The organism is Streptomyces sp. NBC_01465 (genome assembly GCF_036227325.1).
Classification (GTDB): Bacteria; Actinomycetota; Actinomycetes; order Streptomycetales; family Streptomycetaceae; genus Streptomyces.
Genome location: NZ_CP109467.1, coordinates 1078280 through 1308965, shown reverse-complemented (window position 1 = coordinate 1308965; position 230686 = coordinate 1078280). Strand labels below are relative to the sequence as shown.

The window sequence follows — 230686 nt, the reverse complement described above, 5'->3', positions numbered from 1 at the left end:
GCGGATCCGGGGCAGGGTGAGGAAGTTGTGGCGCGGCGGCGGGCACGAGGTCGCCCACTCCAGTGAGCGCCCGTATCCCCACGGGTCGTCGACGTCGACCTTCTTCCCGTACTTCGCCGTCTTCCAGATGTTGTAGAGGAACGGCAGCGTGGAGAGGCCGAGGAGGAACGCGCCGATCGACGAGATGGTGTTGAGCAGCGTGAAGCCGTCGGCCGCCAGATAGTCCGCGTACCGCCGCGGCATGCCCTCCGCGCCCAGCCAGTGCTGGACCAGGAAGGTGGTGTGGAAGCCGACGAAGAGCGTCCAGAAATGGATCTTGCCGAGCTTCTCGTCGAGCATCTTGCCGGTCAGCTTGGGCCACCAGAAGTAGAAGCCGCCGAAGGTGGCGAAGACGACCGTGCCGAAGACGACGTAGTGGAAGTGGGCGACCACGAAGTACGAGTCGGTGACATGGAAGTCGAGCGGCGGCGAGGCCAGGAGCACACCGGTGAGCCCGCCGAAGAGGAAGGAGACCAGGAAGCCGACCGACCAGAGCATCGGCGTCTCGAAGGAGAGCGAGCCCTTGAGCATCGTGCCGGTCCAGTTGAAGAACTTCACCCCGGTCGGGATCGCGATCAGGAAGGACATGAAGGAGAAGAAGGGCAGCAGCACCGCGCCGGTGGCGAACATGTGGTGCGCCCACACCACCAGGGAGAGACCGGTGATCGACATCGTCGCGGCGACCAGCGTGGTGTAACCGAAGATCGGCTTGCGCGAGAAGACCGGGATGATCTCGCTGATGATCCCGAAGAACGGCAGCGCGATGATGTAGACCTCGGGATGGCCGAAGAACCAGAAGAGGTGCTGCCACAGCAGCGCACCGCCGAACTCCGGCTCGAAGACCACCGACCCGAACCGCCGGTCCGCCTCCAGGACCAGGAGCGCCGCGGCCAGTACGGGGAACGCGATCAGCACCAGGATCGAGGTGAAGAGCACGTTCCAGGTGAAGATCGGCATCCGGAACATCGTCATGCCGGGAGCGCGCATCCCGATGATGGTGGTCAGGAAGTTGACCGCACCCAGGATCGTGCCGAAACCGGCCAGCGCCAGGCCCATGATCCACAGGTCCGCGCCGATGCCGGGGGAGTGGTTGAGCGAGTTGAGGGGCGCGTAGGCGAACCAGCCGAAGTCGGCCGGGCCCTCCGGGGTGAGCTCCGAGCCGAGCACGATCAGCCCGCCGAAGAGGAACAGCCAGTACGAGAACATGTTGAGCCGCGGGAAGGCGACGTCGGGCGAGCCGATCTGCAGCGGCATGATCGCGTTGGCGAATCCCGCGAAGGTCGGGGTCGCGAAGAGCAGCAGCATGATCGTGCCGTGCATCGTGAACATCTGGTTGTACTCGGTGTTCGACATGATCTGCAGACCGGGACGGGCCAGTTCGGCCCGCATCAGCATCGCCATCAGCCCGGCGATCAGAAAGAAGACGAAAGAAGTGATCAGGTAGAGGTGCCCGATCTTCTTGTGGTCCGTGGTCGTCAGCCAGTCCACCAGGATCCGGCCCGGCCGGCGCACGCGCGCGGGGTCGTCGGGCGTCGCCTCCGTGGTCGTCGCACCCATCACGTGCCCCCTCGATGGCCGGGTGTCGGGCAGGAGACATGATGCGCGCACCGGTGCCCGCTCCAACAGGGGGCGTACACAACGAGATCGGTGTACAGGGGCCGCGGAGCCTTCGGCCCCGGTTCGGTCAGGGGTGCGAATGATGTAAGGAATCGGTGAATCCCCTATGCTCCGCCAACTCCTGTGCGGCCGCCGGGACGTGTGAATTCAAACGCAGCTCGGAGGGCGTTGGCCGGGAATTCACCGTGGATATGGATGAAGTCCTCGGGGGTGCTGGAATTCCTTCACCAGTGACGCGGTAAGTGCCCGAACGGGTGACGGAGTTCGATACAAACATCGGTCGTGATCTTGTGACACAAGTGTGACCGACGGGGCACGGAACGCGGCCTTCCTTCTGGCCGGCCCGCCGCCTACGGTGGCTGTCATGGCACCCGTACCGACCCCTCCCGCACACCCCGACGACACCCCCGACGCCTATGTGGGCCTCGACGCCGCACGCGCCGAGCAGCAGGCCCGCGAGCGCGGCTGGTCCTCCGTGAGGTCGCTGCCGCCGGGCGCGATCATCACCATGGAGTACCGGCAGGGGCGCCTCAACTTCGAGGTCAAGGACGGCCGGGTCACCCGCTGCTGGCACGGCTGACGGCATGACGAAGGCCCCGGCCGCAGGGGCCGGGGCCTTCGCCGTACCGTTCGTGAAGCGCTCTAGTTGACCGGACGCGCCTGCGGATTGCGCGGCGTGCGGTCCGCGTGCGGCGGTCGCCGGCTGCCGCCCGCCGGAGCGACCGGCGTACGTTCGGAGCGGGCCCCGTGCGGCCGCTGCACCGTGGTCCTGAGCGCCGCCGCCGACCGTCCCGCGACAGCCCCCACGGGCTCGCGCAGCTGGTCCGCGTCGTGTGCCGGACGGTGCGTCGGGTACAGCGCGGGGCTGGTGGGAACGGGGGAGGGCAATACGGGAGCGAGCCTGCGCCGGGTGCGCCAGCGTTCCCGTACGGCGAAGATCAGCGCCTCGGCCCGGCCGATCAGCGGCTCGAACCAGGGCAGGGCCAGCAGGATCAGCAGGCCCGCGGCCCAGCCGAGCAGGACGTCGCTCAGCCAGTGCGTCCCGAGATAGACCGTGGTCGCGCCCACGCCGAGCGCGATGACCGACGACACCACCGACAGATAGCGCCTGGTCAGGGGTGTGGAGGCGAGGTAGGCCAGGATTCCCCAGGTCACGACCGCATTCGCGGTGTGCCCGGAGGGAAATATGTCCCCGCCCTGGTAGAGCTCGGCGGAGCCGATGGTGGTGGCGTAGTGCGGGCCGAGGCGGCCGAGGCCGATCTTGACCGCGCCGACCGTGACGTTCAGCAGCAGCAGTGCGGCGCCGAGCGTGATCAGCGGGCGGAGGGTGTGCTGGCGCCAGGAGCGCCAGCCGAGCCAGGCGGCGACCATCACGGCGGTCGGGCCGCGCTGGCCGAGTACGACGAAGTAGTCCAGGAAGGCGTGCAGTTCCGGCCACTGCTGGAACGGCCGGAACATGAAGACCTTCCAGTCCAGATCCACCAGCCAGGACGTCGTCAGTACGGCGACGATGATGGCCGTGTAGAACGCCAGAGTCGCGCCGAAGAGGACCACGCGGGTACGCGTCATCCGCGGGGTCTCTATCTTCGGCGGCTCCGGTTCCCGGTCCAGACGGGCGAAGAGCCGCTCCAGTCGGGTGATGGATCGGTCGGTACGCACCCAATCGACGTTACAGCGGGTGAGATGCGGACTAGGCCGATCCGGTGTCTTTGTGATGACGATGTGATGTGGAGTTGGTCTCACACGAGAGTTTGTTCCCGCTTATTCGGACGTCATGTAGGACTTTCGGCACTGGTGGTGTTGATCGTTTTTATCGGGGCCTTACGGCGACCGAATTCATTCACCGAAATGCGGTGCTGAATTCTTGTACGGGTCACGGTGGGCCCGATCCGTTCAGCCAGAACGCCCCGTACACGGCGGACGCCAGGGCCACGGAGCCGAGCACCAGAACCGCCCGCGACCTGCGCAGACGGGCCACCGCCAGGGCGACCGGGAAGAGCAGCGGGAAGGCCGGCAGCAGCAGGCGCGGCTTGGAGCCGAAGTAGCCGGAGGCGCAGAGGGCCAGCGCGACGACGATGCCGCAGTAGACGAGAAGCGGCAGCGGCTGGCGCTGCCGTACGCCCTTCACGTACAGCCAGATCACCAGAGCGACCCCGACGATCAGACCGATCCCGGCCAGGAAGGCCGGACTGCCGCCCAGTTTGTCCCCGATGAACCGGGCGAAGGCCAGACCGCCGTCGAAACCGTTGCCCCAGCCGGCCTGGACGTCGAGGTAGCCGACGATGCCGCCCCCGGTCCTGTGCCCCACCCACAGCACGTACGCCGCCGCGCCCAGCGGTGCCAGCACCGCGCCCGCCAGCATCCGGGCGCGCGGGCCCTCGTCCTTCCGCAGCGCCACCACCACGGCGACCCAGACCGCCGCGACGACAGCCGCACCCACCGGGCGGGTCAGCCCCGCCAGCGACGCCAGGAGGCCGGCCATGATCCAGCGGTCGCGGAGGACCGCGTACAGCGCCCAGGCGGCGAGCGCCGTGAACAGCGATTCGCTGTACGCCATCGATGTGACGATGCCCACCGGCAGCACAGACCAGAGCACGGCCGCCGCGGTGCCCGCCGTGCGTCCGTAGAGCCGGTCGGCGACGGCGAAGATCCCCCAGGCCGCGAAGAGCGAGGCGATCCAGCTCACCGCGAGCCCGGCGTCCGCGTAACCGAGCGGGGTGACGGCCGAGACCAGCCGCTCCAGCCAGGGCAGCAGCGGGAAGAACGCCAGGTTCGAGTGGACGTCTCCATTGGGCAGACGGACCTCGAAGCCGTAGCCGAGGTCGGCGACGCGGGTGTACCAGAGCGAGTCCCAGCGGGCCGAGAGCAGTGTGTGCCAGCTCTTGCCGTTCGCCGCCGACCAGATCGCCAGCACGGCGATCCCGGTCAGCCGCACCGCCACGAACGCGAGCAGCGCGGGACCGGCGCGGTGCAGCGCGGACCGGGGTGGGGCGAGGGGTTGTACAAGATCAGTCACGGCCACGATTATCGGGGTGCGCGGCGCAGGAGAGCGGACAGGGTGTGGCGTACGACACGACACCACCTGACGCTTACATGAACTCGCGTACGCTGGCGGCTCACTCGCCCATCGACGCCGGGCCTGGGGCAATGCCCCACAGACCTGCCGAACGCGAGGGATTTCCACCGGGAGGTAGTTGCATGTCCAGGACGTCCACGGCCGGTGCGCGACTGCGCGCCGCCTCGAGCGGTGCGAACCGCTGGGTCGTCCTGATCGTCCTCTGCATCAGCCTTCTGCTCGTCGCGCTGGACGCCACCGTGCTGCACGTCGCCGTGCCGTCCGTCACACAGGACCTGCACCCCGGCGCGATGCAGCTGCTCTGGATCGTCGACGCCTACCCGCTGGTCTGCGCGTCCCTGCTGATCCTCTTCGGCACGCTCGGGGACCGCGTCGGCCGCCGCCGGATCCTGCTGCTCGGTTACGCGCTCTTCGGCGTGGCCTCCGCCGTCGCGGCCCTCGCGACCACCCCGCAGATACTGATCGGCGCCCGTGCGCTGCTCGGTGTCGGCGGCGCGATGATCATGCCCGCGACGCTCTCGCTGCTGCGGGCGGTCTTCCCCGACCGGCGCGAGCGGGCCGTCGCCATAGGCATCTGGACGGCGGTCGCCGCGGTCGGCGCGGCCACCGGGCCCGTGCTCGGCGGCTTCCTCGTCGAGCACTTCTGGTGGGGCTCGGTCTTCCTGATCAACATCCCGCTGATGGCGGTGATACTGCCGCTCGGCCGCTGGCTGCTGCCCGAGTCCAAGGGCAGCGCCGAGGGACCGTGGGACGTGCTCGGCGCGCTGATGGCCGCGGCCGGTGTGCTCGGTGTCGTGCTCGGCGTGAAACGGCTGGGCGCGGGTGAGGCGGTGTTCGGGGCCGGGACGCTGGGGCCGCTGTGCATCGGGTCCGCGCTGCTGGTTCTTTTCGTACGGCGGCAGAAGCGGCGCGAACACCCCCTCGTCGACATGCGGCTCTTCGCCCGGCCCACCTTCACCACCGCTGTCGGCTGCATCGTCCTCGCCATGCTGGCGCTGGTCGGTCTGGAGCTGATCGCGGTCCAGTACCTGCAGCTCGTGCTGGGACTGAGTCCGCTCGCCACCGGCCTGCGGCTGCTGCCGCTGACCTTCGCCGCCATGGCGGCGGGCGCCACCGGTTCGTACACCCTGCGCCGGATCGGGCCGCGCCGGATGGTCAGTTACGGCTTCGTGCTGACCGCCGCCGCCGTGCTGTGCCTGGTCGCGATGGGCCAGCACGACCGGCCGTGGCTGCTGACGTCCGCCTTCGTGCTGCTGGGCGCCGGGCTGCAGACCACGCTCTTCGGTGCGTACGAATCGATGCTGAGCGAGGCCCCGGCCGACAGCGCCGGCGGGGCGGCCGCCATTGGCGAGACCTCGTACCAGCTGGGTGCGGGGATGGGGATCGCGCTGCTCGGCAGCGTCATGAACGCGGCGTACGCGCCGGCGCTCGCCTCGGTGCAGGGGGTTCCCTCGGGGGCCAGTGCGCATGCGGAGAACTCGCTGGGCGAGGCGTACGAGGTGGCTGCCCGGCTGGGCGGGCCCGCGGGCGAGGCGCTGCGGAGTGCGGCGCGGCATGCGTTTGTGCACGGGCTGCATGTGACGCTGGTCGTCAGTGCGGGGCTGTTGCTGCTGGGGGCTTTGGCTGCGCTGCGGTTGCCTCGGGTCATGGACTGCGGGTCGCCTGCGGCGTGCGTTCCCGCTCCGCGTGAGCGGGAGCGGGGCGCCCGGGTCGATGCGGAGTCGACGGCCTGACCCGGTGTCTGGACGTGCGGGAGGCTGGGTCGTAGTGTCTGCGCGAGCCGTTAATTAGCAGCGCTAGTTTTACGTGAACCGTCGGAGGTCCTGCCATGTCCGCATCCTCGAAGCTGCCGCCCTTCGACCCCGCCGACCCCATCGGCATCGACGACCTGCTCAGCGCCGAGGACCTCGCGATCCGTTCCACCGTGCGCTCCTGGGCCGCGGACCGCGTCATTCCGTACGTCGCCGACTGGTACGAGAAGGGTGAGCTCCCCGGCATCCGTGAGCTGGCCCGCGAGCTCGGCTCCATCGGGGCGCTCGGGATGTCGCTCCAGGGATACGGGTGCGCCGGGGCCAGCGCCGTCCAGTACGGGCTCGCCTGCCTGGAGCTGGAGGCCGCCGACTCGGGGATCCGGTCGCTCGTCTCCGTACAGGGCTCCCTCGCCATGTACGCGATCCACCGCTTCGGCTCCGAGGAGCAGAAGCAGCAGTGGCTGCCCGGTATGGCGGCCGGCGAGATCATCGGCTGCTTCGGGCTGACCGAGCCCGACCGCGGCTCCGACCCGGGCGACATGCGGACGCGCGCCAAGCGCGACGGCACCGACTGGGTGCTCAACGGGCGCAAGATGTGGATCACCAACGGGTCGGTCGCGGGTGTGGCCGTGGTGTGGGCCCAGACCGACGACGGGATCCGGGGCTTCGTCGTACCGACCGACGTGCCCGGCTTCTCCGCCCCCGAGATCAAGCACAAGTGGTCGCTGCGCGCCTCCGTCACCAGCGAGCTCGTGCTCGACGAGGTGCGGCTGCCCGCCGATGCCGTACTGCCGGAGGTTGTCGGACTGAAGGGTCCGCTCAGCTGCCTCAGTCATGCCCGCTACGGGATCGTGTGGGGCGCGATGGGTGCCGCCCGCTCCAGCTTCGAGACGGCGGTGGAGTACTCCAAGACGCGCGAGCAGTTCGGGAAGCCGATCGGCGGGTTCCAGCTGACCCAGGCCAAGCTCGCCGACATGGCCGTCGAGCTGCACAAGGGGATCCTGCTCGCCCATCACCTGGGCATGCGCCTCGACGCGGGGAAGCTCCGCCCCGAGCAGGTCAGCTTCGGCAAGCTCAACAATGTGCGCGAGGCCATCGAGATCTGCCGCACCTCGCGGACGATCCTGGGCGCCAACGGGATCTCGCTCGAGTACCCGATCATGCGCCACGCCACCAACCTCGAGTCGGTGCTCACCTACGAGGGCACCGTCGAGATGCACCAGCTGGTGCTGGGCAAGGCGCTCACCGGTCTGGATGCCTTCCGGTAAGCGACCCTGCCCGGCTCAGCTCTGGTTGAAGAAGCCGCTGTTGGCGCGGCCCGCGGGCTCCCCGCTGACGATCTGCGTGTTGGCGGGGGTCAGCAGGAAGACCCGGGTCGCCACGCGCTCGATGGAACCGCGGAGACCGAAGGTCAGACCCGCGGCGAAGTCCACCACGCGCTTGGCGTCGGCGGGCTCCATGGACGTGAGGTTCATGATCACCGGGACGCCGTCCCGGAACATCTCGCCGATGCCGCGCGCATCCCGGAAACCGTCCGGGGTGATCGTGGCGATCCTGCGGCCCTTCTCCTCGGCCGCCTCGGCGACGACCCGTACGCGAGGGTCGGTCACCCACGCCTCGCCACCGGAGGTCTCGGTCCCCTCCGGGTACTCGTCGTCGTAGTAGCGGTCGTCACTGTCCTCGACAAGCCCCAGCCAGGCACTCGCCTTGCGCACCGAACCCATGGACGCCTCCTTTCACCGCGGTCTGTCTGCGTTCCGCATCCCTATGGTCGTCCATGATGCGGATACTGCGCCAAGTGGATAGTCGCCGCGCAGGTGATTCGTGACGGTACTGGTGCAGAACTTGTGGTGGTTCGTCAGGGATCTTCCTGAGTACGGCTGCTGACAGGATGAAAATAAGACGTCTCCGGCCATGCGGGTGACAGGGGGGACGTACGGGTGAACGGTTCGCTCGATACGATGCGTGCCGCACTGTTGAACGAGGCTCGGGGGAGCGCTGTGTTCGGAATCGTCAGGCCCTGCGCGCACCGCCTCGGCGAAGGGCTGAAGACCGAGTGGATGGCCCATCTCTGCGGACTCTGTCTGGCACTTCGGGGCGACCACGGGCAATTCGCCCGCATCGTCACCAACTATGACGGCCTGATCGTCTCGGTTCTGACGGAGGCTCAGGCCGAGCGGTCGACGGGATGGCGCAGGACCGCCGGGCCCTGTCCGCTGCGTGGTATGCGTACCGCTCCCGTCGCCCAGGGCGAGGGTGCGCGGCTCGCTGCGGCCGTCTCGCTGGTGCTGGCCTCGGCGAAGGTACGCGACCACGTCGCCGACCGGGACGGTCTGTTGGCCCGCCGGCCCGTGGCCGCCGCGGCCCGTCGCGTCGCCGCGGGCTGGGACCGCGCGGGCGCCCGTACCGGCGCGGCGCTCGGATTCGACACCGCGGTCCTCGTCGACGCCGTCGACCGGCAGACCGGGATCGAGGCCCTCGCGGGCCCCGGCACCTCGCTGCTCGTCGTCACCGAGCCGACCGAGACGGCCACTGCGGCCGCCTTCGCGCACACCGCCGTCCTCGCCGGCCGACCCGGCAACGCGGCGCCCCTCGCCGAGGCCGGGCGGCTCTTCGGGCGGCTCGCGCATCTGCTGGATGCCGTGGAGGACCGGGAAACTGACGCGGCGTCGGGTGCCTGGAACCCCCTCTCCGCCACCGGCACCGATCTGGTGGAGGCGCGGCGGCTCTGCGACGACGCGCTGCACGGGATCCGTCTGGCCCTGCGCGACGCGGAGTTCACCGACGACAAGCTGGCGCACGTCCTGCTCGCGCACGAGCTGCAGCGCTCCGTGGACCGGGCGTTCGGTGCGAGCTGCTCGCACCAGTCCCCGACGCCGAGCCCTTTCGGGCCGCCGCCGCCCGGGTTCGACCCGCATACGGGGGAGCCGGAGAAGCCCCCGAAGAAGCCCCGTGGGTTCCTCGCCGGGTGCGCGGTCGCCGTCGGGCTGTTCTGCACCTGCCAGGTGTGCTGTGCGAACGAGTACGAAGGGCCCTGGTCGCGCAAGAAGCGCGAGGGGTGCTGCGACGGCTGCGACGCCTGTGACTGCGGCGGGTGTGACGGCTGCGGTTGCGACGGGTGCGACTGCTGCTGCCCCTGCGACGGTTGCTGACTGGAGGCCTCGGTCATCGGTCGTATGCAATCCGGAGCAAGGGTCCGGTCCTTACCGCGCGGACCTGGGGCGACCCGGACATCATGTTTCGGTGCCGTAAAACAAGCCGATGATCGGGTGACCCCTGGATCGTGAGCCTCGTTGGCCTGGACGCAGAACCATTTCTGCCCATCCGGCACTTGGCTCCCTCCTAAGGGTTATCAGTGGAAGCAGACACATCGGCGGCGGTCCTCCGCCGTCTACCAGGCATGCGCCGCGCGACGCTCTCCGGTCCCCGGACCATTCGCGCCCGGCTCGTCCGGATCCTCGTTCTCTCCCTCGTCCTGCTGCTGACGCTGCTCGGCATCTCGGCGGGGCAGCAGATCGGCGGATACCGGAACGCGGCCGCCACCGTGCAGAACGCACGGCTCGAAGTGACCCTGCAGGGACTCATCCATGAGCTGCAGAAGGAGCGCGGACTCACCACCGGTTACGTCGGCGGTGTCGACCAGTTCCGGGCGAAGTTCCCCGCCCAGCGCAAGGCCACCGACTCCGCGCGGACCGTCCTCGAGCAGGCTCTCACCGGACGGGACGATCCAGCCGCTCGTTCCGTACGCGACGAGATGAGCCGCCTCGACGGGCTCGCCGGGATCCGCAGGTCCGCCGACAACGGCACCGGGAAGGTCACCGAGACCTTCGACTACTTCACCACCACCATCACCGTCCTCAACCGTCTCGGCCTCGGCCTCGACGACGTACGCGACGGACGGCTCCGCAAGGACTACCAGGCGCTCCAAGTGCTCGGTAACTCAAAGGAGTTCATGGGGGAGGAGCGCGCGATCGTCCTCGGCTCCGTGCGGGCCGGGAAGTTCCGCGGCGACGACTACAGCCGCTTCATGGAGATCCGCTCCGGGCGCCTCGCCGCCCTGGAGTCCTTCCCTCAGTCGGCCACCGCCGCCCAGCAGCACCGGCTCGCCGGGGCGCTCTCGACACCCGACGCCGTACGGGCGCTGGGCTTCGAGGCCGCAGCCGTGCGCGGCACCGGCAAACTGTCGGCGCGCAACATCGGCGCCATGGAGTGGTGGGACGCGATGACGTCCACCATCAACGGGCTGCGTACGGTGCAGATCTCGATCGGCGCCGACATCAAGGACCGCGCCGACACCCTGGAGAGCGACTCCCTCCAGCAGCTGCTGATCTTCGCCCTGGTCGCGCTCGGCGCCGTCGCCGCACTCGGCGGGCTCGCGCTCGGCACCGTACGGTCCGTCTCCGGGCCCCTCGACAGCCTGGCCCGCCAGGCGCGCGAGGTGGCGGGCAGCCGGCTGCCGCAGGCCGTCGCGCAGGTGCAGTCGGCGGGCGGCGAACAGCCGAAGCCGCCCGCGCCGCTCGCCCTTCCCGTACAGACGGGAGAAGAGGTCAAGCTCGTCGCCGACGCCTTCGACCAGGTGCAGCGCGCCGCCTTCGACCTCGCCACCGAGCAGGCCGTACTCCGCCGCAACGCCACCGACTCGCTCGTCAGCCTGGGCCGGCGCAACCAGAACCTGGTGCGCCGTCAGATCAGCTTCATCAACAAGCTGGAGCACGAGGACGCCGACCCGGCGACCCTGGCCAACCTCTTCGAGCTGGACCACCTCGCGACCCGTATGCGACGCAACGCCGAGAGCCTCCTGGTCCTCGCCGGAGAGTCGTCGCCGCGCACCTGGGCCACCCCGCTCACCGTCACCGACGTCCTGCGGGCCGCGCTCTCCGAGGTCGAGGAGTACCGGCGCGTGACGCTGCGCCGGGTCGAGCCCGCGCACATCAGCGGCTCCGTCGTCTCCGAGATCGCGCACCTCCTCGCCGAGCTGGTCGAGAACGCGCTGAGCTTCTCGCCGCCCGACTCGGACGTCGAGGTCGAGGGGCGCCGTACCAGCGCCGGATACCTCATCGCGATCGTCGACCACGGCTTCGGGATGGACGCACAGCAGCTCGCCGAGGCGAACGTACGGCTCTCGGGCACGGCCAGCTTCATGGCCGAACCCACCCGGTTCCTGGGCCACTTCGTGGTCGGCGCGCTCGCCAGGAAGTGCGGCATCGAGGTGCGGCTCGGGGAAGCGCCCGCGGCCGGAGTCGTCGCCCGCGTACTGATCCCGGCCACTCTCCTGACGGAGGAAGCCGTGGCGGCGGTGCCCGGCCCGCGTACCGAGGACTCCGTCGCCCCGGCGGCTGCCGTAGCGCGGCCCGTCGTATCCGAGAAGGCGGTGAAGCAGGTGAAGCCGGCCAAGGAGGATCGGCCCGCGGCCTCCAACGGCGCGGCCCGCACCCGTAACGGACTCGTCAAGCGGCCCAAGCGCAGCGGCATTCCGTCGGCCGTCAGCGAGAGCGACGAGCCGCGCTGGCAGCAGGCGGCCGAGCCGACGCCCGACCGCAGCCCGGAGGAGATCTCCGGGATGCTCTCGACGCTCCGCAGCTCGCACATGCGCGGCGGCATCAGCGTCGAGAAGGAGAAAGAGAAGGCCGAGAAGGCCGACCGGGCCGAGAAGGACAGTGCCAAGTGACCGTCGACCTGCACAACGACTCGCAGACCTTCAACTGGCTCCTCGCCAACTTCGTACGGAACACCGACGGGGTGCGCGACGCGGTCGCCGTCTCCTCCGACGGGCTGCTGATCGCGGTCTCCGAAGGTCTCGGCCGCACCGACGCCGACCATCTCTCGGCCATCGTCTCCGGACTCTCCAGCCTGGCGCGCAGTGCGTCGCGGCGCTACGAGTTCGACGGCGTGAAGCTCATCATGATCGAGATGGGGCGGGGCTTCCTGCTCGTCTCGGCGATCCGGGACGGCAGCTGTCTGGGCGTACTGGCCGACAGCAGCGGCGAACTCGGCCTGGTCGGCTATGAGATGGCCGTCCTCTCCGAGCGCGCCGGAGACCTGCTCAACCCGACGCTCATCGCCGATCTGCGGACGGCGCTGCCACGATGAGCGAGGGTTCCGCCGAGGATGCGCTGTTCGTACGGCCGTTCATCATGACCGGCGGACGGTCGGAGCCCGTGCAGGCGGGGCTCCGGCTCGAGACGCTCGTGGTGGCGGCCGACGATGCCCAAGTGCGGGGCCATGGGCTGGAGTTCGAACGACAGCGGATCGTCGCGCTGTGCGCAGAACCGAAGACGGTCGCCGAGGTCGCCGACGGCATCGGAGTGCCGCTCGGTGTCGCCAAGGTACTCATCGCCGACCTGATGGTCGGCGGACTGCTGGACAGCCGGCAGCCGACGGAGCTTCCGCTCCATGTGCTCGAGAGGATCAGGGACCATGTCCGGGCGCTCTGACAAGTCCGTGCCCTTCGCCGTCAAAATCGTGGTCAGCGGCGGTCTGGGAGTCGGCAAGACGACATTCATCGGAGCGGTCTCGGAGATCGAGCCGCTGGACACCGAGGCGGCGATCACCCAGGTCTCGGTGGGGGTCGACTCCCTCGCGGGGGTGGAGGGCAAGACGACGACCACCGTCGCCCTCGACTTCGGGCGGATCTCGCTCGACTCGTCGATCGTGCTCTACCTCTTCGGAACCCCGGGGCAGGACCGGTTCTCCTTCCTCTGGGACGACCTGGTGGAGGGCGCGCTCGGCACGGTGATCCTCGCGGACACCCGGCGCATCGAGGACTCGTTCCCCGCGCTGGACTTCTTCGAGGAGCGCGACGAGCCGTTCGTGCTGGCCATCAACCGCTTCGACGGGGCCCAGCACTTCGACCTCGAAGAGGTGCGGGAGGCGCTCGGTCTCGGAGACCGGGTGCCGGTCGTCGCCTGCGACGCCCGCGACCGCAACTCCGTACGCGATGTGCTCGCCGCGCTGATGGACCAGGTCATCGGCAAGCACCTCGCGGCACGGTCAGGCGGGGGAGGACGGGCCAGGGCGCTGGCCCGTTGACCCCGCCCCGGGGGGAGGGGGCCGGTCCGTCCGTGGGTGCAGACCGGCCCCCTCGTACGTCCGTCACTTGACCTCGGGCGGCGAGATCTCCGACGTCTTGATCGCGGACTCGCTGGTCCGCCACTTCTTCAGGATGCGGTCGTACGTGCCGTCCTTGATGAGCTGGTTGACCGCGGCCTGGAAGGCCGGGGCCAGCTTGCTGCCCTTCTTGAAGGCGAAGCCCACGTCCAGCCGGTGGAACTCATTGAGGAACTTCAGCCCCTGCTGCTGCTCCACCGCGAACCGCAGCCCGTTGATGGTCGACATGACGACATCGCTGCGGCCCTGCTGGAGCGAGATCCACAGGGCGCCCGAGTCGGAGTACGTCTGGACCTTGTACTCCTTCTTGCCGGCGGCCGCGCACACCTTCTTGTTCTTCTCCAGCGTCGCCTCGAAGGTCGTTCCCGCTCCGGTCGCCACATTGAGACCGCACAGCTGGACCAGGTCGGTGATCTTGGCGAGCTTGCTGTCCTTGCGGGTGGCGAAGCCCTGGCCGTCATTGATGTACGTCACGAAGTCGATGACCTTGCGGCGCTCGTCGGTGACCCCGAAGTTGCCCGTACCCAGGTCGTACTTGCCGCTGCCGAGTGCGGGGAGGATCACCTCGAAGGCCGCCGCCTCGCGGTGGAGCTTCAGCCCGAGGACCTTGGCGGCCGCGTCCGCGAAGTCGATGTCCTGGCCGACGATCGTCTTTCCGTCGGGGAGATAGAGGGCGCCGGGCGGGGTGCCGCCGACGGATGTGGCGATCCGGAGCGTCCCCTGCTTGGTCACGTCGGCGGGGAGCAGGGCGGCCGCGGCTTCGTTCTTCGCTACGGACGAGACCACGTCGGTGGTGGGGATCTTCGCGGCGTTCGCCGCCGGCTTGGCGTCGGTTCCCGTGGTCGCGGGATCGCCCGAACCGCAGGCCGTGAGGGTGAGGGCGGCCGCAGTGATCAGGGCGAAGGCTGCGCCGATACGAATGGTGCTCATGGCTGCGGGGTCTCCAGGAGTGGGTGCGCCAAAGGGCCCTGGACCGGGGTCGGTTGCGCGGACAGCGCGGAACCACGGCGCGGGGGCGCGGGGCGTGAAGGCAGGAAAGGGCAGAGCGAGGGGAGGCTGAGCTCAGGCGTGTGAAGGCACGGGTAACCGGCGCGAAGGCGCGAAGGGGCAACGCAGGGAGTCAGCTCAACAGGAAGAGGACCACACTCGACCGAAGTCGATGTGGGAGCGCGTGACCAGCCACTGCTGCGAATGCATGGGCTCAGTGGAACAGGCATCCGTATCCGCGTCAACCGCACTGAGACGTGATGCTCACCATCCGGACACCCTTGACAGCAGGGCGAAGTGGAGCCGTACTCTCGATACGCGGATCGTGCTGAGGGGCTCGGTCTGCATCGCGTTTGTGTGAAGGCATCACCCGTGTTCGATCTCAGCATCCACGGAGCCTTCCTATGTCCGCGTCGCCGGATACCCTCGCCAAACCTTCCCCCGCACCGCCCCCCGCCGAGCTCGACCCCGGCCGACTGCGCATCGTCCCCGTACGCCGAACAGGCCAGTGGGCGGCGGCAGTTGTCGTCCTGGTGCTGCTCGCCCTGGCGCTCAACTCCGTCGTACACAACGACGCCTTCCAGTGGGGCGTCGTCGGCGACTACTTCGCCACCACCGCCGTCCTGCGCGGCCTCTGGCTGACCCTCTGGCTCACCGCGCTCGTCATGGCGCTGGGCTTCGCGCTCGGCACCCTGCTCGCGATCATGCGGCTCTCCGACAACCCCGTGCTGCGCAGCGTCAGTTGGGGCTACGTCTGGCTCTTCAGGTCCACGCCGATCCTCGTCCAGCTGCTCTTCTGGTTCAACATCGGGGCGCTCTACCCGCAGATCCTCGGCGTGAAGACCGTCAACCTGCTCTCCCCGGTCGCCGTCGCCGTCATCGGACTCACCCTCCACGAAGCCGCGTACGCCGCCGAAGTGGTGCGCGGCGGCATCCTCTCCGTCGAACGCGGACAGATCGAGGCCGCCCAGTCACTGGGGCTCGGACGGTGGCGCCGGCTGCGCAGGATCGTCCTTCCGCAGGCCATGCGCTCCATCGTGCCGCCCGCCGGAAACATGCTGATCGGCACCCTCAAGGGCACCTCGATCGTCTCCATCATCGCCGTCAACGACCTGCTCTACTCCGTGCAGCTCGTGTACCACCGCACCTACCAGGTCGTCCCGCTGCTGCTCGTCGCCACCCTCTGGTACGTCGTGGTGACCTCGGTCCTCTCCGTCGGCCAGTACTACCTGGAGCGGCACTACGGGCGAGGTGCCCGGTGAAGCCCTCCGTGGTCGTCGTCGGAGCCGGTCCGCGGGGGACCGGATTCCTGGAGCGGCTCGCCGCCAACGCACCCGAGCTGTACGGCGACCGGGAGCTCGACGTCCACTTCGTCGACCCCTTTCCGCCCGGCGGCGGCCGGATCTGGCGCGAGGAGCAGTCGCCGCTGCTCTGGATGAACTCCATGGCCGAGGACGTCACCATGTTCACCGACTCCTCGGCGCAGCCCCTCGAAGGCCCCGTTCGCACCGGGCCCACCCTCGCCGAATGGGCCGGGCTCGACGGGCAGCACTTCCCCGGGCGCCGGGCCCAGGGCGCGTATCTGCGCTGGGTGTACGAACAGGCCGTCGAAGCCCTCCCGTCCACCGTCTCCGTGCACGAGCACCGGACCCGGGTGCTGCGGATCAGCGGACCGCGCGAGGGGCGCCAACAGGTCTGGCTCGAAGGGCGCACGGAACCGCTCCTGGCCGATCTGGTGGTGCTGACCATCGGCCACCTCGATGCCGAACTCGACGTAGAACAGACCGAGTTGGCGGACTTCGCCGACCGGCACGGGCTGGTCCACCTGCCGCCCGACTTCACCGCCGACTCCGACCTCTCCGCGCTCCCGGCCGGCGAGCCGGTCCTCGTGCGCGGCTTCGGGCTCGCCTTCATCGACCTGATGGTGCTGCTCACCGAAGGCCGCGGCGGGAGCTACGGCGCGGACGGCGAGTACCGGCCCTCCGGGCAGGAGCCCGTCCTGTACGTCGGATCGCGGCGCGGCGTCCCGTACCACTCCAAGATCGGCTACACCTGGCGCGGCGAACGCCCGCCGCTGCCCCGCTTCTTCGGCCCCGAGCAGGTCGACGAGCTCCTCGCGAGGCCCGCCCCGCTCGACTTCCGGCGCGACGTCTGGCCGCTGATCGAGAAGGAGCTGGGCTGGGCCCACTACCACCAGCTCTTCAGCGCCCACCCGGCCCGCACCTCCGTCAACTGGCCGGACTTCGAGGAGAAGTACACCGCCGCCGACCCCGGCAGCCCCGAACTCGACGCCCTCGTCGCCGCCTCCGTACCCGACCCCGCCGACCGCCTCGACCTGGACGCCTTCGACCACCCCCTGCAGGGGGTGCGCTACCCCTCGTACGACGCACTCCAGGACGGGCTGCGCGGCTACATCACCGCCGACCTCGACCGCCGCCACGACCCCGCGCACAGCCAGGACCTCGCCGTCTTCCTCGCCGTCCTCTCCGTATACGGCCAGATCATCCGGCTCGGCGACATCGGCACCTGGTGGCACGGCTTCTTCAGCTACCTCGCCTCGGGCCCGCCGGGCCCCCGGCTGCGCCAGCTCCTCGCCCTCTCCCGGGCCGGAGTCGTCCGTTTCCTCGGCGCGGACACGACCGTCGAGGCCGACGAGACGGGCGGAGTCTTCCGCGCGTCCAGCGCCAGCGTCCCGGGGGAGCACATCGAGGCCCGCGCCCTCGTCGAGGCACGGCTGCCCGACCCGACCCTGGAGCGCACCCGCAGCCCTCTCCTCCTCGCCCTCCACCAGGATGGGGCCGAAGCCACCCCGGCCGGGCTCCTCGTCGTCGATCCCGCCGACGGACGCATCGTCGAACACGGAGCCGGCCCCCACCCGCGCCGCTTCGCGCTGGGCCCGCACACCACCGCCCGCGCCGCCGGGGCCTTCGCCCGCCCCCACACCAACGCCCCCGCCTTCCGGCAGAACGACGCCACCGCGCGCACCGCGCTCACGTTCCTGCGCGACCTCTCACTCGTACGCACCTGATCCCCGAGGACCACCATGACGCTCACCAGCGCCACCGATCCACCCATCGACAAAGCGACCCAGCCACCACCGCCGGCACTCGACTACAGCACCCTCAAGGTCGTCCCCCTGCGCCACCCCTGGCGCTGGGCGGCCGTCGTCGTCACCGCCGTGCTGCTCGCCCAGTTCGCCCACGGACTGGTCACCAATCCCGGCTGGGAGTGGGAGGTCTTCGCCCGCTTCTTCACCGCCGAGACCATCCTCAAGGCGGTCTGGGTCACCCTCCAACTGACCTTCTACGGAACGGCGCTCGGCTTCGCGCTCGGCATCGTGCTGGCCTTCATGAGGCTCTCCGCCAGCCCCTTCCTGAAGACCGTCGCCTTCGGCTACATCTGGGCCTTCCGCTCCATCCCGCTCATCGTGCAGCTGCTCTTCTGGTTCAACCTGGCCTACCTCTACAAGGAGCTGCAGTTCGGGATCCCCTTCGGCCCCGGCTTCTTCTCCTTCGACACGATGGGCCTGGTCGGAGCGATGAGCGCGGCCGTCCTCGGGCTCGCGCTGCACCAGGCGGCGTACGCGGCCGAGATCGTACGAGGCGGTGTACTCGCCGTGGACGGCGGCCAGTTGGAGGCAGCCGCCGCCCTCGGCATCCCCCGGCTGCGCCAGCTGCGGCGGATCGTGCTGCCGCAGGCGATGCGCTCGATCCTCCCCAACGCGGCCAACGAGATCATCTCGCTCTTCAAGGGCACCTCGATCGTCTCCGTCATGGCGATCGGCGAACTCTTCTACCAGGTCCAGGTCGTCTACGGCCGCAACGGCCGGGTCGTCCCGCTGCTGATGGTCGCCACGGTCTGGTACATCCTCCTGACCTCCGCGCTCTCCGTCCTCCAGTACTACGTCGAACGCCACTACGCCAAGGGGGCCGCGCGATGAGCGCCATGGTCGAAGTCCGGTCCGTACAGAAGAGCTTCGGCTCGCTCGAAGTCCTGCGCGGCATCGACCTGGAGGTCGCCGCGGGCGAGGTCACGGTGATCCTCGGCCCGTCCGGCTCCGGCAAGTCCACGCTGCTGCGCACCATCAACCACCTGGAGAAGGTCGACCAGGGCTGGATCAGCGTGGACGGCACCCTCGTCGGTTACCGGCGCTCGGGCGACAAGCTCTACGAACTGCGCGAGCGCGAAGTCCTCAAGCAGCGCACGCAGATCGGCTTCGTCTTCCAGAACTTCAACCTCTTCCCGCACCTCACCGTGCTGGAGAACGTCGTCGAGGCGCCGGTCGCCGCCCTCGGCCGGCCGAAGAAGGAGGCCGTCGCGGCGGCGGAAAAACTCCTGGACCGGGTCGGTCTCGCCGACAAGGCCGCCTCGTACCCCAAGCAGCTCTCCGGCGGCCAGCAGCAGCGCGTCGCCATCGCCCGCGCGCTCGCCCTGGAGCCCAAGCTGCTGCTCTTCGACGAGCCGACGTCCGCGCTCGACCCCGAGCTGGTGGGTGAAGTCCTCGACGTCATCAAGGACTTGGCGCTCCAGGGCACCACGATGATCGTCGTCACGCATGAGATCGGCTTCGCCCGCGAGGTCGCGGACACCGTCGTCTTCATGGACGAGGGCCGGATCGTCGAGCAGGGCGCGCCCGCCGACGTACTCGACGCCCCGCAGCACGAGCGCACCCGCGCCTTCCTCTCCAAGGTCCTCTGACCTGCCATGCCCACTCACCACAGGAGCCCGTACGTGAAGACCGTCGCCCGCCCCCTCGCCGCCACCGCAGTCGCCGCACTCCTCCTCACCGGCTGCTCCAGCGCGGACGCCACGACCGACGCCGTGAAGCCCGCGGGCGCGAAGGGGACCGGCATCAACATCGGCCCCGACCAGCACCGCATCCACGGCAAGAAGGTCGAGGCGATCGCCGCCCAGGTGCCGGAGGCGCTCCGCAAACGCGGCACGATCCGCTTCGGCGCCAGCGCGGACGCGTCCCCGCCACTCGGCTTCTTCGCGACCGACGACAAGACCCGCATCGGCTCCGAGATCGACCTGGCGACGCTGATCGCGGACACGCTCGGCCTGAAGCCCGAGTTCGACGAGGTCTCCTGGGAGAACCTCTTCGTCGGCCTGGACAGCTCGAAGTTCGACGGTGTCCTCTCCAACGTCACGGTCACCGAGGAGCGTAAGGAGAAGTACGACTTCGCCACCTACCGCCTGGACAACATCGCCTTCGAGGCGAAGAAGGGCAGCGGCTGGAAGGTGAAGGGCCCGGCCGACGTGGCGGGCAAGACGATCGCGGTCGCCTCGGGCACCAACCAGGAGAAGATCCTGGTCGACTGGAGCGAGCAGAACGAGAAGGCGGGCCGCAAGCCCGTCGACATCAAGTACTTCCAGAAGGACACGGACTACTACCTGGCGCTCCAGTCGGGCCGGATCGACGGCTACTTGGGCCCGAACCCGTCGGTGGCGTACCACGTGGCCTCGGCGGGCCAGAGCGAGGTGGTCGGGACGCTGTCTGGGGCGGGCGGCCAGATCCAGGGCAAGATCGCCGCCACGACGAAGAAGGACAGCGGCCTGGTGGACGCGTACGCGGCCGCGATCGACCACATCATCGAGGACGGCTCGTACGCGAAGGTGCTGAAGCGCTGGGGCCTGTCGGGCGAGGCGGTGAAGAAGTCGGAGATCAACCCGCCGGGCCTCCCGAAGGTGTAGCCGACGCCAGCCAACTCCCCTCCATTGAAAGGCCGTTGGGCCCCATGTCAGCCACCCGATCGCTCCATCTCTCCGCCGAGATCGGCGGACCGCCCCACTTCGACGCCGCGCACTACGTCTCCCTCGCCCGGCTCGCCGAGCGCGGCACCCTCGACTTCGTCACGCTCTCCGACACCTTCGCCCGGCCCGGGCCCGACGCGCTCGCGGTCCTCTCCCGGGTCGCTCCCGCCACCGAGCGCATCGGGCTCGTACCGACCGTGACCACCACGCACACCGAGCCCTTCCACGTCTCGGCCGCCGTCGCCACTCTCGACTGGGTGAGCCGCGGGCGCGCCGGGTGGGCTGTCGATGTGTCGACCGGCGAGGCCGAGGCGCGGCTCTTCGGGCGGCGCAGCGCCGCACCCGGGGACGACCTCTGGCACGAAGCCCGTGAAGTCGCCGACGTCGTCGGCAAGTTGTGGGACAGCTGGGAGGACGACGCCGAGATACGCGACTCCTCGACAGGGCGCTTCATCGACCGCGACAAGCTGCACTATGTCGACTTCAAAGGGCGCACCTTCTCCGTACGAGGACCCTCGATCGTCCCCAGGCCCCCGCAGGGCCACCCCGTCACGGTGATCGACGCGACCGCCGACGCCGCCCGCGCGGCAGCGGTCCGGCACGCCGACATCGCGCTCGTACGGACGGACACCCCGACCGCCGCGCGCGCCGCCCGCGAGGAGATACGCGACCGGGCACGCGCCCACGGACGCGACCCCGACCGGCTGAGCGTCCTCGCCGCGCTCCCCATCGAACTCCACACCACCGCCGACGCGGTGGATCTCGCCGGGCTGGTCGGGGACTGGTACGAGCAGGGCGCCGTCGACGGGGTGCACCTCCTCCCCGCCGACGTGGAGCGCGACCTGGGGTTCGTCGTCGACGGCACCGTCCCGCTGCTCCAGCACCGCGGACTGCTGCGGCGCTTCTACCCGGGCGCGACCCTCCGCGAGCACTTGGGGCTGACTCGGCCCGTCAACCAGTACGCACGCGCGGGTGAGAGCTCATGACGAAGCAGATTCATCTGGCCGCCCACTTCCCCGGCGTCAACAGCACCACCGTCTGGACCGACCCCCGCTCCCGGAGCCAGATCGACTTCTCCTCCTTCGAGCAGCTCGCCCGCACCGCCGAGCGCGGCAAGTTCGACTTCTTCTTCCTCGCCGAGGGGCTGCGGCTGCGCGAGCACAAGGGGCTCATCCACGACCTCGACGTGGTCGGCAGGCCCGAGTCGCTCACCGTGCTCAACGCCCTGGCCGCCGTCACCGACCGCCTCGGCCTGGCGGCCACCGTCAACGCCACCTTCAACGAGCCCTACGAACTCGCCCGCCGCCTCGCCACCCTCGACCACCTCAGTGCCGGCCGCGCCGCCTGGAACGTCGTCACCTCCTCCGACGCCTTCACCGGCGAGAACTTCCGGCGCGGCGGCTATCTCGACCGGGCCGACCGGTACAAGAGGGCGGCCGAATTCGTGGAAACAGCACGGGAGTTGTGGGACTCCTGGACACCCGAAGGGACATCCCGCCCCTTCTCCCACCACGGTCCGCACTTCGACATCGAGGGCGAGTTCACCGTCCCGCGCTCCCCGCAGGGCCACCCCGTCGTCATCCAGGCCGGGGACTCCGACGAGGGCCGCGAGTTCGCCGCAGCCTCCGCCGACGTCATCTTCACGCGGCACGGCACGCTGGAGGCCGGCCGTACCTTCTACGCCGACGTCAAGGCACGGCTCGCGGCATACGGGCGCGACCCCGACGACCTCAAGATCATGCCCGGCGTGACCTTCGTCCTGGGAGAGACCGCGGCCGACGCCCAGGAGCGGGCCGCCGAGATCCGCAAACAGCAGGTCTCCCCGCAGAACGCCCTGCTCGCCCTGGAGCAGATCTGGGGCCGCGACCTCTCCGCGTACGACCCGGACGGACCGCTCCCCGACATCGACCCCGACCCGGACTCCGGACTCGTCCAGGGCCGCGTCAGGATCGCCGATCCCTTTGCCGTCGCCGCGAAGTGGCGGGCGCTGTCCGAGGAGAAGGGGCTGTCCATCCGGCAGACGGTCATCGAGACGAGCACCCGGCAGTCCTTCGTGGGCACCCCGCAGTCGGTCGCGGACGAGCTGGACACCTTCGTGCAGACCGAGGCGGCCGACGGCTTCATCCTCGTGCCCCACCTCACCCCCGGCGGCCTCGACGACTTCGTCGACCAGGTCGTGCCGCTCCTCCAGGAGCGCGGCGCGTTCCGCACGGAATACGCCGGAACCACCCTGCGCTCCCACCTCGGGCTGCCCGAGCCCGTATGGAAAGGTTGATCAACATGAGCACCACCACAGACACAGACGCAGATGCTTCGCAGGACTGGAAGAACTGGCACGAACAGCGCGCCCAGACGGTCTCCGCGCCCTACGGGCCGCTGGCCCTCACGGGCACCCACTGGCTCGACGACGCCGTGGAAGGGCGAATTCCGGACGTCCCCGGGCAGTGGTCCGAGGACGGCGACGAGATCGTCCTGACCGCATCCGCGGCCGACGGACTCAGCCTCGACGGCGCCCCGTTCACCGGAGAGACCCGCCTCACCGCCGACACAGGACCGACCGCCTCCTCGCGCCTCGCACAGGGCGAGCGCCGCCTTGTCGTGCTGCGCCGCGAGGGCCTGTGGGCGGTCCGCGTCTGGGACCCGCAGTCCGAGACGCGCGGCGCCTTCGCGGGCATCGAGGCCACACCGTACGACGAGAAGTGGGTGCTGCCGGGCCTCTTCCGGCCGTACGGGGAGAGCCGCACCGTCCAGGTCCCCAACGCCGACGGCCGCGACCGTGGCCTGGGCCTCGGCGGTGAACTGGCCTTCACCCTGGACGGCGACGAGCACACCCTCCAGGTCTCCGTCGAGGAGGACGGCTCGCTCTGGGCCGTCTTCGCGGACACCACCAGCGGAAGGTCCAGCTTCCGCTTCCGGTTCCTGCGCCCCTCCGCGCCGGCCGCCGACGGCACGGTCCAGGTCGACTTCAACCGGTCGCTGCTCCCGCCCTGCGCCTTCGCCGCGCACTTCATCTGCCCCTTCCCTCCCCCCGGCAACACGCTCCCGGTCGACGTCGCCGCGGGCGAGCGTTCGGTGCGTACGCGCTGAGCTGCGGCTGCGTACGGACTGATCGAAGGCCCGGCCGAAAGGCGCCCTTGCGCCCCGCGGCCGGGCCGCGCTGTACTCCCGAACAGCGCTTGTCAGGAGCACGGCGCATGCGGAATGCGTCCTGCCCTTTGGCTGCGCCTCACGGGTCCCCCCACCTTGTGGACCCTCGATTCCTTTCGGGAGGAACTGAAGTGAGGATCAAGCGCACCACCCCCCGCAGCGGTCTTGCGAGACGCGCCCGGCTGATCGCCGTAACGTCCGGTCTGGCAGCGGCAGTTGCCCTCACCGTGCCGAACGCGAACGCGAGCGCGGACCAGAACCGCACCTTCAGCACCAACCAGCTCTCGGCGGTCAGCGAAGCCGTCAAGGGCGCGGATGTGGCAGGCACCGCCTGGTACACCGACCCGGCGACCAAGAAGGTCGTCGTCACCGCCGACTCCACGGTCTCCCAGGCGGAGATAGCCCAGATCAAGCAGGAGGCCGGCAGCAACTCGGGCGCGATCCGCGTCGAGCGCACCCCGGGCACCTTCAAGAAGCTGATCTCCGGCGGAGACGCCATCTACGGCGGCGCGTACCGCTGTTCGCTGGGCTTCAACGTCGTCAGCGGCTCCACCTACTACTTCCTCACCGCCGGCCACTGCGGTGAGGTCGCCTCCACCTGGTACTCGAACTCAGGACACACCACGACGCTGGGCACGAACGTCGGCTACAGCTTCCCGACGAACGACTTCGCCCTGGTCAGGTACACCAACACCAGCGTCGCCCACGCGGGCGCCGTCGGCAGCCAGGACATCACCCGCGCGGCCAACCCCACCGTCGGCCAGACCGTCACCCGGCGCGGCTCCACCACCGGCATCCACAGCGGCCGGGTCACCGCCCTGAACGCCACCGTCAACTACGGCGGCGGTGACGTCGTCTACGGGATGATCCAGACCACGGTCTGCGCCGAGGGCGGCGACAGCGGCGGCGCGCTGTACTCCGGCACCACGGCACTCGGTCTCACCTCCGGCGGCAGCGGCAACTGCTCCTCCGGCGGCACCACGTTCTTCCAGCCCGTCGTGGAAGCCCTCAACTACTACGGCGTGAGCGTCTACTGATACCGCGGTAAGCAGCGATGAGGAGCCCCCGCCCGGAACGCCGGGCGGGGGCTCTTGCGTCCTCTGAGAAGATGGACGGGGAGCTGTGCCCGGACGGAGGCAGGAGGCGTATGAAGCGCATCGGAGTGACCGGTCACCGCAGCATTCCTTCCGCATCTCTCACTCATGTACGTGACGGCATGCGCGCCGTTCTCTGCGCCAACGGCGGCTCTCTGCAGGCGCTCTCCAGCCTGGCGACCGGCGCCGACCAGATGTTCGCCGACATCGCCCTGGAGTGCGGCGCAGAGCTCATCGCGGTCATTCCCAGCGACGACTACGAACTGGGCTTCGACAGCAGGGACGAACTCGACGGCTACCACCGGCTCAAGAGCCGGGCCTCGCAGGAGATCTGGCTGAACCACCCGCACGCGACCGACGAGGCGTACTACGCGGCGGGCGCCTACATCGCCGACAACTGCGACCGCCTCCTCGCGGTCTGGGACGGCCTCCCCGCGCGCGGTCTCGGCGGCACGGGCGACATCGTCAACTACGCGCTCGACGTAGGAAAACCCGTCACCGTGATCTGGCCGGCCGGCGTACGGCGTACGTAACCGCGCCGTTCAACCCCCGTGCCGCGCAAGCCAGTCGGTGTGCTGCGGGGAGACGATCCGCTCGGTCTCGTACACGGCGGACGACCACTGGGCCTCGGTGATCCGGCTCTCCAGCGAGGTGTGCATCGCCTTCAGCTCCTCCTCCACCAGCTCATGGGCGGAGATGAGGGGCTGATGGCGGCGGAACTCGGTCCAGGCGACACACGCGGCGGCCGCGGCCGAGAACACCCCGGCGATACTGGCGTTCTCCGCGACCGAGAAGGCCCGCAGCGTCCCGAAGACCAGCGCGGTCAGCGTCAGCAGGGTGAAGGTGGCCGACCAGAGCAGCGTCCCGTGCCGGGAGGCCTCCTGTTTGCGGCGGTACCAGTTGCGCTGCTCGATGAGGCGGTCCCGTACGTAGGTCTCGCGGCGGACGGCGAAGGGCCGGCTCCGTAACTCCCGCATGGCGGGCGTGATCAGACCGTCCTTGGGCGTCCTGGGCTCCCAGCCGACTTTCCGCAGCTCCCGCAGCCCCTCCTCCAGACGGGAGGTGAACACCACGTCCACGTCAGGGGATTCGGCGTCGAAGGGCGCTCCGTGCACGGCGTAGCGCCAGCACATGGACTTGATGAAGTCGGCGGCGGAGCGGTTGAGTTGCCAGTGCGACTTTGCCCTGCGCCGCGAGGCGAGGAAGGTGAGAAGGAGCACACCGGCGTACGCCAACGCGCTGAGTGCGCCGATGACTTGGAGCGAGCCCCCCAGCTTGCCGTGCCACGGCAGCGCGGCCACCGCCGCACCCGCCACCAGCAGCAGAAGCTGCGCTCGGGTGGCCGTGACAGCCTCCCGTTGCCGGGTGATGGCGAGAGCGTCCGCGCGGTGGAACAGTTCCGGCAGGTCGGCACTGCGGAAGACCATGCTCTGCACCGGGCCGGGAAACGCCACCACGTGTACCCCCGTCTGCGATTTTAGTCTTCACTCTTTCGATGGAACGTGTCACTCCGAATTTCCCCAGCAAGCCCCGAGCAACGCTCGTGTTACACACGACCGCGTTCAGTTGCCATCAGTGTGCATGAGAGTAAAGTCGACCCGCCGACACTGCAACGGTGCAAGTATCGGCACCCCTGACCATGTCCAGAAAACACCCATCAAGGACGGCCGTGAAGACCTCCGTAAATTCCGCTTCCTTCGCCATCGCGAAGAAGAGCCGTGTGCCGCTGGCCGAGATCGACGTACGCGGCGCCGAGGCCGCCCAGCAGCTCGGCCGCATTCTGCCCGCGTCAACCGGCCGCTCCATGCGTGCCTCGACCTTCAACTCGGCGCTCTAGACTGGCGGAATGACTGGACCCCTGGTCCCATTCCGCGAGATCGTTCTGAAAGTTCACAGCAGATGCGATCTTGCCTGCGATCATTGCTATATCTACGAATCCGCAGATCAGAGCTGGCGTACCCGCCCGAAAACGATCTCTGACGAAGCGATTCACCAGACTGCTCTGCGACTGGCGGAGCATGCCAGGACCCATGCACTGCCCTCCGTGTCAGTGATCCTGCACGGAGGGGAGCCTCTTCTTGCCGGCCCCGCGCGTCTGCGCCGCGTCTGCGAAGAGCTCACGGAGGCGCTGGGTCCCGTGGCCGAGCTGGACTTGCGCATCCACACCAACGGCCTCCAGCTGAGCCCGCGTTATCTCGACCTGTTCGACGAGTTCAACGTCCGGGTCGGCATCTCCCTCGACGGCGACCAGGCCTCCAACGACCGCCACCGCCGCTTCGCCGACGGCCGCACCAGTCATCCGCTGGTGCTCAGGGCCGTCGACCTGCTGCGCGAGGAGCGGTACGCGCACCTCAACCTCGGCCTGCTCTGCACCATCGACGTGGAGAACGATCCGCTCGCGGTGTACGACGCCCTCCTCGAACTTGATCCACCGCGCATCGACTTCCTGCTGCCCCATGCCACCTGGGACGAGCCCCCGCACCGCCCGGACGGCTCGCCCTCCGCGTACGCCGACTGGATCCTCGCCGTATACGACCGCTGGGACGGCCAGGGCCGCCCGGTTCCCGTACGCCTCTTCGAGTCGGTGATCTCCACCCTGAACGGCGGCCCGAGCCTGACCGAATCGCTCGGCCTCGCCCCCACCGACCTGGTGGTCGTGGAGACCGACGGGACCCTGGAGCAGGTCGACTCGCTGAAGACCGCCTACGAGGGCGCCGCCGCCACGGGATTCGACGTGTTCCGCAACGCCTTCGACGAGGTCGCGGCCCACCCGGGCGTCCGGGCACGGCAGCTGGGTCTCGAAGGCGTCAGCGAGACCTGCCGTGCGTGCCCCGTCGTACGTTCGTGCGGCGGAGGGCTCTACACCCACCGCTACCGCGCCGGTTCCTTCGACCACGAGTCGGTCTACTGCACCGATCTCGAAGCGCTGGTGCGCGGCATCGAGGCGCGTACGCCGGCCGCCCTCCCGGACCGGGACGAGACCGCCGCCGCCCAGCTGGATCTGACCCGCACTCTGCTCGCCCGGCTGAACGCCGATCTCGCGGGACGCGGCGGCGCGGCCTGGGACGAGGCGTGGGCGCTCGCCGGTCTCGTCGAGGAGCGGGCGGAGGAGGGCCTCGACGGGGTGCTCGCCCACCCGTACGCCCGCAGCTGGCTGCTCGGCGCGCTCGACGCGCTGCGCGAGGGCCGTGCCCCCGAGCTGGACGCGCTGGGAGGCCTGGTCGCCGCAGCGGCCGTACGGGGCGCTCTCGAGCTCACGGTCCCCGTCGCCCATACCGACGGACTGCTCCATCTGCCGACCCTCGGCACCCTGCGTGTGGCCCCCGAGGGGACGAGCGGGCGGGTCGAACTGCTCGTCGCCGACAAGGGATTCACCGTCGCCGGCCGGACGGGGGAGTGGCAGCCCCTGCGCAGGATCGGCTGCGACGGGGCGCCCGATCTCGCCCTGGACGACCTCGATCCGTACCGCGACTGCTTCGGTACGGAACCGGGCGCACGCCTCGGGCAGGCCGGGGCACAGGAGTGGAGCCGCCGGTTCACCGAGGTCTGGGCCTCGCTGCGCCGGGAGCTTCCCGCGGTGGCCGAGGACGCCGAGCAGTGGCTGACCACGGTCACACCGCTGGCCTCGGGGGAGCCCGGGGCCGGGCGGCACGCGCTGGGCGCCCTGGGTGTCGCGATCGACGGGCTCAGCGTGGAGGGGTTGGCGCGCGGGGTGCGGAGGGCGAAGTTCCGGGCGCTGGTCGAGGTGGCCGATCTCTATGCGCAGGACGGGGCCTGGCTGTACGCGGCGGGCTGGGCGGAGGGGCCGCTCACCGTCTCGGAGCTGCTGGCCGGAACGTACGAAAGGGCCGTGCTCGGTACGTACAGCGGCGATATCCGGCAGGCCCTGGAGGCGCTCGAAAGGGCTCCGGAACTGACCGTCAGCGGCAAGAGCCTGGTCGCAGAGGTCTGGAAGGAATGGGGCGCCGCTTCGAGGTTGACCGAAAAGCGGCGCTGATTGACCGAACGTTGTGGGGATGGAGCAGGGGCTGCTCCGGAATGATGTCTTCATTGGGAGGACGGGGGGCGTGTGGCAGGAACAGCGCAACCGCGAACAGCGGATCATCGGCCGTACTTCTTTCTCAGTTATGCGCACACTCCGAAGCACGGAGCCGGTGGTCCCGACCCCGATATGTGGGTCGAGAGACTATTTCGTGATCTCTGCGGCCATGTGATGGCCATGACCGATCTCCCGGCCGGAGCCCCTGCGGGCTTCATGGACCGGGAGATACGCTCCGGCGAGGGCTGGTCGGAGCGGCTCGGGGACGTACTGGCGAACTGCCGGGTATTCGTCCCGCTCTTCTCGCCGCGCTATTTCGCCAGCGAAATGTGCGGCAAGGAGTGGTACGCGTTCGCCCAGCGGGCCATCCAGCACCAGGCCCGCTCCAACCGGCCCACCGAGGCGATCGTGCCCGCGCTCTGGGTCCCGGTGCCGCCACACCAACTCCCGGGCCCCGCCGAGCGGTTGCAGTTCAACCACGGCGACTTCGGCGAGCGGTACGTCACCGACGGGCTCTACGGGCTCATCAAGCTCAAGATATTCAACGAGCAGTACGAGCACGCCGTGTACGAACTGGCCAAGCGGATCGTCAGTGTCGCCGACGACGCGGCCGTCCGCCCGGGGCGCCCGGTCGACTACCGGATAGCCCCCAGCGCCTTCGGCCCGCCGAGCGCGGGACCCCGTCCCATGCAACTGACCGTCGCGGCGCCCACCCGGCACGAACTGCCCGAGGGCAGGGTCGCCGACTACTACGGGGACAGCCCGCTGGACTGGAACCCGTACCACCCGATAGCCGTCCGGCCGCTGGTGAGCATGGCCGAGGACCTGGTGCGCGCACTCAACTACCAGGCGAGCACCGTCTCCTTCGACGAACAGGTGCTCCATCTCGACGGGAAACAGCCCCCGTCCCACCCCGAGGTCCTGATCGTGGACCGCTGGGCCCTGCACGACGAGGACCGCCGCAACCGGCTGGCCGCCTTCGACGCCGAACACCGGCCCTGGGTCAGCGTGATCGTCCCCTGGAACCGCGACGACCACCAGTCCAGAGCCGCCGAGAACGACCTCGCGGCCAAGCTCGAGGACACCATGCCCGCCAAACTCCGCGAGGGGCGCGCCACTTCGCGGGCCGCGGCCAAGGGAGTACCGAGCATGGAGGCCTTCGGGGCGGTCCTGCCCCAGGTCATCGAGGCGGCCGCCCAGCAGTATCTGAAACACGCCGCGGTCTATCCGCCCGCACCGCCCCCGGGGGGCGGCGGCCACTCGGAGCGGCCCCGGCTCGAAGGGCCGATGGCGGGCGGCTATGGCACCACGCACTACAGCCCCGGAATGCGCGATTTTGCTCCCGACACGGAGGACACGGATGACAGCCAGTCGTGACGCAGCCGCTCCGGAGGGCCGCATCATCACCTTCTACTCGTACAAGGGCGGTACGGGACGGACGATGGCCCTGGCCAACACGGCCTGGATCCTCGCCGCCAACGGCAAGCGCGTGCTCGCCGTCGACTGGGACCTGGAAGCGCCCGGCCTGCACCGCTTCTTCCACCCGTTTCTCGACCCCTCGACCCTCGGCGCCACCACCGGTGTCATCGACCTGATCACCGAGTACGCCTGGGCCGCGACCAGCCCCGTCCCGCGCGCCGACGACTGGCACCGCGACTACGCGCGCATCCAGCAGCACGCGGTCTCCCTCACCCCCGAGGCGCTCGGCTGGGAGTTCCCCGACGGCGGCACGCTCGACTTCGTCTCCGCGGGACGGCAGAACCGCGAGTACTCCGCGACCGTCTCCACCTTCGACTGGGACAACTTCTACGACCGGCTCGGCGGCGGCCACTTCTTCGACGCGCTGCGCGACGACATGAAGGCCAACTACGACTACGTCCTCATCGACAGCCGCACCGGCCTCAGCGACATCGCCGACATCTGCACCGTCCACCTCCCGGACGTCCTCGTCGACTGCTTCACCCTCAGCGACCAGTCCATCGACGGCGCGGCCTCCGTCGCCCGCCAGATCGACGAGCGCTACAGCTCCATCCGCTCCATCCAGATCCTCCCCGTCCCCATGCGCATCGACGAGGGCGAGAAGGAGAAGGCGGACGCCGGACGGGCCCTGGCGCGGCTGAAGTTCGACCGGCTGCCGCGCGGGCTCTCCGCCGAGGAGTCGACCGCGTACTGGGGTGCGGTCGAGATCCCGTACCGCCCGTACTACGCGTACGAGGAGACCCTCGCCACCTTCGGCGACGAGGCCGGGCTCACCAACTCCCTGCTCTCCGCCTTCGAACGCCTCGTCGCCGAGGTCACCGGCCGCGAGATCACCTCCATGCCGGCGATACCGGAGGAGGCCCGGCTGCGCATCAGGGACGCCTTCACCCGGCGCAGGCCCGCGCTCCCCGCGGATCTGCTGCTCACGTACGTCGCCGAGAACCGGATGTGGGCCGACTGGATCGAGTCGGTGCTCAGCCGCGCCGGCTTCCGCGTCGTGGCGCGCGACGTCTCCGTCGAACAGGAGTCGCCCGAAGGCGAGTTGGCGGTCCATGACGCCGCGGCCCGGACCGTCGTCGTGCTCTCCAGCGCCTACCTCAAGTCCGCCCGGGCCATGGAGGTCTGGGAGCGGACGGCCGCCGAGGACCCCACCGGCGCCCGGCGCCAGCTGCTGCCGCTGCGCGTCGGTGACGTACGGCTGACCACGCCGTACATCGACCGCAACCCGGTCGACCTCTTCCGGCTCGACGAAGTGCACGCCACCAACGCCCTGTTACGTGCGCTGGAGCGGCCCGCACAGCTCGCCGACCCGGTCGCGCCCGGCCCGCGCTTCCCCGGCACCGTGCCGAAGATCTGGAACGCGCCCGCCCGCAACTCCGGCTTCACGGGCCGCTCCATGGTCCTGGAGAAGATGCGCGACCAGCTGGGCGGCGGCATGGCCGTGGTCCTGCCCCAGCCGCAGACCCTCTACGGACTCGGCGGTGTCGGCAAGACGCAGGTGGCCCTGGAGTACGTACACCGCTTCATGGCCGACTACGACCTCGTCTGGTGGATCTCCTCCGAGCAGACCGACGACGTGGTGGCCGGCCTCGCCGAACTCGCCACCCGCATCGGCGCCCAGGGCGGCGAGGATATGTCCGCCGCCTCCCAGGAGGCCGTCGACCTGCTGCGGCGCGGAGTGCCCACCTCGCGCTGGCTGCTCGTCTTCGACAACGCCGACGACCCCGAGATGCTCAAGCGGTTCTTCCCGCCGGGCGGACCCGGGCACATCCTCGTCACCTCCAGGAACCAGAGCTGGTCGCAGTACGGGGACGCGCTGCCCGTCGACGTGTTCCTGCGCGAGGAGTCCATCGAGCACCTGCGGCGCAGGGCGCCAGGCCTCTCCGTCGAGGACGCCGACCAAGTCGCCGTCGCCGTAGGGGACTTGCCGCTCGCCGTCGAACAGGCGGCGGCCTGGATCGCCGAGACCGCGACGCCCGTCGGCGCCTATCTGGAACAGCTCAGCGAGCAGGCGACCGGCGTCCTGGCGCTCAACCAGCCCGCCGGCTACCCCGAACCGGTCGCCGCCACCTGGAACGTCTCCATCCGCCGCCTCAAGGAGCGCTCGCCCGCCGCCGTACGGCTGCTGCAGCTCTGCGCCTTCTTCGCGCCCGAGCCGATCCACGCCAATCTCCTCTACAGCAAGGAGATGATCGAGGCGCTCAAGCCGTACGACGCCACCCTCCAGGAGAAGCTGGTCCTCGGCCGGGTCATCCGGGAGATCGGCCGCTTCGCCCTCGCCAAGGTGGACCCCGTCGGCGGCTCCATCCAGGTCCACCGCCTCGTCCAGGCCGTCATCCGCGCCCAGTTGAGCGAGGAGGAGCAGCGGGACGCCCGGCACGCCGTGCACCGCATCCTCTCCGGAGCCAGGCCCGACGCGGACGAGCCGATCGACAACCCCGAGACCTGGCCGAGGTTCGCCACCATCTGGCCGCACCTCGGCCCCTCGGAGGCCAGGCTCTGCAGGGAGCCCGAGACCCGCCGCCTGATGATCGACCGCGTGCGCTACCTCTGGAAGCGCGGCGACTTCATCGCGGCCTCGACCCTGGCCGGGGAGCTGCGCGACACCTGGCGCGAGACCCTGGGCGACAACGACCTCCAGTACCTCTATCTGCGCTTCCACCTCTCCAACATCCTGCGCTCGCGCGGGCGTTACGTGGAGGCGAAGGAGCTCGACGAGGAGACGCTGCGCCGGCAGCAGGAGGTCCTCGGGGAGTCCCACCCGCACACGTACATGACGACGAGCTCCCTCGCGATGGACCTCGGAGCGCTCGGCTTCTACGGCCGGGCGATGGAGCTGGCGACCGACGCACACGAAGGGTTCCGCCAGATCTTCGACGAGTCCCACCCGAGGACGCTCGCCGCGGCCAACAACCTGGCGCTCAACCTGCGCATGGCCGGGCAGTACGCCCGCGCCCGCGAGATCGACCAGGACGTCTACGACCGGCGCACCGAGGTCCTCGGCCCGGAGCACCCGTACACCCTGTCCTCCGCCCAGAACCTGGCGCGCGACCTGCGCGAGGTCGGACGGTACGAGGACTCCGTCGCGCTGCTCAGCCGTACGTACGACATCTTCAAGGACCAGCTGGGACGTGCCTTCCCCGGAACGCTCGCCGCAGCCAAGTCCCTGGCCGTGTCGCTGCGCAGGGCGGGCCGTCTTGAGGACGCGCGGCGGCTGACCATCGCCACCCGCGGCCGCTACCGGGCCAAGTACACGGCGGCCAACCCCGACTGGATCGCCTGCGACCTCAACCTCGCGGCGGACCTCTTCGCCGCGGGGGACCCGGTGGGGGCGCGGGACACCGCCCAGGAGGTCGTCGACCAGTACATGAAGGTGCCGGGCGAACACCACCCGTACACCCTCGCCGCGATCAACAACCTCGGGATCTACCAGGGAGGCTGCGGGGCGCTCGACACCGCGGAGACGCTGCTGCGGGGCACCATCGTCGGCATGGAGGACGTGCTGGGGGAGACCCATCCGCACACGGTCTTCGCCACCGTCAACCTCGCCAACGTCACGGCGGACCTGGGCGACCTGGAAGGAGCCCTGGAGATCGAGCGCCGGGCCGTCGCCACCCTGCGCACCGTGCTCGGCGTGCACCACCCGGAGGCGCTGGCCTGTGCCTCCAACCTGTCGCTGACGCTGGACGCGCTCGGCCGCAAGGAGGAGGCGCAGCAGATCCGCTACGAGGTCGTCGACGAGCTGCAGCGCCTTCTCGGCGACGACCACGCGTACGTACGGAACGCGCGCGACGAGCGGCGGATCAACCGCGACCTGGAGCCGCTCGCCGTCTGACCCGTCCGCCCCGTCCGACCGGCCCGCGGATCACTCCGCGAGCCAGTTGAGGATCCTGGGCAGCGCGTGCAGCGCGTCGAAGTGCGCGGCGGCCGGTTCGACGACGGCCGTCGCGCCCGGGATCCGCCGGGCCAGCCACCGCGAGTGGCCCGGCGGCGAGAAGACGTCCTGCGCGCCGTGCCAGAGCATCACCGGGCCCGGGATGTCCGCCGGGTCGAAGCCCCAGGGGCTGGAGAACGCCAGCGCGTCGTCGATCCAGCCGTACGCCGAAATCCGCAGCGCCTCCTGGTAGTTGCGCAGCAGCATGGCCCGCACGCCGGCGTCGGAGACCACCCGGCGGTCCGGTTCGGTGAGCTCCCGGCGCAGCTGGTCCAGGAGCAGGACCGGGTCCCTGCGGATCTCGTCCGAGCGCGGGATCAGCCGGGCCACGAGCTCCGCCGGGTCCTCGAAGGCGATCGTGTACTCGACGACGTTGTGGACGGTCATCCCCTCGAACCAGTCGAGGCCCTCCGCGTCCCGCGGCGCCAGCGCCACCAGCGCCGCCACCTTGGTCACCCGGTCCGGCAGCAGCGCCGCACAGGCGAGGGCCCCCGGAGCGCCGCCGGAACGGCCCACGACCGCGAACTTGTCCAGACCCAGCGCGTCCGCGATCGTGACCACGTCCTGGGCGGTGTCGGCGACGGTGCGCCCCTCATGACGATCGCTCAGACCGTACCCGGGACGGTCGTACGCGATGAGCTGCAGTCCCCGCTGGTAGAGGACCATCCCGCGCGGCGCGGGCCCGAGCCTGCTGCCCGGGGTCCCGTGCAGCAGAAACACCGGCCTGCCGTTCGGATCACCCAGCCTCTCCACCATCAGATTGCGTCCGGCGGGCGTCCGCACGCGGCACCGCAATCCCGAACTGTCCCTGTTCTGCGCCTGCATGGTCTGCACTGGCACTCCCCCTTAGGTCAGATGATTGCTCATCACGGCTCTCAGGCCCATAGGGCCACGACCGGGACTCCCCATCGCGCGGCAAGCGGGGTTACGGTCAATGGGCACGTCCAATTCGGACCCTGGGGGGCCGTGATGGTCGAGGAACTGATGTCGGCGGGAGCGGCTGTCGTGGCCGCGGGTGCTGTCTATGTGATGGCAGGGGCCCGTGTCGTCAAACAGTACGAGCGTGGTGTGGTCTTCCGGTTGGGACGGCTCAAAGATTCCGTGCGGGGACCCGGCTTCACGATGGTCGTGCCGTTCGTGGACCGGCTGCGCAAGGTCAACATGCAGATCGTGACCATGCCCGTGCCCGCGCAGGACGGCATCACCCGCGACAATGTCACGGTCCGGGTGGACGCCGTCATCTATTTCAAGGTGGTGGACGCGTCCGACGCGCTGGTGCAGGTCGAGGACTACCGCTTCGCCGTGTCCCAGATGGCGCAGACCTCGCTGCGCTCCATCATCGGCAAGAGCGATCTCGACGATCTCCTGTCGAACCGCGAAAAGCTCAACCAGGGGCTCGAGTTGATGATCGACAGCCCGGCGATCGGATGGGGCGTGCAGATCGACCGGGTGGAGATCAAGGACGTGTCGCTGCCCGAGACCATGAAACGGTCGATGGCACGGCAGGCCGAGGCGGACCGGGAGCGGCGGGCCCGGGTCATCAACGCGGACGGTGAGCTGCAGGCCTCGAAGAAGCTGGCGGAGGCCGCCGAGGTGATGTCGGACCAGCCGGCCGCGCTCCAGCTGCGGCTGCTGCAGACGGTGGTGGCGGTGGCGGCGGAGAAGAACTCCACGCTGGTGCTGCCCTTCCCGGTGGAGCTGCTGCGCTTCCTGGAGCGCGCGGCGCCGGCTCCGGCGGCTGCGGCGGCTCCGGCGCCCATCGCCGAGCAGCCCGCGAAAGCTCAACTGCCGCCGGAATCCGATCCGGAACAGTCGAATACCGGACAGGACTAGTCCTCACCCAGCGCCCGTACGCGGACGCTGTCAGTGTTCGCAGAGGTAATCGGCACGGCGTACCCCCAGTTCGTGAACGGACCGGGGGCGCTTTGTTGTTGTCGTGTGCGCGTCCGGAAGTCGGTCTTGTGTGTTCCCTGTGCGTGTCGGAATAGTGGGCCGCCCATCCTCCGTGTCCGAACACCCCACTTGTCCGGATACGGCCCCCACAGGAAGGCGAAGAGTTGAAGCACCGACGCATACCCAAGCGCCGCGCTGCCCTCGCGGCAGCGGGCGTGACCGCACTGATAGCGGCGGGAGTGACGTTCCAGACTGCGAACGCCAGCGAGTCCCCGGCCGCCCCGACTCTGAAGACCCTGTCCGCGACGGCGGCCGGAAACCTGGCCTCGACGCTGCAGAGCAAGCTCGGCGGCGACGCGGCAGGTTCGTACTACGACGCCAAGTCCCGCGCCCTGGTGGTCAATGTCCTCGACGAGACGGCGGCCGACGGCGTCCGTGCGGCGGGCGGCCGGGCGAGAATCGTCCAGAACTCCCTCGCGGAGCTGAAGACCGCCCGGCAGACCCTCACCGACAAGGCGTCCATCGGCGGTACGTCGTGGGCGCTGGACCCGGTGAGCAACAAGATGGTCGTCACCGCCGACCGCACGGTCTCCGGGGCGGAGTGGAGCAAGCTCAGCTCCGTCGTGAAGGGGCTCGGCTCCACGGCCGTACTGAAGAAGAGCGCGGGGGAGTTCAAGCCCCTGATCGCCGGCGGCGACGCCATCTGGGGCTCGAACGGCCGTTGCTCGCTCGGCTTCAACGTGGTCAAGGACGGTGAGCCGTACTTCATCACCGCGGGCCACTGCACCGAGGCCATCTCCAGCTGGTCGGACTCCCAGGGCGGCTCCGAGATCGGCACCAACGCCGCCTCCGACTTCCCCGGCCACGACTACGGCCTGGTGAAGTACACCTCGGACACTCCCCACCCGAGCGAGGTGGACCTCTACAACGGCTCCACCCAGCAGATCACCAAGGCGGGCGAGGCCACCGTCGGGATGGCGGTGCAGCGCAGCGGCTCCACCACGCAGGTGCACGGCGGTACGGTGACCGGCCTGAACGCCACCGTGAACTACGGCAACGGCGACATCGTCAACGGACTCATCCAGACCGACGTCTGCGCCGAGCCCGGCGACAGCGGCGGCTCCCTCTTCGCGGGCGACACCGCGATCGGGCTGACCTCGGGCGGCAGCGGCGACTGCAGCGCGGGCGGGGAGACCTTCTTCCAGCCGGTGCCCGCGGCGCTGGCGGCCTTCGGAGCGACGATCGGCTGACCGTTCCGTACGTACGAGGGCCCGGCCCGTCCCCTGCGGACGAGCCGGGCCCTTCGCCGTGGTCAGGGGGACCTTCGGCCCCTCGACCGAGGGCTTTCTCGGGCCCCTGAGGCATCCGTAAAGGAGTCCCATGGAGGTGTCAGCGAAAAGCCCGCAGAAGGAGCAGCTGCCATGGAGGCCAACACGATGGTGGACGGACTGGTCGAAGGGGCGCTGGACGCGCTCGGCCGTTTCGAGTCGTTCACCCAGGAGCAGGTCGACCACATCGTCAAGAAGGCCTCGCTGGCGGCGCTCAGTCAGCACGGGGAGCTCGCCCGGCTCGCCGTCGAGGAGACCGGCCGCGGCCTCTTCGAGGACAAAGCGGTCAAGAACCTCTTCGCCTGCGAGCACGTCACCCACTCGATGGCCGGACTGAAGACCGTCGGCGTCATCAACCGCGACGAACTCAACGGGATCACGGAGATCGCCGAGCCGGTCGGCGTCATCTGCGCCATGACCCCGGTGACCAACCCGACGTCGACCACGGTCTTCAAGGCGCTGATCGCGCTGAAGACCCGTAACCCCATCGTCTTCGCCTTCCACCCCTCCGCGCAGAAGTGCTCCTCCGAAGCGGCCCGCATCGTCCGGGACGCCGCCGTCGCCGCCGGCGCCCCCGAGCACTGCGTGCAGTGGATCGAGGAGCCCTCGATGGAGGCCACCGGCCTGCTGATGAACCACGAGGGCGTCTCCACCATCCTCGCCACCGGCGGAAACGCCATGGTCAAGGCGGCCTACTCGTGCGGGAAGCCGGCGCTCGGCGTCGGTGCGGGCAACGTCCCCGCGTACGTCACCAAGAGCGGCAAACTGCAGCGCGCCGTCCACGACATCGTGCTCTCCAAGTCCTTCGACAACGGCATGATCTGCGCCTCCGAGCAGGCCGTCATCTTCGACACCGAGGTGTACGAGCAGGGCATCGCGGAGCTGCAGCGCCTCGGCGCGTACGTCGTCACCGCCGCCGAGAAGACCAAGCTGGAGGAGTACGTCTTCGGCACCACGGCCTTCGCCGCGGACTGCGCGGGCGGCAAGCTGAACGCCGCCGTCGTCGGCAAGTCCCCCCAGTGGATCGCCGAACAGGCCGGCTTCGAGGTCCCCGACGGCACCGCGATCCTCGTCGCCGAATGCGCCGAGGTCGGCGACAACGAGCCGCTGACCCGCGAGAAGCTCTCCCCGATCCTCGCCGCCCTCAAGGCCGGCTCCACCGAGCAGGGCCTCCAACTCTCCGCGCAGATGGTCGAGTTCAACGGACTCGGGCACAGCGCCGCCATCCACACCGAGGACGAGGGCCTGGCGGAGGAGTTCGGCAGGCGCGTCAAGGCGATCCGCGTCATCGTCAACGCCCCCTCCACCTTCGGCGGCATCGGCGACGTCTACAACTCCTTCCTCCCCTCGCTGACCCTCGGCTGCGGCTCGTACGGCCACAACTCGGTCTCCAACAACGTCACCGCGGTCAACCTCGTCAACATCAAGCGGATCGGACGGCGCAACACCAACATGCAGTGGTTCAAGGTCCCGCCGAAGATCTACTTCGAGCGCAACTCCATCCGCTACCTCGGCGAGATGGACGGGCTGAAGCGCGTCACGGTGGTCACCGACAAGACCATGGGGAAGCTCGGCTTCGTACAGAAGGTCACCGACATCCTGGGCGGCCGCGAGTCCAAGGTCGTCCTCCAGGTCATCGACAACGTCGAGCCCAACCCCGAGCTGGCCACCGTGCAGGCCGGTGCCGCGATGATGCGGGACTTCGAGCCCGACACGATCATCGCGCTCGGCGGCGGCTCGGCCATGGACGCGGCCAAGATCATGTGGCTGATGTACGAGCACCCCGAGATCGAGTTCGCGGACACGAAGGAGAAGTTCTTCGACATCCGCAAGCGCGCCTACACCTTCCCCTCCCTGGGCGAGAAGGCGCAGCTGGTCGCGATCCCGACCACCTCGGGCACCGGCTCGGAAGTCACCCCCTTCGCGGTCATCTCCGACCCGGCGGCCGCCCAGAAGTACCCCCTCGCGGACTACGCGCTGACCCCGAACGTGGCGATCGTCGACCCCGTCCTCCCGATGGGCCTCCCGGCCACGGTCACCGCCGACTCCGGCTTCGACGCCCTGACCCACGCCACCGAGGCGTACGTCTCCGTCTACGCGAACGACTACACCGACGGCCTCTGCCTCCAGGCCATCAAGCTCATCTTCGAGAACCTGGAGCGCTGCGTCGTCGACGGGGCCAACGACCCCGAGGCCCGCGAGAAGATGCACAACGCCTCCACCGTCGCCGGCATGGCCTTCGCCAACGCCTTCCTCGGCCTGGTCCACGCCATGGCGCACACGCTCGGAAACACCTTCCACGTCGCCCACGGCCGCACCAACGCGCTGCTCCTGCCGCACGTCGTACGCCACAACGGCCAGGTCAGCGGCAAGGCCACCCCGTGGCCGAAGGCCGAGGTCTACCGGGCCCCGGAGCGCTTCCAGGAGATCGCCAAGACGCTCGGCCTCAAGGCATCGACCCCCGAGGAGGGCGTGGAGTCCTACGCCCGCGCCATCGAGGAACTGCGCGTGAAGTGCGGCATCCCGGCCTCCTTCCAGGAGGAGGGCGTCGACGAGGCGGCCTTCATCGAGGCCCTCCCGCAGCAGGCGATGAACGCCTACGCCGACCAGTGCGCGCCCGCCAACCCGCGGATGCCGATGATCGACGACATGAAGCAGCTCATGACCCGGGCCTACTACGGCAAGTAGCCCCGACCAGCAGGAAGGGCCGCCCGGAGCTCCGGGCGGCCCTTTCCCGTACGTACGGAACGCTCTAGGACTCCGGCATCTCCGGCGCCACGAACCGGCCCATCGGCAGCACCGCGCGCCCCCAGGTCGACGCCATGATCTGCCCGGCCAGCAGATACAGCGCACCCGCCGCCGCACAGAGACCCGCCCAGCCCGCGACCCGGTTCCAGATCACCTCACCGGTGAAGCCGTTGCAGGTCATCGCCACGAAGACCACGAGCACGAAGGTGAACGTGGTCAGCAGCGCCAGATGAATCCGCAGACTGCCCAGCCACAGCACGAACACCACGAACACCCAGGGCAGGGTGAACAGCCCCATCGTGTCGCCGCGCAGCGCCGGGTCCACCGTCGGCAGCACCCACTGGATCATCAGCCCCTTCGCCATCCAGAAGAGCCCGAAACCGCCGAAGACCGTGGCGTGCCAGGTGTCACCGCGCTGCGCCTGGAAGAGGCCCGCGAGCAGCTGCGCGAGACCGCCGATGAAGAAGCCCACCATCGGCAGCTCGGAGCCCGCCAGCTTCTCGGGGAAGATGCCCGCGTCGATACCGGTCGCGATGGTGGTGACCACGATGAAGCCGGTCAGTCCGAGCGGCCCCAGCTGGGCCTGCGCGGTGGGCTCCATCCGCTTGACGGAGACCGCCTGCGCGGCCGGGCCCGAGCGGTGCGGGAAGTTCATGCGGCGACGTCCTCGGCGACCGTGTCCTTGTTGCCCTTACGCAAGGACGACATGACCAGGGTGATGACGGTGCCCACCACCGCCCATGCGGAGAGCACCAGAAGCGGTCCGGTGACCGCGTTGCCCTTGAAGTACGCGATGGAGCGCGCCACCCAGGTGCCCGCACCCGGTGGCAGCGCGGGCCCGATCGCCTGCCAGAACGGCGGCAGCATCGGCAGCGGGAAGGCGCCGCCCGCGCTCGGGTTGCCCGCGACCACGATGATCAGGACGGCGAGCCCGATGCCCACGATGCCGGTCAGCGCCTGCAGGGCCAGGGTGATCGCACCGACCGCGAAGACCACCAGCGCCCCGAGCCCCCACAGACCCATGATCGAACCCGGCAGCGCACCCAGGATCGGGCCGATGATGACGGCGCCGCCCAGACCGCTGACGATCGAGTAGAGCGCCATCGAGCCGAGCCTGATCGCCGCACGGTCGCGGTTGGCGGCCCGGGATCCCGCGCTGATCGCGAGGATCGAGGCGCAGAGATAGCCGCCGACGCACCAGCCGACGACCAGGTAGAACGCGGAGAGACCGTCGAAGTCCTGGGAGGACGCCGGAGCGACGTCCACGGTCTTGACCGTACGGTGCTGGGTCGCGTCGACCTCGGTGGCGATCTTGGTGAGCGTCGTCGCGAGCACCGTGCCCCCGCCGGATGCGACGAGCAGCGTGTCGGTCGTCGAGGCGGGGTCGACGACGAGCGCGCCGTCGATGTCGCGGTTCATGATCTGGCTGCGTGCGGTCGCCACGTCGGAGACCGCACGCGGGTCGAGGGGCTTGCCCGGCAGCTGCTTGAGTTCGGCGACCAGCTTCGGTGCGGCCTGCGCGGGCGCGACCACGCCGAAGGCGACGTCCCTCGGCTTGGGATTGTGCAGCGCGCCCACGTAGGACGTGATGAACAACAGCTGCAGTACGAGCACACCCAGCACGAGCAGCGCGGCTCGCGGGGTGACGGCGCTCTTCACCTCGTCGACGAAAGTCATGCCCCCACGCTCAAGGGCGGCGGGTGATCGTGCAGGCCGGGTGGGCCGAACGGCTGAGCCTCCATCAGTTCTTTACTGACGCGTAGCTTCCCCCGCCGCGTTACTGGCGCGTAATTTGGCGTGTGCACATCACTCTTGTGGTCCGGGCCGCAGGGCGAACAGCCATCGCAACTCCCTTGAGCCGCAAGGAGATCACCCGATGCTGCCCTGGAAACGTGCCCTGAGACCGCTCTCCGCACTGCTGCTGGCCGTGGCCGCCGCCGCACTGCCCGCCGCACCCGCCACCGCGGCCTCCGCGCCCTCCGCCGGCTGGAACAACTACTCCTGCCGCCCGTCCGCCACCCATCCGCGCCCCGTCGTCCTCGTCCACGGCACTTTCGGGAACAGCGTCGACAACTGGATCGCCCTCGCCCCGTACCTGGTCAACCGCGGGTACTGCGTCTTCTCCCTCGACTACGGGCAGCTCCCCGGCGTACCGCTCTTCAACGGTCTCGGCCCCATCGACCAGTCGGCCGGACAGCTGGCCGGCTTCGTCGACACCGTCCTGTCCGCGACCGGCGCCCCCAAGGCCGACCTGGTCGGGCACTCGCAGGGCGGCATGATGCCCCGCTACTACCTGAAATTCCTTGGCGGCGCCGCCAAGGTGAACTCCCTGACGGGCCTCGCGCCCGACAACCACGGCACCACCCTGGACGGCCTCGCCAACCTGCTGCCCTACTTCCCCGGGGCGGCCGACATCCTGCACAAGGGAGCCCCGGGGCTCTCCGACCAGGTGGCGGGCTCCCCGTTCATCACCAAGCTCAACGCGGGCGGCGACACCGTGCCCGGGGTGCGCTACACGGTCATCGCCACCCGCTACGACGAGGTGGTCACCCCGTACCGCAGCCAGTTCCTGTCGGGCCCCGACGTCACCAACGTCCTGCTCCAGGACAAGTGCGGGGTCGACGTCTCCGAGCACGTGACGATCGGGACGGTCGACCGGATCGCCTTCCACGAGGTGGCGAACTCCCTCGACCCGGCCCACGCCACCCCGACCACCTGCGCCTCGGTGATCGGCTAGGGCCTAGCGGCTGTGGCGGCCGCCCGAGGGGACGGCCTTGCGGCGGAGGTTGGCGAAGAGCATCGCCGCGCCGATCGCGAGGGCGGCCGCACCACCGATCGTGATGTACGAGGTCGCCGAGCTGCCCCCGGTCTCGGCGAGGTTCTCGGTGCCGGCCGCACCCGAGTCCGGGGCCGCCGCGGCCGCGCTCGGGGAGGAGGCGCCGTCCGCTTCCGGCTGGTTGGCCTCCTCCGTGGGCGTCGCCGAGGTGTGGTTGTGATGGACGGTGGACTTGTCCGCGCCCGCCGCGATCTCCTGGTCGGAGGGGGCGGAGGCGGACGGCTCGGCGGTGGCGGTGCTGCCGCCCGCGGAACCGGTAGAGGCACCGCTGTCCTGGCCGAAGACCACGTCGGAGCAGGTGTAGAAGGCCTCGGGGGAGTCCGAGCGCTGCCAGATCGAGTAGATGAGGTGGCGGCCCGACTTCTGCGGGATCGTGCCGTCGAAAACGTAGTCGCCGTTCTCCATCTTCGGGTCGGTCACCTTGACGAAGGGCGCCGCCTCCAGGTCCGACCACTTCAGGGGCTTCGACGGGTCGTAACTGTCCTTCGTGATGTAGAGCTCGAAGGACCCCTTGTGCGGGGCGGTGCCCTTGTAGCGGAAGGTGTGGCTGCCCGAGGAGAGCTTGCTGGCGGGCCAGTCGGCGCGGGCCAGGTCCAGGCCCTTGTACTTGTCGTTGCCCGCGCTGCACAGCTTGCCATCGGGGATCAGCTGCTTCGAATTCCCCGCCGCATTGGCGATGTTGACCGCGTTCCAGTCGTAGAACGCCTGCACACCGCTGGCGGCGACCGCCGCCTTGCACGCCGCCGACCGGGGGCTCTCGGGACCCTCCGCGTAGCAGCCGGCGACCCGGCTGACCGGGTCCGTCATCGAGCCGTGGGCGGCGGCCGGCGAAGCGGCCAGAGCGGTCAGCGCGAGCGGCGCGACACCGAAGGCTGCGAGGGTGGCGGCTGTGCGACGAACGGTCATCGTGGTGATCTCCTTGCGAGGGTGTGGGGGGATACGGGGCAGGGTTCGATCCGGCGGCGCGGCCCCCCGAGCCGTACGGCGCCGACAGGCTGAACCCCGCCCCGGCGATCAGCACGCTAGCCGTCCGGAAAGGCGAATTCGCCTGCTGGGACAGGGTGATGGAGATCCTTACGGTCCGCTTAAGGGAGCACTCAGCGATGGTTAATGTGGGCCCATGAACGACGACATCCGCCCCGCACGGGACAGCGACATCGCAGCGGTGAAGGCCGTGACCGACGCGGCCTACCGCCACTACATCGAGCGCATCGGCGTCGTGCCCGCGCCCATGGAGGCCGACCACGCCGCGAACGTCGCGGCGGGCCGGGTCTTCGTCACGGGCGATCCGGTGAAGGGCGTCCTGGTCCTCGTCCCCGAGGCGGACCACCTGTATCTGGACTCGATCTCCGTCAGCCCGGAGGCGAAGGGCACCGGGGTCGGACGGCGGCTTCTGGAGTTCACCGAGGAGCGTGCGCGGGAGCTCGGACTGCCGGAGGTCCGGCTCCTCACGAACGCGATGATGTGGGAGAACCAGAAGCTGTACGAGTACTTCGGCTACGCGTTCGTGGAGCGGACGGTGACCGGCGTGTACGACCGCTTCCACTACCGCAAGGTGCTCTGAGACCGGCGTGGGTCAGCGCCCCGCGTCGGCGCCCGTTCGACCGAAACACCGCTCCAGTTCGGCGAGGTCGTAGAACTTGCTGCCCTTGGACACCGGAACGCAGCCCTGCTTGAAGGCCGTCTCCTTCTCGTTGTAGAGCATCCGTACCAGGTAGGTGCCGCCCTTGCGGAAGACGTCCCACTGGATGTTCGCGCCCAGGGGTGCCACGGAGGCGCCGCGCCAAGGATTGGAGGCGTAGGTGTAGGGCCTGCTCGCTGTGACCGCCTGTGTGCTGCCCGGCAGTTGCATCAGCGCGGCCAGCGGGATGATCTCTTCGGCGTGGGTGAAACGCAGTTCCGCGCCGAGGCTGCTCGTGCCGTCCCGGTTCGCCTCCGCCTTCTTGAAGAAGTCGTCGAGCAGCACCTGCGCCATGTTGTACGTGATGTCGCTGTCCGCGAAGCCGGGACCCTTCTCGTAGAAGTCCTCGGTGTCGCTCAGATAGCCGAACCAGGCCGCATCGCGGGCGCCGATGTACCGGTCCATGTGCCAGCCGCGCCCGCCGGGACTCTCGTCGCTCATGGCCGGGGCGATGCCGTACATGTTGTAGACCGCCGTGGCCGCGTCGACGTCGCTGCCGAGGGACGCGAACTCCCCGTCGGCGACGCGCTGCACGAAACCCGGCTTGAAGATCTTCGCGAGGAAGTTGCGGGCGGCCCGGTGCGTGGCGGGCTGGTCGGTGATGCTCTTGAGGGTGTCCGCGAGCCGCTGGTCGTTGTCGATGTAGTCCCGGTACGCGGCGCCGCCGTCGGCCTTGTGGAAGTAGAGCAGGTCCTTGTCGACGCGGGCCGCCCCGATCAGGGGCTTGAGCGCCGGAGCGGCATCGGTGAGGCCGGTGGTGAAGGCGGTGCCGCTGTCCACGGCGCGGGTCTGTCCGGAGCTGACGACGTCGATCGGCCTGCCGTCCTTCGCGATCCCCGCGAAGAGATCCGGCAGCCGCTTCTCCATCCGTACGGCGGTGTCGTGGAGTTCCCGCTGGCCGCGCCCGCTCAGATTCCCGTACCCGACCTTGGACATGGCAGCGAGGAGCGCACGCACGTCGGGCCCGAACTTCTTCCCGGTGGCGGTGAGTTGGCCCTCGCTCGCGGCCTTGTCCCACAGTGCGAGGACAAGATCCCCGTCCTCGCTGTCCGTTGCCGTCCGGGACCCGTGCCGCGAGACGTTCTCCGTGAACACCGGCACGAATCCCCTGGGCGCCGAGCGGTACGACCGGAGGTCCTGCTGCGGCGCGTAGGGCGCCTTCGTGCCGTAGCTGTCGGCCGGCCGGTCGGTGGCGTGGGCGGGGAGCGTGGTGCAGAGGAGGGAGCAGAGCCCCAGGGCGAGGGCGGGCATCGCACGATTCATGGGCGCATCGTGGCCGCCGCAGATGAACGTGCGGTGGCCATGACATGGCCCGCTCGGCGTGCGCGCGCGCCCCCGCTATGCGGCGATGTGCAGCGACTCCGTCAACTTGCCTCGCTGGGCGAGCAGTTCGAGCTCGTCCAGGGCCTGGACCGCCCGGGCCGCGGCCTGCGGGTCGCGCTCGGTGAGACCGCTCTCGGCGAACTCGTCCTCGTCGAGGCGGATGATCTGCGAGTGGTCGGCCGACACCCAGAGGTCGAGGTCCAGGTCCTCGACGGTCAGACGGTCGCCGTCGAGGACGGCGGGGCGGGTCACGTCGCAGTACCAGCCCTTGACCGAACCGTCGGCGGCCCGGACCTCCTTCACCGAGTACCAGCGGTCGCGCCAGTAGTGCTCGGTGAAGACGTCGCCCGACTCGAACCGTACGAAACCGAAGTCGCGGGGTTCGGTGCCGACCCACGGGGCGCGGACCGCGAGGTGCGTACCGTCGTCACCGAGCAGCTCGGCCGGGTAGCCGATCTTGACGCGGCCCGCCTTGGTGAGGGTGACTTCAACCGAGTTCGCGGACATGACGTACCTCCGTTGCGCAGATCTTGTATCCGAACCAGGTGTTGACCGCCAGCATCGGCGCATTGTCGGCGTCGTTGCCGGTGTACGCGTCCGTGTAGCCGGCCGCGCGGGCGCGGTGCAGCGAGTCGTTCTTGACCAGCTTCGCCAGGCCCCGGCCGCGGTGGGCGCGGCGGGTGCCGGTCATGCCCGACCAGTAGCGGGTCAGGCCGTCGGTGTTCGCGGCGCTGAACGCCGCCACCTCGCCGTCGACCACGGCCACCGACGTCAGGGCGCGGTCCAGGGCCGGGTGGTTCCAGGTGTGGGTGAGCCAGTCCTCGTAGTCCGAGAAGGTCGTGGGGACGTCGCTCGGCTCGTCGGACGTCGTCTCCGCGTCGGCCTCGAAGAGCGGGCGCGGGTCGTCCGCGAAGGCCGCGGCGGTACGCAACTCCACGCCGGAGGGCGGGGATTGGAGCTCGGGGAGCGGGGTGTTCGCCAGGTCCAGATGGAGGAAATGGGCCGGCCTGCTCGCCCGGTAGCCCCGGTGTTCGGCGAAGGTGCGGTTCGCCGGCTCGTCCAGGACCCAGGTGTAGACGGCAGTGGCACCGGCCTCGGCGAGATGGGCCTCGCCGGTCTGGGTGAGCAGCGTGCCCACGCCCCGGCCCAGGTGGTCGGGGTGGACATAGGGGTTGAGGAACCCCTGGCCCGGCTCGTCCGCGTCGTAGGCGATCCCGACCTGGGCCGTGCCGATCACCTCGCCGTCCTCCTCGGCGACCAGCATCCGGTAGCGCTTGTCGGGGTGGGCGTTGGCCAGGTCGAAGGCGACCTGCTCGGGGGTGGTCACCATGAACGGGAGCGCGGCCCGGCGGACCCGGACCCACCCCTCGCCGTCGGCGGGCCGGAAGTCACGGACGATCACAGTCATGGGCGCGACGTTACGCAGGGGGTGGCCCGGTCGCCTCTCATTTTCCCGTGGAGGACAATCGGGGCGTGACCCTGAGGATCGTGGTGGATACGAACGCGGCCGACGCCCCCTTCGAGCAGGTGCGGGCCCAGATCTCCGAACAGGCCCGCTCGGGCAGGCTCCCGGTGGGCTACCGGCTGCCCACCGTGCGGGGGCTGGCCGAGGAGTTGGGGCTGGCCGCCAATACGGTGGCGAAGGCGTACCGGGCGCTGGAGTCCGACGGGGTGATCGAGACCCGGGGACGGAACGGGACGTTCGTGGCGGCGGCGGGCGATGCGGCTGAGCGGCGCGCGGCGGAGGCGGCTCAGGCCTACGCGGACCAGGCGGTCCGCCTCGGCCTGAGCCGGAGCGCGGCGCTGGCGGCGGCGGAGAACGCGGTCCGGGCGGCGTACGCGAAGTAGAGGACCCGCGTTTTACAGGTACATCCCCTCGTTCATGCCCTGGTGCTGGGACGGGACCGAGCGCGGTGGCGTCCCGCGGCGCAGTGCGTACAGCTCCGCCAGCGTCGCCCCCTCGCGGCCGATCCCCTCCTCCGTGCCCAGCCATGCCACCGACTCCTTGCGGGTCAGCGAGCCGACCTCGATGCGCGCCAGGCAGCGGCCCGGGCGGACCACCGCCGGGTGGAGGCGTTCCAGGTCCTCGTTCGTCGTGACGCCCACCAGGACGTTGCGGCCCTGGCCGAGGAGGCCGTCCGTGAGGTTCAGGAGGCGGGACAGTGCCTGGCCCGCCGTGTGCTTCGCCTCGCCGCGGATCAGTTCGTCGCAGTCCTCCAGGAGCAGCAGACGCCAGCGGCCCTTCGCCGTGCCGTCGTCCTCGCCGATCGCGATGTCCATCAAGTAGCCGACGTCGTTGAAGAGGCGCTCCGGGTCCAGTACGCAGTCGACCTGGCACCAGTCCCGCCAGGAGCGGGCCAGCGTCCGCAGCGCGGAGGTCTTGCCCGTGCCCGGCGGTCCGTGCAGCAGGAGCAGGCGGCCCGAGATGTCGTCGGGCGTCACCTTCATCAGGCTGTCCATCGCATCGGCCACCGGCGCCGTGTAGTTGGCGCGCACCTCGTCCCACGTGCCCGCCGCGATCTGGCGGGTCGTACGGTGCGGGCCGCGGCGCGGCGAGACGTACCAGAAGCCCATCGAGACGTTCTCCGGCTGCGGTTCCGGTTCGTCCTGGGCGCCCTCGGTGACCTGCTTCAGTACGGTCGAGGCCAGGTCCTCGGTGACCGCGGTGACCGTCACGTCCGCGCCCCGGTTCCAGCGCGAGACCAGCAGCGTCCAGCCGTCGCCCTCGGCGAGCGTCGCGCTGCGGTCGTCGTCGCGGGCGGCCCGCAGGACCGTCGCTCCCGGCGGCAGCAGGGTGAGGCCCTTCTTGACCCGGTCGATGGACGAACTGTGCGAGTACGGCTGCTCACCCGTCGCGAAGCGGCCGAGGAACAGCGCGTCGACGACATCGGACGGCGAATCGCTGTCGTCGACGTTGAGCCGGATCGGCAGGGCGGCCTCAGGGTCTGCGGACATGGCGCCCATGATCCGGCACGGGGACCTCTCGTGCACCCGCTTTGTGTGTCATGGGTTACGAGGTGAAGTGACTGACGCGCTGAATCAGCGCGCCCGCCAGAACCAGCAGCAACGGCAGGGTGATCCAGTGCAGGGTGCGGATCCTGCGCAGGGTCCGCGGTCCTGGGATCGCGTACACGCGCAGCAGTTCGCGCGCCATCAGCAGGGCGGCGAGGGCGAGCGCCGCCTCCGCGCCGAGCAGTGGCCAGCCGTTCCACGAGAAGTGCGGCCACACCGGACCGGCCCGGTCGGAGGCGACCGCCGCCGCCGGTGTCGCGGGCGGCTGCTTCAGTGCGTACAGCGTGACGTCGTCGTTGGTCAGCGCCCGCCGGAGCTCCGGGCGTGCGTCCAGGGTCCGTTGCAGCCGTGGCTGCCAGGTCGAGGAGTAACCGTCGGTGACCCGGAAGTACTCCACCTGGCTGCGGTTGACGACGAGATACGCATGCGGGCCTGCACTCCGCAGCGCCTTGACCAGGCCGTCGACCAGTACCGGGTCGTGCGGCGCCGGCGTCGGTACGTAGGCGATCTTGCCCAGGTCCTTCGCGCCGCCGGGCAGCGTCGGTGTGGAGTCCCCGGGGGTGTCCGAGAGCAGGAGGAGCCGGGCCGGCGGGGTGTCGTGGGCGTAGACGTACTCCATCGCGGCGACCTCGCCCGGCCGGACGCGCTCGTACGATTCGCCGCCCCAGCGCGCCACCAGGAAGCCGCCGACCAGCAGCAGTCCGGCCACCAGTGCGGCGAGGGGTGCCAGGCTCGCCCGGTCGCGGTCCCGTTCGTCGGCGGTGATCCCGGCGCGCGGGAACAGCGCGAGCGCGGCGAGGATCGCGGCGCCGGGCAGTGCGAACGTCCAGACGCGCAGGTCGAGTTGGCCGCCGTACGACTGGACGAAGAGCCCCAGCAGCGGCACGAAGGTCACCACCAGCAGCGACTGCTCCGCGTACCCGGCGAAACGCCGTCGCCACCAGCCCCAGGCGGCGAGCGCCAGGATCCCGCCGGACAGCAACAGGCGGGTGTACAGGACCAGTTGGTGACCCGAGTCGCCCGAAGAGCCCCAGAGGGACCCGGGGAGAGGGGACGTCGGGCCCGAGAAGAGCTTCGACGGGTCGCCCGACCAGTACGGCGCGGTGAGCAGGCCGGTCCACGCGGCGGCCAGGACGCCGACGAGGAGTGGCAGCCCGCGCAGCTCGCAGCGGCGTACCAGGACCAGCCCGGTGAGCACCGCGCACAGCAGGACCGGCGCCAGCGGGTGGACGGTGACCAGTGCGACGAGGACGACCACCAGGACGCCGAGCAGGACGGCTCGCTCCCCGCGGGCGGCCACCAGCGGTTCGTTCTCGCCCGAGCCGCGCCGCACCGCCCAGGCGCGGGGCGTGCGGAACCAGACGAGCAGCACGGCCAGGAAGGTGAGGTACAGCAGGAAGGAGAGGCTCAGCGGCGAGAAGTAGTCCTGGCCGGCCCAGCCGCTCAGGGCGAAGAACCAGACGCTCGTCCACTTCGCCTTCCAGCCCGCGCGCACGGTGCGCAGGAGCAGGAACAGCGGTACCAGGCAGAGGAGTTGGAAGACGGTCGGCCACCAGCGCAGCACCACCGACAGGTCGGAGACGCCGCAGGCGTCGGCGAGGAAGGCGGCGGCCGCGGAGAACCCGGGCCAGCTGCTGAGTGCGTCCGCCTGGGGCGGGGCGGTGCCGGTCCTGGTGATGTGGTCGATCAGCCCGAGGTGCTGCCAGGCGCCGGCGAGGCGCGGCTGGGACTCCAGTACGGCGGGGAGCGCGTGCAGCGACACGACCGTGGCGAGCAGCGAGGCGGTGAGGAGCGCGGTGCGTGGCCGGTCGAGCCAGAGGAGCGAGGCGAAGGAGAGGACGAGCAGGGCGGCACCGATGAGGGTCGCCGCCGGGAGTACGGAGATCAGGCCGAGGCCGGACATCAGGTCGAGGTCGGACGCGCCGACGGTCGTCGCGGGCACCCAGTAGAGGGCGAGCGCGGCGAGCAGGAGGAGCCCTACGCCGAGTTCGGGGATCCGTTCGCCGGGGGCGGGAGGCCGTGCGACGGGTCTCTCGGCGATCGTCTCCGGCTCGCTGCCGCCGCCGGTCCTGTCGGGCCGGGTCCGCCGGTTCTGCCGGGACGGCGTGGAGGCCGCCCCGTCGGGCGAGGAGGCCCTGGCCCGCCCGGTGGACCGGTCCCGTACGGCCCAGGCGGGGAGTTGGTCGCCGTCGTCCGGGCGGCCGCGGCCGCGGCGGGTCCTGGGAGCGGGTGGTGCGCCCCCTTCGGCCCCGGCTCCACCTGCGGTTCGGGCCGGCGCCTCGGCGGGCACGGTCTCCTCCGCCTTCTCCTGCTGCTGCGGCTCCTCCATCTGTTCGTCTCCCTCCGGCACCTCGCCCGCAGGCGTGTGCCTCAGTACCCCGTACAGCCTGAATGCCGCGATCGAGGCGATGACCGTCAGGCTCGCCACCTCGGCGACCCCGACCCCCGTCAGCCCCATCGGCCCGAGCAGCGCAAGCGTCGAAGCGAGCACCAGGGCGCAGAGCCCGCCCTGCAGATACGCGAGCGGAGCGGTCCGGCTCTGGGCCCGCAGCACCGCGAAGTACAGCTCGATGACCACCCGCAGCAGCGCCCCGACCACCAGCCAGCGCAGCAGCGGCGTCGCACGGCTGGAGTAGCCCTCGCCGAAGACGTGCAGGATGTGCGGGGCCAGGACGAAGAGGAACAGGACGATCGGCACCACGATCTTGACCATCCGCAGCAGCGCCGCGCGCGCGTTGCGCCCCAGCCGGGCCGGATCGTGCGCGCCCTCGACGGTCAGCGAGGCGCCCATGTTGATCGCGAGGATCTCGACCGTGCCGCCGATGGTGGCGGCGATGTAGAAGTACGCGTTGTCGGCGGAGCTGATCTGGGAGGCGACGATCACCGGGATCAGATAGACGACCGCGAGCGCGAAGAGCGACCCCGTGCAGTCGCCGGCCAGAAAGCGCCCCAACTCCCGGTAGGACGGCGGGTTCGCGGTCTCCACCGTCAGTTCCACATGGCGTGGCACCAGCCTGCGGAAGACCATCCAGCCGAGCGGCAGCACGGACGCCGCGATGGCCGCCACCCAGGAGACGAAGACGCCCGACGTCGGGAGCGCCACGGCGACCGCGACGAGCAGGAGCAGCTTGACCGCGGAGAAGACCGTGTTGCCGACCGGCACCCAGAAGGCGCTGCGCAGCCCGGTCAGCACGCCGTCCTGGAGCGTGAGCAGCGACCAGGCGATCACCGCGACGACGAAGCCGAGCTTGTTCACGGGATCGTGCAGGAAGCGGTACGAGGGCCCCCAGATGTCCAGCGTCAGCAGGAAGATCACCGCGGCGATCCCCACGACCGCCGAACTCCCCGCGTACGTACGGAAGATGAGCTGCCCCGTGGTCCTGCCCGCCACCGGGATGAAGCGGGCGAGCGCCCCCGTCAGCGTCACGGCTGTGATGCCCGCCAGGAACTTCATCGCAGCGATCGCGGCGGAGCCCTGGCCGACCGCCGAGGCAGAGTAGTAGTGGGCGGCGGCCAGCCAGAAGCCGAGTCCCAGGACCGCGCTGACCCCCGTATTGATCATCAGGGCATAGGCGTTGCGGAAGAGCGGGATCCCGCCGCGTTCCTTCTTCACCACCGTCCCCGGTGGCTGCGGCGGGTCCTCTACCTGGGTGGTTCGCGCGTCAGACACGACTCCTGGTGACCTTCCGGCCGGCCGATGTGACTCTGCGGACCAGGGCGTACCCCTTGGTCAGGGCACGGTCCCCGGCGAAGTTGCGGGCGATGCCGCGGCCTTCGACCAGCCGCTCGAACTCCTCGGCACCGGTGCTGCGCCGTACGGTGACCCGCTCCAGGGCGTACGGTCCCTGCCTGCGCACCGCGAGCGCGTTGCCGACGGCGAGGGCCTGGGCGAAGCCCGCCTCGCGGACGGTGCGGCGCACGCTGCGGCTGGAGTAGCCGTAGGGGTACGCGAAGGAGACGGGCTCGGCGCCGAGTTCGTCGGCGATGATCTGGCGGCACCGCAGCGTCTCGAACCACACCTGTTCACCGCTGAGTTGGTCCATCTGGGGATGGCTGTGGGTGTGCCCGCCGATCTCCGTCCCCGCGGCGGCGAGCTCGCGCACCTGGTCCCAGTCGAGCATGGTGTCCAGGGCCCCGCCGACGTCGTGACGACCGCGCAGCCACCCCGTCGAGACGAACAGGGTGGAGGCGAAGCCGTGTTGGGCGAGGACGGGGAGGGCGTGCCGGTGCACGCCTTCGTAACCGTCGTCGAAGGTGATGAGGACCGGGCGGGGCGGGAGCGCTCCCGACGACCGCCAGGCACCGGCGAGCTGTGCCGTGGTGAGCGGGGTGAAGCCGCGTTCGGCGAGCAGCTCCATCTGCTCGCCGAACGCCTCGGGGGAGACCGAGAGCCCGTACGCCGCCTTCGCCGGGCGGTGCCCGACCGCGTGGTACATCAGGATCGGTACGGGCCCGTTCATGCGGCCGCCTCCTCTGTCTCCTCCCGCTCTGTCTTCTCCTGCTCCGCCTCCCCGGCTGGTACGCCGATGGGCGCGACCGTGAAGGTGGCGCCGCCCCGGCGGGCACGCAGCGACCCGAGGACGTAGCCGCCGGCCGCCACCGCGACCCCCGTCACGATGGCGCCCGCCCGGCCCGCGCCCCCCGCGCGGCCGAGCGTGAAGTCGCGCAGCCCGCGCACGACACCGGCGGGCAGCACCCGGGTGGTGTAGCGGCGTTCGGACTCAAGTCCCTTGTCCGCGCCCACACTTCGGGCGACCAGTGCCTTGGAGAGGCCTTCCGCGTAGGCCCGGGTCCTGAAGTACCCGAACCGCTCCCGGACGAGCGGCACCTTGTGGTGGATGACCGCACGGTCGTCGATCAGCAGCACCGCGTCCGGGATCGCCTTCGCGAGACGGATGCAGAGCTCGGTCTCCTCGCAGCCCAGCGGCCGCTTGTCGCCGTCCCTGCCGATGCCGGTGGCGAATCCGCCCGCGGCGTCGAAGGCCTCCCTGCGGAAGGAGGCGTTCCCGCCGAGCACGTTGCGCACCCGTACCTTGCCCGGGGGCAGTCCTCGGTACGTACACCCGACGACCCAGTCGAACTCCTCCGGGAACCATGCCGGCCTGCGCCCTGATGCCCAGGCCGGCATGGTCCTCCCCCCGACGGCCATCACCCGCGGATCGTCGTACCCGGCGGCGAAGTGCAGCAGCCAGTCGCGCTCGGCCACCGCGTCGTCGTCGAGGAAGGCGATGATCGCGCCGCGGGCGGCGGCGATGCCTGTGTTGCGGCCCGCGGAGAGGCCGCGGGGGCCCGCGTTGGCGAGCACCCGCACCCCGCCCTCGCGCGCGTGCTCCTTGTACTCCTGGCCGAGTCTGACGAGCAGCGCCGGATTGTGATCGACGACCAGCAGCGTCTCGAGCGCAGGCAGCGACTGCCGTGCCACCGAGTCGACGGCCGCCAGGATGTCCTCCCAGCGGTCCTCGGTGTACACGCAGATCACCACGGATAAGTCCGTCGTGCTCAAGGCGTCTCTCCCCGCCCGGAGTTGAGACCGATCGCCTGCGGCCGGCTCTTCGGGCGCCGGGTCGCCTTCTCGCTCAGGATGACCTTGAGCACCCGGATGCCGTCGCGCACGGCGCTGAGGTTGGAGACACCGTGGATCCGGTTGTACTCGTAGCTCGGCACCTCCTGGACGCGCAGCCCGGCCTTGACGACCCGGATGTTGAAGAGCGTCTCGATCTCGAAGCCGGTGCAGTCCAGGACGACGTCGTCCAGGACGTGCTTCCAGAAGGCGTTGTAGCCGTAGCAGAGGTCGGTGTAGCGGGCGCCGAACTTGCGGTTGACGATGGTGCAGAGCGCCCAGTTGCCGAACTTGCGGATCGGCGTCATGTCGTCCGTGCCGCCGCCGTTGGCGAAGCGCGAGCCCTTGGCGAAGTCCGCGCCGCCGACGAGCGCCGAGACGTAGCTGACGATCTCCTGGCCGTCGGCGGAGCCGTCCGCGTCGACCATCACGATGATCTCGCCGGTGCAGGCGGCGAAGCCGCTGGTCAGTGCGTCTCCCTTGCCCTTGCCGACCTGCTTGACGACCACGACGTCGGACCGCAGTTCGCGGGCGACCTTGACGGTGTCGTCGGTGGAGTTGCCGTCCACCAGGACCACTTCGTGGATCCAGTCGGGCAGGGACTTGAAGACGTACGGGAGATTCTTCGCCTCATTCATGGCGGGAATCACGACGCTCACCAAAGGTGCAATGGCGAGGTGCGAGGAGACCGGCTTGTACTGTGCGGGTATTCGAACGACAGCGGTCTCGACCGAATTCCCGTTCCCCGACGACTCGGTTAACTGATCTTGTCCCGGAACTGCCGGGCGCAGAAATGAACTCATGGATCTATTCCCTCTCCACCGGTGGACCGCCCGCCCCCGGGCAGTCCGGACGAATGTCCGGTTCGAAAGGGGGGTTCACACCCGGGCATGACGGAACAGCGCTCCGTGCATGCTGGGTGAGCTGGCATTACTGCTTGCGCGGCCCGTGTCTCGGCAGAACTTCGGTCACCGAGTACGGCACCCCCCTACCGCGCTCCCTCACCGGTTGCCATCGCGACGCTTGAGCCCTCCCCTAGAGCCGCTTATTCATGATGGTCCGATGCGGGTGGATGTACGACGGTATTGACGTTTGGCACTGTATGGCAAGACCTGGAACGCGGCCTCACGCTTTTGTGATATTGACCGGACTTTCGCGATCAATTTCGGAATTTACTGTTCCTGTTCTGCGCCGTACCAGAGCCGGCAGGAAGAGGAGCGAACTGATCACGGCCACTGCCGCGACTCCGCCCCGGACCGACCACATGTGCGTGGCCAGCATGGTTTCCGCGATGAGCAGATCGAGAGCGACTGCTCCTGCGGAAGACGCCACCACGCGCCCGAATGGTTCCAGTCCGCGCAGATTCGTCGAGAGTGCGCCTGCGGGAGCCATCAGGAGGAAGAAAAGTGCAAAGGGTGCGCGCAGCGGCGAGGCCAGATCGGCGAGCGCCAGAACGGCGCCGACCGCGGAGACGGCGAGCGCCGCACCCGCGAGCGCGGGAAGCGAGTCGGACCATGCGCTTGATCTACTGCCATGTGTCTGCATAGGCGACGATTCCCCCCGAAGCGTCGGATGCCGGGCTTCAATGTGGCGCAGCCTGTCGGCCCCCGTCAAGCACGCAGCCGATACGCACGGTCACTCAGGGGTGTGGGCCACCTCCTGGGTCCCAGCGACCCCGTACGTTCAACTCCGTTTCATTACAAGGGTGTTAAGGGGTGGACGGTTGAGCGAAGGGTGAAAGCTTGACATGAACACTTCCGCTTCCACCTACTGGCTGGTACGAAAGACGAGGCGGAAATCCTGCTAAGGGAGGTTCCATGAAACTGTCCCGATTCGCGGCATACGTCTCGTCGTTCGTCCTTGCCGCCGTCTTCGCCCTCACCGGGGCGGGCGTGGCACATGCCGCTCAACAGGCCGACTCCACCGACTACGTGGCGCTCGGGGACTCGTACTCCTCGGGTGTCGGCGCAGGCAGCTACGACAGCGCCAGTGGTTCCTGCAAGCGCTCCACCGTGGCCTACCCGGCCCTGTGGGCCGCCGCCCATTCACCCGCCTCGTTCGCGTTCGCCGCTTGCTCGGGCGCCCGTACGGGTGATGTTCTCTCCGGCCAGCTCGGCTCGCTCAACTCCTCCACCGACCTCGTCTCGATCACCATCGGCGGCAATGACGCCGGCTTCTCCGACGTCATGACCACCTGCGTCACCTCCTCGGACGCCACCTGCGTCAACCGCGTCAACCAGGCGCGCAGTTACGTCGACACGACCCTCCCGGGCCGGCTCGACCAGGTGTACTCGGCGATCAGCGCCAGAGCCCCCGCGGCGCACGTCGCCGTCCTCGGATACCCGCGCTTCTACAAGATCGGCGGCAGCTGCATCGCCGGTCTGAGCGACACCAAGCGTGCCGCGATCAACGGCGCGGCCGACTACCTCAACGCGGCGACCGCAAAGAGGGCGGCCGACCACGGCTTCTCCTTCGGTGATGTCACCGGGACCTTCACCGGCCACGAGATCTGCTCGTCGAACTCCTGGCTGCACAGCCTCAACTGGCTCGACATCGGCATCTCCTACCACCCGACCGCCGCAGGGCAGTCGGGCGGCTACCTGCCCGTCCTCAACTCGACGGACTAGCGCTCCCGTCCGAGGAGGAGGTCCCGCCCGTCGGGGTCTCCTCCTTGCACGTCACCGAGAAATGCACCGGGTCGGACGTCACCTGGACCGGAGAGCGGACCTCCACCCGGATCTGGTCGCTGACCGTCCCGTTCGCCTCGTACTTCAGCTCGGTGTGGTTGACCTGCCGGGACTTCTCCGAGGCCGCGAACTGCAGGTGCTGCCACCCCGGGTCCGATCCCCCTCCGTTCGCGAGGACCCAGCGGTACTCGACGGTGACCGGCGAACGGCCGACCGTGAAGACCGCCGTGAACGCCGGAGCCTGCTCCTCGGACGGCGGGCACGTACCCGAATAACTCCCGCGCACGGTCTGGAGATACACCTGCACCGACTGCGCGGGCCGGCTGCTCTTCGTGCTGCCGCCCCCGCCTGCCGGCGTACTTGGACTGCTGCTCTCCGAGGTCGGTGTCTCCGAGGGCGTGGCGGTGCCGGTGTTCGGCGCGGACGTCGCGGGCCCGCCGGAAGAGGAGGAGCCGGTCTGGCCTTTGTTGCTGTCGCCGTTGTCGTGCAGCAGCGCCCAGGCGATCCCGCCACCCGCCAGCGCCAGTACGGCGATCCCGGCCGCCAGCACCAGACCCGCCCGCCGCGGCCGGGTCTGCGTCATCGGCGTGGTCGGACCGGTGGCGGAAGCGGAAGTCACGGGGTACGGCGGCGGGACCGGGGTCGGCGAGGGACGGTACGGCGGGGGAGTGCTCGCCGTCATCGTCGGGCCGAACGGCCCGACGGCGGCCACCGTGGGCGCCGTCGCCGTACCTCCCGCGGCCACCTCCCGCAGCATCCGGTCCGCCTCCGCGGCACTGATCCGGTCAGCCGGGTTCTTGCGCAGCAACCCTTCGATCACCGGTGCCAGCGCGCCCGCCCTGCGCGGCGGCGGCAACTCCTCGTCGACCACCGCGCGGAGCGTGGAGAGCGGGGTGTCCTGGCGGAACGGCGTACTGCCCTCCACTGTCGCGTACAGCATCACGCCCAGCGCCCAGAGGTCCGACGCGGGCCCCGCCGCCTGCCCCAGCGCCCGCTCAGGGGCGAGGTAGTCGGGGGAGCCGATCAGCTCGCCCGTCATGGTGAGCGCGGAGGTGCCCTCGACCATGGCGATGCCGAAGTCGGTCAGCACCACCCGCCCGTCGTTGCCGATCAGCACATTGCCCGGCTTCACGTCACGGTGCAGGACCCCCGCGTCGTGCGCGCTCCGCAGGGCGGCGAGCACCTCGGCCCCGATGTGCGCGGCGCGCTGCGGCGGCAGCGGACCGTCCGCCTCCAGTACGTCGGAGAGCGAGAGCCCGCGCACCAGCTCCATCACGATCCACGGGCGGCCGTCGTGCGCGGCCACGTCGTACACCGTCACCACATTGCGGTGGGTGATGCGGGCCGCGGCCCAGGCCTCGCGCTCCAGCCGGTCGTAGAGCCTGCGCACGTCACCGGTGGGCAGCCCGCCGGGTGCGCGCACCTCCTTGACGGCGACCTCGCGGCCGAGCACCTCGTCGCGGGCGCGCCAGACGACGCCCATCCCGCCTTGGCCCAGTTGGCCCAGCAGCCGGTAACGGCCGGCCACCACCCGTTGGTCGTCCGGTACTTCGGTCACGGGCGAGCCCCCATCCCGGTGGAAATCACTCAAAGCTAGCTCAACTCGGGGTTGCCGACGCCTCTTTGGGTAGAAGCTCCGTGTCAACCGCATACCGGTGCGGTGAATCCTGCGCCCGGGATACACGAGTGTCACGAGGGGGCGATAGGGTTACCCTGCCCGGGCCGGGTGCCCTCGAACGGGTGGGGAGTGACATGGAACAGATAACAGTGCGCAGCAGGCCGCGAGTGCCTGCGATCACGTGCGGAAGCAGCGCGACCAGCTCGCGTCTCGACCGCCATCTCTCGGTGCTTGGCGGCCCTGCCGTCCCGCAGCGCGAGTCGGCAGAGGCGACGTCGCTGATGCGTGAGCTCACCTCGCGTGACGTCGCGCACTCCCGCACTGCCAAGGGAGCGCGGGTCAAGCTCTTCGCGCCGCTGCGGCGGCTGCGCCGCTCGCTGTTCGGCAGCCGCGGCTGACCCTTCGCACCATCCGTCGGTAGCAGACGCTCAGGCGATCACACCGTCCCGGCGCAACGCTGCTCTCCGCCCTTCTGTCATTCCCAGGGCGCTCAGCAGCGTGTCGGTGTGCTCGCCCAGAGTCGGTACCGCCCCCATCGAGGGGTCCTCTCCGCCCGGCAGATTGACCGGCGGCAGCAGGGCCCGCAGCGGCCCCACGGCCGTCTCCACCTCCCGCCACCGGTCCCGTGCGGCCAGTTGGGGATGCGCGGCCACGTCCGCGACGGTGTTGAGACGGGCGCATGCGATGCCCGCCCCCTCCAGCCGCTTCACCGCCTCCCCGGCGTTCAGCGGGGCCAGCGCGGCCGCCACGACCGCGTCGGTCCGCTCCCGGTGCGCCGTCCGTGCGGCGTTCGTGGCGAAGTCGGGGTCGGCCGCCAACTCAGGTTGCTCCAGGATCTGTTCGGCAAGCCGCCGCCACTCCCGGTCGTTCTGTACGGAGAGCAGCACCTGCCCGCCGTCCGCCGTGCCGTAGGCGTTGTACGGCGCGATCACGGCGTGCGCCACACCCGTGCGCGCCGGTGCCTCACCCCCATGCATCCCATGGTGCAGCGGATGTCCCATCCACTCCGCGAGGCACTCCAGCATCGAGATCTCCACCGGCCCGCCGAGCCCGGTCGTCGCCCGCCGAAGCAGGGCCGCGAGCACCCCCGAGAAGGCGTACATCGCCGCCGAGATGTCGGCCGCGGGGATCCCCGCCTTCACCGGCTGCCCGGGGGTGCCGGTCACCGAGACCAGGCCCGCCTCGCACTGCACGAGCATGTCGTACGCGCGCTTGTCGGCGTACGGTCCGCCCGCCCCGTACCCGGAGATGTCCACGGCGACCAGCCGCGGATGCAGCGCACAGAGCGTCGCCGCGTCGAGTCCGAGCCGGGCGGCCGCGCCCTGGGCGAGGTTCTGCACGAACACATCGGCCCCGGCGACGAGTTGACGTGCGATCTCCAGGCCGCGCGGGTCCTTCAGATCGAGGGCGACGGACTCCTTGCCGCGGTTGCACCAGACGAAATGCGAGGCGAGACCGCCGGCGGCCGTGTCGTAACCGCGGGCGAAGTCACCGCCGTCGGGGCGCTCGATCTTGATGACGCGTGCGCCGAGATCTCCAAGTTGGCGCGTGGCGAAGGGGGCCGAGACGGCCTGCTCCACGGCGACGACCGTGATGCCTGCGAGGGGAAGCGGCTGAATGCTCATGATCACCACATCTATCGTGTACGTAACATCTTTGTCATCCCAAGATGTTGACGGGGAAAACAACGAGGGCCAGGGTGCTGATCGTTCGGCTCAGACACCGGTCTCACCCTCGGAGGCGTACGTGTGCGATCTGCACGATCAGCATGAGCACGGAACCACGGCAGCGGCAGGCGGCCCGACCCTCAGCCGCCGGAAGATCATGCAACTCCTGGGCGCGGCAGGGGTGGCCACCGCCGTGATGACCGCGGAGGCGGACCCCGCGATGGCGGCCGCCGCCGACGACGCGACGTCCGACGCGAGCGGCTATCAGGCACCGACAGGTCTGGCCGAGGACAGTCCGGCCAAACAGTCCGCGCTCGGCTGGATCGACTCCAACTCCTCGCGCATCCTCGGCCTCAACGACGAGATCTGGGAGAACGCCGAACTCAGCCTGCGCGAGTGGAACTCCTCCCTCGCCGAGGCCGCCTTCCTGGAGAAGGCGGGCTTCCACGTGGAGTTCGGCACCGCCGGATTCCCGACCGCCTTCACCGCGACGTACACCTACGGCAGCGGCGGCCCGGTCCTCGGCTTCAGCGGCGAGTACGACGCCCTGCCCGGCCTCTCCCAGCGCAAGGGCGTCGGCCACCACGACCCCCTCGAATACATTCACGACCCCTTCGCGCCTGGCTACGGACCCGGCCACGGCTGCGGCCACAGCGCCCTCGGTACGGCGGCCGCCGCAGCCGCCTCCGCCGTCGCCCAGGCGGCCCGCCGCCACCGGCTCCCGGTCACGGTGAAGTTCTTCGGCTCCACCGCGGAGGAGGCGCTGATCGGCAAGACGTACGCGGTGAGCAAGGGCGTCTACAAGGGCCTGGACGCCTTCCTGGACTGGCACCCCTCCACCGCCAACGCCACGGGCTGGGGCTCCACCACGGCGATGACCGCGGTGACGTTCACCTTCCTGGGGGTCGCGGGCCACGGCGGCACCCCGCTCGGCAACAAGAGCGCACTGGACGCGGCCGTGATGACGGCGACCATGTCGGAGTTCCTGCGCGAGGAGAACCTCGCCCCCTCGGGACGCCTCCACTGGGTGATCAACAACGGTGGCGACATCCCCAACGTCACCCCGGAGATCGCCGAGATCTCGTACTACGTACGCGAAGGCAGCCCGGCCCGCGTCCAGGTCCTGCTCGACAAGGTGATCGCCGTGGCCGGGGCGGCGGCCACGGCCAGCCAGACCACCGTCCGTCACCGGATCACGTCGGCCTGCTGGAACCAGCTGCCGTCGCGCTCGTTCTCCGAGCTGCTGTACGAGAACATGCGGCAGATCGGGCCGCCCGACTTCACCGACGAGGCCCACGCCCTCGCCAAGGCCCTCCAGGAGTCGCTCGGCCTGCCGCAGCAGGGCATGCACAACAAGGTCGGCGAGCTCGCTCCGCCCAACCCGGCGTTCCTGGGCGGCGGTTCGACCGATGTCGCCGACATCTCCTGGAACGTGCCGACCGTTTCGATGGGCGCAGCCCTTGCCCCCATCGGCACCAAGATGCACACCTGGTCCACCGCCGCCTGCGCGGCGGCCGCCCCCGGCCGGGCCGCCGTGCTCGCCGCGGCGAAGTACCTGGCCGCGACCGCGGTCGATCTGATCACCCAGCCGGAGCGACTGGCCGAGCTGAAGGCGGAGTTCGCCGAACGCACGAAGGGAGTGCAGTGGCGGACGGCGCTGCCCGAGGGCTATGAGCCGCCGATGTACGAGCCGCCCGCCTGGTTCCTGAAGAAGACCGGGCAGAAGTGGCCGCCCAAGAACATCACCTGGCCGCCGCAGCGGATCGTCTCGCAGGAGAAGCTCTCCTCGCTCGGTCCGGATCTCGCGCCGCAGACATAGCCGCCCGCTCACAGCAGGGCGAACTGCCCCTCGGGGCCTTCCTCGTGGTGATCGAGGACCGATGCGGGGCGGCGGGCTGCCGGTGGCACCGGCAGCACTCCCGCCGCCCTCAGGTCGGCTCGCGACAGCTGCGGACCCGTCAACTCGGGCCGGGAAGCGTTCAGTTCGGAGAGCAGGGTCAGCACGGTGATCAGCTCCAGGAGCTCCGACGTCCACTCCTGCGGCCAGTCGGGCAGATCGTCCGCGGTCGTACGACGGTGGAACCAGAGGTCCAGCATCCGGATGTCGCCCACGTGGAAGTCCCACGCCCCGGCCGGCACCGGCGAGATGCGGCCCGCGCCGACGAGCAGCGCCTCTTCCTCGGGGTCGTGGCCGACCTCGGTGGGCCGGGCGGGCAGCGGCGCCCGCACATAGGGGCGCCGGCCGCCCGGCAGCCTGGGGCGTTCGCCGCCGCGTGCGCCGCGCAGCTGGATCCGGAGCAACTCCCGCCCCCACGCGACGCCCTCGGCCCACGCCCCGGGCTCGGCGGGCAGTCCCACCGCCGCCGTGCCCGCTGCCAGGCACCAGGCCAGTACGTCCTCGGGGGTCACGTCGTGCCCGTACCGCTCGCTCAGATACGGCAGCAGACCCGGCGCCAGATTGGGCTCGGCCCCGCCCGGCCTGCGGTACAGCGGCCGGATGCGGCCCGGGGACCCGGCGGGCAGCAGTGAGGCGACGGTGAAGTCGTCGACCAGGAAGAGCTGATGGCCGTCGGCGACCCGCCACAGCTCGGGGCGGGCCGCGTCGATCAGCCGGTGGTCGGGTATCAGCCACTGCTCGTCGTACGGTCCGTACGCCACCCGGACCGGCTCCGGGCAGGGACCCGACTCGCGTGCCAGGCGCCCCGTACCCGTGGACCGGCCCGGCAGCGCGGCCACCGAACTCCCCGTCGTACGGGACCTGGTGGGCCCGAAGAGCCGCTCGCGCTCCGCACCCTGCGCGGCCACCAGCGCACCCCAACGCGCCCTGAGCGTCCGTGCGTCGGGAGCGACCACCCAGCCGCGCCCCAGGCGCAGGGGCGCCACCGACCAGGGCATCAGATCGTCGAGCAGAGGCACGTCAGCAGTCACCGAATCATGCTACTGACCCGTCTCAGGGCGCTTCCACCGTCACGGAGAAGGAGAAACGGTCGCCGCGGTACCGGATCCGGGCCACGTCCACCACCCGTCCGTCCTCGTCGTACGTCACTCCCGTGTAGTGCAGGATCGGCGAGAGCAGCGGCACGCACAGCAGTTCCGCCGTCATCGGGTCCGCGAGCCGCGCCTCCACGGTGTCGGTGACCCGGCTGATCCGTACCCCCAGCGCGTCGCGCAGCACCTTCGTCATCGGCCAGCGCTCCAGATCGGCGAGGTCGAGCGCGGCGGCGATCTCCGGACGCAGGGCGTTCTCCACCCAGTTGGTGGGCTCACCGCTCTCGCCGTCGCTGCGCAGCCGCTTGTACGTGACGACCTCGTCGAGGCCGGGGAAGTGGTCGGCGATCTCGCCCGGGACCGGGCCGAGACCGTGGCCCAGGATCGTCGTCTGCTCGCCCGACTGCTGGGCGACGATCGCGTCGATCGAGCCGAGCAGCCTGCGCGGGGCGCTGCGGCGCGCACCCGGTTCGATGAAGGTGCCGCGCCGCCGGTGCCTGCTGATCAGGCGCTCCTCCTCCAGCTCCTTCAGCGCCTGGCGCATCGTGAGCACGCTCACCCCGTAGTGCGCGGCGAGCTGCTCCTCGGTGGGCAGACGCAGCGGGTCGTCGGGGCGGCGGCCCAGTATCGAGGCGCGCAGCGACTGCGAGACCTGGTACCAGAGCGGCAGCTTGCGGTTCAGGACCAGCGAGTCGGGCGCGAACGAGGACACGGGGCAGCGCCTCCAGTCATGGGCGGAAGTGGCGCTGGAGACCCTGCCACACGTCGTCGTACGCCGGCTGCAGGTGGTCGGCGTTCGCGGCCTGCGCGGTCGCCGTCACCGGCCAGCGCGTCTCGAACATGAAGGCCAGACCGTCGTCGATCTTCTGCGGCTTCAGCTCGGCGGCGCTCGCGCGCTCGAAGGTCTCCCGGTCGGGTCCGTGCGCGGACATCATGTTGTGAAGGGAGCCGCCGCCGGGGACGAAGCCTTCGGCCTTGGCGTCGTAGGCGCCGTCGATCAGGCCCATGTACTCGCTCATCACATTGCGGTGGAAGTACGGCGGCCTGAACGTGTCCTCGCCGACCAGCCAGCGCGGCGCGAAGACCACGAAGTCGACGCCCGCCAGGCCCGGGGTGTCGGAGGGGGAGGTGAGGACCGTGAAGATCGACGGGTCGGGGTGGTCGTAGCTGATGCTGCCGATGACGTTGAAGCGGTGCAGGTCGTAGACGTACGGGACGTGATTGCCGTGCCAGGCGACGACGTCGAGGGGGGAGTGGTCGTAGGTCGCGGTCCAGAGATTGCCGCAGTACTTGTTGACCACCTGGACCGGGCCCTCGACGTCCTCGTACGCGGCCGTCGGGGCGAGGAAGTCCCGTGCGTTGGCCAGGCCGTTGGCGCCGATCGGGCCGAGGTCGGGGAGCTGGAAGGGGCTCCCGTAGTTCTCGCAGACGTACCCCCGGGCGCTCTCGTCGAGCAGCTCCACACGGAAGCGGACTCCGCGCGGGATCAGCGCGATCTGGCCCGGGCCTGCGTGCAGCAGGCCGAACTCGGTGCGAAGCAGCAGACCGCCGTGCTCGGGGACGATCAGCAGCTCTCCGTCCGCGTCGCTGAACACGCGGTCCGTCATGGAGAGGTTGGCGTGGTAGAGGTGAACTGCCATGCCGGTGCGCTGAGTTGTGTCGCCGTTGCCGCCGACCGTCCACAGTCCGGCCAGGAAGTCGGTGCCCGGCGCGGGCTCGGGGAGCGGGTTCCAGCGGAGCCGGTTGGGGTCGGGGACCGACTCGGTGAACGGGGCGGAGCGCAGGGCGCCGTTGTCCGTCCGCCGATACGGGGGGTGCGCGGCCGAGGGGCGGATCCGGTACAGCCAGGAGCGGCGGTTGCGTGCGCGGGGCTCGGTGAAGGCGCTCCCGCTGAGCTGCTCCGCGTACAGGCCGAGCGGCGCGCGCTGCGGGGAGTTGCGGCCGTGGGGCAGAGCGCCGGGAACCGCCTCCGAGCTGTGTTCGTTGCCGAAGCCCGAGGAGTACGTGAGTGACTCCGCGGTCTTCCGCGCCTGCTCGCTGCCGTTCATGGTCCGCTCCCACTCGCCGCACATCCGCATTCCTATGCTCAACAGTAGGATTGTGGGTGCGGTGCGTCAATGGGAGCGCGGCTCAGGTGATCGCGGCCGAGGCTCCCCGCAGGAGCAGCCCGCAGCCGAGGGCGAAGACCACGAAGGCGGTGCTCAGCGGGGCGGCGCGATGGGCCAGGGCGAGGAGTCGGCCTCCGTGCTGACGCCGTGTCGCGATACGGCGGGCCGCGTGTTCGGTGATGCGTACGGCTGCGAAACCGGCGGCGGTGAGGGTGAGGGCGAGCCCGGCTCCGTAGGCGATGACCAGGAGGAAACCGAACCAGGCCTGGCCGAGAGCGGCCGCACCGACCAGCACGAGGACGGCGGAGGGGCTGGGGACCATGCCGCCGGCGAAGCCGAGGAGGATCGTGCCGCGCAGGGAGAGGGCGGTGGGGTGGGTGTGCGGGTGTGCGTGGTCATGGTCATGAGGGTGTGGATGCGCGTGCGCGTGTGCCTGGTGCCGGCGGCGCCACGCCCTGCGCAGCAGCAGCGCCCCCGCCCCCGCGACCAGGGCGCCGCTCGCCACGCCCAGCCACGACACCACGGACGGCGTGGCCGCCGAACCCGCCGCCACCAGCGCACCCAGGGCGAACACCCCGAGCGTGTGCGTGACGGTCACCGAGGCGCCCAGGGCCACCATGTCGCGCCGCGAATGCCGGCCCCTGGCCGCGGCCGCCGCGGCCATCAGTGTCTTGCCGTGGCCCGGCGCGAGCGCGTGCACCGCGCCCAGCAGGAGCGCGGTCGCCAGCGCGAGCAGGGCGAAACCGAAGGTCAGATGGTGCCGCGCGACCAGACCCGTCAGTGCCTGGGTCCAGCGGTCCGCACCCCGGGGGAGTACGGATGCGGCGCCGCCGGCGGGCTTGTCCGCGGCGAGTGGGGGACCGCCGGGGGCGGCGGTCAGCGTGGCCGAGGTGTCCGACGGCGGGGAGGAGAGCAGCCGCTGGGGGTAGTTCGTCAACCGCTGCGAGGTGGACTGTTCGGGGACGTCGGAGGCCTTGAGGGTCGTACGGTCGCCGCGCGCGGTGATCTCCCGCCAGCCGGGGCCCTGCGCGTCGGGGGTATGGAAGGTGAGGGTGCTGCGGCCCGCGGGCAGCGCGGCCGTCAGCCGGCATTCCACGCGCAGGGTGTTCAACCCGGCCTGCCCCGGTCGTACTTGGGCGCGGTGCGAGGCCGTGGTGAGCCGGGCCCGCTGCCCGTTCGCGGTCAGCCGGGTCCGGTCGGCCGCGGAGGTGCAGCGGGCCGCGGACCAGGTGTCGAGCTCGGCCGGGGAGAGTTTCCTGTCGCCGTCGCGATCCACGGAGGGCTCCGCCTGCGCGGCCGGGATCTCGGCCAGATCCTCCACATGGTCCACCCTCAACTCGTGGGCGGCCACGACCAGTCCGTCGTACTGATTGACCGTGAAATTGCCCAGCGGGTGCGCCTGGGCGGTGCCCGCCAGGGCGGCGGAGGCGATGAGGGCGACCGCGCCCGCCACGACGATGCGCCGCCCGTTCACAACGCCTCCAGTGCGGCCCGCGCCTGCCGCGAACCCGTCGGTGAGAAGCGGGAGTTGAGTGCCAGTGCCGTGGACAGCGAGCGGCGGGCGGCGCGTGGCTCGCCCGCGGCCCGCTCGATCATGCCCCGGTGGAAGAGGAACGCGGCGTTGCGGTAGCCGGGGGCGGCGGCCTTCACCGCGTACGGGAGTGCCTCGCGGGCCCTGCCGCTCCGGTACAGCGCCCAGGCCAGCACGTCCGCCGTGTGCACCGTGTGCCGGCGCGCCCACTCGGCGCGGGCGGCCCGCAACCCCTCGGCGGCGCTGCCGTGTTCGGCCTCGGCCAGCGCGGTGTCCAGGTCGGTGTTGACGCCGCCCGCACGGGCCAGCGCCGTCCAGGTGGAGATCAGCGCGTACTGCCTGCGGGCGTCGGCGGGGCGGCCCCCGGCCTCGTACAGCTCACCGAGCGCGACCAGTTCGGCGGGGAGCGGGTAGCGGGCGACGACGGCCTCCATCCCGGGTACGGAGCCGCCGGTGCGGGCCCGCCACTCCAGGGCCGGGAGATGGCGGGGGTCGGCGCGCAGCGCGGTGGTGAAGTGGTCGAGGGCTGCCCCGTACTCGCCCTGGGACCAGGCGAGTTGACCGAGCGCCGTCGCCACGTAGGCACGGTCTCCGGGCGCGGTGGCGGTACCGAGCGCCTGGGTGAGGATCCGGCGCGCGCCCGCCACGTCACCGCGCAGCTCGTGGACGTACGCGAGCCGGGTGAAGACCGGGACGCCGGGCCGCCTGCGGTCGGCCTCCTCGGCGGCGGTCGACGCGGCCCCGTAGCGGCCGAGTTCGACGAGCGCGTCGATGCGGACGGCGAGAGCGCCCTGGCTGTAGGGGTTGAGGGCGAGGGCGGCCCGCGCGTCGCGCAGCGCCCCCGTGAAGTCGTGCCGCGCGGCGGCGAGGGCCGCACGTCCCGCGAGCGCCGCGTCATTGCCCCGCGGCTGTACGGAAAGAGAGCGGGCGAGGGCCTGTTGGGCCTGCGGGTAGCGCCCCGGGTCACCGGTGGTCCGCGCCTGCTCCACATAGGCGGCGCCGAGCCGGGCCCAGGCCGGGGCGTCCCTGGGCTGTGCCCTGAGGTGGGCCTGGAGCGCCGCGACTCCCGTGCCGGGCGCGAAGTCCCCGGTCGCGGACGGGGCGGCCGGACCGCCTCCGGCGACGATCCCGGCCGCGCTGATCGCGACGGCGACGGCCGCGGCGGCTCCGCCCACGGCCACCGCGCGGCGTGACACGAAGCGACGGCTCCCGGAGTCGGTCTCGTACAGGGACATCCTGCTGTTCCTTTCGCACGGTGCGGATCGGATCGGTGCGCGGTGGGGCGGGAAGGGGAGGTGACCCGCCCCACCGGGGGCGCGGCCGCCGGGGATGCTGCGCAGCCGCACCGGACACGGGGCCTCAGCCGAGGAGGCTCCGGCGGCGCATGCGCCACCAGGCCAGGCCGAGGCCTATCAGCAGCACTCCGCCGCCCGCGCCGGCCGCCGAGGCGATCAGCAGGGTGTCGTTGGTGCCGCCCGCGCCGCCGGAGGACCCGGTGAGCGCGGTCGAGCCCGACATCCGGCTGTCGGTGCTGTTGCCGGAAGAGGAGCCCGAGCCTTTCTTCGCGAGCGGACCCTGCGAGCCGGAGGCAGGCAGTGCGAGGTACGGGAAGCTGCTCCCGAACTGCTGGTCGTTGGCGTTCACCGCATCGCCCAAGTCGTTCTTGTTGCCGACGAGTTCACCCTCGACGGCCTGCAGCGAGATGTCGATGACGTCGTCGGTGAGCCGGCGCCCGTTGGGAAAGCCCGCATTGTCGCCGTCGAGGACCCCGAGCCGCTTGGGCGAGGCCGTCGGCCTGATGGCGGTGTTCAGCCGCAGTTCCTCGGCGGGCCGGACCCCCGGAGGCTGGTTGAGGCCCTTGACCCCGGTCAGATAGACCGAGACGAGGTCGTTGCGCGGCTCCTTGGGCGCCTTGATCTTGTAGATGGCCTCGATGAGCTTCGGGAGCTCGGGCTTGGTCACGTACGGAAGGAACTGCCCGTCGTTCCAGGGCGCGGACGCGTTGAACCTGTCCTTGTCCTTCATCGGTACGACGACCTCGTTGACCAGCGGGTTGCCGAGCCGCGAGACCTGGGTCCAGCCGCCCTGCGCGTTCTTGCGCTGGGTGGTCGACCAGACGCCGATCGTCGGCTGGGACGCCGACTGCCGGATCTTCGCCGTGGGGATCTGCAGGGCGACGCTCTGGACGCTGTACCCCTTCAGGGTGTCCTTGCCGACCTCGGAGAGATCGCCCCCGTACAGCAGGTCGAAGACCCGCAGATCGAGGAAGAAGGGGTCGTCGGCCTGGCCCGCGAAGGCCGTGGAGCCGTCGGAGAGCCGCTTCACCGCCTGGTCGCGCAGCGACTTGTAGTCGGGCATCGACGCCTTGCCGACGTTGGACGGGGCGACGGGCAGGTCCCTGGCGATCTTCGTGTCGGAGACGAGCCGCTGGTTGTCGAGGCGGAGCAGGTCGATGTCGTAGGTCTGGGTGAAGTTGAGGTCCGGGTCGTCGACGGTCTTCACCGCGCCCGTGTTGTAGAGGAAGGTGTTGCCGTTCTTGGTGTGGTCCTTGAAGGTCCACCGGTAGACGAACTCCCCTTGTCCGTCACCGTTGTTGTCGATGTGGATGTCGTACTGGGCGTCCGGGGCGAACTTGTAGAAGTTCGGCCCGCCCGCCGGTTCCTCGAAGGGCAGCCAGTTGGCGACGAGTGTCGTCGTGTCAGGCCGGTCGGGGCTGACGAAGGCGTACACGTCGGTGTTGTCGTACTGGGGCTGCCCCGAGATCAGCGGAGCCTCCCGGTGGCTGGAAGCCTGCGCGGCCCCCGGTTCGAGCGCCTTTACGCCGGCGGCGGCGAGCCCCCCGGCGGCCAGCGCACCACAGGTGAGCGCGGCGAGGGACCTGCGTCCCCGCGCGGTCCTGGTGATTGCGGTCATCGCGTCCGTCCGTTCCGTTCGACAAGTTCGGTCTTGTCTGACGGATGGCATTCGCGTCCGGCGGGGGCCGTGGATTGGGCACGATGCGTAACAGTCGGGCAACAGGCCTTTACGGTACGGGAGTTGGGGTCAAAGCCAGGCGAGCGAAGCGGCCCTCTCCAGTGTGTTCAGGGTGGCGGACCGGTCGCCCGTGACGCTCTGGGGGATGTCCCCGGGTGCGTACCGTCCGCCCATCAGCAGGCAGAAGTCGACGGTGTCCACGGCGAGTTCGCCGACGACGGGACCGGTGTCCGACCCGAGCCGCTGCCGGTGGATGTCGTCGGGTCCCGGGCCTCGGAGGGTCAGCAGGACCGGTGGTGCGCCCGGGTTCGTCGCCCGCTGCAGGATGCGCAGGGCGAGCCCGACGAGACGCCGCAGATGCTCACCGGCGGGCGGTGGCACGGAGTGGCCGATCGCCCGGCCGATGTCGTCGGTGTGGACCCATGTCTCGAACGCCCGGATGAGGAAATGCTCCGCGACCGGCAGCCGCAGTCCCATCAACTCGACCTCTGTGCAGGCTAGTTCGGTGCTATACGCGGACGGCGAGGCCAGCAGCGTGCGCGTCTGCTCGCGCCAGGTCCGCCAGGTCGCCGCCGGGGTGCGCGCGTGTTCACGGGCGATGACGGCGGCCGTACGCGCGGCCCAGGTCTCGTGCCAGGGGGCGTCCGACGGTGGCGGGGCCTCACCGGGATCCGGTGCGAGCCGCAGTGCGAGCGGCTCGTCGGCGGCCACCAGATGCGCGACGGTGGCGTGCACATCCCAGTCGTGCACCACCGGCGCCGCCCACAGCCCATCGGCCCCATCGGCCCCATCGGCCCCGGAGTCCCCCACCTCCCGCAGCAGCGCGTCGAGCCCGGCCACCGCGGCGGCGTACGGCGCGGCGTGCGCCGCCACCCGGGGTGCGGCCTCGCGCCGTCCCAGCGCCGCCGCCAGCACGGCGCCGCGCGCCCCCGCCGGTGTGCGGATGTCGTCCGGCCCGTCGAGGACGGCGACCGCCGTACGCAGCCGGGCGGCCTCCGCCGTACAGGGTGCGCAGCCCGCCAAGTGGTCCCGGACCAGCCGCTCGTCGCCCGGTTCGCCCGCACGCAACGCCCACGCGCCGAGCAGGTCGCGTACCGCTTCGTGGCCCTCGGACATCACACACCCTCTTCGATCGCCGGGTCGGGCGGCTCGGCCAGCATGGTGGCCAGTCGGTGCAGGGCGGCCCGCAGCCTGCTCTTGGCGGTGCCTTCGGGGATGCCGAGTTCCGCCGCTGCTTGACGGTACGTCCGGCCCGCGAAATACGACAAGTGGACCACCTGCCGCTGGGGCAGCGGGAGTTCGGCGAGCGCGGAGTGCAGCATGAGGGCGCGCTCCGCGTCCGGATTCTCCTGCACCTCCTCGGTGTGGACGACCGCCAGCGCGCGGGCGGCCTTGCGGTGGCGTTCCTCGCTCCGCACCCAGTCCACCGCCCGCCGGTGCGCCAGCATGGACAGCCAGGTCCGCAGCGAGCCGCGGTCCGGGTCGAAGGCGTACGGGCGCGTCCAGAGCTGCGTGAATACCTCCTGCGCGATGTCCTCGGCGGCCGAGGGGGAGCGGGTGACGCGCAGGGCGACGCGGGTGACGAGCGGGCCGTAGGCGTCGTACGCGTCGGACAGCGCGGACCCGTCCCCGTACACCAGGCGTTGCCTGAGTTGCTCGTCGGTCGGCGGCTTGCTGTGCGGAGGCTCCACCGGCACCACCCCTCGTGCAGCCTTCCTAGCGCCCGGACGCACCCCCGCGCCAGCCGTCGTCAGGACATGACGTCCGCGCCGCGGGCTCGGGGCATGATGGGGACCGTGCCTGAAGATCACGAGAACACCCTCCGCAGGGCCCCCGTGCAGCAGCGCAGTGCCGAGCGCCTCGACCGGATACTGGAGGCCTGCGCCGTACTGCTCGACGAGACGGGGTACGAGCACCTCTCGACCCGCGCCGTCGCGGCCCGCGCCGGGGTGCCCATCGGCTCCGTCTACCGCTTCTTCGGCAACAAGCGGGCCATGGCCGACGCCCTGGCCCGCCGCAATCTGGACATGTACGCGGAGCGGATCGCCGCCCGGCTGGCCACGCTTCCCGCGGCCGACTGGCACGCGATGATCGACGCCGTACTGGACGAGTACCTGGACATGAAGCGGACCGTCCCCGGCTTCGCGCTGGTCGAGTTCGGCCCGCCGGCCACCCCGTACGAAGGGAACTCCCTGGTCGCGGACCGGCTCACGGGGCTGCTCGGCGCGCATCTGGGCCGCACTCCCGACGAAGCGCTGCACCGGACGTTCCTGGTCGCGGTCGAGGCCGCCGACGCCGTACTCCAACTCGCTTTCCGTACCGACCCCGAGGGCGATCCGGCCTTGGTGACGGAGGTGCGCATCCTCCTGCGCGCGTATCTCGCAAAGACTCTCGACTAGCTCTCGCCGCCATGCGTACCGGTCGGTATGCTCACCCAAGCCCGCGCGAACCGCTGCCGTCCCGGGAGAGTTCATGTCTCGTACCGCCCTGCGCATCTGCCCGCTGTGCGAAGCCACCTGCGGACTCACCCTCACCATCGAGGGCACCCGCGTCACCGGAGCCCGCGGCGACCGCGACGACATCTTCAGCCAGGGATTCATCTGCCCCAAGGGCGCCTCCTTCGGCGAACTCGACTCCGACCCCGACCGGCTGCGCACTCCGCTGGTCCGCAGGGACGGCGAGCTCCAGGAGGCAAGCTGGGACGAGGCGTTCGGCCTGATCGCCGCCCGGATCAGGCCGCTGATCGAGAGTTACGGACCGAACGCGGTCGGTGTCGTCCTCGGCAACCCGAACGTCCACACCATGGCCGGCGCCCTCTACCCGCCGGTCCTCCTCGCGGCGCTCGGCACCCGCAGCCTCTTCACCGCAAGCACCCTCGACCAGATGCCCAAGCACGTCTCCAGCGGCCTCCTCTTCGGCGACGCCCTCGCCATCCCCGTCCCCGACCTGGACCGTACCGACCACCTCCTCCTGCTCGGCGCCAACCCCCTCGACTCCAACGGCAGTCTCTGCACAGCAGGGGACTTCCCCGGCCGGCTGAAGGCGCTGCGCAAGCGCGGCGGCACCCTCACGGTCGTCGACCCGCGCTCCACCCGTACGGCAAAGATCGCCGACCGGCACCTGGCGATCCGCCCCGGCACCGACGCCCTGCTGCTCGCCGCGATCGCCCACACCCTCTTCGAGGAGAAGCTCACCGACCTGGGCGCCCTCGAAGGACACGTCGAGGGCGTCGAGGAACTCCGGGACGCCGTACGGGAGTTCACCCCCGAAGCCGTCGCCGCCGCCTGCGACCTCACCGCCGCCGACATCCGCTCCCTCGCCCGCGACCTGGCCGCCGCACCCACCGCCGCCGTCTACGGCCGCGTCGGCAGCTCCACCGTCCAGTACGGCACCCTCACCAACTGGCTCGTCGACGTCCTGAACGTCCTCACCGGCAACCTCGACCGCCCCGGCGGCGCCCTCTTCCCGCTCTCCGCCACCGACCGCAAGCCCCGCCCCGCCGCCCCCGGCCACGGCTTCGCGCTCGGCCGCTGGAAGAGCAGGGTCAGCGGCCACCCCGAGGCCAAGGGCGAACTCCCCACCGCCGCCCTCGCCGAGGAGATCGAGATGCCCGGCGAGGGGCAGATCCGCGCGCTGATCTGCATCGCCGCCAACCCGGTCCTCTCCGCCCCCGACGGCGACCGCCTCGACCAGGCCCTGGCCGGACTCGACCTCATGATCAGCGTCGACCCGTACCTGAATGAGACCTCGCGCCACGCGGATGTCGTCCTGCCCCCGCCGCCGCCCTCCCAGAGCGCCCACTTCGACTTCGCGTTCAACACCTTCGCCGTACGCAACCAGGTCCGCTACTCCCGCCCCGCCGTCCCCCTCGAACCCGGCCGCATGGACGAGAGCGAGATCCTGGCCCGGCTGATCCTCGCGGTGAGCGGGATGCACGGCGCCGACCCGGACTCCGTCGACACGATGGTCATCGAGCAGACGCTCTCCAAGGCCGGAGCGCCCAAGGAGCTGGCCGCGGAGCTCACCGGCCGCACCGGGCCCGAGCGCCGCCTCGACCTGATGCTGCGCCTCGGCCCGTACGACCTCACCCTCGACGAGGTCCTCACCCACCCGCACGGCATCGACCTCGGCCCGCTGCAGCCGCGCATCCCGCAGATCCTCAAGACCCGCAGCGGCCGCATCGAGCTCTTCCCCGCACCGATCGCCGCCGATCTGCCGCGCCTGCACGGCGCATTGGCCGGCCGCCCCGACTCGCTGGTCCTCGTCGGCCGCCGCCATCTGCGCTCCAACAACAGCTGGATGCACAACGTCTCCACCCTCAACGGCGGCTCCAACACCTGCACCCTCCAGGTCCACCCCGAGGACGCGGCCCGGCTGGGCCTCACCGACGGATCTCCCGCCCGTATCGAGGGAGAAGGGGGAGCCCTGGAGGTCCCGGTGGAGGTGACCGACGCCGTACGCACCGGAGTGGTGAGCCTCCCGCACGGCTGGGGCCACGACCGCCCGGGGACCAGGGGAGCGGTCGCCTCCGCACGCCCCGGCGTCAACGTCAACCAGCTGCTCGACGGCTCGCTGCTCGACCCGCTGTCGGGGACCTCCGTGCTCAACGGTTTCCCCGTCGAAGTCGCCCCGCTGCCGTGACACCCCTGTGACCTGGTGTTTTGCTCGTATTGCTCACGCGTCAACATCTTGTTAACGCTTCTGGACGCCCCCTAACGTCATCCGGACCGCCACCCCCCGGTGGAGTTCAAGGGTGAACGTTAGGTAATCCACATGCTGACAATCCTCGGCTTCGCCATGATCGCGACCTTCCTGGTCCTGATCATGCTGAAGAAGATGTCGCCGATCGCGGCGCTCGTTCTGATCCCCGCCCTCTTCTGCGTCTTCGTAGGAAAGGGAGCACATCTCGGCGACTACGTCATCGAGGGAGTCGGCAGCCTCGCGCCCACCGCGGCGATGCTGATGTTCGCGATCGTCTACTTCGGTGTGATGATCGACGTCGGCCTCTTCGACCCGATCGTCCGGGCGATCCTGCGCTTCTGCAAGGCGGACCCGCTGCGCATCGTCGTCGGCACCGCACTCCTCGCGGCGATCGTCTCCCTCGACGGCGACGGCTCCACCACCTTCATGATCACCGTCTCGGCGATGTACCCGCTCTACAAGCGCCTGAAGATGAGCCTGGTCGTGATGACCGGTGTGGCCGCCATGGCCAACGGCGTGATGAACACCCTTCCCTGGGGCGGCCCGACAGCCCGCGCGGCGACCGCGCTCAAGGTCGACGCCTCCGACATCTTCGTGCCGATGATCCCGGCGCTCGCCGTCGGTCTGCTGGGCGTCGTCGTCCTCGCGTACGTCCTCGGCCGCCGCGAGCGCAAGCGCCTCGGCGTGCTCACCCTCGACGAGGCGCTGGTGGCGGAGCCCGAGACGGTGCTGGTCGGCGCGGGCGGCGGCTCTCTTACGAAGCCGGGCACGGGCGGCGCCGGCACGACCACCGAGGACAGTGACGACGACGAGGGCTTCCAGGGCCTCGACCCGAACCGCGCGACCCTGCGCCCCAAGCTCTACTGGTTCAACGCCGCGCTCACCGTCGCCCTGCTCACCGCGATGATCATGGAGTGGCTGCCGATCCCCGTGCTCTTCCTGCTCGGCGCGGCCCTCGCGCTGACCGTCAACTTCCCCCACATGCCCGACCAGAAGGCCCGCCTCGGCGCCCACGCCGAGAACGTCCTCAACGTCGCGGGCATGGTCTTCGCCGCAGCCGTCTTCACCGGCGTCCTCACCGGCACCGGCATGGTCAAGCACATGGCGGACTGGCTGGTCGGCGCGATCCCCGACTCCATGGGCTCCCAGATGGGCCTGGTCACCGGGATCCTCTCCATCCCGCTCACCTACTTCATGTCCAACGACGGCTTCTACTTCGGCGTCGTCCCCGTCCTCGCCGAAGCCGGCGCCGCACACGGCGTCTCCTCGCTGGAGATCGCCCGCGCCTCCCTCGTCGGCCAGGCGCTCCACATGTCGAGCCCGCTGGTCCCCGCCGTCTACGTCCTGGTCGGCATGGCCAAGGTCGAGTTCGGCGACCACACCCGCTTCACCGTGAAGTGGGCCGTCCTGATCTCGCTCCTCGTCCTCGTCTCCGGAATCCTCTTCGGCATCATCTGATGGTCTCCCGCACCTGGTTGCTCCGCCTCGTCATCGCCTTCAGCTTCGCGCAGGGGGCGGTGTCGATGGCGCGTCCCGCCGTCTCCTACCGGGCGCTCGCGCTCGGGGCGGACGAGCGGGCGATCGGTGTGATCACGGGGGTGTACGCGCTGCTCCCGCTCTTCGCCGCCGTCCCCCTCGGGCGCCGTACGGACCACGGGCGGTGCGCGCCGCTCCTGCCCGTCGGCGTCGCGCTGATCGCGGCGGGCTGCGCCCTCAGCGGTACGTCGGGCTCACTGGCCGCGATGGCCGCCTGGAGCGGGGTGATGGGCCTCGGCCACCTCTGCTTCGTGATCGGCGCCCAGTCGATCGTGGCCCGCCAGTCCGCACCGGACGAACAGGACCGCAACTTCGGCCACTTCACCATCGGCGCCTCGCTCGGCCAGCTGATCGGACCCGTCGCCTGCGGCCTCGTCGTCTCCGAACACGACGGAGCCTTGGGGCGTACGAGCGCCACCGCCCTCCTCGTCTCCGCCGCCGTCGCCGCCGTCTCCCTCACCTCGCTCTGGCGGATCGAGCACCGGCGCGCGCCCGCCACCCGTACCGCCCAGGCGCCCAAGGTCCCGGTCACGAGCATTCTCCGTACGCGCGGAGTCCCCGCCGGGATCTTCATCAGCCTCGCCGTGCTCTCCGCGACCGACATCCTCACCGCCTACCTCCCGGTCGTCGGCGAACACCGCGGGATCGCACCCGTCACCGTCGGAGTGCTGCTGAGCGTCCGGGCCGGAGCCACCGTCGCATGCCGACTGGTGATGACGCCGCTGCTCGCCGTCCTGGGGCGCACGGTCCTCGTCACCGGCACCTGTCTGCTCGCGGGTCTGCTCTGCGCGGGCATCGCACTTCCCGTCCCCGTATGGGCACTTGGCGTGATGCTGGCCCTGCTCGGCTTCTGCCTGGGCGTCGGCCAGCCGCTCTCCATGACGACGGTCGTCCAGGCCGCCCCCGACGAGGCCCGCTCCACCGCCCTGGCCCTGCGGCTGACCGGCAACCGGCTGGGCCAGGTGGCGGCCCCCGCCTCGGCCGGGCTCGTCGCGGGAGTCGCCGGGACGGCGGCGCCGTTCGTGATGCTCGGGGGACTGCTGCTGACAGCGGCGGGACTGGGGATGCGCGGCGGACGGCAGCGCGCACAGGACTGCCCGGAGCCGCCCCCGTCACGGGGGATGAACACCAACGGGACGGCTCCGAGCAGTGCGGCGAACGTAACAAAGAGCCGTTACTGAGGCATTACTGACGCAACGTCAGACGCTGCGTGGTGTCGATGCGCTTCCGACTGGTCGGTTCAGGCCATTCCCGACCGGCCGGTAACACGCTAACTTGCCGCCCAGCCGCCACTTCAGGCCGCAGTCGTTCGCTCCATTCCCACGGGTGGAATTTCATGTCGCGCGCCATCTCCTTGCAGAACGTCACCAAACGGTACGGACGCGGTACCCCCGCCGTCGACCGTCTCTCGCTCTCCGTCGAACCGGGCGAGTTCCTGGTCCTCCTCGGCCCATCGGGCTGCGGCAAATCGACGGTGCTGCGCATGATCGCCGGCCTCGAGGAGATCACCGAGGGCGAGTTGAGGCTGGACGGCGAGTACGCCAACCACCTTCCGCCCGGCGGCCGCGGGATGGCGATGGTCTTCCAGAACTTCGCGCTCTACCCGAGCATGACCAGCCGCGACAACATCGGTTTCCCGCTCCGCTTCGAGGCCCCCGGCGAGGACCACACGCGCCGCGTCGAGGCCACCGCCCGGCTGCTCGGCATCGCCGACCTGCTCGACCGCTACCCCGGCCAGCTCTCCGGCGGCGAGCGCCAGCGCGTCGCGATGGGGCGGGCGATCTCGCGGCGCCCCTCCGTCTTCCTGATGGACGAGCCGCTCTCCAACCTCGACGCCAAGCTCCGCAACCACCTCCGGGCCGAAATAGCCCAGCTCACCCGGGAGTTGGGGGTGACCACGGTGTACGTCACCCACGACCAGTCCGAGGCGATGTCCCTCGGCGACCGGGTGGCAGTGATGCGCGGCGGGATCCTCCAGCAGGTCAGCCGCCCCCGCGAGTCCTACAGCCTGCCCGAGAACGTCTTCGTCGCCGCCTTCATCGGCACCCCGCGCATCAACCTCCTGCAGGCCGTCGTGCACGCCCCGCTGGAGGGCCGCATGTCGATCGACCTCGGCCGCCAGCGCCTGGCCCTGCCCGAACCCCTCAGCTCCGACCACCAGTTGCTCCGCATCCAGCAGGGCCGCCGTCTCATCGTGGGGCTGCGCTCGGAGGCGGTACGGATCGCGGCGCCGAGCCAGGCCCGCCCCGGCGAGGTGGCGATCAGCGGCATCGTCGAGCACGTGGAGTTCCAGGGGCACGAGGCGCTGGTGCACCTCAACACCGGCTCGCAGCCCGCCCTCGTACCCGACCTGGAGTCACCGCGCCCCCAGCCCGCCCCGCGCCGCCGCCAGCTGCAGGGCGCCGGAGTGCTGTCGCGGCTGCGGGAGCGCACGCACATCTCGGGACCCGTGGTGGTGCTCGACGAACCGGAGGCCCCGGGAGCGACGCCCGACCGGCCCGCGCTCTCCTCCGGCGATCTGGTCGTACGCACCGGACCCGATGTGCGGCTGCGCAACGGCGGGCAGGTGCCGCTCCTCGTCGACCTCGCGCACCTCTTCGTCTTCGACCACTACGGGCGCAGGATCTGCCCCGCGCCGAAGGAACTGCCCGGCTTCGAGATATGAGCAACTGCGCTGAGCAGTCACATCAGTTCGCGGACCTCGGCCACGCGCCGCAGGCCCGCCGGATAGGGGAGGTCGCGCGCCGGTTCCTCGGCGAGGGCGAGGGCTTCGGCCGCCTCGGCGGGCCTCCCCAGCCGGGCCAGGGCCAGTGCGTGCACCACCCGTACCTCGATCTCCGTGATCCGCTCCCCGGCCTGCGCGGCCCGCTCGGCCTCGGGGGCGGCGAGCGACGCGGACTGCTCGTGACGGCCCGCGGACACATGCGCCCAGGCGGCCAGCAGTGGCGAATCGGCCGGGTCCACACCGCCGAGCAGCCGCAGCGCATCCTCGGGCTGCCGTGCGCGCAGGGCCAGTTCGACGCGGGCGGTGCGCGCCTCGTGGTGCGCCTGGCGGTCGTTGCGTTCGGTGGCGGCCTTCTCGGCGCGCTCCAGGAGCGCGGCGGCCTCGGACTCGCCGCCGGTACGCATCCTGACCCGGGCCAGGGCCGCGAGCGCGTAGGCCAGACACCACTCGCCGTTCGACTCCGCGCCGCGTACCGCCTCCTCGGCGTGCGTCAGCGCCTCGTCGAACTCCTCCATGAGCAGGTGGAGTTCGGCGAGATTGGCCCGTTCGAAGGCGGTGGCCGTGGGGTCGCCGGAGCGCTCGGCGAGATCCAGGGCGCGCCGTCCCGTGGAGATGGCCTCACGGAGCCTGCCGCCCCGGCGCGCGTTCTCCCGCAGGATCGACAGTACGCTGGTGAGGAGCGTCGGGTCGCCGTACGCCTCGGCCGGGGCCAGCGCCCGGTCGGCCGCGGCCCGCGCCTCGTTGAACCGCCCGGCCAGCCCCAGATTGCTGGCCTGCATCGCGAACGCCCGTGCTACGAGGCCCTGTCCGGACAGGCCGGTCATGCCCCGGGCGGCGTCGAGGGCCTGCACGGCCGCCGCGTGTCCCTCCTCGTACTGGCCCTGTACGAAGAAGACCACCGACCGTGCCGTGTGGTGCGTGGCGGCGGGCTCGGCGGCGGTGTCGGGACCCGGCGGGTAGGCGCGCAGGATCTCCGCGCCGAACAGCGGTGTCCTGGCCTTGACCAGGGTCTCCGCGAGATGCCCCGCGGCCAGCACCTCGTCGTCGCGCTCGCCGCGCCGCCCGAACTCGGCGAGGGCCTCGCGCAGCGCCGCGGCGGCCTCGGCGAAGTGGCCCATGCGGCGCAGCACATGGCTGTGCGCGAGCCGGGCGCGGGCGGCGTCGACGTCGAGCCGGGCGACCAGGTCGCGGTAGTAGCGGTCGGCGGTGTCGTTGGCGTACAGGGCAGCGGCGCGTTCGGCTGCCCGGCGCAGATACTCGGCGGCGCGCGGGTCGTCGGCGCGGGCGAAGTGCGAGGCGAGCGCGTCCACGGCGTCGGGCCGGTGGCGCAGCACGGCCTCGGCGAAGGCGGAGTGGAGCTGTCGGCGGCGTACGGTGCTGAGCTGTTCGTAACAGGTCAGCCGTACCAGCGGATGCCGGAAGGCGAGTCCGGCCACGGGGCGGCCGTCCACGACGACCTGCCGTTCGACCACCAGGGCCGCGGCGATCGCCTCTTCGAGCGCGTCGGCGGCCTCCGTGCCCGCCATGCGCAGACCGCGCTCGGCCACGTCGAGCACCTCGGAGAGCGAGGCCTCGCCGCCGGAGGCCGACAGGGCCTCGACCATGCGCCGCGCCACCGGGGCGACCCGGCCGAGCCGCTCGGCCACCAGCTGGCGCACGGTGTCGGGGGCGGTCGACTCGCCGAGGGAGCGGGCGAGTTCGACGGCGAACAGCGGGTTGCCGAGGGAGAGTTCCCAGACCCGGTCGGTGGCGGTGCCGACGTCCGCGGCCACGGTGAGGCAGGCGTCCCGGTCGAGCCGGGTCAGCTCGATGCGCCGTGCGAGTCCCTGGCGTACGAGAGCGGCCAGGCCCGCCCTGCGCGGATCGGTCTCCGCCAGCTCCTCCTCGCGGCAGGTGACGGCGAAGCGCCAGGGGGCGCCCGCGTCGGCCGCGCGCCGGGCCAGATGGCTGAGCAGCTGGAAGGAGCCGGCGTCGGCGGCGTGCAGATCGTCGAGAACGACCAGGACCGGGTGCTGGTCGGCCAGTTCGCCGAGGAGGCCGGCGGTGGCGCGGAAGAGCCGGTCGCGCTCCTCCTCGGGGCTGCGGTCGGCCAGGCTGCGGACCCGGCCCAGCGAGGGGAGCAGTGAGGCGAGTTCGGGGTACTCGGCGCCCGCCCCGGCCCGCTCGGCGGTCGGCCGGTCGGCCAGCCAGCCGTCCAGGGCCTCGGCGAAGGCGCCGTACGGCGTGTGCCCCTCGGCGTCGTGACCGGCGCCCCACAGCACCGCGGTCCCCTCGGCCGCCGCGATCCTGGCCGCCTCGCCGACGAGCCGGGTCTTGCCGAGGCCGGCCTCACCGGTGAGCAGTTGGACGGGCGGGGCGTCGGGGGACAGGAGGGCGCGCAGGACGTCGTCGCGGCCGCGCAGCGGGGTCGGCGCGGGGTTGCGTATCGCGGCCGGGAGGACGGGCGCGGAGGGACGCAGGACGGGCGCCGCCGACAGTGCGGACTGGTGCAGCCGCTCGGTCTCGGATCCGGGCCGTACGCCGAGCTCGGCGTCCAGCGCCTCGCGGCACAGGTGGTACTGGCGCACGGCCTTGCGCCGCAGGCCCTGACGTACGTACGCCTCGATGAGCACCTGGTGTGCCTGCTCCTCGGCGGGGCTGGTCAGCAGGACCTGCTCGGCCGCGGCTGCGGCCTCCTCGGGCGACCCCTCCGACAGATGTGCCTCGGCCAGTCCGAGGGTCACGCGCTCGCGCAGGGAGCCGAGCCGCTCGCGCCGGGCCTCGGCCCAGGGTGCGTACCGGTCCTCGGGAAGCAGCTCGCCCGTGAACGCGGCGAGCGCCTCCGCCAGGGGGCCCGACCCGCCGTCGCCGAGGGCGCGTTCGGCGAGGGTCTCCGCATGGTCGGCGTCGATCCACACCGTCTGCGGCTCCAGCCGCAGCAGCGCGCCCTCGCCCAGGAGGTACGAGGAGGCGGCGCGGGGAGCCAGCTCCGGTTCGATGGCCCGGCGGGCGGCGTGCAGGGCCACCCGCAGCGAGCCGGTGGCGGCCTGCGGGTCCGCGTCCGGCCAGCAGATGTCCATGGCCTGCTCGCGGTGGAGGCTGTGGCCGGGGGAGACGGCGAGCAGTTTGAGCAGGGCGCGGGCGCTGGGCCGCGGCCAGCGTTCGGCGAGCGGGGGACCGGCATCGCGATCCACGCGAAATCCGCCGAAAAGGTACACGCGGAGCAGTGGAGGGGCGGAGTTGGTGGTTCCGTTCGTTATTTCCGCGCCCATAGGGGCGTCACTTTAACCTTTTTCCACCAGACCCTAGGAAGTGCCCGTTACTGACGAGTTACCGGCGTGATGAGGTCGGTCCCGAGGGCCCTGGCGTCGCAAAACTAACAGCGCTAGTTTGGGCGTGGACGACACCCGCAGGCTTCTGGAGGAGTGCGATGAAGGCCCATGACGGCATGTACATCGGCGGTGCGTGGCGGCCCGCCGCCACCGCGGACACGATCGCGGTCGTGAACCCGGCCGACGAACAGGTCATCGGCCACGTCCCGGCCGGCTCGGCCGAGGACATCGACGCGGCGGTACACGCCGCCCGCAAGGCCTTCCCCGGCTGGGCCGCCACCGCGCCCGCCGAGCGGGCCGCACTGATCGGCGCCCTGCGCGACCAGCTGGCCGCCCGCAAGGACGAGATCGCCGAGACGGTCACCGCCGAACTGGGCGCCCCGCTGCAGTTCTCGCAGATGGTGCACGCCGGCGTCCCGGTCCTCGTCGCGGGCTCGTACGCCGAACTGGCCGCCACGTACGCCTTCGAGGAGAAGGTCGGCAACTCCACGGTCTACGCGGAGCCGCTCGGAGTCGTCGGTGCGATCACCCCCTGGAACTACCCGCTGCACCAGGTCGTCGCCAAGGTCGCCCCGGCGCTCGCGGCGGGCTGCACCGTCGTCCTCAAGCCTGCCGAGGACACCCCGCTCACCGCCCAGCTCTTCGCCGAGGCGGTCGACGCGGCAGGCATCCCGGCCGGCGTCTTCAACCTGGTCACCGGCGTTGGGGCGGTCGCGGGCCAGGCCCTGGCCGCGCACGAGGGCGTGGACCTGGTGTCCTTCACCGGCTCCACCGCGGTGGGCCGCCAGATCGGCGCCACGGCAGGTGCGGCGATCAAGCAGGTCGCCCTGGAGCTGGGCGGCAAGTCCGCCAACGTGATCCTCCCCTCCGCGGACCTGGCCAAGGCGGTCAACGTCGGCGTCGCCAACGTCATGGGCAACTCGGGCCAGACCTGCAGCGCCTGGACGCGGATGCTGGTCCACCGCGACCAGTACGACGAGGCCGTGGAGCTGGCGCAGGCCGCTGTGGCCAAGTACGTCCCCGGAGAGCGCGTCGGCCCGCTGGTCAACGCCAAGCAGCAGGCACGCGTGCGCGGCTACATCGAGAAGGGCATCGAGGAGGGCGCGCGCCTGGTGGCGGGCGGCCCCGAGTCCCCCCTGCCGTCGGGCTACTACGTCCGTCCGACGGTCTTCGCGGATGTGACGCCCGAGATGACGATCGCCCAGGAGGAGATCTTCGGCCCGGTCCTCTCGATCCTCAAGTACGAGGACGAGGAGGACGCCCTGCGCATCGCGAACGGCACGGTCTACGGCCTCGCGGGTGCGGTCTGGGCGGCGGAGCCCGCAGAGGCCGTCGCCTTCGCCCGCCGGATGGACACCGGTCAGGTCGACATCAACGGCGGCCGCTTCAACCCCCTTGCCCCCTTCGGCGGTTACAAGCAGTCGGGTGTGGGCCGCGAGCTGGGCTCGCACGGCCTCACCGAGTACCTCCAGACCAAGTCCCTCCAGTTCTGAGCCAGGAGACACCCTTCATGGTCCGCGCCGCCGTCCTGCCCGCCGCCGACTCCCCGCTGGAGATCGCCGACATCGAACTCCCCGCTCCCGGCCCCGGCCAGGTACGGATCCGCCTCGCAGCCGCCGGAGTCTGCCACTCCGACCTCTCCCTCACCAACGGCACCATGAAGGTGCCGGTCCCCGCGGTCCTGGGCCACGAGGGAGCGGGCACGGTGATCTCGGTGGGCGAAGGCGTGACACACGTAACCCCCGGCGACGGTGTGATCCTCAACTGGGCCCCGTCCTGCGGCAGTTGCCACCCCTGCACGCTCGGCGAAGTCTGGCTCTGCACCGACGCGCTGAAGGGCGCGGCCAACATCCACGCCCGCACGGCGGACGGCACGGAGCTCCACCCCGGCCTGAACGTGGCGGCGTTCGCCGAGGAGACGGTGGTCGCCGCGAACTGCGTCATCCCCGTACCCGAGGGCATCCCGCTCACGGAGGCGGCGCTGCTCGGCTGCGCGGTCCTCACGGGATACGGGGCGATCCACCACTCCGCGAAGGTCCGCGAGGGCGAGACGGTGGCGGTCTACGGCGTCGGGGGAGTGGGCCTGGCCACGCTCCAGTCGGCCCGTATCGCCGGAGCGTCGACGATCATCGCGGTGGACGTCTCCCCGGAGAAGGAGGAGCTCGCAAGGGCGGCGGGAGCCACGGAGTTCGTCCTGGCCTCGGAGACGACCGCCAAGGACATCCGCAAGCTCACGGGCGGCCAGGGCGTGGACGTGGCGGTGGAGTGCGTGGGCCGGGCGGTCACGATCCGCACGGCGTGGGAGTCGACGCGCAGGGGCGGCCGTACGACGGTGGTGGGCATCGGCGGCAAGGACCAGCAGGTCACGTTCAACGCGCTGGAACTCTTCCACTGGGGCCGGACGCTGGTGGGTTGCGTGTACGGCAACTCGAACCCGGAGGCGGACCTGCCGGTCATCGCGGAACACGTTCGGGCGGGCCGCTTCGACCTGAGTGCGCTGGTGACGGAGCACATCGGGCTGGACGGAATCCCGGCGGCGTTCGAGAACATGATCGCGGGCAAGGGAGGCCGGGCGCTGGTGGTCTTTTAAATTCAAGCCCCTCCGGCGATTGAGGAGCGGGGGTCCGGGGGCGGAGCCCCCGAAAGAGCGGGGCCAGGGGGGTCTGGGGCTCCGCCCCAGTTTCGGGAAGGGGCGGGGTCGGGGACTGGCTCCGCGCAGCGGCGACCCCGGCCCCGCCCCACGCCGCCTCACCGAAGCGACTCGGCCGAGATCCCCAACACCGCCCCCAGCACCCGCTCCCCGCCCCCAGTAACCCGAACGGCCCGCCCCCGCCCCACCCGCTCGCACCACCCCACCTCCATCGCATGCCGACAAAGAGCCGCCCCCGCAACCCCCGCCAGATGCGGCTTCCGCTCGGTCCAGTCCAGGCACACCCGTACGAGCGGCCGCCGCCCCCGCACCTCAAGCGGAATCCCCAACTCCCCGAACCACTCCACCCCTTGACCGCTCAGCGCAACGCCCGCGCCCACCTCCAGCAGCCCGCGCCCCACCATGGCCTCGGTGATGGCGATCCCCAGCCGCCCCGCGAGATGGTCGTAACAGGTCCGCCCCCGAGCGAGCGCAGCCTCCGCGTTGACGGCCCGCAGCCCGCGCGGAGCCGTGTCACCGCCTCCCGCGTAAGCGGCCAGCTCCTCCACCAGATGCGCAACCCCCTCGTCGGCGATCCGCACATACCGATGCCGCCCCTGCCGCGCCTCACTCAGCAGCCCACCGGCAACGAGCTTCCCCAGATGCTCGCTCGCCGTAGACGCGGCCACCCCGCCCGCCCGCGCCAGCTCACCAGCGGTCCAAGCACGTCCGTCGAGCAGTGCAAGACAGAACCCCGCCCGGGTCTCATCGGCAAGAAGCGCAGCAAACGAAGCAAGCTCTCGAGCACCCATACGACCAGTCTCCGTCAACGACCCTTCGGCGCCGACCGAACCAACTCGAACTGCAAAGCCAACCCGTCCACCAACGCCCGAAGCCCCGTCTCGAAGGCCCCTTCGTCGACCTGTTCCTGCCGGTCGGCGAGCAGATGCGCCTGCCCCAGATGCGGATAGTCGCCGGAGTCGTAAACATCCCGGTCGTCGACGAACCCCCGCGCGAAGGACCCCAGCGCGGACCCGGTGATGAAGTACCGCATCAGCGCACCGATGTACGTCGCCTGGGCGGGCGGCCACCCGGCCCGCACCATCGCCCCGAACACCGCGTCGGCCACCCGCAGCCCCGCGGGCCGCCGCCCGGGCCCCCGCGCGAGCACCGGCACCACATGCGGATGGTCGGCGAGCACAGCGCGATACGACACAGCCCAGTCGTGCAGAGCCTCCCGCCAGTCCCGCCCGTCCCCCTCCTCGAACATCGACAGGTCGATCCGCGCGGACAGCGCGTCGGCGACCGCGTCGAGGATCTCGTCCTTGTTGCGGAAGTGGTTGTAGAGCGAGGGTCCGCTGACCCCCAGCTCGGCGGCGAGCCGACGCGTGGAGACGGCGTCGAGCCCCTCCGCGTCGACCAGAGCGCCTGCTGTCTCGACGATGCGCTCCCGGCTGAGCAGGGGCTTGCGTGGGCGGGCCATGGCGCACATAGTAGGCCCTGCAGCCATTAAACTAGCGGTGCTAATTAAAAGAGGTGTCCGAGGATGAACCTGGAGCTCAGCGAGGAGCAGTCCGCAGTCCGGCAGCTCGCGAAAGACTTCGTCGACCGCGAGATCACTCCCCACGTGATCGAGTGGGACCGCGCCGAGAACGTGGACCGTGCCATCGTCAAGAAGCTCGGCGCCCTCGGCTTCCTGGGCCTGACGATCCCCGAGGAGTACGGCGGCTCCGGCGGCGACCACCTCTCCTACTGCCTCGTCACCGAAGAACTCGGCCGCGGCGACTCCTCGGTCCGCGGCATCGTCTCCGTCTCCCTCGGCCTCGTCGCCAAGACGATCGCCCACTGGGGCACCGAGGCCCAGAAGAACGACTACCTCCCCGGCCTCACCTCCGGCGAACTGATCGGCTGCTTCGGCCTCACGGAGCCCGGCACCGGCTCCGACGCGGGCAACCTCACCACCCGCGCGGTCCGCGACGGCGACGACTACGTCATCAACGGCTCCAAGATGTTCATCACCAACGGCACCTGGGCCGACGTCGTCCTCCTCTTCGCCCGCTCCACCGACGCCCCCGGCCACAAGGGCGTCTCCGCCTTCCTGGTCCCCACCAGCGCCCCCGGCCTCACCCGCACCACCATCCACGGCAAGCTGGGCCTGCGCGGCCAGGCCACCGCCGAGCTGAACTTCGAGGACGTACGGGTCCCCGCCTCCGCGATGATGGCCCCCGAGGGCAAGGGCTTCTCGGTCGCGATGTCGGCCCTGGCCAAGGGCCGGATGTCGGTCGCCGCAGGCTGTGTGGGCATAGCCCAGGCGGCCCTGGACTGCGCGCTCACGTACGCCACGGAGCGCGAGCAGTTCGGAAAGACGATCGCCCACCACCAGCTGGTCCAGGAGATGCTCACGGACATCGCGGTGGACGTGGACGCGGCCCGCCTCCTCACCTGGCGCGTCGCCGACCTGATCGACCGCGGCAAGCCCTTCGTCACCGAGGCCTCGACGGCGAAGCTCTTCGCCTCGGAGGCGGCGGTACGGGCGGCCAACAACGCCCTGCAGGTCTTCGGCGGCTACGGCTTCATCGACGAGTACCCGGCGGGCAAGCTGCTCCGCGACGCCCGCGTGATGACGCTCTACGAGGGCACGAGCCAGATCCAGAAACTGGTCATCGGCCGCGCACTGACGGGAGTTTCGGCCTTCTGACTGAGTACGCAACTGAGTACGCGGGCGGATGTGGCCCCGGCCACATCCGCCCGATGCTGCTCCCATGAGTGAGACACCGGTCAAGCAGCAGAACACGACGGCGTACTACGGACAGGCCGTCGCCTCCTTCGCCCTCGCCCTGGGCGCCACGGCCGTCGGCATCTTCCAGCTGGACGCCAGCTCCTGGGTGCGCGCCTTCCTGGCCATCGCGGTCCTCTACCTCACCACCTCCGCATTCACCCTCGCCAAGGTGGTCAGGGACCGCCAGGAAGCCGGCCAGATCGTCAGCCGCGTCGACCAGGCCCGCCTGGAGAAGCTCCTCGCCGAGCACGACCCCTTCCAGAAGCTGTAAAGCTCCCCTAAGCGCTTGCTCAGTCGCGGGGTATGGTGTTCCTCCTGGACAGACGCCGGAAGGGGCGAGCGCATGGGCACGGCGGAGGAGACAGTCGGCGGCGAGGAGAAGCCGTGGGCGGAGGTCGGCCCCGAGGCCGCCCGGAGGCTGCTCGTCGCCGCCGTCGAGGCCTTCGCCGAGCGCGGGTACCACGCGACCACCACCCGTGACATCGCGGGCCGCGCGGGCATGAGCCCCGCCGCGCTCTACATCCACTACAAGACCAAGGAAGAGCTGCTCCACCGGATCAGCCGGATCGGCCACGAGAAGGCCCTGGAGATCCTGGAGACGGCCGCGGACGCCGAAGGCACCGCCGCCGACCGGCTCGCCTCGGCCGTACGGAGCTTCGTACGCTGGCACGCCGGCCACCACATGACGGCCCGCGTCGTCCAGTACGAGCTCGACGCACTGGGCCCCGAGCACCGCACCGAGATCATCGAACTGCGCCGCCGCAGCGACGCTGCCGTGCGCCGCATCATCAACGACGGTGTGGAAGCAGGGGAGTTCGACGTCCCCTACGTCCCCGGCACCACCCTCGCCGTGCTCTCGCTCTGCATCGACGTCGCCCGCTGGTTCAACACCGAGGGCCGCAGAACGCCCGACGAGGTCGGCGCGTTCTATGCCGACCTCGTCCTGCGGATGGTCTCGGCCCGCAGGCCGGACGCCGCTCAGAAGTAGTAGCGCGACACCGACTCGGCGACGCAGACCGGCTTGTCGCCGCCCTCGCGCTCGATCGTGACCGCCGCCGTCACCTGCACGCCGCCGCCCGCCTCCGTGACGTCGGTCAGCACGGCCGTCGCGCGCAGCCGCGAGCCGACCGGCACGGTGGAGGGGAAACGGACCTTGTTGGTGCCGTAGTTGATGCCCATCTTCATGCCCTCGACCCGCAGGACCTGCGGAACGAGCGCGGGCAGCAGCGACAGCGTCAGATAGCCGTGCGCGATCGTCGTCCCGAACGGGCCCGCGGCGGCCTTCTCCGCGTCCACGTGGATCCACTGGTGGTCACCGGTGGCCTCCGCGAACAGGTCGATCCGCTTCTGCTCGATCTCCAGCCAGTCGCTGTGCCCCAGCTGCTCGCCGACCCCGGCCCGCAGCTCCTCCGCCGACGTGAAGATCCTCGGCTCTGCCATGTCCCAGTCCCTGCCTTCCCGCATCCATCACAATGTCTAAGCGCTTGCTCAGCATCGTTGGATGCAGCCGTTTCTGTCAACGACGGGCAGTAGGGTTCGAGGGGTGCCGCAGATTCCAGAGAAGATCCACGAGCTCACGGTCGGCCAGCTGTCCGCACGCAGCGGCGCCGCCGTCTCCGCCCTCCACTTCTACGAGGCCAAGGGCCTGATCAGCAGCCGCAGGACCTCGGGCAACCAGCGCCGCTACAGCCGCGACGCCCTGCGCCGCGTCGCCTTCGTCCGCGCCGCACAGCGCGTCGGCATCCCGCTGGCCACGATCAGGGACGCCCTCGCTCAACTCCCCGAGGAGCGCACCCCCAACAAGGAGGACTGGGCACGCCTCTCCGAGGCCTGGCGCTCCGAACTCGACGAGCGGATCAACCGCCTCGGCCGGCTCCGCGACCATCTCACCGACTGCATCGGCTGCGGCTGTCTCTCCCTGGAGACCTGTGTCCTGTCCAACCCGGACGACGTCACCGGCGAGCGCCTCACCGGCTCGCGTCTCTCCCCGGAACGCCTCAAGTCGTAGCGGCTGCCGCGCCGTCCCCCACGGCGCGGGCTCTTCTCCAGGCGCTCATGCCACTGACGCCAGTTCCTTGCGCTGTACATCCCTGCGGCGCTTCGAGCGGACGAGCGCCTCGGTCGTCAGGACGGGCTGCGGCACCAGAATTCCGCAGCCGGTGCAGACGGGTCCCGACCACGGCTCGTGGGCCAGGTCCTGGACCCAGACCACCGAAGTCCCGTCACAGACGGGGCAGCGCGCGCCCGGATCCGCCCGAAGGGCGGAAATCAGCCGTCGCAGAACCTCGGCCAGAGGGGCCGAAGGGTGCACGGCGGGGTCGGCGCACCACGCCACCCCGCACCCTCCCCAGGTGCGCCGGTGCCAGTCGTCGAAGGTTCCGGGCCTCCGGAGTCCGTCGTGCTTCTCGCGCCTGCGGCGCTCCGCGAACTCCGCCTCGTAGGCGAGCCAGACGGCCCGCGCCTCTTCCAGTTCGTCGAGCGCGGCCACCAGCCGCGCCGGATCGGGATCCCGGTCCTCGGGTTCGATGTGATGCCTGGAACACAGATGGTCCCAGGTCGCCCGGTGCCCGTACGGGGCAAACCTCTCCAGGCATTTGCGCAGCGAATACCTCCGCAGCGCAAGGTCGTTGCGCGGATCGCGCACCTGTCTCGCGAGACTCCGGAACCCGGCCATCGCACGTCCACCTCCGTCGCTGGTACTTCGGCGTTGAGGGATAGACGTACGGCTGCCCGTTTTGGCTCCATCCAATTCCCGATGGCTGCCATCACCGATGGGCTCTTCGGGTGGGAGTGTGGCGATTACGAAAAGGTGACGCATGTTCACCTTACTGACGGGTCACCTCGCCAGTAACCTCCGGCGCATCGGCCCTCACAAGGAGCACGCATGCGACCACGCACCGCAAAGCTCAGAACTGCCGTCGCGGCAACGGTGTTTGCCCTCGGTACGGCACTCCTCGCCCCCCTGCCGCAGGCGACCGCGGCGGATCCGGCGCCCGCCGGCGACTACTGCGCGGGGCAGTGCAACGACATCCTGCCGCCCGGTGAGAACGGCAACGCCACCCTCGCCGCGATCCTCGCCCACCGCGCGCTCGGCACCCGCCCCGCCCACAGCGCCGACCAGATGGGCCCCTACGACGCCCTCGCGGCCGGGGCCGGCTCCCTCACCGACGCGAAGTTGAGCGACTTCTTCAACGACGCCTCCTTCGGCGTCCCCTCCGACCAGGTCGAGTCCGTCACCAAGCCCCGCGACGACGTCTCCATCACCCGCGACAAGAAGACCGGCGTCCCGCACATCAAGGGCACCACCCGCTACGGAACCGAGTTCGGCGCCGGCTACGCGGCCGGCCAGGACCGCCTCTGGCTCATGGACCTCTTCCGCCACATCGGCCGCGGCGAGCTCACCTCCTTCGCGGGCGGCGCGCTGGCCAACCAGGGCCTGGAGCAGGAGTTCTGGCCGCAGGCCCCGTACACGGAAGCGGACCTCCAGGACCAGGTCGACTACATCGCCACCACCCAGGGCGAGCGCGGCAAGCAGGCCATGGCCGACGCGCAGGCGTACGTCGACGGCATCAACGCCTACCGCCAGAAGTCCAAGGACGGCCGCTACTTCCCCGGCGAGTACGTCCTCACCGGCAAGATCGACGCGATCACCAACGCCGGTGAGATCCAGCCCTTCAAGGTCACCGACATGATCGCGCTCGCGTCGGTCGTCGGCGGTCTCTTCGGCGGCGGCGGAGGCGGCGAGGTCCAGTCCGCGATCTCGCTGCTCGCCGCCCAGCAGAAGTACGGCGTCGAGGAGGGCACCAAGGTCTGGGAGTCCTTCCGGATGCGCAACGACCCGGAGGCCACGCTCACCGTCCACGACGGCACCAGCTTCCCGTACGCGGGCAAGCCGGCGAACCCGCGCGGCGCGGCGATGCCCGACCCCGGTTCGGTGAAGTCCGAACCCCTCGTCTACGACCGCACGGGCGGCGCCAAGACGGCCGCCGAGACCCCGGTCAAGGCCCCGAAAGCGCTCAAGCCGCTCCAGGGCATCTACGACAACGGGGTGCTCCCCGCCGACCTGTTCAGCCAGAAGAAGGGCATGTCGAATGCCCTCGTCGTCTCAGGTCAGCACACCGCGAGCGGAAACCCGATCGCCGTCTTCGGCCCGCAGACCGGGTACTTCCTGCCCCAGCTCCTGATGCTCCAGGAGCTCCAGGGCCCGGGCATCAGCGCCCGGGGCGTCTCCTTCGCGGGCGTCGGCATGTACATCCAGCTGGGCCGCGGCCAGGACTACGCCTGGTCCGCCACCTCGGCGGGCCAGGACATCACCGACACCTACGCCCTCGAGCTCTGCCAGGACGACACCCACTACCTCTACCGGGGCGTCTGCACCCCCATGGAGAAGATGGAGCGCACCAACTCCTGGAAGCCCACGCTCGCCGACTCGACGGCCGCGGGCTCCTACCGGATGCAGGTCTGGCGCACGAAGTACGGCATCGTCACCCACCGCGCCACGGTCGGCGGCAAGCCCGTCGCGTACACCTCGCTGCGCTCCACCTACCGCCACGAGGCCGACTCCATCGTCGGCTTCCAGATGCTCAACGACCCCTCGTACGTGACGGACGCCAAGACCTTCCAGCAGGCCGCCGACCACATCGGCTACGCCTTCAACTGGTTCTACGCGGACTCCCGCGAGGCGGCGTACTTCAACAGCGGGATGAACCCGGTGCGCGCCGACGGCGTCGACGCGTCCTTCCCGGTCAAGGCCGAGCAGGCGTATGAGTGGAAGGGCTTCGACCCCGTACGCAACACCATGGAGCTCACCCCGGCCGCCCAGCACCCGCAGTCCGTCGGCCAGGACTACTACGTCTCGTGGAACAACAAGCAGGCCAAGGAGTTCACTTCGGCCGGTTTCGGCAACGGCCCCGTCCACCGCGTCGACCTCCTGGGCGACCGCGTCGCGGCCCTCGTGCAGCAGGGCGGCGTCACCCGCGCTTCGCTCACCCGGGCGATGGCGCAGGCCGCCGTCACCGATCTGCGCGGCGAGGACGTCCTGCCCGAGTTGCTGAAGGTCCTGCGCTCCAAGCCGGTCACCGACCCGGCCGCAGCCCAGGCGATCCAGCTGCTTGAGTCCTGGTCGGCCGACGGAACCCAGCGCAAGGAGAACGCCCAGAGTTCGCACGTCTACACGCACCCGGACGCGGTCCGCATCATGGACGCATGGTGGCCGCTGCTCGTGGAGTCGGAGTTCAAGCCGCAGCTCGGCGACGACCTGTACACGAAGCTCACGGCCAACCTCTCCGTCGACCAGGCACCCTCCGCGAGCCAGGGCCCCACGGGCGGTCATGCCGGATCGGCCTTCCAGTACGGCTGGTGGAGCTATGTCGACAAGGACATCCGTACGGTGCTCGGGAAGCCGGTCAAGGGCTGGCTCCCCACCTCCCTCTGCGGAGGCGGCGACCTGAGCGCCTGCCGCGACGCGCTGCTCACCACGCTCACCCGGGCCGCGGCCAAGACCCCGGCCCAGGTGTACCCCGGGGACGACAGCTGTTCCGCCGGTGACCAGTGGTGCTCGGACGCGATCATCCACCGTCCGCTGGGCGGCCTGAAGTTCTGGCCGATGCAGTGGCAGAACCGTCCGACGTACCAGCAGGTCGTCGAATTCCCCTCCCACCGCTAGGAGTTGAGACGGCGGCGGGCCGGATCACACAGCACCGATCCGGCCCGCCGCCAGCACCACCTTCGCCAGCTCCTCGTGGCAGATGTCGGTGTGCGCGCCGCCGGGCGGGCCCCCGTTGCGTACGACCGAGGCCGCGTCGATGTTCACGCACCCCGCGGTCGGGAAGCGTCCGCCGAGACCCAGCGCGTTCTGCAGGGTGAGCCGGACGGTCCCGTCCACGGACTGGATCCCGTCGTGGCCGATCGCACCCCAGCGCGGGTCGTCGTCGACGGCGCCCAACGAGTCGCCGGCCAGCCGCGAGGCGATCGGATAGATCACTCCGAGCGCGGTGTCGAAGTGCGAGTAGCAGCTGACCACAGGGCCGGCCACCCGCGACTGCAGCCCCGCGAGGACCCCGTTCGCGGCGAACGCGTAGTGCGAGAAGGCCCCTTCGAGCAGTGTCAGCGACCGTACGTTCCCCACCCCGGCGGGCAGCCCGCGCAGCCCGAACGAGACCAGCCGCGCCCCCTGGCTGTGCCCGACCAGATGTACCCGCATCCCCGGCCTGGCCCGGGCGAGACGCCCGAGCAGCGGTCCGAGTCCCAGCTGACCGACGGTCCCGGCGCGCCGCTTCATCGCGTAGTACGTGGCCTGCCGCAGCAGCTCCTTCGCCCCGCCCCACAGCCGCTTGAGCCCGCCGCCGAAGAGTTCCTCGGGGGCGGCCCCGGTCTCGGCCAGCGCGTCGGCGAAGAGCGTGCAGACGGTCAGGGTGTCCTCGTACAGCATGGCCGGATCGCTCTGGGGGCCGTCGTCCGTGTCCGTGTCGGTGGCGAAGCGCGCGTCCGGGCTCTGCACCGGTACGTCCACCAACTGCCGTACCAGCAGCCCGAATTCGTCGAACGCGCCCCGGTCCTCGGGCTGCTCGTCGAGGAGCTGCGCCAGCCGCTCGACCGTGTCGGCACGGTCGGGGAAGAACTGCATCAGCGACCGCTGCGACTCCGGGTCGAGCCCCGGCCCCGCGGCCACCGCCGACTGGTGCTTGAAGTCCGGGATCGGCTCGTCCGCGAAGACCATGGAGGGCCAGATGATGCCCGCGTAGCCGATCCGGACCCCCGGGGCACCCGCGAGCAGCCCGGGGACCGGGGCGAAGAACCGGCGGTAGAGCGCGGTGGCGCCCTGCCGGCTGCTGTTCCAGCCGTGCGCGAACATCACCAGGTCCGTGACGTCCAGCGTGGCCAGCAGATCGCGCTCCCGGGGATCGACGTCGCCGTCCTTGTCGAACGTGATCTCCCGGTACGGCTCCACATCCGTGTCTGTCATAGTCCGCAGCATCCTGCGGAATACGGCTCAGTGATAGGCCAGATACCGCTTCCGTACGGCCCGGAACGCGGCCAGTTCGCCCTGCCAGGCGGCGACGACCTCGTCGGTGGAGGCCCCCGCGTCGATCAGGGTGCGGACCTGCGTGGAACCCGTCAGTTTGTCGATCCAGTTGTCGGACCGCCAGGCGAATCCGTCCCAGACCTGCTGGGCGGTCACCAGCAGCCCGATCGCGGTGCGCACCGGGTCGAACGACTCCCGGTCCTGGACGTGGAGCTGGACCCCGCCGACCGTCTTGCCCTGGAACTTGGAGAAGGTCGGAGCGAAGTACGCCTCCCGGAAGCGCACCCCGTCCAGGCCGAGCGCGTTCGCTGCCGCGGCCCACTTCCCGTCGATGCCTTCCGCGCCCAGGAGCTCGAACGGCCTTGTCGTACCGCGCCCTTCGGAGAGGTTCGTCCCCTCGAAGAGGCAGGTGCCCGAGTAGACCAGCGCCGTGTCGGGCGTCGGCATGTTCGGGCTCGGCGGCACCCACGGCAGCCCAGTCGCGTCGAAGAAGTCGCGCCGCCGCCACCCCGACATGGCCACGGTCTCCAGCTCCACCGGCTGCGCCAGATACTCGCCGTTGAAGAGGCGTGCCAGCTCGGTGACCGTCATGCCGTGCGCCTGCGAGATGGGCTTGCGCCCGACGAACGTCGCGAACTCCGGGTGCATGACGGGCCCCAGCGCCGCCCGCCCGGTCACCGGGTTGGGCCGGTCCAGGACGACGAAGCGCTTGCCGGCGAGCGCGGCCGCCTCCATGCAGTCGTACAGCGTCCAGATGTACGTGTAGAAGCGCGCGCCCGCGTCCTGGATGTCGAACACGACGGTGTCCACGCCGGACGCGGTGAAGATGTCCGCGAGGGGCTGCCCGCTCTTGGTGTACGTGTCGTAGACCGGCAGCCCCGTCGCCGGGTCGTCGTAGCGCCCCTCGGACCCGCCCGCCTGCGCGGTGCCCCGGAACCCGTGCTCGGGCCCGAAGACCGCGGTCAGGTTCACCCGGGGGTCGGGGTGCATGACGTCGACGATGTGGCGCACGTCCTGGGTGGTGCCGGTCGGGTTGGTGACGATGCCGACCTTCTGCCCGGCCAGCAGCCGGTACCCGTCGGCGGCCAGCCGGTCGAAACCGGTCCGCACCCGCCCGTGCGCGGCGGCCGTACCCGCACCGGATGTCACGACACCCGCGGCGCCGACCGCGCCGCTCGCGGCCAGCAATCCCCTTCTGGACAGGCTCACTTGACTACCTCCGTGATCGCTCCGACTGTCATGGCCACGCAGGCTAGCCCCCTGACCCCTTCCAATGACACATACCGACTGGTTAGTCTGCTGGTGCACTCAAGGGAGAGGCAGGTCCAGATGAGTACGGTCCAGGGCGCGGGCGTCGTGGTCACAGGAGCGGGCGGCGGGATCGGGGCCGCGCTGGCCCGCCGGTTCGCCGCCGAGGGAGCCAGAGTCGTGGTCAACGATCTGGACCCGGACAAGACCAAGGCGTCGGCCGAGGCGATCGGAGCGATCGCGCTCCCCGGAGACGCCTCCGGGATCGTCGCCGAGGCGCGCGAGGCGCTCGGCGGGACCATCGACATCTACTGCGCCAACGCCGGCCTCGGCTCGGGCGGCGACGCCTTCGCCGACGAGGACGTCTGGGCCTCCGCCTGGGACGTGAACGTGATGGCCCACGTACGGGCGGCCCGAGAGCTCCTTCCCGACTGGCTGGAGCGCGGCGAGGGCCGTTTCGTCTCCACCGTCTCGGCCGCGGGGCTGCTGACCATGATCGGCGCGGCGCCGTACAGCGTCACCAAGCACGGAGCCCTCGCCTTCGCCGAGTGGCTCGCGCTCACCTACCGCCACCGGGGTCTGAAGGTCCACGCGATCTGTCCGCAGGGTGTCCGCACCGACATGCTCACGGCGTCCGGCTCGGCGGGCGACCTCGTCCTGACACCGACCGCCATCGAGCCCGAGGACGTCGCCGACGCGCTCTTCACGGCGATCGCCGAGGACCGCTTCCTGGTCCTGCCGCACCCCGAGGTCGCGGGCTACTACCAGGCGCGGGCGGCCGACCCCGACCGCTGGATCGGCAATATGAACCACCTGCAGCAGAAGTGGGAAGGGGCGGGCAAGTGACCAGCACAGCACCGGCGTCGATCTACGCGGCCAAGCCCTGGCTCGGCCGCCTCAGCGAGGCCCAGCGCGCCCCGCTCGACCCCCGCCCCACCGTCCTGCACGCCTTCCGCGACAGCGTGGCCGGCTCCCCGGACCACCCCGCGATCGCCTACTTCGACGGCCGCCTCACCTACCGCGAGACCGACGCCCTCTCCGACTCGGTCGCGGGCCACCTCGCCGCCGAGGGGATCCGGCAGGGCGACCGCGTCGCGATCATGCTGCAGAACAGCCCGCACTTCGTGCTCGCGCTGCTCGGCGCCTGGAAGGCCGGGGCGGTCGTGGTGCCGCTCAACCCGATGTACAAGTCGGGCGAGGTCGGCCATGTCCTGCGCGACGCCGAGGTCTCGGCCCTGATCTGCTCGGACCGCGCCTGGGATTCCTACCTGCGCGAGACGGCAGCCGACTCCCCGGTCCGTACGGCCCTCACCGCCTGCGAACGCGACCTCCAGACGCGCAACGACGAGCGCGTCCTCGGCTTCGACCGCCTGGAGCAGGCAGCCGACGCGGCGGACCTCCTGGCGGTGGCCCGCCAGGGCCACCCGGCACCCGACGACCGCGAACTGGCGGCCACCGACGTGGCGTTGATCAGCTACACGTCCGGCACGAGCGGCACCCCCAAGGGTGCCATGAACGCCCACGGCAACATCATGATCAACGCCGAACGCCAGCGCACCGGCCACCCCATACCCGAGGGTGCGGCCTACTTCGCCCTGGCCCCGCTCTTCCACATCACCGGCATGGTCTGCGAGCTGGCCACCGCCCTCGCCAACGCGGGCACCCTGGTGCTGGCCTACCGCTTCCACCCGGGCGTCGTACTGGACGCGTTCCTCGAACACCGCCCCGCCTACACCGTGGGCCCCTCGACCGCCTTCATGGCGCTCGCCGCGACCCCGGGCGCGACCCCCGACCACTTCTCCTCCTTCCAGGTGATCTCCTCGGGCGGGGCGCCGGTCCCGCCGGCCCTGGTGGAGAAGTTCCGGGCGGGCTTCGGCCCGTACATCCGCAACGGGTACGGACTCACCGAGTGCACCGCGCCCTGCGCGGCGGTCCCGCCGGAGCACGAGGCCCCGGTCGACCCGGTCTCCGGCACGCTCTCCGTGGGCGTTCCCGGACCCGACACGGTCGTCCGTATCGTCGACGAGAACGGCGACGACGTCCCCTTCGGCGAACAGGGCGAGATCGCGGTACGCGGCCCCCAGGTGGTCTCCGGCTACTGGCGTCTGCCCGAGGCGACGGAAGCGGCCTTCCCCGACGGGGAGTTGAGGACCGGCGACATCGGCTTCATGGACCCCGACGGCTGGCTGTACGTGGTCGACCGGAAGAAGGACATGATCAACGCGTCGGGCTTCAAGGTCTGGCCGCGCGAGGTAGAGGACGTCATCTACACGCACCCCGCGGTGCGCGAGGCGGCGGTCGTGGGGATCCCGGACGCGTACCGGGGAGAGTCGGTGAAGGCGTACGTCAGCCTGCGCCCGGGTGCCGAACTGGAGCCCGGGGACCTCTCCGCGTACTGCAAGGAACGCCTCGCCGCGTACAAGTACCCGCGCGAGGTGGAGATCCTGCCGGAGCTGCCGAAGACGGCGAGTGGGAAGATCCTCAGGCGGGAACTGCGTTCCCCCCACTGAACAGAGAACAGAGAGAAGGGTGGCGGCCTGATGGCAGCCAGGACGACCGACGGGAACGGTACCCCCGTCCCCCAGAGGCTGCTGGCTGCCGCCACCCGCCTCTTCGCCGAGCAGGGCTACGACCGCACCTCGGTCCAGGAGATCGTGGAGGCGGCCGGGGTCACCAAGGGCGCGCTCTACCACTACTTCGGCTCCAAGGAAGACCTCCTCCACGAGGTCTACGCCCGGGTGCTGCGCCTCCAGCAGGAACGCCTGGACGCCTTCGCGGACGCGGACGCGCCGGTGGAGAAGAGGCTGCGGGACGCGGCGGCGGACGTGGTCGTGACGACCATCGAGAACCTCGACGACGCGTCGATCTTCTTCCGCTCGATGCACCATCTGAGCCCGGAGAAGAACAAGCAGGTACGGGGGGAGCGCCGCCGCTACCACGAGCGCTTCCGCGCGCTGATCGAGGAGGGCCAGAAGGAGGGCGTCTTCTCGACGGCGACACCGGCGGACCTGGTGGTCGACTACCACTTCGGCTCGATCCACCACTTGTCGACGTGGTACCGCCCGGGTGGCCCGCTCACGCACGTGGAGGTGGCGGACCACCTGGCGGACCTCCTGCTGAGGGCGCTGCGGCCGTAACAGCCCCGGAGGGGCTTGATCTTGCCTGTACTTGCGATGCAAGTGCAGCAAAATCAAGCCCCTCCGGCGATTGAGGAGCGGGGGTCCGGGGGCGGAGCCCCCGTGTGGGGCCGCGCCAACCCGCCCCGGCTACACGTACCGCTTCAGTTCCCGCCGCGCCAGCGACCGCTGGTGCACCTCATCGGGCCCGTCCGCAAGCTTCAGCGTCCGCGCCCCCGCCCAGAGCTCCGCCAGCGGGAAGTCCTGGCTGACCCCGCCCGCCCCGTGCAACTGCACCGCGTTGTCGATGATGTCGACGACCGCCCGAGGCGTAGCGATCTTGATGGCCTGGATCTCGGTGTGCGCCCCCCGGTTCCCCACCGTGTCCATCAGCCACGCCGTCTTCAGCACCAGCAGCCGCAGCTGCTCCACCGTGACCCGCGCGTCCGCGATCCAGTTCTGTACGACGCCCTGCGAAGCCAGCGGCTTGCCGAACGCCTCGCGGGACACCGCTCGCCGGCACATCAGCTCGATGGCCCGCTCGGCCATCCCGATCAGCCGCATGCAGTGGTGGATCCGGCCCGGACCCAGCCGCGCCTGCGCGATGGCGAACCCGCCGCCCTCCTCGCCCACCAGGTTCGCCGCCGGCACCCGCGCCCCGTCGAAGACGACCTCCGCGTGACCGCCGTGGTAGTGGTCCTCGTACCCGTAGACGGTCATCGCCCGCCGGACCTCGACCCCCGGTGTGTCGCGCGGGACCAGGATCATCGACTGCTGCCGCCGCACGTCGGAGCCGTCCGGGTCCGTCTTGCCCATCACGATGAAGATCTTGCAGTCGGGGTTCATCGCCCCGGAGATGTACCACTTCCGGCCCGTCACGACGTACTCGTCGCCGTCCCGCTCGATCCGCGTCTCGATGTTCGTCGCGTCCGACGAGGCGACCTCCGGCTCGGTCATCGCGAACGCGGAGCGGATCTCCCCGGCGAGCAGCGGCTCCAGCCACTGCTTCTTCTGCTGCTCGCTCGCGAACTGGAAGAGAAGCTCCATGTTCCCGGTGTCGGGGGCGGCGCAGTTCAGCGCGGTCGGGCCCAACTGCGGGGAGCGGCCGGTGATTTCGGCCAGCGGGGCGTACTGGAGGTTGGTCAGCCCGGCACCGTACTCGGCATCCGGAAGGAAAAGATTCCAGAGCCCCTGCCGGCGCGCCTCCTCCTTGAGCTCCTCGACCACCGCCGGGGTGTCCCACGGTGAGTCGAGCAGCGCGCGCTGCTCGTGCGCGACGGCTTCCGCCGGGTAGACGTGCTCGTCCATGAAGGCCAGCAGCCTGGTGCGGAGCTCTTCGGTCCTGGCGTCGTATGCGAAGTCCATGGCGGGTGTTCAGCCTTCCTGGAGGGTGGTGAGTCCGTGCTCGATGAAGACGGGCACGAGCCCGCCGATCTGGTCGAAGCCGGCGCCGACGGTCTGGCCGAGGGTGTAGCGGTAGTGGATGCCCTCGAGGATCACGGCGAGCTTGAACCAGGCGAAGGCCGTGTACCAGGCGATCGCGGAGGTGTCCCGGCCGGAGCGCTCCGCGTACCGCGCGACGAGCTCGGCGGGGGAGGGGTGGCCGGCGGCGCCGCTCGTCGTCGAGACGGGAGCGTCGGGGATGCCGAGGTCGGAGCTGTACATCACCAGCAGGCCGAGGTCGGTGAGCGGGTCGCCCAGCGTCGACATCTCCCAGTCGAGGACGGCCTTGATGCGGTCGTCGTCACCGAGGAGCACGTTGTCCAGGCGGTAGTCGCCGTGGACGACGGTCGGCGCGGGGGAGTCGGGCAGTGCACGGCCGAGTGCGGCGTGCAGCTCGTCGATGCCGGCGAGTTCACGGTTGCGCGAGGCGTCCAACTGCTTGCCCCAGCGCCGCAGTTGACGGTCGAGGAAGCCCTCGGGCCGGCCGAAGTCGGCGAGCCCGACCGCCTCGGGGTCCACGGCGTGCAGATCGACGAGCGTGTCGACCAGTCCGAGGACCGCCGCGCGGGTGCGCTCGGCACCGAGCGGGGCGAGCTGGGGCGCCGTGCGGTACGGCGTTCCCTCGACGAACTCCATGACGTAGAACGGCGATCCGATCACCGTCTCGTCCTCGCAGAGCAGCACCGGCTCGGGGACCGGCACGGCGGTCGGGTGGAGCGCGCTGATCACCCGGTACTCGCGCTTCATGTCATGAGCGGTCGCCAGTACGTGCCCGAGCGGCGGCCTGCGCACGACCCACCGGCCGGTGCCGTCCGTGACGACATAGGTCAGGTTCGAGCGGCCGCCCTCGATCAGCCGGGCGCTGAGCGGTCCGCTCACCAGACCGGGGCGCGCGCGGTCGAGATGGCCGCGGAGTGCCTCCGGGTCGATGCCTGGGGGGTGGACTGCGCTCATGGGAGGCACCTCCGGATGGTGATGACGAGTGGCGTACGCACACATCATGCCGACCAGTCGGTATGCAGTCCACCCCCGGGGTGCCAGGACCTATGCGTGACAGGCCACGGGAACCCCGCCGTTCATCGCCGCCATGTCCCCGAAAACGGCCACCGGATCCAGCGGGGACCCCTCGGGCAGGCCGTCCAGCTCCGCGTAGGCGCGGTGCAGATTGGCCACCAGGCGCTCGCTCTCGCGCAGCGCACGAAACTCGCCGAGGTCCGCCTCGCGCGCGGCCTCCAGGGGGGTGAGGCCCTTGGCGTGGGTGGCCCCGGCCAGTTCGGCGACGTACAGCAGATAGCGCTCGGTGTCGTCGTACGCGGAGGGATCGGTGACCGGGCCGTGCCCCGGCACCACGGTCTGCGCGTCCAGCGACCGCAGCAGCTCCAGCGCCCGCAGCGACCCGCTGAGCGAACCCATCGGCAGGAAGGGCGTGCCGCCCCGGAAGACCAGGTCGCCGGTGAAGACGATGCCCTGCCCGGGGAGGTGGACCACGGTGTCGCCGACCGTGTGCGCCACACCGGGGTGGATCAGCCGCACCTCGGTCTCCCCGAGATGGACGGTGAGGCGCTCGCTGTAGGTGAGCGTGGGCGCCGTGATGCTGATGTCGCCGAAGTCCGTCTGCGGCCACACCAGATGGAGCTGGCGCCCGGCGGCCAGCACTTCGCTGCGGCAGGAGTCGTGGCCGACGACCGTCGCGTGCGGGGCGAAGAGGCTGTTGCCGTAGGTGTGGTCCCCGTGGTGGTGCGTATTGACGACCGTCCGCGGGAGCGGCGCCCCGACCGCGGTCACCGCCTCGCGCAGGGCCTCGGCCCGCCGCAGCGTGGCGGTGGTGTCGACGAGGAGCGTCGACACCCCGTCGCTGACGATCCCGGCATTGTTGAGACACCAGCCGCCGTCCGGCTGGACATAGGCGTGGACATGCGGTGCGAGTGCGACGGTGTACGGAGCCGTGGCGGTCATCGGGGTCCCCCGGGGGAAGTGGATCAAGTGGTGAGCACACCTTGCCAGTTGCTCAGTCCTCGTCCCAACCCTGCGCGGCGGCGAAGGCGTCCCCGTGCTCCGCCGACCAGCGGCCGAGCGCCTCGATCGGCTCCAGCAGGGTCCGCCCGAGCGCGGTCAGCGTGTACTCGACACGGGGCGGCGACTCGGCGAACACCCGCCGCTCCACGAGGGCGTACCCCTCCAGCCTGCGGAGCGTCTCGGTCAGTACCTTGCTGCTGATCCCGCCGATCTCGGCCCGCAGCTCGCGCGGCCGGCGCCCGCCCCCGGACAGGGCGTACAGGACCACCGCGTTCCAGGTGTTGGCCATCAGGTCGAAGCCGAGCCGTGCCCGGCAGTCCGCGAGTACCCGGTCCACAACACCCCTCCCCGGCAGGCGGATTGGGCACCGATCGGTAACCGGGGCCCCGCCTAGCTTACGTACATGCGCATCGGAATCCTTGGCACAGGAAACATGGCGGACGCCCTCGCGACCCACTGGGTGAGGGCCGGACACGACGTACTGATCGGCGGCCGCTCGCCGGACCGCACGGCGGCGACCGCGGCGAGAACGGGCGCACGCCCCGGCACACTCGCCGAGGCGGCCGCCTTCGGCGACGCCACCCTCCTGGCGGTCCCCCACGAAGCAGTCCCGGACATCCTGCTCACCGCCGGCGAACTGCGCGGACGGACCCTGATCGACTGCACCAACGCGATCGGCCCCGCCCTCACCCTGACCGCCCCGGCCGCGGCCCGCGCCCTCGCCGACGCGACGGGCGCGCACGTGGTCAAGGCCTTCAACCACTGCTCCGACGACATCTGGCGCCGGCCGCCGCCCGGCCTCGCGGTCCCGCTCTGCGGCGACGACGAAGGGGCGCTGGCGACGGTCCGCACGCTCGTACGCGACCTCGGCTGCGAACCCCTGGACATCGGCGGCCTGGAGCGCGCCGAGCTCCTCGAGGCCACGACCGCGCTCCTGATAGGCCTGTGGAAGAGCGGCAAGGACCCCCGCACCATGCTGCCGCCCGCCCCGGTTGCATAAGGACGACGCAGGTCAGAGGCTCGTCTGTATGAAGGCGATCAGCTACAGCAACTACGGCGGGCCCGACGTCCTGGAGTACGGCGAGCGTCCCGACCCCAAGGTCGGTCCCGACCAGGTCCTGGTGAAGGTGCGCGCCGCCTCCGTCAACCCGGTCGACTGGAAGTGCCGCGAGGGCTACCTCGACGGGATCCTCGACGCGGTCTTCCCCGTGATCCCGGGCTGGGACGTCTCCGGCGTGGTCGTCCAGCCCGGGGCCTCGGTCACCGAGTTCGCCGTCGGCGACGAGGTCATGGGGTACGTCCGCGAGGACTTCCTCTCCCGGGGCACCTTCGCCGAGTACGTCGCCGCACCCGTCCGCACCCTGGCCCGCAAACCGCTGCGCCTCAGCTTCGAGGAGGCGGCGGGGCTGCCGCTGGCCGGGCTCACCGCGTACCAGGTGCTGCGCGCCCTGGAGATCGGCCCCGGGGACACGGTCCTGGTGAACGCGGCGGCGGGCGGAGTGGGCTCCCTCGCCGTACAGCTGGCGAAGAACGTCGGCGCCCGGGTCATCGGCACGGCCGGCGAGCACAACCACGACCATGTGCGCTCGCTGGGCGCGGAGCCGGTCACGTACGGGGAAGGACTCGCGGACCGGATCCGCGCCCTGGCACCCGACGGCGTCGACGCGGCCTTCGACACGATCGGCGGCGAGACCCTGAAGGTCTCCGCCGACGTCCTGGGCCCCGGCGGCCGGCTGGCGTCCGTCGCGGACGGCGAGGTGACGAGCCTCGGCGGCCGCTATGTGTTCGTACGGCCCGACGCGACGGATCTGCACACGCTCGGCGTGCTCGCCGACGAGGGCGTGGTCACGGTGCACGTGGACCGCACGTTCCCGCTGGAGCAGGCGGCCGAGGCGCACCGGCTGAACGCGGAGGGCCGCACCCGCGGCAAGATCGTCGTCACCGTCGACTGGGAGACGCCCTGATCAGACCGGGGAGACCAGGAACGCGACGACCAGGCCGGCCAGCGCGAGAAACGCGCCGCCCAGCGCCATCGCGACCGCGGGCACCTCGTCGGCCGGGGCACTTCCGGTCTGCCGGCAGCACTTCAGGTCCCAGACGGCCTGGATCATCAGTGATGCGCCGACGACGCCGAACAGCAAGAGGATGAAATCTGACATAATCCTACTTTGCGGGCGTCCGTGCTCAATGGAGCGCTGCCACGCCGATCACGGCCAGCGCGACCGTGCACGCGGCGGCGGTGAGCGCGGCGCGCGGCGACATCACCGCAGGCCGGGGCGACTCCCCGACGTCGACCATCCGCCGGTGCGCGACCCGCAGGAACGCCACCCACAGCAGCAGACCCAGCGCGGCCGCCACGACACCGGCGTCCGAGCCCCCGTGCAGGGCCTGCCGGCCCGCGAGGACCGCCGCCACGGTGAAGCTCAGCGTCGTACGCCGCCAGGCGAGCCGGGTCCGCTCCGGCTGGAGGCCGGGGTCCCGCTCGCTCATGTGCCGGCCAGGCCGAGCACGACGACCACGACCATCGCCACGGCGACGAACGCGACCGTCAGGCTGAGCAGGGTCGGGAAGGTGGTCACGGGCAGATCCTCGCCGCGCCGCATGGCGCGCTCGCACCGCACCCAGTGATTGACCGCGCGCACCGCACACAGCGCACCCGCGCCGAGCAGCGCCAGGGACAGCCCCACGCGGACGGCCCAGCGCAGGTCGGGCAGGAACTGGTCCACGGCGAAACCCCCGCCGACCAGGGCCAGGGCGGTCCGGATCCAGGCGAGGAAGGTGCGCTCGTTGGCGAGCGAGAACCGGTAGTCCGGGGTGTCGCCCTCGTCCCTGATCCGCTGCGGCGCGAACCAGAGACGCAGGCTCTGTACGAAGTCGATCACGCCTCCGACAGTAGCCGCCCCCACGCGGCCCGCCCGTCCGGCACCCACTCCCACTCCTTGAGGCGCTGCTCCAGCTCCTCCTCGGTGAGGAACGCGTGCCAGGCGACCTCCTCGACCTGCGGCCGCACCGGCAGTTCGCAGCGGACCTCGTACACCCAGGACCACCAGCCCTGGCCGTCGTCGCCCTCGTACAGGAACTTGAAGAGCGGCTGGGGCTGCGGGAGGCCCTGCACGCCCAGCTCCTCCTCCGCCTCGCGCAGCGCGGCCGCGTCGTAGGACTCGCCCGCGCCGACGACGCCGCCCACGAACATGTCGTACAGGGAGGGGAAGACCAGCTTCACCGGGGTGCGCCGGTGGACGAAGATCCGGCCCTCGGCGTCGCGCGCCAGGATGAACACGCACCGGTGGAGCAGCTTGTTCGCGTAGACCTCGCCGCGTGCCAGCTGTCCGGTCACCCGGTCGGATGCGTCGACGACGTCGAGAAGTTCCTCAGCGGGGTTCACAGGGTTCATGCCGCGATCTTCTCGCGCTGCTTCTCCACCGCGCCCGCGGGCATCGCCGGATGCAGACCCAGGGCCACGATCCCGGCCACGATCGCCGCCAGACCCGCCGCCTCCCAGGCCAGCGCGCCCGTGTCGGTGCGCAGCCGGTCGCCGAGGAAGCCGACGCCGCAGACGATGCCCGCCAGGGGCTGCGCCGCCGTCAGGGCGGGCAGGGACATCCGCAGGGGCGCCGTCTCGAACGCGCTCTGGACCAGCACCAGGCCGGTCACCCCGAGCACCACCACTCCGTACGGCTGCCACGTCGTCACCAGGTCGAAGAGCCCGCCCTGCGAGAGCCGCTGCCCGCTGATCCGGGTCAGCGCGTCCTGCAGTCCGTACAGCAGACCCGCGGCGAGGGCGAGCAGCGCGGGCCCTGCGCTGAGCCGCGATCTCTTCGCGTACACGGTCAGCAGCAGCGCGACGCCCGCCACCACCCCGATGATCAGCCAGTGCCGCATCGGGCCGGCCACCGCGACGCTGCCGCGCGGCTGCCCCGCCACGATGAACGCCGTCACCCCGCCCGCGAGCAGCGCGAGCCCGCCCCAGCCCTGGCGGCCCAGCGGCTGCCCGGTCTGCCAGCGGCTCAGCGTCATCGCGAAGAGCAGATTGGTGGCCAGCAGCGGCTCCACCAGCGACACCTCGCCCCAGCCGAGCGCCAGCGCACCGAGCACCATGCCGCAGACCATCAGACCGATCCCGGCGAGCCAGCGCGGCACACGGACGAGATCGAGGAGCAGTCGCCACGACAGGAAGTCGCCGAGCGGTGCGCGCGCCGCGGCGTTCTGCTGCAGTACGAAGCCGAAGCCGAGGCAACAGGCCGCGCTCACGGCGAGTGCGAGGACCAGGACCGACACGTGTCTTCCACCTCAAGACCGGTCAGGGGGCGGGTACTTGGCGACGATAGCGCCCCTCGGCACCGCTGCGCCTCCCGAGTGCCCGGAACGTGACGGTTGACTCGGTCCCGGTCCGTGCAGAAGATCTGACCGGACAGTAACTTCTCCTGGCAGGGATGGGCCCATGGCGTACGACGCTGATGTCATCGTGATCGGGGCCGGGCTCGCGGGCCTGGTGGCGACCGCCGAGCTGGTCGATGCGGGGAAGAAGGTCATCCTTCTCGACCAGGAGCCCGAACAGTCGATCGGCGGACAGGCGCACTGGTCGTTCGGAGGCCTGTTCTTCGTCGACTCGCCCGAGCAGCGCCGCTTCCGCATCAAGGACAGCCGTGCGCTGGCCATGCAGGACTGGCTCGGCACGGCCGGCTTCGACCGCGACGAGGACCACTGGCCGCGGAAGTGGGCCGAGGCGTACGTGAACTTCGCCTCGGGCGAGAAGCGGGCCTGGCTGCACGCCCAGGGCATGCGGTTCTTCCCGGTGGTCGGCTGGGCGGAGCGCGGCGGGTACGACGCCACGGGCCACGGCAACTCCGTACCGCGCTTCCACATCACCTGGGGCACGGGCCCCGGGGTCGTCGCGCCCTTCGAGCGGCGGGTGCGCGAGGGTGTGGCGCGCGGTCTGGTGGAGTTCCGGTTCCGGCACCGGGTGACGGGTCTCTCCCGTACGGACGGGGCGGTCGACACGGTCACCGGCGAGATCCTGGAGGCGAGCGACGCCGAGCGCGGCACGGCGAGCACGCGCGAGGTCACCGGGGAGTTCGAGCTGCGGGCCCAGGCGGTGATCGTCACCTCCGGCGGGATCGGCGGCAACCACGACCTCGTACGCGCCAACTGGCCCGAACGCCTCGGCACTCCGCCGGAGTTCATGCTCTCCGGGGTGCCCGCGCACGTGGACGGCCTGATGCTCGGCATCACGGAGGCGGCGGGCGCGCACCACATCAACCGCGACCGCATGTGGCACTACACCGAGGGCATCCAGAACTGGAACCCGATCTGGGCCAAGCACGGCATCCGGATCCTGCCGGGCCCGTCCTCGCTCTGGTTCGACGCACGCGGCAAGCGCCTTCCGGTGCCGCTCTTCCCCGGCTTCGACACGCTCGGCACGCTGGAACACATCCAGCGGTCGGGCCACGACTACACCTGGTTCGTACTGGACCAGAAGATCATCGGCAAGGAGTTCGCGCTCTCGGGCTCCGAGCAGAACCCCGACCTGACGGGCAAGTCGATCCGTGACGTCATCGGCAGGGCGCGCGCGGACGTACCCGCTCCGGTGAAGGCGTTCATGGACAACGGCGCGGACTTCGTGGTCGAGAAGGACCTGGCGTCGCTGGTCCGCGGGATGAACGCGCTGACGAAGGAGCCGCTGATCGACGAGGCGGAGCTGCGGCGCGAGATCGAGGCGCGCGACCGGGAGATCAGGAACCCCTTCACCAAGGACCTCCAGGTGATGTCGATCCGCGGGGCCCGCAACTACCTGGGCGACAAGCTGATCCGCACCGCGTCGCCGCACCGCATCCTGGACCCCAAGGCGGGCCCGCTGATCGCGGTGAAGCTGCACATCCTGACGCGCAAGTCCCTGGGCGGCCTGGAGACGGACCTCTCCTCACGGGTCCTCACGGAGACCGGCGAACCGCTGCCGGGCGTCTACGCGGCGGGCGAGGCGGCGGGCTTCGGCGGGGGAGGGGTGCACGGCTACCGGTCCCTGGAGGGAACGTTCCTGGGAGGCTGCATCTTCTCGGGGCGTACGGCGGGCAGGGCGGCGGCGAAGGCGGTCGGTTAGGCGCCACGCGTGGGGTGGGCCCGCAGCCCACCCCACCACCCGCTACAACCGTTCGACGACCCGGAACCGCTCCGCGACGACCAGCGTCTCGTCGTCCACGACGAACGCCGGATCCCCCAACGCCTCCCGCATGTCCTCCCCGTGCCAGAACCGCTCATGAGCGGCCCGCCACTCCGCCACGGACTCATGCCCCTCGCCCTCGTCCCGCGCATGCTGCAGATCCACCTCCCCCAGCCGCAGCACCCGCACCTCGGTGACTTCCACCACCGCGATCTCGATCCCCGCCGAGTCGATCAGCGCCGACCGTTCGCCCACCGGCGGCAGCTCCTCGCGCTCTGCCTCGTACTCCGCGAGCAGGCCGGTCGTCGAGACCTTCTCCCCGCTGAGCACGGCATTGACCAGCCGGTCCCGCAGCGGTCCGGGGAAGGCGAGCAGGAACGGTTTGAGCGGTTCGGAGTTCGGCATGGCACCAAGCCTACGTAAATCCTCATCGAACAAAGGCAGTTGAGGAGTCCGCCACTCCAGATCGCTCTTGACGTGGACCTGCCCGGACCGATGTGATGTGCGCGATCATCCTCTGACCGCAGCCGCGAAGGGCTCCCGCGGATGTCTCCGCCATCCCTCGGTCGTTCCCGAAGACGGGGCGTCCAGCACACCGACCCGGCCCTCGGCGACTCCGAACTCATCGACACCCGCGCCCAGTTGGCCCAGGGCCGCTGGACCCGCGTCCGCTCCCTCCTCGCCGGTACGGGCGACGACTGGGACCGCCGCGGCCACCGTCTCGTCGTACTCGCCGCAGGATCCGCCTCCGCCGCCTGGGCCCGCGACTGGCAGCTCGCGGAACCCGAAAGCCCCGACGCGGCAACGCTGCTGGCGTGCGCCACCGTCTTCCGTACGCTGCGCGGCAAGGCCCCCGAAGCCGCCGCCCACGACGCCTGCCGCACCGCCGCCCGCCTCGCCCCCGCCGACCCGACCCCCTGGCTCGCGCTGCTGATCCTCGCCCGCGCCCGCTCCACCGAGGACGAGACCGCCCGCCTCTTCGAGGAGGTCAGGGCCCGCCACCCCGACCACCATCACGCCCACCACCTGATGGCCGCCCGCCTCGCCGAGCGTCACCCGGAGTCCGGCCGGGACCCGCTCCACGAGGTGTACGACTTCGCCGCCTGGGCCGCCGAACAGGCCCCCGCCGACTCGCCCCTGGCGGTCCTGCCCGTCGTGGCCCACGCCGAGCGCTACCGGGTCCTCGCCGCCGCCGGCAGCGAACCGTCCGACCCCGCGCGCTCCGCCCACTGGACAGGACGCCGCGCCCGCCAGGTCATGAAGGCCGCCTTCGACTGGTGGCTGGAGTGGGAGCGCGAGGACCACCCCCGTAACCGCGTCGACCTCAACTTCCTCGCCCACGCCAAGTACTGCGAGGGCCGCCCCGCCGAGGCCGCGGCCCTTTTCCACCGCATCGGCGAACACGCCACACGCGCCCCCTGGTCCTACCCGGACCGCGACCCCTACCAGGCCTTCCGTGCCGCGCGCGACGCAGCGCTCGGCTCCGTGTAAACCATCCACGAAGGGACCGACCCGCCATGGCGCCGGGCAGTGCGAGCACCACCGAGACCCCTGAGATCAGCACGTTCAAAGGACAGGAACAGGCCCTGCGCGCAGGCCGCCTGGGCACCGCGGGGCTGCTCCTCTCCGTCCTCGCCGCCAGCGCGCCGCTGATGGTGGTGGCCGGGGTGATGCCCACCATCTTCGGCCCGATGGGCATCGTCGGCCAGCCGCTCCTCTACGTCATCCTCGGCGTGGTCCTGGTCCTCTTCAGCGTCGGCTACGCGGAGATGAGCCGCCACGTCCACAACGCGGGCGCGTTCTACGCGTACATCGCCCGCGGCCTCGGCGCCACCGCCGGGGCGGGCGCCTCCTTCGTCGCCCTGATCGCCTACAGCGCCATGCAGGTCGGCATCTACGGCATGTTCGGCTTCGAGGTCTCCGGCCTCCTCCAGACGTACGCGCACACCGAAGTCGCCTGGTGGATACCGGCGTTGGCGGCCGTCGCGGTCGTCGCCGTACTGGCCTGGCTGAAGATCGACCTCAACGCCAAGGTCCTCGGCGTGCTCCTCCTCATCGAGTGCGCCCTGGTCGTCATCTTCGACTTCTCCGCCTTCGCCTCCCCGGCCCAGGAGGGCATCTCCTTCCACGCCTTCAACCCCGACACCCTCACCGGCGCGGGCCTCGGCACCGCACTCTGCTTCTGCATCGCCGCCTTCGTCGGCTTCGAACAGGCACCGGTGTACGCGGAGGAGACCAGCCGCCCCCAGATCGTCGTCCGCCGCGTGATGTTCCTCGCCGTCGGCTTCGTCGCGCTGTTCTTCGCCCTCAGCTCCTGGGCGATGACCGTGGCGGCGGGCCCGTCCGCGATCGGCGAGCAGTCGGGCAAGCTCGGTCCCGGACTCCTCTTCGCCCTCAGCGAGACGACCCTCGGCAAGTCCTTCACCGACGTCCTCCATGTCCTGTTCGTGACGGGCATGTTCGCGGCGATGCTCAGCTTCCACAACGTCGTCGCCCGGTACGCCTTCGCCATGGGCCGCGAGGGTCTGCTGCCCGCGTCCTTCGGCCGTACGACCAGCGCGAGCGGCGCCCCCGGCACCGGATCCGTCCTGCAGACCGTCATCTCGGTGGTCGTCGTGATCGCCTTCGCCGCCGTCGACGACAAGCCGGCGGGCGACCCCACGGTCCCCGTCCTGCACCTCTTCACCTGGATGGGCAACATCGGCGCGCTCGGCATCATCGTGCTCATGGCGGGCGCCTCGATCGCCGTGATCGCCTTCTTCGTACGGCGCGGAGCGGCCGCGGCCCAGGCCTGGCGACTGATCGCCGCCGCCCTGTCCTGCGTCGCACTGATCGTGATCGCCGTCTACACGGTCAAGGACTTCGACGTCCTCGTCGGCGCGGGCCCCGGATCAGCCCTGAGCTGGATCCTCCCGGCGATCGTCGGCGTCGCACTGGTCGGCGGCCTGCTCTACGGACTCGTCCTGCGCAGGGCCAGGCCCGAGGTCCACGCCCGCATCGGACTCGGCAACGAAGCCTTCCAGCTGGACAAGGCCGCCGAAGAGATGTGACGAAACACTGACGAGCACCCGTGGACCCTATCTTTGGGCGCCCACGGGTGCTCGAATCGTCTGTGTGAACGATGAACCGCCCACCGACCGGACGGAGACCGAGGGAAAGCCCATCGGCCGCCGTCTGCTGCTCGCCACGCTCGGACTCGGCGCGGCCGGGGTCGTGGCGGCGCCGTACCTCCAGAACGGCCTGGAGTCCTTCCTCTCCACCGCCTCGGGCAAGGATCCGACGGGCCTCACCGGACTGCTGCCCAACGGCGGCGGCTTCCGCTATTACTCGGTGACCGGCTCCGTCCCCCACAAAACGGCCACCACCTACCGCCTCACGGTGAACGGCCTGGTCGACCGCCCCGCCACGTACACCCTCGACTCTCTGAAAGCCCTGCCCCAGACCCGACTGGTCCGCGACGTCCAGTGCGTCACCGGCTGGCGCGTCCCTGGCACGCCCTTCGAAGGCGTTCAGCTCTCCCGGCTCCTGGACGCGGCAGGGGTGCGCCCAGGAGCCCGGGCCATCCGCTTCACCTGCTTCGACGGTGCGTACAGCGAGAGTCTGACCCTCGAACAGGCCCGCAGGCCCGACGTGTTGGTGGCCCTGCGCATGCAGGACAAACCGGTGGTCCACTCCCACGGCGGCCCGGTCCGCCTCTACGTAGCACCCATGTACTTCTACAAATCGGCGAAATGGCTGTCCGGCATCACGGTGACCTCCGATGTCCAGCGCGGCTACTGGGAGGAACGCGGCTATGACACCGATGCCTGGGTCGGCAAGTCCAACGGACGAGGCGACGCCCCGACTGTCTGACGACGTACGCCGCTTCGCACGGCCCGTGCGCTGGGTCCACCGCACAACAGCGGGCCTGATGCTCCTGTGCATCGCCACGGCCGCCTGCCTCTACATCCCGCAGCTCGCCGAACTGGTCGGCCGCCGCTACCTGGTGGTCACGATCCACGAATGGTCGGGCCTGCTGCTCCCCGTCCCCGTCCTCCTCGGTCTGGCCTCGCGCGCACTCCGCGCCGACCTCGGCCGCCTGAACCGCTTCGCCCCGTACGACATGCACTGGCTGCGCTCCGTCCTGCGCCGCGACGGCGCCCGCCGCGAGGCGGCCAAGTTCAACGCGGGCCAGAAGGTCTACGCGTCCTGGATCGCGGGCGCGACCCTGGTGATGCTGGGCACGGGCCTGCTGATGTGGTTCACCCACCTCACCCCCCTGGTGTGGCGTACGAGCGCGACGTTCGTCCACGACTGGCTGGCGCTGACGGCGGGCATCGTGATCGCGGGCCATGTGGGCATGGCCCTGGCGGACCCGGAGGCGCGGCGGGGGATGCGGACGGGACGGGTGAGCCGGGCCTGGGCGGATCGCGAACACCCCCGGTGGAAGGGCGAGTAGCCCCCGGGCCTCCCGCCGGTCAGACGTAGAAGCGCGACACGCTCTCCAGTACGGCGGCCGGCTTGGCCCCGCCCTCGATCTCGACCGCCCCGGCGACCGTGATCTGCACCCCGCCCGGAACATCGGTGACCTCGGCCAGCTTCGCCGTCAGGCGCAGCCGGGAGCCGACCGTGACGGGGGCCGGGAAACGCACCTTGTTGAGGCCGTAGTTGACCTTGGTGGTGACCCCCTGGACATCCAGGAGCTCGGTGAACATCGGGATGAAGAGCGACAGCGTGAGATAGCCGTGCGCGATCGTGGCGCCGAAGGGACCGGTCGCGGCGCGTTCGGCGTCGACGTGGATCCACTGGTGGTCGTCGGTCGCATCGGCGAAGGTGTCGATCCGCTCCTGGGTGACGGTGATCCAGGAGCTGGTGCCGAGCTCGCTGCCGGACAGCTTCTTGAGTTCTTCGATGCCGTTGACGGTGAGGGACATGGGTTTCCTCCGGATGAGACGAGTCGGGGTGTCAGAGGGATCCGTAGCGCGTGCGCAGCCGGTCCTTGCGGAGCTTGCCCGAGGCGGTGCGCGGCAGTTCCGCCGCGACCACCAGGGACTTGGGGATCTTGTACGGGGCGAGCCGCCCCGCCAGTGAGGCCAGCACCTGCTCCGGATCGGGCGCGGTGCCGTCGACGGCGACGATCACGGCCCGGCCGACCTCGCCCCACCGGTCATCGGGGACGCCGATGACGGCGCACTCGGCGACCGCGGGATGGGCGAGCAGGGCGCTCTCCACCTCGGCGGGGTAGATGTTCTCGCCACCGGAGATGATCATGTCCTTGAGCCGGTCGACGACGGTGACGTAGCCGTCTTCGTCGACGCGCGCCACATCGCCCGTACGGAACCAGCCGTCGCTGAAAGCGGCAGCCGACTCCTCGGGCAACTCCCAGTAGCCGCCCATGACATGGGGTCCGCGCACCAGCACTTCGCCGCTCTCGCCGGGCGCGGCGTCCCGCAGATCGGGGCCCACCACGCGCGTGTCGCTGAAGAAGTGCGGCACACCCGCCGAGCCCGCCTTGCTGACCGCGTGCTCGGCGTCGAGGAAGAGGACTCCGGGGGACGCCTCGGTCATTCCGTATCCCTGGAGGAAGGTCAGCCCACGCTTCTGGTACGTCTCGATCAGCGGGGTGGGCACGGGGGAGCCGCCGCAGGTCAGCAGGTGCAGCGAGGAGAGGTCGGCGCCCGGCCAGTCGGGGTGCGCGGCGATCCGCGCGTACATGGCGGGCACCCCGAACATGAAGGTGATCCGGTGGCGCTCGACGAGACCGAGCGACTCGCCGGGGTCGAAGGTCTCCGTCAGGACGCAGGTGCCGCCCTTGAGCAGGACGGGCAGGGCCAGCATGTTGAGGCCGGCGGTGTGGAAGAGAGGTGCCGAGACCAGGGCCCGTTCGTCGGACGTCAGATCGTGGTCCACCAGGACGTTGACGGCGTTCCAGGTGAGATTGGCGTGGGTGAGCATCGCGCCCTTGGGGCGGCCCGTGGTGCCGGAGGTGTACATGATGATGCAGAGATCGTCGGGCGACACCTGCTCGTCAAGGGGCTGCCGGTCCTGTGCGGCCAGCAGTTCCTCGTAGCCGGCGGTGGAGGTGACGATCCGGTTCCGTACGGGAAGATCCTTCGCGATCTCCGTGTACGCGGGGGAGTGCAGCAGCGTCGCCGCCCCCGAGTCCCTTATCTGGTAGGCGAGTTCGGGTGCGGTGAGCCGGATGTTCAGCGGCACGAAGACCGCTCCCAGCATCCCGGTGGCGAACAGCGACTCCAGGAACGCCGGGTGGTTGGGTCCGAGATGGGCCACCCGGTCGCCGCGCCGCACGCCCTGGGCGCGCAGGGCGTGGGCGAGGCGGGTCGTGCGCTCGTACAGGCCGGCGTACGTGACCGAACTGCCGTGGTGGATCAGGGCGGTGCGGTGCGGGGTCTTGCGGGCCCGGCGTGCGGGCCACGACCCCAGTCCCTCATTGCGCATCGGTGGAGCCCTTCACTGGGAGGGGGTGAGACCGAGGAGCCGGGCGGCGTTCTCCTTGAGGATCTTCGGCCGGACCTCGTCCTTGATCTGGAGCTTGTCGAAGTCGGCCAGCCAGCGGTCCGGGGTCAGCAGCGGGAAGTCCGAGCCGAACATGACCTTGTCCTTGAGCAGGGTGTTGGCGTACTGCACCAGCTGCGGCGGGAAGTACTTCGGCGACCAGCCGGAGAGGTCGATGTGGACGCCGGGCTTGTGGGTGGCGACCGCGAGGGCCTCGTCCTGCCAGGGGAAGGACGGATGCGCCAGGATGATCTTCATCGTCGGGAAGTCCGCGGCCACGTCGTCGACGTGCAGCGGGTTGGAGTACTTGAGCCGGATGCCCCCGCCGCCGGGGACGCCCGCGCCGATGCCGGTCTGGCCGGTGTGGAAGAGGGAGATGGCGCCCAGTTCCTCGATGGCCTCGTAAAGGCCGTACGCCATACGGTCGTTGGGGAAGAAGCCCTGCACGCTGGGGTGGAACTTGAAGCCCCTGACCCCGTACTCCTCCACCAGCCGGCGCGCCTGCCGCACCCCGGCCTTCCCCCGGAAGGGGTCGATGGAGGCGAAGGGGATCAGGACGTCGGGGTGGGCGGCCGCGGCCTCGGCGACCTCCTCGTTGGGCACCGGCTCGGTGCCCGTCGCGGACTCGGCGTCCACGGTGAAGACGACGGCGGCCATCTTCCGCTCGCGGTAGTACGCCGCCATCTCCTCCAGCGTCGGCCTGCGCTGCGCGCCGACCCCGAAGTAGGTGTCGGCCGCATGCTCCAGATCCCCGGAGAGGGAGGAATGCCCGCGCGAGGAGACCTCGGCATGGGTGTGTACGTCGATGGCGACCAGCTCGCTGATGTCCATGGCCATGCTCACGCCTCCGGGATGCGCGGCGCGGGGATGCCGACGCTCTGCGGCGCCGCGCCGACCGAGGTGTGCCACGCGTCGGCGATGGTCTGCGGGCTCCAGCCCCCGTCGGCGTACGCGGCTGCCGTCTCCTGCGGGTGCGACCAGAGCGTGAGCCGGTCCCCGCCGATGCCGATGCACTGGCCGGTGATGTCCCTGGCGGCGTCCGAGGCGAGGAAGGGGACGAGCGCCGCACAGTCCTCGGCGGTGCCGAACCCCTCGCCGGCGCGCAGGAACGCGGGCAGCGGCTCGCCGCGGCGCATGGCCTCCACGTACGGCGCGAAGGCCGGAATGGTCTCGGTCATGGCGGTCGCGGCGACCGGCACGATCGCATTGACGGTGATGCCCGCGCGGCCCAGCTCCATGGACCAGGTCCGTGCCATGGCGGCGATTCCGGCCTTCGCCGCGGCGTAGTTGGTCTGCCCGAAGTTTCCGCGCTGTCCGGCGGGGGAGCCGACGAGGACCAGGCTGCCGCCCCCGCCCTGCTCGCGCATCGCGACGGCCGCCGCCCGGGCGCAGGTGAACGTGCCCCTGAGGTGGGTGGTGATCACCGCATCGAAGTCGTCGTCGGTCATCTTCCAGAGCACCCGGTCGCGCAGGATGCCCGCGTTGGTGACCATGACGTCGATCCGCCCGAACTCGGAAACGGCCCGGGCGACCAGGCGGTCCGCGACCTCGGCGGTGCCGACCGCGCCCGGCTCAGCGACGGCCCGGTGGCCCGCCTCGACCAGGGACTTGGCGGCCTGCCCGGCGGTGTCGCCGTCCAGGTCGTTGATCACGACGGCGGCCCCTGCCCGGGCGAGAGCGGTGGCGTAGGCGAGTCCGAGGCCGCGTCCGCTGCCGGTGACCACGGCAACTTTCCCGGTCAGATCGATGGCGGCGGTGGCATCGGTGGAACTGGGCACGACGAGATGTCCCTTCAACGGCGGGCTGCTGTGCGGTGCAAATCGAAGCTAAGAGCAATCATTGTCGACGTCAATAGTTGTCTCCGGCCTGGATCTGATCCATGCTGGGAGCCTCGACACCCAGCCGGTCAGCAGCCCGAGGAGCCCGTCATCGCCACCCAGCCCACCACGAAGCCGCAGGCGGACCAGGCCGATCCGCCCTGGATGCGCGGTCTCCACACCGACACGGGATATCTCCTCTACCGCCTCGGCCAGCGCTCGGGACAGCTCTTCAACGCCCGCCTCGCCCGGTCGGGACTCCGGCTGCGGCACTACGCGGTCCTGCGCTACCTGGCAGGCGTCGAAGGCGCGCTGCAGCGGGAGCTGAGCGACCGCCTCGGCTACGACCCGAGCGCCATCGTCAGCCTCGTCGACGACCTCCAGCGCCTCGACCTCGCCGAGCGCAGGCCCGCCCCCGGCGACCGGCGCAGCAGGATCGTGGTCCTCACCGAAGACGGGGCGGAGTTCTTGCGGAGTACGGAGTCCTCGGGCGACGAGGTCACCGACGAACTGCTCGGCCCGCTCGACGCCGCCGAACGGGCCGCCCTGCACGGCCTGTTGCTCCGCGTCGCCGAGCCCGACGGCCGGCCCTGACCCCGCGATGACACGGCGATGACTCCGCGATGACCGGACCCGCCGCCCGCTCCGCGGCCGACCGGCTCCTCTCCGTCCTGGGCGCCTTCGACCACGACCACACCGCGCTCGGCCTGACCGACCTGGCCCGCCGGGCCGGCCTCGCGCTGCCCACCGCGCATCGCCTGGTGGCCGAACTCGTCCGCTGGGGCGCGCTGGAGCGCGCCGAATCCGGTGCGTACTCCATAGGGCTGCACCTCTGGGAGGTGGCGGCCCTCGCCCCGCGCTCGCTCTCCCTGCGCAGGGCCGCGATGCCCTTCCTCGAGGACCTCTACGAGGCCACCCACGAGAACGTGCAGCTCGCCGTGCGCGACGGCCTCGACGTCGTCTACATCGAGCGCATCTCGGGCCGCTCCGCAGTCGGCGTACGGGCCGAGGTCGGCGCCCGCTGGCCGCTGCACGCCACAGGGGTCGGGCTCGCCCTGCTCGCGCACTGCGACCGGCAGATCCAGGACCGGGTGTGTGCGGGGCCGCTGGCCGCGTTCACTCCGTACACCGTCACCGCGCCGGCGAGGCTGCGCCTGATGCTGGCCGAAGTCCGGCGTACGGGCTGTGCGGTGAGTGACCGTCAGATCACCGACGACGCGCTCTCCGTCGCTGCCCCCGTCCGCGGGCTGCAGGGCGCGGTGACCGCGGCCGTCTCCGTGGTCGTCCCCGTGAAGGACGCCCGAACTCCCGCCCTGATCCCGGCTGTTCGGCTCGCGGCCCGCGGCATCTCCCGCGCCCTGGGCTGGCGCCCGGCTTCCGTCTGACGGAAGTGCCCTTGCCGGGGTGTGGCCCGCGTCACGAATCTCTTCCCCATGACCCCCTTCGCGCGCAACCAGTGGTACGTCGCCGCCTACGCCCACGAGATCGGCCACGAGCTCCTCGGCCGGACCGTCCTCGGCGAGGCCCTCGCCCTCTACCGCACCGAGGACGGCGGCGCGGTCGTCGCCCTGGCCGACCGGTGCGTCCACCGCCGCTTCCCGCTCACCGCAGGCCGCCTGGACGGCGACACCGTCGTCTGCGGCTACCACGGGTTCACCTACGACACCGCCGGCGCCTGCGTCTTCGTGCCCGGCCAGAAGCGCATCCCCCGTACCGCACGCGTCGCGTCCTACCCCGTCGTCGAACAGGACTCCCTGGTCTGGGTCTGGATCGGCGAACCGTCCCTCGCGGACGCCGCGGCCGTCCCGCGCGCCCGCCACCTCGACAGCCCCGGCATGGTCACGGTCAGCGGCATGGAGCCCATCGACTGCGACTACGGACTGCTCGTCGACAACCTGCTGGACCTCTCCCACGAGACCTATCTGCACGGCGGCTACATCGGCACCCCGGAGGTCGCCGAGACCCCCATCGCCACCGAGACCGACGAGGGCGCCGGGATCGTTCGCGTCCGCCGCCACATGGCCGACGCCGCCTGCCCGCCGTTCTACGCCCGCTCCACCGGCATCGAGGGGCGCATCAGCCGCACACAGGAGATCGAGTACTTCGCGCCCTGCCTGTATCTGCTGCACAGCCGCATCGCCCCGGTCGAGGACGACAGCCGCGCCTTCCACACCGAGATCACGTACGCCATCACCCCCTCCACCGAGGGCAAGGTGTACGACTTCTGGGCGGTCTCCCGGGACTTCGCCACCGAGGACGAGGAAGTGACCACGTTCCTGCGGGACTTCAACCACACCGTGGTCATGCAGGACGTCGACGCGCTCAACCTCCTGCAGCAGACCCTGGAGACCGAGCCCCCCGGCTACCAGGAGCTCAGCATCAACATCGACGCCGGGGGACTGGCCGCCCGCCGTATCCTCGCCCGCCTCGCCGAGGAGGGCGAGAAGCCCACGGAGACGCTGTGACCATGCCGGCCCACCCCGAAGGACATCGATGAGCGACCTCCTGGAACTCGCCGTCGGCCGCAGCACCCGAGCGGCCGACGGCGTCCTCGCCCTCACCCTGCACCGCCCCGACGGCGACGAGCTGCCCGCCTGGGAGCCCGGCGCACACATCGAGCTGCTGCTCGCCCCCGGCCTCGTACGCCAGTACTCGCTCTGCGGGGATCCGGCCGACCGCCGCCGCTGGCGGATCGCGGTCCTGCGCGAGCCGACGGGGCGCGGCGGGTCGGCGTACGTCCACGACCGGCTGACGGAGGGCGCGCCCCTCCAAGTCCGGGGCCCCCGCAACCACTTCGCGCTGCGCCCCGCCGCCCGCTACCGCTTCGTCGCGGGCGGCATCGGCATCACCCCGATCCTGCCGATGCTGGCGCAGGTGGAGCGAGCGGGGGCCGACTGGAGCCTGCTGTACGGGGGCAGGACCCGCACCTCCATGGCCTTCCTCGACGAGCTTTCCCGGTACGGGGACCGGGTCCGGATCGCACCCCAGGACGAGACGGGCCTGCTCGACCTCGCCGCGTACCTGGACGCCCCGGACGCCGAGGTCTACTGCTGCGGTCCCGGCCCCCTGATCGACGCGGTCACCGCACACGGACCGGCCCGCACCGAACGCTTCACCGCCCCCGCCGAGGACACGTCCGCCGACACCGCCTTCGACGTCGTACTGGCCCGCACCGGGCGGACACTCACGGTCGAGCCGGGCCGCTCCGTCCTGAAAACCCTGCAGAGCGCGGGAGTCGAGGTCCTGTACTCCTGCGGGGAAGGCACCTGCGGCACCTGCGAGACCGACGTACTCGAAGGCGTCCCCGACCACCGCGACTCCGTACTCGACGAGGCGGAGAGGCGGTCCGGCGAGACCATGATGATCTGCGTCTCGCGCTCGGCGGGCCCCCGTCTCGTCCTCGATCTGTGAGAGCGGGCCGGTCGGGAGTCGATGTTGTGCAATCTGTTGACGGCAGTCAGTAGAACGCCCTACATTCCGAGCCGTCAAGACACGCCAATGTCATGCCACTTGGCCCCTCTTCTCGGCCCCGCCTCTTGACCCGGCCCGCAGATCGGAGCGATCCGCCATGCCCGCACGCCTCTCGCGCACCCTCGCCGCCATCGCCACGACAGTTGCTCTCGCCGTCACCGCCCCCGTCGCATCAGCCGCCGAACAGGCCCCCGCAGACCAGCACTTCACCGGCACACTCGCCGACGGAGCCACCTGGATCGCCGACGTCCCCGGCAACTGGAACGGCACCCTGCTCCTCTTCAGCCACGGCTTCGGTCCCACCGTCGCCCAGGACGCCCCCAGCGCCGCCGCCCGCACCGCACTCCTCGCCGAGGGATACGCGCTGAGCGGCTCCTCCTACGACCCCAACGGCTCCATGTGGGCCCTGAACAGCGCCGAACGCGACCAGTTCGCCACCCTCGACGCCTTCGCCGGTACGGTCGGCCGCCCGAGCCGCACGATCGCCGTCGGCCAGTCGATGGGCGGTCTGGTCAACGCCCAGATCGCCCGCGACGGCGCAGGCAGAGTCGACGGCGCGCTCGGCCTCTGCGGTCTGGTCGCGGGCGGCACCGACCTCGACAACTACCAGCTCGACGCCGAGCACACGCTCGCCCGACTCCTGCTCCCGGGCGAGCAGGTGAAGCTCACCGGCTTCGCCACCCAGGAGGAAGCCGCCGCCATCGCCGACCGCCTCACCGCCGCGGTCACCGCGGCCCAGACCACCCCACAGGGCCGCGCCCGTATCGCCCTCGCCGCCGCCTACCTCAACCTCGCCGACTGGGCGCCAGGACAGGATCGCCCTGCCCCGACCGACTTCGAGGGGCAGGAGCAGCAGCAGTACGCCTGGCTCGCCCAGGGCCTGCTCTCCTTCATCGAGGGCGGCCGCTATGCGGTCGAACAGTCGGCGGGCGGCAACAACTCCTGGAACAAGGGCGTCAGTTACGCGGCCCTCCTGGCCGGCTCCGCACACGCCCCCCAGGTCCACGCCCTCTACCGAGCGGCCGGCCTCAGCCTGCGCACCGACCTCGCCGCCCTCACCGCGAGCGCCGACGTGGTCGCCGACCCCGCCGCCGTACGCACCGCACAGCGCACCTCCTCCGCAGGCCAGGGCCTCTCCGTACCCCTCCTCGATGTGCACACCACCGCCGACAACCTCGTCCCCGTCGAGCAGGAGAGCGCCTTCGCCGCCCGCGTCGAGGCATCCGACGACGCGGGACTGCTCCGCCAGGCGTACGTCGAGCGGCAGGGCCACTGCGCCTTCACCACCGCCGAGACGCTCGCCGCCGTACACGCCATCGACCGCCGTATCACCGCTGGTCACTGGGGCAACGTCGCCGAACCGGGCACCCTCCAGCGGTCGGCGCTCGCCCTGAACCTCGACGGGGCGGCGTACCTCCCGTACCGGCCGGACGCACTGACCGTCGGCCGTACGGCAACCCGCCACTCCCACTGACCCACCCCATCGAGCCCCACCGACCCAGGGACCCGCCATGTCCATACGGACCGCATCACCGTCCGGCGTCTCCGCCGCGCCGGCCAAACTCGCCCTAGGCACCCTGATCGCGGGCTGCCTCGCCGTCTGCCTCGCCCAGATCGGCATCGCGATCCCGGCCACCCTCAACGGCCTCTTCCAGGAACACCTCCACCCCGTCGGCTCCCAACTCACCTGGATCTCCGACGCGTTCCTCCTCCCGGTCACCGTCCTCGAGCTGTCCTTCGGCGTCATGGGCGACCTCTTCGGACGCAAAAGGCTCCTCGTCGGCGGCGCCGTGCTGCTCGGTGCAGGCGAGGTGGTCGCCGCCACCAGCGGCTCCATCCACCAGCTCTGGGTCGGCCAGGCCCTCGCCGGACTCGGCGCGGCAGCGCTCTTCCCCACCTCCCTCGCGATGATCGCCGCCGGTACGCGCACCCATGCCCAGCGCGCCCGCGCCATCGCACTCTGGGCCTCCAGCCTCTCCGCGGGCGGCTTCCTCGCCCCACTCCTCGGCGGGATCACCGGGACGTACGGATCCTGGCGCTGGGCGTTCGTCGTCGTAGCCATCGTCGCCGCACTCAGCGCCCTGCTCAGCCTGCTGCTCGCCGCCGACTCCAGCGCACCCGAGGGCCGCTCCCTGGACATCGGGGGCCAGATCACCATCGGCGTAGGCCTGTTCGCGCTCCTCTACGCCGTCATTCAGGGCCCCACGGACGGCTGGTCGTCGACCCCCGTCGTGGTCGCCTTCGTCGTCGCGGCCGCCTTCCTGGTCCTGTTCGTCGCAGCCGAACGCCGCGCCCGCTCGCCGCTGCTGCGCCTGGACCTCTTCCGCAACCGCTCCTTCGCCGTCGCCTCGACGGTCGCGGTCGTCGGCATGTTCAGCTTCCTGGGCACGGCGTACGGGGCGAGCATCAGGCTCGGCCCCATCCAGCACCAGAGCCCGATGCGCACCGCCTTCGCCTTCCTGCTCCTCAACGGCATCACCCCCTTCCTGACCCCGCTCACCTCCCGCCTCCTCGACCGCGTCTCGCCCCGCTGGATCCTCACCGCAGGCCTGCTGCTGATCTCCGCCGGAGACTTCCTCGCCGCCACCCTCGACGTCGACGACCGTGCGCTGACCTCGCTGATCCTTCCGCTGGGCCTGGTGGGCATCGGATTCGCCCTGACCGTCTCCTCCATCACCGCCACCGCAGTCAACGCGGCGCCCGTACACCTCGCGGGCATGGCCTCCGCATCCACCAACCTGCTCCGCGACTTCGGCTTCACCCTCGGCCCGGCGGTGATCGGCGCGGTCGCGCTGAGCCAGGCGGCTTCCCAGCTCACCGGGGCCATCGCCGGCTCGAACCTAGCCCCCGCCTCGAAGGCCGCCGCGGGAGAGGTGCTGGCCGAGGGCGGGCCGCTCGCGCTCAATTCCGTACCGGCCAACTCCCCGCCAGGAGCGGCCGGTTCGTTCGCACTCGACGCACTCGGGCACGGTTACGCGATCGGCTTCTCGGTCTGCGGTGCCGCAGCCCTGGCCGCCGCACTCCTTGTGCTCCTCGCACTCCGCGGCGCACAGCGGACCGAGGAATCAGAACAGGTGGCACAAGCCCACTGACCGAACATCCCACCCCCCGTGGTGCGCGCGACCACAGGTCACGCACCATGGGGGCCGGACAGGCAGACACCCGGCGACGGAGGGACCGGCATGGCTCAGGAGACTCCGGACGGCGCATCGCAGGGCGAGGCGCCGCGCCCCCAGTCGCTGATGCTCACCTTCCTCGGCAACTACGTCCTCGGCAGTGACGTCTGCGTGTACTCGGGCAGCATCATCGAGGTCTTCGGCCGGGCGGGAGTCGGCGAGTACGCGACCCGCTCGACCCTCACCCGTATGGTCAACCGCGGTCTGCTGCGCCGAAGCCGCGAGGGCCGGCGGATGTACTTCGGGCTCACCGACCGCTCGACCGCGATCCTGCGGGACGGCGAGGACCGGGTGTGGAAACAGGGTGCCGTCAACGACGACTGGGACGGCACCTGGACCCTGCTCTCCTTCTCGCTGCCCGAGTCCAACCAGCGCGAACGGCACGATCTGCGCTCGCAGTTGACCTGGTCGGGCTTCGGTCCGCTGATCGGCGGACTGTGGATCGCCCCGGGGCACGTGGACGTCGGTGCGGTGACGGGCGACCCGCGATTCGGCCCGCACCTCACCGTGTTCAGGTCGACCGCCGATCCGGACACCGACATCGACACCATGGTCCACAGCACCTGGGACCTGGCCGCACCGGCCGCCGGCTACACGGCTTTCCGAGACCGGTGGACGGGCCTCGCCGACGGTACGGACCAGCCGGAGCCCGACGAACTCACCGTAAAACTGCTCCTGTTGACCGAATGGCTGCAGATCGTACGCACCGACCCGCACCTCCCCGTCCAGCACCTGCCCGCCGACTGGCCGGCAGGCCCCGCGGAGAGCGTCTTCCGCCGGGCCCACGCACGGGTCGACGCGGCGGCGAGTGCGATGGCCGCGCAGTACCTGCAGACGCTCCCACCGGGACAGGGCGGAAACTGAGCCCGGCCGGACCTCGCCGTGGCGGGAAGACGCCACGCCCGCTTCCCGCCAGCCCCGGATCCCCTTTGTCCATGTCCCTGTAACACGAATCTGCCAAGACTCTCCCTGGCACTCGGGCAACACCCCCGGGCCCGAGGCCCAGGAAGAGAGGCAGTGATGACCAGAGGACCTGCGAGACGTGGAGCGGCCCTGCTGTCGGCCGGACTCGCGTTCGTTCTGATCCCCTCCGGCACGGTGCACGCCCAGAGCGGTACGGAGGCGGCTCCCGCGCCCGCCACGACGGCCGCCGCCCGCTCCGCCCACACCGTGACCCTGGTGACGGGCGACAAGGTGACGGTGACCGACCTCGGCGGCGGCAAGAAGTCCGTCTCCGTGGACCGGGCGAAGGGCGCGACCGGCACCGTTCGCACCCAGGTGTCGGACGGGCACATCAGCGTCGTCCCCGACGAGGCACGCCCCTACCTCGCCGCCGGCACCCTGGACGCGCGGCTCTTCGACGTCAGCGAGCTGATAAAGGAGGGGCTCGCCGACGGCACGACCGACGCGACGCCCCTCATCGTGACGTACGGCGCCAAGAGCGCCCGCAGCGCGGCCGCCCTGCCCAAGGGCGCCGAGCGCACCCGTGCGCTGCCCAGCATCGGCGGCGCGGCCGTCGACGCCGACAAGGGGCGTACGTTCTGGGACGCCGCCACCACCGGGCGCAGTGGCTTCGCCGACGGCATCGGCAAGGTCTGGCTCGACGGGCGCGTCAAGGCCGACATGGCCGAGAGCAACGCGCAGATCGGCACCCCCAAGGCGTGGGAGGCCGGACTCACCGGCAAGGGCGTGAAGGTCGCCGTCCTCGACACCGGGTACGACGCCACCCACCCCGACCTCGCCGCCCGGGTCACCGAGTCCAAGTCCTTCATCGAGGGCCAGCAGGTCGCCGACGCCAACGGCCACGGCACGCACGTCACTTCGACGGTCGGCGGCTCGGGCGCCGCGTCCGACGGCGCGGAGAAGGGCGTCGCCCCCGACGCCACGCTCGCCGTCGGCAAGGTCCTCAGCAACGAGGGCGAGGGCAGCGAGTCCCAGATCATCGCCGGCATGGAGTGGGCCGCCAAGGACATCAAGGCCAAGGTCATCTCCATGAGCCTCGGCTCGCAGGAGGGCAGCGACGGCACCGACCCGATGGCCGCCGCCGTCAACACCCTCTCCAAGGAGACCGGCGCGCTCTTCGTCATCGCGGCGGGCAACAGCGGCGCTCCCGGCTCCATCGGCTCGCCCGGCGCCGCCGACTCCGCCCTGACCGTGGGCGCGGTCGACTCCGCGGACGAGGCCGCCTACTTCACCAGCCAGGGCCCGCGGACGGGCGACAACGCCCTCAAGCCCGATGTCTCCGCCCCCGGCGTCGACATCCTCGCCGCACGCTCCTCGCTCGTCAGCGGCAGCGGCTCGTACACCACCATGAGCGGTACGTCGATGGCGACGCCGCACGTCGCCGGTGTCGCGGCGCTGCTCGCCCAGGAGCACCCGGACTGGACGGGCGTCCAGCTGAAGGACGCACTGATGTCCTCCAGCAAGCAACTGGACGCATCCGCCTACACGCTGGGCGCGGGCCGGGTCAGTGTCCCCGACGCGATCAGCGCCAAGGTGACCGCCACCGGCAGCGTCGACCTCGGCTACTACAAGTGGCCGTACGACAGCAATCAGCCGGTGAGCAGGACCCTCACCTACAGCAACTCCTCCGAGACCGCAGTGGAGTTGAATCTCGCCGCGCAGGGCGCACCCGACGGTGTGCTCACGCTCGCGGACCGGACGCTGACCGTCCCCGCGCACGGCACCGCCTCCACCACCGTCACCGGTGACGGCGCCAAGGCCGCCGTCGGCAACCTCAGCGGGCAGATCCTCGCGAGCAGCGGCGGGCAGACCGTCGCCCACACCACGTTCGGCCTGGTCAAGGAGGAGGAGCGGTACACGCTCACCATCCACGTCAAGGACCGGGACGGCGCCCCGACGCCCGCCTACCTCGCGATCCAGAAGCTCGCCGCGGGCTACGACCCGTACACCACCGTGGTCGGCGACTCCGGCACCCTTGAGCTGCGCCTGCAGCCGGGTTCGTACTACCTCGACTCCTTCCTCGACGTGCGCGGCAGCCACGGCAAGGACTCGCTGGGCCTCGGATATCTCTCCGACCCGGAGATCAAGCTCGACCGCGACCGTGAAATCACGCTGGACGGCCGCCAGTTGAAGGAACTGAAGGCCGACGTCGGGCGCACCACCGAGAACCGTCAGCTGCTCATGGAGGTCAGCCGGAAGTCCGGCGGCGCCGACTTCATGAACGCCGCGCAGGTCCCCGTCAAGTACGACAGCATCTTCGCGGCGCCCACCCACAAGGTGAGCGACGGGACCTTCGAGTTCCGTACGGTGTGGCGTCTGGGCAAGCCCGCGCTGCAGGTCGGCGGGGTCGGCAGCGCGCTCGTCCAGCCGGGCGGCACTCTGATCGAGGGCACCAGCAGGCTCTCCGTCGTCGACGCGGGCAACGGCGCGCCCGCCGACTACACCGGCAAGAACGTGCGGGGCAAGGCGGTGCTGGTGCACCGCAGCGACGCACTCACGCCCGGCGAGCTCGCCCAGGCAGCCCAGGACGCCGGCGTCAAGGCGCTGTTCGTCACCGACAACGAGCCGGGCCGCCTCAACGCCTGGTTCGGCACCGACGACTACACCGACCGGCCGCTGCAGATCGCCACACTCGACGCCGCAGGGGGTGCCACGCTCGCCGCGTACGCCAAGCAGGGCCGGCGGATCGAGATGACCGGCACCCAGTACACGCCGTGGGTGTACGACCTGACCGACGAGCACAGGGGCACCGTCCCCTCGGGCTCGCTCACGTACAGGCCGTCGAAGCGCGAACTCGCCGTCCTGGACACCAAGTTCCACGCGGTCGCGCCTCAGGACGGCGGCGAGTTCCGCTACTCCATCACCGGCACCTTCCCCGTCGGCCTCGGATTCGCGGAGAAGATCGCCTACCCGGTGGAGCGCACCGACTACGTCTCGACCGGCGCGGGCCAGACCTGGCACGAGACCGTGACCACGGGCCCGTCCGCCATCGAGGAGCGCAGCGGCCTCATCACGTACAAGGGCGGCTCGCACCAGGAGGTGAACTGGTTCAAGCCGGTCTGGCACCCGTGGCTGGGCACCGGGCTCGGCTGGGGACAGCAGCGCCAGGGCAACAACCTGAGTTTCAACACCCCAGGCTGGGGCGACTCGGGTCCTGACCACACCGGCTTCGGCGACGTGTGGAGCGACGACTCGATGACGCAGTTCACCGATGTGTACGTCGACGGGGTGCAGGTCGATCACGCGATGAGCTCCGGCGCCTATGCGTGGGACGCCGACCCGGCGGAGCACACGTACAAGGTCACCACCGACACGACGCTCGACGCGAAGCGGTGGAAGCTGTCGACGAAGGGCCACGCCGAGTGGACCTTCAAGTCGGCGGAGACCCCTGCCGACCGGAACACCTTCCTGCCGCTGATCAACCTCGGCTTCGACGTCGACACCGACCTCGCGGGCAATGTGCGGGCCGGTTCGCGGATCCCGGTCGGGATCTACGCCGAGTACGTGAAGGGCGCGGCCGGCACCGGCACGCTCGGCGGCGGCAAGCTGGAGGTGTCGTACGACGACGGCGCGACCTGGCAGAAGGTCGGGCTCAGCGGCAAGGGGGCTTCCTGGAAGGGGAGTCTGACCGTGCCGCGCAGCGCCTCGTACATCTCGCTGCGTGCGTCGGCGAGCGACAACAAGGGCGGGAACGTCCTGCAGGAGATCACCCGAGCGGTCGGAGTGAAGTAACGAAGCAAGGAAAGCGCCCGCCTCCTCCGGAATTCCGGAGGAGGCGGGCGCTTTCGCCGTACGCCGGCTACAGGACCAGCGACAGCAGCAGGACGAAGACGATCGCGACCACCGAGATGATCGACTCCATCACCGACCAGGTCTTCAGCGTCTGGCCGACGTTCATCCCGAAGTACTCCTTCACCAGCCAGAAACCCGCGTCGTTGACGTGGCTGAAGAAGAGCGACCCCGCACCGATGGCGAGCACGAGGAGCGCCACGTGCGAGGTCGACATGTCGGCGGCGAGCGGAGCCAGCAGGCCCGCGGCGGAGACGGTCGCCACCGTCGCGGAACCCGTGGCGAGACGGATGATCACGGCGATGATCCAGGCGAGCAGCAGTGCGGGGATGGACCAGTCCTTGGAGATGTCCATGACCATCTGGCCGACGCCCGAGTCGATCAGCGTCTGCTTGAAGCCACCGCCGGCGCCGACGATGAGCAGGACGCCCGCGATCGGCCCGAGCGACTTCTCGACGGTCGTCGACATCTTGCCCTTGCTGAAGCCCGCGGCGCGGCCCAGCGTGAACATGCCGACGATGACGGCGGCGAGCAGCGCGATCAGCGGGGAGCCGATGACGTCGAAGACGCGCTGGATCATGTGCGTCGGGTCGTCGACGATGACGTCGACCAGGGCCTTGGCCAGCATCAGTACGACGGGCAGCAGGATGGTGGCCACCGTGGCGCCGAAGCTCGGACGCTTCTCCAGGTCCTCGGAGGGGCGGGACGGGACCATGGCCTCGGGGGCCTTGATGTCCACCCAGCGTGCGGCGTACCGGGAGAACACCGGACCGGCGATGATCACCGTCGGGATGGCCACGACCACACCGAGGGCCAGCGTGATGCCGAGGTTGGCGCCGACCGCGTCGATCGCGACGAGCGGGCCCGGGTGCGGGGGGATCAGGCCGTGCATCACGGAGAGACCGGCGAGCGCGGGGATGCCGATGCGCATCAGCGAGTAATTGCCGCGCTTGGCGACGAGCAGCACCACCGGGATCAGCAGGACGATGCCGATCTCGAAGAAGAGCGGCAGGCCGATGATCGAGGCGATGAGGACCATCGCCCACGGCATCATCTTTCCGCCGGACTTCCCGGCCTTCGCCAGGATCGTGTCGACGATCTGGTCGGCGCCGCCCGAATCGGCGAGCAGCTTGCCGAGGATCGCACCGAGCGCGATCAGCACACCGACGCCGGCCACGGTCGAGCCGAGCCCGGCGGTGAAGCTGGTGATCACCTTGTCGAGCGGGGCTCCCGCGATCGCGCCGAGCGCCAGGGATCCGATGGTCAGCGACAGGAAGGGGTGGAGCTTGAACTTCGTGATGAGCAGGACGATGACGGCGATGCCCGCGAGGACCGCGAACCCCAGCTGGGCGTTGCCCGCGGAGGTGATGGGCTCGACGGCGTCCGCTGCCAGGGTCTCGACGCTGAGACTGGACACGGTGGATTCCTCTACTTCTCGTACCGCCGCAGTGCTGCGACGGCCCGCTCGGTGATGGCTTCGGGGGTCCCGGAGATGTCGACGGCCACGCCCGCCTCGTCCTCGCCCAGCGGCTGGAGGGTGGCGAACTGGGAGTCGAGGAGCGCGGTGGGCATGAAGTGGCCCTTGCGCTCGGACATCCGCTGCTCGATCAGCGCGCGGTCGCCGGTGAGGTGGAGAAAGACGACACCGGGGGCCTCGGCACGGAGCCGGTCGCGGTAGACGCGCTTGAGCGCGGAGCTGGAGACCACCCCGCCGAGCCCTTCGCGGCCGTGCGCCCACTGGCCGATCGCATCGAGCCAGGGCCAGCGGTCCTCGTCGTCGAGCGGGGTCCCCGCCGACATCTTGGCGATGTTCGCCGGCGGGTGGAAATCGTCGCCCTCGGCGTACGGAACGCCCAGACCTGCGGCGAGCAGGGGACCGATCGTGGTCTTGCCGGTCCCCGCGACGCCCATCAGGACGAAGACTCGGGTGGTGCTCATGGGGTGGTGCCTCGCTGTCTTCATCGACATCGGTCCGTTGCCATGGCTACTGAAACCCATTAGGTACGACGTATTCAAGAGTCTGTGACTTAAAAGTCATACGTATTGGCTACGGGGGCCGCCCCGTACCCTGATCCCATGACTACTGAGGGCCGGGGGCTGCACGCCCATGTGCTGGAAAATCTCGGCCCCGCGATCACCGCGGGCGAGTACCCACCGGGCAGCGTGCTGCGCACCGACGAGCTCGCCCAGCGCTTCGAGGTCTCGCGCACCGTCATCCGCGAGGCGATCCGGGTCCTGGAGTCCATGCACCTGGTGGAGTCCCGGCGACGGGTCGGCGTGACCGTACGGCCGACCGAGCAGTGGAACGTCTACGACCCGCAGGTCATCCGCTGGCGGCTGGCCGGCGCCGACCGCCCCCGCCAGCTCCGCTCTCTGACCGTGCTGCGCTCGGCCGTCGAACCGGTCGCCGCGGGCCTCGCCGCCCGGTACGCCACCGCCGAACAGTGCGCCGCCCTCACCGAGCAGGCGCTCGGCATGGTCGCCTCCTCGCGCGGCCAGCAGCTGGAGGCGTACCTCGTCCACGACATCGCCTTCCACCGCATCGTGCTGGGCGCGTCCGGCAACGAGATGTTCGCGCGACTCGGTGACGTCGTCGCCGAGGTTCTTTCCGGTCGCACCCATCACCAGGTGATGTTCGAGGACCCCGACCCGGCCGCCGTGACCTTGCATGTGCAGGTGGCGGAGGCTGTACGGGAAGGCAATGCGGCCCGCGCCGAGGAGCTCACCCGTGAGATCGCGGTCGGTGCCCTGAAGGAACTCGACGTCCTCGCACCGTGATCTGTGCCGTCGCAAACCTTTTGTGACAAAGGAATCATTCACCCCTCGCCGGGTTCCTGACCTGCTCACACCCCTCTACGCTCTCGCCTTGATCGTGACCCCCCACGTAAGGCGACCGCACCGCATGAGTGACCTCAGCACCGCTCCGGCCGAGACCTCCCCACACGTCGACGCCGGGGACGAGGGGTACAGCAAGGACCTCAAGTCGCGCCACATCAACATGATCGCCATCGGCGGCGCGATAGGCACCGGCCTCTTCCTCGGCGCCGGCGGCCGCATGGCCGGCGCCGGACCCTCCCTCGCGATCGCCTACGCGGTCTGCGGAGTCTTCGCCTTCTTCGTCGTACGGGCGCTCGGCGAGCTCGTCCTCTACCGCCCCTCCTCCGGCGCCTTCGTCTCCTACGCCCGGGAGTTCATGGGCGAGAAGGGCGCCTACAGCGCGGGCTGGCTCTACTTCCTCAACTGGTCGACCACCGCGGTCGCCGACATCACGGCCGCCGCCACCTACGCCCACTTCTGGTCGATGTTCAGCTCGGTCCCGCAGTGGGTCTGCGCACTCGTCGCCCTCGCCGTCGTCCTCACCGCCAACCTGATCTCGGTGAAGTACTTCGGCGAGATGGAGTTCTGGTTCTCGATCATCAAGGTCGCCGCCCTGGTCGCCTTCATGTGCGTCGGGATCTATCTGGTCGTCACCCAGCACTCGGTCGACGGCCACACCCCCGGCTTCTCCACCATCGGCGACAACGGCGGGCTCTTCCCCAGCGGTGTGATGCCGATGCTGCTCGTCATCCAGGGTGTCGTCTTCGCGTACGCCTCCGTGGAGTTGTGCGGCGTCGCCGCAGGCGAGACCGAGCACCCCGAGAAGATCATGCCCAAGGCGATCAACTCGATCATGTGGCGCGTCGGCATCTTCTACGTCGGCTCCGTCGTCCTCCTCGCGCTGCTGCTCCCGTACACCTCGTACTCCGACGGCCAGAGCCCCTTCGTCACCGTCCTCGACAAGCTCGGTGTCCCCGGCGCGGCCGGCGTGATGAACCTGGTGGTCCTCACCGCCGCACTCTCCAGCCTCAACTCCGGCCTGTACTCCACCGGCCGCATCCTGCGCTCGATGTCCCTGGCGGGCTCCGCGCCCCGCTTCACCGGCCGGATGAACAAGGGCCAGGTGCCCTACGGCGGCATCCTGCTGACCGCGGGCTTCGGCGTCCTGGGCGTCGTGCTCAACTACGTCGTCCCCGGCGAGGCCTTCGAGATCGTCCTCAACTTCGCGTCGATCGGCATCCTCGGCACCTGGGGCATGATCATGCTCTGCTCGCTGCTGTTCTGGCGCCGCGCGCAGGACGGCCGGGTCACCCGCCCCGGCTACCGTCTGCCGTGGGCCCCGTACACCCAGATCGTCACGCTCGTCTTCCTGGCCTGTGTGGTCTTCCTGATGTGGTGGGGCGGGGGAGTGGGCCGCACCACCGTCTACTGCCTGCCGCTGATCGCGGCGATGCTGGTCGGCGGCTGGTTCCTCGTACGCGGCAGGGTCCGGGAGGTCGCTTCCGCGGGCCGGGGCCTGGGAGAATGACCCGGACGTAACACCGGACCGTACGGAAGGCTGCAGACGGCATGGCACAGCAGGTCCAGGGGGTCATCGCCCCCGGCAAGAACGAGCCCGTCCGCGTGGAGACGATCATCGTCCCCGACCCGGGTCCCGGCGAGGCCGTGGTGAAGATCCAGGCCTGCGGGGTCTGTCACACCGATCTCCACTACAAGCAGGGCGGGATCAACGACGAGTTCCCCTTCCTCCTCGGTCACGAGGCGTCGGGCATCGTCGAATCGGTGGGGGAGGGCGTCACGGACGTCGCCCCCGGCGACTTCGTGATCCTCAACTGGCGTGCGGTGTGCGGCAATTGCCGTGCGTGTCTGCGCGGACGCCCGCAGTACTGCTTCAACACCCACAACGCGAAGCAGAAGATGACCCTGCTCGACGGGACCGAGCTCTCTCCCGCGCTCGGCATCGGCGCCTTCGCCGAGAAGACCCTCGTCGCGGCCGGCCAGTGCACCAAGGTCGACCCCTCGGTCTCCCCGGCCGTCGCGGGCCTCCTCGGCTGCGGCGTCATGGCGGGCATCGGCGCCGCGATCAACACCGGCCAGGTCGGCCGCGGCGACACGGTCGCGGTCATCGGCTGCGGCGGCGTCGGCGACGCGGCCGTCGTGGGCGCACGCCTGGCGGGCGCGGCGAAGATCATCGCGGTCGACATCGACGACCGCAAGCTGCAGACCGCGAAGACGATGGGCGCCACGCACACCGTCAACTCCCGCTCCACGGACCCCGTCGAGGCGATCCGCGAGCTGACGGGGGGCTTCGGCGCGGACGTCGTCATCGAGGCGGTCGGCCGCCCCGAGACGTACAAGCAGGCGTTCTACGCCCGCGATCTGGCGGGGACGGTCGTCCTCGTCGGCGTACCGACCCCCGAGATGCAGCTGGAGCTGCCGCTCATCGACGTCTTCGGGCGCGGCGGCGCGCTCAAGTCGTCCTGGTACGGGGACTGCCTGCCGTCCCGCGACTTCCCGATGCTCATCGACCTGCACCAGCAGGGCCGCATCGACCTCGGCGCCTTCGTCACCGAGACGATCGCGCTCGGCGAGGTCGAGAAGGCCTTCGAGCGGATGCACGAAGGCGACGTCCTGCGCTCGGTGGTGGTCTTCTGATGACGGCACGCATCGACCACCTGGTCACCTCGGGGACGTTCTCGCTCGACGGCGGGACCTGGGACGTCGACAACAACGTCTGGATCGTCGGCGACGACGAGGTGGCCGTCGTCATCGACGCCGCGCACGACGCGGACGCGATCCTGGCCGCACTCGGCGGCCGCAGGCTGCTCGCGATCATCTGCACGCACGCGCACAACGACCACATCGACGCGGCCCCCGCGCTCGCGGCCGCCACGGGCGCACCGGTCCTGCTCCACCCGGACGACCTCGAACTGTGGAAGCAGACCCACCCGGACCAGGCCCCGGACGGCGAACTGGCCGACGGACAGCGGCTCTCCGTGGCGGGGGCCGAGCTCACGGTCCTGCACACCCCGGGCCATGCGCCGGGCGCGGTCTGCCTGTACGCACCGGAGCTGGCCACCGTCTTCACCGGTGACACGCTCTTCCAGGGCGGCCCGGGCGCGACGGGCCGCTCGTACTCCCACTTCCCGACGATCGTCGACTCGATCAGGGAGCGGCTGCTGACCCTGCCGCCGGAGACGGTGGTGCGTACGGGCCACGGAGACACGACCACGATCGGCGCCGAGGCCCCGCAGCTGGAGGAATGGCTCCGGCGGGGCCACTGAGCAGGCCGCTCAGCCCTTGCGGGCGACGCCCACCCAACCCGGGATGGGTTCGTCGCCCGCAACGGGCACGGCCTCACCGAGGTCGCTCTTCCACTCCGCGGCCAGCTCGACTCCGGGCTCCACGAGCTCCAGACCCTCGAAGAACGCGGCGACTTCGGCCCGCGTACGCAGCCGCAGGGTCATCCCGCGCTCCCGGTACAGGGCGGCGGCCTTCGCGGCACCCGCGAGATCGAAGTCCCCGGTCACATGGGAGACGACCACGTAGCTCCCCGACGGCAGCTGCTCCACCAGCTTGTCCACCAGTGTGTGGGCGTCGTCGTCCTCGATGAAGTGCAGCAACGCCACGAGCGACAGCGCGACCGGCTTCTCGAAGTCCAGGGTCTTCCTCGCCTGTTCCAGGATGGTCTGCGGCTCCCTGGCATCGGCCTGTACGTACTCGGTCACGCCCTCGGGGGTGGACCGCAGCAGCGCCTCGGCGTGCGCCAGCACGATCGGGTCGTTGTCGCAGTACACGATCCGTGCGTCAGGAGCGGCCTGCTGCGCGATCTGGTGGAGATTGGGCTCGGTCGGTATGCCGGTGCCGATGTCCAGGAACTGGCGTACCCCGGCGGATTCGGCGAGCCACCGCGTCGCCCGGTGCATGAAGGCCCGGTTGGTCAGGGCCATCTCCCGTCCCCGGGGATCGAGCTGGAGCAGCTGCTCCGCCATGGCCACGTCGACGGGGTAATTGTCCTTGCCGCCGAGGAACCAGTCGTACATCCGGGCCGGGTGCGGCTTGCTGGTGTCGATCCGCGTCATCAAAAGCTCCTTGCAACAGGTCAGTTGTGAGGTCTGTGCCGGTGGACAGGGCGGCTCTACGCCAGCAGGAAGTCGGCGTTGCCGGCCTTGGCGCCCAGGATGAACGCGCTGATCTCGCCGTGGGTGTAGATGAGTGCGGGACCGTCGGGGTCGGCGGACTGGCGCAGGGCGACCCTGCCGTCGGCCAGCCTCATGGCCTCCACGCAGTTGCCCCCGTTGCCGCCGCTCCACGGCTTGTGCCAGCCCTCGGTGCCGAGCTCCGCGGCGGGCATGCCGTTGTATATGCGATCCATCACAGCTCCTTGCGGAGATCCCTCAGGAGCTCCTTCGTGCGTTGTGCAGTTGCCGCCTGGGCCGCCATGCGGTCCATCACTTCGAGGTGAGCGGCCACCTCGGGCCGTCCGTCGAGATAGACGGCCCCCGTCAGATATTCGCTGTAGACCATGTCGGGCAGCTCGGGGATCGCGAACCGGAAGAGCACGAAGGGCCCGTACGTTCCCGGGTGGTGCCCCTGCGAGAACTCCGCGATCTGCAGCGTGACATGGGGCAGTTCGGCCGCATCGAGCAGCCGGTCGATCTGCGCCCGCATCACCGCCGGGGTGCCCACGGGACGGCGAAAAACCGTTTCGTCCATGACGACCCACAGCTTGGGGGAGTCCTCCCTGGCGAGCAGTGACTGCCGCTCCATCCGCAGCGCCACATGGCGCTCGATGTCTTCGGGTCGGGTCTGACCGACGGCCCCGCTGCGCAGCACGTGGAGTGCGTACTCCTCGGTCTGCAGCAAGCCGGGCACGAAGTGCGGTTCATACTGCCTCACCAGGCTGGCCGCGCCCTCCAGGCTGACGTACATGGAGAACCAGTCCGGCAGGATCCCGTGGAAACTCTGCCACCAGCCGGGCTTGTTGGCCTCCTCCGCCAGCTCGACGAAGGACTCGGACTCCTGCTCCGTGATGCCATAGGCCTTCAGGAGCAGCTGCACATACGGGATCTTGAGTGAGACCTCGGCCGTCTCCATCCGACGGATCGTGGCAGGGGTGACCCGCAGGACCTTGCCGGCCTGCTCGCGGCTGAGCCCCGCTCGTTCACGCAGATCCAGCAAGCGCTTACCGAGAACGACCTGGCCAACGGTGGGGGCGGACCGCGGTTCACTCAACTCAGACCTCCGCATGGGCAGTTGGCAGCAGTGTGCCACGCCGTCCCGCTCACGGGAACTCCACTCTGCACATTTCAGAGTGCCCCTTGCCAAGGTGTCGGTGGCGGGTGGACAGTAGATCACTGAACCAGTTCACGCGGTTGCCGCGCGCCCCCGGGGGGAGGCGTGACCCGGCGCTGCCTCCCCGTGGTGAGGATTTGGTCGTGGCTCCTGGCAGTGCGCTCGTCCCCCTGCTCCTCTGCGAGCGCAGGTACGGATTCGATTTACCCGCACGCCCCGAATCGGTGGGCCGGGCGCGCCGGTTGATGCAGCGACGCATGGCCGAATGGGGCCTGACCGGGGACCTGCTGGACACGGCCGCACTGGTGGTCTCCGAGCTGTTCACCAATGCGGTGGTGCACGCCCGCGGCGACCGGGTGGTGGTCGGACTGCGTACCGCGGAGGGCGTGGTGCGCATCTCCGTCGAGGACCAGGGCCGGGCGGCCGACGGGCCTCAGCTCTGCCGTACGCCCCGGGGCGAGCACGGCCGCGGGCTGCTGCTGGTCGACGCCGTCAGCGCCGCCTGGGGCGTGGAGTCGGAGGGGCGTGCCCCGGGCCGTACCGTCTGGGCGGAGCTGCCGTGCTGAGGTCCGTACTCTCCCGCGACCCCGCCCTCTGGACGCCGCTCGGCTGCGACGCCGTAGGGGTTCCCGAGCATCACGGTCTGCGTCTCATGGCGCGACTGCCGCGCCCCGGCAGCGTCTTCGCCGACACCGAGACCGGCTGGTGGTGGTGGATCGTCCCCGCCGGCTCCGACCGGGACCTCCGCTGGCCCGAACCGGCCCACTACGCCCCGGGCGCCTGCGTCCCCGCGCGCCGCCCCCGCCTCATCCACTGGCCCGACGCCGAAGTGCCGTACACCCCGCCGATTCCCCTCTACTTGATGGTCTGCCAGCTTGCGGGCGTTCTGCCGTCCTGGGCCCAACTGGGCTGAGGCCGAGCGGTCCGGGGAGGGCTGCCACATGCTGTTCACACCGGCGCAGCAAAACCTCCGTACGGTCGAAGGCAGCCAGACGAATCGACCCCCAACGACCTTCGGGAAGCGGTCAGTTGGGGTGCGGCCCATGGCGCGCGGCGACTCACCGGAGCTGGGACGAAAGGACTTCCTTGGGTCACCTGGCCGCCGGAATGAGATCGGGCGCCGTCACGTACGGGATCCACAGCCTGCCGGAGCTCACCTCGGCCGAACAGAACGGGCCGGCGCGGTGACGGTACGCGCCACCGACTGGCTGCTGGCCGTCGCGGGCGGCGTACTCCTGACCCTGATGACGCAGTTCAACGGCGAACTGGCCCACCACAGCACGGCGGTGTACGCCGCCTGGGCCGCCCATGCCATCGGCGCCCTGGTCGCCTTCGCCCTGGTGGCGGCGACGGCCCGCACCCTGCGCAAACCGCCGCCGGACGCGGGGGCGCCGCCGGGAGAGGAGCAGGGGCGGACACCGCTCTGGTTCTACCTCGGCGGGATCCCCGGCGCGGTCGTGGTGATCCTCTCCGCGATCGCCGTGAACAGCAGCCTGGAACTGTCCGGCACCATCGCCCTGATGCTCACCGGGCAGGTCCTCTTCGGGATCGCCGGCGACCGGCTGGGGCTGCTGCGCATCCCGAAGCGCCGTATCACCGCCATGGACCTGGCCACCGCCGGATGCGTCCTGGCGGGCAGCGTCCTGATCGTCGTCGGAGCCTGAAGCGTGATCCTCTACGTACTGCTGGCGCTCCTCAACGGCCTGATCATCGGCACCAGCCGCGCCGTCAACGGCCAACTCAGCACCAGAATCGGCCCGTTCAGGGCATCGGTCTGGAACCACGTGGTGGGATTCGCGTTCCTGAGCGTGGTCCTCCTCGCCCTGCACAGCCGCCCCGACGCGCACTCCGCACCGGTGGCCGCCTATCTCGGCGGGGTGTTCGGCGCCCTGTTCGTCGCCGTCAACAGCCATGTGTTCCCCCGGCTCGGCGCGATGAACGCCTCGCTGCTGGTCATCAGCGGCCAGGTGCTCTCCGCCGTCACGATCGACTGCGTGAACCAGCGGACGGTCCCGTCCGGACCGAGGATCCTGGGCGTCGTCCTCGTACTCCTGGGCCTCGCCCTGCCCCGGCTGAAGGCCCGGATCCGACCCGAGGAGACGAAGGAACGCCTGACCAACAGCTGATCGACGGACTGCGCCTGCGGCCCGGACAGTACCCCGCCGGGCCGTTCTTCTACGCACCCGCGTGGAGATAGCCCGCCCAGAGGGACGGGGTGGCCGGGTAGCGGTTGCGTACGGAGCGGATGGTGTGATGGAGGGCAGCGGCGGACTGCGAGGGGTCGAGCGTTCCGGGTGGGCCGGTGGTCAGGTGGGCATAGAAGGACTCGGCAATCTCGACTGCCAGACGGTCGTCGACCGACCACAGGCTGCCGACGACGTGCGGGAAGCCGGCGAGTTGGAAAGCGCTGGTGAGGTGGATGGACTCGTCGAGCAGGTTGGAGTCTCCGGGGTCTGCGGTACTGCAGGCAGAGAGATACGCCAACTGCGCCTGATCAAGCGTGAGTTGGGTGAGCGCCTGAACGCTCAACGGTGTGGTGGCGTGGTCGTGCAGGAGCAGCCGGCTGCGGGAGGGGTCGGTCCGGTCGCTGACGCCGTGACAGGCGAAGTGGGCGACCGCGCACCGGGGGAGCCGGGACAAGACGCCGGCTGTGGTCGCAGGGGCGGGGCTGGGCGGCGTGGCGGAGCCCCCAGGGGCAGGGGCGGGCCCGGTGAGTTCGATCGCGCCGGGGAGGTGCCTCCGGACCAGTCGGACCTCCGCGGGGACGTGCGGCAGGGAGCCTTGGCCCGGGGTGGTCTCCATGGCGACGATCAGGGACGTGGCGTGGTCCACGGGGCCCGAGCGGCGGCTTCGCGCATGGTGCAGGGCGCGGACGGTCGGTACGTACGAAGAGATCACACGGTCCATGACCGTGCGGGATCGAGGGCCTTCGTCCGCGTCGGCGTGGAATCCGGCGGCATGCAGGGGCAGTAACCCGAGCAGTCCGCCCTGCGCCCACCACACGCGAGGCAGTGGTGCTCCTGGCCGGGGCGGGGGAAGGACGTCTCCCAAGGCCGAAAGCACCGGTTCCGCGGCGGCCTCCCACAGCCATTCGAGGGTCTGACGGAGTGCCAGTTGTGCGGCGACCCGGTCACTGCCGGGCGCGGTTGCCTCGTCGAGCGCCCGGTAGAAGCCTCTGACCCGACCGAGGACCGTGCCTGGGGTGAGCCCGGGCAGCGGGAGCGAGCGGATGCCGTCGCGGGTGAGCAGGAGCGCGTCGCTCCGGTGGCGGCTGACGTTGAACACCACCACGGGGCCCTGTGCGGCCTCGGCCCGCAGGTCGGCGAGGGACGGCGGCAGACCGAACGAACCGAACCCCTCGTTTGCCCGGATGGTGCGCAAGACCTCCTCCAACTCCGTTGCCAGACGGTGGCGTTCGTTGCCCGCACCCCCGGCATGGCCGTTTCCGGCATCCGCGCCAGCCGCTCCGAAGTCCTGGTCGAGTGCCGCACGGAGCTCGGTGAACCGGGCGGCCGCCTCCGGGTGTCTCCCCCGTAGGTCGGTCAAGTCGCTGCGGGTGTCCAGGGCTTGGGACAGCAGGACGGCGCGTCCGGCCTCGGCCAGGCGCAGTGCCCGTTCGGCCCGCTCGCGTTCGGTGCCGTCGGGGTCGGCCAGGGCCAAGGCCGTCGCTTCGGCGGCGAGGCCGAACGTGTTGCTGCTGATCGCGTGCTGCTGATCGCCCCGGCGCAGTCGGCGCGGTGCCACCTCCGGGAGGAGAAGGACAGCTGTCTCTGCGAGCCCGGCCGCCCGGCCGGGCTCGACGGACGCGATCAGATCCGCCGCGAGCTGCGCCGCACGTATCCGATTCCGTGGCGCTGCCGTTCCCGTAGTCGCCACCCGCTCCCACACGGCGGTCGCCGCCTCACGGTCGGCGGACCGCCCAGTGTTCTCGAACTGCTCGCGCAGCGCGAGACCGAGGTTGAACAGCCACTGGGCGTGGTCGGGATGGTCCTCGGGAAGGGCGGCCACCGCAGCGTGGGCCAACCGCACGGCCTCGTCCAGGTCCGCCCGATCCCGGGTGTGCGTGAACCGGAGGCGCAGATACGCACCCAGGTTGACCAGAAACTTGGTGTGGTCCCGGTCCCCCTCGGCCCGGACCGCCTCACGGCCCATCGCGATGGCCTCGTCAATGTCCTCGAGTTCCCTGGCGTGCTCGAACCGAACGCGCAGCGCGTTGCCACAGTTGGACAGGCACATCGCGCGGCGGTGCCCAGGTGAGGCGGCGCGGACAGAGGTACGCCCCGTCTCGACGGCCTCGTCCAGGTTCTGCAGACTGCCGGTACGGACGTACCGCTCCCGCAGGGCGATGGAGAGGTTGGACAGCCGTGTGGCGTGTTCGCCATCATCCGAGCGGGTGGCGTCGACGGCGGCGCGTTGCGCTGCGACGGCCTCGTCCAGGTCGCGGAGCTCCCCGGTGCGCTCGAAGCGCTCCTGCACGGCAATGGCGAAGTTGGTCAGGCACGAGACGTGATGGGTGTGGCCCGGCGGACTGTCGTGGACGGCCGCGCGGCTCACCTCGACGGCCTCGTCGAGGTCGCCCAGTACTCCGGTGCGCTCGGCCCGTCTCTGCAGGACGATCCCGAGAGTGGACAGGCAGTGAGCGAGGTTGGGGTGGCCCGGCGGGCTGGCGCGGACGGCCGAGCGGCTCGCCTCGACAGCCGTGTTCAGATCGCTCAGGGTCCCGGTGAGTTCGCATCGTGCCCGTAGCGAGTCGGCGAGGTTGGCCAGGCAGCCGACGTGGTTCTGGTCACCCGGCGGGGCGGCGCGCACGGCGGAACGACCCGTCTCGATGGCCTCCGTCAGCTCCGCGGGGTCCCGCGTGAACTCGAACCTCACACGCAGCGAGGTGCCCAGGTTTGTCAACGTGACGGCGTGGTTGGGGTGACCCGGCGGGGCGGCGCGCACGGCGGCGCGACCTGTCTCGATGGCCTCCGCCAGTTCCGCGGGGTCCCCCGTGGACTCGAACCTCCTGCGCAGCGAGGTGCTCAGGTTGGACAGGCGGCCCGCATAGTTGGGGTCGGTCGTCGGGGAGGCCCCGGCAGCGGCGCGGTACGCCACGACCGCCTCATTCAGGTCGGTGGGGTCCCGCCCCAGATCGAACCGGCTCATGAGCAGTTCACCCAGGTCGTACATGCGGGCAGCGTGGTTCGAGTGGTCCCCGGGCGTGACGTCAACAGCGCCCCGGGCGGCGTCGATTGCCTGGTCCGCGTCCCGTGAACTCCGCGTACGGGCGAACCGTTCGCCGAGGTCTTCGGCGAGACCGGACAGGAAGATGCCACGGTTCGGATGGTCATCGGGGGCGCCCCGCAGCGCCGCGCGGCGCACCTCGATGGCCTCCTCGAGGTCGGACTGCTCTCCCGTGTGCACGTACCGGGCTCGGAGAACGACGCCGAGGTTGTGCAGGCACGAGGCAAGAGCGGTGTGCCCGTCAGGGACGGCCCGGACCGCGGCCCGATACGCCTCGACCGCTCTGCTCAGGTCGTCCGGTTCCTTCGAGAGGCCGAACCGGGCATGGAAGAGGGTGCCGAGTTCGGTCAGGCAGGCGGCGTGGTTGGGGTGGTCCGGTGGGACTGCCCGGACGGCGGCACGGGCGAACTCGACAGCCTCGTCCATGTCCCGCAGGTCCCGCGTCTGCTCGAATTTCCTCTCCAGCACGCGGCTGAAGTCGACGATGCACCGGGCTCGGGAGATGTGTTCCTGCGGCAGCGCCAGGACGGCGGTCCGGAGGGTCTCCAGCGCCCTGTCGGCACCCGCCGGATTCTCAGACCTGCCCAGCCATTCCCGCAGGGCGGCACCGAGGTTGGTGAGGTGGTCGCCGTGGTCGGGGAGGTCCACGGGACTGATCTGGACGGCAACCCGGCTTGCTTCGAGAGAGCTGTCCAGATCCTCCCGGGCGCCGGTGCGGGCGAAGCGTGCCGACAGGGTGATGGCGAGGTTGGAGAGCGCGCCGGAGCGGACGGGGTGGAGAACCGGCGCGGCGCTGACGGCGGCACGGTGGATCTCGACGGCCTCGTCCAGATCGGCGGTCTCCTGGGTGTGCGCGCTCCGCATCCGCAGGAGGTTGCCGAGGTTGGACAGTGTGCCGGCGTGTTCGGCAGGACTCCGGGAAGTCGCACGGACGACGGCACGCGTGACCTCGATGGCTTCGTCCAGGATACGGAGGTCCCCGGCGCGGGCGTACCTCAGACGCAGCGCCGTCACGAATTCGTGCAGCCAAGCGGTGTGGTTGGGGTGTGTCTCGGGGACGTGGCGCATCACACGCCGCCACAGTGCCGCGGTGACCGCCGACAGCTTTTGGGGCCCCGCGGGTTCCTGCGTCGTGCGCCGGAGCAACGCTTTGGCCAGGGGGACCGAGCGCTCGGCAAGTTGAGGGAACAACGGATCGGGAAGGTCCTGCCTCCCCATCTGGAAACACGGCGTGAGGAACTCCAGGCTGGCCTGCCGGTCCTGTTCGGCCTCTGCCACGGAGAACGCCTCGGCCCGGCGGAAGTACAACCAGCCCAAGGCGTGCCGGGCTTCCAGGTCGCGCTTGTCGTCGGCGATGCACCGTGCCAGTGCGTCCGCCTCGGCGAGCGCGGCGGGCTCGAGGACGGCGGACGAGTCACCCGTGGCAGCCACACGGTCCACTCTTGCCCGGACGGCATCGAGCTGTTCCTCACGCGTGTGCAATGCAATTACCCCTGACTGTCGAGTCGTCAATCATGAGACAGTGAAATCGAGTTGAGAAGAATCTGCGACCGGATCAGGACAGCCGGAGCCAGGGAAGGTACGGGGTGGACGGGTTGCGCGACGGCGGTACGGGAGCGCGTGTACGCGAGGAAGTGGCACTGATATGCGACCAGTTGGACAACATCCGCACCACGCTGGAGACATACGGCGCCCAAGGCTCGGCAGCTCTCGACCGTGTCCTGGCAGCCCTGCGCCACGGTGAGGATCCCGCCGGACCGCTGGAGTTGCTGCACGAGGCCCTGCTGGCCGCGGGCGACGCCGCGGGCCTGCACGGACACGCGCGAGGCATCGGCGTGAGCGGATTCGACACCCTGCTGCCCGACAAGTGGGTGACGCTGTGCCCCACGAGCCGGTGTGCGCGCCACAGCTGGCCCGACGGCCCGGACACGCCCCACTGCCGGATCAGCGACCGGCCTCTGCGCAGAGAGCGTCTCTAGCGGTGGGCGGGTTCCTGGGAGCCCTGGGGCAGAAGCTCGCCGAGCGATGGCTGACCCTCCTGGTCCTGCCCGGGGTGCTCTTCCTGGCCGTCGCCACCGCAGCCCACACCCTCGGCCAGCCCCGCGCCCTCGACATCCATCGCCTCACCGGACACATCACTCACTGGGCGCAGGCTCCTGAAGTGAACACCGTCGGCAGCCAGGTCGTACTGCTCGGCGCGGTCCTCGCCGCGGCTGCGGCCGCCGGCCTGTGCGCGCAGAGCCTGGGAACCCTGATCCAGCGCATCGCGCTGGCCGCCGACTGGCGGACCTGGCCCCGCCCGCTGCGGTCGTGCGCCCGCGCCGGCACCGCGCGCCGGCACACACGCTGGGTTGCCGCTCTGCACGACTATCAGCGGCAACTCGACGCAGACGCTCACACATTGGCCGTCACGGGACGCCGCGCCGACTCCGCTCCGCGCCGGGCAGCGCACCATGTGATGCGGCGGATCGCGACCGAGGAACCGGACCGGCCCACCTGGTGCGGCGACCGGGTCCACGCCGTCACCATTCGCCTGGAGCGCGACCACCGCATGGACCTGCCCCTGGTGTGGCCCTACCTGTGGCTCGTACTGCCCGAGATCACCCGCGCCGAGATCGCCGCCGCCGAACAGGCCCTGAGCCGAGCCACCACCCTGGCAGGCTGGGCCGTGCTGTACGCCCCGCTGACCGCATGGTGGTGGCCCGCCGCGCCGCTGGCCGCAGTCCTCGCGCTGGCCGCCCGGTACCGCATGGGCACCGCCACCGAGACCTACGCCCAGCTCATCGAGGCGGCCGCCCGCCTCCACAGCACCGACCTGGCCACCCGGCTCGGCATCGACCGCACGGGCGCACTGGACGCGGCCCTCGGCGATGCCCTCGATCACCTGCTCCGCACCCGCACCCGCGGCACGCCACCGCCGACTCCCGACGGGAGCCCGTCCCACTAGGGCGGACAACAAAAAGTGCTGGTTGAGATAGATCTCAACCAGCACTCTGCGGCAGCCTGTGGGCTACCAGTCGGTGTCCGAGGGGGGACTTGAACCCCCACGCCCGATAAAGGGCACTAGCACCTCAAGCTAGCGCGTCTGCCATTCCGCCACCCGGACAAGGTGTCTGTCTTGCGGCCTTGCGGCCGGTCCGACGTGGAAAACAATAGCAAACATCCGAGGGTGCTCGATCACCCCTCTGGCCTGCGTGAACGCCGTATGTCGGAGGGGTACCGCTCTTGGGGGCCGGGGGGTGGGCGCGCAAGGATGGGGGAGGTGGACCACCAGCACCGACGGTGAGAGGAAACAGCGTGAGCGAGTCGAGCACGAGCCGAAACGTCTCCGGTGAGGACGAGGTCACCGACCTCTGCCGCGATCTGATCCGGATCGACACCAGCAACTACGGGGACCACTCGGGGCCGGGCGAGCGGGCCGCCGCCGAGTACGTGGCGGAGAAGCTGGCCGAGGTCGGCCTGGAGCCGCAGATCTTCGAGTCCCACCCCGGGCGGGCCTCGACCGTGGCCAGGATCGAGGGCGAGGACCCGTCGCGGCCCGCGCTGCTCATCCACGGGCACACCGACGTCGTACCGGCCAACGCCCAGGACTGGACGCACCACCCCTTCGCCGGGGAGATCGCGGACGGCTGTGTCTGGGGCCGTGGCGCGGTCGACATGAAGGACATGGACGCGATGACCCTCGCGGTCGTACGCGACCGACTGCGCAGCGGGCGCAAGCCCCCGCGCGACATCGTGCTGGCCTTCCTCGCCGACGAGGAGGCCGGCGGCACGTACGGGGCACGGCACCTCGTCGACAAGCACCCGGACCTCTTCGAGGGCGTGACCGAGGCCATCGGCGAGGTGGGCGGTTTCTCCTTCACCGTCAACGAGAACCTGCGCCTGTACCTCGTCGAGACGGCCCAGAAGGGCATGCACTGGATGCGGCTGACCGTGGACGGCACCGCCGGGCACGGGTCGATGACCAACAACGACAACGCCATCACGGAGCTGTGCGAGGCCGTCGGGCGGCTCGGCAACCACAAGTGGCCGGTGCGGGTGACCAAGACCGTACGGTCCTTCCTCGACGAGCTCTCCGACGCGCTCGGCACCCCGCTCGACCCGGAGGACATGGAGGCCACCCTCGCCAAGCTCGGCGGGATCGCCAAGATGATCGGCGCGACGCTGAAGAACTCGGCCGCGCCGACCATGCTCGGCGCCGGGTACAAGGTCAACGTCATCCCCGGCCAGGCCACCGCCCATGTCGACGGGCGCTTCCTGCCGGGGTACGAGGAGGAGTTCCTCACCGACCTCGACAAGATCCTCGGCCCGCGGGTCAAGCGCGAGGACGTGCACGGCGACAAGGCCCTCGAAACCAGCTTCGACGGGGACCTCGTGGACGCCATGCAGGTGGCGCTGAAGGCGGAGGACCCGATCGCGCGCGCCGTGCCGTACATGCTCTCCGGCGGCACCGACGCCAAGTCCTTCGACGACCTGGGAATCCGCTGCTTCGGCTTCGCGCCGCTCAAGCTGCCGCCGGAGCTGGACTTCGCCGGGATGTTCCACGGGGTCGACGAGCGGGTGCCCGTCGAGGGGCTGAAGTTCGGCGTCCGTGTGCTGGACCGATTCTTGGACAAGTGCTGAAACGACACTCCAACTAATCGGCTGCCCGTGCTAATTGACTGAAAAGAGTGAAAGGAATCGTAGGCTCGTAGCCCTCTGGGTTCCGCCTCGTTACAGGTGGTGCAGTCCGCGGCTGGGACTGCATTTGCCTACAAGGAGGAACAAATGATCAAGAAGATCGTCGCTGCTGCGGCTGCCACTGGTGGTCTCGTACTCGCTGGTGCGGGTATGGCCGTCGCCGACTCGGGCGCGCAGGGTGCCGCTGTGCACTCCCCCGGCGTTGTCTCGGGCAACGTCATCCAGGTGCCCGTCCACATCCCGGTGAACGCGTGCGGCAACACGGTCTCCGTGATCGGGCTGCTGAACCCCACCTTCGGCAACACCTGCATCAACAAGTGACGTTGTGCCTGAGCCTCTGAGGCTCTGAGCCCCGGCGGCCCCGGAGTGCGCGCCATGCACTCCGGGGCCGCAGGGCATTTCGGCTCGCGCGCAACGAAGCACGCGGGCTTTCCGGAAGGCAGAAGGCAGGGAACCACCTATGCGCCAGGTCACGAAAAAAGGCCTGATCACGATGGCGGCCGCGAGCGGTGTACTCGCCATGAGCGGCGGTTATGCGCACGCCGACTCGTCGGCGAACGGAAGCGCCTCGAATTCACCGGGCGTGCTGTCCGGGAATTCGATTCAGGTCCCGGTACACATCCCGGTCAACGCGTGCGGCAACACCGTGAATGTCGTCGGGCTGCTCAACCCGGCATCCGGCAACAGCTGCACCAACAAGTCCCAGGGCGGCAGCGGAGCGAAGGCCGGTGGCAAGACCACCGACTCGCCCGGCGTCGGCTCGGGAAACACGGTCCAGGTGCCCGTGGAAGTCCCCGTGAACGCCTGCGGGGACAGCGTCACGATCGGCGGTCTCGGCAACGCCACGGACGGCAACAGCTGCTCGAACGACTCGGGTGCCACACCGCCCGACAGCGACAAGCCGCACCACCCGGGCAAGCCCCACCACCCCGGCAAGCCGCATCACCCGGGCCAGCCCCACCACCCGGCCAAGCCGATCACCCGGGCGATCCCGCCGGTGGCCCCGGACGCCCCGGTCACTCCGGCGAACCCCAACACCCCGGTGACGCAGACCATCACCATGCCGAAGCCCACCCAGCAGCTCGCGCACACCGGTGCGGGCTCGCTCGAGCTGGCGATCCCGGCCAGTGCGGGACTGCTCCTCGCGGGCGCGGTTCTGTACCGCAGGGCGCGCGCGTCCGCCTAGTCGGCGCGTACGAATGACGGATCGGGCCCCGCAGCTGCGGGGCCCGATCCGTCTCTACCAGGTGGCGCGCACCTGGCGGATGATCCGCCGGCGCAGCCGCACTCTGCGGCTGCCGTCCCGGTGCAGACTCAGTCGGTCCAACTCCCAGTGTCCGTACTCGGCGTGGTCGGTCAGCAGACGGGTCGCTTCGTTGCGGGAGACCCCGCGCGGAACGTACACGTCGACAAATTCGTATTCCGGCATCGCATCTATTGTGCAAGCAGAGGCTCAGTACGGATAGCGTCTGTCTCATGTCTGATGCTGCGCAGCCCACCGCTGCCGAGGTACGCGCCGCCGCCGAGGCGGTAAAAGCCGCGCTGGACCGTCACCTCGAGGCGGTCGAAGCCCGCACGGGAGAGGACGACCCGGCCGTGTACGACGCGTTCAACGCGCTCGCAGCGGCCGCGGAGGCCTACGACGAGAGGCTCTACGACCGCTACGACGAGGTCACCCCCTTCGAGATCCCCGGAGCCGACGACGCGCTTCCGCCGTACGGCGGTCCCGAGGAGCCCCATGCGCTCAGCGTGCTGATCCGCCGCGACTACGCGGTGGTGGAGCCCCAGCGGCTGCTCTCGCAGGCGCAGCGGATCGCCGACCTCGACCCGGACGCGGATACGGACACCGGGGTCGGAGCGGTGGTCGGCAGCAGTGTCCATGCGGCGGTCGGTGTGCTCTTCGGCGAGTACGAACCGGACGAAATCGCCTCCCGCCACAAGGAGTTCGGCCTCGAGGAGGGCGACTCGACGCTGTGGGTGTCGGCGGCGGAGGATCTGCCGGAACCGGGGGAGTGGCTGAACACCCCCTTCGACCAGGCCGATCCGACCCAGGTGGTGTGCCGCTTCGACGTCAGCTCCGTCTTCGACGAGGACGAACTCCTCGACGACGAGGACGTGCTGGAGGGCGAAGGGGTCTGACCCCCCTTCCGGAACGCGCGAAGGGCCGGTACCGGGAACTCCCGGTACCGGCCCTTCGCATTCGCAGGTGGCGGGTTACTCGGCGGACGACGGTCGCAGCAGCGTCCGCAGCCGCGTCGTGCGCTCCTGCGCCGGTACGCCCGCCACCGCCTGCGGCAGTGCCTGGTCCACGCCGTGCACGACCGACAGATGACGCTCACCGCGGCCGAAGGCGGTGTACACCCACGGGCGGCTGAGTGCCTGGGCCGCGTCTCCCGGCAGTACGACGACGACCGCGGGCCACCGCATCCCGGCCGCCTGGTGCGCGGTCAGCGCCCAGCCGTGCCGCAGTGACGTCTCCACCCGCTCCTTCGGTACGACCACGGGCGTGCCCGCGCAGTCCAGGTGCAGGCCTTCGGCGTCGGCCGACACCACCGTGCCCGACACCGTCCTGCCGGGCGCGGCGACATGGGCGACGCGGTCGCCGGGGTCGAAGCCGGCGAAGCGGCCGGGACCCGGGTTCAGCCGCTCCTTGAGCGCCGTGTTCAGCGCACGGGTGCCGGCCGAACCGCCGTGCCCCGGAGTGATGACCTGGGTGTCGGAGGACGGTACGCCGATCGCCCGCGGCACCGAGTCGGCGACCAGCTGGACCGTACGGTGCACGGCCTCGCCCGCGTCGCGCACCGGGACGATGACGACCTCCTTGCCGGGAGCCTCGACCTGGTTCAGCTCACCGATGCCGATGCCCGAGACCAGTTCGCCGATCGGCCCGGGGTCGGGCGTGCGCGAGGCGATCTGCGGGCACGCACGGGCGGCCAGCACATCGGTGAACACCTGGCCCGCACCGGCGGAGCCGAGCACACCGGGGTCGCCGCTCAGGACCAGGCGGCAGCCGTCGGGCAGCGACTCGACCAGTACCGCGGCCGTCTCGACGTCCAGCTGGGGCGCGTCGACGACAGCGAGGAGACCCAGGTCGAAGTCGCCCTCGTCGCCGGCCAGCAGCCCGGAGACGGTGACCGCGGCCTCCGGGTCGCCCAGCGCCTCGGCCAGCCGGTTCCTGCCGTCCGCACTGTGCGCGGCGGCAACGGCCCGCAGCCCGAGCGCGCGGGCCGCGGCGATCAGCGCCACGGGCTCGGCACGGGCGGCCTCGCCGCCGGTGTGGGCGACCAGACCGTGCGCGGCGACGGCCCGGATCAGCTCGGCCGCGGACGGCGAGGGAGCGCCCTTCGCGGCCGACTCCCAGTCCAACTCCTGCTCCGCCGAAGGTGCGTTGGCCAGCCGGCCGAGACCGTCGGCGAGGATCTCCTCCGCCATGGCGAACCGCTCCAGACCCAGCAGGATCCGTACGGGCCGCTCAGGCTCCTCCTCGCCCTCCTCGGCGCCTTCTCCCGCCGGGGGTGTCGGCGCGTCGTCCAGCGGGTCCTGGAAGACCAGCACCGCACCGTCCTCGATCGCGCTCTGCAGCGCCTCGTCCGCGTCGGGCACCGAACGCGCCGCGAGCGCCGCCCGCAGCGTCTCGGACTCCAGCACCGTGTGCCCCTGCAGGGCGGCCCGCTCCAGGAGCCAGCCGACCAGCGCGGTGGCCCGCCGCTCGTCGCCGGGAGCGCACTCGGCGCCGATCAGGGCCCGGGCGAAGGTGTCGGCCTGCTCGGGGCGCACGCCGGGCACCGAAAGGAGCTTCCAGGGGTCCTCGCGCAGCGCGTCCGCCGCCTGATCGCCGAGAGCCTCGGCGGCCGGCGCGGCCAGCGCCTCGGGCGCACCGCCCTCGACGAGCACGTCCCGTACGGCAGCGACGGCGGACGGCGCCGCGGCGGCCGGCGCGGCCGGAGCCGCCGGTGCCTGCGCCCGCACGGGCGCGGATGCAGCGGGCTCGGGTCGCCGGGGCGCGGGCGCGGTCTGCGGGACGAACGCGGGCTTCTCGCCGCTCTCCACGGCCCGTACGGCAGCGAGCAGATCGGCGGCGGTCCCGCTCAGCTTGGCGCCCGCGGCGACCGGCTCGGACTTCTCGGCCTTGCGCTGCTCGATCTTGGCCCGCAGCTCCCGCTGAGCTGCCAGCTCGGCCTGCGCCTCGGAAATCTCCGGAGCAGCAGCGGCAGCGGTGGTGTCCGTTCCATCACCGGCCTCGCCTTCGGGTTCGGCTCCGGCCGCCTCCTCCGGGGCGTCCTCCGCGTCGGCGCTGTCCTCCACGACGGGGTCGGACGCGGGCTCCGGCGCCGTGTCCGTGGCGGAGGGCTCGTTGTCCGGGGCGGCCTCGGCCTCGGTGCTGGCCTCGGTGGCGAGGCGGTCCGTACTCACAGCTCGGTCCAGTCCTGGTCGGGATAGCGGTGTATGGGCGCCGACACGTCGTCGAGAGCCCGGCAGATCTCATCCGGAAGACTAAGCGCCTCCACTGACAATGCGGCCGTGAGCTGAGCCGCGTTGCGCGCGCCGACGATCGGGGCGACCACTCCTGGCCGGTCCCTGACCCAGGCCAGCGCCACCTCCAGCGGCGTCGTGGCGAGCCCGTCCGCCGCTATGGCGACCGCGTCCACGATCCGGCTCGCGGTCTCGTCGAGGTACGGGGCGACGAACGGCGCCAGATGCTCCGAGCCCCCGCGCGAGTCGACGGGCGTGGCGGTGCGGTACTTGCCCGTCAGCACCCCGCGCCCGAGCGGCGACGAGGGCAACAGCCCGACCCCCAGGTCCAGCGCGGCGGGGAGCACCTCGCGCTCCACACCGCGCTGCAGCAGCGAGTACTCCATCTGTGTGCTGGCGAGCCGGGTCCGTACCCCCGGCGCGGCCAGCTGCCAGGTCGCCGCCTTGGCCAGCTGCCAGCCGGAGTAGTTCGACACCCCCGCATAGCGCGCCCGCCCGCTGCTCACCGCGATGTCCAGCGCCTGCAGCGTCTCGTCCAGCGGGGTCTCGGGGTCGAAGGCGTGCACCTGCCACACGTCGACGTAGTCGGTTCCCAGCCGCTGCAGCGAGGCGTCGAGGGCCGAGAGGAGATGACCGCGCGAGCCGTTGAAGCGCCGGTCCGGGTCGGGCACGCTGCCCGCCTTGGTGGCGATGACCAGGTCACGCCGCGGAACCAGCCGCTCCACCAACTGCCCGAGCAGATACTCCGCTTCCCCGTCGCCGTACACGTCCGCCGTGTCGACGAGGGTGCCGCCCGCCTCCCAGAACGCCTTCATCAGTTCGGCGGCGTCGTGCTCGTCGGTGTCGCGCCCCCAGGTGAGGGTGCCGAGCCCGATCCGGGATACGCGCAGGCCCGTACGGCCGAGATGCCTCTGCTCCATGGGCGCTGAGATTACTGGCCAACACCGCACTCGTTGGAAGCCTGTGGACAACTCACCCCTGACGGATCGCACTTCCGCGCGTTAGAGTCCCCACGACAGGGACGTTACTGATCGGTAAGGAGAGCGGCCATGCGGCTCGGAATCAACCTCGGGTACTGGGGCGCCGGGATGGACGGCGACAACCTCGCCGTGGCGCAGGAGGCCGACCGCCTCGGCTACGACGTCTGCTGGGCCGCCGAGGCCTACGGCTCCGACGTGCCCACCGTCCTGGCCTGGGTCGCCGCCCAGACCGAGCGCATCGACGTCGGCTCCGCGATCATGCAGATCCCGGCCCGCCAGCCCGCCATGACCGCGATGACGGCAGCCACCCTCGACTCGCTCACCAAGGGCCGCTTCCGCCTCGGCCTCGGCGTGTCGGGACCTCAGGTCTCCGAGGGCTGGTACGGCGTCAAGTTCGACAAGCCCCTCTCCCGGACCCGAGAGTACGTGGAGATCGTCCGCAAGGCGATGTCCCGCGAGCGCCTCAGCTACGAGGGCGCCCACTGGACCCTCCCGCTCCCCGACGGCCCCGGCAAGCCGATCAAGCTCACCGTCCACCCGGAGCGCGAGCACATCCCGCTCTACATCGCCGCGATCGGCCCCAAGAACCTCGAGCAGACCGGTGAGATCGCCGACGGCGCGCTGCTGATCTTCCCGTCCGCCGAGCACCTCGAGGAGACCGCGATCCAGCACATCCGCGCGGGCCGCGAGAAGGCCGGCAAGACCATGGACGGCTTCGACGTCTGCCCGACGCTGCCGATCGCGCTCGGCGAGGACGTGAACGCGCTGGCCGACATGTTCCGTCCGTACACCGCGCTGTACGTCGGCGGCATGGGCAGCCGCAAGCAGAACTTCTACAACCAGCTCGCACAGCGCATGGGGTACGAGAAGGAGGCCGCCGAGATCCAGGACAAGTACCTCTCCGGCGACAAGCCCGGCGCGGCCGCCGCCGTACCGCACCAGCTCATCGACTCGACCACGCTCCTCGGCACGGTCGACCGCATCGCCGAGAAGATGCAGGCCTACGCGGCGGCCGGAGTCACGACCCTGACGCTCTCCCCGGCCGGCTTCACCCTGGACGAGAGGGTGGCGGCGCTGCGGGCCGGCACGGAGGCGCTGGAGCGCGCGGGTCTCGCGTAACGGAAGAGGAAATCTCTGCGGCCGTGGTGGGGGCTCGGGGGGTCTCCCCGCCACGGCCGTCATGCAGCACAACGCCCCACGCGCGCGGGAGTTACGGCTCTACAGCCATCCGCGGCGTTTGAACTGCCGGTACAGGACGAACTCGATCGCGACCATCAGCAGGATCACCGCCGGGTACGACCACGTCCACGTCAGCTCCGGCATGTGCTCGAAGTTCATCCCGTAGATCCCCGCGACCATCGTCGGCACGGCCGCCATCGCCGCCCACGCCGAGATCTTCCGCATGTCGTCGTTCTGCCGCACCCCCATCTGCGCCAGATGCGCCGAGAGGATGTCCGACAGCAGCCGGTCGAGCCCGTCCACCTGCTCGTTGGCGCGCGTCAGATGGTCGCCGACGTCGCGGAAGAACGGCTGCGCGTGCTCGTGCACGAACGGCACCCCGGCCGCCGCGAGCCGGGCCATGGGGACGGCCAACGGGCCGGTGGCGCGCCGGAATTCGAGGACCTGGCGCTTGAAGGTGTAGATCCGCGAGGCGATGTTCTTCGCGTCGCCGCCGGTCGGGGCGAACACCTCCGCCTCCAGCTCCTCCAGGTCGGTCTGGAGCTCCGCCGCCACCTCGATGTAGTGGTCGACGACGGCGTCGCTCACCGCGTACAGCACGGCGGTCGGACCGTGCCTGAGCACCTCGGGCTCGTGCTCCAGACGCTTGCGTACGGCGCCCAGCGGCGCGCCCTCGCCGTGCCGGACCGTCACGACGAAGGAGTCCCCGACGAAGACCATCAGCTCCTCCGCGGACACGGCGTCGCTCTCCGGCTCGTACTCCACCGGCTTGAGCACCACGAACAGCGAGTCGTCGTACACCTCGAGCTTGGGCCGCTGATGGGCGTTGAGCGCGTCCTCGACCGCCAGCGGATGCAGCCCGAACTCGCTGGTGACCAGCGAGAACTCCTCTTCCGTCGGCTCGTGGAGGCCCAGCCAGAGGAAGGAGTCTCCGGCCGCGCGCGCCTCGTCGAGGGCGTCGGAGAAGTCCTTGGGGCCCTCGGTCCTGCGTCCGTCCCGGTAGATGGCGCTGTCGACAATCACGGCGCGCATTCTTCCCGCTCGGAGGCCCGTTCGCACCCGCAGTTACCCTGGCGGTCATGGCCACGCTGATCCTCGTCCGGCACGGACGCTCGACCGCCAACACCTCCGGAGTGCTCGCCGGACGCATGCCCGGCGTCCGCCTCGACGAACGGGGCCTCGCCCAGGCGGCCGGGCTGCCGGAACGGCTGGCCGGAGTGGCTCCGGCCGCCGTCGTCACCAGTCCGCTGGAGCGCTGCCGCGAGACCGTCCAGCCGCTGCTCGACGCCAGTCCCGGCCTCGCGCTGCACACCGAGGAACGCATCAGCGAGTGCGACTACGGGGAGTGGTCCGGGCGCAAGCTCGCCGAGCTCTCCGAAGAGCCGCTGATGAGCGTCGTGCAGCAGCACCCGTCCGCCGCCGCCTTCCCCGGCGGGGAGTCGATGCCCGCCATGCAGGCGCGCGCGGTCGCCGCCGTACGGGACTGGAACGCGCGGATCGAGGCCGAGCACGGCGAGCACGCGGTGTACGTCATGTGCTCGCACGGCGACGTCATCAAGTCGGTCGTCGCGGACGCCCTCGGCATGCATCTCGACCTCTTCCAGCGCATTCACGTCGACCCGTGTTCCCTCACCGCCATCCGCTACACCAGGCTGCGCCCCTTTCTCCTGCGCCTCGGCGACACGGGCGAGTTCGGCTCCCTCGCACCGCGCGAGAAGCCGGGCAGCGCGGAGGCGGCGGTGGGCGGTGGCGCGGGAGCACCGTGATCGCTCCGCGCAGTAGGGTGGACAGGCTGTAAGGCCTTTCCGCCCTCCCGCGGAACCCCCACCGACCTCCCACCGGAAAATGGAGACAGGACGTGTCCCGTCAGGTGTTCTTCTACGATCCGCCGGACCGCTTCGTGGCCGGTACGGTCGGGCTGCCGGGACGCCGTACGTTCTTCCTGCAGGCCTCGTCCGGGATCCGCACCACCAGTGTCGCCCTGGAGAAGACGCAGGTGGCGGCGCTCGCCGAGCGGATCGACGAACTGCTGGACGAGGTGGTGCGCAGGACCGGCGGCAACGCCCCGGTGCCGGCCGTCGCCCCGGCGGAAGTCACCGACACCGCGCCGCTGGACGCCCCCGTCGAGGAGGAGTTCCGGGTCGGCACGATGGCGCTGGCCTGGGACGGCGACGAACAGCGCATGATCATCGAGGCGCAGGCGCTCGTCGAACTGGACGCGGAGTCCGAGGAGGACCTCGCGGAGGCGGAGGAACGTCTCCTCCAGGACGAGGAGAACGGCCCGCCGATGCTCCGGGTGCGCCTCACCGGCATCCAGGCGAGGGCCTTCGCCAAGCGCGCGCTCGACGTCGTCAACGCGGGCCGGCCGCCGTGCCCGCTGTGCAGCCTGCCGCTCGACCCGGAGGGACACGTATGCCCGCGCCAGAACGGATACCGCCGCTCCTCCTGAAGGGCGAGCTGACGGTACGCGGCCAGATCCGCGAGGCGTCGAACGCGGTGCTCTACTGCTCGCTCTCGTACGAGGGCGAGGAAGCGGCCTGCGTATACAAACCGGTGGCCGGAGAGCGCCCGCTCTGGGACTTCCCCGACGGGAACCTCGCCCAGCGCGAGGTGGCCGCGTACGAGATCTCCGAGGCGACGGGATGGGGGCTGATCCCGCCCACGGTGCTGCGCGACGGCCCGTACGGGGAGGGCATGGTCCAGCTCTGGATCGAGGCGGAGGAGTCCCCCGACGAGCCGCTGCTCGCCCTGGTGGACGAGGAGGAGCCCGCCGAGGGGTGGAAGGCGGTTGCTCTGGCGGAGGTCGGGGAGGGGCGGACCGCACTGCTCGTCCACGCGGACGACGCCAGGCTGCGCCGGCTGGCCGTTCTCGACGCCGTCATCAACAACGGGGACCGCAAGGGCGGGCATCTGCTGCCGGCGGGGGGCGGGCGGCTGTACGGGATCGACCACGGGGTGACCTTCAACACGGAGGACAAGCTGCGGACGCTGCTCTGGGGGTGGGCGGGGGAGGCGCTGACGGCTGAAGCCGTCGAGGTTCTGGGCGGGCTTGCGGCCGGGCTGGCGCCCGGCTCCGCGCTTGCCGCCCGTATGGGCGAGCTGATCACTGCTGCGGAGGTGGAGGCGCTACGGGAGCGGGTTGCGGGGCTTCTGCGGGCCGGGGTGCACCCCGAGCCGTCGGGGGAGTGGCCGTCGATCCCCTGGCCGCCGGTCTGAGGCAGTCCCCCGGGCCCGGGGCGGGTACGTGCGGTCCGCGTCGCCGTTGTGCCCACCCGTTCCGCCCTGCGGAACGCCTGCCCACAACGGCGGGCAGAGCGGAACGGTCGCCCACAGCGGGGGCGGGATGGCAAGACCGTGTGATCGGCCAAGATCGGGGATCCGGGTCGTATTCAGAACTGCAGTCCGGTTACGCTCATGACATGCATGCCTGGCCCGCTTCTGAGGTCCCCGCCCTGCCTGGCAAGGGCCGCGACCTCGAGATCCACGACACCGCGACCGGCGGTCGGATCACTCTGACCCCCGGTCCCGTCGCCCGCATCTACGTCTGCGGCATCACGCCGTACGACGCGACCCACATGGGTCATGCGGCGACCTACAACGCGTTCGACCTCGTTCAGCGCGTGTGGCTCGACACCAAGCGGCAGGTTCACTACGTCCAGAACGTGACCGACGTGGACGACCCGCTCCTGGAGCGCGCCATTCGCGACGGCGTCGACTGGACCGGCCTCGCCGAGCGCGAGACCGCCCTCTTCCGCGAGGACATGACCGCCCTGCGCATGCTCCCGCCGAAGCACTACATCGGCGCCGTCGAGGCCATACCTGGCATCGTTCCGCTCGTCGAGCGGCTGCGGGACGCGGGTGCCGCGTACGAGCTCGAGGGCGACGTCTACTTCTCCGTCGAGAGCGACGCGCACTTCGGCGAGGTGTCCAACCTGGACGCCGAAGCCATGCGGCTGCTCTCCGCCGAGCGCGGCGGCGACCCGGACCGTCCGGGCAAGAAGAACCCGCTCGACCCGATGCTCTGGATGGCCGCCCGCGAGGGCGAGCCGAGCTGGGACGGTGCCTCGCTCGGCGCCGGACGGCCCGGCTGGCACATCGAGTGCGTGGCCATCGCCCTGGACCACCTGGGCATGGGCTTCGACGTGCAGGGCGGCGGCTCCGACCTCGCCTTCCCGCACCACGAGATGGGCGCCTCGCACGCCCAGGTGCTGACCGGCGAACACCCCTTCGCGCAGGCGTACGTGCACGCCGGCATGGTCGCCCTCGACGGCGAGAAGATGTCCAAGTCCAAGGGCAACCTGGTCTTCGTCTCCCAGCTCCGCAAGGACGGCGTCGACCCCGCCGCCATCCGCCTCGCGCTCCTCTCGCACCACTACCGCGCCGACTGGGAGTGGACCGACCAGGTCCTCGCCGACGCCGTCGAGCGGCTCGCCCGCTGGCGTGCCGCCGTCTCGCGACCGGACGGCCGGCCCGCCGACGCGCTGGTCGGCGAGATCCGTACGGCTCTCGCCTCCGACCTGGACGCCCCGGCCGCACTCGCGGCCGTGGACCGCTGGGCCGAGCTCCAGATCGCCGAGGGCGGCAGCGACGAGGGCGCGCCCGGCCTCGTCTCGCGCGCGGTCGACGCCCTGCTCGGAGTCGCGCTGTAACGGCTGCGCAATCTCTGCGGCACAGCAGGCCCCGGACTTCTTCATGAAGTCCGGGGCCTGCCCCGTTTTGTCCATGGTCATGTGCTCGTTACTGCGCTAAAAGCGCTCTATGCAATCATCATCGCGCACCTCAACGCGCTTCAGATCGGCGGCAGTTGCCGCCCTGCTCGGACTGCTCGCGGTCTTCGCGGGACCGGGCGGCAGTGCCCACGCCGATGCGGCCGATCCTGCGGACACCAGCGTGGGAGACATCACCGGGTTCTCCGCGGAGGGCTCCGTCTACCACCTGAAGGCGGGCACCGCCGAGGCCCGCGTCAGCTTCGTCTCCGACGAGACCTTCCGCCTCGAACTCGCGCCCGACGGTACGTTCACCGATCCCACCGGCACGGACATCGTCCTGCCGCAGGGCAAGGCGCCCCGCACCCACTGGAAGGACCGGGGCGACCGCTACGAGCTGAGCACCGCCGAGGTCACCCTGCGCGCCTACAAGGCCCCGCTCCGCTTCGCGCTCTTCCGCGCCGACGGCAGCCGGCTCTGGTCCGAGACCAAGCCGCTCAGCTGGAGCGCGGACACCACCACGCAGACCCTGGCCCGCGGCGCCGACGAGCAGTTCTACGGCGCCGGGATGCAGAACGGCCGCGGCAACACCTCGCACCGCGGCCAGACCGTCGAGGTCGGCGTCGACTACAACTGGGACGACGGGGGACACCCCAACTCGGTCCCGTTCTACCTCTCTTCGGCCGGCTACGGCGTCTACCGCAACACGTACGCGCCCAACACGTACGCCTTCGACGAGCCGGTCACCGCGAGCGCGAAGGAGCAGCGCTTCGACGCGTACTACTTCGCGGGACCGAGCTCCAAGGACGTCATCGGCCAGTACACCAAGCTGACCGGCAAGCCCTTCATGCCACCGATCTACGGCCTGGAGAACGGCGACGCCGACTGCTACCTCCACAACGCCAACCGCGGCGAGCGCCACACCCTGGACGCCCTGAAGATCGCCGACGGCTTCGTCGAGAACGACATGCCCAACGGCTGGATGCTCGTCAACGACGGCTACGGCTGCGGCTACGAGAACCTCGCCGAGACCTCCAAGGGCCTGGGCGAGCGCAACACCAAGCTCGGCCTCTGGACCCAGGACGGCATCGACAACCTCGCCCAGCAGGTGAAGGACGGGCAGCGCGTCGCCAAGCTCGACGTGGCCTGGGTCGGCAGCGGCTACAAGTTCGCGCTCGACGGCTGCAAGGCCGCGTACAAGGGCATCGAGGACAACAGCGATGCCCGCGGCCTCACTTGGGCCCCCGAGAGCTGGGCAGGCGCCCAGCGCTGCGGAGTGCAGTGGTCCGGCGACCAGACCGGCACCTGGGACTTCATCCGCTGGCAGATCCCCACGTACGCCGGTTCGACCATGTCCGGCCTCGCCTACACCACGAGCGACGTGGACGGGATCTTCGGCGGGAGCCCCAAGACGTACACCCGTGATCTGCAGTGGAAGTCCTTCCTGCCCGCGATGATCACGATGGACGGCTGGGCGGCGAGCGACAAGCAGCCCTACCGGCAGGGCGAGCCGTACGTCTCGATCAACCGCAAGTACCTCAAGCTCAAGGAGTCGCTGCTGCCGTACATGTACTCCTACGCGCACGAGGCGAACACCACCGGCGTCGGCCCGGTCCGCCCGCTCGCCCTGGAGTACCCCAACGACCCGACGGCGGCCACGGACGCGGCCAAGTACGAGTTCCTGACCGGCGAGGACTTCCTCGTCGCCCCCGTCTACGAGGACACCGCGACCCGCGACGGGATCTACCTCCCCAAGGGCACCTGGATCGACTACTGGTCGGGACGCACCTACCAGGGCCCGACGACGATCAACGGCTACAGCGCCCCGCTCGACACCCTGCCGCTCTTCGTCAAGGCCGGGGCGAGCGTGCCGATGTGGCCCGGCATCAGGTCGTACGCGGACCGCACCGCGAACTCCCCGCTCGCGTGGGACGTCTACCCGCAGGGCAAGTCGTCCTTCGACCTGTACGAGGACGACGGCGTGACCCGGCAGAACCGCGACGGCAAGTACGCCACCCAGCGCGCCGAGGTCGACGCGCCGCGTACGGGGGCCGGAGACGTCACGGTCTCGATCGGCGCCAGCAAGGGGAGTTTCCAGGGGAAGCAGACCTCGCGGCCCTACCAGTTCACCGTGCACACCGGCGACGCCCCCAGCAAGGTCGAGCTCGGCCACCACAAGCTGCCGCAGCTCAACTCGCAGGCGGCGTACGACAAGGCGGCCCAGGGCTGGTTCTACGACCGGGACGACCGCGGTGGCGTCGTCAAGGTCAAGACCGCCCCGCTCCGTACGGACAAGAGCTTCGAGCTGGAGCTCAAGGACACCGCCGCGGTCGGCGGCTATCGGCCCGGCGCGACCGCCACGCTTGCCGTCGCCCCCGGCCAGGAGCTCGGCGCGGGCGTGGCCGGCAAGGTCGCCGTCGACGTGACCGCGGGCAACCGCGACGCCACAGGCGCCGACGTCACCCTGGACGCCCCCGCGGGCTGGAGTGTCACCCCGGCGGCGACCGTCGGACGCATCCCGGCCGGCACCACGCAGCGCGTCGAGCTGACCGTCACCCCGGCCAAGGACGCGACACCGGGGGACACGGCGCTCACCGCCGTGGCCCGCTACCGGTCCGCGGGCCAGGACCGTACGGTCACCCAGCGGTTCGGGGCCTCCGTCATGCCCGAGCCGCCGACCGCCGACACCTGGGCGAGCGATCTGACGTGGCTGAAGTCCACCAACGGGTACGGACCCGCGGAGCGCGACCGCTCCAACGGCGAGTCGGGCGCGGCCGACGGCCACACCCTCACCCTCGCCGGGACGACGTACACCAAGGGGATCGGCACCCACGCCGACTCCGACATCGAGGTCTACCTCGGCGGGCGCTGCACCTCGCTCACCGCCGACGTCGGCATCGACGACGAGATCAACGGCTACGGGGAGGTGGCCTTCTCCGTCGAGGCGGACGGCAAGGTGCTGTGGACCTCGCCCAAGGTGACCGGGGCATCGGCGGCCGTGCCGGTGGACGTCGATCTGACCGGTGCGCGGCATGTGCATCTGAAGGTGACCGACACCAACGGGTCGAAGACGGGTGACCACGGCGACTGGGCCGGCGCGAAGTTCAGCTGTGTCTAGAGGGCTCTGACGCACTGCGGGCGCCGGCCGGACTGTGCCCGGTCGGCGCCCTCTGTGCGGGAGTTGGCGCTACTGCCTGTTCACCACGACGGCGGTGACGACGCTGGTGACGTTGTCGTAGAAGCCGATGACCTGCTGCCCGAAGGCGAAGGCTTCCTGGACCTCGTCATGCGTGACCTGGTTGGGGTTGGTCAGCGGACGCCAGGCGTTGTCGATGAACAAGTACAGGATCGACGGCTGGCCCGGCAGCGGGGTGACGACGTCCCAGAACTTCGTGGCGATGCCACTGGTGAGGGCCTGGCTGTCGACCGCGCTCGGGAGGATCAGCGGCTGACCCATCTGCTGGATGCCGGCCTGCTGCCCGTGCTGCTGCTGCCCCTGCTGCTGCCCCTGCTGCTGGAACGGCTGCTGGAAGGACTGCTGGTACGGCTGCTGCTGGCCCTGCTGCTGTTGCTGCTGGCCGAGCTGCTGGAGCAGCTGCTGGTACGGCTGCTGCTGGCCGAGCTGGGAGAGCTGCTGCTGGATGTGCGGGGGCAGCTGCTGGCCGAAGCCCTGCTGACCCTGGCCGTAGCCCTGCTGCTGGCCGAAGGCCTGCGGAGGCGAGGTGCTGGGGCCCTGCTGCTGGCCCTGCTGGCCCTGCTGCTGTCCGTAACTCTGCTGACTCATCTGCGGGGTGGTGCTCATGCGGGTGTCACCTTCCCTTTTGATTCGGTGCGTTGACGTTCAGCCGGAGACGACCAGGCCGACAACCTCGTCGTCCGAGAACCAGACACGTACGTCCGGCCGTCCCCCCGCGAAGGCGGTGTGCACCGCCTGGCGGATGTCGGGCGCGGGGTTGTTCAGATTCCGCCAGGCACCGGCCACGAACAGCCTTAGACGCGGCGGAAGTTCATGGGGATACGGCATGAGCTCGTCCCAGTAGCGCTCTGCCTGGCCCGAGCCGATCGCCGAGGGCAGCAGCCGGGTCACGGCCGCCTTGATGTCGGGCCGGTTGCCGATCCGCTGCGACGCGGGCCGTCCCGGGGCGTCCTGCTGAGGGGATCCCGTCGTACGGAGTACGTCACGGGCCCGGTCGGAGGTCATCGGGGCGAGCCCCGAGGCCTTGAGCATGCCCTGCAGCGAGGCCAGGGCGCCGACCACCACCGGCGATGCCGACGAGGTGCCCGAGAAGGTGTCCGTGTACCAGGCGATCTCCTCGGCGCCGCCCTGGAGGTCACCGGGCTGGTCCCAGAAGCCTCCGGTCGTGGTGGTCTCGCGGCCCCAGCCCTGGGCGTCGAGCCGTGCCCCGTAGTTGGAGAACGAGAGCCGGGAGCGGTCGGGGCCGTGGTCGCGGCCGTGGGTGCCGGGCGGGGGAGCGCCCGCGCCGACCAGTACGGCGCCCGAGCCCTGGTTGGAGGGGTTGAAGGGGTTGCGCCAGCCCTCGGGGAACTCGTCGGGCCTGCGCTCGTAGACGGCGTCGTCGAGGCTCTCGGCGCCGTTTCCGCCGGCCTCCACCACGAGGATGCCCTTGGCCGTCGCCCAGCGGATCGCCGCGAAGTCGTCGGGCCACCACTCCAGCGCGATGTAGCCGCGCTGGTCGTCGCGGTCCGCGAAGTCGAACCGCGGTCCTGGACGGTGGAGTTCGATCAGCACGATGTCGCCGGGGGACAGCCGGTCGGCCGCCGCGTGGATGGCCGCCGCAGTGCCGATGCCCTGGAAGGACGCCGCCGCGGTGACCGCCCCGGGGGCGATGCCGGTGATGCCCTTCTCGTCGCGGTCGCCGCCGATGACGCCGAGCACGGCCGTGCCGTGGTTGCGCCAGGCGACGTCCTGGATCGGCGAGCCGATGACGATGCCCGCGAGCTTCTCCGCGAGATCCTCGTGGCCCAGCTGCCAGGCGCCCTCGACGTCGACGACCGTGATGCCCTCGCCGGAGCCGCCCGGACGCTGCCACGCCCAGTAGGCGTCGACGCCTTCGGGTGCGGCGTTCAAGTAGCCCTGCCGGCCGGTGAAGTCGGGGGTCGCGGGCGTGCCCTCCTTGAGGCGCTTGTCGCCCTCGAGCCGCTGCTGCGGCATCGACGCGGGCACGGCTCCGGGCTTGACGTACGCCGTCGCGATCTCGGGGAGAGCCGCGAGCCGGGCGGTCAGTTCCTGGCCGCGGTCGCCCGCGCCCCGTACCCGGTAGAAGAGCGAGAGGTCGGGCATGGTGCCCAGGAGGCCGGGTTCGGCCTGCAGGGGAACGGCCGAGCTCAGCCGCTCCTCGTGGCCGAACAGCGGTTCCAGGGCGAGCTGTTCGTCGCTGAGGAACATGGACAGAGCCGATACGTCCGCCCCCGCCGCCGACCGGATGCCTTCGGCGCCGGCACGCAGCCTCGCCTCGGCCCGGGCAACGACGATCAGTTCCGGCGCGGCTCCTTGATAGGTGAATCCTGTTCCGTGGGGTCCGGGGCCCGCCGTTCCGGGTCCGTCGCCCGGGAGTGCCTGATCGGTCATCGCTTTCGCCGCTCCCTTCGAGTCTGCGTGTCTTCGCGTCTTCGGGTGCTGTGCTCCGCGTGCCTTCGGCGCTCACCCTGCTACGTCGACGGCGGCCCGTCCACCCCCGTGGCGCCAACTTGGTTTGAAAACAAGTTGAATGGGCAACCCGTGCAATCTGTCGCGAAAACGATGTCACGTAGCAATTCGGCCAAACACTGCGGAGGCGACTGCCGTGTGATGGGGTGGAAGGGTCCGTAGAACATTCGTCGGAAGGGCGATCGATGCACCGTTCCTTCGCACGTCGAAGACTTCTCCAGGGGGCTGTGGCCTTAGGAGGAGCGGCACTTCTCACTCCGCTCGGCGCCGCGGCCGAAGCGGCCGGATCAACCGCAACGACCGGAACAGCCGGATCAGCCGGAGGGCGATGGCCCTCCGGCTTTCCTCTGCCCAACGGCTTCCAGCCCGAGGGCATCGCGATCGGCACGCGCCCGTACGCCTACGTCGGCTCGATCGCCCACGGCTCCGTCCACCGGGCGAGCCTGGCCACAGGACGGGGCAGGACCGTCGTCGAGGGGGCGGGCCCCGACCACCCGGTGATCGGGCTCAAACTCGACGAGCAATACGGGAGGCTCTTCCTGTGCGGCGGGGTGAGCCGGGAGATCCGGGTCGCCGACCTGCGCACGGGCCGGGTCGTGAGGTCGTACACCGTCGGCTCGGAAGGGACGATGGTCAACGATGTGGTGCTGACGCCGGGCGCGGCCTGGTTCACCGACTCCTACAAGGCGCAGCTCTACCGGCTGCCGCTCGGACGCCGCGGCGAGCTCGGTGCCGTCACGACGGTCCCGCTGAGCGGCGACTGGGTGCAGGGCGCCGACTTCACGGCCAACGGGATCGCCCGGACGCCGGACGGCAGGGCGCTGATCGTGGCCGACACGGTGGCGGACGGCGGCTCGCTGATGCGGGTGGATCCGCGGACCGGACGGGCGCGCAAGGTCGACATCGGGGCGCTCCAACTGCCGTACGCGGACGGTCTGCTGCTGCTCGGGCGCACGCTCTACGTCGTGCAGCAGCAGCTGAACGCCATCGATGTGGTCGAGCTGAACGAGGCCGGCACACGGGGCAGGGCGGTCACCAGGATCACCGACCCCGCGCACTTCAGGATCCCCACGACGGCGGCGGCCTGGGGCGGCCGGATCTATCTGCCGAACGCTCGCTTCGACGTGGTGCCCACCCCGGACACCGACTACGACGTGGTCTCGGTCCGGAAGGTCTGACGGCGCGGGGGCGGGGAGATCTTCCGCCCCGCCCCCGCGTCAGCCGGTTATTCGTCGGAGGATTCGGGTGCGTCGGGCCCTTCGCCGTCCTCGGGCCGCACTTCGGAATCCGGTCCGGGTTCGGGGCGCTGCGGCTTCGGCGGCCGGGTCCGGCCGCTGGAGGTGTCACGGAGGTACGAGGGCGATTCGCCGTCCGTGGCGTGCGATCCAGGACCCTGGCCGGGACCCCCGTCCCGCCTGCGCAGATACCGCTCGAACTCGCGGGCGATGGCCTCGCCGGACGCCTCGGGGAGCTCCGCGGTGTCCCTGGCCTCCTCCAGCGTCTGTACGTACTCGGCCACTTCGCTGTCCTCGGCGGCCAGTTGGTCCACGCCCAGCTGCCAGGCCCGTGCGTCCTCGGGCAGTTCGCCCAGCGGGATGCGCAGGTCGATCAGGTCCTCCAGGCGGTTGAGGAGGGCGAGCGTCGCCTTCGGGTTCGGCGGCTGCGACACGTAGTGCGGGACCGCGGCCCACAGGCTCACCGCCGGAACGCCCGCGTGCGTGCACGCCTCCTGGAGGATGCCGACGATGCCCGTCGGACCCTCGTACCGCGTCTCCTCCAGATCCATCGTCCGCGCCAGATCCGCGTCGGAGGTGACCCCGCTGACCGGAACCGGCCGGGTGTGCGGGGTGTCGCCGAGCAGCGCGCCCAGGACGACCACCATCTCGACGCCCAGTTCATGGGCGAAGCCGAGGATCTCGTTGCAGAACGAACGCCAGCGCATGGACGGTTCGATGCCGCGGACCAGGACGAGGTCGCGCGGCTTGTCGCCGCCGATCCGGACCACGGAGAGACGCGTCGTTGGCCAGGTGATCTTGCGGACCCCGCCGTCCAGGAAGACGGTGGGCCGGTTGACCTGGAAGTCGTAGTAGTCCTCGGCGTCGAGCGCCGCGAACACCTCGCCCTTCCACTCCCGGTCCAGATGCGCGACCGCGGCGGAGGCGGCGTCGCCGGCGTCGTTCCAGCCCTCGAACGCGGCCACCATGACCGGGTCGATCAGCTCGGGAACTCCCTCGAGCTCGATCACCCAGTGCCTCCTTCTTCCGAAGTTCTTGTGCGTACGCACCAACCTTACGGCTTTCCCGGTGCCCCGCCGCAGCCCTTGCGCGGGGGACTGAACATCCCCAGGTATGGGCAGCAGTGCAGGCAACCTGCCCATATGGAACCGATTCATCCGAGCTGTACCCGGATATTTTCGTCTCCCCCCTGGACGCTGCGGCATGCCCGGCGCTATACATCGGATGACCGCTAAAGGTCCGATGTTCTGCCGCACTTCTCCGCACCATCTGCCATGGGGGCATGCATGAGTCCGACCGTCACGTCGTGCACGGACATCGAGGTGTTCGACATCCGTTTTCCCACCTCGGATCATCTGGACGGCTCGGACGCGATGAATCCCGACCCCGACTACTCCGCCGCGTACGTAGTGCTCCGCACCGACGCGGGCGACGGCATCGAGGGCCACGGCTTCTGCTTCACCATCGGCCGGGGCAACGACGTCACCGCCGCCGCCATCGAGGCGCTCCGCCCGTACGTCGTGGGCAGACCCGTGCCGCGCACGGCAGCCCAGCTCGCCTCGCTCTACTTCGACCTCACGCACGACTCCCAACTGCGCTGGCTCGGCCCCGAGAAGGGCGTGATGCACATGGCGGCGGGCGCCCTCGTCAACGCCGCCTGGGACCTGGCCGCCAAGGCGGCCGGGAAGCCCGTCTGGCAGTTCCTCGCCGACATGACGCCCGAAGAGATCGTCTCGCTCGTCGACTTCCGCTACCTCACCGACGTCCTCACCCCCGACGAGGCCCTCGCCCTCCTCCGCGCCGCCGAACCCGGCCGCGCCGGGCGCGCCGAGCGGCTGCGGGCCAACGGCTACCCGGCGTACACCACGTCGCCCGGCTGGCTCGGCTACGACGACGAGAAGCTGGTCCGCCTCTCCAAGGAGGCCGTCGCCGAGGGCTTCGCGCAGATCAAACTGAAGGTCGGCGCCGATCTCCCCGACGACGTACGGCGGATGAAGCTCGCCCGCGCCGCCGTCGGCCCCGATATCCGTATCGCCGTCGACGCCAACCAGCGCTGGGACGTGCCGGACGCGGTCCGCTGGATGGAGGCGCTCGCCCCGTTCGACCCGCACTGGATCGAGGAGCCGACCAGCCCCGACGACATCCTCGGCCACGCGGCCGTCCGCGCGGGACAGCCCGTCAAGGTCGCCACCGGCGAACACGTCGCCAACCGCGTCGTGTTCAAGCAGCTGCTCCAGGCAGGGGCCGTCGACTTCGTCCAGATCGACGCCGCCCGTGTCGCCGGCGTCAACGAGAACGTCGCGATCCTGCTGCTCGCCGCCAAGTACGGCGTCCCGGTCTGCCCGCACGCGGGCGGCGTCGGCCTGTGCGAACTGGTCCAGCACCTCTCGATGTTCGACTACGTCGCGGTCTCCGGCACCGACGAGGACCGCGTCATCGAGTACGTCGACCACCTCCACGAGCACTTCGTCGACCCCGTCGTCATCGAGGGCGGCCGCTACCGCACCCCCCTCTCGCCGGGCTTCTCCGCCCGGATGCATCCTGAATCGATCACCGCACACCGCTATCCCGACGGGTCCGTATGGCAGGCCCGGCGCACCACCCTGGAGGTCAACTCATGAGTGCAGCACGCGACTTCGAAGGACTCGCGGCCCTGGTCACCGGAGGCGCATCCGGTATCGGAGCGGCCATCGCGACCCAGCTGCTGGCCCGGGGCGCGCGCGTCGCCGTACTCGACCGGGAGACCAAGGGAGCGCCGGACGGCACCCTCGCGCTGACCGCCGACGTCACCGACGACACCGCCGTACGGGAAGCGGTCGACGCCGCCGCCGCCGAGTTCGGCGCGCTGCACACCGTCGTCTCCAACGCGGGGATCGGGGCCATCGGCACCGTCGCCGACAACACCGACGACGAGTGGACGCGCGTCCTCGACATCAACGTCCTCGGCATGGTCCGCACCGCCCGGCACGCGCTGCCCCACCTGAGGGCCGTGGCAGCCGACCGCCCCGGCTGCGTCTCCATCACCCAGACCTGCTCCATCGCGGCGACCGCGGGCCTCCCGCAGCGCGCGCTCTACAGCGCCAGCAAGGGCGCGGTCCTCTCGCTGACCCTCGCCATGGCGGCCGACCACGTCCGCGAGGGAATCCGCGTCAACTGCGTCAACCCCGGCACCGCCGACACCCCCTGGGTCGGCCGCCTCCTGGACCAGGCCGACGACCCGGCGGCCGAGCGAGCCGCGCTCAACGCCCGCCAGCCGTCGGGGCGCCTCGTCTCCGCCGACGAGGTCGCCGCAGCCGTGCTCTATCTCGCCAGCCCCGCGGCAGCAGCCGTGACCGGCACCGCACTCGCAGTCGACGGCGGGATGCAGGGACTTCGCCTGCGCCCCGCCGAGTAACCCAGCAGCTCAACAGCTCACCCTCAGCGCCATCACACTCACCAAGGACGGGACCCCATGAGAGTGCGTAACTCAGCCGCCGCGGCCTGCGTCGTACTGCTGGCCGTGACAGCCCTCGCCGGCTGCAACCGTGACTCCGGCAGCGGAGCGTCGGACAAGAAGGTCGGCATCGACCTTCCGCGCAGCGACAGCGACTTCTGGAACTCCTACCAGCAGTACATCGAGAAGGGCGTCAAGGCGGGCGACGTCAAGGCGCTGCCGCTGACCAACTCGCAGAACGACATAGGCAGGCTGGTCGCCAACGTCCAGACGTTCAGCGACCAGGGCGCCAAGGCCGTCGTGATGGCTCCCCAGGACACCGGGGCGATCGCCTCGACCCTGGAGAACCTCAACAAGAAGAAGGTCCCGGTCGTCAGCGTCGACACCCGCCCCGACAAGGGCAACGTCTACATGGTGGTGCGCGCCGACAACAAGGCGTACGGGACCAACGCCTGCAAGTTCCTCGGCGAGCAGCTGAAGGGCAAGGGCAAGGTCGCCGAGTTCCAGGGCGACCTCTCCTCCATCAACGGCCGCGACCGCTCCGAGGCCTTCAAGTCCTGCATGACCGCCAACTACCCGGGGATCAAGGTCTTCGAGCTGGCCACCGACTGGAAGGGCGACGTCGCCTCCGCCAAGCTCCAGTCGACGCTCGCCGCCAACCCCGACCTCAACGGCATCTACATGCAGGCGGGCGGCGTCTTCCTGCAGCCCACGCTCGCGCTCCTGCAGCAGAAGGGGCTGCTGAAGCCGGCCGGCACCAAGGGCCACATCACGATCATCTCCAACGACGGGATCCCGGAGGAGTTCGACGCCATCAAGTCCGGGAAGATCGACGCCACGATCTCCCAGCCCGCCGACCTCTACGCCAAGTACGCGCTGTACTACGCCAAGGCGGCCCTGGACGGGAGGACGTTCCAGCCCGGCAAGACCGACCACGACTCCACGATCATCAAGCTCCCGAACGGCCTCGAGGACCAGCTCCCCGCGCCGCTCGTGACCAAGGCGAACGTGGACGACCCGAAGCTGTGGGCGAACCAGCTGGGGAAGAACTAGCCATGGCACAAGCCGTACCAGCCGTTCACGCGGCGGTTCATGCACAGGGCATCGTCAAGCGCTTCGGGCCCACCGTCGCGCTCGACGACGTCCACCTCACGGTGCAGCCCGGCGAGTCGCACGCACTCGTCGGGCGCAACGGCGCGGGCAAGTCCACGCTCGTCGGCGTCCTCACCGGACTCCACAAGGCGGACGCGGGCCGGGTCACCTTCGGCGGGGAGCCCGCGCCCGCCTTCGGGGACACGGCGGCCTGGCAGTCCAAGATCGCCTGCGTCTACCAGAAGTCGATGGTCGTCCCCGACCTCACTGTTGCGGAGAACCTCTTCCTCAACCGCTTCGATTCCGGCGGCCGCCTGATCAACTGGAAGTCGCTCCGCCGCCGCGCTGCCGACCTGCTCGCCGAGTACGGAGTCGACGTCGACCCCAACGCACGGGCCAAGGACCTCTCCGTCGAGCAGGTCCAGTTCGTCGAGATCGCCCGCGCCCTCTCCTTCGGCGCGAAGCTGATCGTCCTCGACGAGCCGACCGCCCAGCTCGACGCCCGCGGCATCCAGAGCCTCTTCGCCAAACTGCACGATCTGCAGAGCCAGGGAGTGGCGTTCCTCTTCATCTCCCACCATCTGCAGGAGGTGTACGAACTGTGCACCGCGGTCACCGTCTACCGCGACGCCCGCCATGTCCTGACCGCGCCCGTCGCGGAGCTGAACAAGGCGGACCTCGTGGCGGCGATGACCGGCGAGAAGGCGGCGGGCGCCACGGCCTGGCATGCGGCCTCGCGGAGTGCGGTGGAGGCGGCCGAGCCCGTCCTGCGTACCGAAGCACTCGCCCTGGAGGGGGAGTTCGAGCCCCTGGACATCGAGGTGCGCCCCGGCGAGGTCCTCGGCATCGCGGGGGCCGCGGCCAGCGGCAACACCGCGCTGGGCGAGACCCTGGTCGGGATGCGCAAGGCCACGGCGGGGCGGGTGGCCGTACGCGGCGTCACGGTGAAAACGGGCAGCGTCCCGCACTCGCTGGACGCCGGGATCGGCTACATCCCCGAGGACCGGCACCGCCAGGGCCTCGTCCTGGAACGCAGCGTCGCGGAGAACGCCACACTCACGGTGGCCGACCAGCTCGGGCCGTGGGGGACCGTACTGCCCTCCCGTACAAGGGAGTTCGCGCAGACCATGATCTCCTCGCTCGACATCAAGACGACGGGGCCCGAGCAGAAGGTGTCCGGTCTCTCCGGGGGAAACCAGCAGAAGGTCGTGGTGGCCCGCGCCCTGGCCCGCAAGCCGAGCGCACTGGTGGCGGTACGGCCGACGGCGGGCGTGGACGTGAAGTCCAAGGACTCACTGCTCGGGGTGGTCCGCAAGGTCGCCGACGACGGCAGCGCCGCAGTGATCATCTCGGACGAACTCGATGATCTGCGGGTGTGCGACCGCGTGATCGCCCTCTTCCACGGGCGAGTGGTCGCGGAATACGACAGCGGGTGGACGGACGGGGAACTGGTCGCCGCCATGGAAGGCGTAGGGGAACGGACATGACCGACACGATCGGGCCGCTCGCGGCCAACGAGACCAAGGCGGAGGCCAGTCCGCTGCGCGGCAGGCTGAAACTGATCCGCTGGAGCGACTTCTCGCTCGTGCCGGTGATCCTGGTGCTGATGGTGATCGGCTTCATCGTCTCGCCGGTCTTCCTGACCTCGGACAATCTGATCAGCGTGATCCAGCAGTGCTCCGAGCTGAGCCTGCTGGTGCTCGGCCAGGCGCTGATCCTGATCTGCGGTCGCATGGACCTGTCACTGGAGTCGACCATCGGCATCGCACCGGTCATCGCGATGTGGCTGGTGATGCCCACGGAGGGCGGCCGCTTCACCGGACTCGGCCTGCTTCCGAGCTGGACGGCGATCCCGCTCTGCCTGCTCGCCGGGCTGGCCATCGGCGCGATCAACGGCTTCCTGATGCTGAAGCTGAACGTCAACGGGTTCATCGCCACGCTCGGCATGCTCACCATGCTGCGCGGACTCCAGGTCGGCATCACCGAGGGCAAGTCGATCATCGACGTCCCGGATTCCTTCAGCTACCTCGGAATGACCTCGTGGCTCGGCGCACCGGCCGCCGTCTGGATCTGCCTCGCGCTCTTCGCCGTCGGCGGCGCCGCACTGGCATGGACCCGGTACGGGCGCTCGCTGTACGCGATCGGCGGCAACCCCGAGGCGGCCCGCGCGGCCGGCATCAGGGTGGACCGGATCACCTGGATCGTCCTCGCCATCGGCGGGCTGCTCGCCGCCTTCGCGGGCATCCTCTACACCGGGCACTACGGGTCCATCGCCGCCAACCAGGGCAACGGCTGGATCTTCCAGGTGTTCGCCGCCGCCGTCATCGGCGGAATCAGCCTCAAGGGAGGCCGTGGCACGCTGTTCGGCGCGCTCACCGGCGTCCTCACCCTTCAGCTGGTCCTCAACGTGATGACGCTGGGCGGAGTCCCCGCCCTGTGGAACCAGTTCCTCAACGGCGCCATCATCATCGTCGCCCTGATCGTCTCCCGCTACGCCAGCGGCGAGAAGCAGGACTGACGCGTCTCAGAGCGTCGAGCGCAGCCACTGCTCGACGCTGGCGATGTGCACCGTCGCCCAGGACCGGGCCGCTTCGGCGTCCCGGTCCTTCAGCGCGGTCAGGATCGCCCGGTGCTCGAGCAGCGTGCGGCTGACCGCGTCCTCCTGGGTCAGCCCGCGCCACACCCGCGCCCGGGTCGTCGGCCCCGAGAGCCCGTCCAGCAGCGAGCAGAGCACCGAGTTGCCGGAGCCCTGCACGATGCCCCGGTGGAACTCCAGGTCGCTGGCGACCAGTTCCTCCACCGAGGGCTCCGGGCCCAGCGCGTCCAGTTGCGCGGTCAGCCGGTCCAGCTCGGCCTCGCCGATCTTGGTGGCCGCCATCGCGGTGGCGGCGGGCTCCAGGATCCTGCGTACGGCAAGGAACTCCAGGACCGTGTCGTCCCGGTGGAAGTCCACGACGAAGCTCATCGCCTCGAGCAGCAGCTGCGGGTCGAGGCTGGTGACGTACGTACCGTCGCCCTGGCGCACGTCGAGGATGCGGATCAGCGAGAGCGCGCGTACCGCCTCGCGCAGGGAATTGCGGGAAAGCCCCAGCTCAGCGGCGAGTTCGCTCTCCTTGGGGAGCCGGTCGCCCGGCCGCAGTGCGCCGGAGACGATCATTTCCTTGATCTTCTCGATGGCCTCGTCGGTCACAGCCATGGGGGAACCTCGCCTCATCAGACATCCGATGTATCTGGTGATTATGGCTCCTGAACGGCCCCTCGCGCACGGGGGTCCCTTTATTTCAGGGCTAAGATTTCACCGTACGCACCGTGGGAGCTGCGACAGGGAGGCTGCAGGGTATGACGGGGAAGAGGACGGCCGGGCGGCAGGACGCCGTCGCGTCGATCATCGAGGACTGGGCGAGGGAACGTCCCGAACTGGACACCGCGCCCCTGGAGGTCCTCGCCCGGCTGCACCGCACCTTCCTCAGGTACAGCACCCGGCTCACCAATGCGGTCGACGCGCACGGGCTTTCGGTGGCCGGTTTCGACGTGCTCACCGCCCTGCGCAGGGCGGGAGCCCCGTACCGGCTCACCGCCGGGCAGCTCGCCGACTCGGGTCTCGTCTCCTCCGCCGGGGTGACCCTGCGCATCGACCGGCTGGAGAAGGACGGCCTGATCGTCCGTGAACGGGACGCGGAGGACAGGCGGGTGGTGTACTCGCGGCTCACGGACGCCGGGCTCGCGAAAGTGGACGAGGTGTTCGCCGAGCACCTCGACAACGAACGCCGGATGCTCGGCGGGCTCACCCCGGCCGAATGCCGTCAGCTCGGGCGACTGCTGTCCAAGCTGGAACTGTCCATCACAGATTCCGACTGACCGCCTGACCCTGCGCCTGCGCCTCGGCCTCCGCGCGGTAGAGGCGGCGCAGCCTGACCACTCCGAGGTCGTGCTGGTAGAGGTTCTCGTGCTGGTCCGCGTCCGCGGGCATGGCCTCCAGCATCACCCGGTCCTGTTCGAGGACCTCCCAGTGGCGCTTCTCGATGAGGGTCTTGTAGAGGAAGCGCCAGCTGTCGCGCTCCCAGCCCTGGACATCGCGGTAGCGCCAGAAGAAGACCCCGGTGCGGTTCTCGTCCACCGGGCAGACCATGCCGACGATCCCGAAGGGGCCGCCCGGGCCCGCCGACGCCGGATACGGGATGGACAGGTCGACCCAGTCGACGCCCGTCCTGCACAGCTCCACCCAGTCGAAGTTGACGCCCCGCTGGTCGGTCTTCTCGAAGAAGTAGCCGCGGTCCGTCTCGCGGATACGGAACTTGGCGGTGGTGTCGCCGTCGAACATGGTGTGCGACTCATGGTGCAGGAACGATCCGTGCATCGGGTCGAGCAGGTTCTCCACCGCGTAGCGCCAGCCGCCCTCCCACTCGGCGTAGCAGAGGATCGCGTCGATGCCGGGGTCGGTGAGCGGCTCGGGAAGGGTCAGTTCGGCCGGCTCCGGGTGCTGTTCGTCACCGAAGTACGCGAGGACCGCCCCCGCCACCTCGCGGACGGGCAGGCTCCGCACCAGCTTCTTGCCCTCCAGGTTGCAGCCGGGCAGTCCGGGCACGGACGAGACGGTGCCGTCCGTCTCGACCTCCACGCCGTGGTACCAGCAGGCCACCCGGTCCCCGAGGTGCTTGCCCAGCGAGAGCGGTGCTCCGCGATGCGGGCAGCGATCCGCGAGCATGCTGAGGGTGGAGTCCGAGCGGCGGAACAGCAGCCACTGCTCGCCCAGGACGGTGACCTTGCGCATGGCGCCCGGTGCGACGAAGTGCGACGGCACGACCGGGTGCCACTGGTTGCGCAGGCCGGTCGCGTAGATGTGGTCGGCGGTCGGAGTGGTGGTCATGTCACGCTCCCAGTCGGTGGATCTCGGCGCGGAAGGACTCCTCGGTCCACGGCCCCCCGTCGGGGGCATGGACCTGGCGGGCGTTGAGTCCCCGTACGACGTCGGCCAGCTCGTGGCCGTCCTTGGTGAAGACCTCTTCGAGCGTCGCGGCGAGCTTGAACTCGTACGGCGTGGGCTCGTGCGTACGGGACTGATGTACGTCGAGGTAGGGCCAGTCGGTGGTGGTCACGGTGCCTCCGGGAAAGGGTTCGCAGGTGTCAGAGGTCGAGGACGAGGCGGGCGGAGGCACAGCGCGACACGCAGATCATCATCGTGGCGTCCGAGGCGTGTTCCGCCGCGCTCAGTACGAAGTCGCGGTGGTCGGGGGAGCCTTCGAGCACCCGCGTCTCGCAGGTGCCGCAGATCCCGTCCCGGCAGGAGCTGCCGACATCGAGCCCCGCCGCCTCGGCCGCCTCCAGGACGGAGGTGCCGGCGTCGACGGTGAGGGTGATGCCGGAGGTCCGGCACTCGACCTCGAAGGCCGAGTCGTCACCGGTGTGCTCGACGGCGGGGGCCGCGAAGCGCTCCACGCGCAGCCGGTCCGCCGGGCAGAGGGCCTCCACGGCGGCGAGCAGCGGCTCGGGTCCGCAGCAGTAGACCAGGGTGTCGGGCGCGACGTCCGCCAGAGCCGTCGCCAGGTCGATGTGCCCCAGCTCGTCCTGCGGGTGGAACACCACGTCCCCGCCGGTCAGTTCGGCCAGTTCCGTGCCGAACGCCATGGACGCGCGGGTCCTGCCCCCGTGCACGAGGGTGTAGGGGACGGAGCGCCGGGCCGCCTCGCGCGCCATGGCCAGGATCGGAGTGATCCCGATCCCGCCGGCGATGAAGACGTACCGGGCCGCGCCGGTCAGCGCGAAATGGTTGCGCGGGCCCACAGCCGTCACCCGCTGTCCGGGCCTCAGCTGCGTGTGCACGTACCGTGAACCGCCGCGCGACGAAGGCTCGTTGAGCACGCCGATCCGGTACGCGGACAGATCGTGCGGGTCGCCGCAGAGCGAGTACTGCCGGGTCTGCGCACCGACCTCCAGATCGAGATGGGCGCCGGGCTCCCACGCGGGCAGCGGTTTGCCGTCCGGGTGGACGAGCTCCAGGGAGAGGACCCCTTCGGCCTCCCAGGTCATCCGGCGTACGAGCAGTTCGAGCCGGGGCTCGTGGGGTGCGTCCATGGTGGCCTCCCTACGCGGTGGGGATCGTGACGGGCGGGGTGAACGGGGTCTTCATCGGGCCGAGTTCGGCCAGATCGACCTCGACGAGCACGGGTCCGCGCGAGGCGATCGCGTGCTCCATGACGGGCTGCGCGTGCTCCGGCGCCGCGATGCGGGCGTACGGGAGCCCGCAGGCGCGTGCCAGCAGCTCGAAGTCGGGGGTGGCGAGATCGACGCCCGAGCGGCGCTCGCTGTAGCGGTCCTGCATGTTGCGGAGCACCCCGTAGCCGCCGTCGTTGAAGACGACCAGAGTGAGTGCGGGCCGCTCCTGGGCGAGGGTGAGGAGTTCCCCGAGATGGACGGCGAGGCCGCCGTCGCCCGCCATCACGACGGTGGGGGAGTCCGGGCGGGCGAGCGCGGCCCCGATGCCCATGCCCAGGCCCTGCCCGATGCCGCCGCCGCGCGGGAAGACATTGTCCCGGGGGTCGTACATCTCCAGGAGCCTGTTGCCCCAGCTGCTCGACGCGATGGTGACATCGCGGGCGACGACCGCCTCGCGGGGGAGCGCGGCGCGGATCGCGTCGCAGACCGCCGCCTGGGGGCCGATGGACTCGTGGAGGGCGGTACGCACTTCTTCGCGTACGGCGGCGATCCGCTCTCCCCAGCCCGTCTCGGCCGGGCGGCCGTGCGGCAGCAGGCGCTCCAGCGCGTCGGCGGCGTGAGCGTGCAGTGTGTGGCGCGCGGGGTAGGTGCGGCCGAGCGCGTCCGCGTCGATGTCGATCTGGATGTGCGCTTCGGGCAGCTTCAGCGCGTAGTCGGCGGTCTCGTTGGAGCGGAAGTGCGTGCCGACGGTCAGCAGGACGTCCGCGTCGGCGAGCAGAGCGCGTACGGCGGGCGTGGTGGCGAAGTTGCCGATGACCCGGGGGTGGTCCTCCGGCACCGCGCCGCGCCCCGAGTTGGACGTCAGCAGGCCCGCACCGGTCGCCTCGACGAGGGCCGCCAGCTGTTCGGGCGCGCGGGTGGCGCCGCCGCCCGCCCAGATCAGCGGGCGCCGTGCGGAGGCCAACAGCTCGGCGGCGCGGGCGAGTTCGGCGTCATCGGGCGCCGGGCGCGGCAGGACCGGCGCCTCGGCGACCTCGTCGGTCTGTGCCGCGTACTGCAGGTCGACCGGCCACTCCACGCTTCCCGGGCCGCCCGGGTCGGAGAGGGCGGCGCGTGCGGCCTCCCGCAGGATGCGGCCCGCGTCCTCGGTGGACGTCACGGTCTCCGCGTACGCGGAAACCGCCCGCAACATGCCCAGCTGGTCCTTGGTCTCATGGATGAAACCGCGCCCGCTGCCCAGGAACGCGCTGTCGATCTGCCCGGTGACGTGCAGGACGGCGCTGCCCGCACTGAGCGACTCGATGAGCGAGCCCGCCGCGTTGCCCGCGCCCGTACCCGTCGAGGTCAGCGCGCAGCCGATGGAGCCGCGCGCCCGGCCGTAGGCGTCGGCGGCGCTGACGGCGCTCGCCTCGTGGCGTACGGGAACGAAGCGCAACTCCCGGTCGACGGCCTCGACCAGCGGCAGATTGTGCACGCTGACGATGCCGAAGACGGTGTCGATGCCGAGTTCGCGCAGGACGGCGACGAGGAGATCGCCTCCGGTGGTGTGGTGCATGGTGGTCTCCTCGGAGAGCTTCGGGGGGTTCAGAGGATGGAGCGGCCGACGCCGCCGCAGACGTCGATGCCGGTGCCGGTGATGTACGAGGCGCGGGGGGAGAGCAGGGAGACCACCGCGAAGGCGACCTCCTCGGCCCGGCCGAGCCTGCCGAGCGCGATGCCGCGGTCGGCCGCGAGCTCCGCCTGCCACCGCTCGTAGTCGAGGCCGCTGCCGGATGCGGCGTAGCGGCGCGTCCACTGGCCGGTGTCGACGAGTCCCAGGCAGACCGAGTTGACGCGGATGCCGTCCGGGGCGAGCTCCTGGGACAGGGACTTGGAGAGATTGAGAATCCCGGCGCGGGCCGCGCTGGTGGTCATGAGCCGGCGCTCGGGCTGCTTGGCGAGCACGGCGTTGATGTTCACGACCGAGGCCACGGGAGAGGCGCGCAGCAGGTCGAGTGCCGCGTGCAGCGGGTTGAGTACGCCGGCGAACTTCAGCTCCAGCTCGTCGCGCCAGTCCTCGGCCGTCGTCTCGGCGAAGGGCTTGATCCGGGACTGGCCCGCGTTGTTCACCAGACCGTCGAGGCCGCCGAAGTGCTCGGCGGTGCGGACGGTGAACTCCCGTACCGCATCGGCGTCCCGTACGTCGCAGACGCCGGTCAGCAGCCGGTCGCTGCCCGCGCCCAGATCGGCGGCCGCCCGCGCGAGACGGTCCGCGTCGCGGCCGCAGGCGGCCACTCGTGCGCCCTCTTCGAGGAGGGCGCGGACCGTGGCCAGGCCGACGCCCGAGCTGCCGCCGGTGACCAGTACGGTGCGGTCGGCGAGGCCCAGATCCATAACAGGTGTCTCCGTATGACTAGTTCATGGTGAAGCCGCCGTTGACGGCGACCACCTGTCCGGTGAGATAGCGGGACTCCTCGCTCAGCAGGAAGGCGACGAATCCCAGGAGGTCGTCCGGCCGCTGGGGCCGCGAGATGGCCCTGTTCATGCGGTACAGCTCGTGCCGCTCGGCCGGAACGGACTCGGTGGCCTCGCCCTCGGTGATGCCGGGCGCCACCGCGTTCACAGTGATCCCCTTGTCGCCGAGCTCCCTGGCCATGGCCCGGGTGAGGGCGATGACGGCGCCCTTGGACGCGACGTAGTGGGCGAGGCGCGGGGAGCCGTACAGGGCGGCGTCCGAGGCGAGATGGACGATGCGTCCGCCCTGCCCGTGCGCGAGGAGCTGCGGCAGCAGGGCCCGCGAGACCAGCCAGGGCGAACGGGCGTTGACCGTCATGATGCGGTCGAAGTCCGCGACCGAGATGTCCTGGAACTCCCTGCCGCCCACACCGTTGGCGAGCGCCGCGTTGTTCACCAGGCCGTGCAGCGGCCCGAGCCCGGCGACCCGCAGGGCCAGGGCGTCGACCGAGGCGGGGTCGGCCACGTCGCAGCGTACGAAGTGGGCGTCGAAGCCCTCCTCGCGCAGCTCCCCGGCCGCCGACTCCCCGCGTGCCGCGTCCACTTCGGCGAGTACGACGCGGAAGCCGTCCGCGCCCGCCCGGCGGGCCATGGCCAGTCCCAGGCCACGGCCGGCGCCGGTGATGACGACGGTGCGCATCAGTCGCGGGTCACGCCGTGCATCGGCGAGTGCTCCGGGTAGGTGGGGATCTGCGGCTTCCGGGTGCCGATGACGACACAGAACAGGGCGTCGGTGTCGCCCTCGTTCTTCAGCGAACGCGCCACGCCCGCAGGGACGACGATCATGTCGCGGTAGCCGAGCGTGCGGTACTCGCTCTCACTGTCGCCGCGGTGGATGCCGACGCGCACCTGCCCCTCCAGGACGAAGAAGGCCTCCTCCACGTCGTGGTGGGTGTGCTCGGGGCCCTCGGCGCCCGGCGGGAGCAGCATGTTGGAGAAGGTGAAGCCACCCGACGGCAGGATCCGGCTGTCGCTCTCGTGGTTGCCGGTGGCGCCGGAGCCGACGTAGCGGATCTGACCTCGGCGGTACTGCGGGCCGGCCTTCTCCTGGAAGGAGAGCGTGTCGAAGTCCGCGACACGGGAGGCCTTGGTGGCGATGAGCGAATCGGTGTACGCGGCGAGGTTCCCGCCGTCGGTGTACTCGGTGGTGGTGATCGGCATGGTGGGTGCTCCTATTCGGGGATCCGGGCGGTGATACGGAGGTGGGAGAGGACCCAGGCGTTGAAGGCCCCGGGCTGCTCCTGATTGGCCGCGTGACCGGCGTCCTTGACGATCACGTAGGCGGCGGTACGGAGGGACCCGGCGATGGCCTGGCTCGCCCCGACCCCGGTGACCCGGTCCTCGTCACCGCACATGACGAGGGTCGGGGCGGAGACGAGGGCGAGCTCGGGCCCGAGGTCGGTGGCGGCCATCGCCTCGGCCGCGTACGCGTAACCGGGCAGTCTGATGGCCCCGGCCATCGAGTCGACGACCCTCCGCACCAGTTCGGGCGGGGCTCCTGGGGAGACCAGCCGGGGGCCGCGACGCTCGGCGAAGGCCCGCGGGCCTTCCCCGGCGAGCTCCGCCGCCCGGCCGCGCATCGCGGCGGCCCTGGCGGGATCCGACCCCGAGCCGGTGCTCGAGTCGGCGACGATCAGCGACGCGACGAGCGCGGGGTGCCGGGTGGCGAGCCGCAGCGCGATGACGCCGCCCCACGAGACGCCCAGGACGTGGGCGCGGCCGCCGCGATCGCGGATGAGTTCCGCTGCGGCGTCGGCGTAGTCGTCGAGGGTCAACGGGCCTGTCGGGTCCGGGGATCGGGCATAGCCGGGGGCGTCCCAGGCCACGACCCGTACGTACGCGGAGAGTTCGGCCATCTGCGGGGCGAACGCGGCGGACGAGGAACCGATGCCATGCAGACACAGCAGCAGCGGCCCGTCCGTCCCCGCCTCCTCCACATGCGGATTCACAGGATCTGCCCCGGCCGCCCGGCGATCGCGCCGATGCTGCGCAGCACCGCGTACGGCACGACCTGACTGGTGGCGGGGTTGCCCGGATCCGGCAGATGCGCGACCTCGAAGCGGTACGCACCGTGCGGCCCCGACGCCTCGATCACATGCCGGGTGTGCTGCGCACCGGGGTCGGCGACGACCCGTACCCGTACCGCGTCCGGGTCCCCGACGGCCAGGGCCACCGAGGCGGCCACATTGGTGGACTTCGGGAACTTCACCGGAATGTCGCGTGCCGTCCCCGTCATGACCTCGACCGGGCCGGTCGCCGTCCGCATCCGGGTCAGCAACTCCTCGTCCATCCACGGTTGTTCGAGGGTGGAGGGAAGTTTGGTGGTGGTCAGCCGGACGTCGCTCAGCGGGGCGAGGCCGCCGACCGCCTGCAGCAGATCGAGACCGCCGACGGCGCCCGACGTGAAGTACACCCGGCCGGGCCCCGCGTCTCGCAGCCGCTTCGCCAGGTCCTCGTCGGTCAGCGCCCCGGTGGAGGCGATCAGCAGATCGGTGCCCGAGAGCAGGACGCGCTCGCCCCACTCCCGTACGACACCCTGGCCAGCGGCCTCCACGATCAGGTCGCAGCGCTCCAGCGCCTCCTCGAAGGAGAGCTGGGGTGCGGGCGCGTCGCCGAGCGCCCGGTTGTCCACGATGCAGCCCAACTCGGCTCCCTGCACGGCCCCTTGGGCGAGGGCGGTGCCCACGATCCGGCCGATGGCACCCCAGCCGACGAGCCCCACGGTGCGGGTCATGCCACTGCCTCCTCGGTCGTACGGGGAAGGGGCCCGGGATCGGGGGCGCCCGCCATGTGGCTGCGGATCTTCGGGGACGGCGGACCCGCCGTGCCCCAGAGGTCGGAGAGTTCGGGCACCCGCCGCCAGACCTTCGCGATCCACGCGTCCTCGACGATCTGCGCGACCTCCGAGGTGTACTCGCAGACCAGGCCCGAGGGGTCGGTGAAGTAGGAGAAGGTGTTGTTGCCGGGGCCGTGCCGTCCCGGACCCCACTGCGGGGTGACGCCGTGGTGGCGCAGCCGGCCCAGCCCGCGCATGAAGTGGTCGACCGAACTCATCTCGTACGCCACGTGGTTGACCGACGCCCACGCGGCCTGGTTGAAGGCGATGCAGTGGTGATCGGCGTTGCAGCGCAGAAAGGCCATCTGGTGCTCGGACCAGTCCGAGACCCGCAGGCCGAGCACGTCGCAGTAGAAGGCGACGGACGCGTCGATGTCGGTGGTGTTGAGCACGGCGTGCGTCACACCGACGGGGATCGCCCCGTCGCGGCCGCGCGGTGCGACCGCCTCGACCTGTGCGCTGATCTCGATCAGCCGGTGCTCGGGGTCGGTGAAGCGCAGCCCGTAGCCGCCGCCCACCTGGTCGAGCGGGCCGGGGCCCGCGACGGGGGTGATGCCGTGGGCGAGCAGCCGGCGGGCGGCCTCGTCGACCTCGGCGGGCGTCGCGACGGCGAACGCGATCCGGCCGAGACCCGTACGGTCGGCGCGGCTGAGCTGCAGCACATGGTGCTCGTCGCCGGTGCCGCGCAGCCAGCGGGCGCCGGACTCGGACTCGACGCTCTCCAGACCCCAGACCTCCTGGTAGAAGTCGGCGGCCTCGGTGAAGGCGGGGGTGAACAGCTCGACGTAGCGCAGGGAACGCAGCCGGGCGACGGGGGGAGGGGGTGGGGGCACAGCTCTTTCTCCAGACCGGTTGTTCAGTTGGCCCATGCGAGGGGGGTGTCGGACATGCCCCAGTACAGGGACTTCTGTCGCTGGTAGGCGCGGATGCCGTCGCGGCCCTTCTCCCGGCCGAGACCGCTGTCCTTCATGCCGCCGAACGGGGTGGCGATGCTGAACTGCTTGTAGGTGTTGATCCAGACGGTGCCCGCGTCGATCCGGCGGGCGATGCGCCACGCGGCCCGGTGGTCGCGGGTCCAGATCCCGCAGGCCAGCCCGTACACCGAGTCATTGGCCGTGCGTACGAGATCGTCCTCGTCGTCGAAGGGCAGGGCGACGAGCACCGGGCCGAAGATTTCCTCCTGGCAGGTGCGTGAGGAGTTGTCGAGGCCGTCGAGGACGGTCGGCAGGTAGTACGCGCCTTCGCTGTACGCGGCTCCCGGGGGCACGGAGCCTCCGCAGCGCACCGTCGCGCCCTCCTCGCGGGCCAGGTCGACGTAGGCGGCGACGGAGTCCCGGTGCTTGTGGTGCACGAGCGGTGCCACCTGGGTGTCCGGGTCGGTGCCGGGACCGACCCGCAACGTGCCGACGCGCTCGACGAGTTCACCGACGAAGGTGTCGTACACCTCGCGTGCGACGAACAGCCGGGAGCCCGCGATGCAGGACTGGCCGCTGGAGGAGAAGATCCCGAACATCACGCCGGCCAGGGCCTGCTCGATGTCGGCGTCGGCGAGCACGATCGTCGGGGACTTCCCGCCGAGCTCCAGGGAGACCGGCATCAGCTTTCCGGCGGCGGTACGGGCGATGGTGCGCCCGGTGTCCGTACCGCCGGTGAAGACGACCTTCCCGATGTGCGGGTCCTTCACGATGGCATCGCCCACGACGCTGCCGCGCCCCGGCAGGATCGACAACAGCCCTGTGGGCAGGTCGAGTTCGGCGAGGACCCGGGTGATCAGACGGCCCAGCGCGAGCGAGACCAGGGGGGTCCACTCGGCGGGCTTGAGGAGCACGGCGTTGCCGCCCGCGAGGGCGGGGGCCAGCTTCTGTGCGTCGCTGGCGACGGGGGAGTTCCAGGGGTTGATCGCGCCGATCACACCGATCGGCTCGTACACGCTCATCGTGAGGCAGTCGCCACGCGACGGAGTCAGCGTCTCCTCGGCGGTCTCCAGCGCGGCCGCCGTGTAGCGGAAGGTTCCCGCCGCACTGGCCACCAGGGCGCGGGTCTCGGTGAGCGCCTTGCCGGTGTCGGCGGTCTGCAGCGAGGCGAGGTGTTCCGCCGCCGTGTCGATCGCATCGGCCACCCGGTGCAGCAGTTGGGCGCGGCGGTGGGGAAGGAGCGTACGCCAGCGGGGATCGGCGGCCGCGCGGGCCGCACCCCGGGCCGCTTCGGCGACCTCGTCCACGGATGCCGCGTGCACGGTGGCGAGGGTGCGGCCGGTGGCCGGATCGACGGTGCGGATCGGGGCGCCGGCGCCGCGGCGCCACTCACCCGCGACGAGCACCTCGTCGGCCGGTAGACCGAGCATACGAGAGCCTCCTTACGGAGTCGGGGAGTTGGGGAGTTAAGCAAGCCCTAGAAATCTAAGGGCTTAACTATCTTCGACGCAAGGCCCGAATCGAAGGAGATTTCCCAGCGGAGAACCCTTGACGCGCTCCGGTGGGAGGGCGGTACAACTTAAGCCCTTAGAAACTTTGCGCTTATGCGCTCTTTGGCCCGGGTTTCCCCAGACCCTCTGTCCGCCGCGTTCCCCTCGCCCCTCCCCGCCGAGTCGGAGGACCCTGCATGACGATCGACGCTTACCCGGACCGCGCGGTCCGGGCCGCCATAGCCGCGCGCTTCGAGCGGCTCCCCCTGTGCCGATGGCACGTCACGGTCCGGCTCATCGTGGGCGCCGTCACCTTCTTCGAAGCCTTCGACCAACTCCTCATCGCCTACGCCCTGCCCGACCTGCGCAAGGAGTGGCACCTCACCACCTCGGCCGCGACCCTCCTGCTGACCGTGGGCTCGATCGGCATGCTGATCGGCGCCCTGCTGTCGGGCCGGCTCGCGGACCGCTTCGGCCGGGTCAAGGTCATCGCCGCCTGCATCGCCCTGTCCAGCGTGGCCAACCTGGCACTCGCCCTGTCCACCACCCCCGGCCTCTTCATGGGGGTGCGCTTCATCCAGGGCCTGGCGATCGGCGGCGAGGTCCCCGTGGCCGCCACCTTCATCGCCGAGATCACCCGCAGCCACCGGCGCGGACGCTTCGTCCTGCTCTACGAACTCGTCTTCCCCGCCGGTCTCACCGTCGGCGCCCTGGTCGCCGCCTGGGTCGTCCCCTTGCTCGGCTGGCGCTGGATGTACGCCCTGGCGGCCGTCCCCGGCCTGCTCTGCATCCTCGTCCGGCGCTCCGTACCGGAGTCACCGCGCTGGCTCGCCGAGCACGGCCGCGCCCAGGAGGCCGACGAGGTGATGACCAGGATCGAGGCCGAGGTCGAACGCCTCACGGGCGCGCCACTGCCACCCGTCCCGGACGCATTGCCCGACCCCACGCCCGCAGCCGAGACCTCCAGCGGTCTGCGCGGCCTGTTCACCGGCCGCTACCGGCGCCGCACCCTGGTCATCGGCGCTCTCTGGTTCGCCGGCTACTTCGTCAACTACGGCATCTCCTCCTGGCTGCCGACGATCTACCAGAACCGCTACGGCCTCTCGCTCTCCGACGCCCTGCTCTACTCCACCGTCACCTCCTGCGCCGGACTCCTCGGCTGCCTGGTCGCCGCACTCACCGTCGACCGCGCGGGCCGCAGGCGCGTCATCACCGGATGCCTCGCCGGAGCCGCCGCGGGCCTGCTCGTCCTCGCGTACGTCGGCGCCCGCACGCCCCTTCAGGTCCTGGTGTGGACCTCGCTCGCCGCAGTCTTCTTCTTCGGCTCCAACATCTGCCTGTACCTCTACACACCCGAGCTCTTCCCGACCCGTATGCGGGCGCTCGGCAGCAGCGTGGGCGGCGCGATGAACCGCCTCGGCGTCATCCTCGGACCCATCGTCGTGGGCATGGTCTACGCGGGCGGCCACATCTCCACCGTCTTCACGCTGCTCGGTGCGGTGGCCCTGGCCGGCGCCGTCGTCGCGGCGCTCGGCGCGGAGGAGACGGCAGGGCGGCGCCTGGAGGAGATCTCGCCCTGACGTCCGTCGTGCCGCCGGTCAGTCCCAGAGCGTGGAAGGCGCCTCGCGGCGTATCACCGGGGCGATCTCCTCGGCGAACCGCTGCAGCGTTTCGAGCTGTTCGCCCTGCGCCAGGCCGAATCCGTCGACCGTGACGGACTGCAGATCGTGCCGGTAGACCTCGTGGTAGCCGAGGATCTTGTCGATGATCTGCTGCGGGGAGCCGATGAGCTGAGGGCCGTTCTCGATGGCGTCCTCGATCGTACGGAACGGGGTGTTGTACCCCGCCTTCCCCGCCAGGTGCGGCTTGAAGGTCTGCGCCACCTTCGCCTCGTACAGCTCCTTGAACCGCGACACCGCCTGCTGCGAGCTGTCCGCGATCAGCAGCCCGCCCGACCCCGCCGCCACATGGGCGCGGGCGGGATCGTGCCCGTACGCCTCGAAGCGCTCGCGGTAGTGGGCGATCAGCTTTGCGTACGCCTCGCGCGGCTGGATGGCGTTGGCGGTGAAGAGCGGGTCGCCGTGCCTGGCCGCCAGCTCGGTGGAGTTGAGGCTGGTGGCCGAGCCGTGCCAGATGCGGGGGAGACCGTCGTACGGGCGCGGGACCGTGGTCACGTTCTTCAGCGGCGGCCGGAACTCGCCCTCCCAGTCCACCCCCTCCTCGGTCCAGAGCCGCCGCAGCAGCTCGTACTTCTCCTTCTGCAGATCCCATTGGCGCTCCTCGTCGAGGCCGAAGAGGGAGAAGTGCCCTGCCTCCGCGCCCTTGCCGACGACGAGTTCGATACGGCCGCGGGAGAGCTGGTCGAGAGTCGCGTAGTCCTCGGCGACCCGGACCGGGTCGAGGATCGCGACGACGGTGACACCCGTGAGAAGCCGGATACGCGACGTACGGGAAGCGAGCGCGCCGAGGACCACGGTCGGACTCGACGACAGGAAAGGACCCGCGTGCCGCTCGCCGACCGCGTACGCGTCGAAGCCGAGCCGCTCGGCCGCGACCCCTGTCTCGACGACCTCGGCCAACCGGTCGGCGGGGGAGAGGAGTTCACCGGTCAGGGGGTGCGGGGTGTGCCCGATGATGGACAGTACGGAGAATTTCATGAACTCCACTGTCGCCGCCGGATGTTGCGGCACTGTGGACGGCGCATGGCATGCGTAAGGGGCGGCCCCCCGTGGACCGCCCCTTACCGCTGTCGGTTACTTCTTGCCGAGCACGTCCTCGACCTTCGCCCGGACGTCGTCCGTCGCCAGCCCCCGGATCGTCAGCGTCGTACGGCGGCGCAGCACGTCGTCCGCCGTCTCGGCCCACTCGTGGTCACGGGCGTACACGACCTGCGCCCAGATCTCCGGGGCGTCCGGGTGGATGCGCTCGGCCAGCGACGAGTCCTCGTTCACGAGGCGCGCGATGTCGAAGGAGAGCGAACCGTAGTGCGTCGCCAGATGGCGCGCGGTGTCGGCCGCCATCCGCGGACCGGGCGCCGGGGCGTCCACAAGGAGGCGGTGGGCGACCGCGTTCGGGTTGGCGATACCGGGCAGCGGGAGCTTCTTCGGCAGATGCGAGATCGGCTCCATGTCCTCGGCGAGGGGGTGACCGGGAAGCGCAGCCAGCTTGTTCATGACGGTGCGGCCGATGTGGCGGAAGGTCGTCCACTTGCCGCCGGCCACCGACAGCATTCCGCCGCGCCCCTCGGTGACGACCGTCTCGCGCTTGGCCTTCGAGGTGGCGCCGGGACCGCCGGGCAGCACCCGCAGACCCGCGAAGGAGTAGGTGATCAGATCGCGGGAGAGCTGCTGGTCGCGTACGGAGAAGGCCGCCTCGTCCAGGATCTGCGCGGTGTCCTTCTCGGTGACCCGCACATCGGCCGGGTCGCCCTCGTACTCCTCGTCCGTGGTCCCGAGCAGCAGCTGGTCCTCCCACGGCAGCGCGAAGGTGATCCGGTACTTGTCGATCGGTGTGGCCAGCGCGGCCTTCCACGGCGAGGTCCGCTTCAGGACCAGGTGCGCGCCCTTCGACAGACGGATGGAGGGAGCCGAGTTCGGGTCCTCCATCTTCCGCAGGTGGTCGACCCACGGACCCGTCGCGTTGAGCACGAGCCGGGCCGTGACACCGAACTCCTCGCCGCTCATACGGTCCTTGAGCTCGGCGCCCGTCACGCGCCCCCGGGTGAAGCGCAGCCCGGTGACCTCGGCGTGGTTGAGGACGGTGGCGCCCGCCTCGACCGCGGCGCGGACCGTCATCAGGGCCATGCGGGAGTCGTTCATCTGGTCGTCGCCGTACACGGCCACGGCCTTGAGGTTCTCCGTACGCAGCTCCGGCACGTCACGCTGCGCCCGCGACGGCGATATGACATGGCCGACCCCGTCACCGAACGCGGAGAGCGCCGAGTACGCGAAGACGCCCGCGCCGAGCTTGGCCGCGCCGTGCGGACCGCCCTTGTAGACGGGCAGGTAGAAGGTGAGCGGGTTGGCGAGGTGCGGTGCCACGTCCCGGGAGACCGCACGCCGCTCGAAGTGGTTCTCCGCGACCAGCTTCACCGCGCCGGTCTGCAAGTAGCGCAGCCCGCCGTGGAGGAGCTTGGAGGAGGCGGAGGAGGTGGCGCCGGCGAAGTCGCCGGCGTCCACCAGCGCCACCCGCAGTCCGGACTGCGCGGCGTGCCAGGCGGTGGAGATGCCCAGGATTCCGCCGCCGATCACCAGGAGGTCGTACGTCGCCTTGGAAAGCTGCTCCCGAGTCTCGGCGCGGCTCGCGGTGGAGCCGGAGGCCGGGTGCGTCCCGAGGGCCGGAACGCTCTGCAGGGTGGTCATGATGCTTTACTCCTCGCCGGTGTTCTCGTCGAGCCAGCCCATGGACCGTTCCACGGCCTTCAGCCAGCTCTTGTACTCGCGGTCCCGCTGGGCCGCGTCCATACGGGGGGTCCACTCGGCGGCCCGGCGCCAGTTGGCGCGCAGTTCGTCGGTGCTGGACCAGAAGCCGACGGCCAGGCCGGCGGCGTAGGCGGCGCCGAGGCAGGTCGTCTCGGCGACCATCGGGCGCACTACGGGGGCGTCCGTGAAGTCCGAGATGGTCTGCATCAGCAGGTTGTTGGAGGTCATTCCGCCGTCGACCTTGAGGGCTGCCAGCTCGACACCGGAGTCCTTGGTCATGGCGTCGGTGATCTCGCGGGTCTGCCAGGCGGTGGCCTCCAGGACGGCGCGCGCGATGTGCGCCTTGGTGACGTACCGGGTGAGGCCGGCGATCACACCGCGGGCGTCGGAGCGCCAGTACGGGGCGAAGAGACCGGAGAAGGCCGGCACGAAGTAGGCGCCGCCGTTGTCCTCGACCGAGGACGCCAGGGTCTCGATCTCGGCGGCCGACTTGATGAGCCCCATCTGGTCGCGCATCCACTGCACGAGCGATCCGGTGACGGCGATGGAGCCCTCGAGCGCGTAGACGGGCTTCTGGTCGCCGATCTGGTAACCGACCGTCGTCAGCAGTCCGTTGTACGAGTTGACGGGCTTGTCACCGGTGTTCATCAGCATGAAGGTGCCGGTGCCGTACGTGGACTTGGCCTCGCCCTCGGAGAAGCAGGTCTGGCCGAACAGGGCCGCCTGCTGGTCGCCGAGCGCGGAGGCGACCGGGACGCCGTCGAGGACGCCGCCCTTGGCGTGCCCGTACACCTCGGCGGACGAGCGGATCTCGGGCAGCATGGCCGCCGGGAGCTGCATGGAGGAGAGGATCTTCTCGTCCCACGCCATGGTGTGGAGGTTCATCAGGAGGGTGCGCGAGGCGTTGGTGACGTCGGTGACGTGGACGCCGCCGTTCACCCCGCCCGTCAGGTTCCAGATGACCCAGGAATCCATGGTGCCGAAGAGGATGTCGCCGGCCTCGGCGCGCTCGCGCAGCCCCTCGACGTTGTCGAGCAGCCAGCGGGCCTTGGGCCCGGCGAAGTACGAGGCGAGGGGGAGCCCGGTCTCGCGGCGGAAGCGGTCCTGGCCGACGTTGCGGCCGAGCTCCTTGCAGAGCGCGTCGGTACGGGTGTCCTGCCAGACGAGGGCGTTGTGGACGGGCTCACCGGTGTTCTTGTCCCAGAGCAGCGTGGTCTCGCGCTGGTTGGTGATGCCGATCGCCTTGACGTCGGCGGAAGTGATGCCGGCCTTCTCGATGGCGCCCGCGACGACTTCCTGGACGTTGGTCCAGATCTCGGCGGCGTCGTGCTCGACCCAGCCCGGCTTGGGGAAGATCTGCTCGTGTTCCTTCTGGTCGACGGCGACGATCCGGCCGTCCTTGTCGAACACGATGCAGCGGCTGGACGTGGTGCCCTGGTCGATGGCCGCGATGAACGGCCCCGCGGTGTGAGCGTCGGTGGTCACGATGTGCTCCAGAGAAGTCTGTGAAGGGTGGGGGAGTCGATGCGGGCTCAGGCGAAGGCGAGGTTGTAGAGGCCGCCCGCTATGGCGCCGCCGATCAGCGGTCCCGCGATCGGGATCCATGCGTAGCTCCAGTCCGAACCGCCCTTGTTGGGCAGCGGGAGCAGGGAGTGCACGATGCGCGGACCGAGGTCGCGGACCGGGTTGATGGCGTACCCGGTCGGACCGCCGAGGGAGAGACCGATCGACACCACGACGAGCGCGGTGATCAGGGCGCCGAGCGTGCCGAGGCCGTTGCCGTCGTTGTTGAGGCCCTGCGTGAGGATCGCCAGGACGAGCACGACCGTGGCGATGATCTCGGTGACCATGTTCTGCACGACGTTGCGGATCTCGGGACCGGTGGAGAAGACCCCGAGGACCGGACCCGCAGGGCCCTCGTCCTTGGTCTTGGCGATCTCCGGGTCGGTGAGGTGCGCGTGGAACTGGCCGTAGTACACGGCCCAGACCAGTACGGCGCCGATCATCGCGCCGAGCAGCTGCGAGGCCAGGTAGAGCGGTACGTCGCTCCACTTGGTGCCGCCCTCGATCGCGAGACCGATGGTCACCGCCGGGTTGAGGTGCGCGCCGGAGACGCCGCCCGCGAGGTAGGCGCCGGTCAGTACGGCGAATCCCCAGCCGAACGTGATCGCGAGCCAGCCCGCGTCCTTTGCCTTTGAGCGCTTCAGTGTGACGGCGGCACAGACGCCGCCGCCGAGCAGGATGAGCACGGCGGTACCGATGGTCTCGCCGATGAAGATGTCGGAGCTGGACACCCGCGACTCCTTTGTCCTTCGTCCAGGGGAACGTTGCCGGCCCTTGGCGTTGTCACACTCTAACTCGTATTACCGGTAGGTGTTCGACAATGCCGACCGCTGAACGAGAGTGTTACTCGCCGGTTAACACAACGTCAAGGGTTCTGTGACCATCGACTCGGTCCCGGGAAACGCGAGGTCGCGAAGTTCTGCCGTACGGACCAGTGGGCGCGGGTCAGAAGCGGCTGGCGCCGAGATCGCGCGAGACGGACCGCGCGCAGTCCCGTACGGCGGCGATCAGCTCGGGCCGCAGGTCGCCGTCCTTGGTGCAGACCCGCTCCACCGCGCCGGTGATGCCGACCGCGCCGACGGGCATCCGCCGCCGGTCGTGAATGGGGGCGGCCACCGAGGCCACGCCCTCCCAGGTCTCCTCGACATCGGCCGCCCAGCCGCGGGCCCGCGTGATGTCCAGGACGGACTCGAAGTCGTCCAGCGCACTGATCGTGCGCGGCGTGAACACCTTGCGCTCGGTCTCGACGACCTCGCTGTGCGCCACCGGGTCGTACGCCGAGAGCACCTTGCCCAGCGCGCTGGAGTGCAGCGGCTGCATGGCCCCGACCTCCAGGACCTGCCGGCTGTCGTCCGGGCGGAAGACGTGGTGGATGATCAGCACGCCCTGCTGGTGCAGCACGCCGAGGTAGACGCTCTCGCCGCTGGAGCGGGCCAGGTCGTCCGTCCAGACCAGGGCGCGGGCCCGCAGCTCGTGCACGTCCAGATAGCTGTTGCCGAGCCGGAGCAGCTCGGCGCCCAGCTGGTAGCGGCCGGACGCCGGGTCCTGTTCCACGAACCCCTCGTGCTGGAGGGTGCGCAGGATGCCGTGCGCCGTGCCCTTGGCCAGGTCCAGCGAGGAGGCGATGTCGGACAGGCCCAGGCGTCGCTCGCCGCCCGCGAGGAGGCGCAGCATCGCCGCCGCCCGCTCGAGCGACTGGATGTTCTTGGCCATGGAACCGGCCCTCCTCCACAGTGTTCGACAATGCTGAACCGTATCGGCCGATGCCGACCCAGTGCCAGCGCACGTCATCAGGTCCGCCTCGTGGGACACCTTTACCGTCCGCCGGACGCCCCCGCTAGGCTGACCCGGTGCGTCATCCTGCCGGAGGGCGCAAAGCCGACAGCCGTCGCATCCCAGGGAGCACTTTCCATGGCCTCGTTGCCGACCCCTTCCGCTGACAGCCGGACCCGAGCCGACGCCCTCCGCGAGGCGCTCGCCACCCGAGTGGTGGTCGCAGACGGTGCCATGGGCACCATGCTCCAGGCGCAGGACCCCACACTCGAAGACTTCCAGGATCTCGAGGGATGCAACGAGATCCTCAACATCACCCGGCCGGACATCGTCCGCTCCGTGCACGAGGAGTACTTCGCGGTCGGCGTCGACTGCGTGGAGACCAACACCTTCGGCGCCAACCACTCGGCGGCCAACGAGTACGAGATCGCCGACCGGATCGTGGAGCTCTCCGAGGCGGGCGCCCGTATCGCCCGTGAGGTCGCGGACGAGTTCGCCGCCAAGGACGGCCGCCAGCGCTGGGTGCTGGGCTCGATCGGCCCCGGCACCAAGCTCCCCTCGCTGGGCCACGTCGCGTACGACATCCTGCGCGACGGCTACCAGCAGAACGCCGAGGGCCTCCTCGCGGGCGGCGCCGACGCCCTCATCGTGGAGACCACGCAGGACCTGCTGCAGACCAAGTCCAGCCTGATCGGCGCCCGCAGGGCGATGGACGCGCTCGGCGTCAACGTGCCGCTGATCTGTTCCCTCGCCTTCGAGACGACCGGCGTGATGCTCCTTGGCTCGGAGATCGGCGCCGCTCTCACCGCGCTGGAGCCGCTGGGCATCGACCTGCTCGGCCTCAACTGCTCGACGGGCCCTGCCGAGATGAGCGAGCACCTGCGCTATCTCGCACGCCACTCGCGTACGCCCCTGATGTGCATGCCCAACGCCGGCCTGCCCGTACTGACCAAGGACGGCGCCCACTTCCCCCTCGGCCCCGAGGGCCTGGCGGACGCGCAGGAGGCCTTCGTCAACGACTACGGCCTCCAGCTCATCGGCGGCTGCTGCGGTACGACGCCCGAGCACCTGCGCCAGGTCGTCGACCGCGCCCGCGGTCTCACCCCTGCCGTCCGCGACCCGCGCCCGGAGCCGGGCGCCGCCTCGCTCTACCAGACGGTCCCGTTCCGCCAGGACACCGCGTACATGGCGATCGGCGAGCGCACGAACGCCAACGGCTCCAAGAAGTTCCGCGAGGCCATGCTGGAGTCCCGCTGGGACGACTGCGTGGAGATGGCCCGCGACCAGATCCGCGAGGGCGCGCACATGCTCGACCTCTGCGTGGACTACGTGGGCCGCGACGGCGTCGCGGACATGGAGAAGCTGGCAGGGCTCTTCGCCACCGCCTCCACCCTGCCCATCGTCCTGGACTCCACCGAACTGCCGGTGCTGCGCGCCGGGTTGGAGAAGCTCGGCGGGCGCGCGGTCATCAACTCGGTCAACTACGAGGACGGCGACGGCCCCGAGTCCCGCTTCACCAAGGTCACCGAGCTGGCCAAGGAGCACGGGGCCGCACTGATCGCGCTGACCATCGACGAGGAGGGCCAGGCCCGTACCGTCGAGCACAAGGTCGCCATCGCCGAGCGCCTCATCGCCGACCTGACCGGCAACTGGGGCGTGAACGAGTCGGACATCCTCATCGACGTCCTGACCTTCACCATCTGCACCGGCCAGGAGGAGTCCCGCAAGGACGGCATCTCCACCATCGGCGCGATCCGCGAGCTGAAGAAGCGCCACCCCGACGTACAGACCACGCTCGGCCTGTCCAACATCTCCTTCGGCCTCAACCCGGCCGCCCGCGTCATCCTCAACTCCGTCTTCCTCGACGAGTGCGTGAAGGCGGGCCTGGACTCGGCCATCGTGCACGCCTCGAAGATCCTCCCCATCGCACGCCTGGAGGAGGAGCAGGTCAAGGTCGCCCTCGACCTGATCTACGACCGGCGCGAAGAGGGCTACGACCCCCTGCAGAAGCTCATGGAGCTCTTCGAGGGCGTCAACATGAAGTCGATGAAGGCGGGCCGCGCCGAGGAGCTCCTCGCCCTCCCGCTGGACGAGCGCCTCCAGCGCCGCATCATCGACGGCGAGAAGAACGGCCTGGAGGCCGACCTGGACGAGGCCCTCCAGACCCGCCCCGCCCTGGAGATCGTCAACGACACCCTCCTGGAGGGCATGAAGGTCGTCGGCGAGCTCTTCGGCTCCGGCCAGATGCAGCTGCCGTTCGTGCTCCAGTCCGCCGAGGTCATGAAGACCGCGGTGGCCCACCTGGAACCGCACATGGAGAAGTCCGACGCCGAGGGCAAGGGCACCATCGTGCTCGCCACGGTCCGCGGCGACGTCCACGACATCGGCAAGAACCTCGTCGACATCATCCTCTCCAACAACGGCTACAACGTGGTCAATCTGGGCATCAAGCAGCCCGTCTCGGCGATCCTGGAAGCCGCCGAGGAGCACCGCGCGGATGTGATCGGCATGTCGGGACTCCTCGTGAAGTCGACCGTGATCATGAAGGAGAACCTGGAGGAGCTCAACCAGCGCAAGATGGCCGCCGACTTCCCGGTCATCCTGGGCGGCGCCGCCCTCACCCGCGCCTACGTCGAGCAGGACCTCCACGAGATCTACGAGGGCGAAGTCCGCTACGCCCGCGACGCGTTCGAGGGCCTGCGCCTGATGGACGCCCTGATCGGCGTCAAGCGCGGAGTCCCCGGAGCCGTCCTCCCCGAGCTCAAGCAGCGCCGCGTCCCCAAGCGCGACACGCCCGTCCTGGAAGTGACGGAAGAGCCGGAGGGCTCGGTCCGCTCGGACGTCAGCGTCACCAACCCCGTCCCCACCCCGCCGTTCTGGGGCACCCGCGTCGTCAAGGGCATCCAGCTCAAGGAGTACGCCTCCTGGCTGGACGAGGGCGCCCTCTTCAAGGGCCAGTGGGGCCTCAAGGAGGCCCGCAAGGGCGGCCCCTCGTACGAGGAGCTGGTGGAGACCGAAGGCCGCCCCCACCTGCGCGGCTGGCTGGAGAAGCTGCACACCGGCAACCTCCTGGAAGCGGCCGTCGTCTACGGCTACTTCCCCTGCGTCTCCAAGGGCGAGGACCTGATCCTCCTCAACGACGACGGCAGCGAGCGCACCCGCTTCACCTTCCCGCGCCAGCGCCGCGGCCGCCGCCTCTGCCTGGCCGACTTCTTCCGACCCGAGGATTCGGGAGAGACCGACGTCATCGGCCTGCAGGTCGTCACCGTCGGCTCGCGGATCGGCGAGGAGACCGCCAAGCTCTTCGAGGCCAACGCCTACCGCGACTACCTCGAACTGCACGGCCTGTCCGTCCAGTTGGCCGAGGCCATGGCCGAGTACTGGCACTCCCGCGTCCGCTTCGAGCTCGGCTTCGCCGGCGAGGACCCCGCCGACGTGAAGGACATGTTCGACCTGAAGTACCGCGGCGCCCGCTTCTCGCTGGGCTACGGCGCGTGCCCCGACCTCGAGGACCGCGCGAAGATCGCCGAGCTGCTCCAGCCCGAGCGGATCGGCGTCCACCTCAGCGAGGAGTTCCAGCTGCACCCGGAGCAGTCCACCGACGCGATCGTCATCCACCACCCCGAGGCGAAATACTTCAACGCGCGGTAACGGTTCGAGACGTACACTGGTCGGTCCAGTGCAGGCCGGTCGCCTCCCTCACCTGGGAGGCGGCCGGCCTTCTCGTCCCTCCAGGAGGTGTGCACGGATGACAAGCACGGTCCCCGCGCCCAGTACACGAACGGCCGAAGGCTCCGCCCTCCAGGCGGTCCTCCTCGACATGGACGGGACCCTCGTCGACACCGAGGGCTTCTGGTGGGACGCCGAGGTGGCGGTCTTCGCCGACCTCGGACACCGGCTCGACCCGACCTGGAAGCACATCGTGGTCGGCGGCCCCATGACCCGCAGCGCCGGATACCTCATCGAGGCCACGGGCGCCGACATCACCCTCCCCGAACTCAGCGTGCTGCTCAACGACAAGTTCGAGGAGCGCATCGGCCGCGGCGTGCCGCTGATGCCCGGAGCCGCCCGGCTGCTGGCCGAACTGGCGGCGCACGACGTGCCCACCGCCCTGGTCTCCGCCTCGCACCGGCGCATCATCGACAGAATCGTCGCCTCGCTCGGGCCCTCGCACTTCCGCCTCACCGTCGCCGGGGACGAGGTGGAGCGCACCAAGCCGCACCCCGACCCGTATCTGCTCGCCGCCGCAGGACTCGGAGCCGAACCGGCCCGCTGCGCCGTCGTCGAGGACACGGCGACCGGAGTGGCCGCCGCCGAGGCCGCGGGCTGCCGTGTGGTGGTCGTACCGTCCGTCGCACCCATCGCCCCCGCGTCGGGCCGGGTGATCGTCGGATCGCTCGAAGAAGTCGACCTTGCCTTTCTGTCGACCTTGATCACGGGAATGCACTGATCTGTTCACCGAGCGTGTATCCCTGAATGGAGAGGGAAACTCTCGGCAGCGGACCGTGTATTTTCCGTGAGCACCCCACCGTGTAATTCACGCCCCGCCAAAGTCGGCCGGGGCGTGACCTTTGTCACCCGACGTGCCGTCGACAGGGGCGAGTTGACGTGCTGGAGGGCGGCGCCGCGCCCCGATCCCGGCACCCATGTGTCCCGGTTGGTGAGCGGGTGTACGAAACATTCCGGCACCCTCAAATCAGTGCGCCGGTATTCGCGTTGAGGAGACGATTAGTCCTCAACTCTTCGTAGTTCCAGCTTTCCTGACGCAGCCCACTAATCTCAACGCGAGAACTTCGCCGCACCCCACTCGTGGCCCAGCGCTCACCAAGCCGCTGAGAACACAGGACTGATCGCTCTGTACCCGGCCCGATCGCGCTGCTCAGAACGGGCAGCAGCGGCGGAGTGTCACGAAGACCGCTGTATCCCAGCGCGGGATGAGGGAGAACGTCCAGATGAACCGCAAGACCTTGGCCCTGTCGGCCGCCGCGGGCCTGCTGGCCCCCGTGCTCGCAGGCTGCGGGGGATCGGGCAGCGGCAGCGACGGCGACGCCATCGTCGTGGGCACCACGGATGCGTACGTCGCCACCAAGGACGCCCCCGCCCCCTTCGACCCCGCCTTCGCCTACGACGCGAGCGCCTGGAACATCCTGCGCCAGACCGTGCAGACCCTGGTCCACGTTCCGCGCGGCGGCGGAGTGCCGGTGCCGGACGCGGCCAGCGACTGCCACTTCACCGACCATGAGAACGAGAGCTACCGCTGCACCCTGCGCAGCGGGCTGAAGTTCGCCAACGGCAAGGCCATCACCTCGGCCGACGTGAAGTACTCCATCGACCGGGTGCGGAACATCAACGACGAGGCCGGGCCCGTCTCCCTGCTGGAGAACATCGACACGATCGAGCTCGCCGGCGACGAGGAAATCGTCTTCCACCTCAAGACGCCCGACGCCACGTTCCCGTACAAGCTCTCCACACCCGCCGCGGGCATCGTCGACCGGGACACCTACGCCCCGAAGAAGCTGCGCGACGGCCTGAAGGTCGACGGTTCGGGTCCGTACACCCTGAAGACCGAGACCAAGGGCGACGAGGTCGTCAAGGCGGTCTTCACCAAGAACCCCAACTACAAGGGCGACTTGAAGATCGAGAACGACAAGGTGGAGATCCACCCGTTCGCCGACTCCGCCGCGATGGGCAAGGCCCTGTCGGACGGCGACATCGACATGATGACGCGCACCATGTCGCCCGAGCAGATCCAGCAGATGTCCGCCTCCCCGAAGGAGGGCATCAACCTCGTCGAGATCCCCGGTCTCGAGATCCGCTACCTGGCCTTCAACACCAACGACCCCTCGGTGCGCAACAAGGCGGTCCGTCAGGCGATGGCCCAGGTCGTCGACCGCGGCCGGCTCGCCAGCGAGGTGTACGGGGCGACGGCCGAGCCGCTGTACTCCCTCATCCCCACCAGCATCTCCGGACACAGCAACTCCTTCTTCAACAAATACGGCGACCCGAGCACGCCCAAGGCCGCCGCGATCCTGCGCACGGCCGGGATCCACACCCCGGTGAAGCTGGCGCTGCACTACACGACCGACCACTACGGTTCGGGCACCGCCAAGGAGTTCAAGGTGCTGGGGGAGCAGCTGAACGCCTCCGGTCTCTTCGACGTCACCGTGCAGGGCACCAAGTGGTCGGAGTACCGCCCGGCGCAGAAGAAGAACGAGTACGCGGTCTACGGCCTGGGCTGGTTCCCCGACTTCCCGGACCCGGACAACTACATCGCGCCGTTCCTCGACAAGGGGAACTTCCTCAACACCCCTTACGTGAACACCGCGATCCGCACCACCTACATCCCCGACTCGCGGAGGGCCACCGACCGCAACGCGGCGTCGAAGACCTTCGAGAAGGTCCAGGACATCGTGGCCAACGACGTGCCGGTCCTGCCGATCTGGCAGGGCAAGCAGTACATCGCCGCACGTGACGACATCACCGGCGTGGAATGGGCGGTCAACTCCTCGTCCGATCTCCAGCTCTGGGAGCTCGGCCGCGGAGTCAGCTGACGCCGAGCAGTACTCCGGACGCGAAGGCCGCGCGCCGGCAAGCAATTCACCGAATCAGTGAGGCACCTGCGCGTGAGGATACGTAACCAATGGCTGTCGGCCCCGCTCGCCGCGGGGCTGGCGGCCGGCCTGCTCACCGGCTGCGGCAGCGGCTCGGGCGGCTCCGGCGGCTCGGGCCAGCCGATCGTCATGGGTATGTCCGACGAGATCCAGTCCACGGACCCGGCGGCGGGCTACGACCCGGGATCCTGGCTGCTGTTCAACAACGTCTTCCAGTCCCTGATGAGCTTCCCCAAGGGCAGCGCCACGCCCCAGCCCGAAGCCGCCGAGGAATGCGCCTTCGACAAGGGCGGATCGACGACGTACCGCTGCACCCTGCGCGACGGACTGAAGTTCAGCAACGGCGACAGCCTCACCTCGGAGGACGTCAAGTACTCCTTCGACCGGGTGGCGAAGATCAAGGACGACGCCGGCCCGATGCCGCTCCTCACCACGATCGACAAGATCGAGACACCGGACGAGAAGACCGTCGTCTTCCGCCTCAACACCCCCGACGCCACCTTCCCCAGCAAGATCGCCTCGGGTGCCGGCTCGATCGTCGACCACCGCGAGTACCCGTTCGACAAGCTGCGCAAGGACGGCAAGGCGGTCGGCTCGGGCGTCTACAAGCTGGACTCGTACTCCAAGTCCAAGGCCGTCTTCTCGGTCAACTCGAAGTACAAGGGCACCGCCACCGCCAAGAACACCGGCATGACGATGGAGCTCTTCAACGGCGACCAGAAGGCGCTGGGCGCCGCGCTCAAGGACGGCGATATCGACCTCGCCTACCGAGGTCTCACCGCCAAGGACATGGAGAGCCTCCAGGAGTCCGCCGCCACCGGCGACGACGGCATCCAGATCGTCGAAGGCACCAGCGCCGAGGTCCAGCACCTGGTCTTCAACCTGAAGGACCCGGTCGTCGGCAATCTGGCCGTCCGCAAGGCGATGGCGTACCTCGTCGACCGCAACGCCCTGGTCACGGACGTCTACCGGTCCACCGCCGAGCCGCTCTACTCGATCGTCCCCGCCGGAATCGCCGCCCACAACACGGCCTTCTTCGACACCTACGGCGGCAGCCCGCAGCCCGCACTCGCCAAGCAGGCACTGCACGCAGCGGGCATCCACAGCAAGGTGAAGCTGACGCTCTGGTCCACGCCCAGCCGCTACGGACCCGCCACCGACGAAGAGTTCGCGGCCATCGCCAAGCAGCTCAACGCCAGCGGTCTCTTCGAGGCGACGATGAAGTCGGTCCCCTTCGACCAGTACGAGGAGGACATCAAGGCCGGCAAGTACGGCGTGTACGTGAAGGGATGGGTCCCCGACTATCCGGACCCCGACAACTTCACGTCGCCGTTCTTCGGCAAGGGCAACGTGCTGGTCAACAACTACACCAACGCGACCATCACGGACGAGATCATCCCGTCGACCTCCGCCGCGGCCGACCGGGCCACGACCTCCTCGGAGTTCGGCAAGCTCCAGGAGATCGTCGCCGAGCAGCTGCCGATCCTCCCGCTCTGGCAGGGCAAGCAGTACGCCGTGGCCCGCGACAACATCCAGGGTCTCGAATGGACCCTGGACGCCTCGACGGTCTTCCGCTTCTGGGAGATCGCCAAGAGCTGACCGCAGCCGGCCGTCCCGGCGCCCCGTCCGTTACTGGGCGCCGGGACGGACCAGCCCGCTCTCGTACGCGTACACCGCGGCCTGCACCCGGTCGCGCAGCCCCAACTTCGTCAGCACATGGCCCACATGCGTCTTGACCGTGGTCTCGCTGACGAACAGATCAGCGGCGATCTCCGCATTGGACAGGCCGCGCGCCACCAGCTTCAGCACCTCGACCTCGCGCTCGGTCAGCGTGTGCAGGGTGTCGGGAACCGGCTCCTCGCCGGACGGCAGATGACCCGCGTACTTGTCGAGCAGCCGGCGCGTGATGCTCGGCGCCAGCATCGCCTCGCCCGAGGCGACCACCCGGATCGCCTGGACCAGCTCGACGGCCGGCGCGTCCTTGAGCAGGAAGCCGCTCGCGCCGGCGCGCAGCGCCTCCACCACGTACTCGTCGAGATCGAACGTCGTCAGCACCAGCACCTTGGCGGGGCCGTCCCGGCCCGGGCCCGTGATCTGCCGGGTCGCCTCGACCCCGTCCATCCGAGGCATCCGGATGTCCATCAGGACCACATCGGGCTGCAGCGCCCGCACCTGGTCAAGAGCCTGGAGGCCGTCCCCGGCCTCGCCGACCACCGCGATGTCCTGCTCGGCCTCCAGGATCATCCGGAAGCCGGTGCGCAGCAGCGGCTGGTCGTCGACCAGTAGGACGCGGATCGCCACGGGGAATCTCCTTCAGTAGACCGGGCCCATTCTGCCCTGACGCCCCTACGCCGACTCCACGGGGCGCACGGTGAGCGGATAGACCGGCGGCGTACCCCCGAATTCCGGACACACCGCCTGGTGGTCGCACCAGCCGCACAGCTTCGTCTTCCGGGTGGGCCACTCACCCGTCGCGGTGGCCTCCCTGATCGCCTCCCACAGCGCGTGCAGTTTGCGCTCCACCCGCTCGAGATCGGCCTCGACCGGGTCGTACGTCAGCACCTCGCCATTGCCCAGATACACCAGCTGCAGCCGCCGCGGCACGATGCCCTTCAGCCGCCACACCACCAGGGCGTAGAACTTCATCTGGAAGAGCGCACCCTCCGCATACTCCGGGCGCGGGGCCTTCCCCGTCTTGTAGTCGACGATCCGCACCTCACCGGTCGGCGCCACATCGACCCGGTCGATGATGCCGCGCAGCCGCAGCCCCGAATCCAGCTCGGTCTCCACGAACAGCTCGCGCTCGGCCGGCTCCAGACGCGTCGGGTCCTCCAGCGTGAACCACCGCTCGACAAGCTGCTCGGCCTCCCGCAGCCAGGTGGCCAGATCCGCGCCCGCGGCGTCCTCGGACGTCCCGTCGAACAGCCCGGCCAGCTCCGGCTTGGACTCCAGCAGCCGCTCCCACTGACCGGGGACGAGCCCCTTCGCGCGCACCGCCGTCCGCTCCGCGGCCGGATTGTCGAAGAGCCTCTCCAGCACCGCGTGCACCAGCGTGCCGCGCGTCGCCGCCGCACTCGGCTTCTCGGGCAGCTTGTCGATCACCCGGAACCTGTACAGCAGCGGACACTGCATGAAGTCGCTCGCCCGGGAAGGAGAGAGTGAGGAGGGCGGTTGAGCGGTAGTCATGACGAAGACCCTACGGCCCGCCACTGACAGTCGTCCGCATACCATCGACAACAGACTCCCCCCACAAGGGGGACGACTCCGAAGAAAACGAAGGGACATCGTGGACGAGAGCGGCGACAGCGGGCGTCCGCAGTCCGGCAAGTCCGGTACCGGGGAAGAGAATCCGGGCGGCAAACCGCGACGCCGCGACGATCCCGGCGGCGGCATCCTCATGGGCCGCCCCTTCGGCGTCCCCGTCTACGTCGCGCCCAGCTGGTTCCTGGTGGCCGCGCTGATCACCTGGGTCTTCGGCGGCCAGCTCGACCGCGTCCTGCCGGAACTCGGCGGCACCCGCTACCTCGTCTCCCTCTTCTTCGCCGTCGCCTTCTACGCCTCCGTGCTCGTCCACGAGCTCGCGCACACCGTCGCCGCCCTGCGCTTCAAGCTCCCCGTACGCCGCATCCAGCTGCAGTTCTTCGGCGGAGTCTCCGAGATCGAGAAGGAGTCCGACACCCCCGGCCGGGAATTCGTCCTCGCCTTCGTCGGCCCGCTCCTCTCCCTCGTCCTCTCCGGGCTCTTCTACCTCGGCATGCAGGCCGTCGAGCCAGGCACCGTCCCCGGAGTGCTCCTCGCCGGCCTGATGATCTCCAACCTCATCGTGGCGGCCTTCAACCTGCTGCCTGGCCTGCCGCTGGACGGCGGCCGGATGCTCCGCGCCGTCGTCTGGAAGATCACCGGCAACCCGATGAGCGGCACCGTCGCCGCCGCCTGGTTCGGCCGGGCCCTCGCCGTCACCGTCCTCATCGGCCTCCCCCTGCTCACCCACACCGGCGCCCTCGGCAACGACAGCGCGGACATCGGCGGGATGACCACCGTCACCGACGCACTGCTCGCCGCGATCCTCGCCGCGATCATCTGGACCGGGGCGGGCAACAGCCTGCGCATGGCACGGCTGCGCGAACACCTCCCCGAACTCCAGGCCCGCGCCCTCACCCGGCGCGCGGTCCCCGTGGAGACGAACACCCCGCTCTCCGAGGCGCTGCGCCGCGCCAACGAGGCAGGCGCCCGCGCCCTCGTGATCGTCGACGGACAGGGCGACCCCAAGGCCCTGGTCAGGGAGGCGGCCATCGTCGGCGTACCCGAGCACCGCCGCCCCTGGGTCGCCGTCAGCGGCCTGGCCCAGGACCTCACCGAAGGCATGAAGGTCCCGGCCGAACTGGCCGGCGAGGCGCTCCTCGACACCCTGCGCGCCCACCCCGCCACCGAGTACCTCGTGATCGAGGAGAACGGCTCGATCTACGGCGTCCTCTCCACCGCCGACGTCGAACGCGCATTCGTCGCAGCCATGGCGCGACCCGGCTCATAGGGCCGGTAGGCTGGGCACATGTCCGAACCGACCGGTGCCGCCCGCCGACGTGGGCCCTTCAAAATCGGGGACCAGGTCCAGCTCACCGACCCCAAGGGACGCCACCACACCTTCACGCTCGAAGCAGGAAAGAACTTCCACACCCACAAGGGTTCTTTCCCGCACGACGAGCTGATCGGTGCCCCCGAGGGCAGTGTTGTCCGTACCACGGGAAACGTCGCCTACCTCGCGCTGCGCCCCCTGCTCCCCGACTTCGTCCTCTCCATGCCCCGCGGCGCCGCCGTGGTCTACCCCAAGGACGCGGGGCAGATCATCGCCTTCGCCGACATCTTCCCCGGCGCACGCGTCGTCGAAGCGGGCGTGGGCTCCGGCTCGCTCAGCAGCTTCATTCTGCGCGCAGTCGGCGACCAGGGCATGCTGCACTCCTACGAGCGCCGCGAGGACTTCGCGGAGATCGCCACCCAGAACGTCGAGCGCTACTTCGGGGGCCCGCACCCCGCCTGGCAGCTCACCGTCGGCGACCTCCAGGACAACCTCTCCGACACCGACGTCGACCGCGTCGTCCTGGACATGCTCGCCCCCTGGGAGTGCCTGGACGCCGTCTCCAAGGCGCTCGTCCCCGGCGGCATCCTCTGCTGCTACGTGGCCACCACCACCCAGCTCTCGCGCACCGTCGAGTCCATCCGGGAGATCGGCTGCTTCGCCGAACCCCAGCCCTGGGAATCGATGATCCGCAACTGGCACGTGGAAGGACTCGCCGTCCGCCCCGACCACCGGATGATCGGCCACACCGGCTTCCTCGTCACCGCCCGCCGCCTCGCGGACGGCGTCGAGCCGCCCATGCGCCGCCGCCGCCCCTCCAAGGGCGCGTACGGCGACGACTACACCGGCCCCGGCAGCGAGAGCGGCTCGGCCGCCCGCGAGACGCCCCAGGGCTGACCCCGCAACACACCGGCGCCGCCGCCGAGTTCGTCCCGTACACCGGGGAACTCGGCGGCGGCGTCTTTACGTTGGCCTTAACAACCCCGCTGTTCCGTGCGCCTGTGACATGTGGCACCATTCACGCCACCCCCACCAGCAACGGCACCACAGGAGACATCCCGCGTGCAGCCCTCCGCGCTCCCGGATCTCGCGCACACCCGGACCCGTCCGGTCCACTGGCTCGCCACAGCAACCGCAATGGCCGCGGTCGTCGCGGCGGCAGGCTTCCTCCAGCCCGACAACGCCACCGCCTCACAGGCCGCACCGCACACGACCACGGCCCCCGGCACCACCGGCGCGGTCTTCCCGCTGCAGTGCGACGGCGCAAAACCGACCGTCGTGAAGCAGGCCGCGGGAGATCTCGACGGCGACGACAGCCCCGAGACCGTCGCCGTGGTCCGCTGCCCCGCCGGCTCGGGCACCCCGCCCAGCGGCATCTACGTCCTCACCCGCGCCGCCGCCAAGAGCGGCCCGCCCCGCGTCGTCGCCACACTGCTGGACCCGGCCCTCGAGCAGAGCGTCACGGACCTCGCCGTCCAGGACGGCGACGTGACGGCGACCCTGCTCGGCTACACCGACGATGCGGTCCCGCGCTGCTGCCCCGACGTCCAGGAGAAGGCCAAGTGGCACTGGCAGGGCGGGAAGTTCCTGCGCTCGGCCCAGGTCGAAGCGCAGAGTATGTGATCCGTCACTCCGCGTCGGGACCGTAGACCTCGACCCTGTCCGAAACGCGACGTACATGAATGCAGTCGCCCGGGCACTCCTTCGCGGAGTCCACGACATCCGTCAGAAGCGTCAGCGGCACGGGTGTTGTGGCTCCGGCCGTCTGAAGCAGCTCGTCGTCGGCACTCTTCACGTACGCCAGACCGTCGATGTCGAGCTCGAAGACCTCCGGCGCGTACTGCACACAGATGCCGTCACCAGTGCAGAGGTCCTGGTCGATCCAGACCTCGAGGGACTGGGCGCTGTCGTCGGTCACAGCCTCGTGCTGCACGGTCATTTCCCCTGCCGTTTCCTGCGCTGTTGAACCAAATGAAGCCAGCCCTGACGGGTGTTGAACGCTTCGACGATACAACCGCCCGCTTTCCGATGTTGATGGGTGGGTATCCCCCTGGCGTGAGGGAGTACGCAAGGGTGAAGATCGGACACAGTCCGACCCGTCTTTGTGATCTAGGTTTCAACGCTCACCTGCCCAGGTAGGGTCAGGAAGCGTCCAGCTCCCCCTGGAGGAGGTGAGGACCGTGGCAGCCCACGACGACGACATCAACCGCGGCATCCGGCCCGCGCGAGGGTCCGAGGACCCCGCCGGTCAGGTTGCCTATCTCGAGCAGGAAATCGCCGTCCTGCGCCGCAAGCTCGCCGACTCTCCGCGCCATACGAGGATTCTCGAAGAGCGGATCGTCGAGCTGCAGACCAACTTGGCAGGCGTGTCCGCACAGAACGAGCGGCTCGCCAACACCCTTCGCGAGGCCCGCGACCAGATCGTGGCCCTCAAGGAGGAAGTCGACCGGCTCGCACAGCCGCCGGCCGGCTTCGGAGTCTTCCTGCAGGCCAACGAGGACGGCACATGCGACATCTTCACCGGGGGCCGCAAGCTCCGGGTGAACGTCAGTCCCAGCGTCGAGCTCGAAGAGCTCAGGCGCGGCCAGGAAGTCATGCTCAACGAAGCGCTCAACGTGGTCGAGGCCATGGAATTCGAGCGCGCCGGGGACATCGTCACTCTCAAGGAGATCCTCGAGGACGGCGAACGCGCCCTGGTGGTCGGGCACACCGACGAGGAGCGGGTGGTGCGGCTCGCCGAGCCACTCCTGGACATCACCATCCGCCCCGGCGACGCCCTGCTGCTCGACTCCCGATCCGGTTACGTCTACGAAGTAGTGCCCAAGAGCGAGGTCGAGGAACTTGTCCTCGAAGAGGTCCCGGACATCGACTACGACAAGATCGGCGGCCTGGGCGACCAGATCGAACTGATCCGCGACGCGGTCGAGCTCCCCTACCTCCACCCCGACCTCTTCAAGGAACACGAGCTGCGCCCGCCCAAGGGCATCCTGCTCTACGGTCCGCCCGGCTGCGGCAAGACACTCATCGCCAAGGCCGTGGCCAACTCACTGGCCAAGAAGGTCGCCGAGGTGACCGGCCAGCCCGCGGGGAAGAGCTACTTCCTCAACATCAAGGGACCCGAGCTCCTCAACAAGTACGTCGGCGAGACCGAGCGGCACATCCGCCTCGTCTTCCAGCGTGCGAGGGAGAAGGCGAGCGAGGGCACCCCCGTCATCGTCTTCTTCGACGAAATGGAATCCCTCTTCCGCACCCGCGGATCCGGGGTCAGCTCGGACGTGGAGAACACCATCGTCCCCCAGCTGCTCGCCGAGATCGACGGTGTGGAAGGCCTGGAGAACGTCATCGTCATCGGCGCCTCCAACCGCGAGGACATGATCGACCCCGCGATCCTGCGCCCGGGCCGCCTCGATGTGAAGATCAAGATCGAGCGTCCCGACGCAGAGGCTGCGAAGGACATCTTCGCCAAGTACCTCCGCTCCTCCCTGCCCTTCCACGCGGACGACCTGTCCGAGCACCACGGCAGCCACGACGCCGCGGTGCAGGGCATGATCCAGTCCGTCGTCGAGCGCATGTACACCGAGTCCGAGGAGAACCGCTTCCTCGAGGTGACGTACGCCAACGGCGACAAGGAAGTCCTGTACTTCAAGGACTTCAACTCCGGCGCGATGATCCAGAACATCGTCGACCGGGCCAAGAAGATGGCCATCAAGGCCTTCCTCGAGCAGGGCCAGAAGGGCATCCGCGTCTCCCACCTCCTCCAGGCTTGCGTGGACGAGTTCAAGGAGAACGAGGACCTGCCCAACACCACCAACCCCGACGACTGGGCCCGTATCTCCGGCAAGAAGGGCGAGCGGATCGTCTTCATCCGCACGCTCGTCACCGGAAAGCAGGGCGCGGACACCGGACGCTCCATCGACACGGTGGCGAACACCGGTCAGTACCTGTAAGTACGAAGCACTACCTGCAGAACACAGACCGGCTGCGGGCGCCCCGCCGGGCACCCGCAGCCGGTTCGCATTTCCGCCCACCCACAACCACACACGAGCAAACACGTTATTGATCTCCCCACCAGCGCAAAGGCGTTCTAGGCTCTTCGGTACCGCCAAGACGCGCCGTGCGGGGACGGGCACCGCACACGCACCGGAGCTACAGCGGTACTTGAGCGCCGCTCCCCGAGGGAGCGCCGCCGGGCAAGGAGGGCCGCAGCATGACCGTACGGCGAGTAATGGGCATCGAGACGGAGTACGGCATCTCCGTCCCTGGCCACCCCAACGCCAATGCCATGCTCACCTCGTCCCAGATCGTCAACGCCTACGCGGCGGCGATGCACCGGGCGCGCCGCGCCCGCTGGGACTTCGAGGAGGAGAACCCGCTGCGGGACGCACGAGGCTTCGACCTCGCCCGCGAAGCCGCCGACAACAGCCAGCTCACCGACGAGGACATCGGCCTCGCCAACGTCATCCTCACCAACGGGGCCCGGCTCTACGTCGACCACGCGCACCCCGAGTACAGCTCGCCCGAAGTCACCAACCCGCGCGACGCCGTCCTCTGGGACAAGGCCGGCGAGCGCATCATGGCCGAAGCCGCCGAACGCGCCGCGCAGCTCCCCGGCGCCCAGCCCATCCACCTCTACAAGAACAACACCGACAACAAGGGCGCCTCGTACGGCACGCACGAGAACTACCTGATGAAGCGGGAGACCCCCTTCTCGGACATCGTGCGCCACCTCACCCCGTTCTTCGTCTCGCGTCAGGTCGTGACCGGAGCGGGCCGGGTGGGCATCGGCCAGGACGGCCACGAGCACGGTTTCCAGATCAGCCAGCGAGCGGACTACTTCGAGGTCGAGGTCGGCCTGGAGACCACGCTCAAGCGCCCCATCATCAACACGCGCGACGAACCGCACTCCGACGCGGAGAAGTACCGCCGGCTGCACGTCATCATCGGCGACGCGAACCTCTCGGAGATCTCGACCTATCTCAAGCTCGGCACCACGTCGCTCGTCCTCTCGATGATCGAGGACGGCTTCATCAACGTGGACCTCGCCGTCGACCAGCCGGTGCGCACCCTGCACCAGGTCTCCCACGACCCGACGCTCCAGCGCCTGATCACCCTGCGCAGCGGCCGCACGCTGACCGCGGTGCAGCTCCAGATGGAGTACTTCGAGCTGGCGCACAAGTACGTCGAGGAGCGGTACGGCGCGGACGCGGACGAGCAGACGAAGGACGTCCTGGGCCGCTGGGAGGACACGCTCAACCGGCTCGAGAACGACCCGATGAGCCTGTCGGGCGAGCTCGACTGGATCACCAAGCGCGAAATCCTGGAGGGCTACCGGCGCCGTGACGGCGTCGACTGGGACGCGGCGCGGCTGCACCTGGTGGACCTCCAGTACGCGGACGTACGGCCCGAGAAGGGGCTGTACAACCGTCTGGCGGCCCGCGGCAAGATGAAGCGGATCCTGGACGAGCCCGAGGTCGTACGGGCCGAGACGAAGCCCCCCGAGGACACCAGGGCGTACTTCCGCGGCCGCTGCCTCGAGCAGTACGCGGACGACGTCGCGGCGGCCTCCTGGGATTCGGTGATCTTCGACCTGCCGGGCCGCGACTCGCTGCAGCGGGTGCCCACGCTGGAGCCGCTGCGGGGGACCCGCAACCACGTCAAGGAGCTCCTCGACCGGTGCCGGACCGCGGAAGACCTGGTCCGGGTGCTGTCCGGGGGCTGAAAAGTCCGGCGGAGGGGAAACATCAAGGTGGGCCCGGACGTTCAAAGAAGTACCGGGCCAATGTCGGACCCCGCTTGTAGGGTCTGATCAAGTGCATCGAACCGAGCGGGGTGAGGTAGATGGCGACCAAGGACACCGGCGGCGGACAGCAGAAGGCCACGCGTTCCACCGAGGAGACCGAAGAGGTTGCGCAGGACGCGCAGGGCTCCGAGGACCTCAAGGAACGGCAGGAGAAGCTGTCCGACGATGTGGACTCCGTCCTGGACGAGATCGATGACGTCCTCGAGGAGAACGCGGAAGACTTCGTGCGTTCCTTCGTTCAAAAGGGTGGACAGTAGTCCACGGATGTGAACGGCAGTGGGGTGCCTTCGCGTGGAGCGAGGCATCCCACCGCACTCTCGAGATCAGGTGGATCAACGCTCTCGGACGGGTAGGGTCCGTGGCGTACTGTGCTTCAACTTTGCTTACCTGGAAGGAAACGCGTGGAAGCCAACACTCGTAGCACCGGGCGTCTACCAGCTGCCTTCCTGACGCCCGGGTCGTCCTCGTTCATGGACTTCCTGACCGACCATCAGCCCGAGATGCTCCCGGGCAACCGTCCCCTGCCGGTGGTGCAGGGTGCGATCCAGGCGCCGCACGGCACCACCATCGTGGCCGCGTCCTTCCCCGGCGGGGTCGTCCTCGCCGGTGACCGGCGGGCGACCATGGGCAACATGATCGCCCAGCGCGACATCGAGAAGGTCTTCCCGGCCGACGAGTACTCGGCCGTCGGGATCGCGGGCACGGCCGGCCTCGCCGTCGAGATGGTCAAGCTCTTCCAGCTGGAGCTCGAGCACTTCGAGAAGGTCGAGGGGACCACGCTCTCCCTGGAGGGCAAGGCCAACCGGCTCTCCACCATGATTCGCGGGAATCTTGGAATGGCCATGCAGGGGCTGGCAGTTGTGCCTCTCTTCGCCGGGTACGACGTCGACCGCGGGAAGGGGCGCATCTTCTCGTACGACGTCACGGGCGGACGCTCCGAAGAGGTCGGGTACGCGGCCACCGGCTCCGGTTCGATCTTCGCCAAGGGCTCCATGAAGAAGCTCTACCGCGGCGATCTGACCGAGGCGGAGACCACCACGCTGGTCATCCAGGCGCTGTACGACGCCGCCGACGACGACTCGGCGACCGGCGGCCCCGACGTGGCCCGCCGGATCTATCCGATCGTCACCGTCATCACTGATGAGGGCTTCCGCAGACTGAGCGACGCGGAGAGCTCCGAGCTGGCCCGCTCGATCATCGAGCGGCGCCTCGAACAGCCCGACGGGCCGCGCGCCGCGCTGCTCTGAGGATCTGGGACCTCTCCGATGCACTCGTCACTGACAGAAAGGGACGGATAGCCGGTGTCGACGCCGTTTTATGTCTCACCCCAGCAGGCCATGGCCGACCGGGCGGAATACGCCCGGAAGGGCATCGCCCGCGGTCGCAGCCTGGTTGTGCTGCAGTACGCCGACGGCATTGTCTTCGTCGGCGAGAACCCGTCCCGTGCGCTGCACAAGTTCAGCGAGATCTACGACCGGATCGGCTTCGCGGCCGCCGGCAAGTACAACGAGTACGAGAACCTGCGGATCGGCGGTGTGCGCTACGCGGATCTGCGCGGATACACCTACGACCGCGACGATGTGACGGCCCGTGGGCTGGCGAATGTCTACGCCCAGACGCTGGGCACGATCTTCTCCAGTGCGGCCGAGAAGCCGTACGAGGTGGAGCTGGTCGTCGCCGAGGTCGGCAGCGAGGCCGAGGGCGATCAGATCTACCGGCTGCCGCACGACGGATCGATCGTGGACGAACACGGTTCGGTCGCGGTCGGTGGCAATGCCGAGCAGATCAGCACGTTCCTCGACCAGCAGCACCGGGACGGGATGACACTGGCGGAGGCGCTGAAGCTGGCCGTCCAGGCGCTGTCGCGGGACACCAACGGCAGCGAGCGGGAGATCCCCGCGGAGCGGCTCGAGGTGGCGGTCCTGGACCGTACGAGGCCGCAGCAGCGGAAGTTCAAGCGGATCGTCGGGCGTCAGCTCTCCAGGCTGCTCGCCGCGGACGATGCGGCGAGTGCGAAGACGGACGTTCCTTCCGACGAGGAAGAGGACGAGTAGTCCGCCCAGTTGTTCTGCGGTGCCCCGGATCGCCCGTGCGGTCCGGGGCACTGTGCTGTCAGGCGCGTGGTGGCGCCGTGGAGCCCCGTACGAGGAGCTGGACGGGGAGGGTGTCCGGGGAGGGCTGGGTGCCGTCCAGGACGGCCAGGAGGGCTGCCATGCCGCGGCGGCCGATCTCCTCGGCGGGCAGCGCCACGGTGGTGAGTTCGGGTTCGATGGCGGTGGCCAGGGCGAGGTCGTCGAAGCCCGTGACGGAGAGGTCCTCGGGGACGCGCAGGCCCAGACGGCGGGCGGCCTTGCAGGCGCCGGCGGCCATGATGTCGTCGTCGCAGATGACGGCGGTCGGGTGCGGTCCGGGTCCGGAGAGGGCTGATTCCGCCGCCGCTCGCGCCGCGTCCACGTTCAAGGGTGCCTTGACGGTGCGGACCCGGGATCCGCGCAGGGCCTCGTGCAGCGCCTCGGCGCGTACGTCGAAGGTCCAGGAGTCGACGGACGACGCCAGGTGGAGGAAGTCGCGGTGGCCCAGGGCCAGGAGATGGTCCGTCACCTGGCGCATGCCGTCGGCGATGTCGAGGTTGACGTGGGCGGCCGCGGTCGTCTCGGCGGGGTCGCTGTCGAGCATCACCAGGGGCAGGTCCGAGCTGCGGAGGGAGGCGAGGGAGTCGACGGCGATGGAGGAGGCGATGACTCCGTCGAGGGAGGATCGGGCCGAGGCGAAGGGGTCGCGCGCAGGCCCCATGCCGTCGGGGGAGGGGTACAGGACGACCCCGAAGCCGTGCTCCCCGGCGGTCTCGGCCGCTCCGGTGTAGACGCGGGCGAAGAACTCGGTGGTGAGCGCGGGGACGACGAGCAGGGCTGTCCTGGTGGAGCCGAGGCGGAGGTTGCGGGCCGCCAGATTGGGGCGGTAGCCGAGTTCGGCGGCGGCGTCGCGGACGAGTCCCACGGTGCGTGCCGAGACCCTGCCGGCCCATTTCTCGCCGAGTACGAGGGAGACCGTGGCCTGGGAGACCCCGGCGGCGCGGGCGACGTCGCGGCTGGTGGGGCGCGGTGGGACACCGGGTTCGGTGCGGGTCACTGTGGCCTCCGGGCGTCTGGACTCCTGGTCTGCGCACATGGTACGTATAACCCCGGACGTTATACGTAACACCTCGGCGGCGGGCCGGGGAGACAGGGGCGGGACATGGCCGCGGGATACGCGGAACTCCTCGGGACCAGGCATGTGGCGCGGCTGCTGACCGGCACGCTGGTCGGCCGGCTCCCCAATGCGACCGCCGCCATCGCCGTGGTGCTCTACGTCCGTGCCGAGGGCGGGAGTTACTCCCTCGCCGGCGCACTGTCAGCCGTGTACGGCATCGCCACGGCCGTCGGCCAGCCGCTGCTCGGGCGCGCCGTGGACCTGTACGGACAGCCGCGCGTGATGCTGCCCTCCGCGGTGGTCTCGGCGCTCGGCATGGTGCTCTTCGCCGCCGTCGGGATCGACCCGGTGGCCCTCGCCTACGTCGCGATGCTGATCGCCGGTCTCTTCACGCCACCGCTCGAGGGCGGGCTGCGGGCGCTGTGGCCCGGAGTGCTCAAGCGCGAGGACCGGGTGCACGCCGCCTATGCGATGGACGCGGTGGCGCAGGAAGTGATGTTCACCGTCGGCCCGTTGCTCGTCACGCTCGCCGTCGCGCTCTGGTCGGAGGCGGCGGCGGTGGTCGCCATCAACGTGATCGGGGTCCTGGGGGCGCTTTCCGTGGTCCTCTCCGAGCCGTCCAGGACCTGGCGTTCGGCGCCCCGCGAGGCTCACTGGCTGGGCGCGCTGCGCTCACGCGGGCTGCTCGCCCTGCTCGGCGCGTTCTTCTTCGTGGGGCTGGCGCTGGGGTCGATCACGGTGGCCTCGGTCGCGTACGCGGACGACCACGGCGGGGACGTGGTCTACGGGACGCTGATGGCGGCGATCGGGCTCGGCGCGCTCCTCGGCGGTCTGGTGTACGGGGCGCGGCAGTGGGCGGGGGCGGCCGAAAAGCGACTGCGGGTCCTCGTCGGCTTCCTGGCGGTCGGCTATCTGCCGCTGATGCTGGTGCCCGGAGTGGTGGCGATGACCGTGCTGACGACCGTCGCCGGGATCTTCCTGGCGCCCGCCATCGCGTGTGCGTTCATCGTCGTCGACCGGCACGCGCCGCGCGGCACGGTGACCGAGGCTTTCTCCTGGCTGGTGACCACGTTCGGGGTCGGCGCGGCGCTGGGAACGGCCGCTGCGGGGCCCGCCGTCGAGTACGGGGGAGTGGCCGCCGGCTTCGCCGCGGCGGGCGGCGGCGGGGTCGCCGCACTGCTCGTACTGCTGGCCACTCAACGGGTCCTCGCAGCTCCGGAGCGCGTGGGTCATGTCGTATCCGCTTCCGAAAATGATCGAAACGGTGCCGTCGAACCCGGTTTCAGGACAGGCCATCAGGCGTAATGTTCAGTCATGGACCGCCGCATTTTCGGGCTGGAGAACGAGTACGGCGTCACGTGCACATTCAGGGGACAGCGCCGACTGTCTCCTGATGAAGTGGCGCGCTACCTCTTCCGCCGTGTTGTGTCATGGGGCCGCAGCAGCAACGTCTTCCTGCGGAACGGCGCCCGCCTCTACCTCGACGTGGGTTCGCATCCGGAATACGCAACTCCCGAATGCGACAACGTGACCGAGCTGGTCACGCACGACAAGGCCGGCGAGCGCATTCTCGAAGGCCTGCTCGTCGACGCCGAACGCCGCCTGCACGAGGAGGGAATCGCGGGCGACGTCTATCTCTTCAAGAACAACACCGACTCGGCAGGAAACTCCTACGGCTGCCACGAGAACTATCTCGTCGCACGCCACGGAGAGTTCTCCCGGCTCGCGGACATCCTCATTCCGTTCCTCGTCACCCGCCAACTCCTGTGCGGAGCGGGCAAGGTGCTGCAGACGCCGCGCGGTGCGGTGTTCTGCGTCAGCCAGCGAGCCGAGCACATCTGGGAGGGCGTCAGCTCTGCCACCACCCGTTCCCGGCCGATCATCAACACCCGCGACGAGCCGCACGCGGACGCGGAGCGGTACCGCCGCCTCCATGTCATCGTCGGCGACTCGAACATGTCCGAGACGACCATGATGCTGAAGGTCGGTGCCACCGACCTCGTGCTGCGCATGATCGAGGCGGGCACGGTGATGCGCGATCTGACCCTGGAGAACCCGATCCGGGCCATCCGCGAGGTCAGCCACGACATCACGGGCGCGCGCAAGGTGCGTCTGGCGAGCGGGCGCGAGGCGTCCGCCCTGGAAGTCCAGCGCGAGTACTACGAGAAGGCCGTGGACTTCGTCGAGCGGCGGGGCATCCGCACCGGTCAGGTCGAGCAGGTCCTGGAGCTGTGGGGCCGGACGCTGGACGCGATCGAGGCGGAGGATCTCGACCGGATCGGCACCGAGATCGACTGGGTCATGAAGTACAAGCTCATCGAGCGGTACCGGGCCAAGCACAACATGACCATGTCGAATCCGCGGGTCGCCCAGATCGACCTGGCGTACCACGACATCCACCGTCGTCGCGGGCTGTACTACCTCCTCGAGAAGAGGGGGCAGGCCGCCCGGATCTGCAACGACCTGAAGATCTTCGAGGGCAAGTCGGTGCCCCCGCAGACCACCAGGGCGCGGCTGCGCGGCGACTTCATCCGCCGGGCGCAGGAGCAGCGGCGGGACTTCACCGTCGACTGGGTGCATCTGAAGCTGAACGACCAGGCGCAGCGCACCGTGCTCTGCAAGGACCCCTTCCGGTCCGTCGACGACCGGGTGGAGAAGCTGATCGCAGGGATGTGAGCGTCACGTTCCGGTGAACGACATGGGCCCCGTACGTTCCTCGTGCGGGGCCCATGGCACGCCTTAGAGTGGCGGGCAACTACTGTGCCGTCTGAGATCTGAGGAACACGTGCGCCGACTTGCCGGCCTTCTGGTCGTCCCCCTGCTGCTGCTGTCGGCAGCCTGCGGTAGCGACGACAAGGGCTCCGACTCCACCTCCTCCTCCGCTGCGTCGGGCGATCTGCCCGCGATCACGGCGGGCGCCAAGTTCGGTGAGAAGCCGACTCTCGCCAAGGGGAAGGGCAATCCGCCGAAGGACCTCAAGGTCGATGTCATCAGCAAGGGCAACGGCGCGGAGGTCAAGAAGGGCGACGCGGTCTCGGTCAACTACCTCGGCCAGACCTGGGTTTCCACCACGCCCTTCGACAACAGCTACGACCGCAAGGCGCCGTTCTCGCTGACGGTCGGCGCGGGCGATGTCATCAAGGGCTGGGACCAGGGTCTCGAGGGCCAGAAGGTCGGCAGCCGCGTCGAGATGGTGATCCCGCCGAGCCTGGGTTACGGCTCGACGGCGCAGGGCACCATCCCGGCCAACTCGACGCTGGTGTTCGTCGTGGACATCGTGAAGAGCACGCAGATCCCGGCCTCGGCCAAGGGCAAGGAAGTCCCGCAGACGGACGCCGCGCTGCCCAAGGTCGGCACGAACACCGACGGCAAGGCCCCGACGGTGACGGTCCCCAAGACCGACGCCCCGACGAAGCTCGTCTCCAACTACGTCCTGGAGAGCGACGGCGCCAAGGTCACGGACAAGGACAACGTCGTACTGAACTACGTCGGCCTGCTCTGGAAGGACGGCAAGAAGTTCGACTCGACGTACGACCTGGGCAAGACGCAGACCTTCGCCATGCAGCAGCTCACGGTCAAGGGGCTGAAGAACGGCCTGGTCGGCAAGAAGGTCGGCAGCCGCGTCCTTCTGGTGATCCCGCCGGACCAGGCGTTCGGGAACAAGGCCACGCAGGGCATTCCCGCCAAGTCCACTCTGGTCTTCGCGATCGACATCCTGGCAGTGATGTAAGACTGTCCCGGTTGCCCCGTTCGTCTTGAAGAGGAGTTACGCAGTGAGCATCGAGAAGCCCGAGATCGACTTTCCGGGTGGCGAAGCGCCGACCGAACTGAAGATCAGGGACCTCTGGGAGGGTGACGGCGCGGAGGCCAAGGCCGGGGACACCGTCTCCGTCCACTACGTGGGTGTGGCCTTCTCCTCCGGCGAAGAGTTCGACGCCTCCTGGAACCGCGGCACCCCGCTGCAGTTCCGGCTCGGTGTCGGCCAGGTCATCTCCGGCTGGGACCAGGGCGTCCAGGGCATGAAGGTCGGCGGCCGTCGCGAGCTGATCATTCCCGCGCACCTCGCCTACGGCGACCGCGGTGCCGGCGGTGCCATCAAGCCCGGCGAGACGCTGATCTTCGTCTGCGACCTGGTCGCGGTCTGATCCGCAGTCGTTCACTCCGAGGGCCCCTGCCTGCTGGCAGGGGCCCTCGGCTTTTGCCACGCACCCCCTGAGCGGTACGGTCAACGGTCGTAGCCGGTGCTGCGTTTTCCCCGTGCAATAGAGAGGGCGTCGATGGCGATTGCCAAGGCCGAGCGGCTGATGAATCTGGCGCTGTGCCTGCTGGGGACCCGCCGTCCGCTGTCCAAGCGTGAGTTGAGGGAGTCGATCGAGGCCTATCTGGAGGCCGGCTCCGACGATTCCTTCAACCGGATGTTCGAGCGCGACAAGGACGATCTGCGCGAGCTCGGCCTGGTGATCGAGACCGTGGAGAACCTCGACGGGGAGGTCGGCTATCTGGCCCGCCGCGACAGCAACAGGCTGCCGCCCGTCGCGCTGGACGCCGAGGAGGCGGCCGCCTTGGGGCTTGCCGCCAAGGTGTGGCAGCAGGCGCGTCTCGCGGGTGCGGCCAGTGGTGCGCTGCAGAAGCTGCGGGCCGCGGGGATGCCCGAGGCGGACGGTCCCGAGGCCGAGGGGCACAGCGCGCTGGAGCCGCGGATTCCGGTGCACGAGGCGGCGTTCGAGCCGCTGATGCTGGCCTGCCGCGACCGCCGTCCCGTCGTCTTCGAGTACCGCAAGGCCAATGCCGCCCGCCCCGAGCCCCGGCAGGTCGAGCCGTGGACGCTGGAGTGCTGGCGCGGGCACTGGTATCTCGCGGGCTGGGACCGCGACCGGGGCGCCGAGCGCGTCTTCCGGCTCTCGCGGATCACCGGCCGGGTCCGCTCGCGGGCGGGCGCCTTCACCGCCGAGGTCCCGGACGTGGTGACCGTACGGGAGACCGTGGCGAGCTGGGCGGGGGAGAGCGCGACGCGCTCCGCCCTGATCAGGCTCCGCAAGGGCGCCGGATATCCGCTGCGCTCACGGGCCACCTCGGTGCGTGAGCGTGACGGCGACTGGGACGAGCTGGAGATTCCGTACGGGCACGGGCTGGATGCCTGGCTGGTGGAGTTCGGCCCCGACGTGGTCGTGGTGGAGCCCGCTGATCTGCGGGCCGATGTGGTGGACCGGCTGCGCGCCGTGGCCAAGGACTGAGAGGCAGCGGTGGCTACGAACGCGATCGACCAGACCCGTCGGATGCTCTCCCTCGTGACGTATCTGAGGGAGCGGCCCGGCGCCCACGTCAGTGATGTGGCGCGCGCCTTCGGGATCACGGAGGACGAGCTGATCTCGGACCTCGACGTACTGCCCATGTGCGGGACGAGCTTCCGCGGCGGCGACCTCCTGGACATCGACACCGACGGTGACCGGATCTGGTGGCACAACCCGGACGACGTGGCCGAGCCGCTGCGGCTGGCCGCCGACGAGGCGACCGCGCTCCTGGTGGCCGCCCGTGCCGTCTCCACGCTGCCCGGGCTGCGCGAGGGGGACCGGCAGGCGTTGCTGCGGGCCACGGCGAAGCTGGAGGCTGCGGCCGGGGAAGCGGCCGGGGCCAGCTCGCGGCTCTCGGTGACGTTCGAGTCCGAAGGCGGTGTCTTCGCCGACGTCGACCGGGCGATCGCGGAGCGTCGCCGGCTGTGGCTGCGCTACTACTCGCCCGCCCGTGACGAGCTGACCGAGCGCGAGGTGGACCCGATCCGGCTCTTCGCCGTCGGCCACACGTACATGGAGGCGTGGTGCTACCTCTCCGAGGCGCGGCGCACCTTCAGGCTCGACCGGGTGGCCGAGATCAGGCTGCTCGACGAGGCGTCGGCGCCGCCGGAGCTCGAGCTGCGTGATCTCTCCGAGGGGCTTGTGCAGCCCTCGGCGGACGATCCGGAGGTGGTGATCGAGGTCGGCCCCGGCGGGCGCTGGGTGGCCGAGTACTACCCGCACGACAGCGCGGAGGAGCTCGCCGACGGCGGGCTGCGGATCACTCTGCGTACGCCGGATCCCACGTCGCTGCGGCGTCTCGCGCTGCGTCTGGGCAGGGAGGGGCGCATCGTCTCGCCGCAGTACCTGGCGGACAGCGCACAGCATGCGGCCCGCGAGGCGCTCGCGGCCTACGACGGGCAGGGGTGAGGTATATGCGGAATATGTCTGTAATGCCCGGTATTTCGGAGCAAGTCGGCCCCGTCATCTTCAAGGCCGCCTGCCCGGACTGTCGCGGCCGCTTCGAACTGGCCGCAGGTGCGCTCCGGTTGGCGATCGGCGCCAGTCGCCGCACCACCTTCTACTCCTTCACCTGCCCCGAGTGCGGCACCGCCGTCCGCAAGCCCGCGGGGGAGCGGATCGTCGAACTCCTCACCGGTGGCGGGGTGCGGACGCTGCGCCTGCACACCGCGCTGTAGGTTCGGATCCATGTTCTGGCCGATGCTCGCAATTGCTCTGGGTTTCTGTGGGGTCGCTGTGCTCGGCGTACTCGCGATCAAGGTGTTCGTCGAGGCGCAGCGCCTGGGGCGCCAAGTGGCGCGCACCACACAGGAGATCAACACCGCGGCCGAAGGTCTTGAGCGCGCCGCCACGGACCTGGCTCGCACTGGCGAAGCCTTGCGATAGCGCAACGGGCACTGCTGCAACACAGTTTCGGGCGGTACGCTGCAGGTCGCGGTCCGAAGCGCGAGGCGCGGGCCGCAAGCGAGAGTATGCACAGGCATTGCCCTGCGTTTACTCCTGCGGGTTACGATCGCTGCCAGCACGACGACCGGACACCTGTCCGATCGGTCGGACAGTCCCACCCCTGCCGCCTCGGTGAGAAGGTACACAGTTATGTTCGGAAGGCTCGGCGCACCCGAGATCATCCTGATCCTCGTCGTCATCGTCCTGCTGTTCGGCGCGAAGAAGCTTCCGGACATGGCCCGTTCGCTGGGCAAGTCCGCCCGCATCCTCAAGAGCGAGGCCAAGGCCATGAAGTCGGACGGCAACGCGACCGCTCCGGCCGAGCCGGCGCAGCAGCCGGCCCAGTCCACCGAGGCCCCTCGTACGATCCAGGCGTCGCCCGGTGATGTCACCAGCGCCCGCCCGGTCACCGAGCCCACGGACTCCACGCAGCGCTGACCCCTGGGCCCGGAGCGGGCGCCGCTGGACGCGGACGCCCGCCGCACGAGATGAGGACGTGGGTTGCTCAAGTCTGCCCGCAAAGTAGAGAGGGATCCCGAGGGGCGCATGCCGCTCGCGGATCACCTGCGCGAGCTGCGGAACCGGCTCGCGAAGGGTCTGCTGGCGATCCTGATCATCACGGTCATCGCCGCCTTCTTCTACAACGACATCATTGAGTTCCTCACCAAGCCGATCCTGAAGTCCGTCGGCTGCACTGAGACGTATGCCCAGCTCGCGAAGCATCCCGAGAGCAAGCAGCACTGCGCGCAGATCACCATCAACGGCCTGCTCCAGCCCTTCACGCTGGCGCTGAAGGTCTCCCTGATGGCCGGCGTCGTTCTCGCCTCGCCGGTCTGGCTCTACCAGCTGTGGGCGTTCCTCGCCCCCGGCCTGCACAAGGCCGAGAAGAAGTACGCGCTGGGCTTCGTCGGGGCCGGTTTCCCGCTGTTCCTCGCCGGTGCCTACTTCGCGTACGCGGTCCTGCCGACCACGGCCAAGGTCCTGATCGGCTTCACGCCGGGCGGCGTCGACAACCTGCTGCCGCTCGACGATCTGCTCGACCTGGTCACGCGCATGGTGGTCGTCTTCGGTCTCGCCTTCGAGATGCCGCTGCTTCTGGTGATGCTCAACTTCGGTGGAGTGGTCACGGGCAAGCGGATGATCGGCTGGTGGCGGGCGATGATCCTCGGCATCACGGTCTTCGCCGCAGTGGCCACGCCCAGCACGGATCCCCTGAGCATGCTCGCGCTGTCGGCCCCGATCTGGGTGCTGTACTTCGTGGCCTGTTTCATCTCCCTGTTCAACGACCGCCGACGGCAGCTGCGCATCGCGCAGGAGCCCGACGACGACGAGGCCTCCGACCTCGATCTCACCCCCGAGGACATCGGCGAGATGGAGAACGTGACCACACCCTCCCTGCCCGAGCAGTCCGACGGCGGACGATCGAGCAGGCTGAACGGTTACGACGACATCACCTGATCTTGTAGGGTCCGCGGGTGACCAGCGAGATCACCCTCTTCGTCAATCCCACCGCGGGACGCGGCCGGGGCGCGCATGCCGCGCAGCCGGCCGCTTCCGCGTTCCGGGCCGCCGGATTCTCCGTGACCACCGTCCTCGGTGAGGACGCCGCGGACGCACTGCGCCGGGCCCGGGCGGCCGTCGCCTCCGGCACCGGGGCGCTGATCGCCGTCGGCGGCGACGGCATGGTCAATCTGGCGCTGCAGGCCGTTGCCGGGACGCGGACCCCGCTCGGGGTCGTCGCGGTGGGCACCGGCAACGACTTCGCCCGGACGCTCGGTCTTCCCGTACGGGACCCGGCGGCGGCAGGGCGCCTGGCCGCCGAGGCCCTTTCCGGCGGTGTGATGCGCGACGTCGATCTGGGGCGGGTCGGGGAGCGCTGGTTCGGGACCGTGCTCGCCTCCGGGTTCGACTCGCGGGTCAATGACCGGGGCAACCGGATGCGGTGGCCGCGCGGGCGGTTCAAGTACGACGCGGCGATGCTCGTGGAGCTGGCCGGGCTGAAGGCGATCCCGTACAAGGTCTCCTTCGACGACGGTCCCCTGGAGACGGTCGAGGCGACGCTGATCGCGGTCGGGAACGGGACGTCGTACGGCGGCGGCATGCGGATGTGCGCCGGGGCCGAGCTCGACGACGGGCTCTTCGACGTGACGGTCGTCGGCGCGTGCTCGCGCACCGAGCTGATCAAGGTCTTCCCGAGGGTGTACCGGGGGACGCATCTGAGCCACCGCGTCGTCACCGTGCACCGGGTGCGCAAGGTACAGCTGGAGGCGGCCGACGTGACCGGGTACGCGGACGGCGAACCGCTGGGGGCGCTGCCGCTGACCGCCGAGTGCGTGCCGGGTGCTGTGCGGGTTCTGGGCCGGTAATTAAAGATCGCGCTAGGTGTCAGACCTGGCGGGTAGGCTCCCTCACAAGATGACCGAGGACCTTTCGCCTGCTGAGCGATACGCAGCTGCACGCATCCGAGCTGCTGAGGAGGCCACTTCGCTGGCCCCCTTCCGTGGCATGTACGACTTCGATCTCGACCCGTTCCAGATCGAGGCGTGTCAGGCCCTGGAGGCCGGCAAGGGTGTGCTCGTCGCGGCACCCACCGGCTCGGGCAAGACCATTGTCGGCGAGTTCGCCGTGCACCTGGCCCTGGAGCAGGGCCGAAAATGCTTCTACACCACCCCCATCAAGGCCCTGTCCAACCAGAAGTACGCCGACCTCGCCAAGCGCTACGGCGCCGACAAGGTCGGGCTGCTCACCGGTGACAACAGCGTCAACTCCGATGCGCCCGTGGTCGTCATGACCACCGAGGTCCTGCGGAACATGCTGTACGCCGGATCGCAGGCGCTGGTCGGACTCGGCTATGTGGTGATGGACGAGGTGCACTACCTCTCCGACCGCTTCCGGGGCGCCGTCTGGGAGGAAGTGATCATTCACCTCCCGGAGTCGGTGACGCTCGTTTCGCTCTCGGCGACCGTCTCCAACGCCGAGGAGTTCGGCGACTGGCTGGACACCGTGCGCGGCGACACCGAAGTGATCGTCTCCGAGCACCGGCCCGTGCCGCTGTGGCAGCACGTGCTCGCCGGGCGGAAGATGTTCGACCTCTTCGAGGAGTCCACCGACCACGGTGGCCGGGGCGGCGCCCGACGCGAGGTCAATCCGGACCTGCTGCGGATGGCCCGGCAGGAGAACCAGAACACGTACAACCCGCGCGACCGGCGCCGCGGCAAGATGGTGCGCGAGGCGGACCGCGAGCGCGAGCGGCGCTCGCGCAGCCGGATCTGGACGCCGAGCCGGGCCGAGGTCATCGACCGGCTCGACAACGAGGGCCTGCTGCCCGCGATCACCTTCATCTTCAGCCGGGCCGGCTGCGAAGCCGCCGTACAGCAGTGCCTGCACGCGGGGCTGCGGCTCAACAAGGAAGAGGCGCGGCACACGGTCCGGGAGATCGTCGAGGAGCGTACGGCGTCGATCCCGCGCGAGGACCTGCATGTTCTGGGGTACTACGAGTGGCTCGAAGGCCTGGAGCGGGGCATCGCCGCGCACCACGCGGGGATGCTGCCGACCTTCAAGGAGGTCGTCGAGGAGCTCTTCGTGAAGGGGCTCGTCAAGGCCGTCTTCGCCACCGAGACCCTGGCGCTCGGCATCAACATGCCTGCCAGATCAGTGGTGTTGGAGAAGCTCGTCAAGTGGAACGGCGAGCAGCACGCCGACATCACCCCCGGTGAGTACACCCAGCTGACCGGGCGGGCCGGGCGGCGCGGGATCGACGTCGAGGGCCATGCGGTGGTGCTGTGGCAGCGCGCCATGGACCCGGGCGCCCTTGCGGGGCTCGCGGGGACGCGTACGTATCCGCTGCGGTCCAGCTTCCGGCCCTCGTACAACATGGCTGTGAACCTGGTGCAGCAGTTCGGGCGCCACCGGTCGAGGGAGCTCCTGGAGACGTCCTTCGCGCAGTTCCAGGCCGACCGGTCCGTCGTCGGGATCTCCAAGCAGGTCCAGAAGAACGAAGAGGGCATCGAGGGCTACCGGGAGGGCATGACCTGCCATCTCGGGGACTTCGAGGAGTACGCGCGGCTGCGCCGCGACCTCAAGGACCGCGAGACCGAGCTGGCCAAGCAGGGTGTGGCGCAGAAGTGGGCGGCGGCTGCGAGCGCGCTGGAGAAGCTCAAGGCGGGCGACGTCATTCATGTGCCGACCGGGAAGTTCGCCGGGCTCGCGCTGGTCCTCGACCCGGGGATTCCGGCGGGGCGGGCCAACGGGCACCGGGGATTCGAGAATCAGGACGGGCCCAGGCCTCTGGTGCTGACCGCCGAGCGGCAGGTCAAGCGGCTGGCGTCGATGGACTTCCCCGTACCGGTCGAGGCCCTCGACACGATGCGGATCCCGAAGTCCTTCAACCCGCGCTCGCCCCAGTCGCGGCGGGACCTGGCGTCGGCGCTGCGCGCCAAGGCCGGACACGTACGGCCCGAGAAGCAGCGGCGCGGGCGTGCGGCCGCCGCCGACGACCGGGAGATCGCCCGGCTGCGCAGCGAACTGCGGGCGCACCCCTGCCACGGCTGCGACGAGCGCGAGGACCATGCGCGCTGGGCGGAGCGCTACCACCGGCTGCAGCGGGACACCCAGCAGCTGGAGCGGCGTATCGAGGGCCGGACGAACACCATCGCCCGTACCTTCGACCGGATCCATGCCCTGCTGACCGAGCTGGACTATCTGCGCGGCGACGAGGCGACCGTGCACGGGAAGCGGCTGGCGCGGCTCTACGGCGAGCTCGACCTGCTGGCCAGTGAGTGCATCCGCGAAGGCGTGTGGGAGGGGCTCAACCCGGCCGAACTGGCCGCCTGCATCTCGGCGTTGGTGTTCGAGGCCCGGCAGTCGGACGACGCGGTCGCGCCCAAGGTGCCTTCGGGGAACGCGAAGGCCGCGCTCGGTGACATGGTCCGTATCTGGGGCCGTCTCGACGCCCTGGAAGAGGACTTCAAGATCAACCAGACGGAGGGGGTCGGACAGCGCGAGCCCGATCTCGGCTTCGCCTGGGCCGTGTACCAGTGGGCTTCCGGCAAGGGGCTCGACGAGGTGCTGCGCGAGGCGGAGATGCCGGCCGGGGACTTCGTCCGCTGGTGCAAGCAGGTCATCGACGTACTGGGGCAGATCGCCGCGGCGGCGCCGCGCGAGGACTCGACCGTTGCGAAGAACGCGCGCAAGGCGGTCGATGCGGTGCTGCGGGGTGTGGTGGCGTACAGCTCGGTCGGCTGATCGCCTGAGCTGAGCAGGGGCCCCGCCGGGCACGTTCCGGCGGGGCCCCTGCTGTTACGCGGCGGTGGCTGCCCTGGCCGCGTCGCGCTTGGCGACCTCTTCGCGGACGATCGGGATGACGTGCCGCCCGAAGTCGATCGCGTCGTCGAGCAGGTCGTAGCCGCGGGCCGAGAGGATCTCCACGCCCAGGTCGTAGTAGTCGAGCAGCGCCTGGGCGACGGTCTCCGGAGTGCCCACCAGAGCCGTCGAGTTGCCCGCGCCGCCGGTCTCCGCAGAGGTCGGCGTCCACAGGGCGCGGTCGTGGCGCTCGCCCCGGTCCGCGACGGCGAGCAGACGCTGGGAGCCGGAGTTCTCCGGGTTCTTCAGCGGGTGGCGGCGGGAGAGCGGTGCACCGGCCTTCCGGGCCTTGATGCGGTCCAGGGTGCGGTGGGCCTTCTCCCAGGCCAGTTCCTCGGTGGGCGCGATGATCGGGCGGAAGGCGACCTGGATGCGGGGGACGTCGGTGCGGCCGGCTGCCTTCGCCGCTGCCTTCACCGATTCGATCTGCTCGGCGGTCTCTGCGAGGGGTTCGCCCCAGAGGCAGTAGATGTCCGCCTCCGCGCCGCCTGCTGCGTACGCGGCGGGCGACGATCCGCCGAACGAGACGAGCGGGTGCGGCTGTTGGACGGGGAAGGTGTCGCTCACGAAGTCGTTGAAACGGTAGTGCGTGCCCTCGTGGTCGAAGGGGTCGTGGCTCGTCCACGCCTTCTTGATGATCTGGATGGCCTCGCGGGTACGGGCGTATCGCTCGTCCTTGGTGAGGAAGTCGCCCTCGCGCTGCTGCTCGTGGTCGTTGCCGCCGGTGATGAAGTGCACGGCGAGCCGGCCGTCGCTGATCCGGTCGAGCGTCGCGAAGGTCTTGGCCGCGAAGGTGGGGTACGAGACGTTCGGCCGGTGCGCGACCAGGATCTGCAGCGTCTCGGTGCGGGCCGCGATGTACGCGGCGGCGGGGGAGGGGTCGGGCGATCCCGATCCGTACGCGAACAGGACGCGGTCCCAGCCGTAGTCCTGGTGGGCGCGGGCCAGCTTGAGCGTGTACTCCTTGTCGAAGGACGGCCCGGTGCGGGGCGTGACTTCGGAGCCTTCGTTGGTTGCGGCTATGCCGAGAAACTCGACGGGCATGGCGGATCCTCATCTGGTGCGCTGCGGGGTGAAGGTGGTCGTCGTGGGGTCGTGCCGTCAGGCACAACACGACGCGGACCACACACGACCGAAGTCGATGTGGTCGCGGGTGACCAGCCGCAGCTGAGGACGCATCTGCCCAGTGGAACAGGGATGTTGGGCGTACGTCAACCTTTCCTGTACGCCCGCCAGCCGCCGTACGAGGTGATGTCCTCGGCGCCTTCGAGTGCGGCCGGCTCGCAGAGAAAACCGGGGACGGTGGTGCCGTCGGCCAGCTCCACGGCGCCGATCGCCATGGGGCGGGGGAGCGCGGCGACCAGGGCGCCGAGGCCCTGTGGGGGCAGGTGCCAGAGCTCCGTCTCGACGGTGGCGCCGTTGTCGGGGGTGGTGCGGACGAGGCCCGGTTTGGGCGGGGTGGTGGGGAGGGCGTAGAGGCGGTAGGTGGGTGCCGTTGTTGTTGTGCTGTCGAACTGGGCGCCGAGGGAGAGCAGTTGGGGGTTGAGGGGCTCGCCCGTGAGGTGGGCTCCTACGACCGCGATGCGAGTGGGCGGGGTGAGGAGGGCTGCGATCTTGGTCAGGCGTTCGTCCGCGTGGGCAGGGCCGATCAGCATCACGCCGAAGGGGAGCCCGTCGACCTCGCCCGCGGGGACGGCTGCCGCGCTGAGGCCGAAGAGGTTGGTGGAGTTGGTGAAGCGGCCGAGGCGGGCGTTGGTGGAGAAGGGTTCGGCTGCTACTTCGGCGAGGGTGGGGTGGCCGGGGGCGGTGGGCAGGAGGAGTGCGTCCGCGTCGCCGAGGGCGGCGAGTGCGCGGTCGCGGAGGGCGGCCAGCGCGGCCTGGTCGGCGTAGAGGCGGTGGGCGGGGATGTCGCGGGCCCGGTTGATGATCGCGGCGACTGTGGGGTCGAGGTCGGGGGTGTCTTTGTCGACGAAGGCACCCACTGCGGTGTAGCGCTCGGCCACGAAGGCGCCCTCGTAGAGCATGGCGGCGGCTTCGGTGAAGGGGGTGAGGTCGATGGGGAGGAGCTGGGCGCCCGCCGATGCGAGGCGGGCTGCGGCGGCTTCGTACGCCTCGGGCCAGTTCTTGTCCATCTCGCCGAGCTGGGCGGTGGCGGGGACCGCGATGCGGTACGGGCCGGGGCGGCGGGGTGGTGGGGTCGTCGCCGGGCCTGTGGTCATGTGGGCGAGGGCCTGTTCGGCCTCCGGGAGCGTACGGGCGAAGACGGTGACGCAGTCCAGGCTCGCGCAGGCGGGCACGACGCCTTCGGTGGGGACGAGGCCGTAGGTGGGCTTCAGGCCGACGATGCCGTTGAGGGCGGCGGGGACGCGGCCCGACCCGGCGGTGTCGGTGCCGAGCGCGAAGTCGACGATGCCGAGGGCTGTCGCCACGGCCGAACCTGAGCTGGAGCCGCCGCTGATGCGCGTGGGGTCGACGGCGTTGCGCACGGCGCCGTAGGGGGAGCGGGTGCCGACCAGGCCGGTGGCGAACTGGTCGAGGTTCGTCGTGCCGATGAGGAGGGCGCCGGCTGCCTTGAGGCTTGCTACGACGGGGGCGTCTTGTTGTGGGGTGTACGCGTAGGAGGGGCAGCCTGCGGTGGTGGGGAGGCCGGCGGAGTCGATGTTGCCCTTGACGGCGAAGAGGCGGCCTGCGAGGGGGAGTTGGGGGTCTGTGGTTGCTGCTTCGGCTTCCACGTCGGCCTGGGGGCGGAGGGTGATCCAGAGTTCGGGGCGGTCGGTGGCGGCGATGCGGGCGTATGCGGCGCGGATGCGATGGGTGGCGGCGTGCATGAGGCCTCCTTGGGGCGCGAGTCGTCGGGTGCGTGCGGGGCGGTGGGTGGTTGTGCCCACCCGTTCCGCCCTGCGGAACGACTGCCCACAACCGTCCGGCAGGGAGCGGGCGTGATGGTGTGCCCATAACCGCCCGCCGGGTGCGGGTCGTCGGGGGCGTGCGGGGCGGTGGGCACAGCTTTGTGGCGGTTACGGGGTCAGGATCAGGAGGGGGGTGCCTGCTTCCACCTGGGCCCCGGTCGTTGTGAGGATGCGCGTGACCGTGCCGGGTGTCGGGGCGCGGACCGGGGACTCCATCTTCATCGCCTCCAGGGCGATCAGTTGCTGGCCCGCTTCCACCTTGTCCCCCTCCGCCACCGACAACTGCCATACCGACGCGGCGAATTCGGCTTCGATCAGGCTGCTGCCCGCCGGGACCTCGATCTCCTCGGGCGGGGCCGGTTCCGTGGCCGCCTCCGCCCGGGTGAACTCGCCCGACGCCTCCCAGGCGCTCCGTTCCGCGCCGAAGGCTGTTGCCTGCTGGGCCCGGAACTCCGCTATCGACTCCGCGTTTTCCGCCAGGAAGTCCTCGTACTCCGCCAGCGCGAACGTTCCCTCCTCGATCCTCGGCCCCCAGCGGCCCGCCGCCATGTCCGCCCGCAGCTCCAGGAGTTCGTCCGCCTCGACCGCGTACCACTTGATCCGGTCGAAGAACCGCAGCAGCCAGGGGCGCTCCTGCCAGCTCGACCACACCTGTGTCGTACGGCCCACGAACTGGTAGCCGCCAGGCCCCTCCATGCCGTAGATGCAGAGATACGCGCCGCCGATGCCGACCGAGTTCTCGGCGGTCCAGGTGCGCGCCGGGTTGTACTTCGTCGTCACCAGGCGGTGGCGCGGGTCCAGCGGGGTCGCGACCGGGGCGCCCAGGTAGACGTCGCCCAGGCCGAGCACCAGATACTCCGCGTCGAAGACCGTCCGGTAGACCTCCTCCGGTGACTGGAGGCCGTTGACACGGCGGATGAATTCGATGTTCCACGGGCACCACGGCGCGTCGTCCCGTACCCCCGCCATATAGCGCGCAATCGCTTCGCGCGTCGCCGGGTCGTCCCAGGAGAGCGGGAGGTGCACCGTACGCGAATCCACCACCAGGGCGTCCGTGGGCGGGAGTTGGGACTGGATCCGGCGTACGGTCGGCAGCAGCGACTCCACCGGGAGCACCGCCGGATCCGTGTGGATCTGCAGCGAGCGGATGCCGGGCGTCAGGTCCATGACCCCGGGCAGGTCCGCCGCCGACACCGCCTCGGCCAGCGCGTGCACGCGCATCCGCAGCGCCAGGTCCAGCTGCATCGGCCCGTACTCGACCAGGAGGTTGTCGTCGCCGCTGCGGCGGTACGTGACGTCCTCGTCCCGCGCCAGCACCCCGCCGTCGACGATCACCGCGCGCGACGCGCCCGCGACCGTCACCGGGGTGAAGCGCACCGTGTCCCCGGGGCGCAGCTGGCCCAGCTTCCAGCGTTCCGAGGTGACGATCGTCGCCGGGCAGACGAAGCCGCCGAGGGACGGGCCGTCGGGGCCGAGCAGCACCGGCATGTCGCCGGTGTAGTCGACGGCGCCCACCGAGTAGGGCGTGTCGTGGATGTTGGAGGGGTGCAGGCCCGCCTCGCCGCCGTCGGTGCGGGCCCAGCGGGGCTTGGGGCCGACCAGACGGACCCCGGTGCGGGCCGAGTTGAAGTGGACCTTCCAGTCGGCCGCGTAGAAGTCGTGGATGTCCTCCTCGGTGAAGAACTCCGGTGCGGCGTGCGGGCCTTCGGCCGCGCCGATCCGCCAGGCGGTGGAGATCGAGGGACGGTCGGTGGCGGGGACGGGGGCCGTCTCCGGTTGCTCCGTTCCGCCGTGCAGTACGTCCCCCGTGCGCAGCGCCCGGCCGCCGTGGCCGCCGAACTTGCCCAGCGTGAAGGTCGACGCGCTGCCCAGATAGGCGGGGACGTCCAGGCCGCCCGCGAAGAGGACGTACGTCCGCAGGCCCTCGCCCGCCGGGGCGCCGACCGAGAGCCGTGCACCCGCCGGGACCGTGAACGGCTCCCACAGCGCGGCCGGTTCGCCGTCCACGGTGACCGGGGCCGGGGCGCCCGTGACGCAGATGGTGGTGGCGTGGGTGAAGCGCAGGGTCGGGCCCTGGAGGGTGCATTCGAGGCCGGGGGCGCCCGGGTCGTTGCCGAGTGCGGTGTTCCCGAGCCGGAAGGAGAGGTCGTCCATCGGGCCCGACGGGGGTACGCCGACCTGCCAGTGGCCGGTGCGGCCGGGCCAGTCCTGGACGGTGGTGAGGGTGCCGCCCGCGGTGACCTCGATGCGCGGGGTCGGGTCCGTGATGGTGGCGAGGGTCGCTGTGGAGTGGGAGGCGTCGAGGACGTCCTCGCAGGTCAGGGCCGAGCGCACCAGCCCGAGGTTGGTCTCGATGCCGTCGACGCGGGTCGCGGCGAGCGCCGCGTCCAGCCGGGCCATGGCCTCGGTGCGGTCGGTTCCGTACGCGATGACCTTGGCCAGCATCGGGTCGTAGGCGGTGGTGACCTCGGTGCCCGTCTCCACCCAGCCGTCCACGCGGACGCCCTCGGGGAAGGCGACGCGGGTGAGCAGGCCCGCGCTGGGGCGGTGGTCGCGGGTGGGGTCCTCGGCGTAGACGCGGGCCTCGACGGCGTGGCCGCGGGGTGCGCCGGGCTCGGTGACGACCGCGGTGTCGCCCTGGGCGAGGCGCAGCATCCACTCGACGAGGTCGACGCCGTAGATCTCCTCGGTGACGGGGTGCTCCACCTGGAGGCGCGTGTTGACCTCCAGGAAGTACGCCTCCTCGCGCGCGGCGTCGTAGACGAACTCGACCGTGCCGACCGAGCGGTAGTCGACGGACGCGCACAACTCACGGGCCGAGGTCGCCAGTTGATTGCGTACGCGATCGGGCAGTCCGGGGGCCGGGGCCTCCTCCAGGACCTTCTGGTTGCGGCGCTGCAGCGAGCAGTCGCGGTCGCCGAAGGTGACGACCCGGCCCGTGCCGTCGCCGAAGACCTGCACCTCGACATGGCGGGCGTGTTCGACGAGGCGTTCCAGGAACACCCCGGCCGAGGAGAACGAGGCGGCGGCCACGCGCTGCACCCGCTCCCAGGCGTCGGCCAGGTCCTCGGCGTCGTACACCGCACGCATGCCGATGCCGCCTCCGCCGCCGGTGGCCTTGAGCATGACGGGGTAGCCGATGCGCCCTGCCGCCTCGGTCGCCGATGCGAGGTCCGGCAGGAGCCCGGTGCCGGGGGCGAGAGGGACCCCTGCTGCCTCGGCCGCCGCGCGTGCGGTGTGCTTGGCGCCGAAGAGTTCCAGCTGGCGGGGGGTGGGGCCGACGAAGACGATGCCCGCGTCCTCGCAGCGGCGGGCAAAGGCCGCGTCTTCGGAGAGGAAGCCGTAGCCGGGGTGGATGGCGCCCGCGCCGGTGTCCTTGGCCGCCTTCAAAACAAGGTCCGCGTCGAGGTAGGACTCCTTGGCGGGGGCGGGTCCGAGCCGTACCGCCTCGTCGGCCAGGCGGACGTGCGGGGCCGAGCGGTCGGGGTCGGAGAAGACCGCGACCGTACGCAGGCCGAGCGCCTTGGCGGTGCGGATGATGCGGACGGCGATCTCGCCCCGGTTGGCGACCAGGAGGGTGTCGAAGGTCATGATGCGGCGGCCTCGCTGATCGTCATCTCTACGGCGGTCGGTTCGAAGCCGTTGCAGGGGTTGTTGATCTGCGGGCAGTTGGAGACCAGGACCAGGACGTCGGTCTCGGCGCGCAGGGTGACGCGCAGGCCCGGGGCGGAGAGGCCGTCGACGATGCCGAGGGTGCCGTCCTTCTCGACGGGGACGTTCATGTACCAGTTGATGTTGGAGACCAGGTCGCGCTTGGTGAGGCCGTAACGGGCGCCCTCCGCAAGGAAGTTGTCGACGCAGGCGTGCTGCGACCAGGTGTGGTGGCCGTAGCGCAGGGTGTTGGACTCCTTGGAGCAGGCGCCGCCGAGCGTGTCGTGGCGGCCGCAGGTGTCCTCGGTGACCGTCATCAGGGGGGTGTGTTCGTTGGAGCGCAGGACGCTGCCCGTCGTCAGGAAGATCGAGCCCTGGGCGTGGATCGTGTCGGGCGCGCTGTAGCGGACGGACGTGTCGTGGGCGTCGTAGACGAGGAAGTCGACGGCCTGGTTGCCGTGCAGATCGGTGAGCGTCAGCTGCTCGCCGCGGCGGACGACCGCCGACCAGGCGGCGCGGGCGGGTACGACGGTCGCGGTCACTGGATCCCCCGGGCGGTGAGGTGGTCGGCGGTGTTCAGGAAGGCGCGGCGGCCCTCGGGGGTGGCGTCCCACAGCGGGTCACCGGGTGCGGTGGGGTGCGCGCGCCAGGCCAGCACCTCCAGCGGGGTGCACGTGTAGGAGGGGCGCGGGTCGAGCGGGTGCGGGACGTTCGCGATCAGTACGGTCACGTCCTGCTCGGCGCGCAGCGTGACGGCGGCGCCGGGGCCCGCCGAGCCGGTGAACACCAAGGTGCCGTCCTCGGCCACCTCCACTCCCTGGAAGAAGGAGAGGGAAGGGGGCAGGTCGCGCGGCGCGAGGCCGTTCTTGAGGGCGGCCAGCTTGAGCAGTTCGCGCCCGGCCGGGGACGCGGACTGCGGGGTTCCGTCGCCGTACCGCTCCGTGTTCCGTACGAGAGTGGAGGTGCCGCAGAGCGCGTCGTGGCGCCCAGAGGTGTCGGCGGTGAGGGAGGCGAGGACGCGGCCCTGGTCGGAGAGGAGCAGCTGCCCGGCCCCG

At 70.4% G+C, this 230686-nt stretch carries 202 protein-coding genes, 1 tRNA gene and 1 pseudogene (2 of these 204 cut by a window edge); 114 read left to right on the top strand and 90 right to left on the bottom strand.

Going from position 1 to position 230686, the window contains the following annotated elements:
• On the bottom strand, positions 1 to 1596 hold the 5' portion of the coding sequence (gene ctaD, locus OG707_RS05855; protein WP_329115077.1) for an aa3-type cytochrome oxidase subunit I. The gene continues 99 nt to the left of window position 1, outside the view; only the first 1596 of its 1695 coding nucleotides appear in the window; it begins with the start codon at positions 1594 to 1596; its stop codon lies beyond the left edge, outside the window.
• Between the two features lie 424 nt (positions 1597 to 2020).
• On the opposite strand from ctaD, the gene OG707_RS05850 reads away from it, so the two are divergent.
• Positions 2021 to 2236 carry an I78 family peptidase inhibitor gene (locus OG707_RS05850; protein WP_329115075.1) on the top strand — a complete coding sequence of 72 codons (216 nt, stop codon included), beginning with the start codon at positions 2021 to 2023 and terminating at the stop codon, positions 2234 to 2236.
• A 62-nt stretch (positions 2237 to 2298) separates the two neighbouring features.
• On the opposite strand, the gene OG707_RS05845 is transcribed toward OG707_RS05850, so the two are convergent.
• Both OG707_RS05845 and OG707_RS05840 read right to left on the bottom strand, forming a co-directional pair.
• On the bottom strand, positions 2299 to 3315 hold the full coding sequence (locus OG707_RS05845) for a phosphatase PAP2 family protein (protein ID WP_329115072.1): 1017 nt from the start codon (positions 3313 to 3315) through the stop codon (positions 2299 to 2301).
• A gap of 214 nt (positions 3316 to 3529) precedes the next feature.
• Entirely contained in the window at positions 3530 to 4672 is a 1143-nt protein-coding gene (locus tag OG707_RS05840) for a glycosyltransferase family 39 protein (RefSeq protein ID WP_329115070.1), read from the bottom strand.
• A gap of 182 nt (positions 4673 to 4854) precedes the next feature.
• Between OG707_RS05840 and OG707_RS05835 the strand changes: the two genes are divergently transcribed.
• Positions 4855 to 6465 (top strand): MFS transporter, encoded by a 1611-nt coding sequence (locus OG707_RS05835; protein WP_329115068.1) that lies wholly within the window; start codon positions 4855 to 4857, stop codon positions 6463 to 6465.
• A gap of 95 nt (positions 6466 to 6560) precedes the next feature.
• A complete protein-coding gene (locus OG707_RS05830) occupies positions 6561 to 7751 on the top strand; it encodes an acyl-CoA dehydrogenase family protein (protein ID WP_329115066.1) in 1191 nt (396 codons plus the stop codon).
• 15 nt (positions 7752 to 7766) lie between these two features.
• Here the strand turns inward: OG707_RS05830 and OG707_RS05825 are convergent, their stop codons facing one another.
• Positions 7767 to 8207 (bottom strand): cell division protein SepF, encoded by a 441-nt coding sequence (locus OG707_RS05825; RefSeq protein ID WP_329115064.1) that lies wholly within the window; start codon positions 8205 to 8207, stop codon positions 7767 to 7769.
• A gap of 237 nt (positions 8208 to 8444) precedes the next feature.
• Here OG707_RS05825 and OG707_RS05820 point away from each other — a divergent pair, with 237 nt between their 5' ends.
• From OG707_RS05820 to OG707_RS05800, 5 genes are all read left to right on the top strand, one after another.
• Complete coding sequence (locus OG707_RS05820; protein WP_329115063.1) at positions 8445 to 9635, top strand: DUF5685 family protein; 1191 nt, start codon at positions 8445 to 8447, stop codon at positions 9633 to 9635.
• A 203-nt stretch (positions 9636 to 9838) separates the two neighbouring features.
• Entirely contained in the window at positions 9839 to 12151 is a 2313-nt protein-coding gene (locus OG707_RS05815; protein ID WP_329115061.1) for a sensor histidine kinase, read from the top strand.
• On the top strand, positions 12148 to 12573 hold the full coding sequence (locus OG707_RS05810) for a roadblock/LC7 domain-containing protein (RefSeq protein ID WP_329115059.1): 426 nt from the start codon (positions 12148 to 12150) through the stop codon (positions 12571 to 12573). Before OG707_RS05815 ends, OG707_RS05810 begins: the two co-directional genes overlap by 4 nt.
• A complete protein-coding gene (locus tag OG707_RS05805) occupies positions 12570 to 12917 on the top strand; it encodes a DUF742 domain-containing protein (protein ID WP_329115057.1) in 348 nt (115 codons plus the stop codon). The genes OG707_RS05810 and OG707_RS05805 overlap by 4 nt, the downstream gene beginning before the upstream one ends.
• Positions 12901 to 13512, top strand: coding sequence for a GTP-binding protein (locus OG707_RS05800; protein WP_329115054.1), 612 nt, complete (start codon positions 12901 to 12903; stop codon positions 13510 to 13512). The genes OG707_RS05805 and OG707_RS05800 overlap by 17 nt, the downstream gene beginning before the upstream one ends.
• A gap of 63 nt (positions 13513 to 13575) precedes the next feature.
• On the opposite strand, the gene OG707_RS05795 is transcribed toward OG707_RS05800, so the two are convergent.
• Positions 13576 to 14520 carry an ABC transporter substrate-binding protein gene (locus OG707_RS05795; protein WP_329115052.1) on the bottom strand — a complete coding sequence of 315 codons (945 nt, stop codon included), beginning with the start codon at positions 14518 to 14520 and terminating at the stop codon, positions 13576 to 13578.
• Positions 14521 to 14981: 461 nt separating this feature from the next.
• On the opposite strand from OG707_RS05795, the gene OG707_RS05790 reads away from it, so the two are divergent.
• The 10 genes from OG707_RS05790 to OG707_RS05745 all read left to right on the top strand — a co-directional run bounded on the left by OG707_RS05790 (position 14982) and on the right by OG707_RS05745 (position 25105).
• A complete protein-coding gene (locus OG707_RS05790; protein ID WP_329115050.1) occupies positions 14982 to 15839 on the top strand; it encodes an amino acid ABC transporter permease in 858 nt (285 codons plus the stop codon).
• Entirely contained in the window at positions 15836 to 17605 is a 1770-nt protein-coding gene (locus tag OG707_RS05785; protein WP_329115048.1) for an FAD/NAD(P)-binding protein, read from the top strand. Before OG707_RS05790 ends, OG707_RS05785 begins: the two co-directional genes overlap by 4 nt.
• A 15-nt stretch (positions 17606 to 17620) precedes the next feature.
• Positions 17621 to 18517 carry an amino acid ABC transporter permease gene (locus OG707_RS05780; RefSeq protein WP_329115046.1) on the top strand — a complete coding sequence of 299 codons (897 nt, stop codon included), beginning with the start codon at positions 17621 to 17623 and terminating at the stop codon, positions 18515 to 18517.
• A 5-nt stretch (positions 18518 to 18522) separates the two neighbouring features.
• The gene (locus OG707_RS05775) at positions 18523 to 19275 is read left to right on the top strand and encodes an amino acid ABC transporter ATP-binding protein (protein ID WP_329127629.1); all 753 of its coding nucleotides are present in this window, start codon (positions 18523 to 18525) and stop codon (positions 19273 to 19275) included.
• A 33-nt stretch (positions 19276 to 19308) separates the two neighbouring features.
• Positions 19309 to 20271 carry an ABC transporter substrate-binding protein gene (locus tag OG707_RS05770; RefSeq protein ID WP_329115044.1) on the top strand — a complete coding sequence of 321 codons (963 nt, stop codon included), beginning with the start codon at positions 19309 to 19311 and terminating at the stop codon, positions 20269 to 20271.
• Positions 20272 to 20315: 44 nt separating this feature from the next.
• A complete protein-coding gene (locus OG707_RS05765) occupies positions 20316 to 21317 on the top strand; it encodes an LLM class flavin-dependent oxidoreductase (RefSeq protein WP_329115042.1) in 1002 nt (333 codons plus the stop codon).
• Positions 21314 to 22606 (top strand): NtaA/DmoA family FMN-dependent monooxygenase, encoded by a 1293-nt coding sequence (locus tag OG707_RS05760; RefSeq protein WP_329115039.1) that lies wholly within the window; start codon positions 21314 to 21316, stop codon positions 22604 to 22606. The genes OG707_RS05765 and OG707_RS05760 overlap by 4 nt, the downstream gene beginning before the upstream one ends.
• 5 nt (positions 22607 to 22611) lie before the next feature.
• Complete coding sequence (locus OG707_RS05755) at positions 22612 to 23418, top strand: DUF1684 domain-containing protein (protein ID WP_329115037.1); 807 nt, start codon at positions 22612 to 22614, stop codon at positions 23416 to 23418.
• A 191-nt stretch (positions 23419 to 23609) separates the two neighbouring features.
• Entirely contained in the window at positions 23610 to 24515 is a 906-nt protein-coding gene (locus OG707_RS05750) for a S1 family peptidase (RefSeq protein WP_329115035.1), read from the top strand.
• A 110-nt stretch (positions 24516 to 24625) separates the two neighbouring features.
• Complete coding sequence (locus tag OG707_RS05745) at positions 24626 to 25105, top strand: hypothetical protein (RefSeq protein ID WP_329115032.1); 480 nt, start codon at positions 24626 to 24628, stop codon at positions 25103 to 25105.
• 9 nt (positions 25106 to 25114) lie between these two features.
• On the opposite strand, the gene OG707_RS05740 is transcribed toward OG707_RS05745, so the two are convergent.
• Positions 25115 to 25999 carry a DUF4231 domain-containing protein gene (locus OG707_RS05740; protein ID WP_329115030.1) on the bottom strand — a complete coding sequence of 295 codons (885 nt, stop codon included), beginning with the start codon at positions 25997 to 25999 and terminating at the stop codon, positions 25115 to 25117.
• Between the two features lie 242 nt (positions 26000 to 26241).
• Here OG707_RS05740 and fxsA point away from each other — a divergent pair, with 242 nt between their 5' ends.
• The 4 genes from fxsA to fxsT all read left to right on the top strand — a co-directional run bounded on the left by fxsA (position 26242) and on the right by fxsT (position 33925).
• A complete protein-coding gene (fxsA, locus tag OG707_RS05735) occupies positions 26242 to 26409 on the top strand; it encodes an FxSxx-COOH cyclophane-containing RiPP peptide (RefSeq protein WP_329115028.1) in 168 nt (55 codons plus the stop codon).
• Between the two features lie 9 nt (positions 26410 to 26418).
• Complete coding sequence (gene fxsBH / locus OG707_RS05730) at positions 26419 to 28569, top strand: radical SAM/SPASM protein FxsBH, inactivated beta-hydroxylase extension form (protein WP_329115026.1); 2151 nt, start codon at positions 26419 to 26421, stop codon at positions 28567 to 28569.
• A gap of 72 nt (positions 28570 to 28641) precedes the next feature.
• Entirely contained in the window at positions 28642 to 29988 is a 1347-nt protein-coding gene (locus tag OG707_RS05725) for a TIR-like protein FxsC (protein ID WP_329115024.1), read from the top strand.
• Positions 29972 to 33925 (top strand): FxSxx-COOH system tetratricopeptide repeat protein, encoded by a 3954-nt coding sequence (fxsT, locus tag OG707_RS05720; protein WP_329115022.1) that lies wholly within the window; start codon positions 29972 to 29974, stop codon positions 33923 to 33925. The genes OG707_RS05725 and fxsT overlap by 17 nt, the downstream gene beginning before the upstream one ends.
• Before the next feature lie 30 nt (positions 33926 to 33955).
• On the opposite strand, the gene OG707_RS05715 is transcribed toward fxsT, so the two are convergent.
• Positions 33956 to 34849: an alpha/beta fold hydrolase gene (locus OG707_RS05715; protein WP_329127628.1), complete on the bottom strand. Its 894-nt coding sequence runs from the start codon at positions 34847 to 34849 to the stop codon at positions 33956 to 33958.
• Positions 34850 to 34993: 144 nt separating this feature from the next.
• Between OG707_RS05715 and OG707_RS05710 the strand changes: the two genes are divergently transcribed.
• From OG707_RS05710 to adhE, 3 genes are all read left to right on the top strand, one after another.
• A complete protein-coding gene (locus tag OG707_RS05710) occupies positions 34994 to 35857 on the top strand; it encodes a slipin family protein (protein WP_329127626.1) in 864 nt (287 codons plus the stop codon).
• Between the two features lie 224 nt (positions 35858 to 36081).
• The gene (locus tag OG707_RS05705) at positions 36082 to 37167 is read left to right on the top strand and encodes a S1 family peptidase (protein WP_329115020.1); all 1086 of its coding nucleotides are present in this window, start codon (positions 36082 to 36084) and stop codon (positions 37165 to 37167) included.
• Between the two features lie 171 nt (positions 37168 to 37338).
• On the top strand, positions 37339 to 39933 hold the full coding sequence (adhE, locus tag OG707_RS05700) for a bifunctional acetaldehyde-CoA/alcohol dehydrogenase (RefSeq protein ID WP_329115018.1): 2595 nt from the start codon (positions 37339 to 37341) through the stop codon (positions 39931 to 39933).
• Between the two features lie 64 nt (positions 39934 to 39997).
• Here adhE and OG707_RS05695 read toward each other — a convergent pair whose 3' ends face one another.
• Both OG707_RS05695 and OG707_RS05690 read right to left on the bottom strand, forming a co-directional pair.
• On the bottom strand, positions 39998 to 40648 hold the full coding sequence (locus tag OG707_RS05695) for an acetate uptake transporter (protein ID WP_329115015.1): 651 nt from the start codon (positions 40646 to 40648) through the stop codon (positions 39998 to 40000).
• Positions 40645 to 41670: a DUF3533 domain-containing protein gene (locus tag OG707_RS05690; RefSeq protein ID WP_329115013.1), complete on the bottom strand. Its 1026-nt coding sequence runs from the start codon at positions 41668 to 41670 to the stop codon at positions 40645 to 40647. The genes OG707_RS05695 and OG707_RS05690 overlap by 4 nt, the downstream gene beginning before the upstream one ends.
• Positions 41671 to 41869: 199 nt before the next feature.
• On the opposite strand from OG707_RS05690, the gene OG707_RS05685 reads away from it, so the two are divergent.
• Positions 41870 to 42730, top strand: coding sequence for an esterase/lipase family protein (locus tag OG707_RS05685; RefSeq protein WP_329115012.1), 861 nt, complete (start codon positions 41870 to 41872; stop codon positions 42728 to 42730).
• Positions 42731 to 42733: 3 nt separating this feature from the next.
• Here OG707_RS05685 and OG707_RS05680 read toward each other — a convergent pair whose 3' ends face one another.
• Positions 42734 to 43735 carry a lytic polysaccharide monooxygenase auxiliary activity family 9 protein gene (locus tag OG707_RS05680; RefSeq protein ID WP_329115010.1) on the bottom strand — a complete coding sequence of 334 codons (1002 nt, stop codon included), beginning with the start codon at positions 43733 to 43735 and terminating at the stop codon, positions 42734 to 42736.
• Between the two features lie 214 nt (positions 43736 to 43949).
• Here OG707_RS05680 and OG707_RS05675 point away from each other — a divergent pair, with 214 nt between their 5' ends.
• Positions 43950 to 44393 (top strand): GNAT family N-acetyltransferase, encoded by a 444-nt coding sequence (locus tag OG707_RS05675; RefSeq protein ID WP_329115008.1) that lies wholly within the window; start codon positions 43950 to 43952, stop codon positions 44391 to 44393.
• A gap of 12 nt (positions 44394 to 44405) precedes the next feature.
• Here the strand turns inward: OG707_RS05675 and OG707_RS05670 are convergent, their stop codons facing one another.
• The 3 genes from OG707_RS05670 to OG707_RS05660 all read right to left on the bottom strand — a co-directional run bounded on the left by OG707_RS05670 (position 44406) and on the right by OG707_RS05660 (position 47241).
• Complete coding sequence (locus tag OG707_RS05670) at positions 44406 to 45773, bottom strand: histidine-type phosphatase (RefSeq protein WP_329115006.1); 1368 nt, start codon at positions 45771 to 45773, stop codon at positions 44406 to 44408.
• A gap of 75 nt (positions 45774 to 45848) precedes the next feature.
• Positions 45849 to 46340, bottom strand: a complete 492-nt coding sequence (locus OG707_RS05665; RefSeq protein WP_329115004.1) for a DUF402 domain-containing protein — start codon at positions 46338 to 46340, stop codon at positions 45849 to 45851.
• Positions 46321 to 47241: a GNAT family N-acetyltransferase gene (locus tag OG707_RS05660; protein WP_329115002.1), complete on the bottom strand. Its 921-nt coding sequence runs from the start codon at positions 47239 to 47241 to the stop codon at positions 46321 to 46323. The genes OG707_RS05665 and OG707_RS05660 overlap by 20 nt, the downstream gene beginning before the upstream one ends.
• A gap of 65 nt (positions 47242 to 47306) precedes the next feature.
• Between OG707_RS05660 and OG707_RS05655 the strand changes: the two genes are divergently transcribed.
• Positions 47307 to 47681: a GntR family transcriptional regulator gene (locus OG707_RS05655; RefSeq protein ID WP_329115000.1), complete on the top strand. Its 375-nt coding sequence runs from the start codon at positions 47307 to 47309 to the stop codon at positions 47679 to 47681.
• 12 nt (positions 47682 to 47693) lie between these two features.
• Here OG707_RS05655 and OG707_RS05650 read toward each other — a convergent pair whose 3' ends face one another.
• The 6 genes from OG707_RS05650 to OG707_RS05625 form a co-directional block, all read right to left on the bottom strand.
• A complete protein-coding gene (locus OG707_RS05650) occupies positions 47694 to 48788 on the bottom strand; it encodes a DUF5925 domain-containing protein (protein ID WP_329114998.1) in 1095 nt (364 codons plus the stop codon).
• A gap of 55 nt (positions 48789 to 48843) precedes the next feature.
• Entirely contained in the window at positions 48844 to 52515 is a 3672-nt protein-coding gene (locus OG707_RS05645) for a lipopolysaccharide biosynthesis protein (RefSeq protein ID WP_443071267.1), read from the bottom strand.
• Complete coding sequence (locus OG707_RS05640) at positions 52508 to 53305, bottom strand: polysaccharide deacetylase family protein (RefSeq protein WP_329114995.1); 798 nt, start codon at positions 53303 to 53305, stop codon at positions 52508 to 52510. The genes OG707_RS05645 and OG707_RS05640 overlap by 8 nt, the downstream gene beginning before the upstream one ends.
• Positions 53302 to 54348 carry a glycosyltransferase family 2 protein gene (locus OG707_RS05635; RefSeq protein ID WP_329114993.1) on the bottom strand — a complete coding sequence of 349 codons (1047 nt, stop codon included), beginning with the start codon at positions 54346 to 54348 and terminating at the stop codon, positions 53302 to 53304. The genes OG707_RS05640 and OG707_RS05635 overlap by 4 nt, the downstream gene beginning before the upstream one ends.
• Positions 54345 to 55208, bottom strand: coding sequence for a glycosyltransferase family 2 protein (locus tag OG707_RS05630; RefSeq protein ID WP_329114991.1), 864 nt, complete (start codon positions 55206 to 55208; stop codon positions 54345 to 54347). The genes OG707_RS05635 and OG707_RS05630 overlap by 4 nt, the downstream gene beginning before the upstream one ends.
• Positions 55209 to 55530: 322 nt before the next feature.
• Positions 55531 to 55950 (bottom strand): hypothetical protein, encoded by a 420-nt coding sequence (locus OG707_RS05625; protein ID WP_329114989.1) that lies wholly within the window; start codon positions 55948 to 55950, stop codon positions 55531 to 55533.
• Between the two features lie 272 nt (positions 55951 to 56222).
• On the opposite strand from OG707_RS05625, the gene OG707_RS05620 reads away from it, so the two are divergent.
• A complete protein-coding gene (locus OG707_RS05620; protein ID WP_329114987.1) occupies positions 56223 to 57032 on the top strand; it encodes an SGNH/GDSL hydrolase family protein in 810 nt (269 codons plus the stop codon).
• Here the strand turns inward: OG707_RS05620 and OG707_RS05615 are convergent.
• Positions 57016 to 58650 carry a serine/threonine-protein kinase gene (locus OG707_RS05615; protein WP_329114984.1) on the bottom strand — a complete coding sequence of 545 codons (1635 nt, stop codon included), beginning with the start codon at positions 58648 to 58650 and terminating at the stop codon, positions 57016 to 57018. The two genes, OG707_RS05620 and OG707_RS05615, sit on opposite strands and share 17 nt — an antisense overlap.
• A 194-nt stretch (positions 58651 to 58844) precedes the next feature.
• Between OG707_RS05615 and OG707_RS05610 the strand changes: the two genes are divergently transcribed.
• Positions 58845 to 59108 carry a hypothetical protein gene (locus tag OG707_RS05610; protein WP_329114982.1) on the top strand — a complete coding sequence of 88 codons (264 nt, stop codon included), beginning with the start codon at positions 58845 to 58847 and terminating at the stop codon, positions 59106 to 59108.
• Between the two features lie 30 nt (positions 59109 to 59138).
• Here OG707_RS05610 and OG707_RS05605 read toward each other — a convergent pair whose 3' ends face one another.
• The gene (locus OG707_RS05605) at positions 59139 to 60335 is read right to left on the bottom strand and encodes a CaiB/BaiF CoA transferase family protein (RefSeq protein ID WP_329114980.1); all 1197 of its coding nucleotides are present in this window, start codon (positions 60333 to 60335) and stop codon (positions 59139 to 59141) included.
• Positions 60336 to 60456: 121 nt separating this feature from the next.
• Between OG707_RS05605 and OG707_RS05600 the strand changes: the two genes are divergently transcribed.
• Positions 60457 to 62196, top strand: coding sequence for an amidohydrolase (locus OG707_RS05600; RefSeq protein WP_329114978.1), 1740 nt, complete (start codon positions 60457 to 60459; stop codon positions 62194 to 62196).
• A gap of 8 nt (positions 62197 to 62204) precedes the next feature.
• On the opposite strand, the gene OG707_RS05595 is transcribed toward OG707_RS05600, so the two are convergent.
• From OG707_RS05595 to OG707_RS05560, 8 genes are all read right to left on the bottom strand, one after another.
• On the bottom strand, positions 62205 to 63272 hold the full coding sequence (locus OG707_RS05595; RefSeq protein ID WP_329127623.1) for a type ISP restriction/modification enzyme: 1068 nt from the start codon (positions 63270 to 63272) through the stop codon (positions 62205 to 62207).
• Between the two features lie 55 nt (positions 63273 to 63327).
• The gene (locus OG707_RS05590; protein WP_329114976.1) at positions 63328 to 64077 is read right to left on the bottom strand and encodes a GntR family transcriptional regulator; all 750 of its coding nucleotides are present in this window, start codon (positions 64075 to 64077) and stop codon (positions 63328 to 63330) included.
• Positions 64078 to 64093: 16 nt separating this feature from the next.
• A complete protein-coding gene (gene hmgA, locus OG707_RS05585) occupies positions 64094 to 65413 on the bottom strand; it encodes a homogentisate 1,2-dioxygenase (protein ID WP_329127621.1) in 1320 nt (439 codons plus the stop codon).
• Positions 65414 to 65495: 82 nt separating this feature from the next.
• Positions 65496 to 66947, bottom strand: a complete 1452-nt coding sequence (locus OG707_RS05580) for a nickel transporter (protein ID WP_329114974.1) — start codon at positions 66945 to 66947, stop codon at positions 65496 to 65498.
• A complete protein-coding gene (locus tag OG707_RS05575; protein ID WP_329114973.1) occupies positions 66944 to 68239 on the bottom strand; it encodes a tetratricopeptide repeat protein in 1296 nt (431 codons plus the stop codon). The genes OG707_RS05580 and OG707_RS05575 overlap by 4 nt, the downstream gene beginning before the upstream one ends.
• Before the next feature lie 124 nt (positions 68240 to 68363).
• Positions 68364 to 69917: a DUF4331 domain-containing protein gene (locus OG707_RS05570; RefSeq protein WP_329114972.1), complete on the bottom strand. Its 1554-nt coding sequence runs from the start codon at positions 69915 to 69917 to the stop codon at positions 68364 to 68366.
• 129 nt (positions 69918 to 70046) lie between these two features.
• A complete protein-coding gene (locus tag OG707_RS05565; protein WP_329114971.1) occupies positions 70047 to 71093 on the bottom strand; it encodes a maleylpyruvate isomerase N-terminal domain-containing protein in 1047 nt (348 codons plus the stop codon).
• Positions 71093 to 71677 (bottom strand): sigma-70 family RNA polymerase sigma factor, encoded by a 585-nt coding sequence (locus OG707_RS05560; protein ID WP_443071266.1) that lies wholly within the window; start codon positions 71675 to 71677, stop codon positions 71093 to 71095. Before OG707_RS05560 ends, OG707_RS05565 begins: the two co-directional genes overlap by 1 nt.
• An 87-nt stretch (positions 71678 to 71764) precedes the next feature.
• On the opposite strand from OG707_RS05560, the gene OG707_RS05555 reads away from it, so the two are divergent.
• The 5 genes from OG707_RS05555 (at position 71765) to OG707_RS05535 (ending at position 78879) form a co-directional block, all read left to right on the top strand.
• On the top strand, positions 71765 to 72376 hold the full coding sequence (locus OG707_RS05555) for a TetR/AcrR family transcriptional regulator (RefSeq protein WP_329127619.1): 612 nt from the start codon (positions 71765 to 71767) through the stop codon (positions 72374 to 72376).
• 73 nt (positions 72377 to 72449) lie between these two features.
• A complete protein-coding gene (locus tag OG707_RS05550) occupies positions 72450 to 74618 on the top strand; it encodes a molybdopterin oxidoreductase family protein (protein WP_329114968.1) in 2169 nt (722 codons plus the stop codon).
• Positions 74619 to 74750: 132 nt separating this feature from the next.
• Complete coding sequence (locus OG707_RS05545; RefSeq protein WP_329114966.1) at positions 74751 to 76136, top strand: CitMHS family transporter; 1386 nt, start codon at positions 74751 to 74753, stop codon at positions 76134 to 76136.
• Positions 76136 to 77395: an MFS transporter gene (locus OG707_RS05540; RefSeq protein WP_329114964.1), complete on the top strand. Its 1260-nt coding sequence runs from the start codon at positions 76136 to 76138 to the stop codon at positions 77393 to 77395. Before OG707_RS05545 ends, OG707_RS05540 begins: the two co-directional genes overlap by 1 nt.
• A gap of 155 nt (positions 77396 to 77550) precedes the next feature.
• On the top strand, positions 77551 to 78879 hold the full coding sequence (locus OG707_RS05535) for an ABC transporter ATP-binding protein (protein ID WP_329114960.1): 1329 nt from the start codon (positions 77551 to 77553) through the stop codon (positions 78877 to 78879).
• Positions 78880 to 78896: 17 nt separating this feature from the next.
• On the opposite strand, the gene OG707_RS05530 is transcribed toward OG707_RS05535, so the two are convergent.
• A complete protein-coding gene (locus OG707_RS05530) occupies positions 78897 to 82112 on the bottom strand; it encodes an ATP-binding protein (RefSeq protein ID WP_329114958.1) in 3216 nt (1071 codons plus the stop codon).
• 236 nt (positions 82113 to 82348) lie between these two features.
• Between OG707_RS05530 and OG707_RS05525 the strand changes: the two genes are divergently transcribed.
• Together OG707_RS05525 and OG707_RS05520 are read left to right on the top strand one after the other, a co-directional pair.
• Positions 82349 to 83743 (top strand): aldehyde dehydrogenase family protein, encoded by a 1395-nt coding sequence (locus OG707_RS05525; protein ID WP_329114956.1) that lies wholly within the window; start codon positions 82349 to 82351, stop codon positions 83741 to 83743.
• A 17-nt stretch (positions 83744 to 83760) separates the two neighbouring features.
• On the top strand, positions 83761 to 84840 hold the full coding sequence (locus OG707_RS05520) for a Zn-dependent alcohol dehydrogenase (RefSeq protein WP_329114954.1): 1080 nt from the start codon (positions 83761 to 83763) through the stop codon (positions 84838 to 84840).
• Between the two features lie 158 nt (positions 84841 to 84998).
• Here OG707_RS05520 and OG707_RS05515 read toward each other — a convergent pair whose 3' ends face one another.
• Positions 84999 to 85691 carry an ArsR/SmtB family transcription factor gene (locus OG707_RS05515; protein ID WP_329114952.1) on the bottom strand — a complete coding sequence of 231 codons (693 nt, stop codon included), beginning with the start codon at positions 85689 to 85691 and terminating at the stop codon, positions 84999 to 85001.
• A gap of 14 nt (positions 85692 to 85705) precedes the next feature.
• Complete coding sequence (locus OG707_RS05510) at positions 85706 to 86362, bottom strand: TetR/AcrR family transcriptional regulator (protein ID WP_329114950.1); 657 nt, start codon at positions 86360 to 86362, stop codon at positions 85706 to 85708.
• 63 nt (positions 86363 to 86425) lie between these two features.
• Here OG707_RS05510 and OG707_RS05505 point away from each other — a divergent pair, with 63 nt between their 5' ends.
• The 3 genes from OG707_RS05505 to OG707_RS05495 all read left to right on the top strand — a co-directional run bounded on the left by OG707_RS05505 (position 86426) and on the right by OG707_RS05495 (position 88646).
• Positions 86426 to 87577 (top strand): acyl-CoA dehydrogenase family protein, encoded by a 1152-nt coding sequence (locus tag OG707_RS05505; protein ID WP_329114948.1) that lies wholly within the window; start codon positions 86426 to 86428, stop codon positions 87575 to 87577.
• Between the two features lie 64 nt (positions 87578 to 87641).
• Positions 87642 to 87929 (top strand): YiaA/YiaB family inner membrane protein, encoded by a 288-nt coding sequence (locus OG707_RS05500; protein WP_329114945.1) that lies wholly within the window; start codon positions 87642 to 87644, stop codon positions 87927 to 87929.
• A gap of 72 nt (positions 87930 to 88001) precedes the next feature.
• Positions 88002 to 88646: a TetR/AcrR family transcriptional regulator gene (locus OG707_RS05495; RefSeq protein ID WP_329114943.1), complete on the top strand. Its 645-nt coding sequence runs from the start codon at positions 88002 to 88004 to the stop codon at positions 88644 to 88646.
• On the opposite strand, the gene OG707_RS05490 is transcribed toward OG707_RS05495, so the two are convergent.
• Positions 88637 to 89098, bottom strand: a complete 462-nt coding sequence (locus tag OG707_RS05490) for a MaoC family dehydratase (protein WP_329114941.1) — start codon at positions 89096 to 89098, stop codon at positions 88637 to 88639. The genes OG707_RS05495 and OG707_RS05490 overlap by 10 nt on opposite strands.
• Before the next feature lie 103 nt (positions 89099 to 89201).
• Here OG707_RS05490 and soxR point away from each other — a divergent pair, with 103 nt between their 5' ends.
• Entirely contained in the window at positions 89202 to 89666 is a 465-nt protein-coding gene (gene soxR, locus OG707_RS05485) for a redox-sensitive transcriptional activator SoxR (RefSeq protein WP_329114939.1), read from the top strand.
• A gap of 45 nt (positions 89667 to 89711) precedes the next feature.
• Here the strand turns inward: soxR and OG707_RS05480 are convergent, their stop codons facing one another.
• Positions 89712 to 90332, bottom strand: a complete 621-nt coding sequence (locus OG707_RS05480; RefSeq protein ID WP_329114937.1) for a hypothetical protein — start codon at positions 90330 to 90332, stop codon at positions 89712 to 89714.
• A 210-nt stretch (positions 90333 to 90542) separates the two neighbouring features.
• Here OG707_RS05480 and OG707_RS05475 point away from each other — a divergent pair, with 210 nt between their 5' ends.
• Positions 90543 to 93323, top strand: coding sequence for a penicillin acylase family protein (locus OG707_RS05475; protein WP_329114935.1), 2781 nt, complete (start codon positions 90543 to 90545; stop codon positions 93321 to 93323).
• 24 nt (positions 93324 to 93347) lie between these two features.
• Here OG707_RS05475 and OG707_RS05470 read toward each other — a convergent pair whose 3' ends face one another.
• Both OG707_RS05470 and OG707_RS05465 read right to left on the bottom strand, forming a co-directional pair.
• Positions 93348 to 94622 carry a serine-threonine protein kinase gene (locus tag OG707_RS05470; protein ID WP_329114933.1) on the bottom strand — a complete coding sequence of 425 codons (1275 nt, stop codon included), beginning with the start codon at positions 94620 to 94622 and terminating at the stop codon, positions 93348 to 93350.
• A gap of 27 nt (positions 94623 to 94649) precedes the next feature.
• Positions 94650 to 95891 carry an exo-beta-N-acetylmuramidase NamZ family protein gene (locus tag OG707_RS05465; protein WP_329114931.1) on the bottom strand — a complete coding sequence of 414 codons (1242 nt, stop codon included), beginning with the start codon at positions 95889 to 95891 and terminating at the stop codon, positions 94650 to 94652.
• Between the two features lie 120 nt (positions 95892 to 96011).
• Here OG707_RS05465 and OG707_RS05460 point away from each other — a divergent pair, with 120 nt between their 5' ends.
• From OG707_RS05460 to OG707_RS05450, 3 genes are read left to right on the top strand one after another with little or no spacing between them, the layout of a single operon-like run.
• Positions 96012 to 96776: an SDR family oxidoreductase gene (locus OG707_RS05460; protein WP_329114928.1), complete on the top strand. Its 765-nt coding sequence runs from the start codon at positions 96012 to 96014 to the stop codon at positions 96774 to 96776.
• On the top strand, positions 96773 to 98440 hold the full coding sequence (locus tag OG707_RS05455; RefSeq protein ID WP_329114925.1) for a class I adenylate-forming enzyme family protein: 1668 nt from the start codon (positions 96773 to 96775) through the stop codon (positions 98438 to 98440). The genes OG707_RS05460 and OG707_RS05455 overlap by 4 nt, the downstream gene beginning before the upstream one ends.
• A gap of 30 nt (positions 98441 to 98470) precedes the next feature.
• The gene (locus OG707_RS05450; RefSeq protein ID WP_329114923.1) at positions 98471 to 99067 is read left to right on the top strand and encodes a TetR/AcrR family transcriptional regulator; all 597 of its coding nucleotides are present in this window, start codon (positions 98471 to 98473) and stop codon (positions 99065 to 99067) included.
• Between the two features lie 129 nt (positions 99068 to 99196).
• Here the strand turns inward: OG707_RS05450 and OG707_RS05445 are convergent, their stop codons facing one another.
• From OG707_RS05445 to OG707_RS05430, 4 genes are all read right to left on the bottom strand, one after another.
• On the bottom strand, positions 99197 to 100411 hold the full coding sequence (locus OG707_RS05445; RefSeq protein WP_329114921.1) for an acyl-CoA dehydrogenase family protein: 1215 nt from the start codon (positions 100409 to 100411) through the stop codon (positions 99197 to 99199).
• A gap of 9 nt (positions 100412 to 100420) precedes the next feature.
• The gene (locus OG707_RS05440) at positions 100421 to 101443 is read right to left on the bottom strand and encodes a phosphotransferase family protein (protein WP_329114918.1); all 1023 of its coding nucleotides are present in this window, start codon (positions 101441 to 101443) and stop codon (positions 100421 to 100423) included.
• A gap of 90 nt (positions 101444 to 101533) precedes the next feature.
• On the bottom strand, positions 101534 to 102445 hold the full coding sequence (locus tag OG707_RS05435) for an MBL fold metallo-hydrolase (protein ID WP_329114916.1): 912 nt from the start codon (positions 102443 to 102445) through the stop codon (positions 101534 to 101536).
• 52 nt (positions 102446 to 102497) lie between these two features.
• A complete protein-coding gene (locus OG707_RS05430; RefSeq protein WP_329127618.1) occupies positions 102498 to 102794 on the bottom strand; it encodes a winged helix-turn-helix transcriptional regulator in 297 nt (98 codons plus the stop codon).
• A 114-nt stretch (positions 102795 to 102908) separates the two neighbouring features.
• Here OG707_RS05430 and OG707_RS05425 point away from each other — a divergent pair, with 114 nt between their 5' ends.
• Both OG707_RS05425 and OG707_RS05420 read left to right on the top strand, forming a co-directional pair.
• Positions 102909 to 103505 carry an NADPH-dependent F420 reductase gene (locus OG707_RS05425; protein ID WP_329114914.1) on the top strand — a complete coding sequence of 199 codons (597 nt, stop codon included), beginning with the start codon at positions 102909 to 102911 and terminating at the stop codon, positions 103503 to 103505.
• Positions 103506 to 103533: 28 nt separating this feature from the next.
• Positions 103534 to 104469, top strand: coding sequence for an NADP-dependent oxidoreductase (locus OG707_RS05420; protein WP_329114912.1), 936 nt, complete (start codon positions 103534 to 103536; stop codon positions 104467 to 104469).
• Here OG707_RS05420 and OG707_RS05415 read toward each other — a convergent pair whose 3' ends face one another.
• Genes OG707_RS05415 through OG707_RS05395 form a run of 5 tightly spaced genes read right to left on the bottom strand, consistent with a single transcriptional unit; the run spans position 104470 to position 106783 of the window.
• Entirely contained in the window at positions 104470 to 104664 is a 195-nt protein-coding gene (locus tag OG707_RS05415; protein WP_329114910.1) for a hypothetical protein, read from the bottom strand. It lies immediately after the preceding gene.
• Positions 104665 to 104689: 25 nt separating this feature from the next.
• Entirely contained in the window at positions 104690 to 104995 is a 306-nt protein-coding gene (locus OG707_RS05410) for a DUF202 domain-containing protein (RefSeq protein WP_329114908.1), read from the bottom strand.
• Positions 104992 to 105387 carry a YidH family protein gene (locus OG707_RS05405; RefSeq protein ID WP_329114906.1) on the bottom strand — a complete coding sequence of 132 codons (396 nt, stop codon included), beginning with the start codon at positions 105385 to 105387 and terminating at the stop codon, positions 104992 to 104994. The genes OG707_RS05410 and OG707_RS05405 overlap by 4 nt, the downstream gene beginning before the upstream one ends.
• Positions 105384 to 105899: an NUDIX domain-containing protein gene (locus OG707_RS05400; RefSeq protein ID WP_329114904.1), complete on the bottom strand. Its 516-nt coding sequence runs from the start codon at positions 105897 to 105899 to the stop codon at positions 105384 to 105386. Before OG707_RS05400 ends, OG707_RS05405 begins: the two co-directional genes overlap by 4 nt.
• Positions 105896 to 106783, bottom strand: a complete 888-nt coding sequence (locus OG707_RS05395; RefSeq protein WP_329114902.1) for a DMT family transporter — start codon at positions 106781 to 106783, stop codon at positions 105896 to 105898. The genes OG707_RS05400 and OG707_RS05395 overlap by 4 nt, the downstream gene beginning before the upstream one ends.
• A gap of 163 nt (positions 106784 to 106946) precedes the next feature.
• Here OG707_RS05395 and OG707_RS05390 point away from each other — a divergent pair, with 163 nt between their 5' ends.
• Positions 106947 to 108602 carry an FAD-binding dehydrogenase gene (locus OG707_RS05390; RefSeq protein ID WP_329114900.1) on the top strand — a complete coding sequence of 552 codons (1656 nt, stop codon included), beginning with the start codon at positions 106947 to 106949 and terminating at the stop codon, positions 108600 to 108602.
• 42 nt (positions 108603 to 108644) lie between these two features.
• Here the strand turns inward: OG707_RS05390 and OG707_RS05385 are convergent, their stop codons facing one another.
• Complete coding sequence (locus OG707_RS05385; RefSeq protein WP_329114899.1) at positions 108645 to 109067, bottom strand: ASCH domain-containing protein; 423 nt, start codon at positions 109065 to 109067, stop codon at positions 108645 to 108647.
• 141 nt (positions 109068 to 109208) lie between these two features.
• On the opposite strand from OG707_RS05385, the gene OG707_RS05380 reads away from it, so the two are divergent.
• From OG707_RS05380 to OG707_RS05365, 4 genes are all read left to right on the top strand, one after another.
• A complete protein-coding gene (locus OG707_RS05380; protein WP_329114896.1) occupies positions 109209 to 110153 on the top strand; it encodes a hypothetical protein in 945 nt (314 codons plus the stop codon).
• Between the two features lie 26 nt (positions 110154 to 110179).
• The gene (locus tag OG707_RS05375) at positions 110180 to 111712 is read left to right on the top strand and encodes an APC family permease (RefSeq protein WP_329114894.1); all 1533 of its coding nucleotides are present in this window, start codon (positions 110180 to 110182) and stop codon (positions 111710 to 111712) included.
• Between the two features lie 64 nt (positions 111713 to 111776).
• The gene (locus OG707_RS05370; protein WP_329114891.1) at positions 111777 to 112514 is read left to right on the top strand and encodes a molybdopterin-dependent oxidoreductase; all 738 of its coding nucleotides are present in this window, start codon (positions 111777 to 111779) and stop codon (positions 112512 to 112514) included.
• A complete protein-coding gene (locus tag OG707_RS05365) occupies positions 112465 to 113100 on the top strand; it encodes a cytochrome b/b6 domain-containing protein (RefSeq protein WP_329127616.1) in 636 nt (211 codons plus the stop codon). The genes OG707_RS05370 and OG707_RS05365 overlap by 50 nt, the downstream gene beginning before the upstream one ends.
• 19 nt (positions 113101 to 113119) lie before the next feature.
• On the opposite strand, the gene OG707_RS05360 is transcribed toward OG707_RS05365, so the two are convergent.
• Genes OG707_RS05360 through OG707_RS05345 form a run of 4 tightly spaced genes read right to left on the bottom strand, consistent with a single transcriptional unit; the run spans position 113120 to position 116935 of the window.
• Entirely contained in the window at positions 113120 to 113575 is a 456-nt protein-coding gene (locus OG707_RS05360) for a MaoC family dehydratase (protein WP_329114890.1), read from the bottom strand.
• Between the two features lie 31 nt (positions 113576 to 113606).
• Complete coding sequence (locus OG707_RS05355) at positions 113607 to 115100, bottom strand: acyl-CoA synthetase (protein ID WP_329114889.1); 1494 nt, start codon at positions 115098 to 115100, stop codon at positions 113607 to 113609.
• A gap of 12 nt (positions 115101 to 115112) precedes the next feature.
• On the bottom strand, positions 115113 to 115988 hold the full coding sequence (locus OG707_RS05350; protein WP_329127615.1) for an amidohydrolase family protein: 876 nt from the start codon (positions 115986 to 115988) through the stop codon (positions 115113 to 115115).
• 8 nt (positions 115989 to 115996) lie between these two features.
• Complete coding sequence (locus OG707_RS05345; protein WP_329114887.1) at positions 115997 to 116935, bottom strand: SDR family NAD(P)-dependent oxidoreductase; 939 nt, start codon at positions 116933 to 116935, stop codon at positions 115997 to 115999.
• A gap of 204 nt (positions 116936 to 117139) precedes the next feature.
• Here OG707_RS05345 and OG707_RS05340 point away from each other — a divergent pair, with 204 nt between their 5' ends.
• The 8 genes from OG707_RS05340 to OG707_RS05305 all read left to right on the top strand — a co-directional run bounded on the left by OG707_RS05340 (position 117140) and on the right by OG707_RS05305 (position 128316).
• Positions 117140 to 117568 (top strand): MarR family winged helix-turn-helix transcriptional regulator, encoded by a 429-nt coding sequence (locus OG707_RS05340; RefSeq protein WP_329114885.1) that lies wholly within the window; start codon positions 117140 to 117142, stop codon positions 117566 to 117568.
• A gap of 29 nt (positions 117569 to 117597) precedes the next feature.
• A complete protein-coding gene (locus OG707_RS05335) occupies positions 117598 to 118359 on the top strand; it encodes an IclR family transcriptional regulator (protein ID WP_329114883.1) in 762 nt (253 codons plus the stop codon).
• Between the two features lie 48 nt (positions 118360 to 118407).
• On the top strand, positions 118408 to 119439 hold the full coding sequence (locus tag OG707_RS05330) for an aromatic ring-hydroxylating dioxygenase subunit alpha (RefSeq protein WP_329114880.1): 1032 nt from the start codon (positions 118408 to 118410) through the stop codon (positions 119437 to 119439).
• Positions 119440 to 119467: 28 nt separating this feature from the next.
• Positions 119468 to 120385: a PDR/VanB family oxidoreductase gene (locus tag OG707_RS05325; protein ID WP_329114879.1), complete on the top strand. Its 918-nt coding sequence runs from the start codon at positions 119468 to 119470 to the stop codon at positions 120383 to 120385.
• Between the two features lie 157 nt (positions 120386 to 120542).
• A complete protein-coding gene (locus OG707_RS05320) occupies positions 120543 to 121919 on the top strand; it encodes an alpha/beta hydrolase (RefSeq protein WP_329114877.1) in 1377 nt (458 codons plus the stop codon).
• Positions 121920 to 121956: 37 nt separating this feature from the next.
• Complete coding sequence (locus OG707_RS05315) at positions 121957 to 123537, top strand: MFS transporter (protein ID WP_329114875.1); 1581 nt, start codon at positions 121957 to 121959, stop codon at positions 123535 to 123537.
• 90 nt (positions 123538 to 123627) lie between these two features.
• Positions 123628 to 124485, top strand: coding sequence for a PaaX family transcriptional regulator (locus tag OG707_RS05310; RefSeq protein ID WP_329114873.1), 858 nt, complete (start codon positions 123628 to 123630; stop codon positions 124483 to 124485).
• Positions 124486 to 124641: 156 nt separating this feature from the next.
• Positions 124642 to 128316, top strand: coding sequence for a S8 family serine peptidase (locus OG707_RS05305; RefSeq protein ID WP_329114871.1), 3675 nt, complete (start codon positions 124642 to 124644; stop codon positions 128314 to 128316).
• Between the two features lie 67 nt (positions 128317 to 128383).
• Here OG707_RS05305 and OG707_RS05300 read toward each other — a convergent pair whose 3' ends face one another.
• Positions 128384 to 129790, bottom strand: coding sequence for a GntT/GntP/DsdX family permease (locus OG707_RS05300; RefSeq protein ID WP_329114869.1), 1407 nt, complete (start codon positions 129788 to 129790; stop codon positions 128384 to 128386).
• 11 nt (positions 129791 to 129801) lie between these two features.
• On the bottom strand, positions 129802 to 130311 hold the full coding sequence (locus tag OG707_RS05295) for a gluconokinase (RefSeq protein ID WP_329114867.1): 510 nt from the start codon (positions 130309 to 130311) through the stop codon (positions 129802 to 129804).
• Between the two features lie 138 nt (positions 130312 to 130449).
• Between OG707_RS05295 and OG707_RS05290 the strand changes: the two genes are divergently transcribed.
• The 4 genes from OG707_RS05290 (at position 130450) to OG707_RS05275 (ending at position 134474) form a co-directional block, all read left to right on the top strand.
• On the top strand, positions 130450 to 131151 hold the full coding sequence (locus OG707_RS05290) for a FadR/GntR family transcriptional regulator (RefSeq protein ID WP_329114865.1): 702 nt from the start codon (positions 130450 to 130452) through the stop codon (positions 131149 to 131151).
• Positions 131152 to 131275: 124 nt separating this feature from the next.
• Positions 131276 to 132718, top strand: coding sequence for an amino acid permease (locus OG707_RS05285; RefSeq protein WP_329114863.1), 1443 nt, complete (start codon positions 131276 to 131278; stop codon positions 132716 to 132718).
• Positions 132719 to 132759: 41 nt separating this feature from the next.
• Entirely contained in the window at positions 132760 to 133845 is a 1086-nt protein-coding gene (locus OG707_RS05280) for an S-(hydroxymethyl)mycothiol dehydrogenase (RefSeq protein WP_329114861.1), read from the top strand.
• Positions 133845 to 134474 carry an MBL fold metallo-hydrolase gene (locus OG707_RS05275; RefSeq protein ID WP_329114859.1) on the top strand — a complete coding sequence of 210 codons (630 nt, stop codon included), beginning with the start codon at positions 133845 to 133847 and terminating at the stop codon, positions 134472 to 134474. The genes OG707_RS05280 and OG707_RS05275 overlap by 1 nt, the downstream gene beginning before the upstream one ends.
• A gap of 9 nt (positions 134475 to 134483) precedes the next feature.
• Here the strand turns inward: OG707_RS05275 and OG707_RS05270 are convergent, their stop codons facing one another.
• From OG707_RS05270 to OG707_RS05260, 3 genes are read right to left on the bottom strand one after another with little or no spacing between them, the layout of a single operon-like run.
• The gene (locus OG707_RS05270) at positions 134484 to 135272 is read right to left on the bottom strand and encodes an SAM-dependent methyltransferase (RefSeq protein ID WP_329114857.1); all 789 of its coding nucleotides are present in this window, start codon (positions 135270 to 135272) and stop codon (positions 134484 to 134486) included.
• Positions 135273 to 135328: 56 nt separating this feature from the next.
• Complete coding sequence (locus OG707_RS05265) at positions 135329 to 135565, bottom strand: DUF397 domain-containing protein (protein WP_329114855.1); 237 nt, start codon at positions 135563 to 135565, stop codon at positions 135329 to 135331.
• The gene (locus tag OG707_RS05260; protein ID WP_329114853.1) at positions 135565 to 136425 is read right to left on the bottom strand and encodes a helix-turn-helix domain-containing protein; all 861 of its coding nucleotides are present in this window, start codon (positions 136423 to 136425) and stop codon (positions 135565 to 135567) included. The genes OG707_RS05265 and OG707_RS05260 overlap by 1 nt, the downstream gene beginning before the upstream one ends.
• A 203-nt stretch (positions 136426 to 136628) precedes the next feature.
• On the opposite strand from OG707_RS05260, the gene OG707_RS05255 reads away from it, so the two are divergent.
• From OG707_RS05255 to OG707_RS05240, 4 genes are all read left to right on the top strand, one after another.
• Positions 136629 to 137051, top strand: a complete 423-nt coding sequence (locus OG707_RS05255) for an ATP-binding protein (RefSeq protein WP_329114851.1) — start codon at positions 136629 to 136631, stop codon at positions 137049 to 137051.
• Entirely contained in the window at positions 137045 to 137398 is a 354-nt protein-coding gene (locus OG707_RS05250) for a hypothetical protein (RefSeq protein ID WP_329114849.1), read from the top strand. Before OG707_RS05255 ends, OG707_RS05250 begins: the two co-directional genes overlap by 7 nt.
• A gap of 271 nt (positions 137399 to 137669) precedes the next feature.
• Positions 137670 to 138149, top strand: coding sequence for a DMT family transporter (locus OG707_RS05245; protein WP_329114847.1), 480 nt, complete (start codon positions 137670 to 137672; stop codon positions 138147 to 138149).
• 3 nt (positions 138150 to 138152) lie between these two features.
• The gene (locus tag OG707_RS05240) at positions 138153 to 138611 is read left to right on the top strand and encodes a DMT family transporter (protein WP_329114844.1); all 459 of its coding nucleotides are present in this window, start codon (positions 138153 to 138155) and stop codon (positions 138609 to 138611) included.
• A 49-nt stretch (positions 138612 to 138660) separates the two neighbouring features.
• Here the strand turns inward: OG707_RS05240 and OG707_RS05235 are convergent, their stop codons facing one another.
• On the bottom strand, positions 138661 to 143142 hold the full coding sequence (locus tag OG707_RS05235) for a CHAT domain-containing protein (protein WP_329114843.1): 4482 nt from the start codon (positions 143140 to 143142) through the stop codon (positions 138661 to 138663).
• Between the two features lie 155 nt (positions 143143 to 143297).
• On the opposite strand from OG707_RS05235, the gene OG707_RS05230 reads away from it, so the two are divergent.
• Both OG707_RS05230 and OG707_RS05225 read left to right on the top strand, forming a co-directional pair.
• On the top strand, positions 143298 to 143690 hold the full coding sequence (locus OG707_RS05230; RefSeq protein WP_329114840.1) for a hypothetical protein: 393 nt from the start codon (positions 143298 to 143300) through the stop codon (positions 143688 to 143690).
• A gap of 2 nt (positions 143691 to 143692) precedes the next feature.
• On the top strand, positions 143693 to 144658 hold the full coding sequence (locus OG707_RS05225; protein ID WP_329114839.1) for a hypothetical protein: 966 nt from the start codon (positions 143693 to 143695) through the stop codon (positions 144656 to 144658).
• A 74-nt stretch (positions 144659 to 144732) separates the two neighbouring features.
• On the opposite strand, the gene OG707_RS05220 is transcribed toward OG707_RS05225, so the two are convergent.
• Positions 144733 to 144817 (bottom strand) — tRNA-Leu (locus tag OG707_RS05220).
• A 191-nt stretch (positions 144818 to 145008) separates the two neighbouring features.
• On the opposite strand from OG707_RS05220, the gene OG707_RS05215 reads away from it, so the two are divergent.
• The 3 genes from OG707_RS05215 (at position 145009) to OG707_RS05205 (ending at position 147577) form a co-directional block, all read left to right on the top strand.
• Positions 145009 to 146334 carry a M20/M25/M40 family metallo-hydrolase gene (locus tag OG707_RS05215; RefSeq protein WP_329114837.1) on the top strand — a complete coding sequence of 442 codons (1326 nt, stop codon included), beginning with the start codon at positions 145009 to 145011 and terminating at the stop codon, positions 146332 to 146334.
• A 144-nt stretch (positions 146335 to 146478) separates the two neighbouring features.
• Entirely contained in the window at positions 146479 to 146712 is a 234-nt protein-coding gene (gene chpH / locus OG707_RS05210) for a chaplin ChpH (RefSeq protein WP_329114834.1), read from the top strand.
• Positions 146713 to 146851: 139 nt separating this feature from the next.
• Positions 146852 to 147577 carry a chaplin gene (locus OG707_RS05205; protein WP_329114832.1) on the top strand — a complete coding sequence of 242 codons (726 nt, stop codon included), beginning with the start codon at positions 146852 to 146854 and terminating at the stop codon, positions 147575 to 147577.
• A gap of 54 nt (positions 147578 to 147631) precedes the next feature.
• Here the strand turns inward: OG707_RS05205 and OG707_RS05200 are convergent, their stop codons facing one another.
• Positions 147632 to 147820, bottom strand: a complete 189-nt coding sequence (locus OG707_RS05200; protein WP_329114830.1) for a DUF5703 family protein — start codon at positions 147818 to 147820, stop codon at positions 147632 to 147634.
• A gap of 47 nt (positions 147821 to 147867) precedes the next feature.
• Here OG707_RS05200 and OG707_RS05195 point away from each other — a divergent pair, with 47 nt between their 5' ends.
• Positions 147868 to 148530: a hypothetical protein gene (locus tag OG707_RS05195; protein WP_329114828.1), complete on the top strand. Its 663-nt coding sequence runs from the start codon at positions 147868 to 147870 to the stop codon at positions 148528 to 148530.
• Between the two features lie 75 nt (positions 148531 to 148605).
• Here the strand turns inward: OG707_RS05195 and OG707_RS05190 are convergent, their stop codons facing one another.
• Entirely contained in the window at positions 148606 to 150816 is a 2211-nt protein-coding gene (locus OG707_RS05190; protein WP_443071472.1) for a helix-hairpin-helix domain-containing protein, read from the bottom strand.
• Positions 150801 to 151784, bottom strand: coding sequence for an aldo/keto reductase (locus OG707_RS05185; RefSeq protein WP_329114824.1), 984 nt, complete (start codon positions 151782 to 151784; stop codon positions 150801 to 150803). The genes OG707_RS05190 and OG707_RS05185 overlap by 16 nt, the downstream gene beginning before the upstream one ends.
• 129 nt (positions 151785 to 151913) lie before the next feature.
• On the opposite strand from OG707_RS05185, the gene OG707_RS05180 reads away from it, so the two are divergent.
• Entirely contained in the window at positions 151914 to 152963 is a 1050-nt protein-coding gene (locus OG707_RS05180; RefSeq protein WP_329114822.1) for an LLM class F420-dependent oxidoreductase, read from the top strand.
• Between the two features lie 99 nt (positions 152964 to 153062).
• Here the strand turns inward: OG707_RS05180 and corA are convergent, their stop codons facing one another.
• Entirely contained in the window at positions 153063 to 154055 is a 993-nt protein-coding gene (corA, locus tag OG707_RS05175) for a magnesium/cobalt transporter CorA (RefSeq protein WP_329114820.1), read from the bottom strand.
• Between the two features lie 47 nt (positions 154056 to 154102).
• Here corA and OG707_RS05170 point away from each other — a divergent pair, with 47 nt between their 5' ends.
• The 5 genes from OG707_RS05170 to OG707_RS05150 all read left to right on the top strand — a co-directional run bounded on the left by OG707_RS05170 (position 154103) and on the right by OG707_RS05150 (position 160847).
• A complete protein-coding gene (locus tag OG707_RS05170) occupies positions 154103 to 154789 on the top strand; it encodes a histidine phosphatase family protein (RefSeq protein ID WP_329114818.1) in 687 nt (228 codons plus the stop codon).
• Positions 154790 to 154881: 92 nt separating this feature from the next.
• Entirely contained in the window at positions 154882 to 155472 is a 591-nt protein-coding gene (locus tag OG707_RS05165) for a DUF3090 domain-containing protein (protein ID WP_329114816.1), read from the top strand.
• Positions 155436 to 156239, top strand: a complete 804-nt coding sequence (locus tag OG707_RS05160; protein WP_329114814.1) for an SCO1664 family protein — start codon at positions 155436 to 155438, stop codon at positions 156237 to 156239. The genes OG707_RS05165 and OG707_RS05160 overlap by 37 nt, the downstream gene beginning before the upstream one ends.
• A gap of 203 nt (positions 156240 to 156442) precedes the next feature.
• Positions 156443 to 157672 (top strand): cysteine--1-D-myo-inosityl 2-amino-2-deoxy-alpha-D-glucopyranoside ligase, encoded by a 1230-nt coding sequence (gene mshC / locus OG707_RS05155; RefSeq protein WP_329114811.1) that lies wholly within the window; start codon positions 156443 to 156445, stop codon positions 157670 to 157672.
• Positions 157673 to 157781: 109 nt separating this feature from the next.
• The gene (locus OG707_RS05150) at positions 157782 to 160847 is read left to right on the top strand and encodes an NPCBM/NEW2 domain-containing protein (RefSeq protein ID WP_329114809.1); all 3066 of its coding nucleotides are present in this window, start codon (positions 157782 to 157784) and stop codon (positions 160845 to 160847) included.
• A gap of 69 nt (positions 160848 to 160916) precedes the next feature.
• Here the strand turns inward: OG707_RS05150 and OG707_RS05145 are convergent, their stop codons facing one another.
• Complete coding sequence (locus OG707_RS05145; RefSeq protein ID WP_329114806.1) at positions 160917 to 161531, bottom strand: hypothetical protein; 615 nt, start codon at positions 161529 to 161531, stop codon at positions 160917 to 160919.
• A gap of 39 nt (positions 161532 to 161570) precedes the next feature.
• Positions 161571 to 163319, bottom strand: a complete 1749-nt coding sequence (locus OG707_RS05140; RefSeq protein WP_329114804.1) for a S8 family peptidase — start codon at positions 163317 to 163319, stop codon at positions 161571 to 161573.
• 263 nt (positions 163320 to 163582) lie between these two features.
• On the opposite strand from OG707_RS05140, the gene OG707_RS05135 reads away from it, so the two are divergent.
• Positions 163583 to 164575: an SMP-30/gluconolactonase/LRE family protein gene (locus OG707_RS05135; RefSeq protein ID WP_443071265.1), complete on the top strand. Its 993-nt coding sequence runs from the start codon at positions 163583 to 163585 to the stop codon at positions 164573 to 164575.
• 47 nt (positions 164576 to 164622) lie between these two features.
• Here OG707_RS05135 and OG707_RS05130 read toward each other — a convergent pair whose 3' ends face one another.
• The gene (locus OG707_RS05130) at positions 164623 to 165642 is read right to left on the bottom strand and encodes a PAC2 family protein (protein ID WP_329114800.1); all 1020 of its coding nucleotides are present in this window, start codon (positions 165640 to 165642) and stop codon (positions 164623 to 164625) included.
• A 276-nt stretch (positions 165643 to 165918) separates the two neighbouring features.
• Here OG707_RS05130 and OG707_RS05125 point away from each other — a divergent pair, with 276 nt between their 5' ends.
• From OG707_RS05125 to OG707_RS05105, 5 genes are read left to right on the top strand one after another with little or no spacing between them, the layout of a single operon-like run.
• Entirely contained in the window at positions 165919 to 167253 is a 1335-nt protein-coding gene (locus OG707_RS05125; protein ID WP_329114798.1) for an enolase C-terminal domain-like protein, read from the top strand.
• Complete coding sequence (locus OG707_RS05120) at positions 167250 to 168026, top strand: SDR family NAD(P)-dependent oxidoreductase (protein WP_329114796.1); 777 nt, start codon at positions 167250 to 167252, stop codon at positions 168024 to 168026. The genes OG707_RS05125 and OG707_RS05120 overlap by 4 nt, the downstream gene beginning before the upstream one ends.
• Positions 168027 to 168083: 57 nt before the next feature.
• A complete protein-coding gene (locus OG707_RS05115; RefSeq protein ID WP_329114794.1) occupies positions 168084 to 169118 on the top strand; it encodes a sugar ABC transporter substrate-binding protein in 1035 nt (344 codons plus the stop codon).
• Positions 169119 to 169120: 2 nt separating this feature from the next.
• Positions 169121 to 170644, top strand: coding sequence for a sugar ABC transporter ATP-binding protein (locus tag OG707_RS05110; protein WP_329114792.1), 1524 nt, complete (start codon positions 169121 to 169123; stop codon positions 170642 to 170644).
• Complete coding sequence (locus OG707_RS05105) at positions 170641 to 171675, top strand: ABC transporter permease (protein WP_329114790.1); 1035 nt, start codon at positions 170641 to 170643, stop codon at positions 171673 to 171675. Before OG707_RS05110 ends, OG707_RS05105 begins: the two co-directional genes overlap by 4 nt.
• 6 nt (positions 171676 to 171681) lie before the next feature.
• Here OG707_RS05105 and OG707_RS05100 read toward each other — a convergent pair whose 3' ends face one another.
• Positions 171682 to 172353, bottom strand: a complete 672-nt coding sequence (locus OG707_RS05100; protein ID WP_329114787.1) for a FadR/GntR family transcriptional regulator — start codon at positions 172351 to 172353, stop codon at positions 171682 to 171684.
• Between the two features lie 143 nt (positions 172354 to 172496).
• On the opposite strand from OG707_RS05100, the gene OG707_RS05095 reads away from it, so the two are divergent.
• Positions 172497 to 173015, top strand: a complete 519-nt coding sequence (locus tag OG707_RS05095) for a MarR family winged helix-turn-helix transcriptional regulator (protein WP_329114785.1) — start codon at positions 172497 to 172499, stop codon at positions 173013 to 173015.
• Here OG707_RS05095 and OG707_RS05090 read toward each other — a convergent pair.
• The 11 genes from OG707_RS05090 to OG707_RS05040 are packed head-to-tail and all read right to left on the bottom strand — an operon-like array spanning position 172999 to position 182983.
• Positions 172999 to 174024, bottom strand: a complete 1026-nt coding sequence (locus tag OG707_RS05090; RefSeq protein ID WP_329114783.1) for an aromatic ring-hydroxylating dioxygenase subunit alpha — start codon at positions 174022 to 174024, stop codon at positions 172999 to 173001. The genes OG707_RS05095 and OG707_RS05090 overlap by 17 nt on opposite strands.
• 1 nt (position 174025) lies before the next feature.
• Complete coding sequence (locus OG707_RS05085) at positions 174026 to 174253, bottom strand: recombinase-like helix-turn-helix domain-containing protein (protein WP_329114781.1); 228 nt, start codon at positions 174251 to 174253, stop codon at positions 174026 to 174028.
• A 28-nt stretch (positions 174254 to 174281) separates the two neighbouring features.
• Complete coding sequence (locus OG707_RS05080; protein WP_329114779.1) at positions 174282 to 175229, bottom strand: PDR/VanB family oxidoreductase; 948 nt, start codon at positions 175227 to 175229, stop codon at positions 174282 to 174284.
• 10 nt (positions 175230 to 175239) lie between these two features.
• Positions 175240 to 176865, bottom strand: coding sequence for a thiamine pyrophosphate-binding protein (locus OG707_RS05075; protein ID WP_329114777.1), 1626 nt, complete (start codon positions 176863 to 176865; stop codon positions 175240 to 175242).
• A gap of 29 nt (positions 176866 to 176894) precedes the next feature.
• Complete coding sequence (locus OG707_RS05070; RefSeq protein ID WP_329114775.1) at positions 176895 to 177683, bottom strand: SDR family oxidoreductase; 789 nt, start codon at positions 177681 to 177683, stop codon at positions 176895 to 176897.
• A gap of 19 nt (positions 177684 to 177702) precedes the next feature.
• Positions 177703 to 178443, bottom strand: a complete 741-nt coding sequence (locus OG707_RS05065) for an SDR family oxidoreductase (RefSeq protein WP_329114774.1) — start codon at positions 178441 to 178443, stop codon at positions 177703 to 177705.
• Entirely contained in the window at positions 178443 to 178964 is a 522-nt protein-coding gene (locus OG707_RS05060; RefSeq protein ID WP_329114772.1) for a cupin domain-containing protein, read from the bottom strand. The genes OG707_RS05065 and OG707_RS05060 overlap by 1 nt, the downstream gene beginning before the upstream one ends.
• A gap of 11 nt (positions 178965 to 178975) precedes the next feature.
• Complete coding sequence (locus OG707_RS05055; RefSeq protein WP_329114770.1) at positions 178976 to 179752, bottom strand: alpha/beta fold hydrolase; 777 nt, start codon at positions 179750 to 179752, stop codon at positions 178976 to 178978.
• Entirely contained in the window at positions 179749 to 180537 is a 789-nt protein-coding gene (locus tag OG707_RS05050) for an aspartate dehydrogenase domain-containing protein (protein ID WP_329114768.1), read from the bottom strand. Before OG707_RS05050 ends, OG707_RS05055 begins: the two co-directional genes overlap by 4 nt.
• A complete protein-coding gene (locus tag OG707_RS05045) occupies positions 180534 to 181472 on the bottom strand; it encodes a VOC family protein (RefSeq protein ID WP_329114765.1) in 939 nt (312 codons plus the stop codon). Before OG707_RS05045 ends, OG707_RS05050 begins: the two co-directional genes overlap by 4 nt.
• Positions 181473 to 181495: 23 nt before the next feature.
• On the bottom strand, positions 181496 to 182983 hold the full coding sequence (locus tag OG707_RS05040) for an aldehyde dehydrogenase (protein ID WP_329114764.1): 1488 nt from the start codon (positions 182981 to 182983) through the stop codon (positions 181496 to 181498).
• Between the two features lie 257 nt (positions 182984 to 183240).
• On the opposite strand from OG707_RS05040, the gene OG707_RS05035 reads away from it, so the two are divergent.
• Positions 183241 to 184623 carry an MFS transporter gene (locus OG707_RS05035; RefSeq protein ID WP_329114763.1) on the top strand — a complete coding sequence of 461 codons (1383 nt, stop codon included), beginning with the start codon at positions 183241 to 183243 and terminating at the stop codon, positions 184621 to 184623.
• 18 nt (positions 184624 to 184641) lie between these two features.
• Here the strand turns inward: OG707_RS05035 and OG707_RS05030 are convergent, their stop codons facing one another.
• The 5 genes from OG707_RS05030 to OG707_RS05010 form a co-directional block, all read right to left on the bottom strand.
• Positions 184642 to 185700 (bottom strand): LLM class flavin-dependent oxidoreductase, encoded by a 1059-nt coding sequence (locus tag OG707_RS05030; protein ID WP_329114761.1) that lies wholly within the window; start codon positions 185698 to 185700, stop codon positions 184642 to 184644.
• 96 nt (positions 185701 to 185796) lie between these two features.
• Complete coding sequence (locus tag OG707_RS05025) at positions 185797 to 187404, bottom strand: glycerol-3-phosphate dehydrogenase/oxidase (protein ID WP_329114760.1); 1608 nt, start codon at positions 187402 to 187404, stop codon at positions 185797 to 185799.
• A 6-nt stretch (positions 187405 to 187410) separates the two neighbouring features.
• On the bottom strand, positions 187411 to 188949 hold the full coding sequence (gene glpK, locus OG707_RS05020) for a glycerol kinase GlpK (protein ID WP_329114758.1): 1539 nt from the start codon (positions 188947 to 188949) through the stop codon (positions 187411 to 187413).
• 47 nt (positions 188950 to 188996) lie between these two features.
• On the bottom strand, positions 188997 to 189758 hold the full coding sequence (locus tag OG707_RS05015) for an MIP/aquaporin family protein (RefSeq protein WP_329114756.1): 762 nt from the start codon (positions 189756 to 189758) through the stop codon (positions 188997 to 188999).
• A 214-nt stretch (positions 189759 to 189972) separates the two neighbouring features.
• Positions 189973 to 190740 carry an IclR family transcriptional regulator gene (locus OG707_RS05010; protein WP_329114754.1) on the bottom strand — a complete coding sequence of 256 codons (768 nt, stop codon included), beginning with the start codon at positions 190738 to 190740 and terminating at the stop codon, positions 189973 to 189975.
• 198 nt (positions 190741 to 190938) lie between these two features.
• On the opposite strand from OG707_RS05010, the gene metH reads away from it, so the two are divergent.
• From metH to OG707_RS04990, 4 genes are all read left to right on the top strand, one after another.
• Positions 190939 to 194451, top strand: a complete 3513-nt coding sequence (gene metH / locus OG707_RS05005) for a methionine synthase (protein WP_329114752.1) — start codon at positions 190939 to 190941, stop codon at positions 194449 to 194451.
• A gap of 97 nt (positions 194452 to 194548) precedes the next feature.
• The gene (locus OG707_RS05000) at positions 194549 to 195250 is read left to right on the top strand and encodes an HAD family hydrolase (protein ID WP_329114750.1); all 702 of its coding nucleotides are present in this window, start codon (positions 194549 to 194551) and stop codon (positions 195248 to 195250) included.
• A 502-nt stretch (positions 195251 to 195752) separates the two neighbouring features.
• Positions 195753 to 197351, top strand: a complete 1599-nt coding sequence (locus OG707_RS04995; RefSeq protein WP_329114748.1) for an ABC transporter substrate-binding protein — start codon at positions 195753 to 195755, stop codon at positions 197349 to 197351.
• Positions 197352 to 197423: 72 nt separating this feature from the next.
• Positions 197424 to 199010, top strand: coding sequence for an ABC transporter substrate-binding protein (locus tag OG707_RS04990; protein ID WP_329114746.1), 1587 nt, complete (start codon positions 197424 to 197426; stop codon positions 199008 to 199010).
• Positions 199011 to 199040: 30 nt separating this feature from the next.
• Here OG707_RS04990 and OG707_RS04985 read toward each other — a convergent pair whose 3' ends face one another.
• Positions 199041 to 199712, bottom strand: coding sequence for a response regulator transcription factor (locus tag OG707_RS04985; RefSeq protein WP_329114744.1), 672 nt, complete (start codon positions 199710 to 199712; stop codon positions 199041 to 199043).
• A gap of 45 nt (positions 199713 to 199757) precedes the next feature.
• Positions 199758 to 200642 carry a RecB family exonuclease gene (locus OG707_RS04980; protein WP_443071264.1) on the bottom strand — a complete coding sequence of 295 codons (885 nt, stop codon included), beginning with the start codon at positions 200640 to 200642 and terminating at the stop codon, positions 199758 to 199760.
• A 55-nt stretch (positions 200643 to 200697) separates the two neighbouring features.
• Here OG707_RS04980 and OG707_RS04975 point away from each other — a divergent pair, with 55 nt between their 5' ends.
• The 3 genes from OG707_RS04975 to OG707_RS04965 all read left to right on the top strand — a co-directional run bounded on the left by OG707_RS04975 (position 200698) and on the right by OG707_RS04965 (position 203607).
• Complete coding sequence (locus tag OG707_RS04975; RefSeq protein WP_329114740.1) at positions 200698 to 201942, top strand: site-2 protease family protein; 1245 nt, start codon at positions 200698 to 200700, stop codon at positions 201940 to 201942.
• Between the two features lie 18 nt (positions 201943 to 201960).
• Positions 201961 to 202881, top strand: coding sequence for a tRNA (adenine-N1)-methyltransferase (locus OG707_RS04970; RefSeq protein ID WP_329114738.1), 921 nt, complete (start codon positions 201961 to 201963; stop codon positions 202879 to 202881).
• Positions 202882 to 203046: 165 nt separating this feature from the next.
• On the top strand, positions 203047 to 203607 hold the full coding sequence (locus tag OG707_RS04965) for a hypothetical protein (protein WP_329114736.1): 561 nt from the start codon (positions 203047 to 203049) through the stop codon (positions 203605 to 203607).
• Between the two features lie 4 nt (positions 203608 to 203611).
• On the opposite strand, the gene OG707_RS04960 is transcribed toward OG707_RS04965, so the two are convergent.
• Positions 203612 to 203923, bottom strand: coding sequence for a ferredoxin (locus tag OG707_RS04960; RefSeq protein WP_329114734.1), 312 nt, complete (start codon positions 203921 to 203923; stop codon positions 203612 to 203614).
• 241 nt (positions 203924 to 204164) lie between these two features.
• Between OG707_RS04960 and arc the strand changes: the two genes are divergently transcribed.
• The 6 genes and pseudogenes from arc to prcA all read left to right on the top strand — a co-directional run bounded on the left by arc (position 204165) and on the right by prcA (position 209838).
• Entirely contained in the window at positions 204165 to 205931 is a 1767-nt protein-coding gene (arc, locus tag OG707_RS04955; protein ID WP_329114732.1) for a proteasome ATPase, read from the top strand.
• A 260-nt stretch (positions 205932 to 206191) separates the two neighbouring features.
• On the top strand, positions 206192 to 207703 hold the full coding sequence (dop, locus tag OG707_RS04950; RefSeq protein WP_329114731.1) for a depupylase/deamidase Dop: 1512 nt from the start codon (positions 206192 to 206194) through the stop codon (positions 207701 to 207703).
• A 119-nt stretch (positions 207704 to 207822) separates the two neighbouring features.
• Positions 207823 to 208041 (top strand): ubiquitin-like protein Pup, encoded by a 219-nt coding sequence (locus tag OG707_RS04945; RefSeq protein ID WP_206961727.1) that lies wholly within the window; start codon positions 207823 to 207825, stop codon positions 208039 to 208041.
• A 70-nt stretch (positions 208042 to 208111) separates the two neighbouring features.
• A pseudogene (locus tag OG707_RS42425) lies at positions 208112 to 208234 on the top strand (endonuclease VII domain-containing protein); the annotation flags it as partial.
• Positions 208186 to 209031, top strand: a complete 846-nt coding sequence (prcB, locus tag OG707_RS04940; RefSeq protein ID WP_329114728.1) for a proteasome subunit beta — start codon at positions 208186 to 208188, stop codon at positions 209029 to 209031. The pseudogene OG707_RS42425 and the gene prcB, both read left to right, overlap by 49 nt.
• A 54-nt stretch (positions 209032 to 209085) precedes the next feature.
• The gene (gene prcA, locus OG707_RS04935) at positions 209086 to 209838 is read left to right on the top strand and encodes a proteasome subunit alpha (RefSeq protein ID WP_329114726.1); all 753 of its coding nucleotides are present in this window, start codon (positions 209086 to 209088) and stop codon (positions 209836 to 209838) included.
• A gap of 58 nt (positions 209839 to 209896) precedes the next feature.
• Here the strand turns inward: prcA and OG707_RS04930 are convergent, their stop codons facing one another.
• Complete coding sequence (locus OG707_RS04930; protein ID WP_329114724.1) at positions 209897 to 210952, bottom strand: LacI family DNA-binding transcriptional regulator; 1056 nt, start codon at positions 210950 to 210952, stop codon at positions 209897 to 209899.
• 66 nt (positions 210953 to 211018) lie between these two features.
• Between OG707_RS04930 and OG707_RS04925 the strand changes: the two genes are divergently transcribed.
• The 12 genes from OG707_RS04925 to OG707_RS04870 all read left to right on the top strand — a co-directional run bounded on the left by OG707_RS04925 (position 211019) and on the right by OG707_RS04870 (position 222954).
• Positions 211019 to 212278 (top strand): MFS transporter, encoded by a 1260-nt coding sequence (locus OG707_RS04925; RefSeq protein WP_329114723.1) that lies wholly within the window; start codon positions 211019 to 211021, stop codon positions 212276 to 212278.
• Positions 212279 to 212287: 9 nt separating this feature from the next.
• Positions 212288 to 213649, top strand: coding sequence for a Pup--protein ligase (gene pafA, locus OG707_RS04920; protein ID WP_329114721.1), 1362 nt, complete (start codon positions 212288 to 212290; stop codon positions 213647 to 213649).
• Positions 213650 to 213758: 109 nt separating this feature from the next.
• Positions 213759 to 214703, top strand: coding sequence for an FKBP-type peptidyl-prolyl cis-trans isomerase (locus tag OG707_RS04915; RefSeq protein ID WP_329114719.1), 945 nt, complete (start codon positions 213759 to 213761; stop codon positions 214701 to 214703).
• Positions 214704 to 214746: 43 nt separating this feature from the next.
• Entirely contained in the window at positions 214747 to 215118 is a 372-nt protein-coding gene (locus tag OG707_RS04910) for an FKBP-type peptidyl-prolyl cis-trans isomerase (protein WP_329114716.1), read from the top strand.
• A gap of 132 nt (positions 215119 to 215250) precedes the next feature.
• Complete coding sequence (locus OG707_RS04905) at positions 215251 to 216207, top strand: helix-turn-helix transcriptional regulator (protein WP_329114714.1); 957 nt, start codon at positions 215251 to 215253, stop codon at positions 216205 to 216207.
• Positions 216208 to 216216: 9 nt separating this feature from the next.
• Positions 216217 to 217173: a helix-turn-helix transcriptional regulator gene (locus OG707_RS04900; protein ID WP_329114713.1), complete on the top strand. Its 957-nt coding sequence runs from the start codon at positions 216217 to 216219 to the stop codon at positions 217171 to 217173.
• 5 nt (positions 217174 to 217178) lie between these two features.
• Positions 217179 to 217442, top strand: a complete 264-nt coding sequence (locus OG707_RS04895; RefSeq protein WP_329114711.1) for a hypothetical protein — start codon at positions 217179 to 217181, stop codon at positions 217440 to 217442.
• A 10-nt stretch (positions 217443 to 217452) separates the two neighbouring features.
• Positions 217453 to 217650, top strand: a complete 198-nt coding sequence (locus OG707_RS04890; RefSeq protein ID WP_329114709.1) for a hypothetical protein — start codon at positions 217453 to 217455, stop codon at positions 217648 to 217650.
• 210 nt (positions 217651 to 217860) lie between these two features.
• Complete coding sequence (gene tatA / locus OG707_RS04885) at positions 217861 to 218148, top strand: Sec-independent protein translocase subunit TatA (protein WP_329114707.1); 288 nt, start codon at positions 217861 to 217863, stop codon at positions 218146 to 218148.
• A 63-nt stretch (positions 218149 to 218211) separates the two neighbouring features.
• The gene (gene tatC, locus OG707_RS04880; protein ID WP_329114705.1) at positions 218212 to 219168 is read left to right on the top strand and encodes a twin-arginine translocase subunit TatC; all 957 of its coding nucleotides are present in this window, start codon (positions 218212 to 218214) and stop codon (positions 219166 to 219168) included.
• A gap of 17 nt (positions 219169 to 219185) precedes the next feature.
• Entirely contained in the window at positions 219186 to 220076 is an 891-nt protein-coding gene (locus OG707_RS04875) for a diacylglycerol kinase (protein ID WP_329114703.1), read from the top strand.
• Positions 220077 to 220125: 49 nt separating this feature from the next.
• Positions 220126 to 222954 carry a DEAD/DEAH box helicase gene (locus tag OG707_RS04870; RefSeq protein ID WP_329114701.1) on the top strand — a complete coding sequence of 943 codons (2829 nt, stop codon included), beginning with the start codon at positions 220126 to 220128 and terminating at the stop codon, positions 222952 to 222954.
• A gap of 54 nt (positions 222955 to 223008) precedes the next feature.
• On the opposite strand, the gene OG707_RS04865 is transcribed toward OG707_RS04870, so the two are convergent.
• The 5 genes from OG707_RS04865 to OG707_RS04845 form a co-directional block, all read right to left on the bottom strand.
• Entirely contained in the window at positions 223009 to 224115 is a 1107-nt protein-coding gene (locus tag OG707_RS04865) for an LLM class flavin-dependent oxidoreductase (RefSeq protein ID WP_329114699.1), read from the bottom strand.
• 167 nt (positions 224116 to 224282) lie between these two features.
• Positions 224283 to 225899 (bottom strand): allophanate hydrolase, encoded by a 1617-nt coding sequence (locus OG707_RS04860; RefSeq protein ID WP_329114697.1) that lies wholly within the window; start codon positions 225897 to 225899, stop codon positions 224283 to 224285.
• A gap of 189 nt (positions 225900 to 226088) precedes the next feature.
• A complete protein-coding gene (locus OG707_RS04855; protein WP_329114695.1) occupies positions 226089 to 229571 on the bottom strand; it encodes a 5-oxoprolinase/urea amidolyase family protein in 3483 nt (1160 codons plus the stop codon).
• Positions 229568 to 230173 carry an urea amidolyase associated protein UAAP2 gene (locus tag OG707_RS04850; RefSeq protein ID WP_329114693.1) on the bottom strand — a complete coding sequence of 202 codons (606 nt, stop codon included), beginning with the start codon at positions 230171 to 230173 and terminating at the stop codon, positions 229568 to 229570. Before OG707_RS04850 ends, OG707_RS04855 begins: the two co-directional genes overlap by 4 nt.
• Positions 230170 to 230686: the 3' portion of an urea amidolyase associated protein UAAP1 gene (locus tag OG707_RS04845; RefSeq protein WP_329114690.1), read on the bottom strand. It continues 302 nt past the right edge of the window; only the last 517 of its 819 coding nucleotides appear in the window; the start codon falls outside the window, past its right edge — the gene reads right to left on this strand; it ends in the stop codon at positions 230170 to 230172. Before OG707_RS04845 ends, OG707_RS04850 begins: the two co-directional genes overlap by 4 nt.

Coding starts and splice junctions, on each gene's coding strand:
- OG707_RS05850 (WP_329115075.1), top strand. CDS start 2,021: ATGGCACCCGTACCGACCCCTCCCGCACACCCCGACGACACCCCCGAC.
- OG707_RS05835 (WP_329115068.1), top strand. CDS start 4,855: ATGTCCAGGACGTCCACGGCCGGTGCGCGACTGCGCGCCGCCTCGAGC.
- OG707_RS05830 (WP_329115066.1), top strand. CDS start 6,561: ATGTCCGCATCCTCGAAGCTGCCGCCCTTCGACCCCGCCGACCCCATC.
- OG707_RS05825 (WP_329115064.1), bottom strand. CDS start 8,207: ATGGGTTCGGTGCGCAAGGCGAGTGCCTGGCTGGGGCTTGTCGAGGAC.
- OG707_RS05820 (WP_329115063.1), top strand. CDS start 8,445: ATGCGTGCCGCACTGTTGAACGAGGCTCGGGGGAGCGCTGTGTTCGGA.
- OG707_RS05805 (WP_329115057.1), top strand. CDS start 12,570: ATGAGCGAGGGTTCCGCCGAGGATGCGCTGTTCGTACGGCCGTTCATC.
- OG707_RS05800 (WP_329115054.1), top strand. CDS start 12,901: ATGTCCGGGCGCTCTGACAAGTCCGTGCCCTTCGCCGTCAAAATCGTG.
- OG707_RS05795 (WP_329115052.1), bottom strand. CDS start 14,520: ATGAGCACCATTCGTATCGGCGCAGCCTTCGCCCTGATCACTGCGGCC.
- OG707_RS05790 (WP_329115050.1), top strand. CDS start 14,982: ATGTCCGCGTCGCCGGATACCCTCGCCAAACCTTCCCCCGCACCGCCC.
- OG707_RS05780 (WP_329115046.1), top strand. CDS start 17,621: ATGACGCTCACCAGCGCCACCGATCCACCCATCGACAAAGCGACCCAG.
- OG707_RS05775 (WP_329127629.1), top strand. CDS start 18,523: ATGGTCGAAGTCCGGTCCGTACAGAAGAGCTTCGGCTCGCTCGAAGTC.
- OG707_RS05765 (WP_329115042.1), top strand. CDS start 20,316: ATGTCAGCCACCCGATCGCTCCATCTCTCCGCCGAGATCGGCGGACCG.
- OG707_RS05760 (WP_329115039.1), top strand. CDS start 21,314: ATGACGAAGCAGATTCATCTGGCCGCCCACTTCCCCGGCGTCAACAGC.
- OG707_RS05755 (WP_329115037.1), top strand. CDS start 22,612: ATGAGCACCACCACAGACACAGACGCAGATGCTTCGCAGGACTGGAAG.
- OG707_RS05745 (WP_329115032.1), top strand. CDS start 24,626: ATGAAGCGCATCGGAGTGACCGGTCACCGCAGCATTCCTTCCGCATCT.
- OG707_RS05740 (WP_329115030.1), bottom strand. CDS start 25,999: ATGGTCTTCCGCAGTGCCGACCTGCCGGAACTGTTCCACCGCGCGGAC.
- fxsBH (WP_329115026.1), top strand. CDS start 26,419: ATGACTGGACCCCTGGTCCCATTCCGCGAGATCGTTCTGAAAGTTCAC.
- fxsT (WP_329115022.1), top strand. CDS start 29,972: ATGACAGCCAGTCGTGACGCAGCCGCTCCGGAGGGCCGCATCATCACC.
- OG707_RS05715 (WP_329127628.1), bottom strand. CDS start 34,849: ATGCAGGCGCAGAACAGGGACAGTTCGGGATTGCGGTGCCGCGTGCGG.
- OG707_RS05710 (WP_329127626.1), top strand. CDS start 34,994: ATGGTCGAGGAACTGATGTCGGCGGGAGCGGCTGTCGTGGCCGCGGGT.
- adhE (WP_329115018.1), top strand. CDS start 37,339: ATGGAGGCCAACACGATGGTGGACGGACTGGTCGAAGGGGCGCTGGAC.
- OG707_RS05695 (WP_329115015.1), bottom strand. CDS start 40,648: ATGAACTTCCCGCACCGCTCGGGCCCGGCCGCGCAGGCGGTCTCCGTC.
- OG707_RS05690 (WP_329115013.1), bottom strand. CDS start 41,670: ATGACTTTCGTCGACGAGGTGAAGAGCGCCGTCACCCCGCGAGCCGCG.
- OG707_RS05685 (WP_329115012.1), top strand. CDS start 41,870: ATGCTGCCCTGGAAACGTGCCCTGAGACCGCTCTCCGCACTGCTGCTG.
- OG707_RS05680 (WP_329115010.1), bottom strand. CDS start 43,735: ATGACCGTTCGTCGCACAGCCGCCACCCTCGCAGCCTTCGGTGTCGCG.
- OG707_RS05675 (WP_329115008.1), top strand. CDS start 43,950: ATGAACGACGACATCCGCCCCGCACGGGACAGCGACATCGCAGCGGTG.
- OG707_RS05670 (WP_329115006.1), bottom strand. CDS start 45,773: ATGAATCGTGCGATGCCCGCCCTCGCCCTGGGGCTCTGCTCCCTCCTC.
- OG707_RS05665 (WP_329115004.1), bottom strand. CDS start 46,340: ATGTCCGCGAACTCGGTTGAAGTCACCCTCACCAAGGCGGGCCGCGTC.
- OG707_RS05660 (WP_329115002.1), bottom strand. CDS start 47,241: ATGACTGTGATCGTCCGTGACTTCCGGCCCGCCGACGGCGAGGGGTGG.
- OG707_RS05650 (WP_329114998.1), bottom strand. CDS start 48,788: ATGTCCGCAGACCCTGAGGCCGCCCTGCCGATCCGGCTCAACGTCGAC.
- OG707_RS05640 (WP_329114995.1), bottom strand. CDS start 53,305: ATGAACGGGCCCGTACCGATCCTGATGTACCACGCGGTCGGGCACCGC.
- OG707_RS05630 (WP_329114991.1), bottom strand. CDS start 55,208: ATGAGTTCATTTCTGCGCCCGGCAGTTCCGGGACAAGATCAGTTAACC.
- OG707_RS05625 (WP_329114989.1), bottom strand. CDS start 55,950: ATGCAGACACATGGCAGTAGATCAAGCGCATGGTCCGACTCGCTTCCC.
- OG707_RS05620 (WP_329114987.1), top strand. CDS start 56,223: ATGAAACTGTCCCGATTCGCGGCATACGTCTCGTCGTTCGTCCTTGCC.
- OG707_RS05610 (WP_329114982.1), top strand. CDS start 58,845: ATGGAACAGATAACAGTGCGCAGCAGGCCGCGAGTGCCTGCGATCACG.
- OG707_RS05605 (WP_329114980.1), bottom strand. CDS start 60,335: ATGAGCATTCAGCCGCTTCCCCTCGCAGGCATCACGGTCGTCGCCGTG.
- OG707_RS05595 (WP_329127623.1), bottom strand. CDS start 63,272: ATGCCCTGGTCGGTGGCGCCCCTGCGCCTGGGGCGCGGCTGGGTGGTC.
- hmgA (WP_329127621.1), bottom strand. CDS start 65,413: ATGAACGGCAGCGAGCAGGCGCGGAAGACCGCGGAGTCACTCACGTAC.
- OG707_RS05575 (WP_329114973.1), bottom strand. CDS start 68,239: ATGTCCCTGTACGAGACCGACTCCGGGAGCCGTCGCTTCGTGTCACGC.
- OG707_RS05570 (WP_329114972.1), bottom strand. CDS start 69,917: ATGACCGCAATCACCAGGACCGCGCGGGGACGCAGGTCCCTCGCCGCG.
- OG707_RS05565 (WP_329114971.1), bottom strand. CDS start 71,093: ATGTCCGAGGGCCACGAAGCGGTACGCGACCTGCTCGGCGCGTGGGCG.
- OG707_RS05555 (WP_329127619.1), top strand. CDS start 71,765: ATGGGGACCGTGCCTGAAGATCACGAGAACACCCTCCGCAGGGCCCCC.
- OG707_RS05550 (WP_329114968.1), top strand. CDS start 72,450: ATGTCTCGTACCGCCCTGCGCATCTGCCCGCTGTGCGAAGCCACCTGC.
- OG707_RS05545 (WP_329114966.1), top strand. CDS start 74,751: ATGCTGACAATCCTCGGCTTCGCCATGATCGCGACCTTCCTGGTCCTG.
- OG707_RS05540 (WP_329114964.1), top strand. CDS start 76,136: ATGGTCTCCCGCACCTGGTTGCTCCGCCTCGTCATCGCCTTCAGCTTC.
- OG707_RS05535 (WP_329114960.1), top strand. CDS start 77,551: ATGTCGCGCGCCATCTCCTTGCAGAACGTCACCAAACGGTACGGACGC.
- OG707_RS05525 (WP_329114956.1), top strand. CDS start 82,349: ATGAAGGCCCATGACGGCATGTACATCGGCGGTGCGTGGCGGCCCGCC.
- OG707_RS05520 (WP_329114954.1), top strand. CDS start 83,761: ATGGTCCGCGCCGCCGTCCTGCCCGCCGCCGACTCCCCGCTGGAGATC.
- OG707_RS05515 (WP_329114952.1), bottom strand. CDS start 85,691: ATGGGTGCTCGAGAGCTTGCTTCGTTTGCTGCGCTTCTTGCCGATGAG.
- OG707_RS05510 (WP_329114950.1), bottom strand. CDS start 86,362: ATGGCCCGCCCACGCAAGCCCCTGCTCAGCCGGGAGCGCATCGTCGAG.
- OG707_RS05505 (WP_329114948.1), top strand. CDS start 86,426: ATGAACCTGGAGCTCAGCGAGGAGCAGTCCGCAGTCCGGCAGCTCGCG.
- OG707_RS05500 (WP_329114945.1), top strand. CDS start 87,642: ATGAGTGAGACACCGGTCAAGCAGCAGAACACGACGGCGTACTACGGA.
- OG707_RS05495 (WP_329114943.1), top strand. CDS start 88,002: ATGGGCACGGCGGAGGAGACAGTCGGCGGCGAGGAGAAGCCGTGGGCG.
- OG707_RS05490 (WP_329114941.1), bottom strand. CDS start 89,098: ATGGCAGAGCCGAGGATCTTCACGTCGGCGGAGGAGCTGCGGGCCGGG.
- OG707_RS05480 (WP_329114937.1), bottom strand. CDS start 90,332: ATGGCCGGGTTCCGGAGTCTCGCGAGACAGGTGCGCGATCCGCGCAAC.
- OG707_RS05475 (WP_329114935.1), top strand. CDS start 90,543: ATGCGACCACGCACCGCAAAGCTCAGAACTGCCGTCGCGGCAACGGTG.
- OG707_RS05470 (WP_329114933.1), bottom strand. CDS start 94,622: ATGACAGACACGGATGTGGAGCCGTACCGGGAGATCACGTTCGACAAG.
- OG707_RS05460 (WP_329114928.1), top strand. CDS start 96,012: ATGAGTACGGTCCAGGGCGCGGGCGTCGTGGTCACAGGAGCGGGCGGC.
- OG707_RS05450 (WP_329114923.1), top strand. CDS start 98,471: ATGGCAGCCAGGACGACCGACGGGAACGGTACCCCCGTCCCCCAGAGG.
- OG707_RS05445 (WP_329114921.1), bottom strand. CDS start 100,411: ATGGACTTCGCATACGACGCCAGGACCGAAGAGCTCCGCACCAGGCTG.
- OG707_RS05440 (WP_329114918.1), bottom strand. CDS start 101,443: ATGAGCGCAGTCCACCCCCCAGGCATCGACCCGGAGGCACTCCGCGGC.
- OG707_RS05435 (WP_329114916.1), bottom strand. CDS start 102,445: ATGACCGCCACGGCTCCGTACACCGTCGCACTCGCACCGCATGTCCAC.
- OG707_RS05430 (WP_329127618.1), bottom strand. CDS start 102,794: ATGGCCAACACCTGGAACGCGGTGGTCCTGTACGCCCTGTCCGGGGGC.
- OG707_RS05425 (WP_329114914.1), top strand. CDS start 102,909: ATGCGCATCGGAATCCTTGGCACAGGAAACATGGCGGACGCCCTCGCG.
- OG707_RS05420 (WP_329114912.1), top strand. CDS start 103,534: ATGAAGGCGATCAGCTACAGCAACTACGGCGGGCCCGACGTCCTGGAG.
- OG707_RS05415 (WP_329114910.1), bottom strand. CDS start 104,664: ATGTCAGATTTCATCCTCTTGCTGTTCGGCGTCGTCGGCGCATCACTG.
- OG707_RS05410 (WP_329114908.1), bottom strand. CDS start 104,995: ATGAGCGAGCGGGACCCCGGCCTCCAGCCGGAGCGGACCCGGCTCGCC.
- OG707_RS05400 (WP_329114904.1), bottom strand. CDS start 105,899: ATGAACCCTGTGAACCCCGCTGAGGAACTTCTCGACGTCGTCGACGCA.
- OG707_RS05390 (WP_329114900.1), top strand. CDS start 106,947: ATGGCGTACGACGCTGATGTCATCGTGATCGGGGCCGGGCTCGCGGGC.
- OG707_RS05385 (WP_329114899.1), bottom strand. CDS start 109,067: ATGCCGAACTCCGAACCGCTCAAACCGTTCCTGCTCGCCTTCCCCGGA.
- OG707_RS05380 (WP_329114896.1), top strand. CDS start 109,209: ATGTCTCCGCCATCCCTCGGTCGTTCCCGAAGACGGGGCGTCCAGCAC.
- OG707_RS05375 (WP_329114894.1), top strand. CDS start 110,180: ATGGCGCCGGGCAGTGCGAGCACCACCGAGACCCCTGAGATCAGCACG.
- OG707_RS05365 (WP_329127616.1), top strand. CDS start 112,465: ATGCCTGGGTCGGCAAGTCCAACGGACGAGGCGACGCCCCGACTGTCT.
- OG707_RS05360 (WP_329114890.1), bottom strand. CDS start 113,575: ATGTCCCTCACCGTCAACGGCATCGAAGAACTCAAGAAGCTGTCCGGC.
- OG707_RS05355 (WP_329114889.1), bottom strand. CDS start 115,100: ATGCGCAATGAGGGACTGGGGTCGTGGCCCGCACGCCGGGCCCGCAAG.
- OG707_RS05350 (WP_329127615.1), bottom strand. CDS start 115,988: ATGGACATCAGCGAGCTGGTCGCCATCGACGTACACACCCATGCCGAG.
- OG707_RS05340 (WP_329114885.1), top strand. CDS start 117,140: ATGCGCGGTCTCCACACCGACACGGGATATCTCCTCTACCGCCTCGGC.
- OG707_RS05335 (WP_329114883.1), top strand. CDS start 117,598: ATGACCGGACCCGCCGCCCGCTCCGCGGCCGACCGGCTCCTCTCCGTC.
- OG707_RS05330 (WP_329114880.1), top strand. CDS start 118,408: ATGACCCCCTTCGCGCGCAACCAGTGGTACGTCGCCGCCTACGCCCAC.
- OG707_RS05325 (WP_329114879.1), top strand. CDS start 119,468: ATGAGCGACCTCCTGGAACTCGCCGTCGGCCGCAGCACCCGAGCGGCC.
- OG707_RS05320 (WP_329114877.1), top strand. CDS start 120,543: ATGCCCGCACGCCTCTCGCGCACCCTCGCCGCCATCGCCACGACAGTT.
- OG707_RS05315 (WP_329114875.1), top strand. CDS start 121,957: ATGTCCATACGGACCGCATCACCGTCCGGCGTCTCCGCCGCGCCGGCC.
- OG707_RS05310 (WP_329114873.1), top strand. CDS start 123,628: ATGGCTCAGGAGACTCCGGACGGCGCATCGCAGGGCGAGGCGCCGCGC.
- OG707_RS05305 (WP_329114871.1), top strand. CDS start 124,642: ATGACCAGAGGACCTGCGAGACGTGGAGCGGCCCTGCTGTCGGCCGGA.
- OG707_RS05295 (WP_329114867.1), bottom strand. CDS start 130,311: ATGAGCACCACCCGAGTCTTCGTCCTGATGGGCGTCGCGGGGACCGGC.
- OG707_RS05290 (WP_329114865.1), top strand. CDS start 130,450: ATGACTACTGAGGGCCGGGGGCTGCACGCCCATGTGCTGGAAAATCTC.
- OG707_RS05285 (WP_329114863.1), top strand. CDS start 131,276: ATGAGTGACCTCAGCACCGCTCCGGCCGAGACCTCCCCACACGTCGAC.
- OG707_RS05280 (WP_329114861.1), top strand. CDS start 132,760: ATGGCACAGCAGGTCCAGGGGGTCATCGCCCCCGGCAAGAACGAGCCC.
- OG707_RS05275 (WP_329114859.1), top strand. CDS start 133,845: ATGACGGCACGCATCGACCACCTGGTCACCTCGGGGACGTTCTCGCTC.
- OG707_RS05270 (WP_329114857.1), bottom strand. CDS start 135,272: ATGACGCGGATCGACACCAGCAAGCCGCACCCGGCCCGGATGTACGAC.
- OG707_RS05265 (WP_329114855.1), bottom strand. CDS start 135,565: ATGGATCGCATATACAACGGCATGCCCGCCGCGGAGCTCGGCACCGAG.
- chpH (WP_329114834.1), top strand. CDS start 146,479: ATGATCAAGAAGATCGTCGCTGCTGCGGCTGCCACTGGTGGTCTCGTA.
- OG707_RS05205 (WP_329114832.1), top strand. CDS start 146,852: ATGCGCCAGGTCACGAAAAAAGGCCTGATCACGATGGCGGCCGCGAGC.
- OG707_RS05200 (WP_329114830.1), bottom strand. CDS start 147,820: ATGCCGGAATACGAATTTGTCGACGTGTACGTTCCGCGCGGGGTCTCC.
- OG707_RS05195 (WP_329114828.1), top strand. CDS start 147,868: ATGTCTGATGCTGCGCAGCCCACCGCTGCCGAGGTACGCGCCGCCGCC.
- OG707_RS05185 (WP_329114824.1), bottom strand. CDS start 151,784: ATGGAGCAGAGGCATCTCGGCCGTACGGGCCTGCGCGTATCCCGGATC.
- OG707_RS05180 (WP_329114822.1), top strand. CDS start 151,914: ATGCGGCTCGGAATCAACCTCGGGTACTGGGGCGCCGGGATGGACGGC.
- corA (WP_329114820.1), bottom strand. CDS start 154,055: ATGCGCGCCGTGATTGTCGACAGCGCCATCTACCGGGACGGACGCAGG.
- OG707_RS05170 (WP_329114818.1), top strand. CDS start 154,103: ATGGCCACGCTGATCCTCGTCCGGCACGGACGCTCGACCGCCAACACC.
- OG707_RS05160 (WP_329114814.1), top strand. CDS start 155,436: ATGCCCGCGCCAGAACGGATACCGCCGCTCCTCCTGAAGGGCGAGCTG.
- mshC (WP_329114811.1), top strand. CDS start 156,443: ATGCATGCCTGGCCCGCTTCTGAGGTCCCCGCCCTGCCTGGCAAGGGC.
- OG707_RS05150 (WP_329114809.1), top strand. CDS start 157,782: ATGCAATCATCATCGCGCACCTCAACGCGCTTCAGATCGGCGGCAGTT.
- OG707_RS05145 (WP_329114806.1), bottom strand. CDS start 161,531: ATGAGCACCACCCCGCAGATGAGTCAGCAGAGTTACGGACAGCAGCAG.
- OG707_RS05140 (WP_329114804.1), bottom strand. CDS start 163,319: ATGACCGATCAGGCACTCCCGGGCGACGGACCCGGAACGGCGGGCCCC.
- OG707_RS05135 (WP_443071265.1), top strand. CDS start 163,583: ATGCACCGTTCCTTCGCACGTCGAAGACTTCTCCAGGGGGCTGTGGCC.
- OG707_RS05125 (WP_329114798.1), top strand. CDS start 165,919: ATGAGTCCGACCGTCACGTCGTGCACGGACATCGAGGTGTTCGACATC.
- OG707_RS05120 (WP_329114796.1), top strand. CDS start 167,250: ATGAGTGCAGCACGCGACTTCGAAGGACTCGCGGCCCTGGTCACCGGA.
- OG707_RS05115 (WP_329114794.1), top strand. CDS start 168,084: ATGAGAGTGCGTAACTCAGCCGCCGCGGCCTGCGTCGTACTGCTGGCC.
- OG707_RS05110 (WP_329114792.1), top strand. CDS start 169,121: ATGGCACAAGCCGTACCAGCCGTTCACGCGGCGGTTCATGCACAGGGC.
- OG707_RS05105 (WP_329114790.1), top strand. CDS start 170,641: ATGACCGACACGATCGGGCCGCTCGCGGCCAACGAGACCAAGGCGGAG.
- OG707_RS05100 (WP_329114787.1), bottom strand. CDS start 172,353: ATGGCTGTGACCGACGAGGCCATCGAGAAGATCAAGGAAATGATCGTC.
- OG707_RS05095 (WP_329114785.1), top strand. CDS start 172,497: ATGACGGGGAAGAGGACGGCCGGGCGGCAGGACGCCGTCGCGTCGATC.
- OG707_RS05090 (WP_329114783.1), bottom strand. CDS start 174,024: ATGACCACCACTCCGACCGCCGACCACATCTACGCGACCGGCCTGCGC.
- OG707_RS05080 (WP_329114779.1), bottom strand. CDS start 175,229: ATGGACGCACCCCACGAGCCCCGGCTCGAACTGCTCGTACGCCGGATG.
- OG707_RS05075 (WP_329114777.1), bottom strand. CDS start 176,865: ATGCACCACACCACCGGAGGCGATCTCCTCGTCGCCGTCCTGCGCGAA.
- OG707_RS05070 (WP_329114775.1), bottom strand. CDS start 177,683: ATGGATCTGGGCCTCGCCGACCGCACCGTACTGGTCACCGGCGGCAGC.
- OG707_RS05065 (WP_329114774.1), bottom strand. CDS start 178,443: ATGCGCACCGTCGTCATCACCGGCGCCGGCCGTGGCCTGGGACTGGCC.
- OG707_RS05060 (WP_329114772.1), bottom strand. CDS start 178,964: ATGCCGATCACCACCACCGAGTACACCGACGGCGGGAACCTCGCCGCG.
- OG707_RS05050 (WP_329114768.1), bottom strand. CDS start 180,537: ATGACCCGCACCGTGGGGCTCGTCGGCTGGGGTGCCATCGGCCGGATC.
- OG707_RS05040 (WP_329114764.1), bottom strand. CDS start 182,983: ATGCTCGGTCTACCGGCCGACGAGGTGCTCGTCGCGGGTGAGTGGCGC.
- OG707_RS05035 (WP_329114763.1), top strand. CDS start 183,241: ATGACGATCGACGCTTACCCGGACCGCGCGGTCCGGGCCGCCATAGCC.
- OG707_RS05030 (WP_329114761.1), bottom strand. CDS start 185,700: ATGAAATTCTCCGTACTGTCCATCATCGGGCACACCCCGCACCCCCTG.
- OG707_RS05025 (WP_329114760.1), bottom strand. CDS start 187,404: ATGACCACCCTGCAGAGCGTTCCGGCCCTCGGGACGCACCCGGCCTCC.
- OG707_RS05010 (WP_329114754.1), bottom strand. CDS start 190,740: ATGGCCAAGAACATCCAGTCGCTCGAGCGGGCGGCGGCGATGCTGCGC.
- metH (WP_329114752.1), top strand. CDS start 190,939: ATGGCCTCGTTGCCGACCCCTTCCGCTGACAGCCGGACCCGAGCCGAC.
- OG707_RS05000 (WP_329114750.1), top strand. CDS start 194,549: ATGACAAGCACGGTCCCCGCGCCCAGTACACGAACGGCCGAAGGCTCC.
- OG707_RS04995 (WP_329114748.1), top strand. CDS start 195,753: ATGAACCGCAAGACCTTGGCCCTGTCGGCCGCCGCGGGCCTGCTGGCC.
- OG707_RS04980 (WP_443071264.1), bottom strand. CDS start 200,642: ATGGTATGCGGACGACTGTCAGTGGCGGGCCGTAGGGTCTTCGTCATG.
- OG707_RS04970 (WP_329114738.1), top strand. CDS start 201,961: ATGTCCGAACCGACCGGTGCCGCCCGCCGACGTGGGCCCTTCAAAATC.
- OG707_RS04960 (WP_329114734.1), bottom strand. CDS start 203,923: ATGACCGTGCAGCACGAGGCTGTGACCGACGACAGCGCCCAGTCCCTC.
- dop (WP_329114731.1), top strand. CDS start 206,192: ATGACCGTACGGCGAGTAATGGGCATCGAGACGGAGTACGGCATCTCC.
- OG707_RS04945 (WP_206961727.1), top strand. CDS start 207,823: ATGGCGACCAAGGACACCGGCGGCGGACAGCAGAAGGCCACGCGTTCC.
- OG707_RS04930 (WP_329114724.1), bottom strand. CDS start 210,952: ATGTGCGCAGACCAGGAGTCCAGACGCCCGGAGGCCACAGTGACCCGC.
- OG707_RS04925 (WP_329114723.1), top strand. CDS start 211,019: ATGGCCGCGGGATACGCGGAACTCCTCGGGACCAGGCATGTGGCGCGG.
- pafA (WP_329114721.1), top strand. CDS start 212,288: ATGGACCGCCGCATTTTCGGGCTGGAGAACGAGTACGGCGTCACGTGC.
- OG707_RS04905 (WP_329114714.1), top strand. CDS start 215,251: ATGGCGATTGCCAAGGCCGAGCGGCTGATGAATCTGGCGCTGTGCCTG.
- OG707_RS04895 (WP_329114711.1), top strand. CDS start 217,179: ATGCGGAATATGTCTGTAATGCCCGGTATTTCGGAGCAAGTCGGCCCC.
- OG707_RS04890 (WP_329114709.1), top strand. CDS start 217,453: ATGTTCTGGCCGATGCTCGCAATTGCTCTGGGTTTCTGTGGGGTCGCT.
- tatA (WP_329114707.1), top strand. CDS start 217,861: ATGTTCGGAAGGCTCGGCGCACCCGAGATCATCCTGATCCTCGTCGTC.
- OG707_RS04870 (WP_329114701.1), top strand. CDS start 220,126: ATGACCGAGGACCTTTCGCCTGCTGAGCGATACGCAGCTGCACGCATC.
- OG707_RS04865 (WP_329114699.1), bottom strand. CDS start 224,115: ATGCCCGTCGAGTTTCTCGGCATAGCCGCAACCAACGAAGGCTCCGAA.
- OG707_RS04860 (WP_329114697.1), bottom strand. CDS start 225,899: ATGCACGCCGCCACCCATCGCATCCGCGCCGCATACGCCCGCATCGCC.
- OG707_RS04855 (WP_329114695.1), bottom strand. CDS start 229,571: ATGACCTTCGACACCCTCCTGGTCGCCAACCGGGGCGAGATCGCCGTC.